Consider the following 230,686-nt stretch of genomic DNA (forward strand, 5'->3'; position numbering starts at 1 on the left):
ATATGGAATTTCATTTAATTCTCCTTGTGAAAAATTAGCATATCTTTCCGCTAAATAGCTAAGTATAATAATTTAAAAAGTCAAGCTAACGGAAAACAATCACGTCTAATTGTATATTTGACTTTAGAAAAATAATAAAATAATAAGTAACAAAAAAATATGGCAAAAATGATCCAAAGTATTCCATTTTCTATTCCACTTTTAAAGTTTATATATGGATATAAAGTTGACAACAAATTTGGGTACTTGTACCATAATTTATATATATTAAATAGGAAAAATATGGAGGGGAAATGGAATACAAACTTAAATTTGGTCTATTTTTAACGTACATTTGGGCGTCAAGCAATTCATTAACACAGATAAGTATATGCCAGATTATATTTAATATTTTTTCTCCTCGTTATGAAGTTGACACTTCATGTGCTGGTCATATGAAGGGTTGTAACAGGAACCTACCAATTGAAATTACCAGTCAGCTAAATAAAATAAATAAAGACGATATTCGAAATGATATAAATAAACAATTGATACCCTGCATTAATGAGAGAAAAAAACTAGTTAACTGCTTGATTTATGAACTTAAGACAGATAATTCAATTGATGACGATACGAAAATTGGATCTGAAAGTTCATATACCAAGGCTGAATACATCGGAAAGAAAGAAATCAATCTTTCAGATATACTAACTGATTTTTTAATTTATACTCTTAGAAGAAATGAAAATAAAGATGAGCAAACAAACAAAAAAATTAAAACAATAACTAAGAAATCATTTCAAAAAATGGATAGTCCAGGCGAAATTGAAGTGATTATTGATTTAGAAAAACCAGCAAAAAACTTACCACTAACTATGATTAGTGATGACTTCGAAAATGTATTCACTGAAATTGCAAATGAAAAACTTTGTGTGCCAAATGAAAATAATATTCATGCATACTTGTTAAATTCCAATGCTTATAGAATTGATTATAGGAAACTTGAGGGAATAATAAGTGACAATATTTTGAACTATGTTTATTCAAGAAAGGATTTTAATGGTAAATTTAATTCAAAGGCATTTGTTTATGCTTTAAATAAGTTAAGAGAAAATTACAGTTATGATGAATTAGGACAAATACTGTTATATATATTTCTTGAACATGTTTTAGGTGCACCTAAGCTAATGAGTAAATTAGAAATGCGTTCTAATTTTGTAGAAAGTGATGGTATGTTTTTAAATAATCTTGAAGGCCAAAACTATCAAATAGTATTAGGAACTTCGAAATTATATGATTCTATAACAAAAGCGGTTGACAACATAATTACAAAAGTTTCAAAAATAGTGAACAGTGGCTTTACAGAGTCTGCACTTATCATAGACACAAATTTTAAAGAAAAATTTGATGAAAGTGAGCTACGTAATTTAGAGGGTATTCTTAAACCTAGTAAAAATAACCACCTTAGAACTAATGCTTTCGGAATATTTATAGGTTATTCATTGAAACTTGAAGAAAATAAATTATTTTCTTTAAAAGAAAGTGAGGCATGTGAATTGGTTAAAACCACTGTAAAGGAGGATCTTAAAACATTAATTATTTATCTGAATGAAAAAATTACTTCCTATAAGCTTCAGGAATATTCATATTATGTATATCTGTTGCCTTTCCATAAAGTAATTGAAGATACCAATAAAATAATGCTCGATATAATAGGTGGAAATAAAATTGAATAAAACATTAGAAGAATTTATATTTAGAAATCTAGAGAAGGATGATTATCTTTTAGAATTGTATCAAGAGTTACTAGAGGCATATTGTAATAAATTGTTTAATAAGAACAATTCAAAAATAGGTTTTGACTTAAATGATATCTTAAGGTTCGCCGATTTATTATCACATTCAGAGGGACAAGAGGAATCAGAGTTTCACCATAATTTATCTCAAGGTATTATGGCCATGATAGATTCTTTATATCCTAGGAATGAAAAAGTTAAGGTTTTTGAAAAAGCAATTTTAAAAACTTTAAATAATTATTTCGCTTTATCAAAATTAAAGCAATCTAATAGTCAAAATAGAAAAATAGAAGGCGACTATTTGATGAATTATATACTTGAAAAGTATCAAGAAGATTATTTAAAGATTCCTGGATCCGAGAATTTAAAATTTATTGAATCTCAAAAAGAAATATTTGATAAATTAGAAAATGATTTTGTCAGTTATTCTGCTCCAACGTCGATGGGAAAATCTTTTATAATGAGGATGTTTATAAAATTTAAGATAAAAACGGGAGAAACCAATGATTTCGCATTTATAGTTCCTACCAAGGCATTAATAAATGAAACGTATTCTAAAATAATAAATGATCTTAAATCTCTATTAAAATCGAAAAATTATAAAGTAATAAGATCCGTAAATGAGATTTCGGATCATGATAAAAGTAATCATATTTTTGTCATGACACCCGAAAGAATGATGTATCTACTTAATAGCCCCATTGATTTTAAGTTGGCTTATGTTTTTATCGATGAATCTCAGCGTATGTCAAAGAATGATTATAGGAGTACTTTTTATTATCAAATAATTGACCTTTTGCAAAAAAGACATGACAGACCACTCATATCTTTTGCATCACCAAATATTCCAAACCCGGAAGTATATTTAAAACTTATTAATAAGAAAAAACAAAATGAATATGCAAAACATATTAGATTTTCTCCAGTAAACCAACTTTTTTTCAAAATAGACTATAATAAAATGAAAATTAGTTGCTTCAATTCATTAGAAAAAAATTTTTCTGAAGTTACATCTTTCAAAAGCAAGCATCTTTCAAAAGCAATTTTATTTGTAGAAAAAAAAGATAAACAAAGTTTGGTTTATTGTAGAAGCACTAAACAAGCGGTTGAAGAAGCAATTGACTTAGCTAATCAATTACCAGTAATAAAGGATACTGAACTAAATAATTTATCCGAAAAAATTTCTAAACAAATTCATTCTGATTATTATTTAGCTGAGTTAGTGAAAAAAGGCGTTGCATATCATGTTGGCTATTTACCTGAAAACGTGAAAAGTGAAATTGAGGAAGAATATCGCCGAGGAAAGATCAAGATTATTTTTTGTACTAGTACACTGATGGAAGGAATAAATCTGCCTGCAGATAATTTGTTTATAACTAGTTTAAAAAATGGTCAAAAAGCAATGGATCAAATTGATTTTTATAATCTTGTTGGTAGAACAGGACGATTAGAATATTCTATACTTGGACATGTATTTTTGATTGTATCAAATTCTAAAGAGAATGTTGAAAAAAAATATTCAAAGTTTCTAAAATCTAAAATATCTTCTCAAGATTTAGCTATTAATTCTGTCTTAAAGAAAAAAGAAGTGGACCTAATTGTTGATTCATTGCTGAGAGGAGACCTTACTTTAAGCAATCTGTTTGAAAAGTACCCAAAATCTGAGTATTTAGTTTTAAGAAAATATATGTTGATTTATATACAAAGCCTCAGAAATAATAGAAAAGGTGCTGTAAGAAAAAGGTTCAGATTGTTCATATCAGATGATATTGAGCAACGGATAAAATTAGTGTTGGATAAGAATTATTTTGAAAATAAAATAAAAAGCTTTGATAATGATATCAATGTTTCCCCAGATCAAATTTTGACACTGCAAGCTTTAATAGAAAATAATGAATCTTTTCCAAAAATTTATAAGGATGTTGGACCTAATTACAATGAAACAGTATTTTTTCTAGAAAAACTTGCTAAAGCATTTAATTGGGAACAGTATGAACCAAAAGATTTAGGAAAAAAAACTAATGGGGAATATAGAATGCTAAAATGGTATGCAGTGATATTAATTCAGTGGATTTCAGGTTATGGGTTAAGTAATATATTGAGTGAAGCAATTGAATATAAAGAGAAGAATCCGAAAAGCTCAATAAGAGTTAATGGAGAGCTAATTGATTATAATGGATCGCGCAAACATAAAAATTATATTATTAATGATACGCTAAAGGTATTACAAACGCAGATATTATTCAAATTATCGAACTATTTTTTGAGATTTTCAAAAGAATATATGAGAGATCATCGACTAAAGCGAATGGATAATAACTGGTATGAATTTGTGGAATATGGAACTTCTAATGAATTCCGAATATGGCTACAAAAATGTGGTTATTCACGAGAAGCAACTTATTATATAGAAAAACATAAAGAATTTTATTTCTATAAAGACGGAAACTATTTTTTGAATTCTGAAATAATCGAATCAAGTGATATGAATGTTAGAACTGAAACACAAAATATTATGTATAATAGACCAGAAATTTTTGATATAAAGTAGTGTTAACTTAGTTCTGCATCAAAATTAAAATTCTTTAGGCAATAAGCTCTCACATGGATTTAAGCTTTTAAATCTTAAAAAATAAATATTTTTAATTTATCTCATATTAATTTATTTCTAATAATTATTGGCTAAAAAATACTAAAGTTTTAACTTTGATTGAGATTACTGCTAATGTTTTAATAATATTCGATACCAAATATTAATATTTTGTAAGAATAAGTTTTTATTTATAAAAGAAAGTTTTCGGCTAATTAGTCTTGTTGCGTGGGAAACTGATATTATTACTAGAATTTAATTTTTACTTTTAATTAAATACAGTAATAAATAAAATTATAACTAGCAGGAGTCAAACACTAATTGATTAGGTATCATACTACTAAGTAGTTTGATACCTTTTGTTTTAATTATATTTCAAGTTAGATTATGTGAAGTTTTAGCAGCATCTGGAGTATTTATCTAGTTGAAAAGATTGCTTGATACTATAAAATAATATTTTTAATTTTTGAAAACGAAAGCTAATTCCAGAGGTCTCATTCAGTTGATATCAAACAATGATACAATTAACTCTGAGTTATTACAGTAGCTCTTTAATCAATTTGGATTCTAGACCTAATAATTAAAAAGAACTTAATCTTATTGCACAAAATTAGAGACTATAATTTGTACGAATATATAAAACAAGAAAAGTTGGAGGAAAAATGTCAAATACAACTACAAGTTTGCAGCAAGGGCTATTTAGTGCTGCTGATTCATTGCGCTCGAAGATGGACGCTAATCAATACAAAAATTATTTATTAGGAACAGTTTTCTATAAATATTTGTCTGACCATATGCTTTATTATGTTTTGGAGCTTTTAACTGATCAATCAGATGGAACGCTTGAGCAAGCTCAGGAAGTATATGAAGAAAACGCTAATGAGCAGGACCTAATTGATGAGCTAAAAATGTCCTTGGGCTATGTAATTGAGCCAGAATACACGTACAATAGTATTTTAAAAGCTGTGAATGATCATTCATTCCAAGTTAAGCAATTGGGGGATGCTTTTAATAAAATTGAAAGTAGTGATCAAGACTTTGAAGGCTTGTTTGATGACTATGATTTGTATTCTAAGAGTCTGGGAAGCACCGCGCAGAAGAGAACAGACACGATTGCAAATGTAATTCAAGCAATTGGCAAAATTGAATTAGTAAAAACTCCTGGTGACAGCCTAGGTGATGCGTACGAATATTTGATCAGTCAGTTTGCCTCAGAATCTGGTAAAAAGGCGGGCGAATTTTACACGCCGCAACAAGTTTCACAATTACTGACCCGTTTAACATTAGTAGGCAAAGATTATACTGACGGCATGGCCGTTTACGATCCGGCAATGGGTTCAGGCTCGTTGCTATTAAACTTTAAAAAGTATGTTCCCAACCATGACCGTATTACCTATTATGGTCAAGAAATTAACACCTCAACCTATAATTTGGCCAAAATGAACATGATTCTGCACAATATTGACCAAGCAAATCGTCACCTTCGCAATGGTGATACGTTAGATGAAGATTGGCCTGCTGAGGAAGTCAATAATTTTGATGCTGTCGTCATGAATCCGCCGTATTCGTTAAAGTGGTCTGCTAACAAAGGTTTTTTGGATGATCCACGCTTTTCTCCTTACGGCGTTTTACCGCCAAAATCGAAAGCCGATTATGCTTTCTTATTGCATGGACTGTATCATTTAAAGCACAGCGGGGCAATGTCAATCGTTTTGCCACACGGAGTGTTATTCCGGGGAGCTGCTGAAGGTAAAATTAGGCAAAAGCTGCTTGAGAATGGTTCTATTGATGCAGTAATTGGTCTACCTGCAAACTTGTTTTACAGTACCAGTATTCCAACAGTGATTATTGTGCTAAAGAAAGATAAGCAGGACCGTGATGTCTTGTTTATTGACGCTTCTAAGGATTTTGAAAAGGTCAAAACGCAGAACAAGTTACGAGAAGAAGATATTAACCGAATCTTGGAGACTTATGCTAAACGTAAAGATGTCGAAAAATATGCTCATAAAGCTAGTTATGACGAAATTAAAGAAAATGACTTTAATTTAAATATTCCGCGTTATGTAGATACCTTTGAAGAAGAACCTCCTGTAGATGTGCAAAAGTTAGCCTCTGATATGCAAGCTATTAAAAATGAAGAAACACAAGTAACTGATGAGATCAAAAAAGCGATGGACGAGCTGGTTGGAACAGATGAAGAGGCTAAAAAAGTACTTGATCAATTAAAAAACATTTTATAAAAGATGGTTAGGTTGGATAAATGAGTGAAGATAAACTTGTACCAAGTATCAGATTTAAAGGCTTTGAAGAAGAATGGAAAACTGATAAATTAGGTAAAGTAACAAAATATGTGAAGGGCTTTGCTTTCAAATCAAAGGATTATACTAATACAGGAATTAGAATTGTTAGAGTGACTGACTTAACTGAAAATAAAATTGATGAGTTGAAGAAAGATTCTACCTTTGTTTCTTTGAAAACAGCTGAATCATATCAAAAATATAGAATTTATAAAGGGGATATAATTATAACTACTGTTGGCTCAAAAACGGAGCTAAAAAGTTCATCAGTAGGCAGAGCAATATTTGTCAGTAAAAGTGTTAATTATCTATTGAATCAAAATTTAGTAAAATTGTCGACTATCAATAAAATTAATAGCCCGTTTGTTTATTTTTTACTTTGCAAACCAAACTATTCTAACTATATATCTAGAATAGAACGTGGTAATGCTAATCAAGCTAATATAGCAATTGATGATCTATGGAAGTACAAATTTAAAATTCCACAGTTTTCTGAACAACAAAAAATTGGCGATCTTTTTGCTAAATTAGACCGACTACTTGATTTGCAGCAGCAAAAGCTCGACCAGTTGGAATTGCTGAAAAAAGCCCTGTTGCAAAAGCTATTTCCTAAGCAAGATGAAAAAATACCAGAATTGCGGTTTAAGGGGTTTGAAGACGAATGGAAAACTAATGCCTTGCAAGAAATATCCAAAATTGTTGGCGGAGGGACACCAGATACTAATAAAGCAGACTACTGGAACGGTGATATCAATTGGTATTCGCCAACTGAAATAGGGAAAAAGCCATTTGCATATTCAAGTAATAAAAAAATTTCTAAAATAGGGCTAAAAAAGAGTTCAGCTAAGTTACTCCCAGCAAATAAAACAGTTTTATTCACTAGTCGTGCAGGTATTGGCGATATGGCAATATTAAAAACACCTGCAGCTACTAATCAAGGTTTTCAATCTTTGGAGTTAAAGGATAATGTATACCCGTATTTTGTTTATTCATATGGATTTGAAATTAAAAGAAAAGCTAAAAAATTAGCCTCTGGATCTACTTTTTTAGAAATATCTAATAAAGATATGAAGAGAATAACTTTAGAGTTTCCAAATGTAAAAGAACAACAAAAAATAGGCAACCTTCTCGCAAAAATAGATCGCTTAATTGAACTTGAAAATAAAAAATTTAGTAATTTAAAGCTAGTTAAAAAGTCCTTACTGCAAAATATGTTTGTTGAATAGTTGGAAAGGAGAATGACATGGTATTGACTTCGGTAAAAGAATCTCAAATGGAAGAAGCGCTGATTAATCATCTGACGCAAGGGACTAATCAGTGGCATCTACGAGAAGATTTAAGAACAATTCCGCAATTATGGGATAATTTTTTCAAAATTCTAGAAGATAATAATCGTGATCAGCTTCGTGATGTTCCTTTGACGACCAATGAGAAAGAGACCATTCGGACGCAAATCACGCGGCCCAATTTTTATCAAGCTGCCAAATTTTTGTCAGGTGCCAATCGGCAAGTGCGACACCATTTAAAGCGTGATAATTCGGCTTTGCCAGATGCAGATTTATTAATTTTAGACAATACTAACGTTTCCGGTGGGTCATCAGTATACGAAGTTGTTCACCAAGTTGAAGTCAATGCTTCTGGCATGTCAGCTCTTGATCAGGATCGACGCTTTGATGTTACTTTGCTTATTAATGGCTTGCCCTTAATTCATATCGAATTAAAAACACCCAATTTTCCTTATATGGATGCCTTTAGGCAGATTCAAAAGTATATTAAAGAAGATAAATTTAGCGACATTTATAACTTTGTTGAAATGTTTGTTGTAACTAACGGTACTACTACGCGCTATATTGCAGCAGGACAGAAGTTGAATGCCAATTTTTTGACCACCTGGATTGATCTCAATAAGAAGCCGGTAGATGATTATCTGGAGTTTGCGGAAGCAGTTTTATCAATTCCAATGGCGCATCATCTGATTGCTGATTACACGGTTTTGGATGATAAAGCACAAAAAATTATTTTGCTTAGGCCGTACCAAATTCAAGCAATTCAGGCAATTTTTAATGCTTCAAAGGCTCGCAAGTCTGGCTTTGTTTGGCATGCTACTGGATCGGGTAAAACTCTTACGTCTTATAAAGTAGCGCGTAATTTATTACAAATTCCTGCTATCGATAAGACAATTTTTCTAATCGATCGTAAAGACTTGGACATGCAGACTACGACTGCGTTCAAAACCTATGCCAACAACGATACGATTGATGTCGACGATACTGCAAATAGTTTTGAGCTGGCAAAGCAACTGGGTGATGGTAATCGCAGCGTGATTGTGACGACTAGACAAAAAATGCATGCAATTTTTAAACGGATGGAGAACTCACCTGAGATTGCAACAAAATATGCGAAATTAAAGGACTTGCAGTTAGCTTTTATTGTTGATGAGTGCCATCGGGCGGTTACGCCAGCACAAAAACGCGAGCTAGATAAGTTTTTCAATCGTCAGCCGTTATGGTATGGCTTCACTGGAACGCCCATTTTTGATGAAAATGCTCGAACAGAAAATGGCCAGGAGGCTAGAACGACCGAGCAATTATATGGTCCGGTTTTACACACTTATACCATTGAAGATGCGATTCATGATAAAAAGGTTCTAGGTTTTAAAATCGACAATCAAGGCGATAGCAATCAAAGTGATAACGATGAAGTTTATTTGACTGATGCTCATATGAAGGCGGTAGTTAAACGGGTTTTAGATTTGTCATATCGTAAGCAGGGCCTAAGCAACGGTCACCGTTATTCGGCGATTTTTTCAACTTCATCAATTAAACAAGCGCAAAAATACTACCGCATTTTTCGCGAGACTATTGATAAAGGTGAAGTTCCTCGGCGGATTCAAAAAGTGGCGCCTGATTTTCCAAGAATAGCTATTACGTATTCAATCTCGCAAAATGAAGCTGAATCGGCTGCTAACCAAGAAGAGATGAAAGTATCATTGCGAGATTATAATCAGATGTTCAATACTAATTTTTCCATGTCTGAATTAGGTGGTTATAACCATAACGTTAACGATCGCTTAGCTTGTAAAGAAAGGGTATATCAAAAGCCTAACCAGCAACTTGATATTGTAATTGTTGTCGACCGGCTGTTAACTGGTTTTGACGCACCGCGGCTTTCGACCTTGTATCTTGACCGGCCGCCAATGAATCCACAGAATTTAATTCAAGCTTTTTCAAGAACTAACCGGATTTATGATGTAGGAAAAACTTGGGGGCAAGTGGTTACTTTCCAATATCCTGATCAGTATAGTGACGCCATTGATACTGCGCTGACGCTGTATGCCAAAGGTGGCACGAATGATGTTTTAGCGCCAGATTGGTCAACTTCTAAAAAACGTTATCAAAGTGCTCGGAAAAAAATTGATCAGTATGTTCAAAATCCGGAAGCAGTCGACCAACTTGCTGATGCTCCTATTAAAGAACAAAAGAAGTTTCTGAAAATTTTCCAGGAATATGATAAGACACTTGCAGCTATTAAAACCTATGATGAATTAGACACGCAAGAGAATCTGCCGCCGGCTGAACAGATAGATATTAATGATATTCCTTCGGCAACTCTTGATCGACTTGAGGGTACTTACAATAACATTATTGATGAGCTCAAGGCGGATAATGGTGAAAGCGATGAGCCAGTTGATATCGGGATTGACGAAGACTATGAGCTGGAATCTTTCCATACCAAAGAAGTTGATGAAGGTTACATTATGGGGTTGATCAGAGATTATATTTCTGATTCTAATAATGAAGTAAAGCAGCAGGCTTTGCCACAAGATTCAAGTAATCAAGCACAAGTCGACGATTATATTGATCAATACGCTAAGACTAATAAACCGCGCGCTGACCATATTCGCAGTCTTTGGAATGACGTCCAACGTGAACCTCAAAGATATTCTGCTCAAAAAGTTGAAGAAATCTTGCAACAAGAAATTGATCAAGAGAGTCAGCAAATTTTGCAAAACTTTGCGAAGAACTATGGCTTGAATTATAGTAATCTCCAATATGTCGTTAAGAACTATGATCCTGATGTTAAAAATACGAAGGGGATGGGAGATTTAACGAGTAGGAAGTTTTTTGAAAAATATAAAGAAGAACATCCAAATAGTGATTTAACCAATTGGCTTAAATGGAAATCAGAGGTTCGTGAAAAGGTTAAAGCAGTATATACCACTAAGATTAAGCCCCTAGAAACAGAAAATTAAAAAGTAAAAATGGCACAGGTTTGCTTCCTAAGCAGATGTGCCATTTTTATTATTGCCGGTAATTGAACCTGGTAGTGAGATTGTATGAATATCATCATAGATTTATAATAAAAGATAGTAGTGTAATTGAGATAGTTAAAGGAACAATTTAAATGGCTAATCGACAAATTAATAGTGAAAATTTGGCAATGAAAGAAGTTTTAATTGCGATGCATAAACTTGGCGGTCAAGTGACCAGAAAAGATATACGTAATGAAATTCGTGATAGTTCTGAGGTCATTTCTGAAGCCGAAGTTGATAAAACACGAGTATCTAAAAAAACTGGTGAAAGATATCATCCTTTTGATTACACAATGAACTTTGCCGTTAAATATTTGATTTTAGTTGGTTTTATTAATACGGATGATAATCGAGCACTTGAACTGTCAGAAAAAGGGCGCAAGGTTAATTTTGATAATTTTGACGCGGTAAAAGATGTTCGTCCATTTTTGGAAGACAGTAGTTCAAATGAATTAAAGCAAAAACATTTAATAGAAATTGATTCTGCCAAAACCGCAACTGATGAAGAAACGGAAGAGGACCAGTGGAGAGAAGACTTGCTCGATGCCTTGATGAAAATGAACCCCAAGAAGTTTGAACTTTTTTGCCGGGGCCTTTTAACCAAAATGGGTATTGACGTCGATGACAAAATTGGCGTTAGGTACGTAGCTGATGGTGGCTTAGACGGTTTTGGTTATGTTCGTTCAAATGATTACCGTACAACTAGAGTTGCTCTACAAGCAAAGCGTTGGCAAGGCAAAGTTTCTTCTCCTGAAATTGATAAATTTAGAGGAGCTATGGATAAATATAATGCGGAATTTGGAATATTTATTACTAATTCTGATTTTACCCGTGATGCTGTGAAGACTGCTCGGCAGGGAACACGGATTATTACCCTGATCAATGGTGATGAAATCTGTGATTTAGTTGCCAAGTATAATTATTACGTTGAACCGGTAACTACTTACCGATTGAAGGATTTTTATACGGATAAAGATTAATTGAATAAAAGTTATTATTAAAGGGTTAACCATACTAAAGATTCTATCGAAAAAACTGACTTAATTTTTCTTATCTAAGGAAACATTAAGTCAGTTTTTGTTAATTTGCGTTATAGTAATTTGTCCACTCAGTGCCTGTTCCAGCAACTTCAATAAACACTAATCCAACCGTTGAATAAGTACCGTCCCAGTTATAGTTTAATCCTAATGAAGCAAATGCTTTCTTATCAAATAAACCTACAATTTTACTTTCGTAAAATGGATCATTTTTTAAACTATTGAAGATTTCAGTAGCAACATGTTCAGTATTACGATCATATAAATTAAAGTTGGCAGGTGCTCCAATATAATTACCATAATACTTATAATGGTCAACTGCTTGAACCGCATTCATACCCTTACTTGCTAAGGTTGGTAAATATTTTGCAACTTCTTGATTATTTATATCTTCTGAATACAAAAACATATTGTTTGAGCTTGAAGAAACTTTTTTAATAAAAGTATCTAATTCTGGATTAGATTTGTATTTTTCATAACCATTTTCAACTCTATAATTCTGAATTTTTTCCCATAAATAATCTTTTATCTGTGCTAATTCCTTGTCAGAAAAATAAACATATCCTTTTTCTTTTAATAAATAATCTATTTCTTTTTGAGTAGGCTTGTCTCTCTTGGACTCGTTTTGACTACTATTAACATTATTTTGTGTAGATTGAGTAGGGACATTAGAAATACTAGTTGGTTTATCATCAATTACTTTAGCTTCGTTCGCTTTAATAAAACGATTATTTTTTAAAGCATAATATTCTTGGCCCTTAATTTTAGCTTTACCTTTAGCGACTGTAACTAAACCTTTTTTAAAAGTAATTCCTAATGAGTGGCCCTTACTATTAAATACTGGTGCTGAATTAAGCAGTTTTATTGCTAAAACATACTTGTTTTTGCTATTAGGCTTTTTTCCTAGTACATTAGAGGCTTTAATTAATCGACCCTTAGACAAAATATAATATTTTTTGCCCTTAATTGTTTTAAGACCATAAGTTACAAAACGGCGTCCTTTTTTCAAGCTCTTTTTACTGTTGCGAATGCCACTCTTGTTATATACATAGGCATTATGCTTCAAGCTTACACTATGAGAAGTTTTTGTAGCTTGTGCTGTTTGTGCACTATTAAGTGCTCCCAACGTACCAACACTAAATAATGCAGTAATCATTACTCTAACTAACCGTTTTTGTTTTCCCATTTTTATTTTTCCTTTTCTACTGTGTTTTTGGTATATAAAAATAACGATAAATTTCATAATTATTAATTTTCTAGTATCCTGTGCCATTTGGCATCGTCCAGCCCCATATATGCGTAATTATCAACTTAAAAGTGAATTTTAGTAAATTTATGAAGCCTTTGAAACTCTCTATAGGCTTGGTCAGAAAGTTTTTATATGAGCTTACTCATTGTTACTAGAATCAGTTTTCTAAATGACTTTATCTTTTTCAATAGTATTTCTTTAACTATCATCCAAATTGACATGATTTAGTCTGCAATTTTATCTTAAGCATAAGTATGATCCAAAGTAGGGTTTAATCTACAAGTGGCATTCTTATAAGAGAATTACCTGAATACTTGGTTAAATTTTAGCTGTGATCGGGCTATAGCCCACATATTTTTGCTAGCAGTCAGATTACCTTCGCTTTTAATTATAACAACGTTTTTAAGTTTTCACTTAACTCTGAGGTCTCAATATCAGTATTATTACCTAAGTCACACAAAAATGGATACTGAAGATAAATTTAAAGTCACATTTTTTAGCTCTTAAGGTTCATCATTCAGTTAGAAGTAAAAGATTAAAGGCATACGGCTTCAAATATATTTATTTTAAATGACCTTTTAGGACGCTTTAACTTCTAATCGTTTCGGTTGACAGTTAGTAAATATACTTGAGCCAATTAAAGAAAAAAACCAAAATTAAGTCATGTTTTCTATTTGCTTTATACAATAATTGTCTAACCTACAATATTAGCTTATACAAGTTTCATTACGAAAGCGCATACATAAATTGCTTTTTTAATATTATAATTGAAAGTGAAAGGGGGAGTGAATATGAATAAACGTATCCAGAATTTAATTTCCCTTTTGTTAAAAGAACCTAATATTAAAATATCGGAGATGATGCAAAAATTATCGTTAAGTAGAAGGCAAATAAATTATGCGATTGAACTAATTAATGATCAATTAAGATCCATGCATATTCCAGAAATAATCAGGTATAGAAATGGTTCATTTGGATATGATCATTCGATTGAGCTGTTACTCCAGAGTAATGGAAAAGAATATCCCGAAGAGTATTCTGATAACGATCGGATCACTTTGATTTTAGCCTATTTATTTTTAAACACGAATTATGTTTCACTTAATCATTTAACTTCGTTTCTTGGTTATTCTAAAACGACTGTAGCTAATGACGTTAAAAAAGCTCAAATATTGGCAAAGAAAAGTAATTTGGAACTGAAATATAATCGTACAGAAGGCTATTCTCTCAATGGTAGTAAAGATGATATTTATCGTCTAGCTACACTCTTGTTTTCTAATAATGCCAAGCTATTTACTGATGACATAATTTTAGAAATTACACAAAATAAAACAATCGCTAAAAAAGCGACTGTTCTCATAATGGATATTGAGGATAAATTTAAGGTTATTTTTTCTGATACTTATTTTATGGCCTTAAAATTTATCATTCAAGTTATATTATTGAGAAGTCAAAAGTCTAAAAAGCAAGTCTCAAACCATGATGATATTTTTATCTCTCAAACAAATGAATACAAGTTTTTAAAAAACTATCCTGCACTAAAAAATTTGGATAATTATGATTTGAAGTGGATCTCATTAGAAATTTTAACTTCTAATGTTTATGATAAATCAAATTTACTATTTGGCACAGATGAAAAGAAAATTTTTAGGTTTACTCATCAAATAGTCGAGGGTTTTAAGCAAAAGACTTTAGTACAAATAGATAATCAAACTATTTTTGAGAAAAGATTGATGAATCATTTGAGGCCAGCTTGTTATCGGGTAAAATATCATCTACCTAATATTGGAATGATGGATGTAGAAACTGATCAGAATCATCAAATACTTTTAAAAATAGTTAAGGAGTTAGTTGAACCATTAGAAAAATGGATCGGCACTTCTTTTCCTATAAATGAGATTCAACTCCTAACTTATTATTTCGGTTATCAACTAGTAAATGAATCGAGCTCAATTAGTAAGAAAAAGACCAAATATAAGGCAGTTGTTGTTTGTTCAAATGGCATTATTATGTCCAATATTCTAATTAGAGTTTTGGAAAAACTATTTCCAGAAATTATTTTTTTATTTTCCATGTCAATGCGTGAATTTGAAAATTCTGAAATTAGTTACGACGTTGTCTTTTCAACCATTCCACTGAAGACGAACAAACTTGAATACATTGTAAAACCTGATATGAATTATTCTGAAAAAATAGCTTTACGTTACAGAGTTTTAAAACAATTAGGCATAGAAAAAAATGATGATCAAGTAAATGAGCTACTAAAACTAATTTCTAAATACGCAAAAATTAATAATAGTCAAAAACTAAAAAACGAAATTGAAAAAGTACTTTTAATTAATAATTGGAATGTTACCAATTATAGGGGGTTCCCTAATTTACTATACTACATTAAGCCTAATTATATTGTTATAAATCAAGAGAAAAATATAGATTGGAAAAAAGCGCTACATTTGGCTTTGGCTCCTTTATTAAAAGATAAAAAAATAGAATTAAGATATGAGAAAGAATTACAACGTCAAATTAATTCACCTAATAACTATAGCTTTTTAGGAACAAATATCTCAATTCCTCATTCTTTACCAAAAACAGGAATTTTGGGAAATGGAATAAGCCTTTTCATATCTAAGTGGCCAATTAAACTACCATATAACAGAAGAGTTTTTGTCATAGCGCCAGTAGCATTATATAGTCATCCAAATTATTCAAGAGCTGTTAAGCAATTTGCCCGCTTAGCGATGAATCAAAAAATAATAAGTCAGATAACGAATTGTCAGACATCATTAGATGTTTATCAAATGATCTCTAAGTTTATAGAAATAGAGGATAAACATGAAAACTAAAAAATATCCAAAATATACCATTATTTTGCGAGGATATTCTTTTGAACAATCACATGCAATTTTAGAAGCAATGAGTGGCTTGGAAAATAACTTTGCTGTTGAAATAACGATGAATACTCAGCACGCAGTAGAAGATATTACCAAGCTGAGTAGTGAATTTGGGGACAAAATAACAATCGGAGTTGGTACTGTTTTAACTATTAAAGATGAAATTAATGCAATTGATGCAGGTGCAAAATTTATTTTAAGTGCCTGTGCATTTAACAAACATATGATTGAATATGCTAAAAGAAAAAAGGTAATTACAGTACCGGGAGTTCTAACACCAAATGAAATTTTTAAAATGCTGAATTATGGGGCAGATATTATTAAAGTTTTTCCAGCGTCTACTGTGGGACCTAAATACTTTAGAGCTATCCAAGCTCCTTTAGGAAAGATTCCTTTAATGGCAGTTGGAGGAATTTCTAAAGATAATGTTCATGACTTTTTTGAAAATGGTGCTCAATTTGCTGGGATAGGCTCAAGTGCTTTTAAAAAAGAAGATGTCTTTAAGCAAGATGTAAATAAGTTACACAAAGCATTAATTGATTTAGTCAAAAAGGCATAGGACGGTGATAGATGTGGAAAGTGAATTGCTTTCTAAAAAAGACATTTTCTTAAATCAAACTTTCGAGAATCCTTCATCTTATTATAAAAGAATCTGTGAGCATCTTTTTAATGAGCAAAAAATAGATTCTGAATATTTGGAAAGTGTTGAAAAAAGGGAAAAACAGTTTCCAACCGGGTTAAAAACAGGAAGAATTTGTGTAGCGATTCCACATACAGATTATCAACATAGTAAAACCACTCAACTAGTTATAACAACTTTGAAAGACCCTGTATATTTCAGACGCATGGATGACCCTTCAAAAGAATGTGCTGTAAATATTATTATTCAGATTTTATTTGATAATCCGAAAAAGCAATTACTTTTATTACAAGAATTAATGAAAATTATTCAAAATCAAAATTTTTTAAGAAAAGTAATCAAAGCAAAAGATAAAGATGAAATTGTTAATTTGTTTAAGGAAGGTAAATAAAATGAATAAAAAAACTGTCATTGTATGTTGTGCATCCTCAATGATTACATCAACTTTAGCTTCAGAAAAAGTAAGAACTATTGCAAGTGAAAATGGTTTGCCTGAGCCTAATATTATTCAATGTAAGTTTTCGGAAGTTCAGGGCAACCTAGCTACTAATAAAGTTGATTTCATTGTTCCAACAGGAAAGCTGGATAAAAATGTTACTGAAAATACACCGGTGATTTTGGGTACACCATTCGTAACTGGAGTTGGTGAGGATAAACCTACAGAAGAAATACTTGCTGCTCTAAAAAAATGATATAGGAGGAAGTGAATTTTATGAATTGGGTTATTAATGCATTAAATTGGATCAGTGGGTTAGGTCCAATGGTTATGATGCCAATTGTTATCTTTGTTTTAGGTCTTATTTTTAGAGTTAAGTTGGGAACGTTAGTTAAGTCATCGCTAACGATTGGAGTTGGCTTTGCTGGTGTAAATATTGTTATTAACTGGTTTCTTCAACAAGTAGGTCCTTCTGTACAAGCAATGGTAAAGCATTGGGAAATTCAGACCAGTATTATGGATGTGGGCTGGCCAGCAAGAGCAGCAGCTACTTGGGCTTTTCCACTAGCAGCTGTTGTTGTCTTTGTTGTTTTAGCCCTTAATATCTTAATGATTATTACTAAGACCACCAACACGGTCATGGTAGATTTTTGGTCATATAACCACTATATTTTTACTGGTGCTTTAGTTTGGTATATAACCAAAAGTGCTATTGCTTCTTTAGCAGCTGCTGCAATAGATGCGGCTATTAGTTTTAAATTAGCTGATTGGACGGCTCCATTAGCACAAAAATATTTTGGATTAGAGGGAATTTCATTTCCTACTGCCAACTCTGTTGGTTGGGCTCCAATTGCTTGGTTGTTGAACAAGCTATGGAGTATAATTCCAGGAATTAAAAAAATTGATGGTAGACCAGAAAAGATTCAAAAAAAATTTGGCTTTGTTGGTGAACCATTATTCATGGGATTTGTCATTGGTGTTTTAATCGGAGTGCTAGCAGAAGAAGATTTTGGCAAAATTCTTATTGTTGGAATGAGTACTTCAGCTACAATGGTTTTGACTCCGAAAATGATGCAAATTTTAATGCAAGGATTAATTCCCTTCGCAAATTCAATTAAAGAATTACTTAATAAGAAATTTCCTGGGAATAAATTTACTATAGGTGTTGATGCAGCACTAACTGTTGCTAATTCTTCTGCTATTGCTTGTGGCATTATTATGGTTCCAATAACATTGCTTCTGGCAGCTATTTTACCGGGCAATCATTTGCTCCCAATTTCAGATATTGCTTATCAAGCAATGTGGCTATCAGCTTGGCCAGTAGCTTTTAGCAAGGGAAATGTGTTTAGAGGAATTTTATCTACTATTGTAATAACATGTTGTGTTCTTTGGATTGGTACTGCTTTGGCTCCAATTCACACTCAACTTGCTATTGCTGGTGGTTTTCACTTGGCAAAAGGTGTCCAATATATTTCAACAGAAGATGCCGGAACACATATTGTTGGCTTTATTATTTATAAAATTGCTGAGCTATTAAAGATGATTTTTTAATCTGTTGAGGGAAAAATGAAAATATCAAATTTTGTTGTTTATAAAGTAAAACCACGCTGGATTTTTATCAAAATTATGACTGATGAGGGAATATCTGGCTGGGGAGAATTAGTTTCAGGTACTAAGACTGAGACAGTTGTCGCTTGTGTCAAAGAGATGGCAAGTAAATTAATTGGCAAAGATCCTTTTCAAATTGAGAAGATATGGCAAAGACTACATAGATCTTTTTTTAGGGGCGGTCCAATCAATGGAACGGCAATTTCGGGAATAGAAATGGCATTGTGGGATATTAAAGGTAAGGCTTTTAATGTTCCAGTTTACGAGTTGCTTGGAGGGGCAGTTCGTGATCGACTTCAGGTATATTCTTGGATAGGCGGAGATCGCCCATCAGATGTTGTGGAGATGGCACAACAACGCTGGAATAAAGGTTTTAGAGCGGTAAAAATGAATGCAACATCGGAGATGCACTATATTGATTCTTATGAAAAAGTTGATGCTGCAGTTGAGCGTGTTGCATCTATTAGAGATAAGTTTGGCAATAGGATGGCGATTGGAATTGATTTTCATGGTCGAGTTCACAAGCCTATGGCCAAAGTTTTAGCTAAAGCACTTGAACCTTATCATCCAATGTTTATTGAAGAACCCGTTTTGCCAGAGAATTGGGAAAGCTTTCAAAATATCGCAAATGAAGTGTCTACTCCTATTGCAACGGGAGAAAGATTATATACTCGTTGGGATTTTAAACGGCTTTTTCAGCAGGGAGCGGTTGACATTGTTCAACCAGATATTTCTCTTTGTGGTGGTTTAATGGAAGAAAGAAAAATTGCCGCTATGGCGGAAGCTTTTGACATGGCTGTTGCTCCCCATGCCCCTTATGGTCCAGTAGCACTTGCAGCAACTTTCCAAGTGGATGCATGTACGCCTAATGTTTTTATTCAAGAACAGAGTTTGGGTATTCATTATAATCAGGGATTTGATTTGCTTGATTTTGTTAAAAATAAGGAAATTTTTCAGTATCAGAATAGTTTTGTGAACATTCCTAAAAAGCCGGGCTTGGGGATTGAGATGGACGAAGATAAAATTAAAGAAGTTGCTCAACAAGGCTTAGTGTGGAATAACCCTTCTTGGGTTAACTATGATGGCACTATCGCTGAATGGTGATGATAATGATAAACACAGTTAATGGACCTGTTTCGTCAGAAGAGTTGGGTATCACTTATATTCATGATCATTTGTTTGTGATTCCAAATGCATTACCTCAATATTATGATTATACTTTCGACGATGTTGATAAAAGTGTAGAAGAAGCAGTTGATTTTAAAAATTATGGTGGTAAGACTATCGTTGATTTAACTCCGATTAATTATGGTAGAAATCCAATTGCTTTAGAAAGCATAGCAAAAAAAGCTAGAATAAATGTTTGTTTTGTAACGGGATTTCATAAAGAAAAGTTTATGCCCAAATGGATTGATGAGCTATCTGACCAACAAATTTATGATTTTTTAGTTGGCGAAATAACAAATGGCGTTAGTTCACATCATTTATTACCAGCTGCTATGAAAGCTGGTACAAGTTATAAAAAAATTACTCAAAGAGAAAAAAGAATTTTGCAAATTGAAGGAATTGTGCAGCATGACACTCATATTCCAATGATCACACATTGTGATAAAGGAACAATGGCCCTTGAGCAGTTAAAAATTTTGAAAGCTCAAGGAGCAGATTTAAGTCATATTTGTTTAAGTCATGTCGATATTATGAAAGACATCACCTACATTGAAAAAATATGTGATACAGGAGCCAGTGTTAGCTTTGACCATGTGGGTCGTGAACTTAGTAGTCATGATCAAAAACGAGTCCAAATGTTAAGTGAGTTAGTTAGGGATGGATATGAAAATTATATTTGCTTAGCAGGAGATATGGGTAGAAAAAAGTATTTTTTATCTTATAATGGGCAACCTGGATTAAGATATATTATTACTACCTTAAAAGACACTTTAAAATCAGAGCTTGGAGAAGAAGTGTTTAATAAAATGATAGTTGATAATCCAAAAAGAATTTTGTCAACAGACTAAATAGATTGCATAAAGTATGATGTGTTAAAAAGCTTTATTTTCAAACCAGTTTTTGATAAATAAAAAAAATCTTTACTAATTTCTTAAAATCTAGTTGACGCATAAAGCTAATTAGTTTTACTAGACTTCGCCTTGGTAATTGTGTTGAGGCGAGGTCTTTTAGTTATAAAATAATACCCATTTTACAAAGCTCTTAAATCATGTTAATCTAATTTTAACAAAAATCCCAAATGTTGCCTTTGCGGAAATGCTATCCGTTAAATAGCTTCAACATCATACTACCGGACTTAAAAAATGACTAATACAATTAAATATTACTTCTATACAGCCTTTAAAAATACACGCTTTTCCCGCATAATCAGCGTGTTATTTGTTGTTCAAATTTTAAAACTAAATTTAGTGCAATTTTCACTGTTAGAATCAATTTATATGTTTGCCCAGTTTTTCTCAGAAATTCCTAGCGGGATTTTGGGCGACATGTTTCAAAATAAGAAAGTGGTGCTTTCAGGTCTATTATTCTCAGTGTTAACGCCACTAATAACAATTTCCACGCTCTTTTTACCTAGAAGTCTAGTTTTTCCAGTATTGGTACTTTCTTTTGGGCTGGAAGGAATAGCCAATGCTTTAACCAGTGGTGCTGATGATGCTTTATTTTATGAGGGCATCCGCAATGATGGTGCAGAAAACAGTTACGGCAAAATTCGTGGAAATATGCAATTGATTAGCTCAATTATTCTCGGGTTAGCGACGGCTGTTGGTGGGTATTTATTTACCCTTAATGTCAAAATGCCGTACCTCTTTCAGTCAGTGTTTTTACTCGGGGCAATTTCTATTATCGCTGTCACAAAAGAACAGAAAAAGATTGCGACATCTAAAAATGAAGCAAAAGAATCATATTCGAGCATGTTAAAAAGCATTTTGTCTGTTTTCAAAGATATGGTTCATTCGCCAAACATTCTTTTTTTGTTTATTTTTATGATTATCATCACAGCCGTTGTCAATGCTATTTTCATGTTGCTACCCAATTATCTTTCCCAGTTGGGTTTCGATGCGTCCGCAAACGGCAGCGTCTTTATGTTGTTTAGCTTTGCGGGTGGGCTAGTAGCCACACAGGCATATCGTTTAATTAAATTAAAGTTTTCAACGCTAACAATTTTAATTGCTAGTATATTATTAGCTTCAACCGGCCTGCAGCTGCAAAGCAACAGGTATTTATTTTTACTCGGGGCCGGTCTCCTATACATTACGTTAGATATTTTAGATCCGGTGGTCATGCAAATGCTAAACTTGTGGGTTGGCGATCAGTCTCGTGCAACTTTTATTTCTGGCTTGTCCTTTGCCACTAGTTTAGTCACGATGATCATCAATCCAATTATTGGAGCAATTGTGCAAAGTTACGGGACAATTATTATGCTAACTTCAACTACGATCGTTACAGTTGTGCTGATTGGCATTGCATATGTCTTAATTTTACGAACAAAGGGGGATTCCAGTCATGAATAAATTAGAAACTTTACGTTACCTTGATCAGCATCACATTAATTATGAAAAAATTGATCATCCAGCTGTTTTCAATATGGCCGATTTAGCTAATTTACATTTACCTCATCCTGAAGCCGATGCAAAAAACTTATTTATTCGCGACGACCAAAAAAAGCATTACTATTTACTGACGGTTAAGGGCAATAAAAAAGTTAACCTGCAGCAATTTCGCCAAAAATTTGGGACGCGGCGGTTAACTTTTGCTTCACCAGAAGAGTTAAAAAAGTTTTTGCAAGTAACGCCTGGCTCTGTCACACCGCTGGCTTTACTAAATAATGCAGATGTACAGATTCCACTATACTTGGATGCGTATTTTTTGAAACAGCCTCTTATTGGTATGCATCCCAATGACAATACAGCAACTATCTGGCTTAATAGTGGTGACTTGATCAACTTGATTAAAGCACACGGCAATCCTGTCCATTTAGTCGAGTTTGCTTAAACCGACTAAATTAGTTAGATTTCTTTTTTCAGGATTTCAACTAGGACTTTTTCTTTTAGTTCCTGGCTATCGACTTTAGTCGTGATTTCATATCCGCGAGCAAGAACATCACATAAATATAGCTGCGACACTTGGCCAGCAACAGTGCCGACACTACTAAATTAACTCACAGCGGTTTGGAGCTGAACGTCTCCAAGTTCCGCAATTGGGGAGTTAAGATCATTCGAAATAGTAATGATTTTAGCTCCATTATTTTAGCTAAAAAATATTAACTTAAATTGCAATTGTTTCCACTTTTTCATATTGACAAGCCGCATATAAGATGCTAAATTAAAAACTAATTAAATAATTTCATCTTGAAAAGCAGAGTAATTATCATGGTAACCAATAAAGAGAGCTGGCAGTTGGTGAAAGCCAGCAGGTAACAGATAGTGAACATGGGCTTCTATTTGATGACTGCTGGTGAAAGTTAGCCAGCAGCGGAATTGCATCCGTTATTATTGCAAGCTATTGTTAGATAGCTAGTGAGATTTATTACGTGAGTAATAAATAAAGTTAAAGGTGGTAACGCGAAGCACTCGTCCTTATTGAAGGAACGGGTGCTTTTTAATTTGTTTTTGGAGGTATTTAAATGACCAAAACTGTCTTTACTAACGTAAATTTGTTTGATGGGGTAACTGACCATATTCGTCCTAACACTTATTTGGTGGTTGATGATGAAACTGGCAAAATTGTTGAAGTTGGAACAAACACTGAACCTGAAGCTGATAAAACGGTTGACTTACAAAATAAGTATGTCATGCCGGGACTGATCAATTGTCATACTCATATCATTATGGATCCCCTGACCGCAGATGGCGGGACTGAAACCGGTGAAGTAGCAGCAGTGGTTCGCGCATTAAGCAATTTGCATGATTTGTTAAAATCTGGTGTTACATATATTCGTGAATGTGGCAGCACGTTTGATATTGACATTGAATTGAGCAAGCTCATTAAAGAGGGCAAAATAGCGAAGGTGCCGGAGATTATGCCATCAGGTCGCCCATATTCAATGACCGGCGGACATGGTGATCAACCTAATTTTGGTCACTTGGTTGATTCGCCGGACGAAATGCGCAAGGCCGTCCGCCAGGGCTTAAAGAAGGGTGCCAAGGCAATTAAAGTTATGGCAACTGGTGGTGTGATGACAGAAAACGACTTTATGGATGATCCGCAACTAAGTGAAGAAGAAATCCACGTTGCAGTTGAAGAAGCCCACCATAAGGGATTAATTGTTGCAGCCCATGCTGAAGGCAATCCCGGAATTTTAAACGCAATTAAGGCTGGCGTTGACAGTATTGAGCATGGTTTTTATGTAAACGATGAAGAAATCAAGTTAATGCTTGAAAAGGGGACCTACTTGACGCCAACTATAGTTGGTGCCTGGGCATTTATTGAATATGCGCCTGGTAAGATTCCTGAATGGGAAATGGCTAAGATTGCGGCGGCTTGGAAGGATCTGCGCGGTAATATTACTCATGCCAAAAATGCTGGTGTACCAATCACCTTAGGAACCGACGCTGGAACACCATTTAATGATTTTAAGATGACGCCTGAAGAACTGCCATTATTAGTAGAACAAGGTTTTACCAATTTGGAAGCTTTACAAACGAGCTTGAATTCGGCTAAATTGATGAAAATTGACAATGAGTACGGCACGCTTGAAGAAGGAAAATTTGCTGATTTCTTAGTTTTAGATGAAAATCCGCTAGAAACAATTAGCGCAGTTGTCCAAAAAGACAAGGCTGTCTACAAAAAAGGTAGTCGTGCATATTAAATTTAAGCAAAACTATTGCTTTTACGAACAAGTGTTTTATAATAAAAAGAAGCTACTTACATAAGTAACTTCTTTTTGTTGTTTAGGAGGAGAAAAAATGGAACAAAAGTTTTTAGACGTGATGAATGATGAAGGTCCTGTAACAATCGTTACTGTCAATGCTAATCCAGCTGGTGTTGTTAACACCTGGATGTCATACGTCAAAATTGATGAAGACAATAATTGCCTCTATATCCCGGCTGCAGGGATGCACAGTATTGAAGAAGATTTTGCCGATGACAATACCGTTTTATTGACAATGGGCTCGAAAAAAGTTGAGGGAACAGCTGGTCTTGGAGCTGGTTTTCATGTTTCAGGGACTGGCGAATTTTTGAGTGAAGGTTCTGAATTTACCGCAATGAAGGAACGTTTTCCATGGATTCGTAAGATCTTAAAGGTTAATGTTGACCAAATAACTCAAAAAATCTAGTTTGAGCCGGTTGTGAGTCATGTTGCGGTAAGCAGAGTTTTAATTAAAGTTAAATTATGCTTTTTATTTAAATAAATCTTTAATTTGTTACTAATTTTAGATAAAATGGTAACTATATTAATTTATCCAAAAAAGGAGGATTTATGAATGAAAGCATTACTTTACAATATGACGCCGGAACAAAAGGTTTATGTCGATGAATGGAATAAAGAACATCCTGATGATGATCTTGAAACAACCGATGATGAACTAGAAGCCGGGACAGTTGAACAAGCCAAAGGTTTTGATGTTGTTAGTGTCTTACAGATTTTTGACATTAATGATGAAGAAGTTTACCAAAAGTTGGCTTCCTATGGCATTAATCACATTGCTTTGAGGTCAGTTGGCTTTAATATTATTAACTTTGATTACGCTCACAAATATCATATTCTGATTACAAATACGCCTGCATATTCGCCAAGAGCTGTGGCAGAGAACACTTTAACTTCCGCAATGTACTTATTGCGCAAGTGGGGTCCAATTCTAAAAAATGAAAAGGAAGATTTGAATTTTATTCGTGAAGCAAGTTTAATGAGCGATGAAATCTACAATCAAACAGTTGGTATTATTGGAGTTGGCCGAATTGGTACTGCTGTGGCCGAAATGTTTCATGCTCTTGGTGCCCGGGTAATTGGCTACGACTTAATTGAAAATCCAGCAAACGAAGCATTCCTTAAATACACTGATTTCGATACTGTGATTAAAGAAGCTGATATTTTAACTTTGCATACGCCACTTGAACCTGAAATCGAAAATATGATTAGTGCTAAGCAATTCAAGGAAATGAAGGATACTGCCTACTTGATTAACGCTGCGCGGGGTCCACTAGTTAATACGCACGATTTAATTGCCGCATTGCAAAATCAGGAAATTGCTGGTGCTTCACTTGATGTCATGACGGGTGAGGAAGAAATTGTGATGAAAAAGTTTACCTCTATTTCCGAATTACCTGAAGATTACCGCGAATTGGTAAAAATGCCTAATGTCGTTTTCACACCTCATTCAGCATACTACACCAAGACTTCGGTTAAGAATATGATTAAGCAAAGCATGACCGATGCTAAGCGCGTTTTAAACGGGCAAAAACCAGTTTATCCCGTTGAAGACTAAGTAACTAACTGTTAAGAAAATGACTAGCCACAAAAGGCTGGTCATTTTTTTGCTGATTTGCTAGTTGTTGGATATATCAATTGCTTGCGGAATATTGTTATAATGGATTAGCAGATAAAGAGCTGGAGGTAAAGATGAAAAGGTTTCATCATAAATACACGTTACCAGCAATTATATTGCTGCTAATGGTTGCAATTGGCTTACTGATTACTGGCACGTTAAATATTCGCAATCAAACAACTTTGCCTGCGAATTCTAATTCAAGTGCAATTGGCGTAGAGCTAAATCAAAATTTTGGTTACATTGACTTACACGAGTTGCAATCAAATGGGATCTCTTTTGTCTACTTTAGAAGCACCCAGGGTCGCTCCTATTTTGATGATGATTATTTATCTTACCGTGACCAAGTTTTGGGAACAAAATTAGCTTTCGGAACTAGTATTTTTTATAGTAATGAATCCACTCCTACGGAACATTATCAATATTTTATGAAAAAGGTAGGCATGAATACAGGAAGTCTGCCAATTTTGATTGAACCTGCAGTTAATGACCGCAGCATCCGTTATATTAAGCAGATGGCTCAGTTTACCCGCATGTTAACCGCGCAAGGGAAAAGAGTAATGGTTGAGGTCGAAATAAAGTATAAAAAGTATTTTCCCCAGAATGTTCTTTTTATTACCTCAGGTAAAAAAGCCCCTAATAAATTGCAGTATTCATTTTGGCGCTATACCAACAACGGTCGCGTTAAAGGGGTCAAGGGACTTGAAGATGGCGTAACCATGTTAGCTTATAATGGCTCAGTATCACAATATAAACAGAAATATGGACAGTTGACACAATAATGAAAACAGAAATTAAATCTACATTGACAAAGTTAGGCCTAACAGAGCCTACATTAATTCAGACGCGAACCAGTCAGTTAATACTTGACGGCACTAGTCTGATCGCGCTTGCTAAAACTGGTACGGGAAAAACATTGGCGTATTCGTTACCAGCTTTAGAGCGAATCGAGCGGAAAAAACCAAATAGCTTGGTAATCATTGCTCCAACTACAGAACTGGCCGTGCAGATTCGCCATGCGATCAATCCCTTTATTCATGCACTAGGTTTAACTGGCATCACCTTAGTTGGTGCGGGAAACCGTAAAAGGCAAGAAGATAATTTAAAGAAAAAACATCCAGAAGTGGTTGTTGCTACACCCGGAAGATTTTTTGATTTTTATTCAAGCAACCGAATTAAAACTGAACAAATCCAAACGCTAGTCATTGATGAAGCTGATGATATTTTAGAATTTAGCAAAATGGAGCTCCTTAGCTCTTTAGGGCAGAATATGCCAGCTACTTCGCAAATTTTATTATTTGGTGCCACTGAATCAGAAATCACGCAAAATGCTGCTAAGCTGTTTGACCGGGAGTTTGTCCTCGTTGATGTGCGCTCTGAGCAAACAACTACGGTGCAAAATTATTTTTTACAAATTGACAATGCTCATAAAATCGACTTTGTTCAGCGTTTAATGCGCCTGGAACATTTTAAGGGAATTTTGTTCTTTGATTCGAACCAGACACTGATGCGTTTTGCGGGGATTCTTGCTCATACCAAAACTAAATTTGGTTTATTAGCAAATGAATTTGGCAAACAAAAAAGGGAACAAGCACTGCTCGATTTTAGAGCTGGTCGAAGTAAGCTCTTGCTTGCAACTGATCTAGCTGCGCGTGGTTTGGATATACCTGGCGTTACTTACGTTATTAACTACGATATTCCTAGCGAAACCAACACTTATTTACACCGGGCAGGCAGAACCGGAAGAATGGGTGCTAGAGGATTTGTTGTTACCTTGGGTGATGACCATGATCAGCGTGATTTAAGAAAATTGCTAGAAGAAACGGTGAAAATTACGCGAGTTTACTTTGCAGGCAATAAGTTAGTGACAAAGCAACCTGAAAAAAAGCCGGTTATTGCTAAAAGTGGGGGCAATAAGGCTGGTCAAAGTGAACTGACTAAAAAGAAAAAACACAAGAAACGGCGCAACAAAAATAAGGGTTATCACCCGCATTATTTAAAGAAGAAGGAGTAAAAATGAGTCGATTAGTTGCTTGGTTAGAGGACTATCTTTTGCCTTTGGCAAATAAATTGGGTCAGACTACCTGGCTGGTTGCCTTGCGCGACGCCTTTGTTTCGGTAATGCCGATCACTATTGCCGGCTCAATTGCGGTTCTAGTTAAAAGCTTAATCGAAGCTGCCAAAATCAACTTGGGATGGAAAACATTTGCTTGGATAATGCAGCCATTAATGCTAGTTAGTGATGTGGTTTGGCGTGGGACTTTTGCTTTATTTGCCTTATTTTTGTCAATGTCATTAGGCTATCATTTAGCCAAAAGCATGGAAGTAGATCCAATTGCGGGTGCGATTGTTTCGCTGTCATCGTTAGCGATGAGTATTGCCAACCTAACTAAATATCACATAGGTGGAAAAATGGTTTTACTCCATCATTCCTTTGATATTTCTCAGTTCTCGACGACCGGAATTTTTACCGCCATTTTGTTTGGAACAATCGGTGTTTCAATTTTTGCACTTTGTGTAAAAGCTCGTTTTAAACTTAATCTAACGACAACCTTGCCCTATGCAGAACAGATGGCACTGGATTCACTAATTCCAGCAATCATTGCTATTTTTTGTGTGGGAATGATTAATTTTGCTTTTCAAACTATTACCGGGACCTTTTTTGGCAATTGGCTGCTGCATTCCATTCAAACGCCGCTAGTAAAACTAGGCCAGGGCTTTGGCATGGTACTTTTGGTAACTTTATTAGTGCAGGTTTTTGCCTTTTTCGGCATTAATGGCTTAGGGGTGTGGGCGCCGCTACTTGATTCTATTTGGCTGACAGCACAAAATGTTAACGTAACCGCGGTGCGTAACGGTAAACCAGCTTCTTTTATTTGGGTTCGTGGTTCCTTTGATTCTTTTGCTTGGTTTGGTGGCGCTGGCGGCACCTTAATGTTAATTGTGGCAATTTTGCTTTTTTCAAAAAGAAGTGATTACCGTACTATTGCCAAAGTGGCCCTTGCTCCGGGTGTTTTTAACATTAATGAGCCGATTGTCTTGGGCTTACCAGTTGTTTTGAACCCAGTTTACTTTATCCCGTTTGTTTTAGCACCAGTTGTCAACGTTGCGTTTTCATATTGGGTAACTTTAATGGGACTAGTAAACCCGGTTCAAGCGGCTGTGCCTGGAATCGTGCCCCCGATTATCGGACCATTTTTGGCCTGTAATTATGATTGGCGTGCCATCGTTTTGTGTATTGTTAACATGCTTATTGCCCTGGCAATCTGGACGCCTTTTGTTTTCGCGGCTGATAAAATTGCTGACACTAACAATCCAGAACCATATTTTACACGGCAATATTAATTACTAAAAAAATTGGCTTTTATCAATTAAATTTGGTAAAGTTAATTTACTACGACCCTGTAGTTCATCTGGATAGAACAATGGTCTCCTAAACCGTAGAGGTGAGTTCGAATCTCACCGGGGTCATTACTTACAAAAAATAAGCGATAAACTGAATTTATTAAAAATTCAGTTTTTTTGTACTAAATTTTTTCATCCATGCAAAGCAATTAGTCAATTATTCTTTGTATCTATGCTGCTTAAAACCGCTAAATTTAGTTGATCTACCTCAAAATGCAAAAATGCTCCCACTAATTGAGTCTGAAATCTCAATTATGTGGGAGCATTTTTTATTTAATAAAAAGCTATTAGTTAAGGCATTTCTAAAGTTAGATGTTGGTATTTGTAAAGTAATCGGGAAACTCAGCAATTACGGATTTTTCCTCTTCTAGTGCACGTTCTAAATGCCGTTTAGTGAATTGGGCAACTTGCTTAACATCGTTTTTTAAGACGGCTTTTAAAATATTTTCGTGATCGGTGATTAATTCGTTTAAGGAAAGCTGGTTTACAATCAGGCTTAAAAAGCGATACCGATCAAATTGAACGTTGATCGTTTTAATCCAGCTCCAAACTTCCTCGTGGTTAGTTAGTTGGTAAAAAAAGTGGTGAAATTCATTGTCTAAGTCTAGAAATAAATTTAGATCTTCAATAGTCATTGCCTTATCTTGATTTTGTAGATTTATTTCAAGTGAAATTCTTTCAGAATCTGACATGATGATCTCTGCTGCTTGTTTCATAATTTCCTGTTCAATGCTAGTTCTGACAAACCTTGCATCCCGTACAGCTTTTAGATCAATTTTAGAAATATATGTCCCAGATTGGGGAATAATATCGATTAACTGTTCTTGCCTTAACCGCAATAGAGCTTCTCTAATAGGAGTTCGACCAATTTGTAAATCAGCTGCAATTATTTTTTCCGATATCCGACTTCCAGGTTTATAAATCGTCTTAATAATTTTTTGAGAAATCAGGTCATAAGCTTGATCCGTTAAATTGCTTTGTCGTTTAAGCATCTATGCGTTGTCACATACCTTTCATCAATGAGTTCTACTTCAAATGGGTTTATTTAATTTATTAGTATAGCACTAATAGCGGGGTTCTTGGTAAATGTCTCTGAGTCAGAAAAGCTAATTTTACGCCAAAAAAGCGCTTGCTTTTATAAAAACAAGCGCTTACAATGAAAACTAACTAATATTTTAAAATATTAATATATCAGTTTTAAGAAAGGAATTAGCTATGTTCAAATTATCTGATAATTATCTGGCAAAAGATAATTTATTTGGTAAATCTGGTGTCAGAGTCCCGCAATATGATCAGGCCTCTATGAAAATGAATACCAGCAAGCACCCAATTTGGGTTCATTTCGGTGGTGGCAACTTATTTAGAGCTTTTCATGCTGTGATTGCTCAAGAATTACTTAATGAAAATGAATTGAAAAGCGGCATTATCGTCGCTGAAACTTATGATCCTGAAGTCATTTCAAAGATTTATCAAAAATGTGGCGGTCGCCATTTGAGCGTTGTGATGAAATCTGATAACACGCTTGAAAAGGAGCTGATTGCCAGTATTGCACAGGCGATTTACTGCAACAAGACTAGCCAAGAAGGCTGGCAGCAAATGGCGCAGATTTTTGAAAATCCTTCACTGCAGCTAGTCACTTTTTCTTTTACGGAGAAGGGCTACAAGTTAGATGATGGCAACGGCAATTTAACTAGTAATGTAAAAGCGGATATGCAAAACGATCCCGAAGAAGCAGTGACAAACATGGGAATAATTGCCAGACTGCTTTATCGCCGGTATTTAGCAGGGCAATATCCAATTGCATTAGTGTCCACGGATAATTTTTCCCAAAATGGTTTGGAATTACAGCGGGAGATTATGAAAATTGCTAATGGCTGGCGAGAAAATAAGCAGGTTGATCAGGGCTTCATTACTTATTTGGAGAATGAAAAGTTAGTGTCATTTCCGTGGACAATGATTGACCGCATTACTCCTAATCCATCGCTGTCCGTTGGTTGCCGATTAAAAGCAGAAGGATTTGAGGATAGTGCGTTAGTTCATACCAAAAAGGGTACTAATATTGCAACTTTTACCAATACAGAAGAAACCCATTACCTAGTAATTGAAGACAACTTTCCCAATGGTCGGCCTTGCCTTGAGAAAGCGGGAGTGATTATGACTGACCAGCAAACAGTAAATGATGCGGACCAAATGAAGGTAACTGCTTGTTTAAACCCGTTGCATACCTCTTTAGCGATCTTAGGGTGTCTATTAGGGTATGACACAATTGCAACGGAAATGCAGGATGAAGATTTGAAGCGCTTTATTGTCAATTTAGGCTACGGAGAAGACTTGCCAGTCGTGCGTGATCCGCAAATTATTAATCCGCGCAAATTTATTAGTGAATTAATCACTAAGCGGCTGCCGAACAAAAACATTCCTGATACACCGCAAAGAATTGCTAGTGATACTTCACAAAAAATCGCGATTAGATTTGGTGTAACTATTCAGCATTATGTTACCGATCCTAATTTAGATGTTAAACAATTACGTTTTATTTCATTTATATTGGCAGCTTGGTGTAGGTACCTAATGGCGATTGATGACGAAAGCAAACCGTTTACTCCTAGCCCGGATCCATTATATCAGCAGTTGCATTCGCAGGTTGCTGCAATCAAAATAGGTGATTCTAATCAAGATAAAGTGCACCAAGCATTGGCACCAATTTTAACGAATCAAGAAATTTTTGGTAACAACTTAATTGAAATTGGCTTGGGAGAAATCATTGAGCGAGATTTTTTACAACTAATTAGGGAAAAAGGAGCAGTTAGACAGGAATTACACCATTTAGTCACACAGCATAGTTATGCTTTGCGGGACCACTAAAAGGAGGCGATCAAGGAAAAATTACTTGCTAAAATGCTTTCTTAATGCAGTTGTTCCAATTTGGCGGAAATGGCACGACATTATAGGACTATTTGTTTGCTTAATCTAATGCTTTTACCTATGTGAGTATCATTATTAGCTAAAATTGCTGTGAATATGCGTAAAACTTCACCTTACTATTTTTACTTATTATAGACAGTGATTCTAATGAAAATGGCCATTAGAGTGTTTTAGCAATGAACTAAAAATTAGTTAAAAATCGTGGAGCTGTTTTTAAGCTCAAGGCAAATTGTTTTTACCAGAGTCAAGAAAACAGCTGGGAAATTGTTAAAAATACTTTTTTAAGGAGGATATTATGTTAGCAGTTCGTGTATATGGTAAAGAAGATATGAGAGTCGTTGATGTGCCTAAACCAACAATTGATAATCCAACAGATATTATTGTTAAGGTCAAAGCCGTCGGCATCTGTGGGAGTGACAAAGCAATTTACAATGGTTCAAATCCATTCGTTGAACTTCCGCGGGTAATGGGACATGAATTTGTTGGTGAAATCGCCGAAACGGGTAAAGAAGTTACTGAATTTACAATTGGTGATCATGTGGTAGTGGAGCCAATTAGTTATGATGGTAAATGCTATGCTTGCAGACAGCATATGCCTAATGCTTGCGCCAATTTAAAAGTATTGGGCGTGCACCAAGACGGTGGTATGCAGGAATATATTAAAGTGCCGGCAAAGCAACTCCATCACATTAACAAGAGTGTTCCTTGGACAACAGCGGTTCTTTCAGAACCATATACGATTGCAGGTAATGCAACAACTAGAGGAGAAGTTGGCTTAAGTAAAACAGTTGTGATTCAGGGTGCAGGTACTATTGGACAATTATCTTTAAAAGTTGCAAAAGCTAAGGGTGCCAATGTTTTGATTTCGGATGTTGCCCAAGAAAAATTAGCTTTTGCAAAAGAAAATGGTGCTGATGAGATTGTTAACGTCAAAAATGAAGATTTAGTTGAAAAAGTTAAGCAATGGACTAATGGGGCAATGGCAAATGTTGTTATTGATGCGGTTGGAGCACCTTCAACTTTCAAGTCATGTTTAGAGATAGCCGGTGTGGCAGGACGAATTGTGCCAATGGGGTTCTCAACTGCACCGGTAACAATTACCCAACAGCCAATTATGCAGAAGCAATTGACTATCTGTGGTTCGCGGCACCAAACTTTTCAGTTTGAACCAATAATTCATGCCATTGAAGACAACAAATTGGGCGATGATGGCATGGTAAACCAGAAGTTTAATATTAAAGATGCTCAAAAAGCAATGGATTTAATGAATAATGATCCAGACAAAGCGAGAAAGATTGTTCTTTTATTCGATAACTAGGCTAATTAATTGTAGTAATGGTAAATTTATTTGCGCATTCAAGTAAGCGCTTTTATAAGCTACTTTTAGAGGATAAAAATGGATAAACAAAATAAAGAGGTAACAATCGATAATAAAGAAATTATCAAAGTCACTGCAAGTGGGTGGCTAGGAACAGCAATGGAATTTATGGACTTCCAGCTTTACTCACTTGCAGCTGCAATCGTTTTTAATGAAATCTTTTTTGATAATGAAGATCCTTCCATGGCCTTGATAATGGCAATGGGAACTTATGGCGCAGGCTATTGTGCAAGACTGCTAGGTGCCTGGTTTTTTGGTAGGTTAGGAGACAGAATTGGCCGTAGGGATGTCCTGTTTTTCACTATTGCATTGATGGGAATAGCTTCAACTGGCATCGGATTTTTACCAACATATGCTCAAGTAGGTATTTTAGCCCCAATCGGATTGGTAATTCTAAGGATCATTCAGGGATTCGGTGCTGGTGCAGAAATTAGTGGTGCTGGCATCATGACAGTTGAATTTGCGAAAAAAGAAAGCCGGGGATTTGTCGGTAGTTTCGTCTGCTTGGGCACTTCCACCGGAACACTAATTGCCAATGGCATTTGGACAATAATTTTAACGCATTGCACCCATGCACAACTGTTAACATGGGGCTGGAGAATACCGTTCTATGCTTCATTTGTGGTTATGATTGCTGCCATTTTAATTCGACTTTTTATTAAAGAGAGTCCAGTAATGGCACAAAAAAAGAAAGAATTGGCTCAATTACGCGAAGAATTAGCAGAACAAGCAGAAAAAGACCCAAGCAACAAGGAAAATGAAGAAAAAGCTCTGAAAAAAGCTGAGCATACTAATTTTAAATCTTCGATGAAGAACTTTGTTTTAGCTGGTGGGTTAAGATTTGGTCAGGCCGGTAACAGTGGTCTAATGCAAACATATTTAGCAGCTTTTCTTGTCACTTATCTTTCTGTTGCGCGAACTGTTCCAACTGATGCCAATATGATTGCATCAATCATTTCGTTTTTCACTATTCCTTTTGTCGGTTGGCTAGGAGATAAGTTTGGTAGAAGAACGATGTACCTAATTTTGTCGGGCGCGATGGCAATATTTGCTATCCCTATGATGCTATTAATTAGTACTAGAAACACTCTGTTAATTACAATCGCCATGATTATCGGGTTAAATGTTGGTGTGCAAGATTTATTTGCCCTGGAGAATATCATGATTCCTGAACTGTTTGGATCGCTTCACCGGATGACTTTTTCATCATTAGCAAAAGAGATTGCTGGTCTTTTTGCTACCGGATTTGGCCCGGTGATAGCTGCCTCACTGGTAGGAATGGCTCTGGGGAGTTGGTGGCCACTGGCACTGATGATGATTTTCTTTTCAGCAGTAACTTTTATCAGTGCTTGGCTATCGCCTAACACAAATAATCGTGATTTAAACGATTTGAATGATCCGGTAATAGATCGTCATGGTAAAAAACGGCATTTCAATGAAACTAACGAGACGGTTTGATAAAAAGTTGATCATAGTCTCTAAAACACTTTGTAAATAAGAAAATAAATTAACCTCATGGTTCAACTAACTATGAGGTTATTTATGTGGGTAAAACAATTGCGCATAAGCCTGACTGCTAGCCAAAATTCGTCATCTTTTGCCGTAAATTAAGCTGGTCGTGGCAAATTAGGGCGTTTTTGAATACCCATCATTAATCCGTAGTAACAAGCACAAAAGCCAAATCACTCAAGCTGCCAACAACTTTTAAGGTATTATCAAAGAAACAGGCATGAATTATTGAGAAGTGAAACCACCTTGTACCAGGTATCCAGACGAAGAAAGCTAATCATAATTAATTTGTAATTGCTTGTTACCTTGAGCTGGAACCTTGTTTTAGTTCTCGTTACTAAGAAATGATTTTTGAAGGAGAAATCTTTACTTAAAAATGCGTATAAAAAATCCTGACGACGGAATACCTAGAAGGGAAATGTTGAATGATATTCATCGTCAGGATTGATTAGAAATAGTTTTTAGTTTATGAGATGGTTTTTGATTATCTAAAAAAGGGGAAGTATTTTATTATCGATGGTCTTTATTGATAGCCTCCCATAAGCCGTTAAGGTAGTTAATGCTCAATGCACGATCATATAGGCCATATCCAGGACGGCCATTTTCATGCCAAATATCACGACCATGATCTGGACGAATATAGCCCTGATAATCATTGTCATATAATGCTTTCATTATTTCGTACATGTCTAATGAACCTTCACTGGATAATGCAGCTGATTCATGGAAGTCACCGTCATCGTTTATAAATTTAATGTTTCGTCCATGAATAAAGAAGACACGATCTTTAGCTGCAAATTCACGGATAATTGCGGGAACATCATTTTGCGGATTTTCACCTAAACTACCACAGCAAATGGTAAATCCATTGTATGGGGATTCGTGTAGCTGTTCAATTTTAAGCATATCATCTCGATTCTTATATATTCTTGGTAAGCCAAACAATTCACGTGGTGGGTCGTCAGGGTGCATAGCCATTCGAACATCGTATTTTTCGCAAACAGGAATAATTGCATCTAAGAAATATTTTAGATTGGCTGTTAATTTTTCAGTATCGACATCTTTATACGCTGTCATCAGACGTTTAATCTCAGCCATACGTTCAGGTTCCCATCCAGCTTGGACATAACCGTTTGAATTTTTTTGCATTGCATCCGCAATACTTTGCGGATCATCGGTAAGGTATTTTTGCTCAAAAGCCATTGCCGTTGAACCATCAGGTAAAAGATAATGTAAGTCGGTTCTAACCCAATCGAAGACAGGCATGAAGTTGTAACAAATAACCTTAACACCATATTCGGCTAAATTACGGATTGTTTCAATATAGTTTTCAATGTACTGGTCTCTGGTTGGCAGACCAATTTTGATATCATCGTGAATGTTAACAGATTCAATCACTTCAAGCTTTAAGCCAGCTGCTTCGACCTCATCTTTTAGGTGTTTGATTTGGTCCTTCGGCCAAACCTCGCCGGCTGGTATGTCAAACAGAGTACCAACAACTTGAGAAACGCCAGGAATCTGCCGAATATCTGATAGGGTGATGGAATCGTTATTATCGCCGTACCAGCGAAATCCCATGTTTTTCATAATTAAACTTCTTTCTTTAATTTGTCTTGTTATTTTTTATTTTTAACTGTTTCATGCAGCGTCTTGCGAACAGCATGTTTGCCAGCAATTAACTGTTTAAAGTAGTCTTCGACTTTATTGCCGAGCCCAATTTGATACAAATCATTGCCAAAAATACTCTTGTTAGCCAAAATTGGCTTAAGGGCTTGGTGAATTTTAGCTTGATCATCGTCATTTAAGTTGATTCCTGCCACATATGACTTAAGGTCATCTAGTAGTGGATCAGGGCTTTGAGTAAATTCGTTGCCATTATCATCTATTCCCATTAAATAGCGACACCATCCCGCCAAAACAAGTGGGATAAATTCAAGGCTTGTAACATCAAGTTGAGGGTCATCAAGATAATGTTGAATGGTAACGCCATAGCGAATAGCAATCTTTTGGGATGTATCACTAGCAATTCTTTGTGGCGTATCAGGAATATTTTTATTTGGTAAACGCATAGTAATGAGCTCATCAATAAATTTCTTGGGATTAATAATCTTAGGATCTTTTACTACCGGTAAATCTTCCTTATATCCTAGGGCTTTGATTAAACCTAATAAATCATCATCTGTTAGTTCATCAGCAATTGAAGTGTAGTCTAAAAGATTACCGTAAATTGCCAAAGCAGTGTGTAAAGGATTCAAACAAGCCGTTACCTTCATTTGGTCTGCATCATTAACGGTTTCGCGGTCAGTTAAAATTACGCCAGCTTTTTCAAGCCGAGGCCGACCATTAGGGAAATTATCTTCGATTACCAGATAATGCGTTTTTTCTGTATTGCCAAATGGAGCAATGTTTGTATGTTTTTTTGTGTGCAGAATCGTAGTATTAGCAAATCCGCTGCTCTTTAATCTATCTGCAACGCTTTGAGCCGGGTTAGGGGTAATCCGATCAATCATTGTCCAAGGAAAAGAAACTTTTTGTGGATCTTTAAGGTACGCAATAAACTCCTGGTCAACAAAGCCGTTTTTAAGCCAACCTTCAGCAACGCGCAAGACTTCTGTTTCTAACTTTAAGCCGTTTTGCGAAAAGTTATCAGTTGAAACCATTGCAATTGGTAATTTGCCTGCATTGTATCTAGCATAAAGCAGGTGAGCAATAGCCCCCATATTTGTTTTAGGCTTTTCAGGCCCGTTTTGAATATCTTCCTTAGCAGCTTGAGTTAGCGCTCCACTAACATCAGTTAGAGCGTAACCTTTCTCGGTAATTGAGAAAGTAGCAAATTGCAGGGATGGTTTGGTAAAAATTTCAGTTAGCCGGTTCCAGCCTTTTTCGCTGGCTTGATTAAAGTAAACTGCTTCACCAACACTAGCCAAAAGTTCTTTTTCCAAGCTACCATCACTGTTCATTACAACCCGCAAGATACGATTATGGTAGGCATTATAAATTTTCTCAATTACTTCATCATCATATGTTTCTGCGATTGTAACACCGCTAGTCAACTCATGATTATTTATAAGATCTTGAGCGATTTTTGCATGAAAACAGCGAAATAAATTACCACCTCCAAAATGAACCCATACAGGTTTTTCTTTAGTTGAGTTGGAGATTTTTGATTGGTCAAACTTTGGTATTGCAATAGTTTGAGTTGAAAAATCAGCACTTTTAGCTAAATAGTCGTCATTTAAACTAAGCACGTCAATAAAATCCTCCTTAGTAAGTATGTTTTTGATTAAGATATACTAATATATTACAATGTAAGCGAATTCTTAGACTTTGTCAATAACAAATCTAAGATTTTTATTTTATTGCTCCTGATAAATAAGAAAAAGTAGTATTATTGTAATTAAAGAATCTAAAATATTGGAGAGGTCACTGATTATAGCAATGATTTCAAGCATGAAGGAAAAAGTTTATAATACTATTTTACAAAGAATTATTAGCTTGGCATATTTACCAGGTGAGAAAATATCGGAGAAAAATTTAAGTGAAGAATTAAATATCGGTAGGACACCAATCAGAGAAGCAATACTGCAATTAAGAGAAGAGGGATTAATTAAATCGGTCCCGCAGTCCGGTACATATATTTCGAAAATTAATTTACAAAAGGCGAAAGATGCACGATTTTTGCGGGAAAGTGTTGAGACCAAAATTATCCAAGAATCTATTGCTAAGCTCAATGAATATGATCTAATGGTTTTACAGCAAATTATTGACAGGCAGAAGTTAGAAGTAAGAACGACTCATGATGATATGCGGTTTTTCGAATTAGATGAGCAATTTCATCATTACTTTTATAAGGCAACGGGAAGAGACCAGGTATGGCGCTGGTTGCAAATGAGTAATATGCAGTTAAATCGTTTTCGGGTACTGCGTCTTCGCAGCAAGAGCTTGTCTTGGGAAACTTTAGTTGATGAGCATGAAGAACTTCTTGAGGCGGTAACTGAAAAGAAGACTAGCAAAGCCACTAAGCTTATTTCCAGTCATTTGCATCGGATGTTGACTGAGGAACCGACTTTACGCCAGGATTACGCTGATTATTTTGAATAATTTTTAGTAAAATAGCATTTTTAAAAGACTGATTTATGATTTTAAGTCATAAGTCAGCCTTTTTTATTTCATTATTTTGATAATTTAATTACACCGCAGCCATAAAATAAAAAAATTAGAAACTGGTAAACATTACTGACACTAGGAATGATACTAAATAAAGCAAACAAAAAATAATTTTTGTGTTGACAGTTAAATTCTTAAGACATATGATGAAACCGATTACAGATATACTAATATATCATTAATGGAACTGAGATTTAAGTCGCATGTGTTAACAACCGTTTTAGTTTTGATCACTGTTTACTTTACTTCTCAAGGACATAGCAGCTACAAAAAAGTTTAGTTAACTCTTTTTTGCTTAGTGAAAATTTAATATGGAGGTGTGTAATGGAAAGCATTAATTCAGATGATACTTCAGAAAGTTCAAAAAAAGATAGTAAGAATCTGGTAAATGATTCTTCCAAACAAATACCTGTATACCAAAAGATTGCTTATGGTTTTGGTGATTTTGGCAATGGTTTTATGTTTGATTTGGGCCAGTCTTATCTAACTAAGTTTTGGATAGATGGAGTCGGAATTGGTGCGGGTGTTGTTGGTGGTATTTTTGCTTTTACAAAAATTTTTGACGCCTTTATGGATCCAATCGCTGGATCAGTTGTTGATAACCGGAAGCATATTGGAAAACGTGGTAAATTTCGACCGTTTATGATGGTTTCTGCCATTATTCTAGGCGTTTTAACGGTTTTAACTTTTACAATGCCAAATAATCTGACGATGACGCAAAAGATTATTTACGCTTATGCGGCTTATATGATTTGGGGCTTAACGTACTCGTTTACTAATGATCCGTATGGTTCATTGGCTTCAGTTATGTCGCGCAATTCACAAGATCGCAGTTTTATGGCGACCACCCGGCAAATTGGCTCTGTCGGAGCCCAGTTTATTGCGGGAGTAGCTTTTATCCCACTGACAGTAATGATTGGTGGTAGCAATCAGAAAAAAGGATATTTCTTTGCCTCACTCATTTTTGCGATTATTGGCGTCTTAATGTTTGCAATTTGTTACTTTGGTACAAGAGAGAATGTTCATGTTAACCGAAAAAAGTCAGCGCAAAAAGAAGGCTTTAAGGATTACTTTAGGGTTATTTTCAAAAATGGACCTTTAGGCGCAATTATCCTAATGACGCTGTTCACTATTTCAGCGATGAATACCAATAATCAGATGATGGTTTTTTATGCCGAATATAATTTAGGCAACATTGGCCTGCAGCCACTTATTAATGCAATCATGATGGGTTGCTCAATTGTTGGTGTTTTTATGATTCCTTTCCTTACCAAACATTTTGGCCAAAAAAAGACTGCGATGTGCAGTTTTATCATCGGAGCCGTTGCTAATTTGTTGAACTTTATTTTACCCAACAATGTCGTGACTTTTATTATCTTGGTAACAATTGGTTACACGGCACTAGCAATTCCTAACGGAATAACCTGGGCAATGGTTTCAAATGCAATTGACTACGGTGAATGGCGTTCTGGTACGCGTAAGGAAGGTATAACATATGCCGCTTTCAATTTCTCACGCAAAATAGCCCAGTCTCTAGCTGCACTTGTTTCTTCAGGTGTGTTGGCCTTGACTGGTTATGTTGCTAATGCTCCCCAAACGGCGAGTGCTTTACAGGGTATCAAGGCAGCAATGACTTTATATCCAGGTGTTTGCCTACTTTTAGCAGCAGTAGTTATTGGTTTCTTATATAAATTAGATGATAAAAAATTCGCCCAAATTGCTGATGACCTAGATCATGGTCGTTGGGAAGGCGGAAAAATTAGTGATAACTAAAAATTAAGAATAAGAAATGGAGAATAAAATAATGGATTTAAATAAATTATTAGGCGATGTTAAACAGATTTTACAAGCAAATGGCAAATATGATGGCTTAACGAATAAAGAAATTTATGTTCCTTCCATTCAAGTTGATCGACGGAATGTTTACTTTATCCTTCACCACATGGGCTCAAATGGAATTATGCAAAAGAGTTTAGTTGCTTATGAAAATCGGTTGACGGCAACAGATTTTGAGGCCGAAGAGTCGTTAACAGATGTTGATTCAACTTTACTAGTCGGTCGTCTGAATGAAAGAAATAATAAGGCACTATCTAAACGTTTCCTTTGGATGAGACCAACTTCAAGACGCAACTACAAATATTCTTTCGGTCTTGGTGATAGGTTAGGCAATGCTTCTAATGCTCATATTAGATTGTTTAAGGGTCGTAATGTTATGCCAGTTTTAGCACAGCAATCGATTCGTGAACTAACTTTAATGAACAGAACCAATACAGATGTCTTTTTATCTGCAGCATGGGCCGTGTTTGAAGAAGGCTTTACTTATGGTTGGGGTGCTGATGGTGACCACGTTAAAACTCCTTATGAAGTTGACTATGCAGTTAAGATTGGTTGCTCGATCATTACGCTAGATTTAACGGAAGTAGTTAATAATAAGGCGGTTAACTTAAGTGATGAAGAATTAGACCGCCAGTTTAATGCATTAGATCCAGCCCAAATTAAGTATTTCAATGAGGCATACCTAAACAAGACCTTTGATCTTGGCAATGGTTATTCTGTTAAATTTAGTAAACATGATGTTGAAGAGTCAGTTTTAACGTTTTATGACGCTATTCTGTTCGCTATTAATGTTTATAACAAATATATCGTGCCGTATAATTTGGACCTTGAAATTTCAATGGATGAAACGCCTTATCGAACAACCAATGCCAACCACTACTTCTTTGCTAATGAATTGAAACAACGTGGTATTACGCCAACTTCTTTAGCACCAAGATTTGTTGGTGAATTTCAAAAGGCAATTGATTATATCGGTGATCCAAAAGAATTTGAAGAAGATTACAAGATTCACGAAGCAATCGCAGAACACTTTGGCTATCGCTTAAGTATTCACTCAGGCTCTGATAAGCTATCTGTTTATGAAATTATTGGTAGGATTTCGAAAAAGAATGGCTGGCATGTTAAGACAGCGGGTACTAACTGGTTAGAGGCACTCAGGGTAATTGCACATAAGGATCCAAAATTTATGGTCGAATTATACAAGTTTGCCTACGAAAATCTGGATGCCGTAAAGGACTTCTATGTCTTTAACGCTCAAACAGATGGTACGGCTCCAAAACCTGAGGATATTAATCCTGATAATGTCAATGAATTGCTAAACAATGATGATTCAAGACAAATTTTACATACTATGTTTGGTCCAATTATGAACTTGAAACATAATTATCATTATGTTTACCGCGATAAATTCTGGGATATCTTACTTAAGAATCAGGATCTTTATGACAAGTACTTGAATATTCATATTGCAGAGCATTTAGACTTATTGCAAGGAGTAGTTAAGACTAAGCAAGAAGCTCTCGACAAGAACGAGCCTAAAACAGATATTTCAAAGGAAAAGTAAATCAGCTAGCAACTAGTCAAGGAGGTTCTAAGCTACTATGAGTTTGTTAAATAAAGATTTTTTACTGGAAAATAATCTTGCTAAGACACTTTTTCATGATTATGCCCAAAAAATGCCGATTATTGATTTTCATTGCCATTTGAACCCAGAAGAAATCTACGAAAATAAGAATTATCCAAATATTACTCGGATTTGGCTCAATGAAGGTACTTATGGTGATCATTATAAGTGGCGCTTGATGAGAGCAAATGGCGTGGATGAAAAGTATATTACTGGAGATGGCGACGAATATCAAAAATTTGTTGAATGGGCAAAAACAATTGAGAAATCTTATGGTAATCCACTCTACGAATGGACACATTTGGAGCTGCGGCGTTTCTTTAAGATTAATGACGAATTGACAGAAGAATCTGCGCCTAAAATTTGGCAAGAAGCTAATCGGTTGCTTCAAACAGAGCAATTTAAACCTAGAAATTTAATTAAAAATTCTAATGTCAAGGTGGTCTGCACAACCGATGATCCAGCATCGGAATTGAAGTATCACAAATTGTTGAAAAAAGAAGAAAAACAAAATGGCTTTAAGACACTTCCTGCTATGCGGCCAGATAAGCTTATCCAAATTGATCGCGGAGAATATGGCGAATACTTGGAAACTTTAAGTAAGGTTTCGGGTGTAAAAATTAGCAAATTTAGCGATATTGTCGCTGCTTTGCATCAACGCTTCGAGTTCTTTACTCAAATGGGTGGCAGACTATCAGATCATTCATTAGTTAAATTTCATTTTAATGAAGCTAGTGAAGAAAAGCTGGATGAAATTGTGCAAAAGGGTATTAACAATGCACCTCTTAAGCAAGAAGAAATTGATCAGTATTTAACAATACTGCTTGAAAAATTAATGGAATTAAATAATGAGTTTGATTGGACAATGCAGTTTCATATTAATTCTAATCGTGATTTGAATCACCCGATGTTTGAAAAAATCGGTCCTGATACTGGTTATGATGCTGTTGGTACCCAACCTGACATTGTTGCTCAGTTTACTAAGTTATTCACCAAAATGCAGGATACCGACCAGATTCCGCGTACGATTTTTTATTCATTAAATAATAACGACTGGATGGAATTGGCAACAATGATGGGTTGCTTCCAAGGTGGAACTAAGCAAAAACTGCAGCTTGGTGCCGGCTGGTGGTTTAACGACACTGCTGAAGGAATTGAAAACCAATTACGAACTTTTGCGCAACAAAGTTTGTTGCCAAACTTTGTCGGAATGCTCACGGATTCAAGAAGTTTCTTATCGTACCCGCGCCATGAATACTTCAGACGGGTATTATGTAATTTCTATGGCAAGTTAGCTGAACAAGGAAGAGTTCCTGATAATCCAGAAAAATTAGGAAAAATTGTCCAAGATATTTCTTACAATAATGCCAAAAATTATTTTAATTTCTAAAAATGATTGATTTAGTCTTAATAACTCTTGAAAACAGCCTAAAATTAAGTGCTTTTCTGTAATTGACAGATATTTTTACATTAAGTCGACTTAACTTCATCATGAGGCCTAATGAATGCTGTAAATCAACTGAATAAGACAGCTAGCCACTTTCAAACTAGCGATTAAAACACTTTTATTGATCAAACATACTTTAAATAAAAGGGGACATCATAAGTGAACTTTTTGAAAAAGATTGTACAATTTCTGGGAATGATTGCAATTGGATTTTTGATGACCGGTACTAATAACGTTACTGCTAAAAAAGTGACGAATAACAATGTAATTACCATAACAAGGCAAAACGTAAGGAAAAAAGATGCTACGACAACTATTCAAGCGGCAATAAATAAAGTGGCAGTACATGGTGGAGGAAAAGTAACAATAGCAGCTGGAACTTATCACGTAAAATACCTAAATTTAAGAAGCAACCTAAATTTGCACCTTTGCAACGGTGCAAGAATAATCTTCTCAAACAAATTTGCCACTTTTCCAGCAATAAAAACGAGGTATGAAGGCACGGAAACTAAAATGCGCCATCCCGATATTTATGGTAACAATGTTCATCATGTTCAAATCACTGGTAACGGGACTTTAGATGGTAATGGGCAAGCTTGGTGGAGAATGTATCAGCAGGCAAAAAGTGGTCCTTTAAAAGGCAAATCATTTACACCTTATCAATATTCTCGTCCGTACTTAATTGCTTTTGATCATAGTTCTGAAATAAAAATTACTGGTATTAAACTAATTAATTCTCCTACCTGGACAATTCATCCCCTTGAATGTAATGATGTTTTAATTCAAGGCGTTACAATTGATAATCCTTTAGATTCACCCAATACCGATGGGATTGATCCCGAATCATCCCAAAATGTAAAAATCCTAAATAATTCCATTAGCGATGGTGATGATTGCATTGCTATTAAGTCAGGAACAGAAAAAACAACGCAAAAAAGCCCGAGCCAAGACATTATTATTAGTAATAATATAATGAAACACGGTCATGGTGGCGTTGTCTTTGGTAGCGAAATGAGTGGTGGTATTGCAAATGTTGTGATTAGTAACAATGTCTTTGATCACACCGATCGCGGTATCAGGATGAAAACTAGACGTGGACGTGGTGGTCAGATTGAGAACATAACTGTGACAAATACTATTATGCAGTCTGTAATTACACCAATAGCAATTAATGAATATTATGGTAAAAGTGGGTCAGTTTCAGCAAATTATTTGACTAGTGAGAAACAACCTATTAATGAAAGTACACCATGTATTAAAAATATTACGATTTCAAATACTTTTGCTTCGGATGTTTCCGCTGTGGCCGGTTTTATTTATGGCCTGCCAGAATCACCGGTCTCTTGCTTAACGATCACCAACTATTCAGTTACGATGCAGCCTAATGCAATTGCCAAGGCACCAGAAATGATTGAACATAGTCAAAAATATGCGGATGCTGGCTTTTGGCTTGAAAACACTGCAAACATCAAAATGAATAATGTGACACTTCAGGGTTCAAATACGGGAATGTTCAGTCATAATCAAAATAATTCTGGTCTAAGTGTTAAATAGTAAATTATTTTGCCGTACTGTTAACAAGAGTAATACTTAAAAAAACTGCTTAAATTAAGACAAATCATAGAATAATGAATTTACCTTTAATTAGCAGGGGGAAGGAATGTGAAGTTATTAGATAAAATTTCTAAACGAGTTTATACCAAACGAAAAGTAACCACCAAAACTGCTATCGCCTACGGTATTTCAGACTTTATCGGTGGTGGCGGACAGACAATTATTGGTGCTTGGCTGTTATATTTCTACACTTCGTTTTGCAATTTAACGGCTACTCAAGGTGCAATTATTGTAGCAACTGGTAAAGTTGTTTCTGCAGTATTTGGCTTTATTCTTGGCGGGGTTTCGGATAATTTTTATCGAACTAAATTAGGTAAAAGATTTGGACGACGACATTTCTTCCTGTTTTTAGGTGCCCCATTTTTACTGGTATTTGCATTAATGTGGGTAGGCGGACTGAATTTTTGGTATTACTTAGTTACTTTCTGTCTCTTTGATGTAGCAATAACCATTACGATTCCCTATGAAACTTTACCGACAGAAATGACTACAGATTTTAATGAACGAACTAAATTATCTACGGTTAGAATGTTTTGCTCAGCAAGTGCCACCTTTCTGGCAACTTGGATACCGGGGCAATTATTTAAAATTTTAGGACAAAATAGTCCAATGCCATTTCTACTTATGGGGCTAATATTTACCACAATTTTTATCGTTTTTATTAATATCACAGCTTTTAATACGTGGGAAAAGCCTGTAAGCGAACTGGTTACGGCAGATAGTGAACAAGCAAAAAGGCCCAGGAAAGTTCTGTGGGAAGCGATCAAGTCTTATTTTGCAACTTTTAAAAATAAGAGTTTTCGAAAGCACTTAATAATCTACCTGTTTTCTTTTACGGGAAAAGATGTTTATAACACTACCTTCACTTATTATTGTGTTTATGTGCTTGGCGTGACCGCTACTGTTGCTGCTAATATGTTGTCGCTATCAATTATTGGTTTAGTAACTTCTTTACTTGGCGGCTTATTAATTATTAAAATTGGACCACGCTGGCTTTATGTTGGTGCTTATTCACTCATGTTATTAATGCTGGCAGGATATTTTGTCCTTGGCAAGGTTCGCCCCGCAAATATTGTACTCTGGTTATTTATCATATCTTTGCTTTACCAAGTTGGCCGTTCACTGCTTGAATTTATTCCGTGGAATGTCTATCCTTTTATTCCTGATACTGATGAAATCGTCACGGGTGAAAATAGGGCAGGTGTCTTTGCCTCAGTGATGACCCTATTAAGAAACTTAACTGCTTCATTAGCAACCGTTCTAGTTGGCATGTTTTTAGATATGCATGGACTTGTCAAAAATGCAACGGTTCAGTCGTTCGAAACTAGGAATGCTATATTATCAGCATTGGTAATTGGCGCTGGTGCATTAATTTTAATAGCATTATTGACATCACTGACATTTAAGTTAAATAAAAAGAATCATAAAATTATTGTTGATGAAATATCTCGCTTGAGAAATGGTGGTTCGAAATCCTTAGCTACTAAAGAAGTAAAGCAAGTTGTAAAAGAGCTGACTGGAACATCTTATGAAAAAATCAAATTGGGTAAATAAAACATTTAATTCAGCCGCAACTTCTTCTTGTTTTAATTCATTAGCAAAAGGATAAGTAACTGCAAAATTAGTTTTATTATTTCAGCCAACGTAAAATACGCGGCTCCAAGTTAGTTGGAGTCGTGTATTTTTATATCAAAAAAGTCTGATTTCCTTTTGGGAGATCAGACCACATTACGAAAAATTTATTCGCTTTTGCTTGCACTAATATTTAAAGTTAACGCAAAATATATAAATAGAGTACTAATTATAGTTCTAATCCACTAATATAAGTGGATGTTAAGCGGTAATATTATTGTCAATAGATAGAATTGTTTGTAAGATTAATCGGTTATTTAACCTTTTTTATAAGGATCATCATGGCCATAAGAATTCTTTAAGTTAATTTTGCCGTCCCGTTTTTGGCTAATTAACTCGGTTTTTTCTTTTTTGGCACGTTCTTTGGCAAATTCTAATGCATCATCTTTACGATCAAATATTTTTAAAGGTTTTTCTTCACCAGCGATCTTAACAGCCCATTGATCACCGTGAGTTGTAACCCAAACATTTTTTGTAACTTCTTCTTTACTCATTTTATTCACCTCTTTTCGCACTTTCTACCGTGATTATACAACAGAAATATTTTTAAGAGTTAAATGATGCATATTGAAAATATGTTTACTTTTTCATTCTGCTGCAAAAATTACTAAAGACGATATTTGCTAACAAGACAATAAATACCGCAAAAGTAGTTTCTTCTGCGGTATAAAGCTTAAGTTAATGTGAGTTTGCCGATTTTTTCTCTGTGTTAAGAATAGATGGCTGTTAACGGATTAAAAGATACACATCAAAATTAGTATCAATTTCATCCATGGCATTACGCTATTATGCAATACTTGTGAACTTAGCAAAGCAATTTCCTCATACTGTGTAATCATTTATAAAAATTGCTGGTTATAGATCACAATCTTAATTTCATTAGCACAAAGAGTGCCAGTAATATTAAGAATTTTAGGCAAGTGGTGAACGAAAAAGGCGGTACATGATAACTGCAATCAAACAAAAGACAACTATTGCTGCAATAAATAACTGAAGACGACTTTTACGTGTTTTACGTACGTCAAAACTGAAAACTAAGCAAAAGGCAGCAACTACAATTAGTGGTGCAGTTCCAAATAGTAAAACCGAATTAACTCCCATTTTTTCACCAACTTTTATTTTTATGATAATTAAACCACATCGGCTTGAGTTTTTCTTGTCAAATTAATATGATTAATATAGAAAAGGAGGATCTTATGACCAAAATTAAAGTAATGCTGGTTTTTGGCACAAGGCCAGAAGCAATCAAAATGGCGCCTTTAGTACTTAAATTAAAAGCGGATAATCGCTTTGATGAAATAACGGTTGTAACTGCTCAACACCGAGAAATGCTTGATCAGGTTCTGAACATTTTTAAAATAACACCTGATTATGATTTTAATATTATGAAAAAAAATCAAACCCTTGAAGGAGTTACAGCAAAAGTTTTGCTTGATCTTACTGATGTGATTAAAAAAGAAGATCCTGATATTGTGCTGGTTCACGGTGATACAACTACTAGTTTTGCTGCAAGTTTAGCCAGTTTTTATCAACAGCGGCCAATTGGCCACGTTGAAGCGGGGCTAAGAACATGGAATAAGTATTCACCGTTTCCTGAGGAAATGAACCGGCAAATGACAGATGATCTAGCCGATTTATATTTTGCGCCGACTAAGCTCAGTAAAGAAAACTTACTAAAGGAAAATCACAAGGCAGATAATATCTTTATAACTGGGAACACGGCAATTGATGCTTTGCATGAGACGGTTCAGGCCGATTATCATCACGAAGTCCTTGATTTAATCGAGCCAAAGCACAAAATAATTTTAGTAACAATGCATCGACGTGAAAACCAGGGCGAACCAATGCGGCGCGTCTTTAAAGTAATGCGCGATGTGGTTGACAGTCACAATGACGTCGAGATAATTTATCCGGTTCATATGTCGCCTAAAGTTCAGTCAGTAGCAAAGGAAATACTGGGCAATGATCCCCATATTCATTTAATCCCACCGCTTGATGTTGTTGATTTTCATAACTTAGCTAAACGAAGCTATTTCATTATGACTGATTCGGGCGGAGTTCAAGAAGAAGCTCCTGCTTTGAATAAACCGGTTCTGGTTTTACGTGATACAACGGAGCGTCCAGAAGGGGTTAAAGCGGGCACCTTAAAACTAGTGGGCACGCAAGTTGATGCTGTCCGTTCTGCTATGCTTGAATTACTTGAAAATAAAACTGCTTATAATCAGATGGCCAATGCCAAGAATCCTTATGGTGATGGTCATGCCTCCGAGCGCATTATGGAAGATATTGCTTATTACTTTTCTGATCATAAAAATAAGCGTCCAAGGGATTTTACTTAAATCAGAGAATTTATTTAAAATAAAAAACTGCTGAGTCATATCACAATGACGCTCAGCAGTTTTTTATTGCCTATTTTGAACCTAATTAATGGGTCTCAACGACTTCTAATTGTCCTTTTTATTTTGATGAGTCTGTATTCTTTTTTTAGCCCGTTCAATCATAGTTGTTTCCTGTGCTTGAAAAACAGAGCGCGTCGTCAAATAATTGAAAATTCCGACTAAAATTTGGTCAATAATTTTAACTAAGAGCGCGTTGAGTTTTAACCAAGATAGACCAACCAGCATGATTAAACTGTCCGGAATTAGACTAATAATCCGGTAGGTAAAGAATACGAGTAATTTTTGCCAAGTTGAATGCTCCAAATCAACGTTATTAGTAAAGACCGCTTTTTGATTAAAAACAAAAGATGCCAGATTTGAAATAACAAAAGCAATCGTATTGGAAATTAAAACTGGGCTATGCAAGTATTTATGTAATACCATGAAGGCTACAGTATTAATTAGCGCAGCAATAAAGCCAAAAAACATATAAACGAATAAGTTTCGGTGCCTTTTGACTAAATGTTGTCCTAAACGATGAATTGTTGGATCAGCTGTGGAATTAAACTTGGATGTATTATCGCTTTTTTCTTTAATCATTTAATTGATCAGCCATTTCCTTTGCGGCGTTGTCAATTGCAGAAATTGCCTCATCATCAGGTGCATTTTCGATAGTTACCGGTTTGGTAACTTCTGTTGCTCCAACTTGTTTAAACATTTTTTCAAAATCAAAAACATTTTCACAGAAATGGTCGGCATATACCATGTCTCCACTACCCATGACGGCGAAGTACTTACCGCTTAAATCTAGTTCCTTTAGTTGCTCATAAAAATCGGCAACATCATCGGTCATTTTACCCTCGCCATATGTGTAGGTGACAAAGATGCACAATTCACTTGCTAAATAATCACTAGCATCTGTGAATTCTGCTTCACTGGTTTCGACATCAAAGCCCAGATCTTGTAAGTCTTCTTCCAAGATATCTGCCATATCGGCATCGTTACCAGTCATACTAGCATAGACAATTCTAGCCTTCATCCTTCTCCATACCTTTCTTATTTTTTTGCTTATCACAATATTATACATAATTTCACCGTCTTGATGAAATTCTTTAGTAAAGTTTTAAAAAACGCTATAATGTTAGTAAATATCATTTTACTAAGAGGAGAAGTTTAATTTTGATTACAATTAAATCCGTTCGTGAACTTAAAGGTATGCAGGCTTCAGGCCGTCTACTGGCGTCAATGTTTGAGGGCCTTCGGGATGTGATTAAGCCAGGAATTACAACTTGGAAAATCGAGGAGTTCTGCCAAGAATTTGTCAAAAAAAGGGGCGGACGATTGTCAGAGCAAGGCTTTGAAGGTTACAAATACGGCACGTGCGTCTCAGTTAACGATCAAATTGCGCACGCAACCCCGCGTAAAGATACCATCCTAAACGAAGGTGACTTAGTAAAAGTTGATGTCACCTGCAATCTTAATGGCTTCGAAACTGATTCTTGTACTACATATGCCGTAGGCAAGATTTCGGATGCGGATCGTGACCTTATGGAAACAACCAAAAAAGCTATGTATCTTGGAATTGACCAAGCGGTCGTAGGCAACCGAATTGGTGATATTGGTGCGGTGATTCAACATTACGTTGAAGATGAACATCATTACGGTGATGTTAAGGAGCTAGTTGGTCACGGCATCCAGCCAAGCATCCATGAAGATCCTGAAGTACCGCATTGGGGTAAAGCTGGACACGGATTGCGCTTGCGTGAAGGTATGACTATTACCGTTGAACCAATGGTTGAAGCGGGAGGCGATTGGCGCATTGAACAAAAAACGGTTGCTGATCCAAATGATGATTGGGTATTTTATGCAACCCCAGACGGTTCAAAGTCAGCGCAATTTGAGCACACCTTTGCAATCACTAAAGATGGTCCCAAAATTTTGACTTTACAAAAACCTTATGACGGTTACGAAAAGTATTTACCACACTTTGATGAAATGGATGACTAAATTGAATGGGTAGAAAAATCGGCGCAGCCAAACAACGTATCTCTTTGTTTTACAAGACAGTTTCAGCTAAATTTACGCAAGGCGAAGTCTTAACTAGCGCAATTGCAATTGCTTATTATGTGCTGTTTTCAATTTTTCCGTTAATCATTATTATTGGAAACATTTTGCCCCTTTTTCGGATTAATACGGCACCTATTGCTAGTTACCTTAAGTTGATTTTTCCTGATCGAATTGCGGGATTCATTATGCCAATTATTGATTCCTTGTTAAAAAGCAATTCTACAGGGTACATTTCGTTTGGTATTTTGCTTGCCCTTTGGTCGGTATCTTCTCTTGTTAATGCGATTCGAATAGGGATGAACCGAATCTATGGCGTACGTGACATTGAATTACGTCAGAAATGGCAGGTAACTGTTTGGACGCGTTCCATTACCATTATGTTGACCAACCTGATGATTTTGGTTTTTGCTTTACTTAGTTTAACTTTGATTTTTGGTCAGCAAGTACTTGAATTCTTACGACCGATTTTTTCTTTTTCAGTAGGCGAGATTGAAAAGGTCTTTAACTACCGTTACCCGGTGATTGGGATCATCTTGATCAGTGCTTTATACTATTTAAATTATTTTTTACCAAACATAAAACTAAAGAAACGGGTTATCTGGCCAGGAGTTTTTACGACTCTAATTGGTTGGCTAATTTTATCTTGGCTGTTTAGTTATTATTTACATAACTTCCACATTAGCTGGGAAAATTACGGAATAATCGGGACCTTTATTATTTTCATGTTATGGCTTAATATTTCTTCCATCCTCTTTTTGCTTGGAACTTGTGTCAATGCTGCAATTGTGACGATAAACTATGGTCAAGTGCAGTATTCGGTAGGACATTTAGCTGAATATGTGCAAAGAAAGCGCCACCGGAAAGACTAGATTCTTCCAGTTTAATTTGCTATATTAGGTTTTAGGAATTTTAAAAGAAAGTGTATAAGGTATGAAAGTAAGGAAAGCGATTATTCCTGCTGCAGGACTTGGTACGCGGTTTATGCCAGTTACCAAGGCGATGCCAAAGGAAATGTTGCCAATAGTAGATAAGCCGACAATTCAGTTTATCGTTGAAGAAGCAAAAAAGTCCGGGATTGAAGATATTTTAATTGTGACCGGAAAGAACAAGCGCTCCATTGAAGATCATTTTGATTCGAATCCTGAGCTTGAGCAAAACTTGCAGGAAAAGGGTAAAACCGGCCTGTTAAAGATGTCGCAGGCGATCACCCATCTTGGAATTAATATTTATTACACTAGACAGCCATATCCAGCTGGTCTGGGCGATGCAATTGCCCGGGGTCGCAGCTTTGTTGGGGATGAGCCTTTTGTTGTAATGCTGGGCGATGACCTAATGATGGACAAAGAGCCACTTACTAAACAATTGATTAATCGCTACAATGAAACTCACGCCTCGACCATTGCGGTAATGCCTGTTCCGCATGAGGAAGTTTCGAAATATGGCGTTATTGAACCTGATAATGAAATTATGCCTGGACTAATTAACGTTAAGTCATTTGTTGAAAAGCCTGCAATTGACCAAGCACCAAGTGACTATGCGATTATTGGCAGGTATTTATTAACTCCTGAAATCTTTGCAATACTTGCGGAACAAAAGCCTGACAAGGGCGGTGAAATTCAATTAACCGATGCCATTGATACCATGAATAAGACACAACGCGTCTTTGCCCATGTCTTTAAGGGTGTACGGCATGATGTCGGGAATAAAGAAAATTATCTGGAGACTTCAATTGAATATGGTTTGCAACACCCTGAGACTAAAGACCAGTTGCGGCAATACATTATTGACTTAGGGAAAAAGCTGCAGGCACAAAATAAGAAAAAATAATTAAATAACAAAATATTGGAAACCACTGCAAAGTGGTTTCTTTTTTAGGTAAAATTTTTCTAAATCTAATTCGATTTACTACTTTTAACTAGCAAATTTAGGTATTATGCAACTTGAATATTTTGCTAGGAGAATAACTAATGAAAGATATTTATGTTGTTGCTGCTAAAAGAACGCCGTTTGGTCGTTATCGTGGCTTATGGAATGATCAAGATGCAACCAGTTTAGGTGAACTCGCTCTAATTGAAACCCTTAAAAGCATTAATTTGGATCCCCAAAAGCTTGATGCTTTATTCATGGGTAATGTTTTAGGGGCTGGCTTAGGGCAAAATATGGCGCGCCAAGTCGCTTTGGATGCTGGCATGAAAGAAACAAGCAGTAGTGTTACTGTTAATGAGGTTTGCGGTTCGAGCTTAAAAGCTGTGCGCTTAGCCCAGGGCCAAATGGTCATGGGTGATTTTGATTTAGTCGCAGTTGGTGGAGCCGAAAGTATGACGAATGCTGTTTATTTTGCACAAGATAAATCTGGGCAGGATATGAAAAGTGAGATGCTTACTAACGGATTAACCGATGCCTTTTCAGGGATGCCAATGGGTTTAACAGCGGAAAATATTGCGGAAAAATGCCACATTTCAAGAACAGAAATGGATGAATTTAGTTTGCGGTCTCACCAAAAAGCGGTTGCTGCAAGAAAGAACGGCTATTTTGATCGTGAGCTAATTAAGGCGGATTCTAACAGTGAACGAATTGTTTATGATGAAAATATTCGCCCAGATACTAATATGGCGGCTTTGAGTAAGTTAAAGCCAGTATTTAAAGAAAATGGTTTAGTTACTGCTGGCAATGCATCCCCGTTAAGCGATGGAGCCAGCATGATAATTTTGGCAACGGCTGCCAAGGTGGAAGAATTAGGCTTGAAACCATTGGCTCGTCTTGGTGCCTTTGCTGAATCAGGCAATGACCCAGCATACATGGGTTTTGCACCTTATTTTGCAGTGCAGAAGTTGCTTAAGGAAACGACCAGTCGGATCGAAGATTTCGATATTATTGAGTTAAATGAAGCATTTGCTGGTCAATGTGTTGCACTCGAAAAAGCCTTGGCAATTCCAGCGGATAAGTTGAATATTGCTGGGGGAGCAATTGCATTAGGCCATCCACTAGCCGCAACGGGAACCCGAATTCTAGGAACAGCGATTAACGCTTTGGAACATGTGAAGGGTAAAAGAGCTTTGGTAACCTTGTGCATTGGTGGAGGTCAAGCAATTGCTTGCGAATTAACTAGAGATTTTTAAAATGACGAAGTTTTATGAATTATCCCCTGAAAAAAGACGCGCGCTTTTATCTCAGGAAGGCATCGAATTAGATGAGATTGAGCCAGCTATATTACACGAACTCGATCAATTGAGTGAAAATGTTATCGGACAATTACGTCTGCCAGTGGGTGTCGTCCAAAATTTACTCGTAAATAACAAAAGCTATTTAGTTCCCATGGTAACTGAGGAGCCTTCGGTTGTTGCTGCAGCCAATCACGGGGCAAATCTTTTTGCCCAAAATCATGGAGTCAAGGCGCACAGTCAGCGTGACGGCATCTATGGCCAGATAGTTTTGCAAGAGAATTCGGGTTTTGTGCAAGCTAATTTACAAAGAGAATTGCCTAATTTAATTGCCAAGGCAAATACTAAATTTCACAGTTTGGTTGCTCATGGCGGCGGAGTCCGCCAAATTGATGTGCAAGAAACTACCGGGCAACTGGTTTTTTTAAGAGTATTAGTTGATCCGGCGGAATCAATGGGTGCAAACCGTGTTAATTCAATTTTAGAATTTATGGCGAACCAATTGAGCAGCTTTCCCGGGATAAGCTGTAAGCTTTTTGCAATACTATCTAATTATCCGAGTCAATTTACTGAAGCTAAAGCCGAATTGGATGTAGCTACAGTTGGTGGCGTTGCTACGGCCAAACGCATAGCATTATTAAGTCAAATTGGCGAAGTTGATCCTTATCGGGCCGTGACTAATAACAAGGGCATTATGAATGGTGTCGACGGAGTATTACTGGCAACAGGTAATGATGTTCGCGCAATTGAAGCTGCCTGCGGAGTCTGGGCTAATAACAAAGGCCATTACCACAGTCTCAGTAAATGGACAGTCGAAAATGACAAATTGCTTGGAAAAATTGCGTTACCCTTAGCAATCGGAACAGTTGGTGGCTCCATCAGCGCCCGCAAGGATGTTCAACAAAACTTTCGGCTTTTGGGTAAGCATATTTCAAGTGCGGAATTGGCGAATGTGATTGCTGCAATCGGCTTGGCCAATAATCTGGCCGCTCTTTTAGCAATTGCGACTAAGGGAATTCAAGCAGGTCATATGAAATTACAAGCCAGAAACATCGTTGCTAATTTGGAGGCAACTGTAGAAGAAAAAGAGCAGGTAAAGAAAAGAATGTCTGCTGCAAATAAGTATTCTGTAAGTGATGCTAAATGTTTTTTGGCTAAGATAAGAGAGGAAAATAATGCAAGTAGGAATTGACAGAATTGGTTTTTATACGCCGAATAAATATGTTGATATGGTTGATTTAGCACATGCACGCGGTGAAGATCCCAATAAATTTTTAATTGGAATTGGGCAAAGTAAAATGAGCGTTGCGGACCAGACGCAAGATGCCGTTTCAATGGGGATTAATGCTACTCTGCAGTATCTTGATCAAATTGAACGCAACAATGTTGGGTTATTAATTATCGGAACTGAAAGTGGTGTTGATCAATCAAAGTCAGCGTCATTATTTGTGAAAAGTGCGCTTAAGCTTAACCCAGATGTTCGCACTTTTGAAGTTAAAGAAGCGTGTTTTGGTATGACCGCTGGAATTATGATTGCACGTGATTATGTTCGACTTCATCCGCATCATAGTGCGCTTGTTATTGGTAGTGATATTGCGCGCTATGGTGTCAAAACCGGCGGTGAGGTCACTCAAGGAGCTGGCAGCGTCAGTATGCTAATCAAGGCTGAACCGCAAATATTGGCATTAGAAGATGGTCATAGTGCATACAGTGCAGATATCAATGACTTCTGGCGTCCCAATGATTCGGCCGTGGCCCTCGTTAATGGCAAGTATTCAAAAGAAGTTTACTTGGACTTTTTCCAGCGTACTTTTAAATCCTATCAAGAAAAAACAGGAATAAAGACAAGCGCATTCTCGGCCCTAATTTATCATTTACCATTTGTTAAGATGGGTTATAAGGCCAATCAACTTGCAATCGCGGGGCAGGACGCAAGTACGACCAAGCACTTAGAAGAAAACTTTACGGCTTCAGCTAAATACAGTCGTGAAGTTGGTAACGTATATACGGCCTCGCTTTATTTAAGTTTGTTAAGTTTGCTTGAAAATGGTTCGCTTGAACCTGAGGCATTAGTAGGACTATTTTCGTATGGGTCAGGTGCGATGGGCGAATTTTATGCTGGTCGCGTTGTGGCTGGCTATCAAAATGTCTTAGACGCAAATGCTACCCAACAAATGCTTAAGCGGCGGCAAAAGCTTACCATTGCCGATTATGAACAAATTTTTAATGAGGCATTGGTTTTGCCGCAAGATAATATTGAACTTAATAGTGACGAAGAGCCCGGTTACTGGTATTTTGCCGGGACAAAAGATCACGTCCGGCAATACAAGCAAAAATAACGTGGTGCTCGGATTTAAACGCTAAAAATTAATGTAATAAACAACAGCAACTGTCAAATAAAAACCGCCTTGCTATAAAAGCAAAGCGGTTTTTATGTCAGTTTAACTAAATTGTTTTCGGGAACAATTTGAATGCCGTAAACATTGATTTTTTCTTGCTGGTCAATGATATATAACGGAATATTGCGACCGTGAAGATTTTTAACCAGTTTAGTCATTTTGGCTTTAGTCATCGGCTTTTGACCAGGGTAAAGTAAGCATGCACTGCTTGAAATTTTAAGTTTTGCCAAGGGTTTGATTTGCTGATGAACTGTTAAAAAGATGTTGATTTGATCATTCAAATCATTGGTGAGTTGCAATAAATCTATTAATCTCATTATAGTCATTCCTATACAACTTAAAAGTGTTATACTATTGATATTAATTTTTTGAAAAAGGTGGCTTTATCGTTGAAACAATTAAAGCACAAAAAGCTTTTGCTTGCACTAATCGTTATCATTTTGCTAATTTGCATCGGATTTGTTAGTGCAGGATTTTATTTCTTTAAAGTGGCTTGTGTGCCTGGTCCAAAGAGCTTCTTAAGTTCTTCAAGTAGCAAACTGACTAAGTCGGATCCACTTTATCATGAAAAGAAATGGTTTAGAGATTCTACGAAACAAAAGTGGCATATTAAATCAGCAGATGGGCAGTACCAGTTAACGGCAAATTACCTTCCATATCATAATTCTAACAAAACAGTAGTTGTTTTACCGGGTTATATGGATACAAAAGAAGATATGGGTGAATATGATGCACTATTTCACAAAATGGGGTATAACACGTTAACGCCTGATCCACGTTCTCAGGGACAGAGTCAGGGAAAATATATTGGTTATGGCTGGCCGGAAAAGAATGATGTTAAAAAATGGATTGAATTTCTTTTACAGAAGAAAGGCCAACAACAGCAAATTGTTGTTTACGGTCTAAGTATGGGTGCTGCTACTGCGATGATGGTTAGCGGACTGGAGCTTCCGCACCAGGTAAAGGCTTTTGTCGAGGACTGTGGTTATACCAGCGTAAAGGATGAAATTGAGCACGAGGCAAAGGCCTTGTATAATATGCCAGCTTTTCCACGTTTTCCTTTAGTTGAAATCCTAAGCGGTATTAATAAAATGAAGGTTGGCTATTTTATGAAAGATGGTTCAAGCATCACTCAGCTCCACAAAAATCACCGGCCAATGCTATTTATTCACGGTGATCGAGATAAATTTGTTCCAACAGAAATGGTGTACCAAAATTATCGTGCGACAAGAGGTCCCAAGAAGTTATGGATAGCAGCGGATTCTGCTCATGCCAAGTCTTTTGCCAATCATCCCAAGGCATATCGTAAACATATTGAGAACTTTTTAACAAAGTACGTTAAATAACAGGCAAAAACTTTGCAAGCGTTTGCACAAACTGCTATGATGTAATTGTGGTTAGGGGTAATGACGTAAACAAGGTTTTATCTCCATAATTTGTATATTGTCAAAGTAAAGTAAAAAATATGTAATGATATAATTTAAATTTTCTATAGTTTGGAAAATTAGTGATTTTCAAAGATAAATGTTGGCTGCTCAGACCGCTATTAATATCAGTCATTATTTACCATTGTATCTACAACACAGTAATATGCCTCATCCACTAACAAAAATAGTTGTCGCATTGCGACAACTATTTTTTATTCGCTGATTTTAGCGCAAGGTTAATTTAACGACACATTCACAACGCGGTGTTTGTGGCAGCATATCAACATTTTCGATTAACCGCACGTTATAAGCTTCACTAAGTAAAACTAAATCCTGGGCTAAAGTTGAAGGGTTACAAGAAATATACACAAAAGTTTTAGGTTTAACCTTGAGTAAAGTCTTAATTAACCGTTTAGCCAGACCAGTTCTCGGCGGGTCGACGATTAAAGCATCAATTGGAACGCCATTTTGCTCTAATTCAGGTAGTACCTTTTCGACACTTCCCTGAATATAATTAGCATTTTTTAAATGGTTCAATTCAACGTTATGATTGGCATCAGCAACCGCCTCGCCAATAGTTTCGATTCCGATAACTTGCTTAACTTGGTCTGCCGCTAATATTCCTAACGTGCCAACGCCACTATAGGCATCAATTAAAGTGTCTTCAGGAGTTAAGTCTAAAAACTTGAGGGCTTTTGAATAAAGGGTGGCAGTTTGAACCGGATTTAGCTGAAAGAAAGCGCGCGGCGAAAGAGCAAATTGTTTACCTAATATTTCATCAATAATTTGGTTTTTACCGGCAAGTTTTTCTGTCTTATTACCCCAGACTTGCGGATTGCGCCAATCAGTCTCATTTTGGTAAACACTCACGACATTTGGTAATTTCATAATTTCACTGCTTAGTTCAAGCAAGTTTTTAATTTTATGACCAACAGTAATTAGTGTTACTTGAATTTCTTTAGTGGCTTGAGCTTGACGCACAACTATTGTTTTTAACCCATCAGTGTGGCGGTAAGGGTCTGCAATGGTAACATGCAAGCGCTCAGCTAATTCCTTAATTTGCCGTTCTGTTTTTTGCGTTGCCACGCTTTGAGTAGGCATAACTGGTAAGTCGTATAACTGGTGCGAATTTGGCGCAAATAAACCCAATTTGGTTTTGCCGTGGTCGCGTTCAATTTGATATTGGGCCTTATTCCGGTAGTGCCAAGCATCAGGCGCTGGTATAGTCTTCTTAACTTTATACTTGCTAAAACCGCGGGGATGATATTTTTTAAGTGCTTCTAGCACGTTGTCACGTTTAAATTCGAGTTGCTTGTCGTAAGATAGGTGAGCCAATTCAAGTCCGCCGATTGCAGGATCAACCCCTTTAGGGTATGCTACCCGGTCGGGACTTTTTTCCTTAATTCGGACAAGTTCCGCTTCAATGTAGTGCGGGTATTCCCTGTTAATTTTGGCTACTACTACTTCATCAGGTAAAGCACCAGGAATAAAAATAATTTTCTTACGGTAATAGCCAATTCCTTCACCGTTTATTCCTAAGCGTTTAATAGTGATGATAACGTCTTTTTCTTTAGTTTCTTTTTGGTTAAATTTTCGGTACATTCTTTTTCTTTCTACAATTAAAACGTTAAAATGATAACAATTTATTGTACTACCTAAGAAAAGTTTTTAGCAAGAATGAAAGAAATTTGCTAGCATGGACATAGACTAATAGAAAGGTGAACCAACATGCCAATAATTACTAAGGTTAGCAGCCAAAAACGTCCTGGACGCTATAACATTTTTTTGGATGGTAAATATGCATTTTCAGCCAGTGAGCAAACCGTTGCGGAATATGTGCTCTTAAAGGGGCAGGAACTAACTCCGGAAAAAATAGCAGAAGTTAAGCAATATGATGCAGATGCCAAGGCTACTAATTTAGCTTCACGGTATTTAAATTACGAGCCGCGAACGGTCTTTGAGGTTTTGCAATATTTACAGCAACATCAAATTGATGATGAACCTGCACAAAATGCAGTGGCTCAACTGACCGAAATGGGCTTCTTAGATGATCAAAAATATGTCGAATTAACCATCAGGCAAAATCTGCGAATAGGAACCGACGGCCCGCTGAATTTAACGCAAAAACTGTTGAAAAAGGGAGTGGATCCCGAAATAATTCAGGTAGGGTTAGACGAAATTGCCGATGAAGAGTGGCAAGATGCAGGAATGCGAGTCTTAAAGTCAATGAAAAGCAAGGTGGGGAAGCTAGCTCAGCGTGAGCTTGAGCGCAAAATGCGTACGAAACTTATAAGTCATGGCTTTTCCAGTGCATTGGCCGGGGAAATTATTGCCAGTCTTGATCTTGAACAAAATGATGAGGAACAATTAGAAGCGCTAAAAAAGCAAGGCGTGAAAGCTTACAAGCGCTTTCGACGTTTGCCAGAAAGTGAACGTCAAGCAAAGATGCGTAATTATCTGTTTACGCATGGCTTTTCTAGTAGTGAAATTGATGCCTTTTTGGCGGGAGAGATTATTCCGCTTGATGAATTAGCTGAATATTAGGAGTACTTATGCAAAAATTACAAGAAGAAATTACTTTTGTTGGCCGTCCTTTTTCTGATCAAATGATTGATGAGCAAAAGACATATAATAACTGCAACATCGAGCTTGAACAAGATCAGCAGTTTCAACAATTTTTAACGGATAATGAACTAACCAATCGTAGTAGCATGGTAGTTTTTGGACCAGAAAATTTCATGTACTGGTATGGCGTGCTCACATCAGAAGTAACTGAGCTGCCACAAGGATTAATGAAATTTACGCTCCCTAAGGCTCAGGTGGCGGTTGAAGAACAGAAGCAGCAAAATCAATCCTTCTTTGCCCAGCCCTTAAACATGGTGATTCCGCAGTTTCTTCAAACTGTGCGCGAACAAGGAATTCAAACATATGAAAACCCTGGGGACAGTTTGACACCTTATTTTGTACAAAAGCTTGATTTAGAAACAAAAAAACTGACCCAGATGCTCTATCTGGAAGTCAGTCAGTAGATATTAATGCTGTTTAGGGTCGATTGACAGATTATCATATTCAACATAAGCGCCCAAGCAGGTTGATAATAGCATGATTAAAAAAACAATGCCCACGGATTTACCAACAATTTGGTCTAGGGTAAGAAAAGCACGCACGACGAAAGTGGCGGCAAAACAAAGAATAAAATCTAAGATAACGTTTGCCATTTGCAAAAGAGGGCGCCTTCTAATACTGAAGAAACGTAAAAGCTGCTTTAAAATACCATCATCAACTTCAACAGCTAATAGGTCAACTGGACGCTGGATTGTGGCTTTGATTGCAAACATAATTAAGGCGCCAACGAAAGCCCCAATAGATGTTCTAAATAAGTCAGCTGAGTGCAGGACTAAAGCATTATAGCCAATTCCAATTATCGTGAGGCTGCACAAGTAGGGGATTAAAAGTAAAAAGGTAAAAACAAGTAAGACATGACTTTTTTTCATTAAATAAACCTCATTTCTTACGTGCTATTCTAACATATCATGTGAGTACATGATATAATGTTGATATTAAATTTGTTATTTAAAGAAAGAGAGAAATTAATATGGCTAGCGACCCTGACAAGGGGAATTTATTTAATTTGTTAAAAAATAAATTTTCCCCTGCAAGTGATGAAGAAACTAAAGAGCATTTAACAGCGGAAATTAAAAACTTACACGATAATCACAAAGTAAGCGATACCGAATTTTCAATGTTAAATAATGTTTTGGACTTCCAGGGACGAATGGTTCGTGAAGTCATGGTGCCACGAATCGATGCTTTTATGGTAGATTATGGTGACAGCTTGCAAGATAACCTCAAGGAAATCTTGCGCGAGCCTTATTCGCGGATTCCTGTCTATCAACAAGACAAGGATAAAATTATTGGCGTTATTCACATTAGAACTGTTTTACGCAAGGCCTGGGAAAAGGGCTTTGCCAATATTACTTACCAAGATGTAATGAATCCACCGCTCTTTGCGCCAGAAACAACAGACTTAAGTGAATTGTTAGTTGAAATGCAACAAACGCAGCAACAGTTGGCAATTTTAACAGATGAATATGGTGGTGTTGTTGGTATTGCCACAATTGAAGACTTAATTGAAGAGATTGTGGGCAATATTGATGATGAAGTTGATCATACGGAAGTTTTATCTGAAAAAATTGCACCTAATAAGTATGTAATTTATGGTAAAATGCCCCTTGATGACTTTAATGATCAATTTGGAACCGATCTAGAAATGGAAGACGTTGACACGATTGCTGGTTATATGATTACCAAGTTAGGAATTATCCCAGCTAAAGGTGAAAAACTGTCTGTCAAATTAGATAACGGAATGGTATTGACAACACGCAGAATGATGCGGTCAAGACTACTCACTGTCTTATTAACCATACCGGATAAAGGGCAAAAGGAAGAAGAGCAGAAAAATTAATGAGTGAACAACTAACGGATAAAGTTAATAAAAGAAGAACATTTGCTATCATTTCGCACCCTGATGCAGGGAAAACTACGATAACGGAGCAAATGCTTCTTTTTGGTGGTGTAATTCGCAGTGCTGGTACGGTTAAGGCACGTAAAACCGGTCATTATGCGACTAGTGACTGGATGGAAATTGAAAAGCAGCGTGGTATTTCGGTTACGAGTTCTGTTATGCAGTTCGAGTACGACGGTAAAAGAATTAATATTCTTGATACCCCAGGACACGAGGATTTTTCTGAAGACACGTACCGGACATTAATGGCGGTTGATTCTGCCGTAATGGTAATTGACTCTGCCAAGGGTATCGAACCGCAAACAAAGAAACTGTTCAAGGTCGTTAAACAGCGTGGCATTCCCATTTTTACATTTATGAATAAACTTGATCGTGATGGTCGACCACCGCTAGATCTGATTGCTGAACTTGAAGACCTTCTTGGAATTGAAGGAGTGGCAATGAATTGGCCAATTGGTTCAGGTCAAACACTTCAAGGATTATATGACCTTGCAAACAATCAAGTTGAATTGTATCACAAAGATGGTCCAGATCGGTTTTTGTCCTTAGATCAAGATGGTAATCTTGCAGAAGATGAACCACTTAGTCAAAATCCGCAATTCCAGGATACGCTTGGAGAAGTTGAACTTATCAAAGAAGCAGGTAACACTTTTGACCTTGCTAAAATTATCAAGGGTGATCAAACCCCTGTTTTCTTTGGTTCAGCTTTAACCAATTTTGGGGTTGAGACTTTCCTTAAAAGCTTTGTAAAATTAGCTCCGGCTCCGCAAGAGCACGTTGTTAATAAAGATCAAACGCTTGCGCCAGATGACGAAGAATTTTCTGGTTTTGTTTTCAAAATTCAGGCTAATATGAATCCCAATCACCGGGATCGGATTGCTTTCATTAGAATTGGTAGCGGTGAATTTCAAAAGGGGCTTGATGTCACTTTAGCCAGAACGGGGAAGCCAATCCGGTTGAATAATGCAACTGAATTTATGTCAAGTGAACGTGTCCAAGTTTCTGATGCAGTGGCTGGTGATATCGTCGGCTTATACGATACTGGCAACTTTCAAATTGGAGATAGTATTTATGCTGGCAAGAATAAAATTGTCTATCCTCCTTTGCCAGAATTTACTCCCGAGCTTTTTGTGCGGGTAACTGCTAAGAACGTAATGAAACAAAAGTCATTCCACAAGGGAATGACACAATTGGTTCAAGAGGGGGCAATTCAGCTTTACCGTAATTATCAAACTGACGAGTACATTTTAGGTGCCGTTGGTCAATTGCAGTTTGAAGTATTCAAATTCAGAATGAAAAATGAATATAATTCCGAAGTGGAATTAAATAGTTTAGGCCACCGGGTTGCCCGTTGGATAGACCCAGACCAGCTAGATCCTGCCATGTCGAATAGCCGGAACTTATTGGTTAAAGATCGGTATGATCAACCACTATTCTTATTTGAAAATCAGTTTGCTGAACGCTTTTTCCAAGACAAGTATCCAGATGTAAAACTAACAGAAAAATTGTAAACAAAAAAGAGAGACATCCGTCTCTCTTTTTTACTTGTCAATATGAATTTCGATTAAGTGTTGACTTTTGTCGAAGGTTACCACGTACGAAGGATCTTGCTCTTTGATTAATCGCTTAATTACAAATTCTGCTTCTTCCTTACGTATACGACGATCGTGGTTCTCCAAGGCAATTCCGATCGCATCATTACTTTCGGTATAGATGACAGAAGTATTGCCTAATGAATAAACTTTGACATAATTAACATTAGTCGAATTCAATTGACTGTGAACTAGATCCTTATAACTATTGGTTACATCTATTAAATGCATGGATTTCACCCGTTTCTTCTAGTAGTTCTTAATTTAGTATAACGCTATTTTAAACAATTTTCTCTATTAAAAAATAATATTTATTGTAATTTATCCAAAACTACTAGCTTAAATTAAAGTAATTAATCTTCGTCTGTTGCGCTATGCACAGATTCGGCATTATCTTGTTCACTAATTATGATTTGCTTATCTGATACACTGGCCAAAAGATTTTTAGCAGCTGGGTGATCTAGCTTATAATCAGCGACTTTATCTTCGATTTCTTCTTGAATAATTCGCCGTAAAGGACGTGCACCCATAGCAGGATTGTATCCATCTTCAACTAATTTTTCTTTAGCATCATCGGTAACAGTAATTTGCATTCCTTGATTCTTAACCATACTGTTAACTTCATTTAGCATTAAGTTAACAATCTTGATTAAGTCTTCCTTAGATAATTCATTAAATTCAATGACATCATCTAGTCGGTTTAAAAATTCTGGTTTGAAGAATTGGCTCATTGAATTTCTAGCGGAGTCGGGATGTTCACTAGAATTTTCAGCAGCAAATCCGACACTGGTTTGTTTAATTCCTTGACCAGCATTAGACGTCATAATAATGATGGTATCTTTAAAGGAAACCGTCCGTCCTTGTGAATCAGTTAAACGGCCATCATCCAAAATTTGCAAGAATAAGTTCATCACTGAAGGATCGGCTTTTTCAATTTCGTCTAATAAAATTAAACTATAAGGATTGCGCCGAACTCGTTCCGTTAGTTGACCTGCTTCTTCATAACCAACATAGCCAGGTGCTGATCCAATTAATTTCGAAACTGAGTATGACTCCATATATTCCGACATATCAAAACGAATCATAGCGTCTTCTGAACCAAACATTTGCTTGGCGAGTTGCTTAGCAAGCTCAGTTTTACCTACACCCGTTGGACCAACAAAGAGAAATGAACCAATGGGGCGGCCCGACTTGTTAAAGCCAATCCGATTTCTGCGAATTGCGCGGGCAACCTTATCAACCGCCTTATCTTGACCAATTACATGTGCTTTTAAGTTTGAAGCAAGATTTTGTAGTTGGCTTTCTTCTTGTTTTTGTAAGTCGCCAACAGGGATGCCTGTTTTTTCTTCGACAATCTTGTTCATGATCTTGCTAGTAATAATTGGTGACTTATCAGGATCGACTTTTTGATCTTTCATCTTATTGTATTTTTCGATTTGATCTCGATAATAAGCGGCTTTTTCGTAGTCCTCATTTTTAAGAGAATCCTGCTTTAATTGCTGTGCAGCATCAATTCGTTCCTTCATTTTATCCTTATCAACATAAGGAATTGTCAAATTCATGCGAGAACCAGCTTCATCAAGTAAGTCGATAGCCTTGTCGGGCAAGAATCTATCTTGAATATAGCGCTCAGATAATTCAGCAGCAGCTTTGATTGCATCATCCGTGTAGTGAACATGGTGATAATCTTCGTAGCGCTTTTGAATTCCTTTTAAGATTTGAATAGTCTCCGCTACTGATGGTTCCTTAACATCAACGGGTTGGAACCGCCGAGCTAAAGCGGAATCTTTCTCAATTTCACGGTATTCTTTTAAGGTTGTTGCACCAACAAGCTGCAAGTCACCACGAGCCAGTGCGGGTTTAATAATATTTCCGGCGTCCATTCCACCTTCAGCATTACCAGCACCAACAATTTCATGAATCTCATCAATAAATAAGATGATGTCATCGTGATCTTGCAGTTCCTTGATAAGTTGCTGCATGCGCTGTTCAAATTGGCCACGAATTCCGGTGCCTTGAACAAGTGAAACAACATTTAATGAAATGATTCGTTTATCTTGTAATTTGGCTGGTACTGAACCGTCCACAATTTGTTGGGCCAAGCCCTCTACGACAGCAGTCTTACCAACACCAGCCTCACCAATTAAGACCGGGTTATTTTTGGTTCTTCTGTTTAAAATTTCAATGACACGCGCAATTTCTTTGTCGCGACCAATGACGGGATCAATCTTACCTTTTTTCGCTAATGCAGTTAAATCAGTACCGTATTGATCAAGTAGTGAGCGTCCATTTCCACCGTTATTTGGATTACCAGGATTACCTGGGTTCATTCCCGGATTGTTAGGATTGCCATTCATTCCGTTATTGCCGTTACTAAAGTTAAATAAATCGTTAAAATCGCCAAAGAAACCATTATTATCATTACTCATATTAATATTTCCTTGTTGTTGAAGTTCTTGATAGCATTGTTGACATAAATTAATTTCGCGGCTTTGCCCATTGACCTTTGCAAAAAGGTGAATTGAGGCAGGTCGCTTTTGACAGTTTTGACAAAGCATTATGTTATACCGCCTTTCTTTTCAATGATTAAATTATATAATTAGCACTCGCAATAATCAAGTGCTAAAACTTAAAACCTTTTCTGTCTACATAGTAAATATGCTAAAATAAGCCTTAGCAATTTTTTTGCTAAGGATGGAATATGTTTTATAGAAACGGTGGTAAAGTTGGATTATCAAGAAATTCTGGAGCAGTTAGCAAATGGTGAATTGGATCATTATGAAGTTAAACCTGAAGAAGCGTTTGATTTTCAAGCTGCTTTAAGATCTTTTGGTAAAAGACAGAATATAACTGGAAAAGCCTTGCGAGGAGGCAAAATAGTTTACACGCAATCAAAGTCTGAACTTTAATGATGTAAACTGTTACATTTATGTTGTCTAATTCACAAAAAAATGATAGTCTAATACAGGAATAGGTATTTACTACCGGTTTGATTTTTTCAATTCAAAGGAGATATTTATAATGGAAAAACGCGATTTTCATGTTATTGCAGAAACAGGTATTCATGCTCGTCCAGCAACTTTGTTAGTTCAAGCTGCTTCAAAGTTTGGTTCAGACATCAACCTTGAATACAATGGCAAGTCAGTTAACTTGAAGTCAATCATGGGTGTTATGTCACTTGGTGTTGGTAAGAATGCCGATGTTACTATTAGTGCTGATGGTGATGACGAAAAAGACGCAATTGCTGCTATTTCTGAAACAATGAAAAAAGAGGGTTTGGCTGAATAATGACCAAGACATTAAAAGGAATTGCTGCAAGTGATGGTATTGCTGTAGCACCAGCCTATCTCTTGGTTGAACCTGATCTTACTTATACAAAGACGACAATTAGCGACGTTGACAGTGAATTGGCTCGTTACAAAAAAGCAATTGAAGTTTCAACTGCAGAAGTTGAGCAAATTCGCGACAGCGCTAAAAAGAGCTTAGGTGAAGATGAAGCCCAAGTCTTTGAAGCACATTTGATGATTTTGAATGACCCTGAATTTACGGGTGCAATTGAAAATGAAATCAAGGAGCAAAAGATCAACAGCGAAGCTGCGTTAGATGAAACTGCTCAAAAATTTATTACAATTTTTGAAGGAATGACTGATAACGCATATATGCAACAACGTGCTGCGGATGTTCGTGATGTTTCTAAGCGAATTATGGCGCACTTGCTTAACAAGGAATTGCCTAATCCTGCTTCAATTGATCATGAAGTTATCGTTGTTGCACACGACTTAACTCCAAGTGATACTGCGCAATTAAACAAAAAGTTTGTCAAAGGTTTTGTAACCGATATTGGTGGTCGGACTGCTCACTCAGCAATCATGGCTCGTTCATTAGAATTACCTGCTGTTGTCGGTACTGATTCAATTACTAAGGACGTGACTAATGGTCAAAATATAGTTGTTGATGGTTTGAACGGTGACGCTGTAATTGAACCAACTGATGAACAAGTAGCTGATTACAAGAAGAAGAGTGACGCTTTCTTAAAGCAAAAAGCTGAATGGGAAAAATTAAAGAATGAACCTTCAGTAACTGCTGACGGGAAGAAATTCACGATCGCTGCTAACATTGGTACTCCAAATGATATGGCTGGTGTAAATGCCAATGGTGCTGAAGCTGTTGGTTTATACAGAACAGAATTTTTGTACATGGATTCTAAAGATTTTCCAACTGAGGAAGATCAATTCGAAGCTTATAAAGAAGTTATCGAAGGAATGCATGGCAAGCAAGTCATTATCAGAACCATGGATATCGGTGGTGACAAGCACCTCGATTACTGGGACTTACCTGAAGAAATGAACCCATTCTTGGGCGTACGTGCAATTAGACTGTCATTGCAAAATGAGGAAATCCTCCGGACACAGTTACGTGCTTTATTGCGTGCATCAGCATTCGGTAAGCTCGGAATTATGTTCCCAATGATTGGTACTTTAGCTGAATTGCGTAAAGCTAAGTCAATTTTGGCTGAAGAAAAAGATAAATTAACTAAGAAGGGCGTAAAGGTTGGCGAAAATCTTGAAGTAGGAATGATGATCGAAGTTCCTGCTGCTGCAGTTTTAGCTGATCAATTTGCCAAGGAAGTTGATTTCTTCTCAATTGGTACTAATGATTTGATTCAATACACAATGGCCGCTGATCGTGGAAATGATAATGTTTCTTACCTGTATCAACCTGCCAATCCTTCAGTATTACGCTTAATTAAGCACACAATTGATGCTGCTCATGAAAATGGCATTTGGTGTGGCATGTGTGGTGAAGCCGCTGGCGACAACACAATGTTCCCAATCTTGCTTTCAATGGGACTTGATGAGTATTCAATGAGTGCTACTTCGATTCTGCGAATCAGAAGTTTAATGAAGAAACTTAACACTGAGGACATTAAGGAATTAGCTAATAAAGCTTGTTTTGTTTCAGAAACTGCTGAAGAAAACGAGAAATTAGTTGACGAATTAATGAAAAAAGTGAATAATTAACTATGAAGAATGAAAGGGACGCATTAATAAATATTAATGGGCCCTTTTCGTTTTCTTTACCTTTTCTTGAGGAAAAATTCACAGTTTATTCACTTTTACAAGGTAACATGGAATTATAGATAGTATTACAAATATTGCTTACAAAAAGGAAGTAATATGATATAATACGAGTATTGAAACAATGTGTTCAAAGGAGCGTGAATCACATGGTAAATTTATACATATCTCCAAGTTGTACCTCATGTCGTAAAGCCAAGGCTTGGCTAAGAAAGCATAATATTGATTTTAAGGAAAGAAATATATTTTCTGAACCTTTAACCAAAGAGGAACTTATTCAGATTTTACGGATGACTGAGAACGGTACAGAAGAAATTATTTCTACACGTTCCAGAGCATTTCAACAATTAAAAGTTAATTTAGATGACTTATCGATTGATCAGCTACTGGATTTAGTGGAAAAGAATCCAAGCCTTCTAAGACGACCGATTATTATGGATGACCGTCGTCTTCAAGTTGGATACAATGAAGATGAAATTAGACGGTTTTTGCCAAGAAAAGTACGGCGTCTTGAACTCGAAGAGATGCAAAAAATCGCTGACTTATAATAGGTTAAGCAGTGAAGAAAAAAGCGTTGGTTTTTTAAACTAACGCTTTTATTTTATTCGTAAAATACGCTACAATATAACAAAGGATCTGATGGAGGTGAAGAACTCATGCAAGTAGAACATATTAATGAAAATACTATCCGCGTGAGGATTAATAAAGCCGAGTTAGAAAAGCGCGGTTTAAAAGTTCTAGATTTGCTGGGCGATAAAGACAAGATCCAACAATTCTTTTATTCAATTTTGGATGAAATTGATACTGACCATTCGTTTAGTCAAGATGCTCCCGTTACTTTTCAGGTAATGCCGAATAATGGTGGCTTAGACTTATTAATTACTAAGACTACTGAAAAGGATCGTGACAAGCTATCTAAGCTGTTTGAAAACGACTTTGGTGATTTGAAAAAAAGCAAAATTACTGACTCACGGCGCTCATTTCTTGATTTAGAAGATGATGACGCAAATAGTGCTGACACAAACGATTCTAACAAGCCAAAAGTTAAAAAAGATTTTTGGAAGTTGCAGAAAAAACAAGCTTACAGTTTTAATGACTTTAATGAAGTAACGGAACTTGCAGATAGCTTATTAGCCAGTGATCTTTCTTCAAGCCTTTATTTTGAACGTGGGTTGTTTTATCTTGATTTAGCATTTACAGATGAAAATTACGTTGAAATTAAACCAGAAGATGCTTGGATTATTGCTAACGAATACGGTACAAAAGTAAAAGCGACTGATATGGCTCGGGTTAGAACAACGGGTAAGTGTTTAATTGAACGTGATGCCCTTGGACAGTTACGTCATTATTTTAGCCATTTGAAGCACTAATAATTTATTTGAATAAAAAGTAAAAGGCAAGTGAATCTTGCCTTTTTTTGCGTACTTAATAATGGGTGAAAATTATGTATGCAGCTTTTTGGAATAATAAATTAGTGACCGCAATTGATGAAGCAGAAAAAGTGAAAAATGCACTAGTTAAAAAGAAGAAAAATCATTATTTTTGTCCGCATTGCTCTCAAGAAGTGCAGCTAGTGGTAAAGGCTGGTACTGCTTATTTTAGGCATCAACCAGGAGAGGTTAATTTGGCTGGAGAAAAAGATGAGCATGCACGAAGTAAGAACCTACTAAAAATTGCTCTTATGCAGGCAAAATTCAGTGCACAAACAGAGGTAACTTTAGCTTCTGGTCAACTAAGGGCAGACGTTTTAGCAAGTCCCAGGTTGGCATTTGAAGTCCAATGTGCGCCTTTAAGCGAAGCAGAATATAATCATCGCCATCTCTTATACAGGCAAAATGGAATTAAAGATATCTGGCTAGTAGGCAAACGGCATTATTTAACGCGAGAAATAAAAAAGTCACAACTCATTTTCTTTCGTGAAAATAAGTTGTGGCATAATTATTATTTTGAAATTAACCCTTATCAAAAAATTTTACGGTTAAAGTTTAACGTCCAACGTGAGCCTTTAACTAACCGTATCCAGTATCAGTCAACGAATTTTGCTTTAAGTAAGAGTGGACTATGGCAATTGTGGCACTTTCAGCCCCAATTAATCACTTATCATGTTGACCCGCGAGCACAAAAAAGCTACTTGCAAACACAAATAATGCAAAAAAGCACTAAAGGCTTGCGCATTGCTGCTCAACTTTACCAAAACCACCTGACAATTAATGATCTGCCTAATTGGGTTTATGAACGATTCAGACCAGTAAAGTCACCCGACAACATCACATTATTCTTACATCAAGCGTAAATGTCGTGTTGGGTAATAGCTATTTTCTTCTTTTGGTTCGTCAGGAATTTGATTACAAGCACTATTTTTGAAAAGTGCAATTAACTTATCATGAGCTACAATTCCTTCAAGTAAAATTCCGTTATAATTACCACTTTCATTAAAAATAATTGTTGTTGGTATATTCTTAACGTTAAATTTACGGGCAAGATCTTTGTCTTGCTGAATGGAATCATCAACGTATTTACTTATTTTAGAACTATTAATGCGATTAAAATCTAACCCTAAATCTAATGCTACCTGCTCAGGTAAATCCTGTGAGTAAACATTAAAATCGCCACTAACAGCTTTTTGTAAGCTAACTAAATAGCAACGTGCTTTTCTATTACCATATTCGAATTTAATTGCATGGTAATTACGTAATGCTTGATAAGAAGCCATTGTGTATTCCGGAATATCATTTATAATTTGTCCGCTAGTTTTTCTTCTAATGATGTCTTCTTTAATGACTTTCGAATTCGTAACGGGAATAAAATGAAAGCAGGAATTTATGTTGAGTTCGTCAATTGCGTCCTTGATTAATACTTCCGTATCATAACAATATAAACCAATGGGATTGACAAAAAGAAATATCTCAAACATGATCAGGCTCCTCCATAACTTGATTAATCTTGATTATTTAATTAAATATAACTCTACCAAATATCTATCCTATAACCAAAAAATATACTTTCACTTACATTTTACCACGATGTTTGAAAGCGCGTGCAATTTTTGCTTGGTTTGTATTAGAAAAGTTTTGTACGATATGATACTTATCTTTTAATTTTGCTAGAACTGCTTTAATTAGCTCAGGATCAGGATTTTCAATTTCTAATTCATAGTCCTGATAACCGTCAGGGTATTGGCTTTTGTCAAAAGTTAACTCGCAATCTTGCGGACCAACTGCCAAAATTCGCTTGGTCTTACTGTATGTTTGCAGGTGTAATTGACTAGCAGCAGCAAAATGACTTTGTAAAAAATGACCAACATTTCCACTGAAAGAAATTTCTTGCAGCTGAGCACTTTGCTTTATAAGATTTTGGGCTTGCTCAAGTGGCAGTGAATCATTAATCTCTGTTGCCTCATGAAATTTTTGTTGGACTGGGTTTTGATGCGGAACTTTGAGTGTTTGTTCCGCACTATTATCAAAGAGCCGGATCCGGCAGCTGATATTATTATCCTTTAGTAAGCCATTGTTTGTGTCAAAGTAATAGTTTTCCTGGGTAAAGCAGGTTTTGATATTAAAATCACCACATAGTTGTTGGTAAACTTGCTCAGGCAAAATTATTTTAGCTTCGATTTCATTATTTTTTGACATCCGACTATCCTTTTCTTTTAATAAATATTGATCAAGGCTTGATTTTACGTTAAAACGAAGTTCAGCTTTAACAAAAGTAGGCCCTCATCAAAAAGGTGCATTTTTCATGTATCTATTATCAGATTTGAAAAAGTACGAACGTGTAAACATCGTTTAGCTCAGTTTGCATTGTTAAAAACACGTAGTTTGTTTACTCTTAATTATAATGTATCAATGTTTATCATTTTGTACCTTTTTTACTTTAATAGTCAAAAAATTGGTTTGAAAAATAATAAAAAGGGAAGATTAGGACTAATCTTTTAACACAGATTAATAAATTTATCATAATTTTAGATTATCGTTTATGTCGCGTTGCTTTAGTAGCAAAAAAAGCAAAAAGTACTGCAATCAGGGCTTTTTGGTAAAAGCAAATGCTTAACTTTTGCATAATTAGCTTGTCTGAATGAAATTGCTATCATTTGTTTTATGTTAAAATGAATGTGCTGTAGAGAAAGGAATTATTTCTATGAATATTGACTGGGATAATTTTTTGTGGCCTTATAACGAGGCTGTTCGTGAATTAAAAGTAAAGTTTCGGTCCTTGCGTCAAAGTTTTTTGACCAAGGGTGAACACTCGCCAATTGAATTTGTGGTTGGACGAGTAAAAACAGTAGATTCAATCAAAGAAAAAATGGAACGTCGTGTAATCAGTCCCGATGTAATTGAGACTGATATGCAGGACATTGCTGGCATTAGAATTGTTTGTCAATTTGTTGATGATATCTATAAAGTAGTGGATTTAATCCATGATCGTGATGACATGGAGGTCTTAGAAGAGCGTGATTATGTTAAAAATGCTAAACCTTCAGGCTACCGCTCTTATCACATGGTTATTTCTTACACCGTTTATTTACCCGAAGGATCAAAAAAATTATTAGCAGAAATCCAAATTAGAACTTTAGCAATGAACTTTTGGGCAACCGTTGAACACACCCTAAATTATAAATACCAGGGTTCTTACCCAGAAGACATTTCTAAAAGATTAAAGTCAACTGCAGAAACGGCTTATAAACTTGACGAAGAAATGTCTTTGATTAAAGATGAGGTTCAGGAAGCCCAAAAGATTTTTACCAAAAATAAAGGTAAGGAAAAATAATGAGGATTACAATTGCTCATAATAATAATGCAGAGACGCTTAAGGTTGTGGCCCATTTAAAAAATGCCCTCGAAGTAAAGGAGGGCGTTGTTTTTGATGCTAAATATCCTGATGTTGTAATAACAGTCGGGGGTGATGGTACTCTAATCAACGCTTTCCATCGTTATGAAAATCAAATCAGTTCAATTCGGTTTATTGGTATTCATACTGGTCATCTAGGCTTTTATACTGATTGGCAAGCTCAAGACGTTGATAAAATGGTCGATGCTCTTTTTTTGCGTGAACCGGAATCTGCCAAATATCCGCTTCTTGAGGTTGAATTAGTCACGGAGTCTAATGAGAAAAAACATTATATAGCTCTTAATGAATCTGCGGTTAAGCGTATTTCACATACATTAGAAGCTAATGTTTATATTGATGGGCAGCTGTTTGAAAATTTTCGTGGGGATGGACTTTGCATTTCCACACCAACTGGTTCCACGGCTTATAATAAATCGCTTGGTGGGGCGGTAATTCATCCTCGGCTCAAGGCTCTGCAGATGGCGGAAATCGCTTCAATCAATAATCGTGTTTTTCGAACGCTTTCCTCACCAATCGTAATTGCCCCCGACCAGTGGATTACAATTATTCCTAATTCGGCCCATTTTGTAATGACAGTTGACGGAAGCAAGTTGGACCTGCATAATGCTAAGAAGATTAATTATCGTATCTCCAACAAAGAAATTCGCTTTGACCGCTTTGGTCATACTCATTTCTGGTCACGTGTTCAAAGTGCCTTTATAGGTGGTAAAGATGACTTTATTTAAATTGATTGTACAAACAAAGGCCCCCAAGCAATTAGGGGCTTTTTTAATGAAAAACGGTTTTTCAAAAAAAGCGGTAACCGATGCTAAAAACAATGGTGGTTTAATTTTAGTTAATCACAAACGGCGCTATACCAATTTTGTACTTCATCCACAAGATGAAGTCATTTTTGTTCCCGGCAAAGAAAAGATCAATCCGTGGCTGCAGCCATCCTATCAGCCCATTGATATTGTCCAAGAAACTAACGACTATTTAGCTATTAATAAGCCGGCTGGCGTGCTTTCAATTCCTTCGCGTTATGATGATAATGCATTAGTAAACCGTGTCCTAGGTTACTTTGACCAGCAAAAAATCTTAGGAAGTAAGCCTCATGTGATTACCCGATTAGATCGCGATACATCGGGAATTGTTTTAATGGGTAAGAATGCCATTGCCCATGCGCGTTTTAGCAAGCTCAGTAAAGATGATTTTGTTAAAAAATATCACGCACTTGTTCACGGTAATTTTAAAGCCAATGAAATGTGTGGCATTATTAGGCAACCAATCGGCAGTACTAAAGAAACGGTCAAGCGCTTTATCGATCCTAACGGTAAAAAAGCTGTCACGGCCTACCAGGTTCTTAAGCAAGCTCCTGGAATAAGTTTGGTTGAGTTACGGCTATATACCGGTCGAACACATCAGATTCGGCTTCACATGCAGTCTTTGGGTCATCCTTTATTTGGCGATCCGTTATACGGTATTAAGGATGAGTTTAATCGGCAAGCACTCAATTGCTTTTACGTCTCTTTTCCTGATCCCTTTAGGGCAAATAAACGTGTGCAAATCAGAGTTCCTGATCCGCCAGATATGCAGCAATTATGGCAAAAGAAGCAAAAAGCATAATAATTAAGGCATAATAAAAAGAGTTGCACCAGCAACTCTTTTTTAGTAGCTTGATTTAGTTATTCACTGAATAAAACCCTCGTCCCTTCAGGTACGTAGATATCTTTTTGAATTGGGGTTAAGCACCCATCTTTGGCATTGCGCTTATATAAAGTTGCATTGTCAGAGTTTTGGTTAGTGGCAACAACAAACTGTTCACTTTCATCCCAGTTAAAGTCTCTCGGAAATTCGCCAAAAGTCGATACCCGTTGACGTAATTGGAGTGTATGATCATCGTTAACTGCAAAAACAGTAATTGAATCATGACCACGATTAGAAACATAAATAAATTTACCATCGTGGCTAATTTTAATTGCGGCAGCACCATTGTGATCGGTAAAGTCGTCAGGAATAGTTGAATAAGTGGCAATACTTGTAAATGTCCAATCACTCTCAGAAAATTTAACAACGTTAACTTTACTTGAAAGCTCACCGACAACGTAAAAATAATTACCATCAGGGCTGAAAACGATATGTCTGGTTCCGAAGCCGGGCTCATTTTGGTACTTGGCTAAGTGTTCCAGATGATTGTCTTTGAGACGGTAAAAGTCGACGCAATCATTACCCAAATCACAGCTAACCAGGTTTTTCTTCGGTGTTTGGTCAAAAAAGTGGGGGTGTGGTCCGTCTGCTTGTTCTGGCTTTGGTCCAAGAGTGTCGGCAGTGTGGGTAACGGAATCGATTAAGCTCAATTTGCCTTCGTCAGTATATGAAAAAACAGCTAAGACAGCGGTATGATAATTGGCTGTATAGAGCAATTTATCTTTACGATTAATGCCAATATAAGCTGGTGATGATCCAGGTGTTAAGTATGAATCCTTTTCTTGATATGCGCCGTTAACTAATTGGAAAGCGCTAATGCCGCCTTTATCACCCGCATTATTAATTGTAAAAATTAAATCGCCATCCTGAACAAAATAAGTAGGGCCGCCGACCTTGATAACTTCTCTAGCGTCTCCAAGCTCGACTTCTAATCCTTTTTTAGAATTGTACAGTGGCAATTCATAAATACCAGTAGCTTTCTTTTTAGTATAGCCACCAATTAATAGCTTCATTTATTAAGCCTCCATCTCAAATTTTGGTTTTATTATCTAATAAGATTAGTATAGCATGACATTTATTTGTAAAAAATTTGAATGGTTCGATCACCTTAAAAAGTGGTAAAGTATGGTATCGGATTTAACGATAAAAAAGTTTTTAAAATAAGAGGTACGCTGAATGGACGAAAATAAAATTCGAGAGCTTTATGCTAAGAATGATGTTTCTGAAGTTTTTACTAATTTGCAGTCCTCATCAGACGGATTAAGTTCTGAAGAGGCAGCTCGTCGATTACAAAAATATGGTTCTAATGAGATTAAAAAATCGCAGGAAGAATCAGAATGGAAAGCATTTTTCAAGAATTTTATCAGTATGATGGCTATTCTGCTTTGGATTTCCGGTGCGATAGCAATGCTAAGCGGGACAGTCGAACTAGGAATCGCAATTTGGCTAGTTAACATCATTAACGGATTGTTTAGTTTTTGGCAGGAACGGGCAGCTAAAAGGGCAACGGATGCCTTAAATAATATGTTGCCGACCTATGTACAAGTTATCCGTGATGGTAAAAAGGTTCAGATTGATTCTAAGACATTGGTTCCTGGCGACGTTTTTATTTTACAAGCAGGAAATTCAATTCCGGCAGATGCGCGCTTAATCTCTGCCAGTTCGATGCAGGTTGATCAAAGTGCCTTAAATGGTGAATCAGTTCCGGAATCAAAAACAACGGAATATGCCCCCGGTGAAGGTAGTTACGCTGAAACTAACTTGGTTTATTCGGGTACGACTGTTGGAGCAGGTACTGCACGTGCGGTTGCATTTGCTACAGGAATGAATACTGAATTTGGTAAAATTGCGCAGCTGACCCAAAAGCAAAATAAAGTCGATAGTCCGTTAACGCAAGAACTTAACCGTCTGACTAAGCAATTATCAATTATTGCTGTTTCAATCGGAATCGTCTTTTTATTAGCAGCAATTTTCTTTGTTAAATATCCTTTCGCAAAAGCCTTTATTTTTGCATTAGGGATGATTGTTGCCTTTATTCCAGAAGGACTTTTACCAACTGTTACCTTAAGCTTGGCCCAAGGAGTTAAGCGGATGGCGAAAAAACATGCGCTGGTTAAGGAACTTAATTCAGTCGAAACTTTGGGTGAAACAACCGTTATCTGCTCTGATAAAACTGGGACATTAACCCAAAATCAAATGACTATTCACTACATTTGGACGCCTAAAAATGAATATGAAGTTACCGGTAATGGTTATGAAAATAATGGACAAATTGAGTTAAACAAAAAGCAGTTATGGTATGAAGAAAATCCTGATTTGCATAAATTAGTTCAAATTGCTTCTCTTGATAATGATACTGCTGTTCAGCCAAGTAAAACTAAGGGTGGAAAGCCCAAAATTTTGGGAACGCCGACTGAAGCTTCTTTGATTATCATGGCTGAAAAGGCTGGCTTTGATCGACAAAAGGTATTAGTTAAATATCCCCGTTTACGGGAACTGCCTTTTGATTCAGATAGAAAGCGCATGTCAACGATTCATCGTTGGAATGATACCCAAAATATTATCTTTACTAAGGGTTCTTTTAGTGATGTCATCAAGCAATGTGATCAGATTCAAGTTGATGGTCAAGTTCGGGCTATGACTAAAGAAGATCAGGATTTAGCCAAAAAGCGTAATGCTGGATATGCAGCTAAGGGATTACGAAGCATGGCAATGGCTTACCGCATCATTGATCAAACAACTGATGTGAATAAATTGACAATTGAAACAGCAGAAAATCATTTGGTATTTGTTGGTTTGACGACAATGAGTGACCCACCTCGACCAGAAATATATAATGCTGTTAAACGTTGTCACGAAGCCGGGATTAAAATCATCATGGTCACTGGTGATTCAAAACTTACTGCCAAAACGGTTGCTGTGCAAATTGGCCTTACTTCTGATGCCGCTCGGGTTATTTCGGGTGACGAGCTAAATACAATGAGTGAAGACGAGCTTCGTGAAGCCCTGAAAGGTGAAGTAATCTTTGCTCGGGTAGCGCCTGAACAGAAGTATAAGGTTGTTAAAACATTACAGGAAAATGGTGAAATCGTTGCTTCTACAGGTGATGGTGTCAATGATGCGCCTGCCTTGAAGCAAGCCGACATTGGTATTGCCATGGGAATGACTGGGACCGATGTTGCAAAAGATGCAGCTAATATCATTCTGACAGATGATAACTTTGCTTCAATTGTAGCCGCAATTGAGGAAGGACGTGCCGTTTACAGCAACATCAGGAAATTTTTGACATATATTTTAACGTCAAATGTGCCAGAAGCTTTTCCATCAATCCTCTTCTTGTTATCTGGTGGACTAATTCCGCTGCCAATGACAGTTATGCAGATTTTAACTGTTGACTTAGGAACGGATATGCTGCCTGCTTTAGGATTAGGTGGCGAGCCAGTCGATCCCGACGTAATGAAACAGCCACCAAGAAAGAGAAACGAGCATTTGCTTAATCGAAGTGTAATCGTTAAGGCCTTTTTATGGTATGGCTTAATTTCAAGCATCATTTCAGTTAGTGCCTACTTCTTCGTTAATATGCAAAATGGTTGGCCACAAGTTCCTCTAGCTGGTAGCGGCTCAGTCTACATGCGCGCTACGACGATGGTATTAGGGGCAATTATCTTCTCACAGATTGCTAACGTTTTAAATTGCCGGACAAATAAAGTTTCTATCTTTAAGAAGGGTCTGTTTACTAACCGCAGTATCTGGTATGGAATTATTTTTGAAATTCTCTTATTCCTAGTTCTAACGGTTACCCCAGGCTTGCAACAGCTATTTAATACCACAAGATTATTACCAGTTGACTGGCTATTCTTATTCTGTTTGCCAATACCGCTAGTTTTAATCGATGAAATTAAAAAATGGGCTCTCTACCACCGAAAATAATTGGAAATAAAGAAAAACCGCTTATATATTAGTTAAGCGGTTTTTGTTATGCTAAAATTAAATCTTAAGGAGCGTAACAAAATGAAGTGGATATCAACAATTACAAAAGTAGGTCAACAAGCCATTGAGCCTGAAGGCAATATGGTGATTTTATTTGGTGAAAACGTCACTAAAGATTTAGTTGATGTTTCGATTATTCAAAAATTTGATACTAAAACTCCTGTTAGTGGCTTTATTTTTAAAAAAGGCGATACAATTACAATTGATGGGCAAACTTATGTTGCTGATTATGTTGGAGCAATGGTTGAAAGTGACATGAAGGCCTTAGGCCATATAACGTTATTTTTCAATCAATCAAAGCCTAAAAATCCATTAGCAAATGCTGTTTACCTCACGTTTAGTGCAAAACAGACTATGCCAGCATTTAATGTTAACGATGACATTATTTATGAACATATTTAATTAGGATGATTTAATGAATTCACAAGGAAAGCATAAAAAGCAAACTGTTTTTCAGAAATGGTTTTTAAATAATCGTTTTAGTATCGTTTTAGTCAATATTTTATTATTCTTCCTAATTATTTGGGTGTTTAATAAAATTTCATTTGTTCTGAATCCAGCTAAAGTATTTGTTAGTGCTATTTTGCCACCATTAATCTTGGCACTGATTCAGTATTATATTATGAATCCTCTGGTTGATTTACTGGAGCGAAAATTTAAAGTTCCTCGTGTGGCTACAATTATTGGATTATTCCTGTTAGTTGCTGTTCTGCTTATTTGGACCGTTAATACGTTATTGCCAATAGTACAGGCACAAATTGATTCATTAATTCGTCACTGGCCGCATATTTGGAATGATGCAACAATTGCAGTGCAAAACATGCTAAGCGACCCGCATCTGCACAGTGTGAAAAATAATATTAATGATGCAATTACACGTGGCCAGGACATGATTTTTAAATCTGGACAAAATACGATTGATGCGACACTAGATAACATCTCGTCTGCTATTAGCATCGTCACGGTAATCTTCATGACGCTGTTAACCGCGCCGTTTATTTTGTTCTTTATGTTAAAAGATGGCCATAATTTACGGCCATACCTGATGCAATTTGCTCCTAAGAGATGGCAAGATGGTTTCGGTCAGCTGCTTTATGACATCAATTTTGCTTTGTCATCTTATATTCGTGGTCAATTAACTGTTGCCTTTTGGGTAGGAATTATGTTCGGTATTGGTTATAGTATTATCGGACTACCGTATGGGATAGCTCTTGCCGTTTTAAGTGCCTTTTTGAACTTAATACCTTATTTTGGCACTTTTATTGCGTTTATTCCTGCAATTGTAATAGGAATTATGATTTCTGTTCCGATGGTCATTAAGGTTTTAGTGGTCTTTTTCGTAGAGCAAACAATTGAATCCAGATTAATTAGTCCGTTAGTCATGGGCAATAAAATGGAAATGCATCCCGTAACAACAATTCTTTTATTGATTGGTTCCAGTTCAGTTTGGGGACTGTGGGGCGTAATTTTTGGTATTCCAATTTATGCTATTTTGAAGATAATTACCATTCGCGTGTATAATTACTATCGCAAGGTTTCGAAAGTCTTCGAGGAGGATGAGACCACTTCCCTAACTGAGAAGGATAGTAATAAAAATAATGAAGTGACAAAGAAGTAAAAAAAGTGTGGTCACAAAGCCACACTTTTTCAATTAAGGAGAAAAAATTGACTAATCACGTTGTTTTATATGAGCCTTTGATGCCAGCAAACACGGGCAATATCGCCCGTACTTGTGCAGGCACCAATACTGTTCTTGATTTAATTGAACCATTGGGTTTTCAAATTGATAATAAAAAAATGAAACGTGCTGGACTTGATTATTGGGATAAAGTTGATGTGCGTTTACACGATGACTTGAATGCTTTTTTAGCTAGTTTGGGTCCAAATGATGAAATGTATTTGATTTCTAAGTTCTCTGCTAAAAACTACGCTGAAGTAGATTACACTGATTCAAATAAGGATTATTACTTTGTTTTTGGCAAGGAAACTACTGGATTGCCCGAAACCTTTATGCGCGAATATTATGATCGCAACCTGCGAATTCCTATGTCGGATAACATTCGGTGTTATAATTTAGCAAATTCAGTTGCAATTGTTTTACTTGAAGCATTAAGACAGCAAGGATTTCCACAACTTGAGACAAGTCATCACTATGAAAATGACAAGTTAAAGGATAATTACAATCGCCCTGAAAGATATGAGCGTAACCTAAAAGGAGAATAACAATGGAATTTAATAAAGAAACACCTGTTTTGGTAAAGAACTTTCACTATGATTTAAACGAAGAAGCTGAGACTAAGGATGAAGTTAACTTCGGCCTGAAAAAAGTTGAAAAGCAAAATGAGGATGGCACAACTGATGCCGGCGAAGACGGTAACTATTTTGATATTACGGTTGTGTTTGACGTTGCTCCAGCGCCAGGCGATTTTTCGGTTAGCGGCATGATTAGTCAAATAGTTCAGATTAAGGATTATTTTGGCGATGGTAGTGACCTTTCCAAAGCTGACTATAAAATCTTAAGTCGTCCGTTAGTTGAATATATTGAGACTTTGACTTATGAAGTTACGCAAATTACGCTGGATGAACCGGTTAATTTGAACTTCCAAGCCAATTTTTAGTCCTTAATTAGGTGCCGTTATGCCTAAGAAGAAGAAAAAAACAACAAAAGCGCGAAAAAAGACGCAAAATGCGGGCATTACCTGGGCGGTAGTCGGTCTTGTTGAAATAATTATCGTTTTCTTAGCGGTAGCTAAATTTGGTATTTTAGGTAAACAGATAGCCAACATTTTCCGCTTATTTTTTGGTGATTCTTATTTGCTGGCTGCCGGATTATGTGCAATTTTTGGCTTAGTGATGTTAATTTATAATAAGCCGATGCACTTCAAGTTTAAACGCAGCTGTGGCTTATTTTTAGCTATTTTGGGCATTTTATTGATTCAAAGCAGTATTTACTTCGAACGTGAACTAGTGAATAACGCTTTTATGAATGTTTTTTGGCATGAAATGTCAGCCGAATTCGGTCGTGCTGCAATTACCAAGTCCGTGGGCGGCGGGGTAATTGGAGCAATGTGTTATCAGCTTTTTTATCCATTGCTCGGCCATATTGGTTTGCGCGTTTTTGCCGTTTTATTTATCCCAATTGGCATTTTGATGTTTTTTGACGTGAAGTTTGTTGATGTCATTAATAAATTTCAAAAGTTTAGCCAGCTGTTTATCAGCAAAAATAAGGAAGCGGGAACTAAACTAAAAGATAAATATAGTTCGCTTCGAGAAAAGCAAGCCGAAAAAAAGCAGGAACAGCTAGCAAAGGATTTTCACGATCCGCTTTCTTCTGAATCACCTGTGTTTCCCAATGTTGATGATTTTACCGTCAAAAATGGTACCGAAACGCAGGCAGATAATCAGGAACCGGATGAAGATATTTCCCAAACTGATTTTGCACTTGATGAAGTTACACCGCCTGAACCAGAAGAATCCAAAGAACAAGTTCAAATTTCAAGCCATGATGATGAACAACCTTCATTTGCTAATAAGACAAATTTTGAACCAGATGATAATGCTTTACCAAAATCCCATTCATTTGACGACGAAGATGAAAAAATGAAGCAGGAACTCGGTAGCGTCGATCATGGTGACCTTGAGCAGAGCGCTACTTCAAGGCCTAAGGTGGAGTATAAGAAGCCACCAATAACTTTGCTTGATCCGGTAAAAAACACTGATCAAAGTGCTGATAAAGCTTCAATTAGAAAAAATACGCAAAAATTACAAGCTACTTTTAAAAGCTTCGGTGTGAACGTTATTATTAAACGGGCAATTTTAGGGCCAACAATTACGCGTTACGAAGTTCAACCTGCTGTGGGCGTGAAAGTTAGCAGAATCGTCAATTTAGCGGATGATTTAGCGTTAGCTCTTGCCGCCAAGGACATCAGAATTGAAGCGCCAATTCCAGGTAAACCATTTATTGGAATTGAAGTTCCAAATAGGGCAACTTCAGTGGTGGCATTTAAGGATGTTATGCAAAATCAGGATGCTAAAGCAAAAGCTGACCCAATGGAAGTTCCCCTTGGTAAGGACGTAAGTGGGCAAATCATTTCGGCTAATTTGGCCAAAATGCCCCATCTCCTAATTGCCGGCTCGACGGGTTCTGGTAAGTCAGTTGCTATTAACACCATTTTGACAAGTATTTTAATGAAAGCCACGCCAGATCAAGTTAAACTGATTTTAATTGATCCGAAGATGGTTGAACTGTCAGTTTATAATGGTGTTCCTCATTTGCTTATTCCCGTTGTTACCGACCCTAAGCTAGCTGCTAATGCCTTAAGCAAGGCTGTTAAAGAAATGGAACGACGCTATAAGCTCTTTGCTGCTAGTGGAGCCCGTAATATGGGTGAATTTAACGAAAAAGTCCGTATTAATAACCAGGATAAGACTAAACCCGTAATGAAACCATTACCTTACATACTGGTCGTAGTCGATGAGCTGAGTGATCTGATGATGGTTGGCGGTCATGATGTCGAAGGTGCAATTGTGCGGCTAGGCCAAATGGCGCGTGCGGCTGGTATTCACATGATTTTGGCTACTCAACGGCCTAGTGTTGATGTTATCACCGGTTTAATCAAGGCGAATGTACCTTCAAGAATCTCCTTTGCGGTTTCAAGTGGTGTAGATTCACGAACTATTTTGGATCAAACTGGAGCAGAGAAACTCTTGGGAAGAGGGGATATGCTTTATATGCCTGTAGGAGCATCAAAGCCTGAACGTATTCAGGGTGCCTATATTGCATCTCATGAAGTGGAAAAAGTCATCTCTTGGGTAAGCAACCAGCAAAAACCTGAATATGATGAAGGAATGATTCCGCAAAAAAATGAGGAAACTGCTGAAAATAATTCCGATGAGCCAGAAGATGAGTTTTACGAGCAAGCAGTTGATTTAGTAAGACGGCAACAGACGGCCAGTGTTTCGATGTTGCAGCGCCGCTTCCGCATTGGCTATAATCGTGCAGCGAGAATTGTTGATGAAATGGAAGCAAAGGGAGTAGTTGGCCCTTCAGAGGGCTCTAAGCCACGACAGGTGTTATTACTACCGTTAAAGGAGGATGACAAAGGCTAAATTTTTAAGAAAGTTTAGCATGTCTAATTTTTGTTCAGTTTTCCGAAAAAATAATGGTAAAATTAAACCGAATATGGACACAAAGTTGAAAATGTAGCGTTGTTTTAGCAATTATTATATAATTGCAGTACTGTTTTTGCTTGCTGGTTCATAAATAAGTAGTAAAAGGGAATGTTGTGATGCGACGAGCGATTGTATTTGGTGCAACCGGCGGAATCGGTCAGGCGATTTGTACTGAACTAGCACAATCTGGCTGGTCTTTATATCTTCATTGTCACACTAAGTGGCAAGAGGCTTGTCAATTGAGCCAAAAGCTAATGCAGCAATATCCAGAGCAGGATTTTATTCCAATTAGACTAAGTTTTTTAGCTGAAAATAGCGACTTATCAAAGTTCGTTCAAGACTTGTTACCGCTTAATGCCGCTGTATTTGCTCAGGGTATTACGGATTATCATTTTGTAAATGGGCAAGAGATGAGTCAAGTTGACGATATGATTAAGGTCAACTTAACAACACCGATTAAACTAGCTGGACTTCTAGAGCCGCTTTTAACTAAAAATGATTTTAGTCGGATTGTTTTTCTGGGTTCAGTCTATGGCAAACAGGCTAGTGCGCTTGAAGCTGTTTATAGTGCAACTAAAGCCGGACTTACGGCTTTTAGCCAAGGATATGCACGAGAGGTTGCTTCAGCTAATTTAACGGTCAATGTTGTTGCCCCCGGTGCGGTTGATACGGCAATGAATGCCATGATTTCGGCGGAAGACATGAACAAAGTAAAAGAAGAAATTCCTGCTGGGCGCCTCGCTAGGGGAAGCGATGTTTCCTACTGGGTCAACGTTTTGCTTGACAAACGTTCTAGTTATTTAACAGGTCAGACAATTTATGTAAGTGGTGGATGGCTTATATAATGGTAAAAGTAATTAGTAGTATATGTTATACTCAAAGTGTAAATTAGAAATTAAAAGAGGTAACTATGGCAGATATCGGAGACAAATTACGCAGTGCCAGAGAGGCAAAGGGACTTTCAATTGAAGATATTGAAAAAGCAACCAAAATTCAAGGTAGATATCTGACGGCAATTGAACAGGATGAATTTGACAAACTCCCTGGTGATTTTTATGTGCGTGCTTTTATTAGACAATATGCGCAAGTTGTTGGTTTAGATGGCAAACAACTGCTTAGTGAATATCATAATGAAATTCCGCAGGCAGAACCTGAGGAATACGTTGAGGATTCAATTGATAATAAGAGTGAGGAAGTCCGCAAAACAACTAGTAGCAAAAAGAAACTTTGGAAAGAATATCTTCCCCGAATTATCGTTGGGGTAGGTATTATTGTCGTTATTTTGGTTTGTTACGTTGTTTATGCGCATTTTTCAGCTGGTAATAATCAGAGCAATAATAATTCTGCTAATGACGTATCGGTTTCTTCCGATAATACAAACAAGCCGAAAAAGCAGAAGAAAATTAAGAAGAGCTCTGTCAAAATCAAGGAATTGGCCACGGCGCAATACCGTGTTACTGGCTTAAAGAAGAACCGTAATTTGGTTGTTCGTGCTGGTGAGCAGGCTACTAACGTTTCTATTTCAATCAATGGTATCCACCAATTTTCACAGGTTTTGAATCCTAATCAAAAGCATACTTTGAATTTACCAACTACTGCTCAAACAGTAACGGTTACTTTTGGTAATGGTTCTGGAACATCCATTTCTTTTGGTGGCAAAAAAGTACCATATGATACGCAAACAACTGGCAATACTTTAACCTTCTATATTGGTAAGCAACACCGTGTAAACCAATCTAATACGACTAATAATAGTAATTCGACTGCTAATAATTCAACTACTGGTCATTCGGGTACAACTACCAACCAGCAACAGAATCAACATCAAAATAGTGGAACTACAAACAACCAGCATACTGGTCAGACTAATAGTCAAACTGGTGGCCAAGGGGGTCAAACCGGCCAACAGACTGGACAAGGAAATAATAATGAACAGAGCGGTGAAACCAATCACTCTGATAGCTCTTCAAGTAATGGTACTGATGGGAGATAAAGAGCTATTCAATTAGGAGGAAAAGTAAAGAATGAATTTACCCAATAAATTAACGGTTTTTAGAATTATTTTAATTCCGGTATTTATGTTAATTATAATTTTTGGCGGTGATGCCAGTACGCAAGTTGCTGGAACAACTGTCTACTGGAAATTACTTATTGCTGCGATTGTTTTTGCGGTTGCTTCGGCTACCGACTGGTTTGATGGTCACATTGCCCGTTCACGCAATTTGGTAACTAACTTTGGTAAATTTGCCGACCCGTTAGCAGATAAGATGTTAACGATGACAGCATTTATTATGTTGATTTCCTTGAAATTGGCACCGGCTTGGGTTGTTGCCATTATTGTCTGCCGTGAACTAGCAGTAACCGGATTACGGTTAATCTTAGCTGAAAACAAGGGCCAAGTGATGGCAGCAGAAATGCCAGGAAAGATTAAGACCACTTGTCAAATGTTGTCAATCATCTTTTTATTGATCGGTGACTTCTACCATATCGGTACAATTTTACTTTACCTTGCGCTAATCTTTACCATCTACTCAGGATGGGATTACTTCCACAGTTCATGGGATGTATTTAAAGGGTCAATGTAAGTTTATGAGAATTAACTAAAAAACACCAACTTTGTTGGTGTTTTTTGTTTGCTCTGATATCGCCATTTGACGTTCTCATTTGCCAAGCTCAGTTTAACTTGTTAGGATTAAATTAGAAATAAAATTGAAAAAGGGGGAATTTTATGGTAAAGGAAATACCAATGGTTGAATTTAAAAATGTGACTAAGATTTATCCGAAGTCAAAACAACCAGCAGTTGAAAATATTAATTTCAAAATAGATAAGGGTGAATTTTGCTGTTTAATTGGTACCTCTGGCTCAGGAAAAACCACGTTAATGAGAATGATTAACCGGATGAATAGTATAACTAAGGGCGAGGTTTTAGTTAACGGTAAAAACGTGACAGAATTTAACCCGGTAAGTTTACGCCGGCGAATAGGTTATGTCATTCAAAATAATGGCTTAATGCCACACATGACAATTAGGGAAAATATTGTTTTAGTGCCTAATTTATTAAAATGGCCTAAAGAAAAATTAGCTGAGGAAGCTAAACGATTAATCAAGATGGCAGAATTACCAGAATCATTTTTGGATCGCTATCCGGTTGAATTGTCAGGTGGACAGCAGCAACGAATTGGTGTTGTTCGGGCATTGGCTGCAAATCAAAATTTAATTTTAATGGATGAACCTTTTGGTGCACTTGATCCGATTACTCGTGAAAGTTTGCAAACACTGGTACAAAATTTACAAGTGCAATTGGGCAAAACGATTGTTTTTGTAACGCATGACATGGACGAAGCTCTTAAATTGGCTACTGAAATTGTCGTTTTGCATGATGGACAACTTATTCAGGTAGGAACACCTGAAGAAATTTTGCACCATCCGGCAAATGACTTTGTTAAGAGCTTAATTGGTGAAGAGCGTCTGTCAGAAGCAAAATATGAAACGGTCAAAGTTAAGAATGTGATGACAGCTCCTGTCAAAATTAATTTAGGTGCATCGCTTACTGATGCGTTGACCATGATGAAAGAGCACCGCGTTGATACCCTACTAGTAGTTGATGATGATAATCACTTAAAAGGCTATATTTCAATTACTGACTTGCAGCGTAAGTATCCTGAAGTAAGTACTGTAAGTGATATTATGTTGCCAGTTACTGCCACTGTGGAATCGGATGAATATTTGCGGGATAACTTTAGCCGCATTTTAAGTCGCAATGGGCAATATATTCCAGTGGTTGATTCTGCCAATAAATTAGTTGGAATCGTTACTCGCTCTAGTTTGGTAAACGTTGTTTATGAAAAAATTTGGGGCGACAAGAGTACGTTAAAGACGCAGACTGAAAAGAAGGCGAATTAAAATGTCAGCTTTTATGGCTCAGCACGGTTCCGAATTGTTAGTTAAAACCTGGCAGCAAATTTATATTTCTGCAATTTCGCTTGCACTGGGAATAATTGTCGCAGTTCCTTTAAGCGTCATTTTAATGAAATTTCCGCGAACAGCAAAAGTTGTAATTGCGCTTGCCAGCATGTTGCAAACAATTCCGGCACTAGCATTATTAGCAATGATGATTCCTTTCTTTGGTGTGGGCCGAGTGCCAGCAATTGTGGCTTTATTTCTTTATAGTTTAATGCCAATTTTACGTAATACTTATGTCGGCTTGATGGATGTCAATGCGGATACGGTCGATTCAGCTCGTGGGCTTGGCATGACAGAAATGCAATTGATTTTAAAAGTAGATATACCATTGGCAATGCCAGTGATCATGGCTGGAATCCGTTTATCCGCCATTTATGTGATTGCTTGGGCAACCTTGGCTTCATACATTGGTGCAGGAGGCCTAGGTGATTTTATCTTCAATGGCCTTAGCTTGTATCAGCCCGACCTAATTTTTGGTGGTACTATTCCGGTAATTATCCTAGCTCTGTTAACAGATTATTTACTGGGTAAATTGGAAAAAAAGATCACACCAAAAGGCATATAGGGAGGCTAACATAATGAAAAATTGCTTTAAAAAATTAACATTATTGATTACTGCTTTTTTGGTTATGCTGGCTACCAGTGGTTGCGGTTTACCAGGATTATCTGACAGTCAAGGAAGTAACGAAAATATTAGAATAACTGCGTTAACAACGACTGAATCGCAAATTGTGGCTAATATTGTGGCGCAACTTATTGAACACGAAACGCCATATAAAACTTCGATCGTAAATAATTTGGGTTCGGCACCTATGCAGCACCAAGCGCTTTACCGCCATGATGCCGATATTCAGGCAGCAGCCTATGATGGTGGTGAACTGACTGCCAATTTGTTGTTACCAGCAATCAAAGATTCAAAAAAGGCTAATAATACGGTTCGACGAGAAGTAAAGAAGCGGTGGGATCAAACGTATCTTCATACTTATGGCTTTGCCAATAATTATGCATTCATGGTTAGGGCAAAAGATCAGAAGAAATACCACCTGTACAATATTTCAGATCTAAAAAAGGTGCAAAATAAGTTTTCCTTCGGGGTTGCGTCTGAATGGGTTAATGCTCCAGGAGTCGGCTATCCTGCTTTTCAGACAGCTTATGGTATCACTTTTGCCAAAGCCCACCCGATGAACATCGGCTTAGTTTATTCGGCTTTAAAAAACGGTAAAATGGACGTTATTTTAGGTTATTCAACCGATGGCCGAATCGATAGTTATAAGCTGCACTTGTTAAAAGATGATAAACACTTCTTTCCACCGTATAATTGCGGCATGTTGATTAATAACTATGTTTTGCGCGAGCACCCGGAATTAAAACCACTTTTAGAGCGGTTAGTAGGTAACATTAGTGTTCATGATATTCGTAAAATGAATTATGACGTTGATGATAAGCTGCTTGAACCGTCCACGGTGGCGCACCAATTCTTAGTAAAGCATGATTACTTTAGAAAGGAGAAATAATGGCTAGATTATCTTTATGGCAGCAATTTATTTATTATTATCAACATAATGGCTTTTATGTGCTTGAACAGTTTAATCGAACTTTCCTAATTTCGATTTATGGCGTGTTATTTGCGGCCATTATTGGAATTCCGTTAGGTATTTTTATTTCACGTAATGCCCATTTAGGTGATTTTGTCGTTGAAATTGCTAACTTTATTCAAACTATTCCTTCGCTGGCATTACTGTCAATTGTGATGATTGGCTTGGGATTAGGCGTGATGACGGTCATTTTTACTGTTACGCTATATTCTTTGTTGCCGATTATTAAAAATACGTATACTGGGATGCGCAGCGTTGATAAAAATGTAATTGATTCTGGTAAGGGCATGGGTATGACTAAATGGCAGGTATTGCGCATGGTTAGATTGCCTTTGTCAATGTCAGTTATTATTGCTGGCCTAAAAAATGCGTTAGTTATTGCCATCGGGATTACTTCGATTGGTTCTTTTGTTGGTGCAGGGGGTTTAGGTGATATCATAATTCGTGGTACCAATGCTACTAATGGTAGTGCAATCATTTTAGCTGGTGCGTTGCCAACGGCACTAATGGCCATATTGGCAGATATCATTTTAAATTTCTTGCAAAAATGGTTACAACCGAAAGGATTAAAAAAATAAAACGACTTTTTCGCGTATTTAGTAGTGAAGGAACAAATTTAAACATTTGTTCGCTTATTCCTTGCAAATATACACTAAATCAAAGTATAATTAGTACGTACTAAATTGAGGACTATACTAGAGGAGGAAAAATACTTGGCCAAAGATGAGAAACAGGCTGCATTAGAAAATGCACTGAAGAAAATTGAGAAAAATTTTGGTAAAGGTGCTGTTATGCGCATGGGCGATAAGGCAAATACTAAAATTTCGACCATTCCATCTGGTTCGCTTGCACTTGATGCAGCTCTTGGAGTTGGCGGCTATCCGCGCGGAAGAATTGTTGAAATTTATGGGCCTGAATCTTCAGGTAAAACTACCGTAGCTTTGCATGCTGTAGCAGAAGTGCAAAAGCGCGGGGGAACAGCTGCCTATATTGACGCAGAAAACGCAATGGATCCAGCCTATGCAGAAGCACTTGGAGTTGACGTTGACTCACTTATTTTGTCACAACCAAATACAGGTGAGGAAGGCTTGCAGATTGCTGACACGCTGATTACTAGTGGCGCGATTGACATTTTGATAGTTGACTCAGTTGCTGCGTTAGTGCCCCAAGCTGAAATTGATGGTGAAATGGGCGACAGCCACGTCGGACTTCAAGCACGGTTAATGAGTCAGGCTTTGCGTAAGCTTTCTGGGAATATCAATAAAACCAAAACAATTGCTATTTTTATTAACCAGATTCGTGAAAAAGTTGGGATTATGTTTGGTAATCCAGAAACCACACCTGGTGGACGTGCACTGAAGTTTTATTCGACAATTCGGCTAGAAATCAGACGAGCTGAAAAGATTAAGCAGACTGGTGGAGAGATAACCGGTAATCGTGTCAAGATTAAAGTTGTCAAGAATAAGGTTGCGCCGCCATTTAAGGTTGCTGAAGTTGATATGATGTATGGTAAAGGGATTTCACAAAGTGGTGAACTTCTCGATATGGCAGCTGATAAAGATATCATTGCCAAGGCCGGTTCGTGGTACTCGTATAATGAAGAGCGAATTGGTCAAGGACGTGAAAACGCCAAGAAATACCTTGAAGACCACCCAGATATTTATGATGAAGTCCAACAAAAGGTACGTCAGGCATATGGCATTGATGAAGAATCTGTTGCTGAACGCGAAGATCCTGAAAAAATCAAAGCTAAGAAAACAAAAGAGACTGAGAGTAAAGAAAAGGAAGCTTCTGATAAAAAAGAAGCAGATAGCAAAAGTAACTAAAGTCGAAGAGATTAACCTTGACCTGTAAAATAGGTCAAGGTTTTTTTCTACTTAATTGACATCACCACCACGGTTCATTATTATTAATACTGTGTGAATAATCTTAAAAAAATAAAAAAAGGCGATAGTAATCATGACAAATACAATTTTGATTCCCGTCGCAGTTGCTATTATTTCAATTTTATTGGGAACAGGTATTGGATATGCTATTCGCAAGAATGGCTGGGAAAAAAGAGCGCAAAATGCTCAAAACGATGCCGACCATATATTAACCGAGGCAAAAGCACAAGTAGATGCTGCAAAAGCTGAAGTCAACGCACAAAAGCAAGCAGCAGATGCTTTAAAGCAAAGTGCACAAAACACGAAAAAAGAAAAAATTCTTGAAGCTCAAGAAAAGATTCAAGAATATCGACAAAAAGTTGAGGATGAGTTAAACGTCAAGCGCGATGCGATTGCACGTGATAATAACCGTTTACAGCAAAGAGAAGATACTCTTAATCACAAGAATTCTTTGATGGTAGAAAGGGAGGATGAACTCAAGGAAAAGGAAAAGCAGCTAGCTAAAGAGCAAACTGATCTAGATCAAAAAGTTCAGGAAGCTGATGAACTAGTTGAAAAGAGCCAGCAAAAGCTCTATGAAATTGCTCATTTAGATAAGGAGCAGGGTAAGAAACTGGTGCTGAGTCAATTATCAGATGAGTTAGTCAAAGAACGAGCAGAAATGATTAGAAACAGTAATGAAGAAGTTCAAGCTAAAGCTGATCATTATGCACACAAAGTTATTATTGACGCAATTCAAAGCAGTTCTGCCGATACTGTGGCAGAAACAACGGTGTCGGTTGTAGATTTGCCAAATGAAGAAATGAAAGGACGAATTATTGGTCGTGAGGGCCGTAATATTCGCTCCTTTGAGGCACTTACTGGAATCGATTTAATAATTGATGATACACCGAAAGTTGTTACTCTAAGCGGTTTTGATGCAATCAGACGAGAAATTGCCAAACGAGCAATGGAACGTTTGATCAAGGATGGCCGGATTCACCCAGCTCGAATTGAAGAGATGGTTGATAAGGCACGTAAAGAAGTTAATGATGATATTTATGAAGCTGGAGAGAGCGCTTTAATGGAATTAGGAATTCATAAAATGAATCCTGAGCTTGTTAAAATACTCGGTCGGCTAAAATATCGAACTTCTTACGGTCAAAATGTTCTTGGCCATTCGATTGAAGTTGCAAAACTAGCCGGAACAATGGCGGCTGAACTAGGTTTAAATGAGAAATTAGCGGTTCGCGCGGGATTATTACACGATATTGGAAAAGCCATCGATCATGATATTGAAGGGTCACACGTTGAAATTGGTGTGGAATTGACGAGAAAGTATCATGAACCAGATGTTGTTGTTAACGCAATTGCAGCGCATCACGGGGATGTACCGAAGTTATCGTTTATTGCTGAATTAGTTGTTGCAGCAGATACGATTTCATCGGCTCGTCCAGGTGCCAGGAGTGAAAGTTTAGAAAATTATATTAGAAGATTGACTGAACTGGAAAAGATTGCTAATAGATATGATGGGGTTAAGCAGGCATATGCCATTCAGGCTGGACGTGAAGTTCGGGTAATGGTTGAACCAGAAAAAATTTCTGATGATCGCATCACGGTATTGGCACGTGATATCCGAAATCAAGTTGAAAAAGAGCTTGATTATCCTGGTAATATTAAAATTACAGTTATTCGAGAGAAACGAGTAGTTGCAGTTGCAAAATAAATAAAAGGTTGAACTTTTGTAGTTCAACCTTTTTTGTTTGTTCTAAAATAAAACTAAAAGCATAATTGTTGGCGCGTTTAAGCATAAAATTGCACCAAAAAGCATATTTTAAAAAAATGAAAGGGTATACAATACGAATTAGATAGGAGGACAATGATGGATCAAGCAGTCGCTAAAGATCTAAAAGGCTTTTTGCAAGAACTAGGATATCCGTTTGATTCTATTTCAGCTTTGCTAGATTCTGGAAATATGACGCGTTATTTTAATTCAAAGTGGCTAAAAAGTTCACATTCATTTGCCATATTAGATCAAAAAGCAACTGATGAGCAGCTGTTAGCTTGTAGTGATGTAAGCAATATTTACCAATTTGTTCCTCCTTATTTTGCCGCGCTATCTAGTAAAAACGGGTTGCAGGCAATCGAACGGCTTTCATCATACGAGCAATTAATTGGGCCAATTGAGATTGGTACTTTCAAAGAGGGGGAAAAGCTAAGAGTTCATATAAGCTATTTAGATGATTCGCGGAAAAATTCAAGGTTTAGTCTATTGGTGGATCAAATCTCATTGATTAGTTTGCTTAGGACTGGGACCGGTAAACTAATTAAGCCATTGTCAATTGGCAGTAAATTTAATTATGGTAAGAAAATAACTGAATACTTAGGACTTAGCGCCCAAAGCTGCCATGATAATTACTTGGTTTTTAGTAAAAGCGATCTGTTAAAACCATTTTTAACCCAAAATGATATTATGTGGAATTTTATGGAACCAGGATTAAAAAAATATATCAGTGACTTAAAGGTTGATCCACCATTCAAGGCAATAGTGCAGAATACCTTGTTTAAACTAATTGCTGGCGGGAATTTTCAATTAAAAGATGTTGCTAATGCGTTAGAAATATCACCGCGAACTGTTCAACGATGGTTAAAAAATGAGGGAACAAGTTATAAAGAGCAAGTTAATGAAGTCCAAAAAATTTTGGCACTTAATTTGTTACAGGATGCGACACTAAATACAGCTGAAGTCAGTTTTTTAGTCGGTTTTAACAATGTGACTACTTTTTACAAAGCATTTAAAAGGTGGACAGGGAAAACTGTCCTGAAATACCGACACCAAATGATTATTAATAAAAATAGTATTAATGCCGCTAGCTAATTATGCAAAAAGAGGATAGAAAAATGTTTTTGCAAGATAATGATTCATGGAATGCAGTTTATGATGTGGTTGTAGTTGGTTTTGGTGGTGCTGGGGCAACAGCAGCTCGGTTTGCAGCGGATAACGGGGCCAAGGTTCTTTTAGTCGATAGCGCACCTGAAGGACATGAAGGTGGTAATACCCGTTATTGTGGTCAAATTGTTCAGGCAGGATATGATTATGATCAATTGAAAAAGTATTACCAACAATTAACTTCCCCGCTTGATTTGGATGAAAAAGTTTTAGATACCTTTATTAAAGGGATGGTGAATTTACCGGCTTATTTTGAAAAATATTTAGGCGGAAAAGCCTTTAGTGTTCGCAAAAATCCTGGAAATAAGAACGTAGCGCTTTTGGCATATATGATTGCTGAATACCCCGAATTTGATGGTGCGGAGACAAATGATGATCTCTTAATTCATGACCGAATTTTTGATGCAGCATTGTGGAAGAAACTACGGCAAAATGTACTAGACCGCAGTGATCAGATTTCGGTTTTATATTCAACGCCAGCCAAACACTTAATTCAAAATGAAACTAAAACAATTATTGGTGTTCAAATTGAAAATAATGGTCATTTGTTCAATGTTAAGGCTAAAAATGGTGTGGTTCTAGCATTAGGCGGCTTTGAAAACAATGACCAGATGATTCAAGATTATTTGGGAGAAACGAAACTTTTGCCATACGGCACTCTATATAACAAGGGCGACGGAATTAAGATGGCCATAGAAGTTGGTGCTGATTTGTGGCACATGAATAATTATGAACCAGGCGGTGCCGTTAATATTGCAGCGCCAAAAGGCGAACGTGCTCATAATATCATGGGCTGGAAAGCTTTGTTTGAGGGTTCATTAATTACGGTTGGTGATGACGGTACCCGCTATATTCCTGAAGATGATCCAACCCGTCATGGTCATCGCTATAACCATGGTTTATGGCGAATTCCCCTTGCTCAAATTCATCCGCATTTAATTTTTGATCAAAAGAAATATGACGAATTTTTGGCTGAAGATTTAGATAATTTCCAGCGCGAAGTTTTAAATAAAGTAGTTAAGTCTGACACAATTGCTGATTTAGCAAACGAAATTGGCGTTAAAGAAGAAACCTTACAAAACACACTTGAAACATATAATTTCTTTGTTGACCAAGGTGTTGATTACCAATGTGGTAGAAAGTCAGAAACGATGGCTAAACTTTCCCTGTCTGGCCCATTTTATTCCTTGAAACAGCAGCACACGATGCTTAATACTCAAGGTGGACCGAGACGAAATGAGAAGGCGGAAGTACTTGATACAGACCAGCAGGTATTACCACATTTGTACGCTGCGGGTGAACTAGGTCATATTGGCGCTAACCAATATAACGGCGGCGGAGATATTGCCGATTGCTTGATTTTTGGCAAGATTGCCGGTGAAAACGCTGCTAAACCAAAGGAAAACGATACTGTGACTGGGGCAAGCGAGCAAGTAAACGAGCAGGTCGATTCGACTTCGTTTCCAGTTCCTCTTGCAGCTGAAAAAGATTATCCAACCAGTAAAAATCAATATATTGGCAAATCAAGTAGCGGAATGGGTAATGAAATAGTTGTCCGGGTAACTGTAGATGAGCAACAAAAGCCGGCTAAAATTGAAGTTCTCAAGGAAAGTGAGTCACCTGATTATGGCGGTCAAGCAATTAAGCAGCTTCAAAAACAAATGGTAAAAGATAAGACTGCAAATGTTGATGTTGTATCTGGTGCTACTTCAACAAGTCGGGCATTTAAGGAAGCCGTCAGTGCTGCTTTAAAGCAGGCTAAATAAAATTAAAAGAGGCAAAAAATGGCTAATTTAAAAGACGGAATTTATCATGGCAGCGGTTCTGGCAATCGTGGCGAAGTCAAGGTATCCGTAACTGTAAAAGATAACCAGATTAAGGCAGTTCATGTTGATGATCAAAATGAAACCGAAGGTATTAGCACAGACGCACTTAAAAAGGCACCGGAATTGATAGTGGCTAAGCAGTCTTACAATATTGATGCCGTAACTGGTGCTACAATTAGCTTTCAGGCTGTCGAAAAAGCTGTCAAGGACGCTTTGCTTAAAGCGGGAGATCCTAGCGGGCTTGATCAGAAGATTGATTTGCGAACAGCTAAACAAGAAGATAATGAAGATTATCGCTATCTTGATCCAGACAAAATCCACTTTGAAAAAGAAACTGAGGTATTAATAATTGGTGCAGGCGCTGCTGGTCTTGCAGCCGCTATTTCTGCTCGGCAAAAGGGCAAGGCGGTTATTTGCCTTGAGTATGCATCAAGCTACATGTTGTCAGATATGACCTTATCAGGCGGTTATTATAATGCAGGTGGCGGTACAAGCTTGCAAAAGGCCCAAGGAATTACGGATTCAAAGGAAAATTGGAATAATTACTTAAAGGCAGTTGGTCAAGGGTATGAAGATCCCGATATGCGTGAAGTAATCGTTGAACACGGTGCTGAAGATTATGAGTGGTTGGCTAATGATGTCGGAGTTAACTTTCAGGAAGTTCAGCAAATCGGTAATGAAGAAGCAATGAAAAAGTATGCTGTTCCGGCAGCACGTTCACACTTGACTGTTGAAAAAAGTGGCTACGGTCTTTCCAAACCTTTATTCAAGCGTGCTCAAAAATTAGGTACTGAGTTTATTTTTAATATAACAGCAGAAAGTTTAATTACCAATCAAAATAACCAAGTTATTGGCGTGCATACCAATAAAGGCAATTACCGCGCTCAAAGCGTGATTGTTGCTACTGCTGGTTTTTCGCGTAATAAGGAAATGCTCAAAAGTTTTGCCCCAGATTTTGCAGTAGGAGAATCATATGGCTCAATTAGGCAAATGGGCGATGGAATTCGAATGGGTGCACAAATAGGTGCCAAGCTAAAAGATATGTGGATGCCGATTGCCAATTCAATTGGAACACAATCTGGTGATAATGTTTGTATTGGACCTTTATGTACTGCTTGGACCAAGCCTTATATTTGGGTTGGTACTGATGCTAAAAGACATTTTCGGGAAGACATGTATTTTGAATTTGCTTCTAAAAAAATTGCCAGTCTGGATCAAGGTTTTGTGTGGTTACTTTTTGATGAGGGAATGGCAAATGAAATGCCGACAGCCTTTTCTGCCCCGGCCGCTTCGCCACATTTGAAACGAGAAGTTGAAGATGGCTATTTTAAAAAGGCAGAAACCATTAAGGCTTTAGCTGAACAGATTGGGTTAGATCCGACCATTTTGCAGGCAACGATTACTAAGTGGAATAATGATGTTCTTAAAGGGCAAGATACGGAATTTGGCCGTGAAAAAGACCTGACGGCTTTTAAACCACCGTATTATGTTGCTAAATTAGCTCCTTCAACTCCAGATATGGCAGGAGGATTAAGCATCAATCGGAGAGCTGAAGTTTTGGATAATCAAGATAGGTCAATCGCTAATCTGTACGCGGCTGGCAGTACTACTGGTGGTTGGCGCGGCATGACTTATCCTGGCTGCGGCATGGGCATTACCAACGCAATTGTTTTTGGTCGTATTGCTGGTGTTAGTGCGGCAAATAATGCAACTAAGAAAGTCGATGCCAGTTCTGGTGCCTCGCAGCACGACTAATAATAAAAGTGGATTCGTCAAGAATCCACTTTTAAGTTAATCATTAATATTTAGTCGGTAAGCTTTTAATCAGCTTTGGTGGGAGTGATTTGTACATTTTTGATCAAGTCTGTATAATTAAAGCAACTAATTTATGAAAGTAGCCGACTATGTATAAAATTATCGTTGAATTATTTTTCTTAGTGATCATTCAAGCAGCAATCACGCCATTTATTCGTAGACTTGCCTTTGTTTTAGGGGCTGTTGATGTTCCTAATAAGCGGCGGGTTAATAAAAAGCCGATGCCCACTCTTGGTGGACTAGGCATTTTTGTTACTTTTAATATCGGGGCGTTTATTTTGCTGCGTGAGCAATTCCCTACACATGAGGCTTTTAGTGTCCTTTTGGGCTCAAGTGTTATTGTGCTGACAGGGATAATTGATGATATTCTCGAACTTAAACCGCGCCAAAAAATGTTTGGTATTTTTATTGGCGCCCTGATTATCTATTTCTTGGCCGGAATTAAGATGAACGTTCTCAATCTCCCGTTTGTAAATAAGCAGATTGATTTAGGCTGGTGGAGTTTACCAATCACGATTTTTTGGATTCTGGCTTTAACTAACGCCGTCGATTTAATTGATGGTCTTGATGGCCTGGCTGATGGCGTATCAATGATTTCGCTTATTACGATGGGGATTGTCGGCTACTTTTTCCTGCATACCAACCAGCTGTATATTCCAATTGGCTGTTTCATGTTAGCTGCCTGTTTGCTGGGCTTTTTGCCGTATAACTTTCATCCAGCCAAGATGTTCTTGGGTGATACTGGGGCACTGTATATTGGTTTTATGATTGCTGTTTTTTCACTTAAAGGGTTAAAAAACGTAACTTTTATCTCAATGCTAGTGCCAGTCACGATTTTAGGTGTACCAATTACTGATACTATTTATGCAATGATTAGGCGTAAACTTAATAATCAACCAGTTTCGCAGGCAGATAAGCACCACTTGCATCACCAACTGATGAAAATGGGGTTAACGCACCGGCAGGCCGTTTTAGCAATCTATGCGATTTCGTTAATTTTTTCATTTATTTCCCTGCTGTTTTTATTGTCACCCATATGGGGAATGTGGCTACTGATAGCAGGATTAGCTTTAGCACTTGAACTATTCGTTGAGTCAATAGGTTTACTGGGAGAAAAATATAAACCTCTGCTAACGTTGATACAAAAAATTATCAGTTCCCGCAGTAAGAAAGATCCAACTGTTGAAGTATGGCATCTGGGGCAGGCTAAACCAGAACAATTAAAGAAGAAAAATAAAAAGGACTAATTTAGTCCTTTTTTTAGTGCTCATGATAATGATGGTCGGTAATTTCGATTTCGTTATACCGCTTTTCACCCTTAGTAAAAGTTACTTTGCCCGCAAGTAAGTTGCTTAACTTTTCTTCTAACTCAGCATGCTCTTGTTCATTAATAAAAAGATGAATTACAACATCTACGCCATAAGTGATTTTTTCAACGTAAATTTGCTCGTTTGTCAAAAAATGATTTACTTCATCAAAGCGATTATAGGCTACATGAAAACTAAGTTCTTGCTGCAATACGCGCTTGACAACGCCGATTGCCTCAGCTCCCTTAGTAACACTGTTAGAGTATGCGCGGATTAATCCACCTGCACCCAGCTTGATGCCCCCAAAATAGCGGGTAACTACTACCGTGACATTTTTGAGTTTCATGAGCTGCAATGCTTTTAATTCTGGGACGCCGGCCGTTCCCGATGGCTCACCATTATCACTGGCTTTCACATGATCGTCGTTTAGTCCGATAGTATATGCAAACGTGTTATGAGTTGCATCGTGGTATTTTTTGCTGACCGCCGCAATTACTTTTTCTGCGTCCTCAACTGTTTCAGTGCGGGCTAATGTTGCGATAAAGCGACTTTTCTTAATCACTATTTCATGCCAACCATTTTCTTTGATGGTTAAATAATTTTCTTCTTTAGTCAAAAAATTTTGCCCCCTTTTTGCGTACTTAATAGCGGAGGAGAAAAATAATGGAAAATTTATCAAATCTCGCTGGCCGCCAATGGATTAGCAGTCACAAGGATTTTAGCATAATTGCGGGATTAACCAAAACCAGTGCAATCAGTGCTGGTCACTGTAACCGTTGTGGAGCAAAAATTTACGCCCATTTGCCTAATAAAAAACGATATTGCCGTGAATGCATTGGAATTGGGCGAATAGTCGAAGGAGATTTTTTAATACGTTATCAAAATGAAGTGAGTTTTCCTATAAGAAAAAATGGTGGCTTAACCTGGACTGGTAGATTAACTGGTGCACAAGCAAAAATTGCGCATAACTTAGTAACAAATTTTCGGTCAAAACAGGACACCTTAGTTCATGCAGTTACAGGGGCAGGAAAAACCGAAATGCTTTTTCCGGTAATTGCTGAATGTATTGCGCAGGGAAAGCGCTGCTGTATCGCAACACCACGCATTGATGTTGTCAATGAGCTCTTTCCACGTTTTCAGGCGGCTTTTAGCGAAATTGAGATTGGCAAATATCATGGTCGAGAATTTAAGCAGCCTGGACTGGAGCAATTGACAATTTGTACTACGCATCAACTGCTTAAGTTTTATCATGCTTTTGCTTTATTAGTGATTGATGAGGCAGACTCCTTTCCCTACGTTGAAAATCGCCAGCTTCATTTTGCTGCTAAAAATGCTGTTAAGAACAACGGCGTGCGTGTTTATTTGACGGCAACGCCAACTGCTGACTTGTTAAGTGAAGCAAAAGCCGGCAAGATTGACATATTGCGTTTAAACAGGCGATTTCATGGTGGCCTTTTACCCGTCCCAAGAGAACAGTTATTTTTAAAGCCGTTTTTAGCACATGGCAAAATTCATCCCAAACTGTTAAAAGCAATTATTACTGCGCTTAAAAAGGGCCATCCTTTATTATTATTTGTTCCGCGAATTGACCAGATACCCGATTACATAGCCGCCCTGAAAAAAGTAAAAATAATTAATCAGGTAAAGATGGCGGGCGTCTGGGCCCAAGATAAGAATCGCTTGCGTAAAGTGCAGATGCTTCGAGACGGCGAATTACAACTGCTCGTGACGACAACGATTTTGGAAAGAGGCGTAACGTTTAAACATGTCTGGGTAATTATTGTTCAGGCTGACGATCAAATTTATACTGCGGCTAGTTTGGTTCAAATCGCAGGTCGAGTTGGTCGGGCGCAAGACGATACTACTGGGTTAGTTTTGTTTTGCTACCGCAAATATACCAAAAATATTCGGGAAGCTAAGAACCAAATTGAGGCGATGAATAAATGAGAAGATGTCTGCTTTGTGGGCAAAAGTTTGCCGCCCAGCTTTCTTTGCGTGAGCTTTTCCTATTATCCAAAAAGCCTGAGCAAGTTATTTGCTTTCATTGCCGGAGCAAGTTTGTGCAGCTAAAAAGTTCGCGTTGTCAAATTTGTTCCAAAGAATTAGATTCAGGTCAAATCTGCTCAGATTGCGAAGCCTGGAAGAGAAAATACACAGGAAACTTGCTTAGAAATTATGCCGTTTTTAGGTATAATGATGCCTTTCACGAATTGATGGTGAATTATAAACGTTATGGCGATTATATTTTAAGAAAGGTCTTACAAGAATTATGTTGGCAGGAATTGGGAAAGCACCGAGCAGATTTTTACGTACCAATTCCGACGGCACCAGAACATATACAACAGCGGCAATTTGATACAATCAGTGCGATTTTTGCCGATTTAGTTCCATTGACAACAGTTTTAGGTAAAAAAAGTGGAGTAAAGGCTCAGGGGGAAAAGACGCGTAAGGAGCGCTTATTGAGTAAACAGAGTTTTTTTGTACTAGAAAATACTAATATTAATTTTAATTTTAAAAAAGTTTTACTTTTAGATGATATTTACACAACTGGCAGGACGCTTTATCATGCTCGAAATGCTCTTTTAAGGGCTTTCCCTCAAGCTAAAATAGCAAGCTTTTCGATTTGTAGGTAGAATAATGTTGTTCAGCGCTTTCAAGTTTTGTTATAATGTAAATAAGAAAAGACTGCAGGGTGCAGTTGAAAGGAGAATCTCATATGTTAAAGTATAATGTTCGTGGTGAAAATATTGAGGTAACTGATGCTTTAAGAAGTTACGTTGAAAAACGCCTGAAGAAATTAGAAAAGTATTTCGACTTGAATCAAGATATAATCGCCCATGTAAACCTGAAGGTTTATCGTGATCGGACTGCTAAAGTTGAAGTTACTATTCCACTTCCATACTTAGTATTGAGAGCAGAAGAAACAACTGATGATATGTACCGCAGTATCGACTTTGTTTCTGAAAAACTAGAAAGACAAATAAGAAAATATAAGACCCGGGTTAACCGCAAGAGTCGTGAAAAGGGAATTAGTGATTTCTTTGTTGAAAGTTCTGAAGAAGAGACTAAAGATAAAGAAGCAAGTGAATTCACGATTGTTCGTAACAAGCAAATTGGTTTGAAACCAATGAGTCCTGAAGAAGCTATTTTACAAATGAACATGCTAGAGCATGATTTCTTCGTATTTCAGGATGCTGAAACAAATGGTACTAGTGTTGTCTATCGCAGAAATGATGGTCGTTACGGCTTAATTGAAACAAAATAAATAACTGCTATTTAAGTGAGGACCTCACATTTAGTGTGAGGTCTTTGTTTTGTTTATTTTTAATTTAGGGTCAATCATGGTAAAATTATCATGTGTTTTTATACTTAAGTACATATAAGGATCGATTAAATGGTAAACATTTTAAAGAAACTATACAATAACGATAAAAGAGAACTAAAAAAATTCGAAAAGATTGCTAATAAGGTAGAAAGTCATGCTGACGAATATGCCGAACTTTCTGACGAAGACTTGCAGGCAAAGACACCTGAATTTCGTGAACGCCTTGAAAAGGGTGAATCATTAGATTCATTAATACCTGAAGCTTTTGCCGTTGCACGTGAAGGGGCAAAACGGGTATTAGGTCTGTATCCATTCCACGTTCAAATTCTAGGTGGGATTGCCTTGCATTATGGTAATATCGCTGAAATGATGACCGGTGAAGGTAAGACTTTAACCGCGACAATGCCCGTTTATTTAAACGCGTTAACTGGTAAGGGTGTTCACGTTGTAACTGTCAACGAATACTTGTCTAGCCGTGATGAAGAAGAAATGGGTCAGTTATATCGCTGGCTTGGTTTAACTACTGGCTTAAACCTTAATGCTATGTCACCTGATGAAAAACGCGAAGCTTATGAATGTGATATTACTTACTCAACCAACTCAGAATTAGGCTTTGACTATTTGCGTGACAACATGGTCGTTTATAAAGAGCAAATGGTTCAGCGTGAACTTAATTACGCTATTATCGATGAGGTCGATTCGATTTTAATTGATGAGGCCAGAACGCCTTTGATTATTTCTGGTGAAGCTGAACAAGCAAATGGCGATTACATTAGAGCAGACAGATTTGTAAAGACACTCAAAGAAGATAAGAGTGATGATGATGTCGAAGACGAAGAAGATCATGGCGATTACAAGATTGATTGGCCGACGAAAACAATTTCTTTGACCAGAACGGGAATTCAAAAAGCTTGTGATCACTTTGGCTTAAGGAACCTTTATGATGTGGAAAACCAAAAACTGGTTCACCATATTGACCAGGCTTTGCGGGCTAACTACATCATGCTTAAGGATATTGATTACGTTGTCCAAGATGGTGAAGTATTGATCGTTGATTCATTTACTGGACGGGTAATGAAGGGACGTCGCTATTCTGATGGACTTCACCAAGCAATTGAAGCTAAAGAAAATGTTAAAATTCAGGAAGAATCAAAGACACAGGCGACGATTACTTACCAGAACCTCTTTAGAATGTATAAAAAGCTTGCAGGAATGACCGGTACCGCTAAGACTGAAGAAGAAGAATTTCGTGAAATCTACAATATGCAGGTAATTACGATTCCAACTAACCGTCCTGTAATCAGAAAAGACCGTTCGGATATTTTATATCCAACTTTATCTTCAAAATTTGCAGCAGTTGTAGATGAAATTAGAGAACGTCATGCAAAAGGCCAACCTGTTTTAGTTGGTACTGTTGCCGTCGAAAGTTCAGAACGCCTAAGTAATCTTTTGGATAAAGAAGGCATTCCACATGCAGTTCTTAATGCCAAAAACCATGCTAAGGAAGCTCAAATTATTATGAATGCCGGACAACGTGGTGCGGTCACAATCGCAACTAACATGGCTGGTCGTGGTACTGATATTAAATTGGGGCCTGGAGTAAAAGAACTGGGTGGACTTGCAGTAATTGGTACTGAAAGACATGAATCGCGAAGAATTGATAATCAGTTGCGTGGCCGGTCCGGTCGACAAGGTGATCCGGGTGAAACCAGATTTTACCTGTCACTTGAAGATGATTTGATGAAACGCTTTGGTGGCGAGCGCGTAAAAGATTTCTTGGACCGCTTATCGGATAATGATGATGATAAAGTGATCGAGAGTCGTTTAATTACTCGTCAGGTTGAGTCTGCTCAAAAACGTGTTGAAGGTAACAACTATGATACGCGTAAGCAAACTTTACAATATGATGATGTTATGCGTATTCAGCGTGAAATTATTTACGGTGAACGGATGCAAGTTATCGAAGAGGAAAACTCTCTTAAAGATGTTCTGATTCCAATGATTCGTCGTACAATTAATAGTCAAGTGGACATGTTTACTCAAGGTGACCGTAGTAAGTGGCGCTTAGATTCATTGCGTGACTTTATTAGCTCAAGTATTCTTTCTGAAGAGCAAACAGAAGAAATTGACTTCAAGACAATCACTGTCCCTGAATTAAAAGAAAAATTATACAATGAAGTTGAAGCTAACTATCAGGAAAAGGCCGACGTTTTAGCAGACCAAGCGCAAATGTTGGAATTTGAAAAGGTAGTTATCCTTCGGGTGGTTGATGAACACTGGACTGATCATATTGATGCGATGGATCAATTACGGCAATCGATTAGTTTGCGTGGATATGGTCAACTTAATCCTTTAGTTGAATATCAAGATTCTGGCTACAATATGTTTGAAGAAATGGTCTCGAATATTGAGTTTGATGTGACTCGGTTATTCATGAAAGCTGAAATCAGACAAAATCTTAGTCGTTAACAGGTAAGGTTGAAGAGAAAGCAGCTGCTTTCTCTTTTTTACTTTTTAATTAATTGGGAGAGATTTAAAATAAATGGAAATTAGTGAAATTCAAAACCAATTGGATGAATTAAAAAAGCGGTTAGACCACTTTAGGGGGTCGCTTTGACTTAGATTCGATTGACGAAACAATTGCTGTCAATGAAAGCAAGATGCAGGAGCCTTCTTTTTGGGATGATCAGGACAAGGCGCAGCAGTTAATCAGCGCAACCAACTTATTAAAAGAAAAGCGTGATTCATTTTTAAACTTGCAAGAAAACTATCAAAATGAAATTACCGCCTTGGAATTATTGCGTGAAGAACCTGATTCTGAATTGCAAAAAGAAGTTGAAACTGACTTAGAATCTTTACAAAAAGATTTTCATAATTACGAAATGGATCTTCTTTTGGCAGGAAAATATGATGGTCATAATGCACTGCTTGAAATTCACCCAGGAGCAGGTGGAACAGAAGCAATGGACTGGGGCCAAATGCTATTACGAATGTATCAACGTTATGCGGATAGCAGGGGATTTAAATTTGAAATTAATAACTATGAGCCTGGTGAAGAAGCCGGTCTTAAAAGTGTTAGTGTCAGAATCAGTGGTAAGAATGCCTATGGCTTGCTAAAATCTGAAAACGGGGTTCATCGGCTAGTTCGTATTTCGCCGTTTGATTCTGCTAAGAGAAGACATACGTCTTTTGCATCTGTCGAAGTTATTCCGGAAATTGACGATAGTATTAAAATTGATATTAATCCTAAAGATTTAAGGATTGATGTTTATCGTTCTAGTGGCGCGGGTGGTCAACACATCAATAAAACTTCCAGTGCGGTTCGAATAACACACCTGCCGACCGGATTTGTAACGACTTCGCAAGCTCAGCGTTCACAAATTCAAAACCGTGAGACGGCAATGAATGAACTTCGCGCAAAGTTGTTTCATTTAGAAGAAGAGAAAAAGCGGCAACATAAGCAAGAACTTAAGGGTGACCAAAAGGAGATTGGCTGGGGCTCACAAATTAGATCCTATGTTTTTCATCCTTATAATTTGGTTAAAGATTTACGAACAGGCTATGAAACTTCGGATACAAGTGGTGTAATGGATGGGAAATTGCAACCATTTGTTTATGCATACTTGCAATGGTTGCTTAGTCAAGATAACCCAGAGTAGGTGAAAAAATGAGTTTTTGGGGAATTGTTGGTATTGTCTTAGTGGCAGTGATAATTCTATGCGTGATTTTTGCTTTCTTTCATCTTTTATTTATCCTTTTGCCTGCAGTTATAGTTATTGCGGGGATTCTTTGGCTTATTAATCATTTTACGAAAAAAGATGATGACCGGCCTCATGGTCCCGACTTTGATAACTGGAATGATTGGTCTGGCAATTCTCAGCAACCAAGTGACCGGCCTAAAAGAAAAAAGGTTCGCAATGCGCATACAAAAGATGTTGATAAATAAGCTAAGAGGAATGCAAAATGGCTAATGCAGTTAAGTTAAAGAATTTAATTCGCGATAATAAAATTACGTATGTTGTTAAAGGAAGTCAATATATTGATGACCGTGCAATTATGGTTTCTGATATTTATCGGCCAGGACTGGAACTGACAGGATATTTTGATTTTTATCCTAAAGAAAGAATCCAACTTTTGGGCCGAACTGAAATTTCATATGCTGCAAGGCTTGATCATGAAAGTTTAGTTAATGTCTTTAAGCGACTATGTACTCCCGAGACGCCGTGTTTCTTTATTTCACGTTCTCTTCCAATTCCGAAAGAATTAATTGAAGCAGCCGATAATGCGGGAATTCCCATTTTATCTTCAACAGAATCAACCACTTATGTTTCAAGTGTGTTAACTGAATATTTGCGTGAGCGGTTGGCAGTTAGGGACACAATTCATGGTGTCTTGGTTGAAGTAAAAGGATTAGGCGTTTTACTGACTGGCGATTCAGGTGTTGGAAAGTCCGAAACGGCTTTAGGTTTAATTCACCGCGGGCATCGCCTAATTGCAGATGACCGGGTAGATGTTTATCAAAAAGATGTGGAAACAGTCGTTGGTGAAGCACCCCAAATTTTAAAGCATTTGATGGAAATTCGGGGGATCGGAATTATTGATGTCATGGATTTATTCGGTGTTGGCGCAGTTAAAAATCGTGAAACTATCCAGTTAGTCATCAAGCTCGTTAATTGGGACAATAAGGTCAATTATGATCGTCTTGGCTTTGAGGAAAGCAAACGCGAGATCTGTAATGTTGAGGTACCGCAAATTACGATTCCAGTTAAAGTTGGTCGGAATATGGAAGACATAATTGAAATTGCTACTATGAACTTTCGTGCTAAACGGATTGGCTACAATGCAACAACAACTTTTGACAATAATTTAACTGCTTTGATTGCTCAGAATTCAAAAGATAATTCAACCAAAAAAGCAAAGGATGCGGATAAATGATCGGAACAATCAGCCCGATAGCCTTTAACTTGGGCGGTTTAAGTGTAAAATGGTACGGCGTAATCATGGCAGCAGCGATAATTTTAGCTGTTTCGATGGCCATGATAGAAGGAAAAAAACGGCAGATTGAAAGTGACGATTTCTTAGACCTGCTTTTATGGGCCGTTCCACTTGGCTATGTTGGGGCCCGTTTGTATTACGTAATTTTTGAATGGGGTTATTATGCTAAACACCCTGATCAAATTATTGCGATTTGGAATGGTGGTATTGCAATTTATGGGGGCTTGCTGGCAGGTTTGTTAGTTTTACTAGTTTTTTGCTATAAAAGAATGTTGCCGCCTTTCTTAATGCTTGATGTTATTACCCCTGGCGTGATGGCAGCCCAAATTTTAGGTCGCTGGGGCAACTTTTTTAATCAGGAGGCTCATGGTGGTCCAACAACCTTGCATTTCTTGCAAAGCCTGCATTTACCTAGCTTTATTATTGAACAAATGAAAATTGGTGGAGTTTATTATCAGCCTACCTTTTTATACGAATCGTTTTTCAATTTAATTGGGTTAATCTTGATTTTAGCTTTACGACATAGAAAGCATTTGTTCAAGCAGGGTGAAGTTTTTATGCTTTACCTAGGTTGGTACTCAGTTGTGCGCTTTTTTGTTGAAGGGTTAAGGACAGACAGCCTTTACCTGACGGCGGGAATCAGAGTTTCACAATTGCTTAGTTTGATTTTGCTAATCGTGATTGTTGCACTTTTTATTTACCGCCGCAAAGTTGTTAAGCCAAAGTGGTATCTTGATGGTAGTGGATTGAAATTTCCATATTCAAGAGATTAATAAAAATATATTTAAAAGAAAGTCTGGAAGAAAAATGACAAAAATTACAGTTTTAGGTGCTGGTTCATGGGGCACGGTTTTAGGTTCAATGCTAGCTGACAAGGGCAATGATGTAATTCTTTATGGCAACAACGAAGCTGTTAATCAAGAAATTAATGAGCATCATACTAACGAGCACTACATGAAAGACTGGGAGGTCAATGAAACCGTTACTGCTACAGAAGATTTGAATAAAGCCTTAGAAAATGCAGAAGTGATTCTTTTCGTTTTGCCAACGCAAGCGGTTCGAATCGTGGCTAAACAGGCAGGTCAGATTTTAGCTAAAGGGGGACGTAAGCCACTTATCGTAACTGCTACTAAAGGAATTGAACCAGGCTCTAAAAAATTGATTTCGGAAATTCTAACTGAAGAAATATATCCTGAAGATGAAGACCTTATCGTTGCTATTTCAGGTCCAAGCCATGCTGAAAGCGTAGCCCAAAAAGACTTAACGGCAATTTCATGTGCTTCAACAAGTAAGAAAAACGCTGAAAAAGTTCAAGAAATGTTGTCAAATGATTATTTCCGTTTGTACACTAATAGCGATTTGATTGGTGTTGAAGTTGCTGGGGCAGTTAAGAACGTTATTGCAATCGCTGCTGGAATTTTAGTTGGTAAAAAATACGGTGACGATGCTAAAGCAGCTTTAATGACTAGAGGCTTGGCAGAAATTACGCGTTTAGGAGTTAATTATTTTGGTGCTGATCCGATGACTTTTAGTGGGTTATCCGGAATTGGCGACTTGATTGTTACTTGTACATCTGTTAATTCACGTAACTGGCGCTGCGGTAAGCAATTGGGTGAGGGCAAGTCACTTGATTATGTCTTGAAAAATATGGGACAAGTAGTTGAAGGTGCAACGACCGTTAAGGCAGTTCACGAACTTTGTGAAGAAAAACAGATTGATATGCCAATTAGTGAAGCTATTTACCGTGTTTTATATGAAAATTCCAATGTTGATGATGAAATTAAGCAAATGATGGGTAGAAGTCCAAAACAGGAAATTAGACTTTAGTCTATTTCCATTGTAAGATTTACTTACGAAAAATAAGTTTTTAAGGTGGAAATATGACAAAGAAATATGATGTAATTGTTATTGGAGCAGGTCCTGGCGGATTAACAGCAGCTTTATACGCTTCACGGGCTAATTTATCGGTCTTAATTTTAGATCGCGGCCTTTATGGTGGTCAGATGAATAATACTGACGCGATTGATAATTATCCCGGTTTTAGCGAGGTTAAGGGTCCTGAATTAGGCGAAAAAATGTATAATTCGACGATGAAATTTGGCGCTGAATTTGAATACGGTGATGTTCAATCTGTTACTCTTGAAGGCAATGAAAAGATTGTTAAGACAGATACAGCTGAATATTCAACGCAGGCTTTAATTATTGCTACCGGTGCTGATCATCGTCACCTAAACGTTCCCGGGGAAGAGGAATATTCTGGTAAAGGTGTTTCCTATTGTGCCGTTTGTGATGCCGCCTTTTTCAAAAATGAGGACATTGCAGTTATTGGTGGTGGTGATTCCGCGATTGAAGAGGGAATTTATCTTGCCCAGAGCGCAAAATCTGTTACAGTTATTCATCGTAGAGATCAATTGCGTGCACAACCGACTTTGCAGAAACGGGCTTTTGCCAACGATAAAATTCATTTCATTTGGAATGGCATTACGGAATCGATCGATGGTGATGGCAACCGCGTAACTGGTATAACTTATCGTGATAAGATTTCAGGCGAAGAAAAGAAACTAGCTACTCGCGGCGTTTTCATTTACGTTGGCGTTATTCCCCAAACAGCACCATTTAAAGATTTGGGCGTAACTGATCAAAATGGTTGGATTCCAACAGATGAACATATGAGAACCAAGGTTGCCGGCATTTTTGCATTAGGTGATGTTAGGGCAAAAGACTTGCGCCAAATCGCTAATGCTGTTGGTGATGGTAGTGTTGCTGGTCAAGAAGCATACAATTATTTACAGAGCTTAGATGATTAATAATTAAAAAGAAGAATTCAGTTAGTTGGATTCTTTTTTATTTTATGCAGAAAGCATAATTGATAAATGCTAGAATATAAATTATAAAACCGAATTATTAAATCAGATAACTTAAAAAAGAGGTCTATATTTTAAATGAACGCTGAGAAAATTTTTCAAAGCTGGCAAGAGGCTACTAATATGCCTGACTACTTAAAAGAACAATTGGCAGAATTAGGCCAAGATTCAAAGTGGATTGATGATGCTTTTGGTCAAGACATTAATTTTGGAACCGCAGGGATGCGTGGCCGCCTTGAACCTGGAACTAATCGAATTAACCTTTTCACTGTTTCGCGGGTGACGGAAGGTCTTGCTCGCTTAATTGATGAAAATGGCGTGAAGGCCCAAAAAAGAGGCGTTGTGATTTCGTTTGATTCACGCTATCACTCGCGAGAATTTGCAGAGCACGCTGCCCGTATTCTAGGGACTCATGGGATTCATGTTTATCTTTTTGATGATTTGCGCCCCACGCCCGAGCTGTCTTACGCTGTCCGACACCTCAACACGTTTGCCGGAATCAATATAACCGCTTCGCACAACGCCAAGCAATATAACGGTTATAAGGTTTATGGCGAAGATGGTGCTCAAATGGGTCCAGAAGACGCTGATCGGGTTTTCCATTATGCTCAAAGTGTAAAAGATCTTTTTCAAATTAAAGCACAGCAAGTGGAAGTATTGCGCGCCAAGGGCTTGATAGAACTAATTGGGGAAAATATTGATGAAGATTATTTGGCTGAATTAAAGAGGGTCAACGTTAACCGCAAGTTAATTAAGGATAATGCGCCAAAATTATCTATTATCTATACCCCTTTACATGGGACCGGTAAGATGCTTTATGAACGAGCATTTCGGCAAAATGGTTTTACGAATGTTTTTCCAGTTGAAAGCCAATCAATTATTGATCCGGAATTTCCAACTACCAAAAAGCCTAATCCCGAATACCGAGATGTTTTTGATCCTGGAATTAAGTTGGCAAATGAAAAAAAGGCCGATTTGATTATTGCAACTGATCCTGATGCTGATCGAATGGGAGCATGTGTTAGAACCAAAAACGGTGATTTCCAAGTTTTGACGGGGAATCAAATTGCAACATTAATGATCTATTACCTTTTAGTAAATATGAAAGATAATAATCAATTAGCGTCAGACTACGAACTAGTTACTTCAATTGTTTCGAGCAGTATGCCGGGCAAAATTGCGCAAGATTTTGGCATCCGAACTAAGGAAGTTTTAACCGGATTTAAATTTATTGGTGAAGAAATAGACCGCATGAAACGTGAACATGATGGTAGATTCTTAATGGGCTTTGAAGAAAGCTATGGCTATTTATTTAAGCCATTTGCCCGTGATAAGGATGCCATGCAGGGTGCAATAATGTTTGCTGAAGTTGCATCTTATTATGCTTCACGTGATATGACAGTTTTGGATGGCTTAACTGAAATTTGGCAAAAATACGGAACTTCTTTTGAAATTACTCGTGCAATTGAAATGCCAGGAATTGGTGGTCAAAAGAAAATGGCACAATTAATGACCAAACTAAGGCAAGAGCGTCTGACAGAAATAGCTGGAATTAAGGTAAAAAAAATTCAGGACTTTTTAGAACAAAAGGAATTTAGTGCTGGACAGGTAAAAGAGTTAGCTGATCTGCCAAAATCAAATGTTCTTAAATATTATTTGTCAGATCAAACTTGGCTGGCTTTACGTCCTTCAGGAACAGAGCCGGTTATTAAGGCTTATGTGGGTGTAAACAAGCCAACTATTGCTTTAGCAGAAAAAGCAGCAGAAAATTATCAAGCAACATTATCACAGTTATTGAAATAAGACAAAAGACGTGCGAAAGTACGTTCGATGTAGTAAAATAGAATACGCAAAATAAAAGTTGGGCTATTTTGTCCAACTTTTTTACGAGGAGCTTTTCTATGATTAAACGACAAGATAACCGTAAATTTGAACTTGTCTCCAAATTTAAGCCGGCTGGTGATCAAGAGCAGGCGATTGATAAACTGACAAGTGGTTTTAAAAAGGGATATGAAGAACAAATTCTTGAAGGTGCTACTGGTACCGGTAAGACGTTTACAATGGCGAATATAATTGCCAATTTAAATAAACCTACTTTGGTTATTTCACATAATAAGACTTTAGTGGGACAGTTGTATGGCGAATTTAAGGAATTCTTTCCTCATAATGCCGTCGACTATTTTGTTTCATACTACGATTATTACCAACCGGAGGCTTACGTTCCGCAATCTGATACTTATATTGAAAAGGATTCATCAATTAATGATGAAATTGACCAACTGCGCCACCAAGCAACTAGTGATTTGATGGAACGAAACGATGTTATTGTAGTTGCCTCAGTTTCATGTATTTACGGGTTGGGTGATCCTAAAGAGTATTCGGCCAGTGTGATTACGGTGCATGAGGGTGATGACTATGGCAGAAATACTTTGCTGCGTAATTTAGTTAACATTCAATATGATCGTAATGATATTGACTTTCAGCGTGGTCGCTTTCGTGTGCGTGGGGATGTAGTTGAAGTCTTTCCAGCCGGCAATTCTAATCATGCTTACCGAATTGAATTTTTTGGTGATGAAATTGATCGAATTGTCGAAATTGATTCTTTAACTGGTGAAATAATTGGTGAACGCGAAAGTATCTCCTTATTTCCGGCCACGCACTTTATGACTAACGAAGAACAGATGCGTCGGGCTCTCAAAGCAATCTCTAAAGAAATGAAACTCCAAGTAAAAGATTTTGAAGGTAAAGGCAAGCTTTTAGAGGCTGAACGAATTAAGCAGCGGACTACCTTTGATATGGAAATGATGGGAGAAGTTGGTTACACAAGCGGTATTGAAAACTATTCTCGTCATATGGAAGGGCGTAAAGAAGGCGAACCGCCTTATACTCTGCTTGACTTCTTCCCTGATGATTTTCTAATTTTAATTGACGAGTCTCATGCCACTATGCCTGAAATTCGGGCAATGTATAACGGTGACCGCAACCGGAAAAAGACTTTGATTGATTATGGTTTTCGTTTACCATCAGCTTTAGATAACCGGCCCTTAAAAATTGATGAATTTGAAAAGCACGTTAATCAAATCCTCTATGTTTCCGCTACTCCCGGTGATTATGAGCTAGAACGTACTGATCACAAGGTCGAACAAATTATCCGGCCAACGGGCTTGCTTGATCCTAAAATTGAAGTTAAACCGGTTGAAGGTCAAATTGATGATCTTGTAGGTGAAATTAACAAACGAATTGACCGCAATGAACGGGTTTTTGTAACCACTCTAACTAAAAAAATGGCAGAAGATTTGACAGACTACTTAAAGGATCTAGGTATTAAAGTTCAATACCTGCACTCGGATGTTAAAACGCTAGAGCGAATGCAAATATTGCGTGATTTACGGTTAGGTAAATATGATGTATTAATCGGAATAAACTTGCTTCGTGAAGGAATTGATGTGCCAGAGGTGTCTTTGGTAGCAATTCTAGATGCGGACAAGGAAGGCTTTCTTCGGGCATACCGGCCATTGGTTCAGACTATGGGACGTGCATCACGAAATTCAGATGGTGAAGTAATAATGTATGCTGATACTATCACTGATTCCATGCGCGAAGCCATTGATGCTACGCAAAGAAGACGTAAGCTGCAAATTAAGTTTAACCAAGACCACGGCATAACACCTAAAACCATCGTTAAGCCAATTCGTGATGTTATCTCTGCAACTAAGGTGGCTGACGAAGTTAGCGATAATGACAGCTTTGCTGACTTGAATTTTGATGAACTAACAGCTAAGCAAAAGAAGACTATGATTAAGGATCTGCGCAAGCAGATGCAAGAAGCTGCGAAGAAGCTCGACTTCGAGGGAGCGGCAACTTTAAGGGATGCAATTATGGAACTTGAAAGTTCCACTAGGAAACCAGTTACTAAAAAGGGAAATAAAATAAATGGCAAATGATAAGATTGTAATTCGCGGAGCGCGCGAGCACAATTTAAAAGATATAAATCTATCAATTCCAAAGGATAAAATGGTTGTAATTACTGGCTTGTCGGGTTCAGGTAAGAGTTCACTTGCTTTTGACACCCTCTACGCTGAAGGTCGGCGCCGTTATGTTCAATCATTATCCAGTTATGCTCGCCAATTTTTAGGGCAAATGGATAAACCAGATGTTGATTCAATTGATGGCTTGAATCCAGCTATTTCAATTGATCAGAAAACGACATCGCATAATCCACGTTCTACGGTTGGAACCGTAACTGAAATTAACGATTACCTGCGTCTGTTATGGGCACGTGTTGGTCAACCAATTTGTCCAAATGACGGGACAGTAATTGAACGGCAATCAGTTGAGCAGATGGTAAATCGCATCATGGCTTTGCCAGAACGGACACGAATTCAGCTTTTGGCACCGGTAATCAGATCTAAGCGCGGAGCACATAAAGAAGTGTTTAAACGTGTACAACGAGCTGGTTATGTCCGTGTAATTATTGACGGTGAAATGCATGAAATTGGTGAAGACTTTGACTTGGATAAGAACAAGCGTCACTCAATTGATATTGTGGTTGACCGGTTAATTGTAAAAGAGGGCATTCGCTCACGCCTTTTTGATTCAGTTGAGGCTACTTTGCGCCTATCTGAAGGCTATATGAACGTTGACATAATCGGAGGAGATACGCTTAACTTTTCTGAATATTATGCTTGTCCGAAATGTGGCTTTACGGTTGGTGAAATGGAACCGCGGCTATTCTCATTCAATGCACCATTTGGTGCCTGCCCAGACTGTGATGGATTAGGTGTTAAGCGTTCAGTTGATGAAGACCTAGTTGTTCCTGATAAAAGTAAAACGCTAGCTGAGGGAGCAATTGTACCGTGGAAAAACTCCAAATATTATGGGGGCATGCTTGAACAGGCATGTCAAGGCTTAAAGATTCCAATGGATAAGCCATATAATAAACTCACTAAAAAGCAAAAAGAAATGCTGATGCATGGTTCTAAAAAAGAAGTTGCTTTTCATTTATCAGGTGAATTTGGCGTTAAAGATACAAAAGCACCTTTTGAAGGCGTAATGGAAAACGTTGAACGTCGTTATGTCAACCCGATGTCTAAGTTTATGCGTGACATTATGGGAAAATACATGACGGAAATGACTTGCGGAACTTGTCACGGAAAAAGGTTGAACCAGAAGGCCTTAGCCGTAAAAGTAATGGGTAAAGATATCGCTGAGGCGTCGGAACTTTCGATCAATAAAGCACTAGACTTTTTTAACAATATTGAGCTTAATGAGCAAAAAAGCATTATTGCTAAACCAATCCTAAAAGAGGTTCGCGATCGGTTATCCTTTTTGAACAGTGTTGGCCTTGATTACCTGACTTTATCAAGATCAGCTAATACTTTATCTGGTGGTGAAGCCCAAAGAATTCGTTTGGCAACGCAGATTGGATCGAACTTATCAGGTGTTATGTACGTGCTTGACGAACCGTCAATTGGTCTGCATCAGCGCGATAATGATCGCCTCATTGCTGCTCTAAAGAGAATGCGTGACCTTGGTAATTCGTTAATTGTTGTCGAACATGATGATGAGACAATGAGGCAAGCCGATTACTTAATTGATATGGGACCGGGAGCAGGGTCATATGGCGGTGAAGTAATGGCTGCCGGTACACCTGAAGAAGTTGAAAAGAATCCTAAATCGCTCACTGGCCAATACTTAGCTGGTAAAAAGTTTGTGCCGGTTCCCCTTAAAAGACGTAAGGGCAATGGTAAGAAGATTACCATTACTGGTGCAGCAGAAAATAATCTGAAAAATCTTAAGGTAGACTTTCCTTTAGGTAAGTTGATTGTAGTTACAGGTGTTTCAGGTTCTGGAAAATCAACTTTAGTCAATATGATTCTTAAACGTGCTCTAGCACAAAAATTAAATCGTAATCAAACTAAGCCGGGAAAATATCGCAGCATTGCTGGTTACAAAAATATTGAAAAAATAATTGATATTGATCAAAGTCCAATTGGACGAACACCTCGTAGTAACCCAGCTACTTATACTAGTGTGTTTGATGATATTAGAGCTTTATTTGCGCAAACAAATGAATCTAAGCTTCGTGGTTATACAAAAGCGAGATTTTCATTCAACGTTAAGGGCGGTCGCTGTGAGGCATGTCGTGGTGACGGTATTATTAAGATCGAAATGAACTTTTTACCAGATGTTTATGTACCTTGTGAAGTTTGCCACGGCAACCGCTATAACTCCGAAACTTTGGAGGTAACTTACCGGAAAAAGAATATTGCACAAGTTCTCGATATGACAATTAGTGAAGCATGTGACTTTTTCAAAAATATTCCTAAAATTGCGCGGAAATTGCAGACAATAGTTGATGTTGGTTTAGGCTACGTCAAATTAGGGCAATCGGCTACGACTTTATCTGGTGGTGAAGCCCAAAGAATGAAATTAGCTGCTGAACTACAAAAGATTTCTACAGGTAAGAATTTCTATATTTTGGATGAACCAACAACGGGATTACATACAGATGACATTAAGCGTCTTCTTGATGTCATGCAGCGTTTAGTTGATCAAGGTAACACAGTCTTAATTATTGAACATAATCTTGATGTAATTAAGAATGCTGATTGGTTAATTGATCTGGGCCCAGAAGGTGGCGAAGGCGGTGGCAATATAGTTGCTACAGGTACGCCAGAACAACTGGCAAAAGTTAAGGAAAGCTTTACCGGACAATATCTTGCTCCCGTGCTTAAACGCGATACGGCATTAACTAAGCAGACCGTTAAAAAAGATAATAAATAGTATTTATTCTTATTCAAAAAGTGTAAAATAACGGTCAGGGAGGAAGAAAGATGGATAATTTTTCAAATTACAGGGAAAACCGTGGCTTTAACTGGGCTGCACTAATCTCTGGTATTTTAATGATCATAGCAGGGCTATTTTTAATCCGTCATCCAGGCAAGGCATTACATGCATTTGTATTGTTGTTTGCAATTGTATCGATTGTACAAGGATTTGTTTGGTTGGCATTTTATAGCCGTTTTCGCTATTTTGTTTCATTTAGCTGGCTCTCAATTGTTTCTGGGGTATTGGATATCATTATCGGTGTTCTATTCCTCTATTCATACGATGCTGCTGGACTGACAATTGCATATTTATTTGCATTTTGGTTCCTATTCGATTCAATTTCTGGAATTATTTTTTCGTGGCATTTACGAGATATTTCGGGTTTTTACTTTTGGATTAATATTATTTTGAATATTTTCGGATTATTAATCGCAATTAGTTTAATGTTTAACCCAGCATTGTCAGCTTTAACGTTAATCTGGCTAGTTTCATTATGGCTATTGATTTTCGGAATAGGTGAAGTAATTGCGGCATTTGCCCGTAGATAAAAAAGACAAAGAAAAAGTTCCTAGCGGACTTTTTTTTTGCCCAGAAAAGTTATGAAACACCCGGTATGTTATAATTATATCAATAGGGGGATAGCATATGTCTGTCAATAAAAAGCAATTATTAATCGTTACAGGTATGAGTGGTGCTGGTAAAACGGTGGCCTCGCATGCACTTGAAGATATGGGCTATTTCGTTGTAGATAATTTGCCGCCAACGCTTCTTTCCAGTTTTTGGGATTTAATCGTTAATTCAGATGACTTTAAAAAGGTAGCAGTTGTCGTTGATCTTAGAATTAAAAATTTTTACAAGGATTTGTTAAACGAAGTAAACTCACTTGAAGATAATAGTAGCGTTCAAACGAGGATTGTTTTTTTAGATGCCTCAGATGATACCCTGGTTGCCCGCTATAAAGAAACAAGAAGAGTTCCACCACTAGCTCGAAGTGGTAGACTTCTCGATGCAATTATCGAGGAGCGTCGAATATTAACGGGAATAAAAAATCGGGCCAACGATATTATTGACACTTCTAATTTAAAGCCCAAAGAGCTTGAGCAGAAACTTTTTGATGAGTTTAGTGGTAAGGCAAAACAACCATTTTCGATTGAAGTCCTGTCCTTTGGTTTCAAGTATGGTATGCCAATCGATGCGGATATCGTTATGGATGTTCGTTTTTTGCCCAATCCGTTTTATATTCCTGAATTGCGACCGTTTACTGGTTTAGATAAGCGTGTTGCCAAATATGTAATGGAAAAAAACGAAACAAAAGTCTTTTACAAGAAGTTATTAGATTTACTGGAAACAGCTGTGCCCGGATATATTAAAGAAGGCAAGGGTAAATTAACAATTGCGATTGGTTGTACTGGTGGACAGCATCGGAGTGTCGCAATTGCCCAGCAGCTTGCTCATGATTTATCCCAAAATTATTCAGTTGATATTACGCACCGCGAAATTAGTCGCTACACTAGAAAAAGGTGAAAAAATGACCTATGAAGATTCTAAAATAATTAGAGTTACTAAAAGCAGAAGACCACAAATCGTTGTTATTGGTGGCGGTACTGGCTTACCAGTAGTTTTAAACGCCTTAAAGGATCAAAATGCGCAGATTACTGCCATCGTTACCGTATCGGATGATGGTGGCTCGTCTGGTTCGATTAGAAACTTTATTAACGTTGTTCCACCTGGTGATATTAGAAATGTCTTAGTTTCATTAAGTGATATTCCTCAGGAAGAAAAAGATATTTTTCAATATCGGTTTGATTCATCAGATTCATTTTTCTCCGGGCACGCGATTGGTAATTTAATTATCGCAGCGTTAAATGAAATGCATGGTAATATTTTTGATGCCGTGCAATCTTTATCACGCATGATGCGAGTTGATGGTCATGTTTTTCCAGCTTCAAATGAACCCTTGACACTAAATGCTGAATTTATTGATGGCACAGTTCAAGCAGGGGAAAAGGAGATAACTAATAAAGATAAACGGATTAAGCGTGTTTGGGTAACTGATACAAATTCTACTTCTGAGCCAGAAGCCGTTTCGCCCGTTTTAGAGGCCATAATGCAGGCTGATGCCGTAGTTCTGGGACCGGGAAGTTTGTTTACTTCAATTTTGCCGAACCTAATGATTCCGAATTTAGGTGAGGCTGTAAAGAAAACGCAAGCTGAAGTTATTTATATTTGTAATATTATGACTCAGCTTGGTGAAACAGATCATTTCTCTGATTGTGACCATGTATCTGTAATTAATAATCATCTTGGCGGTCATTATATTAATACAACATTGGTTAATGGGGCCAAGATTGATATGTCAAAATTTGACCCGGATGATTACGATGCTTATATTGAGCCGGTTAAAAATGATTATGCTGGCTTAAGGCAGCAAGGGTGCCGCGTCATTACCGATGATTTTATTGATCAACGAAGTGGCCTTGTTTTTCACGATGGGCAAAAAGTGGCTAAAGAAATTATTAATCGGGCGTTTGCGGCAATGTCCCGCAGAAAGAGAATGGATTAGTTAATGGCAAGCTATGCGAGCAAGGTAAAAAAGGAGTTAACGTCGCTACCAATTCATCCTGAGCATGCAAAAGCTGAATTAGCGGCATTTTTACGAATGAACGGCGTGTTAAACTTTCATGATCACATGTTTAGCCTTGATATTACGACCGAAAATCCTGCAATTGCGCGTCGCATTTTTTCTTTAATTAAAACTGCATATAAGGTCGAACCATTATTAATAGTTTCACGAAAAATGAAGCTTAAGAAAAATAATCAATACTTGGTTCGACTGCAAAATCACGTTAAAGAAATTCTAACAAATTTGGAAATTTTAACTCCCGAGGCAGGATTAATTACCCGTATTCCCAAAAGAATTATTAATTCGCGTGAAGGTGCTATGTCTTATTTGCGAGGTGCTTTTTTGGCCAGTGGCAGCGTTAATAACCCTGAAACAAGTCGCTACCACCTTGAAATCTATTCTGCTTATGAGGATCATAATAATGATCTGCTTAAGCTGATGAATCATTATTTTAAGCTTAATGCGAAAACAACTAAGCGGCGGCGAGGTTATATCGTCTACTTAAAAGAAGCTGAAAAAATTGGTGATTTTTTACATATAACTGGTGCAATTAATGCCATGCTTTCTTTTGAGGATCTCAGAATAATGCGTGATATGCGGAATTCAGTTAACCGACTGGTTAATTGTGATACGGCTAATTTGAAAAAAACGGCAACGGCTGCCGCTAAACAAGTTGAAGACATTGAGCTGATTGATAATAAAATTGGCTTAGAAAACATTCCCGAAAAATTACAGGGAATAGCCCGTCTGCGATTACAGAACCCGGAACTTTCTTTAAAAGAAGTAGCCGAAAAAGTACCAGATGGACCGATCTCGAAGTCGGGCGCTAATCATCGGTTTGCCAAACTGCATGAGATGGCTGAAACATTAAATGAATAACAAAAAGAGCTTTGAAAATTATTCAAAGCTCTTTTAATTTGGCTGTATTTAACTATTTCTTTTGATTAACCATGATTTCGTCAATCAAACCATAATCTTTTGCTTCTTCAGCAGTCAAGTAGTTGTCACGTTCAGTATCCTTTTGGATCTTTTCTAGTGGCTGACCAGTTGTCTCGTGTAAAATCTTATTGATCTTTTCACGACTCTTTAAGATCTCATTGGCTGCAATTTGAATATCAGTTTGTTGACCTTGTGCGCCACCCAAAGGTTGGTGAATCAAGACAGTTGAGTTTGGCAAAGCAAAACGCTTACCCTTAGCTCCACTGGTTAAAAGAATTGATGCCATTGATGCAGCCATTCCAATTGCAATGGTTGAAACATCTGATTTGATAAAGTTCATGGTGTCCATGATTGCCAAACCAGAAGTAATTACTCCACCTGGTGAATTAATGTATAGTGAAATGTCCTTTGTGTTGTCTTGGGCATCAAGGAATAATAATTGGGCAATAATTGAATTGGCCATATCATCATTAATCTCACCACTAAGCATAATAATTCTATCTTTTAACAAGCGTGAATATATGTCATAGGCACGCTCACCACGGGCAGTTTGTTCAATAACTGTAGGTACAAGCATATTTCTACCTCCTGAATTAAAATTCATATCTATTAGCACTCTAATAAGTACAGTGCTAATTAAATCACTTACATCAAAACCTGTCAATGAAAGTGTATTAATTTTGTATTCTAAGTTACAACATTCTTATTATATAATACGAAGAGTAAACTAAATTTTTGGAGGAATAATTTTGAAGCTTATTAAAAAAATAGCAACAATGACGACAGCATTGATAGTCTGCTTACCAGCAACGACTGGATTGTGTGCAACTCCAGTCGTAGCTGATTCCAGTACTACGCAGCAAACACCGGCACAAAACAATTCTAATAAGAATTCTGTCTCTGATACAGTTGACAATAATGAAAATAATGGTGAAAGTGCTGACGATGACGATGGCAACGGTAATAGTAATACGGATGCAAAAACACCGACTAATCCGAAGAATCCTAATGATGGGGATAATGGCGATCAAGACAAAGAAAATAAAAAGAAGCCAAAGCAGATTATTACTGGTTATGCCATGATGACTAAAGTTGCCGGTAATAAGAATTATAAAGTTTGGCAAGACGTTAAAAACGGTAAGGTTGTCAAAAAAGTCGCTGACGGCATCAATTTTCAATATAATCACATTCAATCTGACCAATTGATTGAAACAAAGAAATACCGCTACTGGCGAATTTATGTTGACGGTCGTAAGGTCGGCTATGTCAATGAAAATTATTTTGCAAGAAATGAAATTGCTGTCCCTAAAACAGTCACTTTAGTTCGTAATGATGGCTATGAATTTCCTACAAGAGATGCTATTTCCTATGCAACTAACTATATGGGAACAGTAATTGACAATGATAATGTCAAGGTGTCGCGTGATACTATACCATGTGCTACTCCAAAAACTTATAAAGTGAAATATACATATGGTAAAGCTACTGCTACTGTTAAAGTTACGGTTAGAAAGAGTACTAAAGAGGGAATTGCCGACCCAGACGTAACTAACAGTTTACCAGCTCAACCAGGTACTAATGATCACCAAGCATGGAAAACACACTATGGTTCTTCAGTAAATTATGTTAGTCCAACTGAATATTCACCGGAAACTGAAAAGCACACTTTGACAAGTGGTAATTTAACGCTGAAGACTAAGTTCTATCAACCAGTTTTACTCAGTGTTAAAGATCCTAGTGATGATAATATTAACCGTGTAGGTCATATCCCAGAAGGCGTTACTGTATCAAAGGGATGGGCATACACTAGTTTATTAAGCCATACATATTTAAGATCAGGACACATTGTGGGTTATGATTTAAATAAACTAACTAGTCCTTATAACGCCCAATACTTACTCGATATGTCACAAAAGGATTTTAACAATTATGTAAAACACGTTAAAGTTAGTCCTTATATTCCAATTGGACATGGTCAAGCCATGGGTTCAAGTGACAAATATATCTATGTTTTGAACAATGATAATACTTTGAAAGAGAGCAGCGATTCTGAAGAATTATTACAAATTCGGAAGAGTGATATGCAAATTAATAAGATTTGGACCATTAAGACTTGGGTTGGTGACCAAGACAATCCACGTTACTTCCATAACGGTGTTGTGATGAATGATTATGAAATGTATACTGTTTATCACGATGTTAAGAATAATCGCTACGAATATTGGCAATTAACTCGTACTGGTGACAACTGGTATCCAAAATTAGTTGGAAAAACAGATGGTAATTTTGTTAATAACAACTCTCCTGTTCAAGGATTTACCTACGATCCTGAACATAAGAACTTCTATCTTGCCTTTAATGATTTAATCTTTAAGATCGGTCGTGACGGCACATTAAAAGATCATTATTCATTTGATACAGGCCGCGAGATTGAAGGAATTTCGGTCAATAACGGGCAATTATATGTTAATTTAGCTCAAAGAGCTGAATTGTTGGTAAGTATGAAAATCGATTAATTTGAATAAAGTAAAAAGCAAGAACAGCTAGTTCTTGCTTTTATTATTCTTTTTTTGACAATCTGGGCAAATACCAAAAATCTCCAGGTGACTTGCAGATGTAATAAAACCTGTTTGTTTTTCTGCCTCAGCGCGCATTCGATTTTCAACCGTTTCAAAATCTGGATAATAAACATCTGCAATCTTGCCACATTGTTTACAAATGATATGAAAATGGGGCTCGACAAAGTAGTCATAATGAAGAGAATCATCACTATTCTTAATTTCAATCACTATTCCTGCATCGACTAGTTTATTCAAAGTATTATAAACAGTAGCACGGTAAGTAGGTTCGTTACCACTGATTGCCTGAAAAATAGTGCTAGCGGTGGGATGATTATGGTGCGACATTAAGTATTGTAAAATTTTTAAACGAGGCTTGGTAACCTTTAAATTATGTTGGCGCAATAAATTTTCTGCATCTGTTAAATGTTCCGACATGAAGATCATCTCCTCAGACTTTTTACACCTAGTTTAGCATTAAATTATAGAAAATAGCTGATTCTACATAATCAGTTTAATTATTTTTTAGTTTACTGATCAAAATATTTGAGCTAATTCTAGCTCGTTATCAATGTGATTAGCAAATAAACAGTTTTTTTGCGCAAATTTGATTTAATAACTATTGCTTTAGTCATATAAAAGTGCAAAACTATACTTATAGTTTTATATAGAAAGGTAAAAAGTAGATGAAGAAAAAGTTGAAGCATAATTTACTAATTGCCAGCGCTACAGTTGCAATTAGCTTATTTTTTGTGGGGAGTAATTCAAATATTCAGGCAAAAAACTACCATCAAGCTGTAACTAAGATCGCAGGAGATGGTAATTTTGCTGTTTATCATCGTGTATCCAAGAATGGCCCAGCAGGTAAGTTTACCTCGACTAAATATTTTAAGCATGGCCAAATTCAGTCAAAGCAGTCGTTAGCGACAAAAAAGGGAACATTTTGGAAAATTATCGTTGATGGTCGTCCGGTAGGCTGGGTAAACCAAAACTTTTTTGCAAGAAATGAAATTTCTGTGGCTAAAAAAATTAGTTTAGTTCAAAATAGTGATTTTTCATTTAAGACCAGGGATGCAATTAATTACGTGACTAATGGTGCTGGTACTGCAGTTAATGTTGGTAAAGTAAATGTATCCAAAGCAAGTGTTAGTTCTGCAACTCCTGGAAAGACTACTATTGAATATCAATATGGCAAGGCTAAGGCTAGTGTAGATGTGACCGTGCGTGATGATAAAAATGAGGGTATCAGTCGAGCAGCTTTAACACCAAAGAACGGTCCAAAAGAAGTAGCAACATGGAAGGGTAGTTCAAAGTCGTCTTCTAGAAACTGGAATGCTGCGCATCACTATACTTCAGAAACAAGGGCAAATACTTTTCGTGCAAATGGCTTAACCTTAAAAACCAAGTTGTTCCAACCAAGATTTGTCAGCCTGGGATATCATGAAGCTGGTGATCAAATGGGCCAAGTAGGTGTAATACCTGAAGGTATTTCTGTTAACGGCTCTGACTTCACTGTTGCTCTATTTAAATCCAGTCATGATCAAAATGGTCACTTAGTGACTTACAATTTAAATCATGTTAACAAGTTTACTGCTCAAAATTTGGCAAATCTAAAATGGTCTACTTTTAAACGTTATGCCGCAAATATTAAAGTTAGCCCATACATCAAATTAGGCCACGGACAGGCTATTGGCTCTTCAGCTGATTATATTTATGTCATTGCTAATAATAATACTGCAAGCAATTCTAGTGCGTCAGAAGAGATCTTACAAATTCGTAAATCGGATATGAAGATCAATCAGATTTGGAGTTTTAGAATTTGGAGTGGAGCTTTCCCACGTTATATTCATAATGCTACGTTTGACGGTGACAACACAATGTACTGCTTATTCCATAATGGCGGCAACGGCTATTATGAATACTGGAAAGTAACCAGAAACGGTGATACTTGGACCCCAGAAGAAGTAGGAGCCACCAAGGGTAATTTTGTAAGTAATCATTCACCTGTTCAAGGTTTTACTTATGATTCGAACCGTAAGCAATTCTATATTGGATTTAATGATTATATTTTCAGAGTTGACCAAAATGGTACATATAAGAAAACTTATCATTTTAACGTTAAACGTGAGATTGAAGGATTATCAGCAGCTGGTAATAAACTTTACGTAGAATTTGCTCAACGTGGGGAATTAACTGCTGGTCAAATTAAATAAAAGCAAATCTATCTAAGATAGATTAATTAAGAACACACAATTACTACTAACGAGAATTGTGTGTTTTATTTGTTAAAATGGTTGTTACTTAATCTTATTAAGACGGTATATTTACCGCGATATTAAAAAAGCCACCTATTAATAAGGTGGCTTTTAACTTGTTTAACTGATAGATTAGGCTTTTGCATCTTGGTGATGCTTAATTGATGGCAAAATCATACCAAGTAATAATAATACAATTGGTGTTGCGATGTTTAAGCCTAAAGTAAATGGATCAGGTGAATACATTCCCATTAAGCAACATGCGATTGTAACAATCAGTCCCCAAACGCCAAGAGTGTATGCTAAGCCTTGGTGCTTAGTCATTTCATAATTTTGACCGTTGTGGAATTTTTCTGCTTGCTTACGTAAAGCAATGTAAGCAATGAAGACCCATAAGTAACGCATTGGCATTACGATCGAGTTTAACTTAACTAATTGTGCCATGATTGCTTGAGCATTAGGCATGATTGCTTGTAAGACGATTAAACCACCTGAAAGGCAGACAACCATCCAAATACCGTTGATGTAAGCGCCGTGTTTATTCACTTTCAGCAGTTTCTTAGGAATGTAATCTTTGGCTTCTTTACTACCCAAAAGAATTCGTAACGGAGCATCGATACTAATAACTAATGCTGAAAATTGTCCAATAACATTGCACCAAGCGTAAATGTACATGAACAATCCACCAACACCGTAGTATTCGCCTAGCTTATTGAAAGCCATGTAAGGTCCGTTTGAAATGTATTCATTTAAGTTGTTGTTGACAACTTTAGGATCAAACATTAAGGCTAAAGCGATAGTTCCTAAGATAGCGGAAATCATTACCATTGCGGCTAAACCTAACATTGATTTAGGGAAGTTACGTGCGGGATCTTTCAGCTTATTAACATAAGGTGAGATCTTTTCTGCTCCTCCAACCGCAAATACTAAAATCGATAAAGAAGTAAAGTACTTAACATTAAAGTCAGGTACAAAATTCTTCCAATTCCAGCTAATGCTGTTAAAACCAGCATGTGGGTTAATCATTGGTGCCGCAAACATCATGATAATGAACAAAATAGACATGATGAACATTGAAGAACCAGCAATGGTTGACAATGTTTTAATAACTGGTAAGCCGCGACTTGCAACCCAGCAGAAGAAGAGGAAGACAGCTAAAGTGGCAAGTTGAGTAACAGTAGTTGGTAAACTATCGTACCAATTCGTATTACCAAAAATGCCCCAGGCCATTCCTCTTAATCCACCAGTACCTTTACTGGAAATATATACAACGTGGACAGCCCAAAAAGTCCAGCCAGCATAATATGCCCACTTTGCTCCAAGAGTAGCGTTAATCCATGAGGAAACTCCACCCTCTGAGTCTTTAAAGACAGAGCCTAATTCCCCGACCATCAGTGAGTATGGTATGAAGAACAGTAGGAAAATAATAATCCAGCTAAGAATAACTTTTGTACCGTCAAAATAAATGAACCCGTTAACAACGTTACCGAAACTCCAAACTATGGAGAAGGCCATCGTTGCCAGTGTGGTCCACATCATTTTTTTAGAATTTTCTTGTGATTTATCCATTAATCTTATTCTCCCTAAAGAAAAATATAATAACCTTAATATTGTAACCCACAGTGTCTTAAAAAGCTATCCTTTTAAAAAAAGATAACTTAGGCAACCTTTTAGTAATTTGCTTTAGCTCGTTAAAAGTGTGAGACTAGTATTAATATATTTTTTTCGGAAAGGTAGAGTAATTGATGAACCAAAAGTTGAAAAGTAGGCTGCTAATTATGACCTTGACTGTCATGATTAGCTTATTTTGTGGGTGTAATTTATCAGAGGTAAGTGCCAAAAGTTATCATAAAGCTGTTACTAAAATTGCAGGAAAGGGCAAATACCCAGTTTATCATCACATATCTAAAAAAGGTCCGTCGGCTAAATTCACCACCACTAAGTATTTTAAGCATGCCCAAATTCAATCTAAAAAATCAGTTACTACCAAAAAGGGAAAGTACTGGAACATTATTGTTGATGGACGCCCGGTCGGCTGGGTTAATCAGAAATATTTTGCCAGAAATAAAATTTCTGTTGCCAAAAAGGTAAGTCTAGTGCAGAATCCCTATTTTTCTTTTAATCCTGAAGATGCGATTAATTATGTGACTAATAGTGCTGGAACAGCAATTGATACCAAAAAAGTTTATCTTTCAACTCCGACCATTTATTCTGATAAACCCGGAACTACCACAGTGACTTATCGCTATGGCAAGGCCAAAGCACAAGTTGACGTAACGGTCCGCTCTGATAAAAATGAAGGAATTACTAAGGCAAATAAACCGTTAATGCCTGGTCCAAAAGAAGTTAAGACCTGGAAAGGGAGTTCAATTTCCACGTCGAGAAATTGGAACGCTGCTCATAATTTTACCTTTGAGACTCGACCTAATACCTTCAAATCAAAGGGCCTGACCCTTAAGACTAAGATGTTTCAACCTCGCTTTGTTAGTCTAGATTACAATAAAGCGGCTGATCGGATGGGACAAGTTGGTATTATTCCAGAAGGGATAACTGTCCGAGGATCCAACTTCACTGTTGCCGTTTTTAATTCCAGTAATGACCAATATGGCCACTTAGTTTCGTATAATTTGAAGCATATTGGCAAATATGCAGCCCAGAATTTGCCTGGCCTCAAATGGTCTACTTTTAAAAAATATGCTGCGCATATCAAGGTGAGTCCTTACATAAAATTAGGTCATGGACAAGCAATTGGTTCATCATCTAAATATATCTATGTGATAGCTAATAATAATAAATCGAAAAATTCTAACGAGTCTGAAGAAATTTTTCAAATTCGTAAATCAGATATGAAAGTTAGGCAAATTTGGAGTTTCCGAATTTGGAATGGTAAAGCACCACGCTATATTCATAATGCTACTTTTCCTAACGATCATACCATGTACTGTTCTTTTCATAATGGTCGCAACAATTGCTATGAATACTGGAAAGTGACCCGCAATGGTGACACATGGACTCCAGAAGAAGTAGGAGCCACTAAGGGTAATTTTGTAAGCAATCATTCGCCTGTTCAAGGTTTTACCTATGATAAACGACACGATCAATTTTATCTTGGTTTTAATGACTTGATTTTTAAACTTGCTAGAGATGGAACTTATTTAAAAACTCACCGATTGCATGTTAAAAGAGAAATTGAAGGGTTATCAGTTTCTGGTAACAAACTCTACGTTGAATTTGCTCAGCGAGGAGAATTAACGGCCGGAAAAACTAAATAATTAGATTAAAAGCAGCTTGTAATGATGTGAACCCTAAAATTAGGACACTTTATATTAGCTGCTAACTGAGGACTAACTTCCGATATTCAAGCGGAGTTAGTCCTTTTAGTTTGATTTTGATTCTTTTCTGATTGTAATACTCAATGTAGTCTCTGATTGCGTCTTCCAGTTCATTGAGATTCTTAAACTGCTTTTCAAATCCATAAAACATTTCTCGTTTAAGTATGCCGAAGAAACCTTCCATTAAGCCATCATCAAGTGAATTACCCTTGCGTGACATTGATTGGCTAATGCCATGATTTTCCAGCCATGCTTGAAATCTGTAGTTCTGATATTGCCAGCCTTGATCGGTGTGGAAGATCAAGCCGTTCAGTGCCGGATACTTGTGCCAGGCCTTTTTTAACATATCCATGGTCTGTTTAAGATTAGGACTGCGAGAAATGGTATAGGAAATAATCTCTTGGGTACACCCATCAATGATTGGTGATAAGTAGGTCTTTTGCCCATTGAGCTTAAACTCAGTTATATCTGAATACCATTTGTGATTGGGATAAATCGCATTAAAGTTACGCTTAATCAGGTCAGGCTTAATTGGACCTTGGGTACCGCGATAACTGTTATATTTGTGCCAGCGTTTACTGACTATGCCACACAATTTCAGTTTGTTCATTAAGCGCTGCACTTTTTTATGATTGGCTAATAAACCACGACGTCTAAGCTCTACAGTAATGCGCCGATAGCCATAGCGGTGCTTGTGTTCTTCGTAGATAGCTTTGATTTCAGCCATTATTTCTTGGTTATCCCGATCTTTGTCCTTCTTCTTTAAAGTGTAGTAGTAATCACTACGGGATAGATGGGGTAGATTGGGATTGGTATTAATAGTAGCAAGAATAAAAGTTACGCTGACTTTAAGCTCACGTCTTAGTTGGGTAACTGCCTGGGCTATTTCCGGGACTTGCGGTTCTTGGTCCGCTGGTCGACTAAGACGCTCAATTTTTTTACAAATTCGTTCTCGATAGTCAGCTTTAAGTTCTGCTGGCGTAAGCGTTCGATTTCTTGCTTGAGTCGATGATTTTCCTGTTTGATCAGTTGTTCTCTTTTGGTCATGAGGCGACCTTCCTCTTTGCTTATTAACGATATTATACCCATTTTTACGATATTCTCGTAGCCAATTGTGCAACATGCCACGACTTTTTAAGCCTAAAGCTAGTGCAACGTGATAAAGGGATTCATGGTCAACTATAATCCGCTTGAGTGCCTGCTCCTTAAAATTATTTGTGTAAGTAGTGTAAGGCTGGTCTAAAATAGCTAGACCGTGACGATTAATCAAAGCCAACATGTAATCAATATTCGGTTTGCTAACCTGATAACGCTGACTTAATTCAGTAGAACCAACTTGATAATCATGCCAAAGATGATAGATTTCAATTTTATCTTGCTTAGATAATTTAGCCATAAAAATAACCCCCAAATTTGTCCTAAATTTGGGGGTCACTTCATAAAAAAGCTGCTTTTTAGCATAGTTATTAATTTTTTCTCTAAACTATAAATTTTTGCATAAGTTCTTAGACTATTGATTTGTTTATAATGATTTTCCGCTATTATCAGGCTAATATAGAAACAATAAAAAACTAAAAAAAGGAGAAATATTAATGTTTAAGCGTGATTGCATCGAAACTTTGGCATTTTCAAAAGAAGAAATGCAATACATAACTGATTTAGGTTTAAAGATTAAGGCGGCAATTGCTAATGGTTATTATCCGCCTTTACTTAAAGGAAAAAGTTTGGGGATGATTTTTGACCAGTCATCTACCAGAACTCGTTGTTCGGCTGAAGCGGCAATGACTGAATTAGGCGGACATGCGCTATATTTGGCACCAGGTCAAATACAGCTTGGTGAGAATGGACACGAAAACTTAGAAGACACAAGTCGTGTTTTAGGAGATTTGCTTGATATTATTGGTGTGCGCATCAGTAGTCAGGAAGCAATAAAAAGCATTGCTTTGAGTTCAAGAGCACCCGTAGTTAGCTTTATGAGTGACGATGATCATCCAACTCAAGCTCTTGGTGATCTTATGACTATTGAAGAAAATATGCCGGCTGGCAAGAAAATTGAAGATGTTAAGCTGGTGTTTGTTGGTGATACAACACAAATTACTCTATCTGCTTTGTCATTGTGTGCTCAAATGGGAATGAACTTTGCTCAGTATGCACCAAAAGAAAAGCAGATTTCGACTGCTATTTTAAACCAGGCAAAAGAAATTGCTGTCAAAAGTGGAGCTACAATTGAATTATCAGATCAAGATGACATACTGCATGGTGCAGACTTTGTTTATACTGATGTCTGGTATGGCTCGTATGAAGACGAATTGACCAAGGAAGAATATCTGAAAATCTTCTATCCTAAATATCAAGTTAACGAAAAACTGTTGGCAAAAACTCATAATATTAATGTTAAATTTATGCATTGTTTGCCAGCTAACCGTGAAGAGGAAGTCTCAACTGCTGTTCTTGAAGGTAAGCATTCGATTGCTTGGGAACAATCTGCAAATAAAAAAGCGATAATGCGAGCAATCTTTGCTTATTTATTGAATTCTCGAAAACAAGAGCCATCTGCTTCAGTAAAAACTAATTTTCAAAATGAGCTTGATGCAATGCTAGCTAAAAGTCCTGTCAAATAAGCAGCAGACCTAATTTGATAATACTGAAAAATAAAAAGTCAGGTTAACTAGTAACCTGACTTTTTTATTGCTTTTATTTAATGGGCCCCCTGAGAGTCGAACTCAGATTTTAAGAACCGGAATCTTACGTGCGATCCATTACACTAAGGGCCCGAACAAATACATCAAGTAGTATACCAAAAAAATTGCCAAAGTTAAAACTTTTTTGCTAAAAAATAGCATTTTAAGGAAGATGACGCAATTTACGGTCACAAATATAAAAGATTCAAGGTGATGAGATAGGTGAATAACGAAGTATTAAAACAATTCTTATAAAGCTTTTTAGTTAAAAACTAGTATGCTATCAGTAGTAATCGGGCAGACTCGAAAGTAATGAGACAGTAACCCCAAAAATTAAGTATTTAAGTCGACAATTGTGGGAATTAATTGCTTTTATTTTCCTTGAATTATTCAAAAAGGGTTGTTATACTATAGATGTCGATTGAGAAATGGGAGATTTTAATATCGTAAGTCTACGTTTCTCTTATATTTTTAGACAATCTGGGACGAAAAATGACAAATATCGGGTCATACTTGTCCCAGGAGAAGGAGAGAAGTCGATGTACGCGGAAATTCCTGTGCTAGAAGCTCTCGTTCCTGACATCTTAAAAGTTTTTCGGCAAAGGTATCTTGTCCTTGAGCAAATTTCTCTTCATGCACCTGTTGGACGCAGAAGTGTTGCTCGGTCATTGGGACTTTCTGAAAGAAATGTGCGAACCGAAACAGAGTATCTTCGTGAGCTTGGTTTAATTGAGATCAAGAGTTTTGGCATGTTTATGACAGAAAAGGGCAAAAAGATGTTGCAAGAAGCAGCACCACTGATTGATCGCTTGTTTAATGCTCGTGAGACTGAAGTCGATTTAGCACGTAAACTTGGGATTGAACGAACGATTATTGTTCCTGGTGATAGTGATTTGCAAGAGCTAGTCTTTGAAAAGATGGGAGAAGAACTGAATTCTGCTCTGGATCTTTTATTGCCGCTCGGGCATTCAATTATCACTGTACTAGGTGGAGCTGCACTTGCAAAGTCAGCTAGAAATTTGTCTAAAAGTTTAGGTAAAAATCGGCAATTGGAATTTGTACCAGGTCGGGGAGCCTTAGGCGAAAATGTTGCTATTCAAAGTAATACAATCGTCCAGGAAATGGCTGCTGAGACTGGTGGTAACTATAAAACTTTATATTTACCTGAACAGGTTTCAACAGAAGCTTATAAGTCTCTGATTCGTGAATCAACTGTTGCTGATGTGCTTGAAGATATTTCTAAGACTGATGTCGTAATTCACGGAATAGGGCTAGCTCATGATATGGCACGTAGACGAGGATATGATTCAATTCGTTTATCCGAGTTGCGTGAAAAAAAGGTCGTCACCGAATGTTTTGGGTGTTTCTTCGATGGCGATGGAAAGATTGTTGACCGCGTGCACCAGGTTGGCTTGCAGTTCGAGAATCTAAATAAAATACCTCACATATTTGCCTTTGCTTGTGGCAGCCGGAAGGCAAAAGCAATCAAAACTTATATGCCTAATGCTCCTCATCAAACCTGGTTAATTACTGATGAGGGAGCCTCAAATAAGATTTTAAAGGAGAAATAATTCTCATTTAAAATAAATAGATGTTTATAGTTCTTAAGGAGGACTTTAGAATATGACAGTTAAAATTGGTATTAACGGCTTTGGCCGTATCGGTCGTTTAGCATTCCGTCGGATCATGGATTTGGGCGAAAAGTCAAAGGATATCGAAGTTGTTGCTATTAACGACTTGACTACCCCAGCACTTTTGGCACACTTGTTGAAGTATGACTCAACTCATGGTACTTTTGACCACGAAGTTTCAGCTACTGACGACTCAATTGTTGTTGATGGTAAGAAATACCGCGTATACGCAGAACCACAAGCTCAAAACATTCCTTGGGTTAAGAACGATGGCGTTGACTTTGTTCTTGAATGTACTGGTTTCTACACTAGCAAGGCTAAGTCACAAGCTCACCTTGACGCTGGTGCAAAGAGAGTCTTAATTTCAGCACCTGCTGGTAATGACTTGAAGACTATTGTTTACTCAGTAAACGATGACACTTTGGACGCAAGCGACAAGATCGTTTCTGCTGGTTCATGTACTACTAACTCATTGGCACCAATGGTTGATGCTTTACAAAAAGAATTTGGCATCAAGGTAGCTACTATGACTACTATCCACGCTTACACTTCAACTCAAATGCTTTTGGATGGACCTGTTCGTGGTGGTAACATGCGTGCTGCTCGTGCTGCTGCAGTTAACATTATTCCTCACTCAACTGGTGCTGCTAAGGCTATTGGTCTTGTTGTTCCAGAATTGAACGGTAAAGTTAATGGTCACGCACAACGTGTTCCAGTTACTGATGGTTCATTGACTGAATTAGTTTCAATCCTTGACAAGAAGGTTACTGCTGATGAAGTTAACTCAGCATTGAAGAAGTACGAAAGCCCATCATTTGCATACAACGATGACGAAATCGTTTCAAGCGATGTTGTTGGTATGACTGCTGGTTCAATCTTTGACCCAACTCAAACTATGGTAACCACTGCTGGTGACAATCAATTAGTTAAGACTGTTGCTTGGTACGACAATGAATACTCATTCACTTGCCAAATGGTTCGTACTTTGTTGAAATTTGCTACTCTTTAATCGCTAAATTTGATTACTGTTAAGTAGTAAAGAGAAGGCGGAGGGAAATTCTTCCTTCCGCCTTTTTTTCAAGAGAAAATAATTAAGTTATCGGAGGATAAAGATGGCTAAATTAATCGTTTCAGACCTTGATGTTAAAGATAAAAAGGTTTTAGTTCGTGTTGACTTTAATGTCCCAATTAAAGATGGCGTAATTGGTGATGACAACCGGATCGTTGCTGCACTTCCTACTATTAAGTACATTATTGAAAATGGTGGTAAAGCCATTTTGCTTAGTCACTTAGGTCGGGTAAAATCAGACGCAGATAAAAAAGAATTGACTTTAAAGCCTGTTGCTGATCGCTTAAGCGAATTGTTGAACAAGCCTGTAACTTTTGTTGCCGAAAATGAAGGCAAAGAAGTTGAAGACACTATTAACAACATGCAAGATGGCGATGTTGTTGTCCTTGAAAACACTCGTTTCCAAGATATTGACAATGATTTTGGTAAGCGTGAAAGTAAGAATGATCCTAAATTAGGTGAATACTGGGCTTCACTTGGCGATATGTATGTCAATGATGCTTTTGGTACTGCTCACAGAAGTCACGCTTCTAATGTTGGTATTGCTGAAGCAATGAAGAAGGATGGTAAGCCTGCAGCAGCTGGTTTCTTGATGGAAAAGGAAATCAAATTCTTAGGCGATGCCGTTGCTAATCCAGTTCACCCATTCGTTACCATTTTGGGTGGTGCTAAGGTTTCAGACAAAATTGACGTTATTACCAACTTGATTCCTAAATCAGATCACATCTTAATCGGTGGTGGTATGGCTTATACTTTCCTTGCTGCACAAGGTCACGAAATTGGTAAGTCATTATTTGAACCTGACAAGGTTGACTTAGCTAAGAAGCTCCTTAAGGAAGCAGATGGCAAGATTGTTTTACCAGTTGATAACCTAGCTGCAACCGAATTCTCAAATGATGCTGCACGCAAGGTTGTTGGTGATGATATTCCTGAAAACATGATGGGTCTTGATATTGGTCCTAAGACTGTTGAAAAATTCAAGGATATCTTAAAAGACGCTAAGACTGTTGTATGGAACGGCCCAATGGGTGCTTTTGAAATGTCCAACTTTGCTGAAGGTACGTTAGAAGTAGGTAAGGCTTTAGCTGATCTTACTGATGCTACTACTATCATTGGTGGTGGTGACTCAACTGCTGCTGCTAAGCAATTAGGTATTGCTCCTAAGATTACCCACATCTCAACTGGTGGTGGTGCTTCTCTTCAATACCTTGAAGGTAAGGAATTACCAGGTATTGCCTGCATCTCAGATAAATAAGCTATAGGAAAGGACGTCGATTAAATGCGTACACCAATTATCGCTGGTAACTGGAAATTAAACATGAACCCAGAGCAAACAGCAGAATTTGTTGCTGCTATTAAGGATAAGTTGCCAGAATCAAGCAAAGTAGAATCATTAATTTGTGCTCCAGCTGTTGACTTAGATGCTTTGAAAAAAGCTGCGGCTGGTTCAGAATTACGTGTTGGTGCTGAAAATGCCTACTTTGAAGATGAAGGTGCCTTCACTGGTGAAACTTCACCTAAAGTTCTTAATGAAATGGGAATTAACTACTGCATTATTGGTCACTCAGAGCGTCGTGGTTACTTCCATGAAACTGATGAAGACATTAATAAAAAAGCTAAGGCATTATTTGCTAACAATGTTACCCCAATCGTTTGCTGTGGTGAATCACTCGAAACTCGTGAAGCTAACAAGCAAGAAGAATGGGTAGTTGGTCAAATTAAGGCAGATTTAGAAGGTCTTACTGCTGACCAAGTCGCTAACTTAGTAATTGCTTATGAGCCAATTTGGGCTATCGGTACTGGTAAAACTGCTAGTTCAGACCAAGCTGAAGAAATGTGCAAGACTATCCGTGATACGGTCAAAGACTTGTACAATGAAGAAACAGCTGAAAATGTTCGTATTCAATACGGTGGTTCAGTAAATCCAGGCAACGTTAAGGAATTAATGGCTAAACCAAACATCGATGGTGGTTTAGTTGGTGGTGCATCACTTAAGCCTGACTCATACTTAGCTTTAGTAAACTACCAAGACTAATTTTAACTGTATTAAAGAAAAAGCTTCTGCCATGAGCAGAAGCTTTTTTTGTATGTAAGAATGGAGTAATTCGTTCGGTCAATCGTTTTTAAAATAGTTTAGAGTTTCATTGCCTTAACCATCTTTATGGGATTATAATGATAATCAACATAATAAAAAATAAGGAGGCTTTTAATAATGAAGTTGCGTAAAATAATTACCGTGCTGCTAGCGACAGTAACATTGACTACTGTCAGTGGATTGCTAACTAGTCAACCGGAAATGGTGCAAGCCAAGCAAACAAAAATTAAGATTAAGAAAACAAAAAATGGCTTTACAGCTAATTTTAATTTTCCTCAATCATGGCGTGGTAAGTGGTATAGCTATACTAATCAGAAATTGAAAAGTATGGAAATTCATTCCAAGGGCTTAAATACGCCGTGGACAGGCGAATATGTGAAACTTGTTACACCAACAAAGGTTAAAGGAACTAATAAGTATATCTGGCAAATGGGTCATAAATGGAACCAAAAACATTATCCGGTTATCAAAAAAGTTTCGCGCCTCTCTACTAAAACACTTAATAAGCAAAAATGGATTATCATGAGTCCAATTGACGAAAAGTCTTTAAAGATGGGCTACGCTTTTGCCTTAGATACTAGGCAATTAGATGGAACTAACCAGGAAATTATGTTTGAGGCAAACCCAATAACTGGTCAAATTTATGAACAATTCTTTAGGTCTCCAGAATTAGCCCAAAAATATAGTGGGTATCGTTTTAATGACTTAAACTATCTTTCTTATGATGTAAACTAGAATAAACAAAGTAGAACTATTATTAAAAAAGCAAATTTAGCCTTAAAATTGCTTTTTTTGTTAACATAGTATTAGTGGATTATTTAGTTTTACATAAACAAACTGCTAATTTTAATGGGACCAAGATTCCTAAAAAAGCGCAAAATTGGGCAAGAGTATATTACCCAGTCACTTATAAAAAAGATCACGGTATTAAGTATGTTGGCGTGTATCCTTGGGTTAGCCCAGCATCTTCTGGAACACATCTCGGTTTGTACCATTATAAGGGTCATAAAGTTTTAATTGAGCGAACAACGTCTTCTTCCAGAATAACTAATGTTTACTGGAAATCTAAGCGTTTAGCCAAAAGATTTGGTGGGTATAAGCCAAAAGAACTTAAGCGATACGCAGAGTATTAAATGTCGATTAGTTAGCAACTTTTTATTTTATATATAGTAGTCTTATTTAGCTTCAGGTTGATATTTGGGAATAAATCCTTTGACTCATATTCAAAACTGACCATTTTAATGAACATATAGATAAATAAAACTAATTTGCTTAAAGGTACACTTTTAGCAATTAACTGGTATAATAATAAATTATCTTAGGTTCTCAGGAGGCCGACAATATGAAAAGTAAAAAGATTATTACACTGCTTGCAGCCGCAACTGTTACTCTGACTGCTGCTACTGGTGTAGCCGCAACTCAAGCAGAGCAAACCCAAGCAGCTAGTGTTAAGAAAAGTAAATATGGCTTTAAAAAGTCATTTACTTTCCCCACATCTTGGCGCGGCAAATGGTACAGCACCAATAATTTGACTCCAAGTCCAATGAACATTCAAAAGACTTCTTTTGATACACCATGGACAAACGAACATGTGAAAGCTGTCAAAGTTGGTAAGGTTAAGGGTACTAACAAATATCCTTGGCAAATGACCAAAGCTTGGAAATTAAAGAATGCTGGTGTATTTGCAAAATATACTCGGGTAACTACTAAGAAAATGAACGGCGAAAAGTGGATTGTTTTGAGTCCAGTCGATCAAAAGTCTACTAAAAAGGGTTATGCATTTACTGTAAAAACTGAGTTAATTGATGGCAAAAAAGAACCTGTATTGTTCCAATCACATCCGCAAGAAGGAAAGGTTACTAACCAATTCTTTACTTCTGAAGAATTAGCTAAGAAGTATGCGACATATGAGTTTAAGGACATGACTTACAGCAAAGTAAATCCTCGTCAATAATATTGTGACTGCAACTACTATCATGTAGTTGCAGTTTTTTGTTTAATTTTGGAGAAAACAGTGAAATTACTTTTATCAGGCGATAGTATCATAGTGCGAAAAGAAGGTTTAACTGAACCGCATATTAACTATAATTTGAAAAAGCTGCTTTCAAATCTTCAGGTTATTAATACCGCTGTTGCGGGAATTAACTCAGTAAAATTTTATGACATGATTTCCGAGTTGGTTTTAAAAAGAGAGCATTGCGATAAAGTAGCGATCTTATTGGGTACAAATGATTTAGCTGCCAATAAACAGGTACCAATTGATCAATTTAAGCAAAAGATGGCATCAATCGCTTCTAGCCTTATTCAAGTTTACTCACCAAAAGATATTATTTTTATTTCGCCGCCAGCCATTGATGAACTAAAGCAGAAATACCGCACAAATTATTTAGTGGCACTTTACACTGCAGCGATTGAAGAAGTTACTAAAGATTACCATCTGCAATTTATTAATTTGTACCAAGCAATGATTTCTAGTAAAGAAATTAAAATACTTTGTCGTGGTTTACTTGATGATGGCTTACATTTTGGCAATGCAGGCTATACCTTACTAGCTAATTTGCTTTTCGAACAACTAACTAAATAATAAAAAGCACCCCCACCGAGGATACTTTAATTAAATTTCACATTATATTTTTGGCCGATTGGCGGAAACGTTGGAAGCCGCAAGGGAGTGGTATGCCATTGGGTAAACAAAGTGGCACATAACAAAATGAAGGGAACGTCTTCTGGTCGTAGAATATTGCAGGTAAGAACTACGCCAATTTTTTGGACATCCGTTTTTACAGTCGCTACTTTCTTGATTCCTGATAAAAACTTGTAACTCCCTTTTTTTATACTTCCGCTAACGAGGTAATTTAGCCGAGTGACATAAAACAGGTTTGTAACTTTACTATTGAGACGTTTAACCTTTACTAAAGAATGGTTAACAACGTCGATGGTATAAGAAGAAATAATCCCATTTCCGTCAGTATAAAGACGTCCAATTTCTGTCCCATGAGTATTTTTTAGATAAAGGGTATGATTGGGATTATCAAGATTGCCCTGAATAATATACTGAATTTTACCTTGCTCATTGGCTACGGGAATTTGACCATACTCCTGTTTTTGATTTAGTTCCAATAAATAGCGCATTCCAGCACCTCTATTCTTTAGCGTTATTGCTAATAAACTTCTTTAAAATATAAGCTACTCCATTTTCATTATTAGTTTTAGTTTTAACTTGTGCAATTTTTTTGATTGCGTAGACGGCATTTCCCATTGCCACACCGGTACCTGCATCCCTAATCATGCTTTCGTCATTAAGGTTATCGCCAATTGCCGCAATTTCATTTTGCTTGATTCCCTTTTTTTGCGCATAGTCCAATAATGCTGGTCCTTTTTGGGCCTTGATATCGTTGATTTCGATGTTTGCAGAAGAGCTGGAAGTAACAGCAACATTGCCAAGTGCCGTGATTTCTTTTTTGACGTCAACAAACGCTTCTGGTCCATGACCGTCAAAAGCAATAATTTTCATCACTTCAAAATGGGGATCATTTAAAAGTGTGGTAAAACTATTAACATGCTTCATACTAAACATTGCATTACTGCCAGCGGAGGTTGCCACAGCCTTTTTAAACGTCAGTCCCGGATTAAGGGCAATTAGTGATCGAGCTAAGTTAACAACTCGCTGACTTATATCTAGCGAATAAATTAGGTCTTCGGTTACTAATTCATGGTAAATATGATGTTTTTGCAAGATGTTGACAACCTGCTCTGCTTTATCATTTGGTAATGCGTGTTTAACTTGCAACTGATTATTGGCATCATAAACCAAAGCACCATTGATGTTGATGAATCCTGTTTTAAGGCCATAATTTTCGATAACTTTACGTGACTGTTGTGGTGAACGACCTGTTGCAACTAAGAATTCAATGCCATTTTTTTGAGCTTCCCGAATTGCCTTAATATTTTCATTAGATACTATTAAATCACTGTTAAACAAGGTACCGTCCAGATCGCATGCTACTAATTTAATCAAGATAAAATAAGCTCCTCCTCCCGAAAATCGGTATTTTTTACTTCTCTATCATATTAACATAATAAGGGGAGAAAACTTTTCACATTTTTAAATAAAATCTAATTAAATAGAAGATAAAGAACCGTTTAAATGTCGAAGATTCTGCACAAACATTATTAATTTCATGATACCATAAGGGCTAGTGAAAGAGAGGCTATTGCTAGAATGAAAAAATTTATTGGTAATGACTGGGACGAAGTATTGGCTCCTATATTTGACAGTAACGAATATCATGAATTACATGAATTCTTAAAAACAGAGTACAAAACTAAGCGGATATTCCCAGATATGTATCATATTTTTACTGCTTTTAAGTTAACCCCTTTTGCTAAAACAAAAGTAGTCATTTTAGGTCAGGATCCCTATCACAATCCTGGTCAGGCAACAGGAATGAGCTTTGCTGTAATGCCTGGAGTAAAGTTGCCACCGTCATTACAAAATATTTATAAAGAACTATATGATGATGTCGGCTGTGTGCCGGTTCAACATGGTTATTTGAAAAAATGGGCTGATCAAGGAGTGCTCCTTTTGAACGCAGTTTTAACAGTTCCTTATGGTCATGCTAATGGTCATCAAGGTAAAGGCTGGGAAAATGTAACGGATGCTGCTATCAAGGCTTTGAGCGATCGGGGAGAAGTAGTTTTCATTCTTTGGGGACGATATGCTCAAAATAAAATTGCATTAATTGACCTTGACCGCAATTTTGTGATTAAATCAGCTCACCCCAGTCCATTTTCGGCAGATCGTGGCTTTTTTGGCTCACGGCCATTTTCTCGTTGTAACGAGGCCCTGCGGAAGTTTGGGAAAACTCCAATTGACTGGCAATTACCGCAACAAGTAACACAATCAGATTTAGTATAGGTGAGATAATAAATGAGTATTTTTGAACTATTAAAAAGTAAAGTAAAGAACGCGGGTAAAAAGTACCGCATTGTTTTTGCAGAAGGAAATGATGAAAGAGTATTAGCCGCTGCCGCTGCACTGCAGCAAGATGATGTTTTAGAGCCAATATTATTAGGCGACACAGCTGAAATTGAAAATGTTGCTAACCAAAATAAGATCTCATTGGCCCAAATACAAGTGGTTAACCCCGAAAAATTTCATGCGCTAGATGAAATGATTGCAGCTTTCATTTCGGCTCGGGGTAAAGAAATAACTAAGGAAGAAGTCCGTGAAGCGTTAAAAGATCCTAATTACTTTGGTACAATGCTAGTTAAAATGGGCAAGGCTGATGGTATGGTTTCTGGGGCTGCTCATTCAACCGCGGAAACTGTTCGTCCCGCTCTGCAATTAATCCATACTGCAGCCGGGATGAGTCGTGTTTCTGGTAGTTTCATCATGGAACGTGGGGAAGAAAAATATCTTTTTGCTGATTGCGCAATTAATATCGCACCAGATGCTAAAACGCTGGCAGAAATAGCCTATCAATCAGTTCAAACAGCTAAATTAGCAGATATTGAACCACGTGTAGCCTTTTTGAGTTTTTCAACTAAGGGTTCTGCCAAAGGTGAAATGGTTACCAAAGTAGCTGAAGCTGCTTCACTTTTCCAAAAACAGCACCCAGATATTCCTGCTGATGGCGAGTTGCAATTTGATGCTGCATTTGTACCCGCAGTGGCAGCTAAAAAAGCTCCAGACTCTGAGATAAAGGGGAGAGCTAATATTTTTATTTTCCCAGAACTACAGTCTGGTAATATAGCATATAAAATTACGCAGCGTTTGGGGAATTTTACGGCTATTGGGCCCATTCTGCAAGGAATTGCACAGCCGGTTAATGATTTATCACGGGGTGCAAGCAGCGATGATATTTATCATATGGCTGTTTTAACTGCTGCTCAAGCACTATTAAAGGATAAATAGTAATGAAAATAAATGTAAATTCTTCCACGGAAATGAAACAACTTGGTGCTGCGATTGCAAGTACCGCTAAAGCACATGATTTACTGCTGCTAAATGGTGATTTAGGAGCTGGCAAAACCACTTTGACGCAAGGTATTGGCGAGGCTTTGGGGGTCAAGCGCCCTGTCAAAAGTCCTACTTTTACCATCGTTCGTGAATATGAAGAAGCTAAGTTGCCAATTTATCATATGGACTTTTATCGTTTAGAAAATGATGATTTATCATCAATTGATTTAAGCAGCTATTTACAGCAGCCGGGACTGGTGGTAATCGAGTGGCCTGAAGTTGTTAAAGCCGATCTGCCTGATCAATATTTACAAATTGTAATTCGCCGGGTTGATGATAGTTGGGATTCGACTAAAAGAACGGTTGAATTCCGCCCACAGGGAAAGCGAAATGAAGATTGGGTAGCCGAAATTGCGAATAAAATAAAAAACAGGACTTAACCATTTTAGTCCTGTTTTTAGTATGATTATATTAAACTTGATAAACCAAATTTTTAATTGCTTCATCCCCAAACTGCTCATTTTGCGCAATTAAAATACCAGCACATGCTTCGCTATCACTAAGTGCATTGTGGTGATGCCATAATTCGACATCTAAAGCATCAGAAACAGTATCTAATTTATGGTTAGGCAGATCTGGTTCAAACAGTTTGCTGGTCTGCAACGTATCAATGACAAAATAATGCGGTTCCTGAATGTCGTAACGACCTAAACTTTGACGCATAACATTAGTATCAAAGCGGGCGTTATGCGCACAAACGAGCATACCAGGTTGATAAAGCCGTTTAATGTGGGGCCAAACTTCAGCCATAGTAGGGGCATCTTTAACGTCATCGGCTGTAATATCGTGTACTTCAATATTACGGGCATCAAATGGCATTTGGGGATTAATAACAGTATAAAAACGGTCAACAATTTTATTATTCCGCACCATCACCAATGCTAATGAACAAGCACTTTCTGGGTGACGGTTAGCGGTCTCAAAGTCCATTGCGATAAAATTCATTTTTTCTCCTTTAAAACTTAATTTTAGTATAACATAGGATGAAGCAACTAAATGAATGCGGTAAAATAGTAAAAAGATAGGATAAAGGGAGCTATAACTTTGAAGTTATTTGATTTAGTAAAAGATGGAATAGAAATAAAGAAACAAGTTCCGCTTAGCAAGTATACATTTACTAAAACTGGTGGGCCAGCAGAATATTTAGCTTTTCCGCAAAATCAAGCCGAACTAGAAAAATTAGTGGAAACCGCTAATTCTAACCAAATTCCCTTAACCGTGATCGGTAATGCTTCCAACTTAATTATTCGTGATGGTGGAATTGCCGGTTTGGTAATTATTTTAACCAAAATGAATAAGATTACCATTAGCGGTAGCTGTGTTGAGGCGCAAGCGGGTGCCCGGATTATTGATACGGCATTTTTTGCTGCTAAGCACGGACTCAGCGGCTTGGAATTTGCTGCGGGTATTCCTGGAAGTGTTGGTGGAGCAGTTTTTATGAATGCGGGCGCATATGGCGGCGAGACAGCTGAGGCTATTCAAACAGTTAAGGTCTTAACGCCAACTGGTGAATTTAAGGAATATTCGAATAAGGAGATGCAATTTTCATATCGTCATTCTCTTGTTCAAGAAAATAATGATGTGGTAGTTAGTGCAACTTTTAACTTGCATCCCGGTCAAAAAAATATCATTTTGGCGGAAATGAATTACTTAAATGCGTTACGCCAATATAAGCAGCCACTTGAATATCCTTCATGTGGCAGTGTTTTTAAGCGCCCCGCAGGCCATTATGTTGGGCCAATGATTATTCAAGCTGGTTTGCAGGGAAAACAGGTTGGCGGTGCTCAGAACTCGACTAAGCATGCCGGCTTTATTGTTAATAAAGGTGGTGCTACTGCAACAGATTACCTTGACTTGATTGCGTTAATCCAAGCCAAAATTAAAGAACAGTTTGGGCTGGATTTGCAGACGGAAGTTCGCATAATTGGTAAACCAATTGATTAAAAAATATTATAGATATTAGAAAGGAGTATTTATGCATTTTAATGTTTCCAATATTTTTACTTGGAACAACTTATCGACCATTCTTGATGTTTTAATCATCTGGTTTTTAGTCTACCACCTCGTTATTTTAATTAGGGGTACTAAGGCCGTTCAACTGGCAAAAGGAATTGTCTTAATCTTCATTGTCCGGATCATTGCCGGTGTTCTTCAGCTGCATACCACTATTTGGTTAATTGATCAGATTGTATCTTGGTCGGTAGTGGGAATTATTGTGATTTTTCAGCCTGAGATTAGGCGTGGACTTGAGCATTTAGGACGGCTGCCAATTTTTGGAGGTCGCGAGGAGAGTGAACGTGACGAATCGATTAGGTTTATCAATGAGCTAGATAAAGCGATTCAGTACATGTCCAAAAGAAGAATTGGTGCCCTGATTACAATCCAGCAGGAAACAGGTCTTGATGATTATATTGAGACAGGAATTAAATTAGATGCGCGGGTAACTGGCGAGTTGCTAATAAACATTTTTATTCCTAATACTCCTTTACACGATGGTGCTGTTATTATTAACCAAGACCATGAAATTGCGGTTGCCGCTGCTTACTTGCCGCTGTCCGACAACAGTATGATCCCCAAGCGACTCGGAACAAGGCACCGCGCCGCTGTGGGCATTTCGGAAGTTACGGATGCGATTACGATCGTTGTCTCTGAGGAAACTGGTGGAGTAACTATTACTCGAAATGGTCGTTTCCTTCTTGATATGACCCGTGACGAATATATGAAATATTTAACTGCCGAACTAGTACCTAAGAAAAATGAGAATGCTAATTGGTACCAAAAGATTATGCGTAAAATTTGGAAGTGGGGTGCTGACCGATGAAAGAATTTTGGCGTAAATCGTGGTTTATTCGTCTTGTTTCCTTACTAATAGCGATTTTATTGGTTATTTACGTTAATGATACTCAAGGCGGTTTCTTAACTCAGGGCCAAACTAGTCGTACCAGGCAAACAGCTAATAAAACACAGACAATTAGTGTGCCCCTACAAGTCTCAGTGGATACGGATAAATACTACGTAGTGGGTTATCCTGAAAAAGTCAATATTACGTTGGAAGGTTCAACCGCGCTTGTAACTTCGACAATTAATACGCAAAACTTTCGCGCTTATATTGATTTGACCAGTCAAAGCATTGGCACTCACGATGTTAAAGTTCATGTTAATGGCATCAGCCGGCAAATTTCTTATTCGATTAATCCCAAGACGGTCCATGTTAATATTCAAAGGCGAAAATCGACTACTATGCCTATACAAATAGAGTATAATAAGAGTGCTGTAGCTCATGGTTACACGTTAGGACATTCTAGCGTATATCCTCAGCAAGTTGAAGTTACTGGTGCACGAAGCGAAGTTGAGCAGATTGACCAAATTATTGCTAAAGTTGTATTACCAAATGAAATTACTCACACTTATGAGCGGCAAGTAAGTTTGGTAGCACAAGATCGAAAAGGTAGGCAGCTTAATGTCGTGATTGAGCCAGCTACTGCCAAGGTAACTATTCCAATATCTGTTGCTAAGAAAAATGTCAAAGTTAAGTTGCAGCCAAAGCATGAACGAAATAACAAAATTTATTCACTAACTGCTAAAAATGACTATGTTACTATTTATGGTGCGGAAAAGGACTTGGCAAAGATTAAAAGTCTACAAGTACCAATTGATCTTAGTAATGTTGCTGCTTCAACGACAAAAACAGTTTCATTGGCCATACCGCATGGGGTAGTTAAGGCCAATCCTGCTCAAATTAGTATTGATATTAAAGTAGAAAATTCCGATGCTAAGGGCAGTAAAAATTAAATTGAAGATAAATAAAGAGAGGTAATTTTTAATGTTAAAATATTTTGGCACCGATGGTGTTAGAGGTGTAGCAAACCAAGACTTGTCCCCTGAATTAGCGTTTAAATTAGGACGCGATGGTGGTTATATATTAACTAAAAATAAAGCTAAAGATGAGCAAGCCAAAGTTTTAGTTTCGCGGGATACCAGAATATCTGGGCAAATGCTTGAATATGCGCTGATTTCGGGTTTGTTATCCGTTGGAATTGAAGTGCTTGAAGTCGGTGTGATTACCACTCCCGGACTATCTTACTTAGTGCGTGCGCAGGGAGCCGATGCCGGTGTGCAAATTTCCGCATCCCATAATCCAGTTGAAGACAACGGAATTAAGTTCTTTGGTAGTGATGGCCTGAAGTTGTCTGATGAAATGGAAGGCGAAATTGAAAAATTAATTGATGCTAAAGAAGATAAACTCCCTCGGCCATCAGCCGAAGGCTTAGGCTCGTTAACCGATTTTCATGAGGGTAGCGCTAAGTACCTTCAGTTTATTGAAAACACCATCCCAGAGGATCTTGATGGCATTAAAGTGGTCATCGATGGCGCAAATGGTGCTGCCAGCAATTTGATCTCACGCCTTTTTGCAGATTGCGGTGTTGACTTTACCACAATTGCCACACATCCCAATGGTTTAAATATCAACGATCATGTTGGCGCAACGCATACTGAGAAGTTGCAAGAAGAAGTTGTTAAGCAAGGAGCACAACTCGGTTTAGCCTTTGACGGGGATGCTGATCGCTGCATTGCTGTTGATGAAAATGGTAATGAAGTCGATGGTGACCACATTATGTACGTTCTTGGCACCTGCATGCAAGATGGTGGCCGCCTGAAAAAGGATACTATCGTAACCACGGTCATGAGTAACTTAGGTTTCACTAAAGCCCTTGAGCGCAGAGGAATTAAGAATGTGCGGACACAAGTTGGTGATCGTTACGTTTCAGAAGAAATGCGTGCTAACGGCTATAATCTTGGTGGTGAGCAGTCTGGTCATGTCATTATGAGTGATTATCATAATACCGGGGATGGCATGTTAACTGGACTACACTTGATGTTAGTTATGAAGAAAACAGGTAAGAGTCTTAGTGAATTATTGGCTGATTTTAAAGATTACCCTCAATGTTTAGTCAATGTACCCGTTAAGAATAAGCAAGATTGGAAGAAACACCAACCAATTCTTGATGTCATTAAAGAAGTAGAAAAAGACATGAATGGTGATGGTCGTGTCTTAGTACGTCCATCTGGTACGCAATCACTACTGCGGGTAATGGCAGAAGGACCTACCCAAGAAGAAACTGATGCCTATGTTAAACGGATTACAGATGTTGTTGAGCAAGAGATGGGTGCTTAACGATAAAATAAAATAAATTATCAAAGCAGGAAATTTTTTCCTGCTTTTTTGTGTTCTATCAAGGTTATCCTTAGTATGTATATACCAATTATAACTTTTTAGCTTGACCAATTATCAAACTAGTAATATTATTCCTTACATAAAGCTAAATTTACTACTAGCCCAAACAAGAATTTTTGGGCTATACCAAAGGAGAAGAATATGTGCGGAATTGTTGGAATTGTTGGAAAATCTGCTAGAGAAATTGTTTTAAATGGTTTATCTAAGCTAGAATATCGTGGGTATGATTCAGCGGGGATTTACTTAAATGACCAAAAAGGCAATGAGTACATTACCAAAACTGTTGGCCGTATTCAAAATCTAAAAGATCAAATGACGTCTGATGAACAAGGATTAGTTGGTATCGGTCATACTCGCTGGGCAACCCATGGTAAGCCAACAGAAAATAATGCTCATCCGCAATATGATGAAACTAACCGTTTTTACCTAGTGCACAACGGTGTGATTGAAAATTATCAAGAAATAAAAAGCAACTATTTATCAGATGTAAATTTTGTTTCCGATACTGATACTGAAGTTATTGTTCAATTGATTAGTAAAATAGCGCGAACAGAAAATGTGGATGCTTTCACTGCCTTGAAAAAAGCTTTAGCTAAAGTGAAGGGTTCATATGCTCTTTTACTAGTTGACAATACTAAGCCGGATCATATTTATGTCGCAAAAAATAAGTCACCATTAATGCTAGGAATTGGTGCTGGTTTTAATATCATCGCTTCCGATGCGCTATCAGTATTAGATCAAACTAAAACATTTGCTGACTTACAAGATGGACAAGTTGGTGACATTACTAATGATAGTTATGTGATTGAGAGTCTTGCAGGTGAGCCTGCTGTTGTGCAGCCATATACTTTAAAAATTGATCCAAATGCGACTTCTAAGGGAACCTATGAATTTTATATGTTAAAGGAAATTTGTGAGCAACCCGGAGTTTTACGTCACCTTGAACAATTTTATTTAGATCAAAATGGCGAACCTCAAATTAAAGCAAAAATTATTGATATGCTAGCAGCTGCTGATCGGTTGTATATTTTTGCTGCAGGGACCAGCTATCATGCGGGTCTGGTTGGTAAAGTGCTTTTTGAAAAGTTTGCAGGTGTACCGACCGAAGTAGGTTTTGCTTCTGAAGCCGGCTACCATTTTCCAATGATGTCAAAGCATCCCCTGTTTATTTTTCTATCACAATCGGGTGAAACTGCTGATTCTAGGGTGGTTTTACAAGAGGCAATCAAGCGCAATATTCCAAGTTTAACTTTAACCAATGTTCCCAATTCAACTCTTGCTCGTGAAGCAACTGCCTCACTTTCCTTAGAAGCAGGGCCGGAGATTGCGGTTGCATCTACCAAAGCATACACCGCTCAAATTACGTTAGAAGCTATTTTAGCTAAAGCATTAGGAGAAAAAATTGGCAATGAAAATGCGCGTGCTTTTGATTTAAAAACCGCTTTTGCCTTAGCTGCTGAAGGAGCAGAGCAGGTGATTTCAAGTAAGGAAAAAATTGAGCAATTAGCTCAAAAGTTTTTGCTTCCCTCACGTAATGCTTTTTATATTGGCCGTGGGATTGATTATCCGCTTGCTCTTGAAGCAGCGCTCAAGCTAAAGGAAGTATCATACATTCAAACCGAAGGCTTTGCGGCCGCCGAGTTGAAACACGGAACAATTTCACTAATTGAAAAAGGAACACCTGTAATTGCCCTGATTAATGACCCGCTAACTGCCGATTTAATGCGAGGTAATATTCAAGAAGTAATTGCTCGGGGAGCGAGCGTAATTACGATTACAAGCAAAAAGTTAGCGGTTGACGATGACGATATTGTTCTCCCAGAGATAAATTATTATTTAACCCCACTGGTAAGTGTTGTGGTTGCACAGCTATTTGCCTATTATGCTTCCAAAGATAAGGGCCTTGATGTTGATAAACCAAGAAATTTGGCTAAAAGTGTAACGGTTGAATAAACCTTTGAAAGTCCTTATGCCAATCTGAATAAAAGCGAATATTGAAAAAAGTCGTAAGTAATTACGACTTTTTGTATAATAAAGGAGATAATATCCAGATTGTGGGAGGAAAAAACTTTGTCAATTAAATTAATTGCGGTCGATTTAGATGGTACTTTACTTTCTAGCAATAATAGTATTTTGCCAGAAACACAGAAAACGTTGAAACAAGCCATAGACTCAGGTATTCAAGTAGTTCTTGCTACCGGCCGCCCATTATCAGGCGTGATGCAATTCAACCAGGAATTAGGACTAGCCGGGGATAAGCAATATAATATTGTCTTTAACGGTGCAGTTATTCAAAACTTAGCTGGTAAAGTATTGATGAACCAGGAAATGAATTATCATGATTTTACTAATATGCGACGTTTACAGCGCCTTGCTCATGTTAACCTGCATTTTGAAACACCAGAATGTTTTTGGACATGTGATCGAGAATTGGGCGTCAATTTATCGGTCAATGCTGCAATGACAAAAAATATTATTAAAGTACGTAAAGCAGAAGAAATTCCACAAGATTTTACCTTTAATAAAGTGGGCTTTAGCGAGACAGATGATGTCGAAGAAGTAGAGAAGCTTTGGAATAATATTCCGGAGTGGGCTTTTGCCAAATATGATGTTGTGCGTAGTTTTTCTTCTAATATTGAGATTAATATTAAAGATGCTTCAAAAGGTAACGCACTAATTAACCTCGCAGACCGGTTAAAAATTGCTCCTAGTCAGGTCATGGTATTTGGTGACCAAGGAAATGATATTTCAATGTTTTTGAATCCAAGTTTTAAAAAAGTGGCAATGGGAAATGCGATTGAAATGATCAAAGATAATGCAGATTATATAACTGAGGATAATGATCATGACGGAATTGCGAAAGCATTAAAAAAGTTTGTTTTGTAGTAGAATAAAACTAGGTTGACTATTATGGTAAAGAAAAACAAAGAACATAATATTTCTGAAGCCGAGTGGGAAGTCATGAGAATAGTGTGGACTCTCGGCGAAATTCATACTGGTGAGGTAATCGAGCAGCTTCAAACTAAGAAAAATTGGTCTGAATCGACTATTAAAACTTTAATGGGACGCTTGGTTAAAAAAGGTCTATTGCAGACGCGAAAAGATGGTCGCCGATATGTCTATTCTGCCACAGTTACACAAATTCAGATGATGATTCAAGTTACTAAAGAAATGATGAATCATATGTGTGATATGCATAAAGGACAAGTCTTAATTGAAATATTAAAAGACATGCCTTTGTCTGAAAGTGATATTGCTACAATTGAAACAGAACTTGCACAGAAAAAACTGCATGCACCAGCCAAAATTGCTTGCAACTGCTTAGCTTCGGGTCAACACGATTGCTAGAACATTAGTTAATCTACCTAAGGAGGTAAGTCTAATGAGAAGGTTTGCTAGTATAATTCTGCGGTTAGTATTTATAGTATTTATTGGTGCTGCGGGCTTTTTGTTATTTGAAAGTCCAGCAACGATCAATGTTCAAAACGTTCCGAAAGTTGCGCGTTCTGTAATAAAAAAGAACGTCGATAAAAGTGGTGATACCAATTTAAAGGGAACACTGAAGTTAGCTAAAGACTTTGGAGTTGAAAATAAGGTGCTTGAGCAATTGCCTTCAAAGTATCACCGGGATTTATCCTATGTTGACTTGTATAATCTTAGCGTTAGCTATCAGGAAAACGGAGAGCTAACTGCCAAAAACTTAAAGCTACCTGAGAAAAACGAGGTTCAAAAAGCTGTTAATTATCTGATACTCCAGCGTGTTAATAAGGGATTATCGGATAATTCTAAGCAGGTCAATAACTCAATTAACATTTTTCACTACTTCTTATTTGGAGCTATTTTGATTTTAGCTCTTGCAGCTTTGTTAGTATTATTTGGTCAATCTTGGGCCTTAATTGCTTTGTTAATTGCTGCAGTTGGCTCTTTTGGTGCCTTGCAATATTACCTAAATCAATTAGTCCAATATTTACAAAGCGAATTAGATCCAGGAATTTCTCTAATTACTTCCTCAATGTTATGGTTAGGTTTAGCAATTAGTGTTGTCGTTGCTATTATCTGGCCAATAGGTTTAAAGTTGACCAAGAAAAAGGATTAGAAATTTATAGTATTTTGGTGTTAACCCCATAATTAGCATAACTAATTATGGGGTATTTTGCTGGTCAGCAAAATTATCTAAGCAGATTAAAGTTGAGACATGATGGTCTTCCAAAAATGACCAGGGGTTTTATGGATTAGTTTGCCCTGATATGATTAATTAGTTATTATACTACTCAAGTAGAATTGCCTAGTAATTAAGCAATAAGGAATTGTAGTAGTACAATTTTATGGAATAATAAGCAAAATACTAGTACAAAAACGGTAAATTTACGATAATTAATTAGTTAGTTTGAAATAAATTAAATTTTATAGAATATAAAAGTTAGCTTTCAACCAAAATAAATTACATAGTTATAATTTCTTCGTTAACTTAGTTAAAGTAAGTCCTTATAAAATCTTTTATACATCAACATTTATGATTTATATTATAAATAACATAAATTGCATTTAATAACATGATTCAATTGTGATAAAATATAAAATATAGTATGAATGATTGAAATAACGAGGGATTAATAAATGTATTATTTTTTAAATAACAGATTAGACTCTAATAGTTCTGGCATTGAACATGCTGAAGTTAAAAGGCTAAAATTATTTAAGCAAAAGGGTGTAAAAGCTAAACTTGCAATGCGTGATTATAATCGTTTTGCTCATCAAAATTTACCGCTATATGGTTTAAATGATGACGATTATGTCAATATGTACGACTTTTTTGCTGGAACGGTTAATTATCCGCAACAAAAGATGACAATTGATGAGCTACCAATTCCCGAATCTGATCAGATTAAAAAGGTTGATAATGGCTATGAAGTATATGATGGTAATCGCAAAACAATGTTAATTACTTTGTTTAGTGATAATAATCTTGATAGTATTACTTATTTTAATGCTGATGATCATAAGACAAAAATGGATTTTTATGACACTAGAGGTTTTAAAAGTTTTACGCAAATTTTTAATACTTCAAATGATAACCTTATTTATGAATCATTTTATCGACCTGATAATACAGTTTATTATGAAGTTTCATATGAGCAAAAACCAAAGTGGCTTGCAGCAACTAATATTCAACTAACGGATAAAAAAGGTATACAGCATTCGCTGATGAATATAGGACAAGCTTTTACTATTATGCTTGACGAGCTAAATGAACAAGATGGCGGCCAATCTACTTTTATCTCAGATCGTAGTAATATCACCAATTTACCTATGATAAACATGAAAACACCGGCACGTAAAATTGAGCATTTTCATAGTATTCATTATGGTGATTACAGAGACCCCAACTCATTTTTATCATATGGCTCAATTGCCAATACGGAGCAGTTAAGTAAAACCGACTTAATTATCACGCCCGGACAGCGCCAGGCAGATGACATGAAAAAACGGTTGCGGACCCAAGTACCGATTGTTGCGATTCCTGTCGGTATTGTATCCAATGAGCAGCTTGCCAAGCCGCATATTCCTATGAGTCAGAGAATTCCCGGTAAAATTGTTATTTTAGCAAGGTTATTTGTTGAAAAACGCATAGGTGATTCTATTAACGCATTTGCGCAAGTTTATCAGAAAAATAAAAACTTAACATTAGATATTTACGGTTACCCAGATGGTTCAGATAATTGTAAAGAAGAAAAGAAATTGAAAAAGCTAGTTAAGGATCTTGGCTTAGAAAATTGTATCCATTTTATGGGTTACGCAAATCAAGTTGATGATATCTATGACCATGCTCAGCTTATGTTGCTTTCTTCACTTTATGAAGGTGCGTCTCTAGTTACGATGGAAGCTCAATCGCATGGCGTTCCGGTAATTTCTTATGATATTAATTATGGTCCATCTGATTTAATTAATAATAATGTTAGTGGTGTTCTCGTACCAAACGGAAATGTGGATGTTTTTGCAGATGAAATTGCAAAATACTTCTCAGATTCTAATTTACGTGAACGAATGAGTGAGGCTGCTTATGAAAACGCTAAACGCTTTTCAGGCGATGAAGTTTGGAAATACTGGAAAAAATATGTAATTGATACGGATAAGGCCTAAAAAGAATTACTTTTTAATTATTATTTGCATATCTTTAACCATCTTTTAAAGATGGTTTTTTTATTTTTTAAATTATTATTAATTGCATTTCAAAATTATTTACGTTACTATGGTTAATCAGTTAGCTTGCTAACTAAAATTTTGGGAGGAATTATATGCAAAGAAAATTAGATGCAAAATTAATTTGTTCAATTTTTGCGGCAGGACTGATGTCTTTTTCAGGAGTCCTGATAGAAACGGCGGGGAATGTTACTTTTCCTGTCTTAATGAACGAATTTCACGTTAATATGGCGATGGTTCAATGGATGACAACGGGTTACTTACTTGTAGCTTCGATTATCATGCCATTATCTGCCTATTTGAAACGGAATTTCAGTTCACGTACGCTGTTTATTACTGCTTCGGCAGTCTTTATTGCAGGATTGCTTATTGATGTTGTGGCTAGAAACTTTTCCTTCTTAGTAATTGGACGAATTGTTCAAGGGGCTGGAGCCGGAATTGCGATTCCATTGATGTTTAACATTATTTTGGAAAGAACACCGTTAGATAAAATCGGTTTACTGATGGGGATCGGAACAATGATCACTGCTGTAGCACCGGCTTTAGGACCAACTTTTGGTGGCTTAGTTGTAAACACAATGGGTTGGCGTTTTATTTACATTTTCATCATTCCAGTAATGATTATTTCTTTGGTTATGGGACTTGCTTCTATCACTAAGGAAAGTAAGAAAATTAAACATTCTAAGTTAGATGTTGCGGGCTTTTTAAGTATTACCGTAACTTTCATTGGCTTGATTTTAGCCTTCAGTAATTTGGCAACAGTTTTACAAAAACCATTAACGTTCGCTGTTCCACTAATTATTGGCATTATCGGATTGATCATTTTTATTAGGCATTCGCTAAAAGTGGCAAATCCGCTAATTAATATTCGGGTGTTTAAGAAAATTAAGTTTACTCAGGGTCTGGGCGCTTATTTTATTTTTCAAATTAACACGTTAGGTTTATCTTTTATTTTGCCTAACTATGTTCAAATTGTTAATCGTTCGACAGCGATGATTGCTGGGTTGCTACTCTTAACTGGTGGTATTATTGGAGCAATTGCATCGCCTGTTGGTGGTCGGTTACTTGATAATTATGGTCCACGTAAGCCAATTATGACTGGTGCGATGTTTGAATTAATTGGGGGATTGCTTTTCTGTCTTTTTGCAGCCAACTTTACTTCAATTGAAATTATCATCTTTTATACCATTACAATGCTTGGTACGGGCTTAATCATGGGTAACACTATGACTGCATCACTTAATGTTTTAAGTGAAAAAGAAAATACCGACGGTAACGGTTTATTCAACATGGCACAACAGTTTGCTGGGGCAGTGGGAACTGCAATTGTTTCCGCAATCATGCAATTTGTTCAACAGATGAGTGGCAAGAATACTGCGGCCGGTAAATTAGTTGATGCCTCACAAGTTGGTTTAATCTTTTTGCTTGTTTTAGTGGTAGTTGGTGTATACTTGCTGTATAAAGCTACTAAACCTGTTAAAGCAAAGGAATAAAAATGGAAAGACTCGGATTAGCCTTGCAACGTGTCCAGAATACTTTTAACCGTAATGTTGATCATTTTGCAAGAAGCTTAGGATTAACGGGAACACAGATGTTGATTATCGAATATTTAACTTCCTTTTCCACTAAGCAACCAATCTATCAAAAAGATATTGAGCACGAATTTAATATTAGAAAATCAACTGCTACTAATATCTTGCATTTGATGGAACAAAAGAACTTGATCAGCAAAGAGGTTGATAGTCAGGACACTCGCTATAAGGAAATCCGGTTAACAGAAAAAGCAGTTAAACTAGAAAAAGAAATAACAAATTACTTTATCTCCTCAGAACAAGAAACTGAAAAGATTTTGGGGTCAGATACTAAAAAGAAATTGCTGGCAAATTTAGCCAAACTAGATTCTGCTTTATCAGATAATAAAAAGCACTAGCTGAATCCATTATGGATAAGCAGCTAGTGCTTTTTTAGTTGATAATTACTGGTCTAATTAATCTATTATCTTTCGTAATTTGGCGCCTTTTTCGTGATTTGAACATCGTGTGGGTGTGATTCACGTAAACCAGCATTGGTAATTCTCACAAACTGAGCATTTTCACGTAAATCAGCAATTGTTGCAGCACCAACATAACCCATTCCGGAACGTAATCCGCCAATAATTTGGAAAACAATATCAGAAACATCGCCCTTGTAAGGTACTCGTGCTTCAACGCCTTCGGGAACTAGCTTATTTGCTTCGTTAACACCACCCTGGAAATAACGATCCGAAGAACCATGTGCTTGTGCCATTGCGCCAACTGAACCCATGCCACGGTATGTTTTGAATTTTTGTCCTTCACTCTCAAAAATTTCACCCGGAGCTTCTGTTGTACCAGAAAGCATGCTACCTAGCATAACCGCGTTGCCACCAGCCCCAAGAGCTTTAACAATATCGCCTGAATATTGCATACCGCCATCGGCAATAATTGGTTTATGGTACTCCTGAGCAGCAGTAGCTGCATCATAAATAGCGGTAATTTGTGGGACGCCAACACCGGCAACAACCCGAGTAGTACAAATTGAACCTGGACCAATTCCAACTTTGACGACATCAACGCCAGCATCAAAAAGTGCCCTAGCTGCGTCACCGGTGGCAATGTTGCCAGCAATTAAAGTGACATTAGGAAAATGGGTGCGAATTTCTTTAATTTTGCGCAAAACGCCTGCAGAATGGCCATGTGCCGTATCGATTACAATTGCATCAGCACCTTTTTCTAGCAGGGCTTCAGCGCGTTCAAAGGTATCACTGGTTACGCCTATCGCTGCTGCAACTAGAAGCCGATTCTGGTCATCAACGGCTGCCTTGGCAATGTTGCTTGGAACAACGACATTTTTAACGTTAGCAACTTCACCCGCTTGGGCACTAATTGACATATTTTTATGAATAACACCAAGACCACCTTGTAAAGCAATTGCAATTGCCATTGCGCCTTCTGTAACTGTATCCATTCCGGCACTTATTAGCGGAATCTTTAATTTGAGGTTAGGGGCTAATTCGGTTTGCAAATCTACCTCATTTGGAAGTACGTGACTTTCTACTGGAATTAATAAAACATCATCAAATGTCAGTCCTTCTTTAATAAATTTCGTTGTCCAATTTGACATAGTCGCACTCCTTATCTTTATGCATAATGAATTTAAATTGTCTCCACTTTACTAATGATTTTAGTAACGGTCAAGCCAAAATTAAACTTATCATTAGTTAAGTTTCAAACATGAAGCAGTTATAATTATGGATAAAAAGCGAATAAATTAAACATTAATTTTTTTATTGTAAACTTTTTTAAAAATGCTATTATTAAATAAAGTACTAATTTAAAAGATATAGCGTCCGTGGTATTTGCTCTTGGCTTGCTATAATGTTCGTGTTATCTTCGAGCTGAGGGCTAAAAAACTACAACTAACCAATCAATCTCATTAGTAAATGATTGTGCCAAAAAGTTAATTGTGGTCATTGGAAATAATAAAGGAGAACACAAACAATGGAAAAACTGACTCGTGAATTTGTCGCTGGTTTGCCTAAAGCAGAATTGCATGTTCATATCGAAGGAACTCTTGAACCTGAATTAGAATTTGCTTGTGCGAAGAGAAATCATATTGACATTGGTGCAAAATCCCCGGCCGATGTTGACCACAGTTATGGTTATGGCCTTACAGAATTTTTAAAAGCCTATTACAATGGGATGAAGGTTTTGCGGACAAAGCAAGATTTTTATGATGTTACGTGGGCATTTTTACAAAAAATGGCGCAAAATAATGTTAAGCATTTAGAATTATTTTTTGATCCTCAGGCACATACCAGCAGAGGAGTAGCCTTTGAAACAGTAATAGAAGGGATACACGAAGCAATTGTAGATGGTCGCGCGTTAGGCGTAGACACACAGCTAATAATGTGCTTTCTCCGTGAATTTTCTAAAGAATCCGCTCGTCAAACCTTAGAAGCGGCAAGGCCTTATCATGAGAAGGGCTGGATAATCGGCGTTGGTCTTGATTCAGCTGAACATCACAATCCACCGTTGAAATTCATGTTAATTTTTGCAGAAGCCAAAAAGCAGGGTTACTATTTAACAATGCATTGTGATCCAAAACAAGTTGACTCTGTGGAACACATTAAGCAAGCGCTAGAAATTATTGAAGTTGATCGGCTTGACCACGGGATGAATATTATTGAAAATCCAGATTTAATGGCTTATCTTGTTGAAGAAAAAATTGGTATAACTGCCTGTCCAATTGCATACTATTACACACGTCAGGATATGGAAGAAAAAGCAATCACTACGCTTTTTAAAGAGGGTGCACTAATTAGCCTGAATTCTGATGATCCTTCATATAAAGGCGGTAATTACATTAACGATGTTTACTATCAATTTGCGCAAAAAGTTGGTTGGGGCAGAGAAGAACTGATTCAGATTGCGAAAAATTCTTTTACCACCTCGTGGATTAGTGATAATGCCAAAAAGGCTTATTTGCAGCAAATCGATGATTACGTAGCAAAAAACTAATTAAAAAGTACTACTTCGGGTAAAGAAGTAGTACTTTTTTATTTTCCACGACACAAATTAAATTTTCTATTAAATAATATTGAGCATTATGTTAGATTAATGGTAAACTGTGATCACCGCTTAGGGGCAATAAGCCGGTTTTTGCGGTTAAGATAAATTGAAAAGTTAAAATTTTTAACAGGGCATTTTTACAGGTAAATTAATTAGTAAAATTGCTTTTTTGTGCTTTTCAAAGGTATTTGAGTTTAAGAAAGAGCATTTTTAATGGACAAGCAAGTGATTGAAGCACATAACCTCACGAAACAATATTCAATTACAAAAAGGGGCGATGGTCTAAAAGCAGCTATTAAAAATATTATCCGACCAACTAAAAAAACAGTTAAAGCTGTTAATCAACTTAACTTTTCGGTTACAGAAGGTGAGACAGTTGGTTTTATTGGTCAAAATGGCGCGGGAAAAACAACAACTATCAAGATGCTAACGGGCACATTATTTCCCACATCAGGCTATTGCAAGGTTAATGGCTTTGATCCAGTCAAAAGAAGTAACGCTTTTAAAAAATCAATTTCAGTTGTGATGGGAAATCGGTCACAACTGTTTCCAGATCTGACTCCGCGTGATTATCTTAAATTATTGCAGACCATGTATGAAATAGATGACCAAGAATTTGAACAGAACGTGAATACTCTGGCAGAAACTTTAAATATTACTCATCTACTGGATACTCAGACAAGAAAATTATCCCTAGGCGAAAGAATGAAAGTTGAGTTCTTAGCGGGTGTAGTAACTAAGCCTAAAGTTTTGTTTTTAGACGAACCAACGATTGGATTGGACGTTTTGGCAAAGCGAGATTTGCGCAAATTCTTGGTAAAGTTAAATAAAAAAGAAAAACTAACCATTTTTCTAACGTCTCACGATATGGAAGATATTGCTGCTATTTGTGATCAACTAATAATTGTTAATCAAGGAGAAATTATTTGGAACGGCAGAAAAAAGAATCTGTTAGAACAGTTTGGTCAAAATAAGTACATCAGCTTTAATAAGGCCGAAACATTTGCACCAGAAAAGATAAAGACGCAAATAATTGACCAGGATGACTTAACAATTACGCTCAAAGTCCCGAACAACCGCGTGGATGAAGAACTTGCCGCGTTAGCGCGTGCTAAACAGGGATCAAATTTTCAAATTCATGATTTAAAACTAGAAGATATTATTCTTGAAATTTTTGCCCGGGAGAAAAAGTTATGTTAAAAAGCTATCTTGCAATTATTGCTGTTTCTCTAAAAAAGATTTTTGCCAATAAAAGTAGTGTCGTTATTCTCTTAATGCAAGCCATTGTTCCCAGCATTGTAATGTTCTATTTATGGTCAATTATTATCAAACCTGGTCAAACGATTGGTGGTTTCACCCGGAATCAGTTAGTTATCTACTATATTGGTGTAAATTTTATTAATTCATTTGTTTGGTATGCCATTGACTGGGAGTTAAATGATGATATTCATTCAGGAGAACTCTCAAATATTATTCATCGACCTATTCAACTTCATTGTTATTACTTTGCCAAAATGCTAGGAGACAGGTTAGCAAATCTGCTCTTGTTATTACCAATCCTGGTAGTTGGCTTTTGTTATCTATTTGTTAAAAAGCTAGTTCAAGTTTCGCTTTTAACGTTAGTTAAATTTGCAGTTAGCCTCATATTAGCAGCTATTCTTTGGTTCTTATTTTCTTACATTGTTGGTAGTACAGCTTATTGGTTTGATAATCTGTTTTTTGTTTTAATCGTTAAAGAAATTGTTGTCAATTTATTGTCAGGCTTTTATTTTCCCTTAGAAATGTTACCTAGCCCGATGTTTAAGATTATTAGTTGCTTACCGTTTAAATATTTTAGTTCATTTCCAATCGATACACTTGTTAAAGCATTGCCTACAAAGTTTTGGCTTGTAAATACTGCGATTGAATTGCTTTGGATTTGTTTACTATATCTAATACTGGTGTTGGTTAATAGGAGAGGGCTTCAGAGATATTCTGATGTACTAGGATAAAATGAAAAATAAGCTTAAATTAATAAGGAATCTAAGCAAGGTTGCCTTACTTGAAAGTATCAGTTTTAGACTTGATACATTGTTTGGAATGATATCATCGATCCTATGGTTAGGAATCCCGATTGCTTTTTTCAAAGTTATTTATTTGAACGTTGACACAATTGGCGGCTGGACATTTAATGAATGTCTTTTGCTGGTTGGGGTATATACGATGCTTGATGGCTTTTTAATGGCCTTTTTGGTTAAATCAATGCCGTTACTGGAGAAGGATATTCGGGAAGGAACACTTGATTCGGTTTTATTAAAACCAATTAACACTAAGTTATTCTATTTTTTTAGATCAATTGAATTTACGCAATTTATTAATGCGGTTTTGGGTTTAATCATTGTTGTAATAGCTTGTCAAGGTAAGGCGATAACTTGGCAACAATTAGCTTTATTTGTTTTTTCATGTCTGTTCGGTTGTATCTTGTATTATTCACTCTGGTATCTTTGGACAATCTCTGCCTTTTGGTTCCCGACTAATTTTGGTCGCACCGATTTGTTTTTAAGTATGATCCAAATGAGTAGGTATCCAGCGACAATTTATCGCGGTATTGGTAATTTGGTTTTCAACTTCTTATTACCGTTTGGTTTAATTGCTTGTCCAGCCACTATCGTTCTTCTTAACGCAAAAAAGTGGTCAGTTGTACTTATCCAGTTCGCTGTCGCTATTGTATTTCTCTTTTGTGATACTTATGTTTGGAACTTAGGACTGAAAAAGTATGATGGTGCAGGAAGATAGTCAAAATCACCTTTTATTTGACTAAAAAAGCAGGTTAAAAAGTCAATTCAAAATACTTGCATGATAAAAAAGATGCTAATAAAATCTTTTTTGCGGTTTTAATTTTATGACGTCTAGGATGGGATAGAAAATGAAAAACTAAGGTATTGTACGCTGCTAAGTAAAGCATTAATTGCTACAATCCTGATAAGTTGATAATAACGATTTTGCTTGAAGATAAAAACTCGCCTAGTAAAATAATTTTTTTACACGCGGGTCGAAATTTTCCAGTTTGGAGGACTGGCTAAAATCGAGTAGACAAAATAAAAAAATCGCAAAGCCTATTGGTTTCAGTGCCAATGGGCATTTTTTATTGCTTCAAACCTTTTATGTTTACATTTGTAAATTTTGGCTTTATAATTATTATAGTTTACAAATGTAGACATTAAAAATGAAAATTAAAACGCAATAGGAGAAATAATTATGGCTAAAATAATCGTATTAATTGTAGGTCTTTTCTTAATACTATTCATTACATGGTGGTTTTTTGGCAAGCAAAATGTTAAGGCTGAGACGGCAGAGCTTGGCACCGATAAGCAAAGTATTAATATTGAGGTAAAGGGTGGTTACTCGCCAGAAAAAATAGTTCTAAAAAAGGGCGTGCCAGCCACGTTAAACTTTAAGCGACTTGATTCATCAAGCTGCCTTGATCATGTCATTTTTTCTGATTTCGGTATTAATCAAGAATTACCTAAGGGAAAAGTTGAACAAGTTAAAATTGATACGAGCAAACCAGGCGAATACGAATGGGAATGTAGTATGAACATGTTTCATGGCAAAGTAATCGTTAAATAAAAAGATAAGGAAACTACCAAGATGAAAATTACAACACGCTTCTGGATCTCATTAATTTTTTCCTTACCGATGCTGTTAGAAATGATTTTGCATCCATTTACCGGGTGGATGCTACCAGGCGGTTCATGGACAATGCTGGTATTTACGACGATAATCATGTTGATTTCAGCAGGTCCCTTTGTGAGTAGTGCATGGGCTGCCTTTAAAAAGCACCATTCTAATATGGATACTTTGGTAGCGCTGGGGACATTAACCACTTATCTTTACAGTATTTATGCTATGTTTACTCACCGGCCAGTTTTCTTTGAAACAGCTGCTTTTGTAATTACTTTCGTTCTTTTAGGCCAAGTACTTGAAGAAAAAATGCGTAGTAATGCTTCTAGTGCTATGAGCAAATTGGTTAAATTGGGAGCAAAAAATGCCTTAGTAAAGCGTGACGATAATTTCGTGAAGGTTCCAATTGATCAGGTTAAACAAGGTGACTTAATTCAAGTTCAACCAGGACAAAAAATTCCGGTAGATGGCAAAATAATTTCCGGTAACTCCGCTGTTGATGAATCTATGGTAACTGGTGAAAGTTTACCTGCCCACAAAAAAGTAGGCGATAAAGTAATTGGAGCAACAATCAATCAAAATGGATCATTTGTTTTTACCGCGGAGAAAGTCGGTAGTGACACTATGTTGGCCCAGATTATAGCGATTGTTAAGCAAGCCCAAAATAGTCATGCCCCAATTCAAAAACTGACTGATAAGGTAGCTAATATCTTTGTTCCCACGGTTTTGATAATTGCTATCGCGACCTTTCTTGTCTGGTATGTTCTAATCGGCAAGGATGTGGCTACAGCCCTTAATTTTGCCGTTGCAGTAATGGTAATCGCTTGTCCTTGCGCTCTGGGTTTAGCCACGCCAACAGCCTTAATGGTTGGTACAGGCCGTGGAGCGAAGATGGGCATTTTAATTAAAAATGGTGAAATTCTCGAAGCTGCCAATAATCTTGATACTGTTGTTTTTGACAAAACTGGCACAATAACTAGGGGCAAACCGGTAGTAACCGATATTGTCGGCAATAAAGAAGAAGTCCTGCAGATAGCTGCAAGTTTAGAAAAAATGTCAGAGCATCCCTTGGCACCCGCTATTTTAGCTGCTGCCAAAGCTGGCAAAATTTCTACTAGTCCAGTAACTAATTTTATGGCAATTGAAGGTAGTGGAATTAGTGGTCAAATTAACGGTCGAGCAGCCTTTGTCGGAAAGCCTGCTTCTAAAGACGTGACAGTCGCTTCACCGCTGAAAGCCAAGATTACCACTTTACAAGAAGAAGCTAAAACGGTTGTTCTAGTGGCTATTGAAAAACAGGCAATTGGTTTAATTGCGATTCAAGATGTACCAAAAGAAAATGCGGCGCGAGCAATTAGCGATTTAGTTAAATTGGGTCTAGAGCCGGTGATGTTAACTGGCGATAATAAACCTGTTGCTCAGGCAATTGCCCAGCAAGTCGGTATTAACAAGGTCATTGCAGAAGTTTTACCAATCGATAAGGCAGCCGCAATAAAAAAATTGCAGCAACATCACAAAGTCGCATTTGTTGGTGATGGTATTAATGATGCACCAGCCTTAACACAGGCTAATGTTGGAATCGCCATGGGTTCTGGAACTGATGTGGCGATTGAAGCAGGTGGAATTGTTTTGATAAAAAATGATTTAGAAGACGTTGTTCGTGCATTAAAGTTGAGTAAGAAAACTTTTAGCCGCATCAAGCTCAATCTATTCTGGGCTTTTATCTACAATGTCCTTGGAATTCCAGTTGCTGCCGGGCTATTTGCTGGTGCTGGCTTAACTCTTAGCCCTGAATTTGCCGGTATGGCAATGGCCTTCAGTTCATTATCAGTAGTAATCAGCTCTGTTTTATTAGGAAAAAGCAAAATTTAAGCAAAACAAAAAGGCAGTCATTATTGACTGTCTTTTTATGTCGGTAAAACTGTGTGAGCTTAAAAGCGGTGTTTTCCTTTGGTTAACACAGGCCTAATTTGAATGACGTAAGCAATCAAACCAACCAACAACCAAATTAGAGTAATTATGATGCTGGCTATTAGGTTTGCAGAACCTGTTTTGATAAAAGTGACTGGACTGGCGAATGGAAAAATTAGTGCGATTGACTTTAACCACGTCGGATAGGCAGTAATCACAACCAAAATACCGGCTACCAGTTGAATAATTGCGCTAAAGAAATTAGCCAAAAAGTAGGGATCATTCATTTGCCATGATATTGCCCAAGCTGTGAAACCAAAGATAATCCCGGTTAGACAAAGTAATGGCAGCAGGATGACAACACGTAAAATGAGATAAAAGGGAGCACCAAAACAAAGCGCTAAAACCAAATTGATAATTGCTAAAATGGTCCCGATAATTGCCGAAGTGATGCATTTACTCATCCAATATCGAAAACTGAATGGCTTTTTAGCAATCATCTCAAAGTCGATGCGCAAGCTGGCATCTTCAACTAATAGGTCGTTCATCGTCTGCATTGTTAAAGTGGTAGTATCAATTGCAATTGATGCAGCAACAATCGACCAATTAAAACTGTTGGCATATTGCATATCAATTAATACCAATAATGCCATATTGATTAATGGATTGAGTACAAAATAAATTATTTTTGTACGCCAATTGTTTAAGAAAGGCAAAGCCGAAAATTGTGTAGCAATCATATGATCTTCAACGCTCCTTTCTTGCGCACTAAATAATTAATCTTTTTAACTGTAATAGCAATTAAAAATAACCAGAAGATTAGGCTAAAAATGTAGGCTGCCCAATTAAAAACGATGTTTCTTGTTAGTGCGGAGATTGGTGCTGTAATCGGAATAAACCACTGTGCGATATTCGTTAAAGGTTTTAAAACAGCTTCATTGCCAAATAATCCGGCTACTAACAAAATCGGAGTGCCGATTAAAGTTTCATAAAGCATTGAATTAGGCGAAAGGGTTAAAAAGGCAGCAATCAAAATGCCCATGATAGTGCAACCCAGCCATAATAAAAGAATTAGCAAAATAAAACTGCCAGTTATTGGTCCCGTTGCTACTCCTAAGATTTTAGCCAGTACAAAGGCAGGGGGAAATGAGAAGAGCCCATAACTAGAAGCAGGGAGCAAAAGCGTGATTAGAGAAAGACGTTCATCATACTTGCTATTTAGCAAATAAGGTAAAGTTCCCTTATATTTTTCAAAACTAATGCAGCCGGCAACAGTCGTACAGGAAGTCCAGGTACCAAAGATTCCGCTTTGACGCCATAAAAGGGGATTGTTTAAATCGTGACTTGCGTATGCAATGGTATATTGTATTAAAAAAATTGAACAGGTTGACGTAATTACTAGCCAAACGAAATATTGATCAGATAAATAATCGCGCAAGTGAAAGAGAAATAGTCGAATGAAACGCATTTTATTTTCTCCTCAGCTTGGGTGCTAAAGCCATGTAGGCATCTTCTAAATTGTCTAAGGACTTTTGCGTAGTCGAGTTTGCTAAATTAACCACTCCACTAACTGTTCCGGTGTAGAAAATTTTTCCGGCACCTAAAATAATGACTTTGTCGGCTAATTTTTCAACTTCTGTCATTGTATGACTTGTTAGCAAAATACTAATTCCGGTGTCCGCCAAGTTTTTGATCGTTTGCTGGATAGTATGTGCTATTTCAACATCAAGTCCACTAGTTGGTTCATCAAGTAATAATAAACTCGGGTTACCCAGGAGCGCGCGGGCAATATGCAGGCGCTGAACCATTCCCTTAGAGAATTCACCGATTTTTTTATTAGCAACGTTACTTAACTCGACAGTAGCTAACACACGGTTAACTTCATCATTTTGCTTGCGAAAAGGAACCTTAGCCAAATCAGCAAAAAACTTTAAGTTCTGTTTAGCGGTCGCATTACGGTAAAAACCCATTTCACCACCAAAGGAAACACCGATACTTGGCCTTTTACTGGTAGTTGTGATATCTTGGCCCTTCAGGATAACTTTGCCAGATGTTGGAATTAAGTAACCACCAATGATTGAAACAGTGGTAGTTTTTCCAGCACCATTGGGCCCTAACAGTGATAGAATCTCACCTTGATTAATTGCAAAAGAAATATCATCTAAGGCCTTAAATTTTTGATTATGGTCTTGATAAGTCTCTTTTAAATGTTTAACGATTAAAATTTTATTCAAATTTATTCTCCAAAATTAATTGTAAATTCTTTATCGCTAAATAAGGAAGGAGCGATAATCTAAGTTTTTTACAGGTTAATTTGAAGATCTGTGATGTTTAACATTAAATCTATTATTTGGATTATATCATACTTTTATCATTTTTACTTTTTTAATTAATAAAAAATGGAAGTTAAAAGATTAATTAGGTCGCTTGCGTATTTACGAACAGTTAAAGAAGTTGAGCAAAAACGACGGGTTAATTATGATTCAAAGTGGGTGAATATTTTTATGCTAGAAATAATCAATATTTGCTGCAATTGGAAAAGTTAGTTAAAAGTTGCAAATTCGTGAGTTTGAGGCAGAAGTAACGGGTCCAGCAGTCGCTAAAATTAAGCAGCGGGCAAAAGCTGTCTTGAAAGTTACTCAAAAAAATACCCGCTTCCAGTAAAATCGTGGAGTCGGGTATTAAATTATTTAATTTGTTAGATAATATTTAGTTTAATCAACTGATTTTAACGCTTCCAGCATATCCAAATTTTTCAATTTGCTATTCACGATGAAGCCAAGCATAATTGTAATAATTCCGATTACTCCTAGTGGCCACATAAAGCTTGAGGCAGATAGAGCAGGATTAAACATCACGTTATCGGGCGGTACTACGTAAAGAATATACTGGTAAAGCAAGTCGCCGCCAAGGTAGCCAACTAGAATACCAATAATAGTTAATAAAATTGTTTCGCGGTAAATGTACATCGTTACTTCGTTGTCATAAAAGCCCAATACCTTTACCGTTGACAGTTCACGAATTCGTTCAGCGATATTAATATTAGTTAAATTATAAAGGATCACGATGGCAAGAAGACCTGCAACAATAATAAGGACTACCATAATCATGTTTAGCGACTGCACAACGACGTCTAATTCCTGACTCACCGCCGTATTTTGAACTACCCCAGCAACACCATTTAACTTCATAAATTCGGCCGCCACTTTTCTGGTATTTTTACGGGATGTATTTTTCAAGTTTACTAGGTAAGCAGTCGTTTTGTAATTGCGGTTAAAGACTTTTTGGTACTGTTTTTGATTCATGAAAACAAAATGTCCCATGTACATTTCCGTAATGCCAGCAATCTTCATTGACCAGCGTTGATTGTTTTCATCAGTTAAAGTGATATGGTCACCTTTTTGAACGTGCAACAGACTTGCTAAGCGCTCCGAAATTACAACACCATTATTTGTTAATGGAATTGTTTGTCGATTGCGCCGGTTATTTAAGTGAACATATTGATTAAGTACATCACTGTGTTTGGGCACGATCAGAGTAATATCTTGTGTATCACCAGACTTACCGGCCGTTTTGGACATTGACTCATAATAAACTGGAGTAGCCGATTTAATATTTGGCTCTTTAAGCTTAGTTGTTAATTTCTGTTGCTGGGTATCTGATAGTGGCTTCTTTTCGGCTACAATCATGTTGTAATGGATTAAATCAGAAAATTGGCGATTGTTCATATTGCTAATTGAATTCTTGACCGCGAATCCAGCAAATAGGAGTGTACCAGCACCGCAGACGCCAAAAATAGTCATTAACATTCGCTTCTTGTATCTGAAAATATTACGTGCAGTTACCTTGTGAGTGAAACTGAGATGATTCCAGATAAAGGGAATCTTTTCCAGTAGAATTTTAGAGCCTGCTGCTGGGGGTTTAGGTAAAAGCAAGGAGGCAGGCTTTTCACGAAATTCGTTTTTAGCGGTCAAATAAGCCGGTAAAACTGAACTTATCCAAGATAAAATCAGGGCAACCAAACTAATTTGCCAGTGAAAATGTTCTTCAATCGGTGGAAGAGTCAACGACTTATAATAAGCGTGATACACAATTTGCGGCATTAACGTGTGTCCCAGATAAATGCCAATGATTGTTCCAATTGTCCCTGACAAGAAGCCATAGAAAACAAACTTATTAATAATGACATAATCATCGTAGCCGAGGGCCTTTAAAGTTCCGGAATTAATTCTTTCTTCATCAATAAACCGGTTCATTGTGGTGAAGGTAACAAGAGCCGCAACAAAATAAAGGAAAATCGGGAATACCTTAGCTAAGTCTTCGACGACACGAGCAACAGTGGTATAAACTAAGTTGCCTTCTCCTCCGGGAACTTCTCGGCGGTTATAAACGCTATAGCTTGGAAGTGCTAATTTTTTAATTTGCTTTTTAGCTTTTGTTAGTTTTTGTTGGCCAGAAGTTATTTCAGTTGTAGCTTGTGCGGCTTTTTTGGCTAGTGCCTGTTTTTGCCTTTGTAGTACTTGGGCCTGGGCAGTTAATTTAGCTTGTGCCCCCTTAAGCTGCATTTGGTCCTGTGGTGTGGTAGCTTGTGCGGCTTTTCTTGCTAATAGCTCTTTTTGCGCAGTTAGTTGTTTTTCAGCAGTAATTAATTGCCGCTGCGCCGTATAGATTTTTGCTTTAGCTTGCGCTAATTTCTTTTCTTCTGGTCGTAATTTCTTGAATGCCGTTGCAGTGATTCGATCCTTGCGGTTTTGGGCACCGTTTTTAAGTACTTTTTGCAGCTCTTTTTTATGAACACTGATTTTATTATTATAAGTTTTTCCAAAAGAATCGAGTCCACGTAAATCATGGTATCTTAAATTAGCTACGGTATAAACGGTGTGATCAAATGCTTGCGGCATTACTACGGCATAGCCTTTTAGCTCACCAGTTCCGCTATTGCTTTGACCTAGATTAACGTTTGACAAAATTTGACTAGAACGGACGAAACCGACAACTTTAAAACTTTTGCGCTTTAAGAGGGTAGTGCCAAGAATATTATTCTTTTCAGTAAAACTAACTTTTTGCCCCAGATGGTAGCGCTTGTCGTAATGCGCAGCTAAAGCCACCTCATTTTGCTTATTAGGTAGTCGACCTTGACGCACTTCATATTTACCAACACTTTTGGGTTTGGAAAAAACGCGAAAACTTTCTTGCGTATTTTTTAAAACCGTATCGGTCATGTAACCAAATTCTGCTGTTTCTAAACCCTTGGCTTTTTTAATCTTGGCGGTATCATCATGGTCAAAGCCATAATTGCAGATAACAGTCAGATCGGAAGTATTGAGCTGCTTAGCGTAATGATTACCGGTATCGCGCATGTCGGGTCCAGTGACAATTAAGCCAACCAAAGCAAAAGCCCCAATCATCATTAGACCCATGATTGACAGAAATTGCCCTTTGGTATGTTTAATTGACTCCCAAAAATCTTTCCAAATTATTTTTGTCATTGTTAGCCTTCTTTACCATTTAACGTTAGCAATGTCTTCGGGATGAGCGTTTTGATCAATCTTAGTAACTTGACCGTCATGAAAGTGAATTACCCGATCAGCAATCGGTGCTAAAGCACTATTGTGGGTAACTATGACAACTGTGGCACCTTTTTTGCGACTCATATTGGCGATAATTTGCAGCACACTTTTACCAGTCTGGTAATCAAGAGCGCCAGTTGGTTCATCGCAAAGTAAAATCTTGGGATTTTTGGCCACGGCACGTGCAATCGCTACTCTTTGTTGTTCACCACCCGACAGTTCGGCTGGAAAGTTGTTAATCCTGTTTTTAAGTCCGACGTCTTCAAGTGTTTTAACAGGATCAAGAGCATCATTGACGATTTCAGATGCCAGTTCCACATTTTCTTTAGCAGTCAGGTTTTGGATTAAGTTATAAAACTGAAAGACAAAGCCAATATCATTACGGCGATAAGTGGTTAATTCACGTTTATTGTAATTAGCGATATTTTTGCCATCAATTATGACATCACCAGAGGTATTGGTATCCATTCCGCCAAGAATATTTAAAATGGTAGATTTTCCAGCACCTGAAGCACCTAGGATAATTGCTAATTCGCCTTTTTCCACTGTAAAACTAACATTATTGTTAGCTAAAATTTCCGTATCACCTGTTTGGTAACGTTTGAAATTGTTTTTAACTTCGATGTAGCTCATGAAGAATTATTCCTCTTACTTTAAAAAATATTTCTTAGTTCATTTTAGTACTGTTTTCCATCTAAGTAATTTTCAAGCACTTGCAAAACCCCCATTTCATTATTAGAAGGAGCTTCATATTTAGCAATTTGTTTCAACCGCTCATCGCCGTTTTTCATTGCGTAACTGTAGCCAGCAAGTTCAATCATTTCTTTGTCATTCATGCCGTCACCAAAAGCAATAAGCTCTTCCGGTTTTACATTGAAGTAACGCAAAAAGTACTTGATTCCTTGTCCCTTATTGACACCAGCTGGCATCACATCGATATTATCAAAACCACTTGTTGTGCAATGAATTCGTTCGGGATTACTGGCATTAAATTTACGCTCAAGTTCACTAGCGAGTTCAGAGGAACAGCTTAGCGTTAATTTAGTAAGGCTATCACTTGTTGGAATATCGACTAAGTTATTGACTTCCACTGAATCAGGGTAAAAGAAGTGCATTAAGCTCTTGAATTTAGCTGGCGCTTTTTTATTCATGTATGCCCGATCCAAACCGCTAGCCGCTATTTTTACTTCTGGATAATTGTCCTGGATAAAGTTGATTAACTTAATGCCAGTTTTATATGTAAAAACATGGCGGGCAATAATTTGATTATCTTGGGTTAAAATTGAGCCGTTGTCAGCAACGATATCGATCCGATCAAGAAATTCAAAAAAGTCTTGGCGCAAACGGGAAAGCGGCCGACCGCTTGAAACGATAAAGTGAACATGTTGGGCACGCAATCTGGTCAGTACTTTTTCAAACCGCTGATGATCGAATTGCTTGTCATCATTTTCAAAAGTACCGTCCATATCAACTGCAACTGCTTTAAAAGGGATAGATGTCATTTTACTCTCCTCATTACTAATTTATTAAGTATATTATATAGTAGAAAAGGCCATTACCTCGTTAAAAATTAGCTTTTAAACGAAAAAAGATTCATTGCAGACACAATGAATCTTTTCTATTTTAATTATTAATTTTAACAGGCTTTCTTCTACCAACAAGCCAACAAAATAGAATAGCGACAATCGTCTCAATGATGATCAAGACGATATTCATTCCTAATTTGATTTGACCTAAGCTGACGCTAGCACCACCGAACAGGCTGTTTTTCTCACCAAGATAAAGATCAAAAATAATCGAACCAATGATTAAAATGAACATTATCAGCCACTGATTGCGACTAAAGGCAATGCCGTATTCTTCTTCTCTGCGTCTGATACTTGGCAAAATTACTCCAAGACCAATTAAAACAACAATGGCAATAATATTAATGATTAATTCGTACCACCAATAGCCACTGAATTGTTTAACGTCTTGCGGTGCAATACCGAGAATTGTTGCCACTGCGGTTACAATTAGCAGGAATAGTCCAGCTAAGTAACCAACCTTGTCATTTTTCAAGAAGACATAATCAGACGGGAACTTCTTGGAATTTTTCCGAATCTGCATAAATGAGAAGAAAATCCAGCAGGTGACACCCGGTGAAATAATGCCGTTGAGGTTTAGTAACCAGTTGAAAATATCATTCATATCTGGCAAAAAGATACCTAGCAGCATGATGAAGGCTGATAGAGCAACCGTTAATACATAGCCATTGATAGGCAAGCCATTTTTATCTTTTTTCTGTAAAAAGCGGGGCATATATTTGTCACCAGTGTCAGAAATAAGCATTCTGGTCATGGCATCAAGTAAAACGGCTAATAAAGCTGCGTTATAAAATACGGAAGTCCACGCCCAGATGTAGAGTAAGGTCTTGCCCATTCCATATTGATGTCCAACCATATCAAAGACGTAGTAGGCACCATTCATTTTTAAGTCATTTGGAATATGATAGCTGTTAAAGTAGATACCAAGAGCAAATGATCCAAAAACGGTTAAGAAGATGGTCATAAGAGCTAGGGCAACCATAGCTTTAGGAAAATCTGATTTTGGTTTCTTCATTTTGGTAACGTATGGTGCAACTAACTCACAGCCGTTTAAGGCGTAAATCAGCATGGCAATAGTTGTCCAATAATGCATATCAAATTTTGGAATTAAGGTTTTCCAAGTAAATGGTTGAGTAGCCATGTGGCCGCCGGATTTTGCTAGCCCTAAGAATGCCAAAAAGACAAACATTAAGGTCATGATTAACATTAATCCACCACCAATCGTGGACAATACTTCCATTGAACGGGAGAAGTAATGCTCGATAATAATGAAAATAATGAACATGGCAAAAGTCATGAGAGCAAACTTAGTATTAGAAATCTGATTTTGAAACTTCTCTGAGCCAGTTATTGCCCACCCGATGTCAACAATAATTTCATTAGCTGAATCGACCGCATAAGGAATCGAAGCTGCCCAGTATGTCCAAGCAGTAAAGTAACCTAAGAATTCGCCATTAGTGCCCCGGACCCACGAAGAAAGTCCGCCACCTTCATGGTTAAAGACCGAACCAAGTTGGCCAACCATTAATGAGTATGGAATAACATAGAATAGACACATGATAATCCAGGAAGTGACAACAGGCATTCCCTGGTTTTGGAAATTATACATGATATCATCGAGGCCAATAACCGTACAAAAGGCCATCAAGGTCAGTACGGGCCACGAGATAAATTTCTGATTAGAATTTATTTCCTCCACAAAAGTTCTCTCCTTTAAATTAAACTAACGTTTCCATTTTACTAATTAAAAGTGAGAATGACTAGGGTAAATCACGAAATTATTGCAGGCTATCCTTCTAAAAATGCGTAATTATATAAATTAAAGAAAAAATTTCCTTAACTAGTTGCTAGTATTGAATTTTCCGTGTCTGTGCGGTAAGATTATATCGTTAATAATTTACCAAAAGAAAGAAGGATTCTTATGTCAGGACATTCAAAATGGCACAATATTCAAGGCCGCAAGAATGCGCAAGACGCAAAGAGAGGTAAAATTTTCCAAAAATTATCTCGTGAAATATATATGGCTGCAAAGAATGGTGGTCCTGATCCCTCTGGGAATCCTAACTTGCGAATGGTGATGGACAAGGCTCGGGCCAACAACATGCCTAAGACAAATATTGATCGGGCTCTTAAGAAGGCTGAAGGAAATTCAGACGAGCATTATGACGAGATTACCTATGAAGGTTATGCTCCTGGTGGTATTGCTGTTTTTGTTGAGGCTTTGACCGATAACAAGAACCGGACCGCTTCAGCTGTTCGAGTAGCTTTTACTCGTAATGGTGGTTCACTTGGTGCTACTGGATCAGTTGCCTATATGTTTGATCGCAAAGGTTACATTGTTATTGATCGGACAACAACAGACGCTGATGAAGATCAGATGTTGTTAGACGTAATGGACGCCGGTGGTGATGATTTGCAAACCAGTGACGATGCCTTTGAAATTTACACAGATCCAAAGCAATTCGCTCAAGTTCGTGATGCACTGGAAAAGGCTGGTTACAAGCTTGCTAATGCTGAACTTACAATGATTCCAGAGAACACGACGCCAGTTCCAGAAGAAAAGAAAGATCAATTTGCTAACCTAGTTGATGCACTTGAAGACGATGACGATGTCCAAAACGTCTACACTGCAGCAGCTGACGAAGATTAGTACTATGTTGATTTTTGCTTTGATTTTAAAACAAAAAAATATTTAAAATTAACCCTTTAGATTAGTTTGAAACTTTTCTAAAGGGTTTTTATTTTAGCTGATTTTTCAACGTGTAGTGCAAATTAATGATGAATAACGAATATTTTTTACTAAAAATAGATATATTTTACGTGATTTTTAGAATATAATTTGAAATAAGTACTAGATTGATGGTCTTACTACCATAAATTACGTACTATTAATTTTCATCATAAACTTATTGATTTGAGCCATAGGAGGATATGGTAATGAGTAAACCCATTATTTTAAGTACGGATCCCGGTATCGATGATGCCGTTGCTTTGGCAATCTTATTGTTTGATCGTCAGGTTGACGTCAAATTAATTGCAGCCGCTGCCGGAAATGTCGGAATTGAGCAGACTCTAACAAATGTTTTAAAACTAGAAAAATTTTTGAATAAAAAGGTTCCAGTTGTTCAAGGATGTAAAAGGGCTATCGTCAAAAAGCCAATCGATGCGGCCAGTGTTCATGGCAAGTCGGGAATGGACGGTTATAATTTCCCAGAGCCAGATAACAGCCTTCTTTTAGAAAATCAAGTTGCACCGGAAGCAATTCATCAAGTTGTTGCTAATTCACCGGAAAAAGTGACTTTGGTTGGCATAGCACCACTGACGGATTTTGCCATGTATATTCGGCTTTATCCCGCTGATCTAGCTAATATCGAGGAACTGGTAATGATGGGTGGCTGTATTGGAAGAGGAAATTACGGCGTTTTATCAGAATTCAATATTGCGGGTGATCCCGAAGCTGCTAAGATTGTGTTTGAAAGTGGCTTAAAAATTCGTGTGGCTCCGTTAGAATTAGGATTTCAAGCGAAAATCAAACCTGAAGTAAGTGAACAAATCAAGTCTTTAGGTAAAGTGGGTGATATGTTTTATAGCTTGTTTAAACGATACCGAGGCGGTAGTTTCAATACTGGTCTTAAAATTTATGACGCGTTGGCTGCTGGTATCTTACTTAAGCCAGAAATGTTTGAGTTTGAAGAAACGCATGTCGAAATAATAACAGATAGTGGCTATACTTACGGTGCTTCCTTGATGGATTTCAATGATAAATTGCACCAATCTCCTAATGCAATAATTGGTAAATCAGTCAATGTCGCAGAATTTGTTGAATGGTTCGTTAGCGCCATTAAACAGGCTAGCTAAACAGAAAGAAGTATTTTAAATGAGTCAAACAATCGCAATAATTCTTACATTGCTTTCCGTAGGCATTTTAGTTTATATGTTATCGAAAAAGATGGATATTAAAATCGTCTTATTTGCCTTAGGCTTGTTGCTGCTATATTGTGCCGTTTTTATGGGCAATAAAGTGACCGTATTGCAGCCTGTCTCCAGCCAATTTTTAAAACCAATTCAAGTAATGATCGATCAGTTCACGACGACATTGTCGCAAGCTGGTTTTGTAATTTTATTATTGGCAGGCTACAGCGCGTATATGAGTCACATCGGTGCAAATGACATTACGGTTACCGGACTAACTTCTTCAATGAAGGGGATTAAGTCGGTATATTTATTAGTCCCAATTGTCTTTTTGATGGATAACATATTATCATTAGTAGTTCCGAGCGCTTCAAACTTAGCAATTATTTTGCTAGCGACTTTATATCCAGTCTTACGTTCAACGGGAATGAGCAGACTAACCTCAGCGGCTTTAATTGCCACATCGGCAACAATTATCCCTACGCCACTTGGCTCCGATAATGTTGCGATGGCAAATGCATTGCACATGTCAACAACCCAGTATGTCTTTAATTATCACGCTTTAATTTCTATTCCAACTTTATTATTAATGGCGTTGGTGCAGTATTTTTGGCAAAAACATGAAGATAAAAAAGACGGTCCCGAAATTAGTTATGAGCAAGAACTAAAAGAATATGGCATTGAAGATGAAACTGCTAAAACGACAAAAGCGATTAATGGCAAATTCATGCGCTTTATTTATGGTGTATTACCGTTAATGCCAATCATTATTCTTATCGTCAATTTTATCTTTAATATTGCTCAAGGAAACGACTCAACAATGAGTGTTCAGGCAGTAACACTAATTAGTTGGATAATCGCAATCATTATTGAGCTAATTAATTGTAGGGATGCAAAGCAAGTTTTAAAGGATACCAACGTCTTTATTAAAGGAATGGGCAATGCAATGGGAATAGTTGTTTTGTTAATTGCTGCTCAAACTTATGTCCAAGGATTAAATGCGATTGGTATCATGTCAATGATCCAGAATGCGATGCTTCATGTTAAAGGAGCAGGAATATTGCTACCATTAATTATGGTTGCCTTTACTGCAGTAATTGTTATTCTTAGTGGTAGTGGAATTGCTCTAATTTTTGCGATGATCCCATTAATTGTTCCGTTAGCTAAATCGGCGGGCATTGCACCACAGCAATTATCAGTCCCAATCCAACTGGCTGGCAATTTATTAAGAGCTGTTTCACCAGTTGCTGCTGTCGTATTAATTGTATCTGAGGCCACACACGTGGAGCCTGGACAGATTATTAAGCGAACCACGGTACCGATGATTAGTGGTGTAGTAATAATGTTAATTTTGTCATTCATTTTGCTTTAATGCAGGATATAAAGTAACAATCTTTAATTAAAATAAAAAAACAAAAAGGTCCTAAGTAATCCTCTGAATTATTAATAAGCTATTATCAGAGCTAAGCTTAGGCTTTTTGTTTTGCGGCAATGTTCTTTTAAATATAAATTGATTATTTAGTTGTGTTAGTGCTTGTCTTTTGGGCTCTTTTCATGAATATCTTCTTCCATGAGAAAGCCAAGCATTTTAATGTATTTATCTGGAATAGGATGACCTTGATAAAATAACGGCATAGTTGTATCCGCTAGATCTATCCCTTTATTGTTATCCTGTCCGAGTAAAAAATCCGTCGAAACGTGAAGAACTTTAGCTACTTTAGTTAAAGATTCAATTGAAGGTTTAATTACTTTCCAGCGATAAATACTATTTTCCCCAATATGGGCTTTTTTTGCTACTTCTTTAACGGATATTCCGTGCTTTTTGGCAGTTTTATAAATACGAGTATAGACATTCATGGCAACTCTTTCCTTAAAAAAAGTATCACAAATGATTGTCTTTTTCGCTTGACCGCTATCAAAGGTGGTATTATAATAAAACCATCCACAAGATGGACTGCGTAAAGACTTTTCATATTGTGTAACGTTTGAATTAAGTAGTCATTATTTGGGATTGGCTACTTTTTTGCTATATCTAAATAGTATCACTAGTGATAGCAAAAAAAACAATATTTTGTACTATGTTACGTCCACAAAAGTGTCCGTGTATTATTAACTAACAGCATAATGTGCCAAAATTTGGCAAGGACCATAAAAATATTCATTACTACGTTTTGTATTATTATATGAATTTATTTTTGTAAGTCAATTATTTTATTCTAAATACAAAATCGCTTAAAGATAGTTAAGCATATTACTATTCGTGAATAGTGATATGGGTATAGTATTTGTTTAGTAAAACATTAAATCTTGTAAAATCAGTAATATTTGTAGATTACTTAAGATGGTTTAGTGTATACTCATAAATTGACTTAAAAATAATACTGTTAATTCGAACAGCTGACTGAATTAAAAAAATTAAATAATTATTTTATTTTTTTAGCATACGACCAGAAAGGAGAGTGATGCCTTGGGAGTAGACGCATTAAATACTAATCAAATCGGAGCAAAAGAGTTAAATTCGTTTAAGTTTCCTAACAGAACACCTATTCGACAAATACAGCAAATCTCTTATGCAAACAGATGAGTAAGAGGAAAACATACTAAATTTATTCTTTTCTAGAGATTTTATTAATTACATAATATTCTATACAAATCTATACAAATACAAACATTATCTTTTAGAGTGAGAGACTGTTTTCCACCCCTTCTAAGCGAGCTTGATTGGGGCGATTGGTATTTAAGCGCAAAAAGGGCAGCATGCAAATGCTGCTCTTTTTGTTTGCTAAAAATTTTTCTTTTTAAAAAATAAAATTGTTTTTTTGCGTAACTAATACTGGTGACAAAAATAAGGGGGTATTTATGCGAGTTAAAGAAACGGTTAATTCACTGATTGAACAAGCGATTCAAAAACATGCAAGTGATATTTTCTTTTTAATTCAGAATCAAGAACTGATTATCAACTTGCGCACAATAGCTGGTATTAAACGGCAAAGATCATTTTCTGTAAATGAAGGAAGGGAAGTAATTAATTTTTTGAAATTTGCGGCACAAATGGACATTGCCGAACATCGCCGGCCGCAAGTTGGAGCGCTTGAATATCAATTTAACCACGAAAAATATTATTTACGTTTATCAAGTATCGGTGACTATAACGATAATGAATCACTTGTTATCAGGATAATTTATCGAATTGGTGCAAGTAAGTTTTTTTACAGTAAGCAGCTGCAGCGTTTAGAAAAATTGACGCAAAAAAGAGGGCTTATTCTAACAAGCGGTCCCACTGGTTCGGGAAAAACAACTACGATGTACAAATTGGCTAAGCGCATGAGCAAGAGCCAAATGGTGATGACAATTGAAGATCCAGTGGAAATCCAGGAAAAGTCATTTTTACAAACACAGGTTAATTTTGAGGCTGGCATCACATACACTAAACTTCTTGAAGCTGCAATGCGCCATCGCCCAGATATTTTAATTATTGGTGAAATACGAAACAGCGCGACTGCACGGCTGGCAGTTGATGCTGCTTTAAGTGGTCATTTGGTTTTCGCCACTGTGCATGCAAAAAGTACACTGCAGACACTATCAAGATTAGAAAGCCTTCATGTTAATGCCAATGAGTTAAGTAATTGCCTTACCGCAATTTGCTATCAACGGTTATTACCGACTGTAAATGGTTCGTCCTGCTTAATGGATATTGCAGCAGAAGACGATCTAACAAATGCACTTAGTCAGAGTATCCGTTCAGATTTTATTAACTGGCCCAGTAACTTAACTAAATTATGTGAGGGAGGACAGATCAGTGCGCAGGTATATGAACGGTTTAAAAAAGGATAAACTGACTAATCAAGAGCGGCTTAATTTTTTAGATTATTTACAAAATAGTTTAGCAAATGGTTTTTCGCTCAGTGTTAGCTTGGAATTAATGCCAATTTTATGGCCCAAGCGAAAAGATTTACTCGTTCAAGTAAATAAAAATATTCAAACTGGTACCAGTTTGAACAGTTTAATGTTGACATTAGGTTTTTCAAAAACAATTGCAACACAAGTTGCATTAGCGCTGAGGCAAGGTAATTTAGTTGAATGCTTATCGCAACTGGCAACTTTAAACCGGTTAAAAAATGATCAAATTAAAAAACTAAAAGCAGAAATGTCTTATCCGTTTGTTTTAGCGCTAATGATGATCTTTTTATTGCTTTTTATGCAAACCTTTGTTTCCAATCAATTTGCTGATACTAATGAGCACACGGGCGATATCATGTTACTCATTTTATTATTTTTGAGTCTGTTATTTTTATATTATCTGGTTAAGATAATGAACCTACTAAAATTGCAGGATTACCATTCACTAAATAAATTAGCTCATTTCCCTGTTATCGGGAACTTGATTAGTTTATATGTTAAATATTTGTTGATATACGATATCGGAATGCTGCTTGCAAGTGGCTTTTCATTACAGAAAATGTGTGAATATGCCGCAATTCAAGAAAAAGGTTCGTTGCAACAATTTATCGGTGAAAAAATTAGGCAACAATTACTAGCTGGAAAGAGTTTAGAAGAAATTATCAAGCATGAGTATTTTTTGCCGAATGAATTACTGCTTTTAGTTAAAGCGGGTTCCAAAAAAGAAGATCTCAGTAAAAGATGTTTGCTATTAGGTCGGACACTTTTTACTGATTTGACCAATAGAATTACTAAGCTGATTGTTAATGTCCAGCCGGTTTGTTTTATTTTAATAGGATTATGCATTATTGGGATGTATCTTAAGTTGCTACTACCAATGTATGCAATGATGCAGAGCATCTAGAAGAAGGAAAAATGAACAAGAATTTAATTACTAAAAATATTAAAAAGAAAAAAGCAAAAGGATTTACCTTAATTGAAATGGTTATCGTTGTCGCAATTATTGTTATGCTTCTAGTGATAATTGCACCGAACTTAGCTAAGCAAAAACAAAGTGCCAATGAAAAAACAAATGATGCTTTTAAAACCACATTACAGACACAGGCCAACTTATATGAGGATGACAAAGACCGTGACGGTAAGGAGATTAACTTTAAAAATATGTTTGATGATGGTTATTTGACTAAAAAGCAGCTTGAAAAGGCTAAAGGTTATACGGTTGTAGACGGTGTTGTTCAAAAAGCTACCGAATAAAGTAAAAAAATCGGGCTTTACTCTTATTGAAATGATGATTACTTTAACCATTTCAATTAGTTTGGTGATGCTTGGAACAGTCTACCTAAAAAAATATGATGAAAAATTAATTTTGGATAATACTGCGAGAGAAGTTAAAAGCTCAATTGAGCAGGCTGCAAGAATATCAACTATTGAGCATGAGCCAACCATAATCAGTTTTTATCCAGAATCGAAATACTTATCTATTAAAAGAAGTCATGATTACCGCAAGATTAAAATCAACTCTCAAATCGAGATATATAATCTTGCCAACTTTAAAATATCTGCCAAAGGTTCAATGGCACCGCATATGGTCGTTATTACTAATCATCATGAAACAAGACGAATTCGATTACAAATGATGTGGGGACGTGCAATAAATGGTAAAGACTAAGCTAACAGGATTTTTAATAGTAGAAAGCATTGTAGCATTGCTGATAACTATTTCTGGGGTTGTAATTATGGCGCTAATCGTCGGTCAAAGTCGTGCCTTGGAGCAAAAAATGGAAGAAAAAACTGATCGTGTCTACGCCTGGCATGTCATGAAAAAATGCGATCTAGCTCAAATTACAGTTCATAGTCACGTTTATCAATTAGTAGGTAATAAAAAAGTTTATGACACAAAAGATAAAAAAACTTATCAGATCACGAAATAATGGTTTTTTAATAGCAGAAGCCATCTATTCAGTTATGGTGACACTTTTAATTGTAGTAACTCTGCAAGGGTTAATAAAAACAATTACTGTGTCTAATCATTTGCAGCATCATACCGATGATATTGTCTTCAGTTATGTTCAATTTAATCAGTTTTTAGCGGATGAAGATGTTAAAACGGTCTTCGCATTTCCAGAGGCTTCGAATTCACGGCAAGCCGCTGTTGAAAAAGTTACTAAAGACGGCGAATCGAATATTTATCTTTTGACGCATTACAAAAATATGATTCGTGTCACTACCCCCGAGGGCGGGCACATGCCACTTCTTTTAAATATTAAAAGAGCCTTTTTTGTCACTAAAAATCGGCAAATTAAAATAACGATAACTGAAGAAGATGGTCGTAAGTCAGAAATTTATTTTAAACTAGATCCTATTCCGAAAAAGAAGGAAAAAAATGCTAATAAAAAGATTCACCAAGTTTAAAGCAAGTGCATTACTTAGTAGTGTGTTAGTTTTAAGTACTTGTTTAATTTTTGTCCAATTTTACCAGTTGATCTTTCGTGATTGCATGCAAAATAATTTATTACTAATCCAATACCTACTAAATAATTGATTTGCTTGCTTGAATTGCCTTCTTTCTATTAAAATGTTTAATGAAATAGAAGGGGACACGAGATGAACAATATAGAAGAACTGTTTAATAAATTTTTAGATTGTATTAATTGCTTGCAAGAGGCATTGAATGTCTCTTTTGGTGAAGCTCTAACAGAAACATTTGATAATTTGGAAAACAACCAGATCAAGGTTGAATTAGGAGCACCTGATAAGGAAACTGTGGCTAAATTAAGTAAAAAATACGCTGATCTGCATTATGATGAGCTGACTCAACAAGTTAAAGTTCAGCTGTTTACGTATTTAACACTTAAGGCGATTAATGAAGATGGACTAGATCCTAATCAAATGCCAACACCACCAATTATCGCAACAATTATTGCAATGTTTATGCAAAAACTTTTGCCAGATAAAAAACAGGTAATTGTGGATCCGGCTATTGGATCAGGTAATTTATTATTTTCAATAATTAACCAACTAAAAAGAGCTAATCATTCACGGAGCAATTTTCAATTATTTGGAATTGATAATGATGAAGAAATGCTCAATTTTGCGGATATCAGTGCACATTTGAATAAGATTGATATTGAGTTATTCTGTCAGGATGCTCTTACACCTTGGCTTTTTGCCAAGCCAGATATTGTTGTAAGCGATATTCCAATTGGCTACTATCCAGACGATGACAATGCTGCAAATTTTGCTACTAAAGCTGAAAAAGGCCATTCATTTGCTCACTTCTTATTTATTGAACAAATTATTAAAAGCTTGCGGCCAGATGGCTATGCTTTTTTGGTTGTACCGCAAGCAATACTTTCTGGTAAAGGTGGAAGTGACTTTATGCCTTGGTTGTCGGAGAAAGTATATCTCCGGGCAATAATTGAGCTACCCGATAATCTCTTTCAAAATAAGTTTAACCAAAAGTCAGTGTTAGTATTTCAAAACCACGGCGAGCAAGCAAAAAATTGTGAAGTATTTCTCACAAAGTTGGACTCTTTTAAAAACGAAGAAGACCTAATCAAGCTTAATGTTAAACTGAATGAGTGGTATACTAAAAATATTCATTAATTTGTGAAAAAGTCTAAATTATGTGTATGGAGGAATATCATTTATGAAAAAAGTTTTAGCAATTAACTCAGGCAGCTCTTCTTTTAAATATAAATTGTTTGCTATCCCAGAAGAAAAAGTGTTAGCAGAAGGAATTGCCGATCGAGTTGGAATTGATGGCTCTTCTTTTGAAATTAAATTGGCAAACGGCGAAAAGCATACGCAAGAAATTGCTATTCCAGATCAAGAAACTGCTGTTAATCTGCTATTAAAGGCTTTAAAAGACTACCATGTAGTTGACGATTTAAGTGAAATTGTCGGTGTAGGTCATCGAATAGTTGCAGGGGGAGAAGATTTTACTGATTCTGCCATCATTGATCAAGCAAAATTGCAAAAGATTTATGATTTAAAAGAATACGCACCGTTACATAATCCGGCTGAAGGTAAGGGAATTGAAGCTTTCATGAAATTACTACCTGATGTACCGGAAGTTGGTGTCTTCGATACTTCTTTCCATCAAACTTTAGATCCAGAGCATTACATTTATTCAATTCCTTACGAATACTATGAAAAATATGGTATTCGTAAGTATGGTGCTCATGGTACTTCAGTTCGTTATATTGTTGGCCGTGCCGGTCAAATGCTAAAAAAAGATGTCGAAGACTTAAAGTTAATTGTTTGCCATCTTGGCTCTGGTGCTTCGGTAACTGCTGTAAAAAATGGTAAATCATACGATACTTCAATGGGCTTTACCCCATTAGCTGGAATCACCATGGGTACTCGTTCAGGTGATGTTGACCCATCTGTTTTACAATACATTATGAATAAAGATCATCTTGATATTAATGAAATGATTGATATCTTAAATGATAAATCAGGCTTATTAGGAATTTCAGGAATTTCTTCTGATATGCGCGATCTTGAAAACAATTCTGCGCAAAGAGCAGCACTTGCACGTAAAATTTTTGTTAACCGGGTAAGACAATATGTTGGATCTTATATTGTTGAACTTAAAGGTGTTGACGCAATTATTTTCACTGCCGGAGTTGGCGAGCATGATGCTGGTATTCGAGAAGAAGTAATGAAGTCATTTGAATTTATGGGCTTAGAGCCTGATTATGAGGCTAATAAGTCCAATGGCGAAAAATTTATTTCAAAACCAGACTCGAAGATTAAAGCACTCGTTATTCCAACTGATGAGGAATTGATGATTGAGCGTGATGTCGTTCGTTTGGCACATTTAAATTAAACTTCGGAAAAACCGTTAAGAAAAAATCTTAGCGGTTTTTTTGTATAATTTTTGTTATGATAAATGAATAGGTTAAAAGGGGGGAGAATATGAGGGATTGGCGTGACGACAGAATTGGTTCTGCAATAAATGGTACTAATCCAATGGTAATGGCGGAACTAACTGGAAGTTTTGTAGCTTTTGGAGATACACAGTTTTTACCAGGTTATTGCGTTATATTACCTAAAAGAAAAGTACCTTCTTTGAATGATTTAGAAATTAATGAAAGAACATCATTTTTGTGTGATATGAGTTTGGTAGGGGATATCCTATTAAAAGTATGCTCATGTCAAAGGGTTAACTATGATATTTTAGGAAATACTGATAATTTTTTGCATGCACATGTATTCCCACGATACTTAACAGAAAATTCTAAAAGGTTGGCAAAGCCTGTTTGGTTGTATGATTCGAGTTTTTGGACTGATTCAAAATATCAGTATGATGCAAATAAACATGGAAAAATAAGACAGGCTATAACTGAAGAACTAAAGAAAATAACGCAAGGAGAAATAATTGATTAAATTAGTAGCAATCGATGTTGATGACACTTTACTGAATAGCAGTGGAAAACTACTCGAATCGACAATCACCACTATTAAAAAAGCAGTAAGCCAACAAGTAAAAGTGGTTTTGTGCTCAGGACGGCCCTTGGCGGGAGTTAAGCACTTTTTAAATGAATTAGATATTGTAACTGATGACCAATATGTGATTACTTTTAATGGTGCTGTGATCGAGTCAGTTACGGGTAAATTATTAAAAAAAGCCGGGTTAGATTTTGCTACTTATCAGAAAATTGATCAATATTCGTATGATCACAATGTTTCATACAATATAGTGGATGCTGATAGCAATATTATTACCAGTAACTTGGATGTCAATTGGATTACGGTGGTTCAGGCATGGGAAAATAGTGCTGGGGTCTTGGTCAGAAAACCAGCAGAATTGACTAAAGATCACCAGATTATTAAAGCGGTTTTTGGTGATGAAAAAGAAAAATTAGATCAAATTGAGGATGATGTCATGAAAGAATTTGGGCAAGATAATTATGTAGTCCGAGCACATCCTTATTTTTTAGAAGTTATGCATCAAAATGTTAATAAGGGTGCAGCTTTAGAGTTCTTGGCCGAAAAACTAGGAATTAAGACTAGTGAGATTTTGGCGATTGGTGACGAGCAAAACGATATTCCGATGTTTAATGTTGCCGGAACCGCTGTAGTAATGGGTAATGGATCCGATGCTGCCAAAAAACACGCCGATTATGTTACATCAACCAATGATGATGATGGTATTAAGCAGGCGTTTGACAAATTCGTTTTTTAAAATAGTAAAACTGCTGATAACAGCTGCCAGTAGTAATGCAATCACCTTTATGCTATAATAATGTCGTCTTAAACGGGGATGTTTTGGGATTCGACAGGCGTAGATTCGCATTGACTGCGGTTCGTAGGTCACGTCTACGTAAAAACGTCACAGTTTTATAACTGCAAATAAAGAAAATTCTTACGCATTAGCTGCTTAATTTAAGCGCATGTGTTGCTTGTTACTGAATTACTCACGTTTGGTTTCAAGTATCAACTTAGTGAGTTACGTTTAACTACCTTATCTGAATAGTTAAAAAGAGTCATTACAGGTTAGCTAGTCCATTCTAGCCCTGTTATATGGCGTTTTGGGCTAGTGAAGTTCAAATAATATAACTATAATCGTAGATGTCAGTGACGGGATGCGTTTGGACAGGGGTTCAATTCCCCTCATCTCCATATTAAAAAGCTTGTAACAGCAATTGTTACAAGCTTTTTTAGTTTCTTACGGCAAACGCACGGCATAAATAATTTTTTTGAATAATTATTAGATTAAGTAGTGATATTATTACTTATTTCGCGGTTATACTTTGACTTAGAATACGGGTAATTGCCGGATCTTTATAGATGGCGACAACATCATATTGAAGAAGGGGTAAATTGGGTAAATACCTTATGTTTTGATCATTAATACCGGGAATTGCCAGTTCTTTAGGGTAAATTGCCATTCCTTGGTTTAATAAGACATTCGAAAGTGCACCATCAAAGCTATTGAGGTAGATAATATCGCTATAGTCAATTTTCATCTTGGCCAAGATTTGGAGAATTTTTGTTTGCACATCATTGTCTTCTGTTGCAGTCCATTTTTGTAAAAAAAGTGGCTGCTTTTTTGTTTCTTCCTTTTTAACTTCTCCGAGTTCATTTAAACAGTTTTGATTGACTAAAATACTAAAGTTGGCTGTTCCAATCTTTTGAGAATGAATATTTTTAATTTTACTAAGAGCCGTTGAGAAGCTCACCAAAATATCATAGTCGCCCTGGTCTAACTTGGTAATACTCTCTGAAAAGTTTTCGGTGTCTAGTTGTAAAGCCAGAGAAGTATGATGTGCTTTTAAAAGCTTGGCTAAGTTAATTGCCCAATAGTTAAACCCCCGTAAATAATGGATACGCAGAGTGTGGTAAGAGTTGTCTAGTTGGCTTACTTGAGCATTGAATTCATAGTAATTATTCAAAATCTGGATAACATAGTGATAGAGCTTTTCGCCAGCAAAAGTTACTTTAAAGTGAGAAGTAGAGCGGTCAATCAGTTTGACATTTAACTGTTTTTCCAGGTTTTTGATGGAATTGCTAATAGCTGTTTGGGAAACAAAATTTCTTTTCGCTGCGGGAGTAAAACCCTGAGTCTCAACGACATCAACAAAATACTTGAATGATAATAAATTATATTTCATTAAAAAGCTTCCTTTGCTTATAACTTCAAGTGATAAGTTATCACCATTATATGTTAGCGCTTACTAAAAAGCGAGGGTAAAATTTAATTGTAACGATCGTTATTTTCCTAAGACAAATACTAAAAAAGGAGTAGTGGACAATGCCTAAGAAATATATTTTGGCAATTGATGAAGGTACAACCAGTACCCGGGCGATCATTTTTGATCATGCAGGGAAAAAAGTGATTGACTCGCGTAAAGAGTTTAACCAATATTTTCCTAAACCTGGCTGGGTAGAGCATGATGCAAATGAAATCTGGAACTCAGTTTTATCAACGATTGCTAACTCATTTATCAATTCAGGAATTAAGCCAGACCAAATTGCCGGAATTGGAATCACTAATCAACGTGAGACAACGGTCATCTGGGACAAAAAAACCGGGTTACCTATTTATCATGCAATTGTTTGGCAATCGCGGCAAACTTCTGCAATAGCAGATAAGTTAAAAGCTGGTGGCTATCAGGAAATGATTCATGAAAAAACCGGGCTAATACCAGATGCTTATTTTTCCGCTACTAAGATTCGGTGGATTTTAGATCACGTTGAAAATGCCCAGCAACGTGCTGAAGATGGTGAGCTCTTATTCGGAACAATTGATTCTTGGCTGGTGTGGAAGCTAACTGGGGGCAAGGTTCATGTAACGGATTATACTAATGCCAGCCGTACGATGTTGTTCAATATTACTAAATTGGATTGGGACGACGATATTTTAAAACTACTTAACATTCCACGTAAATTGCTTCCTGAAATTAGAACTAATTCGGAGGTATATGGTAAAACTGCTGAATATCATTTTTACGGCAGTCAGGTACCAATTGCTGGCATGGCAGGTGATCAACAAGCAGCCCTAATTGGCCAATTGGCGTTTGAGCCAGGAATGGTCAAAAACACTTATGGTACTGGTGCTTTTGCCGTCATGAACACGGGCGAAAAGCCCAAATTTTCGGCAAATAATTTGTTGACGACAGTTGCATACGGTCTTAATGGCAAAGTAAATTATGCTCTTGAAGGAAGCGTCTATGTTGCTGGTTCCGCAATCCAATGGTTACGCGATCAGCTGGGAATAATTGAGGATGCACCGCAATCTGAAGAAGAGGCCCGAAAGTCGAAAGACCATAATGAAGTATTTGTTGTTCCGGCTTTTACCGGTCTAGGCGCGCCATATTGGGATTCAGACGTGCGAGGCGCTGTTTTTGGCTTAACTAGAGGAACAACCAGCGCAGATTTTACTAAGGCTACGCTTCAATCGCTGGGTTACCAAAGCCGTGATGTTATTGATACGATGCATGCAGACACTAAAATTAAAATTCCTAAACTTAAAGTTGATGGTGGGGCTGCCAATAATGATTATCTAATGCAGTTTCAAGCAGATATTCTTGGTATAGAAATTGAACGGGCAGCTAATTTGGAAACCACTGCACTTGGAGCAGCCTTTTTAGCTGGCTTGGCGATTGGCTTCTGGGAAAACCTTGGTGAGATTAAAAAAATTCAGAAAAACGGGCGCATTTTTAAGCCGCAGATGTCAACGGCTGAACGTGAGTCCCTGTATTCCGGATGGAAGTCGGCGGTTAAGGCAGCGCAAAGTTTTTCTTACGTTCCTTTTCAAAAGAAGTCCAACTAAAAAGAAAGGAGCTAGAAAATGACATTCTCGCTTGCAAGTAGAAAAGATGAAATTGAACGGTTAAAAACTGAACAGCTTGATTTGTTAGTCATTGGCGGAGGAATAACGGGAGCGGGAGTAGCGCTCCAAGCTGCTGCAGCAAAAATGAAAACTGGTTTAATTGACATGCAGGATTTTGGTGCAGGGACTTCCTCACGTTCAACTAGGTTAGTCCATGGCGGTATTCGCTACCTAAAAACCTTTGATGTGCAAGTCGTTTCAGATACAGTTAAGGAGCGTGCAATCATCCAGCACATTGCCCCGCATATGACACGTCCTGATCCGATGATGTTACCGATTTATGATGAACCGGATACCACGTTTACAATGTTTTCAGTCAAAGTTGCAATGGACCTTTATGATCATTTGGCTGGAATTGAGGGTGATTCTCCCTTGAAAAAGTATGCAAATTACACCATCGATAAGAAAGAGGCATTAAGACGGGAGCCACAGCTAAATTCGCAAAACTTGCTAGGTGCGGGTATTTATCTGGATTATCAGAATAATGATTCTCGGCTGGTGCTTGAAAATGTTAAAAAAGCTCATGAGCTGGGATGCTTAGCAGTTAGTCATCTAAAGAGCGTAAAAATCCTTCATGACAAAGCAAAGCGTGTTAATGGCGCCCGCGTCCATGACAATTTAACCGGTGAAGAATTTGATATTCACGCCAATGTAGTAATCAATACTTCTGGTCCATGGTCTGACATTGTCCGGCAAGAAGACAAAGCTAGTTACCGGAAACCTCGTTTACGACCAACAAAGGGCGTTCACTTAGTTGTCGATCAAACACGCTTAAAAGTTCCCCAGCCAACTTATTTTGGTTCCGGAACAGCAGATGGCCGGATGATTTTTACCATTCCAAGAGAAGGTAAGACCTATTTTGGGACGACAGATACTGATTTTACCGGTAACCTTGCCGATCCAAAAGTAGAGAAAGGAGATGTTGATTATCTACTAAATATTATTAATAAAAAATATCCGAGCGCTCATTTGAAAATAGCCGATATTGAGGCTAGTTGGGCAGGTGTTCGTCCGTTAATTGAAGTTGACGTCGAAAAAAACCAAAGTGCGGCTGCTGATGCAACTACTGGAGCAAGTGTTTCCGATAGTACTTCTGCACCCTCAGCAGTTTCTCGTGGCAGTTCTTTAACACAAGCAGAAGATGGCTTAATTACCTTGGCTGGTGGAAAACTAACTGATTACCGCATTATGGCAGATGGTGCAATCGCTAAAATTAGGGCCGTTTTAAAAGATCGGTTTAACAGAGATTTTACGCTGCAAGATTCAGCTACTATCAAAGTGACAGGAGGTGATTTTGATTCCGATAATGCCGAAGAGGAGTTGGCAAAAATTGCTGACTACGGAATTGCGGCTGGGTTGACGAAAGACGATGCCACAGAAATCGCACACTTATTTGGTTCTGAAGCCGTTAAAATATACGATCATGCTAAAGAAATTGAACCAGAGGATGGTCTTAGCTTAGGCGAAACAGCGGCTCTTGATTATTCAATGGCAGAAGAAATGACTTTAACTCCTGTAGACTATCTATTACGCAGAACTTATCATATTTTATTTAAAAATGATACTTTAGACCGAGTTAAGGTTGGCGTAATAAATCATATGGCGAAGTTTTATGGCTGGGAGCGAGATAAAAAAGATGAATATGTACATGATTTAAATCAAGAAATTTCGGAATCACGATTAGAATATTTGAAAAAATAAAAGTAAGAATTTGAACTAAAGTAGTAAATTATTTCCCAAAAAAAATCTATCAGAGCATATTCTGATAGGTTTTTTGTCTGTAATCATTTAAAATAAAAGAGACCGGTCTTTTAAGTGGTAATTAAAAAATGAATATTTAATTACCTGTTAGATCTGGTTTTAGATCAAGTTTTCATATTTGAAAAAATGGTTTTAATTTTAGAGAGTAAAAGTTTAAACTTATATATGAGGTGAGACAGATGGAACCAATTTTTTTAACACCATACTTTAGACCCAAAATTTGGGGTGGCCGTAAGTTAAAGACTATTTTTAATTACGATATTCCTGAGGGCCAGATTGGTGAAGCATGGGTGATATCAGGCTATAAGGATGATGCTTCAACCGTTGAGACAGGTGATTTAAAAAGCAAGAGCTTACGGACAGTTTATCATGAACATCCTGAACTTTTTGGTAATCCCAAAAGTAAAGAATTTCCATTATTAGTAAAATTTTTGGATGCTAATGATAATCTTTCGGTACAGGTTCACCCTGACGATGAGTATGCTCGCAAAGTCGAAAATGATAGTGGCAAAACCGAAAGCTGGTATGTCTTACAAGCTGATCCAGGTTCTTACCTAATCTATGGTCATAACGCAAAATCACGCGCTGAATTAGCCGATATGATTAATAAAGGTGAATGGGATAAACTTCTTCGCAAAGTACCCGTTAAAAAAGGCGATTTCTTTTATGTACCTGCTGGAACAATTCATGCCCTAACAAAGGGGATTGTTGTTATTGAGACGCAGCAATCGAGTGATGTAACTTATCGTTTATATGATTATGACCGAGTAGATCAAAAAACTGGTCAAAAACGAGAGTTACACACGCAAAAGTCAATTGATGTTACAACGGTACCGCATGTTGACCCTAAGCTTAATGTTCAGGTTAAAAAAGAACAAGATGCTGTCATTAAAACTTTGGTTTGTCCGCCTGTTTCACCTCACTTTTACCTCTGGCAAATTACTCTAGATGGTAAATGGGAGACTGGCTTAAATGATAAACCTTATTTACTGGTAACAGTTATTGAGGGCTCAGGAAAGCTTGAAGTTAATTCGAAGATTTACGATTTAAATATAGGTACCAATTTGATTATTCCTAATCAGATGAAGAATTTTACATTCACTGGTAAAATGAAAATGGTTATTTCTGCACCAGGAAATGACGACTAATTTTTTCTGTTAAAAAGGGGAGACAGTATGATTTATATAGCTTGTGGGTCGATTATTTTAGTTGTGGGTATCTTATGGTTAATTAACCCACCTAAAAAACCTTGCCCATTTTATGGTTATTATTCATACTTAGCTCAGGTTAATAAAGCCAGTTTTAGATTTGCTCAAAAAAAGGCAAGCCTTTACTTTATTATTTTTGGCGGAATTCAGTTAGTATTAGGAATTGGGATTCATTCTTTAAATTGGGATCGCTATTTTTTGCTTTGGCTACTTACATTTTATCTTTTTCTTTTGTTTCCAATTATGGCGACAGAAAAAAGTTTGAAGCAGTTTTTGCTTGAACGTCATGAATTACCGCGCGATTACACGGATCCTGACAAAATAAAAAGGGTAAAAACTAAAGGATTTAGGGACCGAAAATGAAACCAGAAAAAAATTTGAGAATTTTAATGGTTGAGGATGATAAATCAGTTGCTGAAATGATGGACATGTTTATTAAAAAAGAAGGATGGACCATGGATGTGGCTACTGATGGTGATCAGGCTGTCAAAATGTTTGCCAAAAATCCTGACCAATATGATTTGATCACTTTAGATTTAAATTTGCCTAAAAAAGATGGTATTCAAGTTGCTAAAGAAGTTTGTGCCATCTCACCGACAATTCCAATTATTATGTTAACTGCCAGGAGTAGTGAGGCTGAACAGATCTTAGGACTGGGAGTTGGGGCAGATGATTATGTCTCAAAGCCATTTAGTCCGCTTGCCCTGATTGCTCGCATTAAAGCGTTGCAACGCAGGATTATGATTGAAGATAATCAAAGCAAGGCTATTTCGGAAAAACGTGACGAGACTTTTGATGTTGAAACCCAACATATGAAAATCTCGAAAAAAAGACGAGAAGTATTATTTGATAATAAAGAAGTCGACTACATTACTCCAAAAGAGTTTAATTTACTGTATACAATGGCCCAAAAGCCAAAACAAGTATTTTCACGTGGACAATTACTTGAATCTGTTTGGGGCTATGATTATTTTGGCGAAGAGAGAACCGTTGACGCCCACATTAAAAAACTAAGACAAAAGTTAGAAAAGGTTGGCGCTAATGTCATTCAAACCGTGTGGGGCGTCGGCTATAAATTTGATGATTCGCAGGTTTAAAGTTACGATATGAAATTAATTTATCAGCACATGCTCAGCTTTTTGCTGATTATTCTGACCACAGTAGCGATTATTGGGTATTCTGAAATTTTATATGTTACCAATCAATCTTATTCTCAAAATTACCAACGAATGGAAGATTATGCGTCTGCTCTGGGGTCACTTGCAACTACTGATAAGAAAAATGGCACTTATTTGCTCAATTCCGAATTTTTGCATCAACTAGAGTTTATTTTGCACGGAGATGATCTCCATATTCGCGTTTTTGATTCAAAAAGTAAGCAAATATACCCTAAGACTTCTGAAGATTTACATTTAGCCTCAGACGTTTTAGGAATTCTGAAACAAGGACAAGAAATTCGCATTAAAAATAACAATGATTCGCATACTTACTTAGGTCATACTAAAGATTCATGCACTGGCGTATTGGTTCCTTGGATTAGTGATCATCAGTTTATTGGTGCTGTATGGATTGGGGCACGTGTCAAAAATGTTGAGAAGCCCATTACGATGGCGAAACAAAACTTGCTCAATGCCTTAATCATTGCACTAATAGTCGGACTGGGGCTAAGTTTCGCTTTAGCATATTACACCACGAATAAAATTAAGCGCTTAACACGTGCTACGCAAAAAGTGGCTGCTGGCAATTTTGAAGTTCAATTAGAATACACTGGTCATGATGAAATTGATCAACTAGCTGCTAATTTTAATCAAATGGTCCGAACATTGAAACAATCAGATAACGAGATTAAAAAGCAGGAAAAAAGACGTGATCAATTTTTAGCTGATGCGGCTCACGAAATGCGCACACCACTGACAACAATTAATGGTATTCTAGAAGGATTACAGTATAATGCTATTCCTGAGGAGTCAAAACCGAAGTCAATTGAATTAATGCAGCGTGAAACCAAGCGCTTGATTAGATTAGTTAACGAAAATCTTGATTTTGAAAAAATCAGAAATAATCAGATTCTTTTGACTAAGACGGAATTTAACGCAACGCAGATCTTAAATGATGTGTCCATTCAACTTTCACATAATGCCGAAAAAGTACATGATAGAATCAAGGTTAGCGCTCCAAGTGACTTACCAATCTATGCCGATCAAGATCGTTTTACCCAAATAATCGTTAATCTCGTTCAGAATGCTATTCAATTTACTAAGAAGGGTAAAATCATGATTTGCGGTAAAAGAGTAGATCATGGAACAGAAATTAGTGTTAGTGATAACGGGATTGGAATGAGTGATGAGCAGATGAAATATATTTTTGAAAGATTTTTCAAGGCAGATCCTTCTCGTGTTCGTGACGGGTCGGGAGAATCAGGTCTTGGCTTGTCCATTGTTTCTTCACTCATTAAACAGCATGGTGGTAAGATTACGGTTAAGTCTCACCCAAATCAAGGAGCAATATTTACGATTACGATTTTTGATAAGGGTTACGAGCAATACATTACTGACTAACGAAAAAAGACGCTTTTGATTAAGGCGTCTTTTTTGTTTACTAATTTATCGTTTATAGTAGATTATTCGTTCTCAGTCGATTTATTCCAAACTTTAGCAGTTGCTGGAATTGAACCCAAATTGGTCATATCGTCTTTATCAACTACAATCATGTTGTTTGGACCTGTGGCAAGCTTATTGAAACTATCCAAACTCTGATTTTTAAAGTAGCCGTCACTGGCTGCAGCTAAGCTACTTTGCAATTTACTAATTCTGTATGCCTCAGCATCGGCTTCGGTTTTAACGGCCTCAGCTTTTGCTTTCGCCGTAGCAATTAAAGCATCGTTTTTAGCTTTTGTAGTCAACTCAATGTTTTTAGCTTCACCTTCAGCTTTTTCAATAGCAGCAATTTTTTCACGATCGGCGGTCAATTGCTTATCCATGGCTTTCTGAATTTCAGCACTTGGTAGCAACTCATCAATATTGACCCGTACAACCCGGATGCCATAAATATCGGTTAAATCACCGATAGCCTCAGATAATTGGGTATTAATTTTACTGGTTGATCCAAGGGCTTCATTTAAGTCCATTCGACCAATGATGTCACGCAGGTGCCCTCTAATTAGTTCTACCATTGATTTAACTGAATCAGTATTATTGTAAAAGTATTTATAAGAATCAGTTACCAAATAGTTTAAGGTTAAGCTGGTGGTAATCTCAGCATTATCTTTGGTAATGATAGAATATTTTGAAATTTCTGCCGGAAACATCGCTAAAGAAACGCGCCGCATTTTCTGAATAATTGGAATGATAACAACTAGACCGGCTTTAACGGTTCTAGAATACTTGCCCAGAGTCTCAATAAGTCCTTCGTTATTTTGCGGTACAACGCGAAAAGATGATAAAACAAGTAGAATAACCAGGATAGCAATTATTGCTTTAAACATAATTAAGGTAACCTCCATTCAAATTGAAATTTTTCTGATATCCTTAATTTTTAATTATAAAACTTTCTGCTTTTTTTACTAGGCTTATTTTTCTTTTCAACTAAGTGATTACCCGAAACCGAATCTGGAATATCCGTAATTTCTTCATGCCGGCCAGACAATTCGGCGGCATCTGTTTTGTACAAACTAGTAGTGGATTTATGGTGTTTAGTTATTAGGGCGGTTGAATGTCCTTTTAACTTTTCTCTTATTTCTTCCATTTGCTGAAAATTAGTTAAATAATCGAATTGTCCCGGATCGACCGGCTTGAAGCCAGTTGGGGTGTAAAAGCGCAAAAGATTATGATTGTTTAATAGGTCAGAATACTTAAGCGATAATTTACCTTTTTTGGCTAAAGCAGCAATCTCAATTTTTTCTTGTTGGGTAAAATTGATAATTTGCTTGCCAGATTGACGATCGTAAACAACACCTTTTTGCCCTTTGCCACCAATGATGACGTATTTTTGACTAACGATAGTGCCATTGCGGAAGACAATCCAAGGCTTATATTTGGGCGATAATAAGTCATTTCCGAATTGAACATAATGGCGATTAGAAATACCTAATAAATGAAGTAAAGTTGGTAATACATCAATTTCGCCGGCTACTTCGTGTTTAATTGCTCCCTTTATTTTAGGTGAATATATCATGAAGGGAACTCGCTGCATTTGGACATTATTATAACTATTCCAAGTATCTGAACTTTCTCCAACAATCGGAGCCAAGGTTTCATTTTCCGAATTGCTTAAACCATAATGATCACCATATATGACAACCATCGTATTTTTACTTAAGCCAGAACGATCTAAGTAGTTAAAAAATTCGCGGACGGCTTGATCAAGATAATGGGCAGTTTCAAAGTAATTATTAATTGATTTATCCGTCGTGTCAGCAGTTTTGAAAGATGGATCTAAGTCTTCTTCGTCCATATCAAAGGGAGTGTGATTAGTTACGGTAATAAACTTGGTATAAAATGGCTGCTGCATTCTTTCCAAGTACTTAACACTTTCCGCAAACATAATTTTGTCTTTAATACCATAACCGATTCGATCACTGCGGTCATAACTGAAGTAATTTTGATCAAAAAAGTAGTTATAGCCCATATTTTTGTAAACATCGTCACGATTCCAAAATGAGCCCACATTACCATGAAATACGGCAGAGGTGTAATTGCCGTGTTCACGTAAGATTTGTGGTGCGGCTTGAAAGGTATTAGAACTACCAAGGGCAGTAAATAAAGAGCCATCAGAAATACCGAAGGTACTGGTTTCAAGCATATTTTCCGCATCACTAGTCCGACCAATGCCAACTTGATGGTAGAAATTAGCGAAGCTAAGTGAATGCCGGTTATGATAGATTGAATTGAGAAATGGCGTGACTTCCTTGCCGTTAACCTTTAAATCAATTAAAAATTGCTGGAAGCTCTCTAAATGGATTACAATCACATTCTTGCCCTTGGCTACACCATAATATTGGGGATTAACCGGTAATTTGCTTTTTTTGGTATAAGCCAAAATTTTATTTAAATCGGCAGTGTTTGCGTTGCGGTTAACTTGCTCAGTTTGCTCGTTTTTTACGCCATCATAGATCGTAAACGTATTAATACCAAGGTATTTGACAATGTATGACCGATCAAAAGTTGTACCTAACAAGCGTGGCCGAGAAGATTCAGCCATGAACACGTTTAGTGACAAAACCACTGCACCAAAAGAAGTGATGGCAAACGGTGTTAGCAGGCCATAAGATTTTTGATCAATTTTAATTTTGCGTGCAATTAATAAGCCGATAATTACTATTAGATCAAGCCAAAGAAATAGATCGGAAAACTGTAAGAGGGCGACAGCACTTTTACCAAGTCCGGGTGCAACTTTACCGGCATTAGCGATTGTTTTTACCGTAATAAAGTCGGAAAATTGCCGATAATTAAGAATATTGGCAAAAAGCAAGCCGGTATCGGCAAAATCCATCAATAGCATCACACAATACGAAACTATTGGTTTAGGAAAATAAAATCCAATGCCGATTAACAAAATTGTCGTGCCAATCGGGCTCAACCACATAATAATATGTTGGTAAGGATCAGAAATGCCCAGGTTAAAATCGTGATATGCTGCGAAAATGTATTTCAGTGTGAATAACACCACTAAAAGGCAGAAAAAGCCTGTTCTTGTCTGAATGAACTTAATCAGATTCTTTTTTTTCAAAGTGAACTCTCCTTATTTAATTATTTTAAGATTTTCAGCAGTTTTAGACAATCTTTTCTGCATTGTTAGTCCTTTTTTAAGAATTAACTGGTCAAGATTGAGTATAATTTAAATGAATACTATTATGGGACTGAACAAAAATGATATTTTTAGGACCGCTATATAACCTAATTGCTCAAATGTATGCAACACAAATTAACCATTTTGCCTTGATCAAGTTAATTGTGCTAGCGTTTGATAAAACTATTTTTTACTTTTTAGTTTTTATGGTGCTGCGTTTGTTGTGGCTAATGGCGATAAGACGACGTCGAACAATCAAATCCGAAGCATCTGTGTGGCTGTTTGCATTTTACCTAATCTTAGTGTTAATGCTAACAACCTTTCGGGGAACATATTTTCCGTGGCAGCTTTCTTTTAACTTTCACCGGCCGTTAAGCGACATTAACTTGGTATTTATGAAAGAAACTTGGAAAATGTTTTATGCGCAAAGCCGCTTAGATTTTGTCTATAATTCTTTTGGTAATATTGTTTGTTTTCTGCCTTTTGGCTTTTTGGCACCATTTGTTTTTTCAAAAAAGCAAACATTTATCAGGGTATTACTAAGCGGAATGATGTTTTCGATATTTATAGAGGCAATGCAATTTTTACTAGCAACTGGCGTGAGTGATATTGACGATGTCTTTTTTAATAGTTGTGGTACAGCCTTGGGGTACCTGCTTTACTGGCTAGTGCAAAGAGTTCGGCAAAAGTTATAAAACTATTCAAAAAGCTCTGGTATTTATAAAATAAGATTGCTAAAATGGTTTTGTGAAATAGATATTTAATTCAATAAGGGGAGCGTATTGTATGAATTTAATTAAATTCGATAGCACTAAATTAACACCGTTTGTTCATGAAAATGAATTAGGCGAAATGCAGGCCATGGTTGACGCTGCGGCTAAGGAATTAAAAGACGGAACCGGTGCAGGTAGCGATTTCCTCGGCTGGGTTGATTTACCAGTTAATTATGATAAAGATGAATTCGACCGAATTAAAAAAGCTGCTAAGAAGATTCAAGACGATTCTGAGGTATTAATCTGTATTGGAATTGGTGGATCTTACCTTGGCGCACAAGCAGCAGTTGAATTCTTAAATGGTGCATTTTACGGAAAGGGCAAAGAAAAGTACCCTACAATTGTCTTTTGTGGTAACTCACTTTCTGGCTCATATCTTCATGATTTGATTGAATGGCTTGGTGACAAGGACTTTAGTGTCAATGTTATTTCTAAGTCAGGAACAACGACTGAACCAGCTGTTGCTTTCCGCATTTTCAAAGATAAGTTAATTCAAAAATATGGCAAAGAAGAAGCACAAAAACGCATTTTCGCTACAACTGACCGAGCAAAGGGTGCTTTGAAGACTGAAGCAGATGCTGAAGGATACGAAGAATTTGTTGTTCCTGATGATATCGGTGGTCGTTTTAGTGTCCTTTCAGCCGTAGGTTTATTGCCAATTGCTGTTTCTGGTGCTGACATTGATCAATTGATGAAGGGTGCAGCCGATGCTCGTAGTGATTATCAAGATACTGATGTTGCTAAGGCTACGCCATATCAATACGCTGCTTTGCGCAATATTTTATACCGTAAAGGTTACACGACAGAAATTGTTGAAAACTATGAACCAACATTAAGAATGTTTAGTGAATGGTGCAAACAATTGATGGGTGAATCTGAAGGTAAGGACAACAAGGGAATTTGGCCAGCAAGTGCTAACTTCACTACTGATCTGCACTCACTTGGACAATATATCCAAGAAGGACTTCGTAACTTATTTGAAACTGTTATTAGAGTCGAGAATCCTGCAAATGATGTTGAAATTCCAACAGATGACCGTAATTTAGATCAATTGAACTTCTTAGCAGGTAAGAGCCTCAATTTTGTTAATGACCGCGCATATGAAGGTGTAGTTTTAGCTCACACTGATGGTGGTGTCCCAGTGATGACTGTTAACATTCCAGATCAAACTGAGCATACCTTAGGCTACTTGATTTACTTCTTTGAATTAGCAATTTCAATCTCCGGCTATTTGAATGGTATTAATCCATTTAACCAACCTGGTGTTGAAGAGTACAAGCGCAACATGTTTGGTCTTTTAAACAAACCTGGTTATGAAGACTTACACGATGATCTTTCAGCTCGCTTTGAAAAAGAATAAGACTATTTATTTAAAAGCTAATTGCGTTTTTTGCGAAAAAGCAATAAAATAGTTTGAGTGTATTTACTAACATTATCTTTAATAGCATTGTTTTATCAATCATATTGAGAAATTAGGTAAATTGGAAAAACAAAATTAGTATAGTTCATCCTGTACATGTTAAATTATTGATATTTAGTCAATTATGGAAAGGGTAAAAGTTAATCGCTTTTTACTCTTTTTTTATTATTAAAGATAAGGAGTTTATTATGAAAGAGAAAACAGAAACGCCCAAACACGTTTTGGCAATCATTAGCTGTGCTTTAATGGCCTTTGTCTCTATTTTGACGGAAACTAGTTTAAATGTTACCTTTCCGACGTTAATGAAACAATTTCATATCGGCTTAGGGCTAGTGCAGTGGACAACTACAGGCTATTTGCTAATGATTGCTGTGATTATGGTTTCGAGTTCTTATTTGAATGACCGTTTTTCGGCTAGGCAGTTATTTTTAACTGCTGCCATAGCTTTTATTGGCGGCTCGCTTGTTGCCGGGTTTGCCCAAAATTTCTGGGTTTTACTAGCTGGTCGATTGATTTCATCAGTCGGGGCAGGTTTATCAATTCCATTAATGTTTAATCTGGTTGTTGAATTGATGCCACAAGAAAAGTGGGGCTTTTATATGGGCTTAACGGGCTTGGTCGTCATTTTGGCACCATCACTCGGCCCAACCTTTGGTGGAACAGTTGTATATTACTTTGGCTGGCCATTAATTTTTCATATTGTTTCCGGTATCGCTTTGTTGGTGTTATTACTTGGATTTTTTACGGTTGAACAGTATCATGAAAAAAAGCATCCAAGTTTTGACTGGTTAAGTTACGGTGTTATTGCGGCAGCAATGGTCATCTTTAATATTGGCTTTAACCGCATTAGCAATGGCTTAACTGATCTTGGGTTTTGGCTTAGTATGATTGTGGTCGCAATTCTGGTGTTCATTTTTATTAAATTATCTAAGACGAGCGATAAGAAGCTCATTAATTTAGCTATTTTCAAGAATAAACCATTCATCTTTGCGATGATCTCATACTTGTTATTACAGTTTATTAATATTGGCACAAGTTTTGTTTTACCTAACTACGTTCAGATCGTTAATCATGCTAGTTCTTTGGTCGGCGGCTTGGTCTTATTACCTGGCTGTATTTTAAGTGGTATCTTGAATCCTTGGTTTGGCCATATTTATGATGAAAAAGGCCCAAAGATTCCATTTTTGACGGGAACATTGTTCTGCTTCAGTGCCAGCTTATTATTTACCATTTTTGGCCTAAAAATTTCTACGCTTTTAGTCGGTGTTTTTTACGGCATTATGATTATTGGTCGGCAAATGGCCTTTAACAATACAATGGCGGAGGTTTCGAAACTGCAACCAGATGAACTGCATACTGATGCAACCGCGGTATTTCAAACAGGGCAACAATATGCTGGTTCAATGGGCACGACAGTGATGGCAACAATTATTTCAGCTTGGCAAAAAAGGCCGGGTAATTATGCCGTGTTAACTGCTCAAGGTAGTCAGGTAGCTTTTTTGGTCATGACTGTCATTAGTGTAATTATTTTTCTTAGCTATTTAAATTTATTTAGATTAGAAGCGCAAAAGTAGAATAAATTCCTATTTTTAATTATTAAAGTCTTACCGTAAGGTAAGGCTTTTTTTTACTTGTTATTCTTAACTTGGGAAGAGAAGATAAATATGGTTAAATTGAGTAAGCGCTTAAAAAGGACGTGATTATTATGAGAGCCAAGTATCGGGTATTAGCTAAAGTTAAGAAAATGTTGCAAGAACAAGAAATGGTTACCACTCAGGAAGTTGCCTCGGCAATGAAACTGTCGCGAGGTGTGGTAAGCTTGTACCTTTCGCAGCTTTATCAGGAAAATTTATTGCAAAAACGGGGAACAAAGCCTGTTTATTGGTTAGACTTGCCTAAAAACTCAACATTTAGTGACTTAATTGGTGCCAATGGTAGTCTTAAAAAAGTTGTAAAGGAGTGTAAGGCAGCTGTTAATTACCCTCCAAATGGTTTTCCAATCATTATTACTGGTCCATCAGGATCTGGCAAAAGCTATTTGGCCTCTTTAATTTTTAGGTATGCTCAGGAAGTTGGTGTAATTTCTTCGAATGCAAATTTCGTGGCATTAAATTGTGCCGATTATGCTGATAACCCTGAACTACTGTCTGCAGTTCTGTTTGGCTACAAAAAGGGAGCTTTTACCGGTGCTGATGAGGATCGCACTGGTTTAATTGATCAGGCTAATAATGGCTATTTGTTTTTAGATGAAGTTCATCGCTTACCGCGTGAAAGTCAGGAAAAACTTTTTATTTTACTTGATTCGGGTAATTTTTATCCTTTAGGTGAGAGTGAGCATGTCAAGCACGTTAATATTCGTTTTTTGTTTGCCACTACTGAAAAAATTGAAACTAATCTTTTAAAGACTTTTCGTCGACGCGTTCCTTTGCAAGTAACATTACCTTCTTGGACAAGCAGGCCAATAAGCGAAAAATGTTCATTAATTGAGTATTTTTTTCAAAAAGAAAGTTCCCGAATTGACTGTTCTATCCGAGTTTCTTACGGTACTATCACTAATTTACTTAATTCTCAATTTATCGGCAATGTTGGCTCACTTGAAAACAAAATTAAACTAATGTGTGCAGAAAGTTATCATCGTGATAATACATTTTTAACTTTAAATATTGGTACGGATAGTGATATCAAAAAAGGTAGTTGGTTAATTAAAAGTAGTCAAACTAAAAAGATATTGCAGTATTCATCTTCTTTTTGTCAGACATTATTAAGCACTTTAATAAACACATTGCGAAAAAATGAGGAGCAAAAGCATTCTCTTACTGATCAATCATTAACCATTACACAATTTCTTCGCGATTTACAACAAAATGTCGCACACTTGGCTGTTGATGAAGATTATACCAATTATCTTGTTAGAGAACTTAAGACGACTTTAAAAATTGTTGGGGCAAAATATGGTTTCACCTCGTACTTGAAAGATTCAAAAATAAAGCAAGCCTCAGCTTTAATAGCACTTATGCAGGAAAATACTACTATATCTGAACTAGCAGCCATTGATGCATTAATTAAACGCCGTTATCCACGTACAATTTATTTATGTAAACAAGTTCAGCAAAGGTTATCTTTCAACATATCCTCCACTTTAGTAGATATTATCCTTTTATATACTGTCTTTGATGACATAGCCGCTCATCTTGAACACCAAAATCTACTGGGGATTATGGTTTGTCATGGTGGCAGAATTGCTTCTGATATTTGTTCAATTGTTAATGATATATGCCAAAGTTATATTTTTGAGGCTTTTGATATGCCTTTGGAAGTCTCAAATAAGCAAATTGTTACCCAAGTTAACCACTACCTTAAACAACAAAATCGTGGTTACGAAGGCACAATTCTTTTGTTTGATATGGGTTCCCTAAGTAAGTTATACCAACAAGTTAAACCACTGCTTAATAATGATTTATTGGTAATTAACAACTTGACGACATCAATTGCGCTTGATTTAGGAATGAAAATTCAACACAATGAAAGTTTCAAGAAAATAGCCGCCGAAGCAGAAAAGTATCCTAAAACCATGAATGTTCAATACTATGAAGGAATTTCACCACAAGCTAATATCATCGTCTCCTGTATGTCTGGTGTGGGACTATCTGAAGAGGTAAAAAGGATTCTAAAAAAGCACCTGAACACTAAAATAGCTATTATCACAATGGATTATCATGATTTGAAATTAGCTCTTAAGAGCCATGAGAATTCTTATTTTGCTAATACTAAATTTATTCTGACCACTAATGATTTGCCAAAACAGAACTCAACTGAAGTTTTAAACATATATAACATAATGGATAGAAATGGTGATCGAAGGCTGCGACTACTACTAAAAAGTTTGGGTGAAAAGCCGGAAACTATCAATAATTTGTTAACTTCGTTTTTAAGATTTTTTACAATTGGCGGAATTAAGGGAAGGCTGCGTTTCCTGAATCCGGACAAAGTCATACCTGAGATTCAGGGAATTGTCACTAAGTTTGAAAATTATTATCATCTTGACTTAAGTAACAAATTTAAACTAAGCCTATATATGCATATAGCTCTCATGCTTGAGCGACTAATGCTAAAAAAAGATGATGCCTCAGAAATTAAAAGTAAAGCTATTACAAGTAATGAAAAAGAATTTTATCAAGTTGCTAAAAAAATTTTTCATCCAATTGAGGTCAAATACAATATTACGGTTAATGACTATGAATTGTCTCTAATCTTTGAGCTTTTTAAGGCAAATTCAAGATATAAAAATGCTTAAGAAAGTGCTTAAAAAAGGCACTTTATTTTTTTATGCTTGAAAGAAATCATTTAAATGAAAGGCTTTCTAACTGTTGGCACAATATTTGCTTTAAAGAAAATGATAGAAATTGGAGGTGAAAAAATGCGTAAATTTATTTTAGTAAGTCATGGCACTTTAGCCGATGGAGTAAAAAATTCCGTTGAAATGATAAGCGGAAAACAAAAAAATTTAATCTCTTTTAGTATGAAAGAAGGGCAAGGACCGGTTGATCTTAAGCAAAAAATAAAGTCTGTACTTAACGAAAACAAAAGGTATGAGATTGTTCTTATTTCTGATTTTCCGGGAGGCAGTGTTAACACGCTGTTAATGGAGTTTTTGCAATATCAAAATGTGTATTTAGTCTCGGGGATGAATTCGATGCTTGTACTCAGCATGATCTTAAACCAGGCAGATATTGCAACATGCATAAAGGCAGGAATTAAAGCCGGCAAAGCAACAATTAAGCAAATTAAAATTGAACAGAATGAACAGGAGGATGATTTCTTTGATTAGTCTTTTACGAGTAGATGATCGGTTAATTCACGGTCAAGTGGCAGTTGTTTGGAGCAGATATTTGGGCGTTAATCGGATTGTTGTAGCAAATGACGAGATACTAAATAATGAGGTACAAATAATGGCGCTGAAAATGTCAGTTCCAGAAGGCATAAAACCCTTTTTCGTTAGTATCGATAAAGCCATCGGGCTATTAAATAATCCTAAAGCTGATAAATTAAAGATCATGGTTGTAGTAAACAAGCCACAAGATGCTTTAAAAATCGCACAAAAAGTACCTAATATTCCGCTAATAAATTTAGGTAATTATGGCAGAGTTGGCAGTGAAAATATGTCTGAGAAAAAGCAGCTTAGTAAAAATATTTTTGTAACGGCAAAAGATAAGCAGATTTTGCAAGAATTGCTTGCTACCAAAATAAAAATCAATGTCCAACCAGTACCAACTGATCCGGACATTCAATTAGTAGATTTAATTTGACGAGGGAGGTAAAAAATGTTTGTTCCAGCGTTATGGGTTGCATTAATCATGTTCATTGGAAATTTTTCTGATTGTGGGATGTCCGATCCGATGATTCGAAGACCTTTAGTAATGTCAATGCTAGTCGGACTGGCACTTGGTGATTTAAAAACCGGCATTATGATGGGTGCTTCTTTGGAGATTATTTTTTTGGGTATAAGCGGAATCGGTGGAGCAATGCCATCTGATTCCATGACGGGTGCCATTTTTGGTACTGCATTTGCTATTTTAAATCATCAAGGAGTTGCAGTAGCACTATCTTTGGCTGTCCCAATTAGTTTATTAGCCGTTTTTGTTAATCAATTAGTAATATTTATTCGTGGGTTATTATTAACTTTTTTTGAAAAATATGCTGAAACTGACCGAAGTAAAGCAATTGAACACTTGCAATATTTGAGTATTATTGGTGGTCCGCTGGTTTATGCACTCATTGGCTTTTTAGGTATTTATTTAGGTTCAAGCTCGATTTCTACATTAGTACATGCAATTCCAGAAGTGGTAATGAATGGCCTAACGGTTTTAGGTCAAATGCTACCCGCACTTGGAATCGCTCTTCTCCTTAATATGATTTACGAAAAAGGTAACATGATTTATCTTTTATTAGGCTTCTTATTAGCTTGTTATTTAAAGCTACCAATTATTGCGGTTGCTCTAATTGGGATTATTCTTGCCGTTATCTTGTCATCAATCGATAAGAGCATTTTAGACGTAAAAAACATGAAAACGGTAGAGCAGCCGAAGGATTTACCAAGTAATGAGGATTCGATTGAGGAGGATTTTTTCAATGACTAAGCAAAAAACGATTACGGCAAGTAAGCAGTTAATGGATAAAAAAACTTTTCGAAAAATTTTTTGGCGCTCTTTCTTGCTTCAAGGTTCATGGAATTACATTAATGGTGCCGGAGTTGGTGCTTTGTATATGATATTACCATTTATAAGAAAGTTATATCCTAATCCTGAAGATAAAAATGAACGAATTTCTGCTTTAAAGAGAGGACTGGCATATTTTAATATTACGCCAGCAATTGCACCATTTCCGATGGGAATAGCTGCAAGTATGGAAGAACAAAATAAAGAAATTTCTGATTTTGATCCAAGTTCAATTAATGCTGTTAAAGCGAGTCTAATGGGGCCATTATCCGGTATTGGTGACTCACTTTTCTGGGGAACCATTAGGGTTATTGCTGCTGGAATAGGTATTAGTTTAGCCAAAGCAGGCAACATATTAGGTCCTATTCTATTTCTAGTTATTTATAATGTTCCCAATTTATTAGCACGCTATTATGGCTTGAAGTATGGTTATGAACTTGGGGGTGAATTCATTCAAAAAGCATACGCTAATGGATTAATGAAGATCATTACTAAAGCCGCCGGAATTTTAGGAATGATTATGGTTGGTGCAATGACTTTTAGTACGGTTACCTTAAAAACAATCTTAAAATTTAAAATGGGCAGCATGACCTTTAATTTACAACAAATACTAGATCAAATAATGTTGGGTATAATTCCTTTAACGGTAACGCTAGGAACATTTTGGCTAATTAGAAAAAAGGTTAGCGCGAATAAAATCATTCTGTTAATGGTTATTCTTTCTTTTGCCTTAAGTGCATTAAAGATATTTTGATCAGTGAGGATTGAGTAATGGAAAAATATTTATTTAGGCCTGACAATTGTTTTTTTGGTGACTGTATGCCTTTTTACAATAGTCAAGAAGGCTTGTTTTATCTTTACTTTCAAAAAGATACTCGAAATCCTGTTCCTTTTGGCGATCCTTTTGGGTGGGAGCTTGCAACAACTAGCGATTTTGTTAACTATCAACGCTATGGTGAGGTGCTGAAAAGAGGCACAGAAACAGCAAATGACCAATTTATTTATGCTGGTAGTGTTTATGAAGATTTAAAAGGGAAAATACAGGCTATTTATACTGGCTTTAACCGTAATTTTATTGAGCAAGATAAGCCTTCTCAAGTTTTAATGCGTGCTTCTAGCAATGACGGAATAAACTGGCAAAAAAATGGAATCGCTATAGACTTAATACCGCAGCCGGGATACGACTCTAATAACTGGCGTGATCCTAATTTAGTTTGGGACGAAGAAAGAGAAGAATATTTTTTAATTCTTGGAACAAGGCTTAAGACAAATGAAAAAGAAAAAAGTGGCCGTTTAGTTTATTATGTTTCCAAAGATGGAAAGAAATGGTCTTTTAAAGGTGATTTTTGGGCACCAAACTTATATACAATGATTGAAATGCCACAGCTATTTAAAGAAAAGAATTGGTGGTATCTGGTATACTCTGAATATGATTTAGAAAAAACGACCCATTATGCGATGAGTAAAAATATTATGGGACCCTGGACAATACCGGCACAAGACACATTTAATGGTAGGGCTTATTATGCTGCTAGGACTGCATCTAACGGAATCGAGCGGTTTCTTTTTGGCTGGGTACCATCAAAAGAAGCAGGAAAAGACGGAAATAATTATTTATGGGGTGGTACCTTTTTACCACTAAGAGTGCTCATAAGTGAAAATGGAGAACTAAAAACCGCACTACCCACGGCTTTAAAATTAGCAGTGAAGGATCAGCTTAAATTTATTCCACAAGAAATCAGTACGCCATATAAAAGAAGTGAAATTAGTTATCATAAAAGATTATCCGGTAGGAGCTATTTGTTAACAAATAAAATTAAATATAAAAAGGGAACGAGAAGCTTTTCCGTCATTTTTTTTGAAAATCCTCAGACTAAGGTTGGTTATGAGTTTAATATTGACTTCAATAAACAAGAATTAAGCGTCCGCCGTACACCTAATTTGCACTGGTATCAGATGATGAATATTGGGCTTACTAGGCAAGTAAACTTAAAGCCTGATACGCAATACCAATTCTCAGTATTAATCGATGAAACTGTAGCAGTGTTTGAAATTGCGGGTGTTTGCTTAAGTTGTCGAATAGAAAAATGTGATACCAATTCATTATCTCTTGCTGTAGTAGATGGAACAGTAGAAGTAGCTTAAAAATAAAATTGACTATCTAACAATAAAAAACCTGAATTTTGATTGCATTGGAACAAAATTCAGGTTTTTGTTTTCTACCATGTTTGAACTATGAAAAGAGTAATATTAATAAATTATTAATTAATTTATTTACTTTTTCATTTTTAATGTTAAAATATTTAACTATATTTATTTTTAGGAGGAAGAATCATGCAAGAAGTCATTACTAACCAAGATTTGTTGAAAGTCATTTTGAAAGGTAAGGTACATGTAAAGGCAAGAGCAAAAAGTAAAGGAGTATTCTCATGGCAGATGCAACTAACAGCAAATTAACCGTTAAAACCTTTTTTAACAATATTCTAGCAGGAACTGCTACTGGCATTATTGTCGGCTTAATTCCGAACGCCGTAGTGAGTGCCATTTTAAAATTATTTGGTCAAAATCAAGTTACAGCAGGAATAGGTCAGGCACTTTTGATTTTTCAATGTGCCACCCCTTTATTAATTGGTGCCCTCATTGCTATTCAATTCAAGATGGCGCCTTTAGATGTAGCGATAGTTGCGGCAGCAGCTTATGTCGGTTCTGGTGTAACCAAATTTGTTCCTCAGATTGTCAATCCAGCAACCAAAGCTCCTGGTGTATTTATTTCCGCAGGAACAGGGGATTTAATTAACACAATGATTACAGCTGGTTTGGCTACCAGCCTGATCTTACTCGTTGGCAACCGTTTTGGTTCGGTTAAAATCGTTGCAGCCCCAATTCTAATCGGTGGGGGTGCTGGCTGGATTGGCCTGTTGATATTACCGTACGTAAGTAAAATTACGACGTGGTTAGGGACTGTTATTAATTCCTTTACTAATTTACAACCAATTTTTATGTGTATCTTAATTGCTTGCATGTTTGCAATTTTAATTATTTCTCCTATTTCAACTGTAGCAATTGGAATGGCTATTCAATTAAATGGTCTTTCAGCTGGGGCTGCAGCGATGGGTGTGGCCGCAACAACGATCGTCTTAGTTGTTCACTCATGGCGGACAAATAAATCCGGTATTACCTTAGCAGTGGCTCTGGGGGCTATGAAAATGATGATGCCTAATTTATTTAGACATCCGATTATTTTGCTGCCAACCCTAATAACCGCAATTGTTTCGGCCATTCCGGTAGCCTTATTCCATGTTAGCGGAACCCCGGCATCAGCTGGTTTTGGTTTAGTCGGATTAGTTGGTCCGCTTGCTTCAATCGATGCAGGCAAGGCCAGCATTAGCGTCATTCTAGCATTAGTAGTTTGGATTGTTATTCCGGCTGTGGTAGCAATTATTTGCCGCTTTGTTTTTGAAAAAATCTTTCATGTATATGATGAAAAAATTGTTTTCGCATACTTAGGTGAATAAGGCTATTGTCGAAGTTTATACCAAAATAAAAGGATCCAGCCTCAAGTTAAAGAGGTTGAATCCTTTTTTGTTTGTTTAAGTTTTTTCAATTTAAAAGGGTCGATTAAGCTACTTAAATTCTTCCCAAGCAGATTCTATTTGGTCATAGTTTAGGGCTGAGGTATCTGGAAATAGTAGTTTTGCTTCACTCAACTCATTTTTAGCACCAACGCCAACTGAAAGTGCACCGGCTTTATTAATTGCTTTAATACCGGCAATTGAATCTTCAATTCCAACACAGTCTTTAGGATCGACATTGATTGCAGATGCTGCTGCTAGGAAAATATCCGGAGCAGGTTTACCCGCTGCCACTTTGCTTGGATCAGCAATTGCATCAAAAACAGAATTTAATTGTAGTTTCTCTAAGATATAAGGGCCATTAAGGCTGGCTGAAGCTAGTGATAATTTAACATCATGTTGTTTAAATTGGGAGATTAAATCAGATATTCCTGGAAGAATATTTTGTGGTGTTAAACTGGCAAGTAATTCACGAAAGACTTTATTCTTTTCGTCAGTCATTTCTTGAAAATCCGCATCACTAACTTTGATATCGAGATAGTTTAAGATTGCTGTTAAGGAGTCTTTACGACTAACTCCTTTAGTTTGCTTTTCTAATTCGTCAGGCAAATCGCGGTTAAAATGATCTTTAATTAATTTGCGCCATGCCTGAAAGTGGTAAACAGAGGTATCGGCAATTACGCCGTCAAGATCAAACAGTACGCCTTTCATTTAAGAACTTCCTTTCACTTGCTAATGGTGTTTGTACCATGATTTCTTTGATTTTTGCAAAATCATCATCTGAAATATTAATAAATGGGAGCATTACGTTCATCTCGGTTAAAGAACTACCACTAAAAGTTTCCAGATTCTTAGGATCTTTCAAAAAGCCAAATACGTCATTGATTGGTTCTAATTTTTCAACTAATTCCTGGTCAGCCATAATTTGCTTGGCGGGCATTGCTAAATTGTAATATTCAATGTAACTAGTTACTGGTTGGTAGCTAATAGTGTATTTTCCGCCGGTAAGGGTCAATGGTAGGCTTTCACTCACGCCATTGACTTGCACTTGTCCGTTAGTCCGAGGCAATTTAACCGTTACAGTTTGTCCAAATGGAATAGTTAAGTTAATTTCAATCGTATGTTTTTCGTCTTTTTCAAGTTGATATTCAATTTGCAGGTCACCATATGAGCTTTCATAATGGCCCTGAACATGTTTAAGACGATAATCAAATTGTGGTGCAAACTCGACTTTTTGGTAGCCGTTTTCTTGATGATGAAGACCGAGAACTTGCTGATAAACCCACTGCATGATTGCTCCGATAGAGTAATGATTTAATGAATTCATTCCTTCAGGGTTCATTGAACCGTCAGGTAAAACTGAGTTCCAACGTTCCCAAATGGTAGTAGCTCCAAGGTTAACGGCATAAAGCCAACTTGGAAAATCTTCGTTTAAGAAAATTTGGGTAGCTAATTTATGCTCACCGTTTTCTGACAATACTTGACAAATTAATGGGGTACCCACGAAACCAGTCTTTAGATGATTATTATCCTTACCAAGGCGTGTCACTAAATCACTCACGACACGCTTTTTCTGTTCTTCAGGAATTAAGTCAAAGCGCAGTGCTAATGCATAAGCGGTTTGGGTGTCAATTGCTAGGCGCCCGTTGTTCGTGATATATTCAGCTCTAATAGCCTGCTTGATAGCTTTAGCCTGTTCAGCGTATTTTGCTGCATCTTCTTGATGACCTAAAACTTTAGCAGCGGCAGAAACGATTGAACTTGAATAGTAGTAGTAAACGGAGGCAATGAAGTCTTCATCAGTTTTACCGGTAGGCATTGCCGGATTTTCACCATCAAGTGATAACCAATCACCAAACTGGAAACATCCTGTCCAAAGATTTGGCGTTGAAGTCGATTGACTAATCCAGTCAACCCAAGCCTTCATACTGGAATAGTTTTGCCTTAAAATTGCTGGATCACCGTATGCTTCATAAACTGTCCACGGAATGACGGTTGCAGCATCACCCCAAATAGCGGCTCCACCACTGTCATTACCCATTGCTGGGGCATACATAGTGAGCATGCCATCGTGATTGTTTTGCTCAATTTGCATGTCACGGGCATACTTCTTAAAGAATGCGTATGCATCCATGTTTAAGACAGCAGTACTTGAAAAAATGTCTGCGTCTCCAGACCATCCAAGACGTTCATCACGCTGCGGACAATCTGTTGGTACATCAAAGAAGTTGCTCTTTTGACTCCACATTACGTTAGCCAACAGGCGATTAACCTTGGCATTATCTGTCTTAATAGCACCGGTAGTTTTCATGTCTGAATAGATCACTGCTGACCTAAAATCTTCCTTAGTTAGTGGTTTAGTATTGCCAGTAACTTTGACATAGCGGTAGCCGTAATAAGTGAAGTGGGGACGAACCCATTTTTGTTCACCATTTGAAGTATAGTGGAATGCTGCCCGAGCCTCTCTCAAATTGTCACGGTAAAAATTACCATTTTGCAGAATTTCGCCAACCTGTAATTTAAGTGTAGTGCCGCTATTTTCCCGGTTAAAGAATTCTGGCCATCCAGCATGATTTTGACCAAAATCTAAGACCGTTTCACCAGCAGGTGTCGTAATTATTTCTTTAACTGGAAGGTATTCGTTAACTTTAAGAGGTAAGCTCAAACGATCATGTAGAATTTCTTTAGAATGATCGAGTACGGTTACCGGCTCCCAGTCAGCTATTACATGAGTATCATCATAATCCTCACCATAATAGATAGCCGACTTAGTGATTTTACCGGAAGTAGTTTTCCAGGAGGAATCACTTAAAATTGTTTCTGTTGAATTATCATCGTATTGAACATGTAATTCGGCAATAGCCATTTGGCGATCGCCGTAGATATTGTCTTGGCCGCCATCAAAACCAAAATTGCCTTTATACCAACCATCACCAAGTGAAATTAATAATTCTTGGTCAGAGGATTTTTGAAGAAGTCTGGTTACGTCATAAGTCTGCACTTGAACCAATTGGTCATAGGCGGTTACACCGGGGGCCAATATTTCATTGCCAACTTTTTCCTTATTCAGGTAGGCTTCATAAACTCCTAGACCGGTCATGTAAAGACGAGCACTTTTTACCGGCTTTGTTAACGCAAAGTTCTTTAAAAGCAAAGTATTTTGAAGATCTTTATTAGAATTGCCAATCCAACTTGCAGTGAATGGCTCAGCCATTTTACCCGTTTCAAAGAAACTATTTTTACTGCTTTCATCGTTAGCATTTTTTACCGAAACGGTTAATTCATAGCGCGTTCTAGGCTGCAAGTTAATCGCAAAATCAAAAAAGTTATTCTTGTAATCTTGCCAGTCTGAATCGTAAATTTCTTGATCAGCTTTAACTACGACTCTTTTCTTTGTGTCTTGCATAGCGGCAGAACTAGTAAGATTAAAGTCAACCCGTAAATGATTATCTAAATCATAACCAAGTGGTTCGGTTAAATGATTAATTGTAATCTGATTAATTTCAATCATGATTTTACTCTCTTTCTATAGACGGGTATCGAAACGACCGCAGAAAGGATCTACTGGGTTTTTACCGAGAAATTCTTCTTGACCCATCATTTTCTTTAATAAAGCATCAATAGTAACATCGTTGCCAGTATATGCATTGACGTAAGTTGAAACCATTGGGATATCAAAGAGGTGGTAAGGGTTGCAAGTGGAAACAAAGACAGTTGGGATGTCCTTCATGAACCACGGTGCATCTGCGGCCATTAAATGAATCCAATCTAATCTAGTGGTGGTTTGGTTACTTGCTGTTTCAACGTTGGCAACGTAAAAGGCAAGGTCAAAGCGATCTTTTTCAAATTGGACGCCACCTTCAAAAACTTCTTGGAAGTCTAAGTGCTTTCGGTCAAAGACGGAAACCTGGAATCCTTTTTCCTCAAGTTTTTCTTTAAACTTGGCAGTTACTTTACCACCTTCTTTAAAGCCACCATCATCCGTATCGCCTAAAACGACAAGACGAACTCGTGGATATTTCTTCGGTGTTATTGGCAGTAATTGATCACGATCCTTAACAAGTGTTACTGATTCTTCAGCAACCTTAGCAGCAAGTTTTTCGTGTTCTGCTAGCTTTAAGTCGAAATTACTTGACGAAGGTTCACAAAGTTCACCTGCGGTATTCATTACGCCTTGTGCTACCTTAGTTGCGATAATTCTCGTAACAGCCTCATCAACGCGTGACATTGGAATAGTTCCGTTAGCTACGGCATCAGTAATAAATTGATAATCTTCGTCAATGTCTTTATTAAAGAGAATCATGTCAATACCGGCATTGATTGTTGCAGGTAAGGCTTCTGAGCGCTTCATGATTGCGTTATAACCAATCATTGGCGTTGCGTCAGTAATGGTTAGGCCATTGAAGTTCAAAACTTTCCGAAGTAAGCCGTTAATTAAAAGCTTAGAAGTTGAAGCTGGTCGTAAATCTTTATCTTCAATTCCTGGTTCAAGTCGGCGTTCCCAAGCAGGCTGCATAATATGAGCAATCATGATACTTGGTAAACCATTATCAATTAAGTGATGATAAATTTCTCCGTAGCATTTCATCCATTCATCAGCCGAAAGCGAATTAATCGAACTTAATAAGTGCTGGTCACGTTCATCGACACCATCACCAGGGAAGTGCTTGGCAACAGGAATAACGTGGTTAGCATTTAGTCCAGCAATTTGAGCATCAGACATTCTAATTACTCGTTCTTTATCACTCCCATAAGTCCGGACATTCATAATTGGATTACGGAAGTTTTGGTCCAAGTCGACGATCGGTGCAAATGACATGTTGCCACCAACTTGTTTTGCTTCGTAACCGGAGACATCTCCTAAGTTATAAGCGTTTTGAGCATCATCAGTTGCAGCAATCTGTAATGGGCGGCCAAACCATGTACCGCCGTTAACAAGTCCATTACCACCGGCTTCAAGGTTAGCTGCGATTAAAAGGGGAATGTCACTTGCCTTTTGTGAAGTTGCAATTTCGTGTTGCAGTTTTTTGGCATCATCAGGACGGTACATAATTCCGCCTGGTTGATATTTTTCGACAAATGCTTTCAAGTCCGTGTTTTCTTCGTCTTCACCGATAACAAAGAAAAGTTGACCGATTTTGGCATCGGTTGACATGCTTGCTACTTTTTGCTTGACAAAGTCAATTTGCGCAGCAGACAAGTTATAAGGTTTTTTAGATAGGTCTGTCATATTTTTCCTCCGTGTGCTATAAATATAAATTGATTTAAGATTTATTCTAATCTAGCGTTAGCGGTTTCGCTATTGCCAAAAGTCATAAATATTGTGTTGATTTCACAGATTTTATTTTTAAACAGAGATTAAAGTTTAAATAAACAGCACACTACCAACAAAAGAAAGGAGTAAGCAGTTTGAAAGAAGAAATATTGCGTCTATTGCAAAAAAATAATTCACCCCGAAATTGGTCGGATGTTCTCGCTACGGTTGAAAAAAACGGTAATCTAACAAAAAAAGTCGGACAAATTGGGGATGAACCAATCTATCGTTTTTTTGACACTTATTCGGATGACCTAACACTTAACAGCAGTTCTATTTCAATTGCAGCACAACCGACCAAGTCTTTTATTCCGTATCATATTCATGATTATGTTGAAATAATGATCCCATTAATTGAAGACTGTGTGGTGGTATTAGAGCATTCCGAAATTAAAGTTAAACAAAACAACTTAATTTTTATGGGAAATAGAACTATTCATAAAGTTAAGCCAATAAGTAAAAAAGGAGTGGTTGTTAACATTGCATTACGAAGTTCAGCCTTTTCTTTAAATGAGCTTGACTATTTAAACCACCGCGAAAATGGTTCTAACATTTCCAATATTTTATTTTCCCTTTTATCCAATGAGGAATATGGTGAGGGACGTTATAGCCTATTTGAGGTTAACCATGATGCTAAGATCACTAATTTGATCTATGACATTATTTCAGAATATTACCACCCTGATATTCAGTCCGATCAGTTAATTCGGTTGGAAATGCTCACGTTATTTTCACTGCTAATTAGACAAGCGGCTAATGCTGAAATCAAGGTGAAGGATTTTCGCAAGAAAAACAATAACTTACTGTCACTTCTTTTATATATTGAAAAACACTACAGTAACATTACATTGCAAAAGATGGCCACCCACTTTGGCTTTAATCCCAATTATTTATCCGACTATCTAAAAAAGCATACTGGTAAGACTTTTATTCAGTTAGTGCATTTACAGCGAATCAATGTTGCAGCTGAATACTTAACTTATACGACAGCGCCAATTGAAAGGATTGCAACTAGGGTAGGTTATGAAAATCCTTCGTATTTTTACAAAATTTTCAAAAAGTATTTTGGGATTTCACCAGCTGAATACCGTCAAAAAAATAGTTAAAAATATGACTAGTAAGGCAACTTACTGGTCATTTTTATTTTTTGTTATTTATTAAAAACTGGGAAATGGATATAGTTTCTCTGTTTTTTGAATATGGTCACAACTCCTTCTGGCTAATATACTTTTAAATGAAATTTGAAAGCGAATCCAAGTAAGGAGAAGAATCAATGAATAAAAAACAAATATCTAAAGCAATAGGTATTTTGAGTATGAACCTATTGCTAATGCTGGCTACAGCAGTTACTTCCGCTATTGCGGCAATTGCTAGGTCATTTCCCAAGGAGCCTATTTCTAAAGTACAGTTAATTGGCTCGATTCCACAATTAGGTCAGATTATTGCTACGGCTTTATTTGCATATTTAACTTTTAAGATGACCAGAAAGAATTTAGGACTTTTAGCAGTCGCTGTTGTCGGAATTGCCGGCGTTTTACCAGCAATCTATAGTAGCAGCTTAAACTTAATCCTAGCTTGTATGGTGCTAGTTGGGTTTGGTACTGGTACCATTACTAACGTTGTTCCTGTATTATTGCAAGAAAACTTTGAAGGTGAAGCAAGAGCTACAGCAATGGGCTGGGCAACTGGTGTAACTAATATCGGAATGATGATTTTTACTGCTTTAGGTGGTGTTTTAGGTAGCACCAACTGGAGAAACCTTTTCTGGGTTTATGCATTAGCTCTAATTGTTTTCATCTTGGCATTTATCTTAATTCCACAAGATACTAAACTGCAAAATACTGATAAAAATAAAGATGGCGGCAAGAAAGAAAGCTTTTGGACTCTGTTAAAGCAAATGAACAACCTAGTATATGTTTTATACCTAGTTAACTTCATGCTTTCTTTGGCAATGATGACATTCTTGTCTAACCAATCAATTGTTTTGGCTGCACAAGGAAAAGGAACTGCTTATGTTGCTATGGTAACTGCTTTAGGTAATGTAGGTGGTATTATTACCGCGACATTCTTAACTTACATTAGAAAGTTCACTAAGAAAGATACAATTGCTTGGGGCTTTATTGCTTTTGCACTTTCATTTATTTGTATTGTCTTTTCATCAAATATTGTGATGCACATCATTGGTAATGCCTTTTCTGGAATGGGAATCGTCTTAGTTAATGCCACCGCACCGTTTGAAATGTCACTTTTAACAGACCAAAAACAATTCCCATTAGCAATTTCAATCAACACTTTGTTAGGTTCAATAGCTGGTATGATTGTGCCAATGTTATTAGCAGCTGTTAAAATTGCACCGGGACGTGATTCATATATTGCCGGAATAGTTATTTCTTTAGTAACTGCTGCATTATTATTTATTACTCGTTTTGGTTCCAGAGTTGAAAAAGAACAAAGTAAAAACAAATAATGTTTTGTAGAGAATAAAAGATTTGGGGGGAGTATTATGAAGGTTGAACAATATAACTTAGATGAAGATAACCCTAATGTTACTCTGACTACTTATGTTTTGGATGATTCACCAGAAACACTAAAGGGCAAGCCAAGACCAGCAATTATTATTTGTCCTGGTGGTGGTTTCTTTAGTTGTACTGATCGTGAAGCAGAACCCGTCGCAATGTATTTTGCATCAATGGGCTATCATAGTTTTGTCCTGCGCTACACAACTTACTTTAGTCATGGCTTAGAAATGCCTGACTTATCTAAGTCTTTGCCATTAAAAAAGGAGACAATATATCCTAAGCAAATTCGACAATTAGGCCAAGCAATGCTTTTGATTAAAAGAAATGCTGAAAAATGGCATGTCAATCCTGATCAAATAGGTGTGTGCGGCTTTTCAGCTGGTGGTCATGTTGCGTCACTCTATGCTACCAGGTATAACGAGGCTGTTTTAACTGATTATTTGAATGCAAGTAGTGAACAATTGCGACCAGCATTTGCAATTATTGGCTACGCTCTTACTGATTATCATTTGTTAGACCAGCAATTGCGTGCTAAGAAAGATTCACCTGGTGAATATGCCTTTATGAAAGCTTCTAACGTGGCTTATGCTGGTGTTGAGTTTCCAGATAAAGAATTGGAAAGTGAAATCAGTCCAGTTGATCACGTTGATAGTGAAACACCACCATTCTTTATTTGGACAACAGCAACTGATCCATTAATTTCTCCACTTAATTCATTACATATGGCATCCTGCTTAGCAGAAAATAAAATTCCGTATGAAATTCACGTTTTTGGAGAGGGAACTCATGGCTTAAGCTTGGCAACGCAAGCTGTGGCTGATTCCAAGTCACAAATTGAACCAATTGTTGGCCAATGGACAACTCTATGTACAAAATGGTTAGAAAAACGCTTTGCCTTAGACTTGCCCGCAAAGAGTCCTTTTGAGGAAATGAAGGATAAAGAAGAAAGCAACGCTAAAAATTAAGAAAATTGCTCCCACTAGCTAGTGAGTGTCATAAAAAATAGAATTTTTTCGTATTGCGAAAATAATTCGATGCCACTGCGAAAAACTATGCTAAAAAGCCATATGTGTTCATCACTATCTCGAATTATTTTGTCCACTATTGGATTAACGTTGTAAATTAATGGCTGATTAATAAGATAAAACCAACTTTGAACTGCAGGTCAAAGTTGGTTTTTTATATATAATTTGTAATACTGATAAGAAATTTGGGGGTCATATATTAAAATCGTTCATACTTTCTGCGATATGAACTGGGAGTGAGCATGCATAATTGGCGAAAATTTCTTTCAAAACTGTTAACTGAACTAAAGCCTGTCTGTTCGCTGATGCTACTAATACTATCATCAGTGTATTTTAATAAATTACAACTTCTTTGTATGCGGTAATAATTGCGCAAATAATTAAAAGAATGACCGGTCTTTTTAGAAATTAACTTTCCTAAGTAGGCTTTATCATAGTTATATCGTCGAGCCAATTCCTTCAATTTGACGGTATCACAGTCCATCTTAATGGTATTAATAATTTTGGAAAAGTTATTAGTATGGACATCATTATAAGTTTTAAAATTATTTGTCTCGCTTAAACTTCTGAGAGCATAGGATAATAAAATAGAAATAAGGTTACAACAAATTTCATTTGATTGTGGTAAGGAAGAATAAGATTCAACAAATATATTTTGAATTATTTGCAATATTTTTTTGGTGATTTGAACGTTAAAGGTTAAATAATTTTCGGTGGAACTATAAAGACATTTATTAAAAAAATCCGCCAGTATGTTATCAGCTTTGATTAAATTAAAAAATGAATCATCAAAAGTACTTTTTTTCATCACAATACAGATGACGATACTTCTCTCAATGACTTCTATTTTATGAGCAGTACCAGGGGAAATTATTACTAAATCGCCTTTTTGTAGGTTACAGACTGAATTATTAGTAAAAAACTTAGTTTCTCCTTCTAAAACAAGATCTATTTCAAAATAATCATGTTCATGAAAGTGTACTAATTCATTTTGAAATTGTAGTAAAATTTTGGCGTCTTTTTCTGCAAACATGAAATAAGACTCTGACACATTTTTGTATATCTGTTGAGGTTTTTGAATAATTGGTGTTACATCAACAGTTAAATTTTGCAAGCCTTGATAGAGTGAAAAACTATCATGAGCCATGGTTAAAGAATTTACATTTTTAGGCAATTTATACGAATAATTGCTTTTTTGGTATAAATGAAAAATTGCATCTAACAAAGAAATTTTTTGATGTTTTGTTAAAAAACAGAAAGACAAGTACTTTTGAATTGCATCGTAAGACATATAAATTCGACGATTCATTTTTTCTCCTAACACTAATTTTGTTAAATTTACCACTAAAAAGTATATCTGGTTAGTTTATGAAAGCGCTTATAATTACGCTTGAAAGTAAAAATGGAGGCAAATATGAACGAATCTATTTCATTAAATTATAACTGGAAATTTCATTTTGGTGAAATCCAAAAGCCAAAATTATTGGCAAAAAAGTCTTATGCTTTTGGAGGATTAACGGCACCACTTGAAAATGAAACTGGCAATATTCTACCAATTGGTCCCGGAGGCAATCACTTCTTAAGCTTAATATCTAATGGTGATGTTAATAAGGGCTTACAAAATTTAGCTGGGACGGAATTTGTTAAGTCTTTAGATAAAACTTGGCAAGCAATAAACATCCCTGATGATTGGAAGAGACGGGAACCCTATCAAAATGATTCAAGTACTTTGATGACAGGGTCTAAGAATAACGGAATAGCCTATTACCGTAAGACGTTTAACCTACCAAAAGAATCGCTAGAAGAAAAAGAGTATTTGCTACATTTTGATGGCATTATGGGGTCAAGTGATGTTTGGTTTAATGGTTGTTATTTAGGACATAACGATAGTGGTTATGTGGCAATCGATTATGATATTTCAGCAATAATCAAATTTGCGCGAACTGGTGACAATGTTATTCTTGTGCGCACGGATACTACCACTGGTTCAGAAGGATGGTGGTATGAAGGAGCCGGAATTTATAAAAATGTTTGGCTTGAAGTTAGAGATTTAGTCCATTTAGAAAGCGATGAGTTTTACTTTAGGACAGTGGAAATAAATGAGCAAACTGCCAAGATGATGGTCAACTTTGCTGTCAAAAATGATCTGGATCATCCCGTTTCTATCAGGCCAAAAATAAAAATTAATCAAAAGATTCAACTTGATTTTGAAACTGTAACTTTACAATCACGGTCTGCAAGACAGTTTAATAAAATATTTGCGATTAAAGCGCCAAAACTGTGGTCGCCTGAGCATCCCAATTTATACCAAGCAAGATTGGAAATTGAAAATGACTTTTTAGAACGAAGTTTTGGTATTAAAACAGTCAGCTATAATGTCAACGGATTTCATTTAAATGGCTGTCTTTATCAATTGAAAGGTGTATGTGAGCATCAGGACTTCGGTGGAGTGGGAGTTGCTTTGAATCAGGACATTATTGATTTTAAGGTCAAAAGGCTTAAGAAAATGGGGGTTAATGCCCTTAGGAGCGCACACCATTTTGCTTCAGAAGAATTGTTAAATGCATGTGACCGCCTAGGAATAGTTTTAATTGATGAAAACCGGCTTCTAGAAGCTACGCCATGGCGATTAAATAATTTAACCAAAATGATAAAGAAAAGTCGTTGCCATGTATCTATCTCATTTTGGTCAATTGCCAATGAAGAAATTATTGGCAACACAGAGTATGGTTGCCGCTCAGTAAAAAAGATTACTGAAATTATTCGTAGTTTATCTCCGGATACTTTAGTAATTTCTGCAGAATTGTTAAATCCTGAGGGAAAAGTAAATGACGATTATCTTAAGTATTTTGACATATTAGGTGTTAATTATCCTGAAGCCGGCGTCATGGGCAAAGGAGCTGAACTTATTCATCAAAGTCATCCGGACTTACCTATGATGTGCACTGAAAATGCGTCATACTTTTCAACTCGTGGTATTTACAAAGATGATGCTGTAAACTGTCACACTAATAATTTTGGCTCTCTGTACTCAATGGTTTTACCCGGTAAAAGAAAGCCTGGTGATCCGGGAGTAGGGGGCACTGCACGCCCTGAAACTGTGATGTCTTATATACATGAGCATGAATATATGGGTGGGGTATTTTTATGGACTGCTTTTGATTATTATGGCGAACCATCACCTTTTGGCTGGCCGGGGATTAGTTCTCAGTTTGGAATTATGGATTTAGGTGGCTTACCTAAAGATTATTTTTACTATTATCAGGCTCAGTGGCAGGATCAGCCGGTACTTCATTTGATGCCTTCATGGAATAAGACTGATTTAACAATTGAAAATGGTCAAACTAGGGTTAGAGTTTTTTCAAACCTTGATGAAGTCGAACTATTTATCAACCATAAAAGTTTAGGTAAAAAAGTCGTTAAAAACTATGAATGTGATTGGCTAGTTGAATATGAACCGGGAGAGCTTTTAGCCAGGGGATACGTAAAAGATAACGTTTTGCTAGATGATAAAAAAGAAACCAGTGGCAAAATAAGTAAAGTAAATACTAGTGTTTTGTATCATGGCAAAAAATGTACTTTATTTCAATTGAAAGCAATTGATAAACAAAATAACTTTGTTCCTGATGATAATCACTTGTTAAAAATTAAAGCGGAAAATGGACAGATCATCGGATTAGTCAACGGCAATCCTTCAGATATCAGTGAATATTCCTTAAGCAAAATTAAACTTTTTTCTGGTAAAGCAGTTGTAATTGTCAAACATGAAGAAAATGTTTTGCCGCAAGTTTATGTGGAATTTAACTAAGAAATGAAGGTAACTTTGATGACTAAAAGACAAATTTTAAAGGCAATAGGTATATTGAGTATGAACTTGCTGTTAATGTTGGGTACAGCTGTCACGTCAGCAATTGCAGCAATAGCAAGGTCATTTTCTACAGAACCCATTTCTAAAGTACAACTGTTAGGTTCAATACCGCAACTTGGTCAGATTATTTCTACAATATTTTTTGCATATTTAACTTTTAAAATGACCCGTAAAAATCTAGGTTTAATGGCGATTTTATTTGTAACAATTGGTGGCTTAATTCCGGCAATTTATAGTAGCAGTCTTAACTTGATTTTAGCCTGCATGGTCCTAGTTGGCTTTGGCACAGGGACTATTACTAATGTTGTACCAGTTTTATTGCAGGAGAATTTTACAGGAGAAGCACGTGCCACTACCATGGGGTGGGCTACCGGTGTTACGAATGTTGGCATGATGATCTTTACCGCATTGGGTGGCATTTTAGGTAACAGCAATTGGCGCAATCTGTTCTGGATTTATGGTTTAGGCTTGGTAGTTTTTGCTCTTGCATTGTTTTTAATTCCACAAGATCAAAAACTTGCCAGCACTAATCAGAATGAAAGTAATGATGCTAAAAAAATGGGCTTTTGGTCTTTATTAAAACATCTTAGTGGCTATGTTTACGTTTTGTATTTGGTTAATTTTATGCTTTCAATAGCAATGATGACTTTTTTATCCAATCAATCTATTGTTTTAGCAGGACAAAATAAGGGTACTGCTTATGTAGCAATGGTTACGGCGCTAGGTAATATTGGCGGTATCATTACTGCAGCATTTTTAACTTATATTAGAAAGCTTACTAGGGATGATACGATTGCCTGGGGTTTCATTGCATTCGCATTATCTTTCATCTGCATAATATTCTCATCTAACGTTATTTTGCATATTATCGGTAACGCCTTTTCAGGCATGGGAATCGTGTTAGTTAACGCAACTGCGCCATATGAAATGTCAATTTTAACTGATCAAAAACAATTTCCACTAGCAGTTTCTATTAACACCTTAATTGGTTCATTGGCAGGGATGTTTGTGCCAGTGTTACTGGCAGCTGTAAAAATAGCACCGGGCCGCGATTCTTTTTTAGCAGGAATAGCTGTTTCAGTAATTACAGCGTTAGTTTTATTACTGACTAGGTTCGGATCAAGAGTAAAAAAGAAGGCAGAAGATAATAATTGATTTATTGTAGGAGAGAAACAAAATGTTAAATTTTAAAATAAATTCAAATTCAAAAAAATCGTTTTCACATTATTGGGAAATGTGTGTTGGCAGTAGTCACGCTTATACTGCGTTAAGAGCAGATTATCAAGAACAATTAACCAAGGTACACCAAGATATGGGTATAAAATATGTCCGTTTTCACGGCTTATTTGACGATGAAATGAGTGTCTGCGTCGAAAACTTTGATTTTACAGGTAAGTCAGAAGGCATCACCTATAATTTCGTTAATATTGATAAAATTTATGATTTTTTAATCAGAATTGGGATGAAGCCCTTTGTAGAATTAAGTTTTATGCCAAGCTGTTTAGCTTCTGAAAAAAATAAAATCTTTCCGTATGGTGGCAATAATTCGATGCCTAAATCTGATGAGTCATGGGAAAAGTTAATTGCCAAATTTATAGAGCATATCCTTGAGCGTTATGGCAAGGATGAGGTTGAATCATGGTACTTTGAAGTATGGAATGAGCCAAATTTATCCCGCTTTTTCTCAGGTACAAAAGAGGATTACTTCCACTTGTATGAAATAACAGTAAGAACGGCTAAGAAGATTGATGAAAAACTGCGCTTTGGCGGACCAGCCACATCTTACAATTCATGGATACCTGATATGATTGACTTTTGTCAGAAAAATAATTTGCCTCTGGACTTTGTTTCGACACATCATTATCCAACAGATGATCCTTTGTGGGAAAGTGGCATGGATATTGATGAATTTTTTAAAAAGACTAATGGCGTTCCACAAGATTATCCTCGAGGAATACTCAAAGTTATGACTTCTAAGACAAGAGATGAAGCCAAAAACTACCCACTATTTTACACAGAGTGGAGTGTTTCAGCGATGGTTGGTGATTCCGCTCATGATACTCCTTATGGAGCAGCGATGGTGGCTAAAACTTTAGCAGACAATGATGGACTAGTTGAAGGATATGATTATTGGGCATTTTCGGATATCTTTGAAGAAGAATCTCAAAAGCCGGGAGTATTTCATGGTGGTTTCGGCATGCAAACAGTTGATGGAATCGAAAAGCCGGTTTATAGATTGTTTGAAATATTCCACAATCTCGGTGATCAAAGAATAAATGTTGAAGATAATAATAATGCTACTGCTGAAATCTTAGCTGTCCAAAAGGAAAATAACTTACAAATCGTGGCGTATAACCATAATGTACCAAAAGAACCAATTAAAACAGAACAATTGGAAATTGATCTAGATAAAACGATAAGTGGTATATGTGAAATAGAAAGAATTGATGAAGATCATGCTAATCCTAAGAAATTGTGGCAGAAAATGGGAGAACCAACTTATGTTAGCAAAGACCAAGTTAAAGAATTGCGTGTCGCTTCGCAGCTAAAACCTGAAAGTATAAAAATACAAAATGGCAAGATTAACTTAGAACTAATGCCACAATCATGCGCATTGATTACCATTCCTGATTATTTTGAATAACCATAAAAAGAGTCTGGAGAAAAAACTATTCTCTTGGATTAACAAAAAGCGTTGAACCATCAAGTTCAACGCTTTTTAGCATGCGAAAATACGGTTAAGGAAGCATGCAAAAGTCGAAAATAATCTAAAAAAGAAGCTTATAACCTTAAATTTGTAAAGAGTGATAAAGAGCCTGACTTAATAGTCAATTTGGTGAGGTAAGAAGAAAAAGTAGGTAAAACATCATTTTTAGGACTTTACTTGCTTTTTCGTTAAAAGAATTAATTTCTTCTCGGACTCATTTGTTTACTGTTAGAATTGCTTGCAAAAGTAACGGAAAAATGTTGGTCAGAAAAACTGTGAAATCGACATACTTTTTCTGGCTTTTCGCTATAGCAGAGAAAAAATTTAACTCATATACTTAAATTATTGATGTAAGCGCATTAATCGGTGCGATAAAGAAAATTAGCATCTTTTTTTACTGAGTAATTCAATCTTTAGAACGAAAACAGCAAAGTGAATTTTACTTGGCAAAGGCTACTAATCGCACGTAATTCAATTATTTTGACAAAATTAGGAAGGCAAAAGTATGCTGAACTTTAAAATAGAAAAAAGTATTCAAACTCCATTTCCGCATTATTGGGAAGTTTGTGTAGGTAGTTGTCACGCTTATACAGCTCTGCGTGAAGATTACCGACAACAATTAACCAAGGCACATCAAGAATTAGGGTTCAAATATGTCCGTTTTCATGGCCTGTTTGATGATGAGATGAGTGTTTGCATTGAGAACTTTGACTTTAATGGGCAATCGCAAGGCATTACCTATAATTTTGGTAATATTGATAATATTATCGACTTTTTGTTGCGCATTGGTATGAAGCCATTTCTCGAATTAGGTTTTATGCCAACATGTCTGGCTTCAGGCGAAAATAAAATTTTTGCCTATGGCGGCAATAATACTATGCCTAAATCTGATCAAGCGTGGGAAGAATTAATTGAGAAGTTTATTACTCATATCATTGCCCGCTATGGTAGGGAAGAGGTTGAATCTTGGTTTTTTGAAGTTTGGAACGAACCAAATCTGCCCCTATTCTTTGCCGGCACCCAAAAGGATTATTTTCACCTTTATGAAATAACAGTTAAAACAGCTAAGCAAATTGATGAAAAACTACAATTCGGTGGCCCAGCGACTTCATATAATTCTTGGGTACCAGAAATGATTGCTTTTTGTGAACAAAATAATGTGCCTCTTGACTTCATTTCAACGCATCATTATCCAACAGATGATCCATTATGGCAAAGCGGAATGGATATTGAGGAATTCTTTAAGAAGACTGGCGGTAAAAAGACAGACTATCACTGGGGCATTTTAAAAGAAATGACCAGTAGGACTAAGAAGCAGGCGGGAAAATATCCGCTGTATTATACTGAATGGAATGTTTCAGCCATGCTGGGTGATCATATTCACGATGAACCTTATGCGGCTGCAATGGTCGCCAAAACCTTAGCAGATAATGATGGTTTAGTTGATGGTTATTCATTTTGGACTTTTAGTGATATTTTTGAAGAGCAATCGCAAAAGCCGGGAGTATTTCACGGTGGCTTCGGTCTTCAAACTGTTGATGGAATCGAAAAACCTGTCTATCGCATCTTTGAAATCTTTCACCAATTAGGAACAAGCCGGGTTAAAGTTACTGCTGATCAGGAAAAAACAGCAGAAGTATTGGCTACTAGAAAGGCTAACGACTTGCAACTCGTAGTCTATAACCACAATGTTCCAAGCGGGAAGATTCAAACTGAAAAAGTAGCAATTGATCTTGCTTCTAGCCATTCGGACACTTGTTTAGTGCAGAGAATTGATGATGATCATGCCAATCCAATTAAAGAATGGGTTAAGATGGGAAGTCCGGAATATCTTAAGCAGGATGAAGTAGAACAGCTTAAGCAAACAGCGCTATTGCAAAATGAACAGCTGACTATTTCAGATGGACGACTGGAACTGGAAATGCCGCCACATTCATGTGCATTTGTCACTGTTAATAATTATTTTAATTAAGAGTAAAAGAGAAGGTCAGACGAAATTTACCTAGTCTGGCTTTTTTGGTGCAGTTAATTATTAATAAAAAAAGAATCTGTGAAACCGCCATAGTTTCTCTGGCTTTTGGCTATGGTTATATTACTAAATTGCTAATATACTTGGTAAGAAATGAAAGCGATTAAGCGATTTAAGGAGTATAGAAAATGAAAAATTTTCAAAAGTGGTTAGAGAAATATCTCGTTCCATTTTCAAATAAACTGGGCCAGAATAAGGTTCTGCAGAGTATCTCTTCTGGGATGGTGATGACTCTGCCAGTGACGATTGGAGCCTCTGTGTTTTCAATCTTCGCTAGTTTTCCAATTAAACCAGTAGCGGATTGGTTCAATCAAGTTGGCATCACGCCTTCAATGACGGCGATTGTTAACGGAACAATGAATATCTTAGCTGTTTTCATTGCATTTACAATTGCGTATAATTATGCACAAAAATGTAAAGCTAATGGGGTAGTTGCTGGATTATTCAGTTTGGCAAGTTTCTTTATTTTAATGCCGCAATCTATTCCTGGGAAAAAGCCAGTTAATGCTTTCCAAATTAACTACTTAGGTAGTGAAGGAATTATTGTTGCAATTCTATTGTCAATTTTAATTGGTGTATTCTACGTTAAATTGAGCAGAAATAAAAAGTTAATAATTAAATTACCTGACTCGGTTCCAAGCATGGTTAGCTCATCGATTGAGCCGCTGATTGTTGGTATCATTATTTTTACCGTTGTATTTGTTGTTAGAGCAATCTTTGACTACTCACAATTTGGCAATGTTTTTGACTTTATCAATAAATTAATTACGACGCCATTGATGAATGTAGGTGGTTCACCAATTACCCTGATTTTAATTATGGTTTTGTCAAATGTACTGTTTACTTTTGGTATTCACCCAGCAGCTATTCAATCTGTCATTATTCCGATTGTGATCTCAATGATGGTCAGCAGCACGCCCGCTTATCAAGCAGGAAAAACAATTCCATTTTTGAGTAACTTAGTTGTTTTTGCCTTTTCAAATAATGATGCGGCCGGTGCTACTTTGAGTTTAGTGTTAATTGCCTTAATCTTTGGTAAATCTAAGCGTTATAAAGAGTTCTTCAAAGTTTCAGCTTTACCAAACATCTTTAATATTAACGAACCAATTATTTTTGGGATGCCAATTGTTTTAAACCCATTAATGTTTATTCCATTTATTTTATCAAGCTTTGTTTCTAGTGGAGTGGCATTATTAGCTGTTAAAATTGGCTTTATTACCAACTATAATCCTAGCCTTGGAATGGGAATGCCTTGGACAATGCCTAAGTTAATTGCAGACGCAATGATTATGGGTTGGCAAGGTGCTGTCGTTTGGCTAATCAATTTTGCCTTAATGTTTGTCATTTACCTCCCATTCTTTAGAGTAGCCGACAAGCAGGCTTTAGAGGAGGAAAACAGCAAGAATGACTAATCAGTTTCATCTAAAAGAAGATTTTCCGCAAGATTTTTTGTGGGGTGCCAGCACATCTGCTTTTCAAGTAGAAGGAGCTGCTAATGAGGATGGCAAGGGACTAACAGTTGCCGATCTTCGTTCACAAAAAAGCAAGTATTTGGATACTTCAGTCGGTGTGGATCATTATCATCACGTTGAAGAAGATGTGGCATTAATGGCAAAACTCGGTCTTAAGAGCTACCGGTTTTCCATTTCGTGGGCCCGAATTTTTCCTAATGGCAATGATCAAGAGCCTAATCAAAAGGGGATTGCTTTTTATAATAGGTTAATTAACCTTTTGGTTGAGAATAAGATTGAACCAATAGTTACCTTATTTCATTTTGATTGTCCGATTGGCATAATTAGGGAGTATGGTGGCTGGTCCAATAGACAGGCAATTTCTGATTATTATCG

General features: G+C 36.8%; 199 protein-coding genes, 1 tRNA gene, 1 other RNA gene and 1 other annotated feature (2 of these 202 only partly in view). Of the genes, 160 read left to right on the forward strand and 41 right to left on the reverse strand.

Annotated features, from left to right (window positions below):
• Positions 1–14, reverse strand: partial view of a phage holin family protein gene (locus J3U69_RS10425; RefSeq protein ID WP_416381928.1) — the beginning only. The gene continues 376 nt to the left of window position 1, outside the view; only the first 14 of its 390 coding nucleotides appear in the window; it begins with the start codon at positions 12–14; its stop codon lies off the left edge, out of view.
• A 279-nt stretch (positions 15–293) separates the two neighbouring features.
• On the opposite strand from J3U69_RS10425, the gene J3U69_RS00725 reads away from it, so the two are divergent.
• From J3U69_RS00725 to J3U69_RS00750, 6 genes are all read left to right on the forward strand, one after another.
• Positions 294–1,715 (forward strand): DUF1837 domain-containing protein, encoded by a 1,422-nt coding sequence (locus J3U69_RS00725; protein WP_267412715.1) that lies wholly within the window; start codon positions 294–296, stop codon positions 1,713–1,715.
• On the forward strand, positions 1,708–4,326 hold the full coding sequence (locus tag J3U69_RS00730; RefSeq protein ID WP_267412716.1) for a DEAD/DEAH box helicase: 2,619 nt from the start codon (positions 1,708–1,710) through the stop codon (positions 4,324–4,326). Before J3U69_RS00725 ends, J3U69_RS00730 begins: the two co-directional genes overlap by 8 nt.
• Positions 4,327–5,027: 701 nt before the next feature.
• Positions 5,028–6,605 (forward strand): type I restriction-modification system subunit M, encoded by a 1,578-nt coding sequence (locus J3U69_RS00735; RefSeq protein WP_267412717.1) that lies wholly within the window; start codon positions 5,028–5,030, stop codon positions 6,603–6,605.
• Positions 6,606–6,625: 20 nt separating this feature from the next.
• A complete protein-coding gene (locus tag J3U69_RS00740; protein WP_267412718.1) occupies positions 6,626–7,888 on the forward strand; it encodes a restriction endonuclease subunit S in 1,263 nt (420 codons plus the stop codon).
• Between the two features lie 17 nt (positions 7,889–7,905).
• A complete protein-coding gene (locus J3U69_RS00745; RefSeq protein WP_267412719.1) occupies positions 7,906–10,914 on the forward strand; it encodes a type I restriction endonuclease subunit R, EcoR124 family in 3,009 nt (1,002 codons plus the stop codon).
• 152 nt (positions 10,915–11,066) lie between these two features.
• Positions 11,067–11,954 carry an Mrr restriction system protein gene (locus tag J3U69_RS00750; protein WP_267412720.1) on the forward strand — a complete coding sequence of 296 codons (888 nt, stop codon included), beginning with the start codon at positions 11,067–11,069 and terminating at the stop codon, positions 11,952–11,954.
• A 100-nt stretch (positions 11,955–12,054) separates the two neighbouring features.
• On the opposite strand, the gene J3U69_RS00755 is transcribed toward J3U69_RS00750, so the two are convergent.
• The gene (locus J3U69_RS00755; RefSeq protein WP_267412721.1) at positions 12,055–13,284 is read right to left on the reverse strand and encodes an SLAP domain-containing protein; all 1,230 of its coding nucleotides are present in this window, start codon (positions 13,282–13,284) and stop codon (positions 12,055–12,057) included.
• A gap of 767 nt (positions 13,285–14,051) precedes the next feature.
• On the opposite strand from J3U69_RS00755, the gene J3U69_RS00760 reads away from it, so the two are divergent.
• From J3U69_RS00760 to J3U69_RS00835, 16 genes are all read left to right on the forward strand, one after another.
• Positions 14,052–16,103, forward strand: a complete 2,052-nt coding sequence (locus tag J3U69_RS00760) for a BglG family transcription antiterminator (RefSeq protein WP_267412722.1) — start codon at positions 14,052–14,054, stop codon at positions 16,101–16,103.
• Positions 16,093–16,710, forward strand: a complete 618-nt coding sequence (locus J3U69_RS00765) for a bifunctional 4-hydroxy-2-oxoglutarate aldolase/2-dehydro-3-deoxy-phosphogluconate aldolase (RefSeq protein ID WP_267412724.1) — start codon at positions 16,093–16,095, stop codon at positions 16,708–16,710. Before J3U69_RS00760 ends, J3U69_RS00765 begins: the two co-directional genes overlap by 11 nt.
• 13 nt (positions 16,711–16,723) lie before the next feature.
• Positions 16,724–17,182: a PTS sugar transporter subunit IIA gene (locus J3U69_RS00770; RefSeq protein ID WP_267412725.1), complete on the forward strand. Its 459-nt coding sequence runs from the start codon at positions 16,724–16,726 to the stop codon at positions 17,180–17,182.
• Between the two features lies 1 nt (position 17,183).
• Positions 17,184–17,483, forward strand: a complete 300-nt coding sequence (locus tag J3U69_RS00775) for a PTS lactose transporter subunit IIB (protein WP_267412726.1) — start codon at positions 17,184–17,186, stop codon at positions 17,481–17,483.
• Positions 17,484–17,503: 20 nt separating this feature from the next.
• The gene (locus tag J3U69_RS00780; protein ID WP_267412731.1) at positions 17,504–18,778 is read left to right on the forward strand and encodes a PTS galactitol transporter subunit IIC; all 1,275 of its coding nucleotides are present in this window, start codon (positions 17,504–17,506) and stop codon (positions 18,776–18,778) included.
• A gap of 15 nt (positions 18,779–18,793) precedes the next feature.
• Positions 18,794–19,939, forward strand: coding sequence for a galactonate dehydratase (dgoD, locus tag J3U69_RS00785; RefSeq protein ID WP_267412732.1), 1,146 nt, complete (start codon positions 18,794–18,796; stop codon positions 19,937–19,939).
• Between the two features lie 5 nt (positions 19,940–19,944).
• Entirely contained in the window at positions 19,945–20,850 is a 906-nt protein-coding gene (locus J3U69_RS00790; protein ID WP_267392936.1) for a phosphotriesterase family protein, read from the forward strand.
• A gap of 294 nt (positions 20,851–21,144) precedes the next feature.
• Positions 21,145–22,353 carry an MFS transporter gene (locus tag J3U69_RS00795; protein WP_267412733.1) on the forward strand — a complete coding sequence of 403 codons (1,209 nt, stop codon included), beginning with the start codon at positions 21,145–21,147 and terminating at the stop codon, positions 22,351–22,353.
• Positions 22,346–22,834, forward strand: a complete 489-nt coding sequence (locus tag J3U69_RS00800; protein ID WP_267412734.1) for a prolyl-tRNA synthetase associated domain-containing protein — start codon at positions 22,346–22,348, stop codon at positions 22,832–22,834. Before J3U69_RS00795 ends, J3U69_RS00800 begins: the two co-directional genes overlap by 8 nt.
• A 347-nt stretch (positions 22,835–23,181) precedes the next feature.
• Positions 23,182–23,423, forward strand: a binding site (T-box leader).
• 42 nt (positions 23,424–23,465) lie between these two features.
• Positions 23,466–24,650, forward strand: coding sequence for a metal-dependent hydrolase family protein (locus J3U69_RS00805; RefSeq protein ID WP_267412735.1), 1,185 nt, complete (start codon positions 23,466–23,468; stop codon positions 24,648–24,650).
• A gap of 97 nt (positions 24,651–24,747) precedes the next feature.
• Positions 24,748–25,119: a pyridoxamine 5'-phosphate oxidase family protein gene (locus tag J3U69_RS00810; protein ID WP_267412736.1), complete on the forward strand. Its 372-nt coding sequence runs from the start codon at positions 24,748–24,750 to the stop codon at positions 25,117–25,119.
• Positions 25,120–25,266: 147 nt separating this feature from the next.
• Positions 25,267–26,268: a D-2-hydroxyacid dehydrogenase gene (locus tag J3U69_RS00815; protein ID WP_267412737.1), complete on the forward strand. Its 1,002-nt coding sequence runs from the start codon at positions 25,267–25,269 to the stop codon at positions 26,266–26,268.
• A gap of 134 nt (positions 26,269–26,402) precedes the next feature.
• Positions 26,403–27,110, forward strand: coding sequence for a GH25 family lysozyme (locus J3U69_RS00820; protein WP_267412738.1), 708 nt, complete (start codon positions 26,403–26,405; stop codon positions 27,108–27,110).
• Entirely contained in the window at positions 27,107–28,342 is a 1,236-nt protein-coding gene (locus J3U69_RS00825; RefSeq protein WP_416381932.1) for a DEAD/DEAH box helicase, read from the forward strand. The genes J3U69_RS00820 and J3U69_RS00825 overlap by 4 nt, the downstream gene beginning before the upstream one ends.
• 2 nt (positions 28,343–28,344) lie before the next feature.
• The gene (locus J3U69_RS00830) at positions 28,345–29,673 is read left to right on the forward strand and encodes a PTS sugar transporter subunit IIC (RefSeq protein WP_220220913.1); all 1,329 of its coding nucleotides are present in this window, start codon (positions 28,345–28,347) and stop codon (positions 29,671–29,673) included.
• A 53-nt stretch (positions 29,674–29,726) separates the two neighbouring features.
• A tRNA-Arg gene (locus tag J3U69_RS00835) sits at positions 29,727–29,799 on the forward strand.
• Between the two features lie 242 nt (positions 29,800–30,041).
• On the opposite strand, the gene J3U69_RS00840 is transcribed toward J3U69_RS00835, so the two are convergent.
• The gene (locus tag J3U69_RS00840; RefSeq protein ID WP_267412741.1) at positions 30,042–30,725 is read right to left on the reverse strand and encodes a GntR family transcriptional regulator; all 684 of its coding nucleotides are present in this window, start codon (positions 30,723–30,725) and stop codon (positions 30,042–30,044) included.
• A gap of 223 nt (positions 30,726–30,948) precedes the next feature.
• Between J3U69_RS00840 and J3U69_RS00845 the strand changes: the two genes are divergently transcribed.
• The 3 genes from J3U69_RS00845 (at position 30,949) to J3U69_RS00855 (ending at position 35,494) form a co-directional block, all read left to right on the forward strand.
• Complete coding sequence (locus J3U69_RS00845; protein ID WP_267412743.1) at positions 30,949–32,598, forward strand: mannitol dehydrogenase family protein; 1,650 nt, start codon at positions 30,949–30,951, stop codon at positions 32,596–32,598.
• 355 nt (positions 32,599–32,953) lie between these two features.
• Positions 32,954–33,976 (forward strand): zinc-binding alcohol dehydrogenase family protein, encoded by a 1,023-nt coding sequence (locus tag J3U69_RS00850; protein ID WP_220232890.1) that lies wholly within the window; start codon positions 32,954–32,956, stop codon positions 33,974–33,976.
• A gap of 78 nt (positions 33,977–34,054) precedes the next feature.
• Complete coding sequence (locus J3U69_RS00855; protein WP_267412744.1) at positions 34,055–35,494, forward strand: MFS transporter; 1,440 nt, start codon at positions 34,055–34,057, stop codon at positions 35,492–35,494.
• A gap of 561 nt (positions 35,495–36,055) precedes the next feature.
• Here J3U69_RS00855 and uxuA read toward each other — a convergent pair.
• Both uxuA and J3U69_RS00865 read right to left on the reverse strand, forming a co-directional pair.
• Positions 36,056–37,132 carry a mannonate dehydratase gene (gene uxuA / locus J3U69_RS00860; protein WP_220220918.1) on the reverse strand — a complete coding sequence of 359 codons (1,077 nt, stop codon included), beginning with the start codon at positions 37,130–37,132 and terminating at the stop codon, positions 36,056–36,058.
• A gap of 29 nt (positions 37,133–37,161) precedes the next feature.
• Positions 37,162–38,793 (reverse strand): mannitol dehydrogenase family protein, encoded by a 1,632-nt coding sequence (locus J3U69_RS00865; protein ID WP_267412745.1) that lies wholly within the window; start codon positions 38,791–38,793, stop codon positions 37,162–37,164.
• Between the two features lie 202 nt (positions 38,794–38,995).
• Between J3U69_RS00865 and J3U69_RS00870 the strand changes: the two genes are divergently transcribed.
• The 6 genes from J3U69_RS00870 to J3U69_RS00895 all read left to right on the forward strand — a co-directional run bounded on the left by J3U69_RS00870 (position 38,996) and on the right by J3U69_RS00895 (position 47,787).
• Positions 38,996–39,646, forward strand: a complete 651-nt coding sequence (locus J3U69_RS00870) for a GntR family transcriptional regulator (protein ID WP_220220920.1) — start codon at positions 38,996–38,998, stop codon at positions 39,644–39,646.
• Positions 39,647–40,036: 390 nt separating this feature from the next.
• Positions 40,037–41,485, forward strand: a complete 1,449-nt coding sequence (locus tag J3U69_RS00875; RefSeq protein ID WP_267412746.1) for a glycoside-pentoside-hexuronide (GPH):cation symporter — start codon at positions 40,037–40,039, stop codon at positions 41,483–41,485.
• 31 nt (positions 41,486–41,516) lie between these two features.
• Positions 41,517–43,112: a tagaturonate epimerase family protein gene (locus J3U69_RS00880; RefSeq protein ID WP_220220922.1), complete on the forward strand. Its 1,596-nt coding sequence runs from the start codon at positions 41,517–41,519 to the stop codon at positions 43,110–43,112.
• Between the two features lie 37 nt (positions 43,113–43,149).
• Positions 43,150–44,562 carry a glucuronate isomerase gene (gene uxaC, locus J3U69_RS00885; protein WP_267412748.1) on the forward strand — a complete coding sequence of 471 codons (1,413 nt, stop codon included), beginning with the start codon at positions 43,150–43,152 and terminating at the stop codon, positions 44,560–44,562.
• 216 nt (positions 44,563–44,778) lie between these two features.
• The gene (locus J3U69_RS00890; RefSeq protein WP_267412750.1) at positions 44,779–46,173 is read left to right on the forward strand and encodes a glycoside hydrolase family 28 protein; all 1,395 of its coding nucleotides are present in this window, start codon (positions 44,779–44,781) and stop codon (positions 46,171–46,173) included.
• A gap of 108 nt (positions 46,174–46,281) precedes the next feature.
• Positions 46,282–47,787 carry an MFS transporter gene (locus J3U69_RS00895; protein WP_267412751.1) on the forward strand — a complete coding sequence of 502 codons (1,506 nt, stop codon included), beginning with the start codon at positions 46,282–46,284 and terminating at the stop codon, positions 47,785–47,787.
• Positions 47,788–48,122: 335 nt separating this feature from the next.
• Here J3U69_RS00895 and J3U69_RS00900 read toward each other — a convergent pair whose 3' ends face one another.
• Complete coding sequence (locus tag J3U69_RS00900) at positions 48,123–48,359, reverse strand: DUF2188 domain-containing protein (protein WP_220220926.1); 237 nt, start codon at positions 48,357–48,359, stop codon at positions 48,123–48,125.
• A gap of 418 nt (positions 48,360–48,777) precedes the next feature.
• The gene (locus J3U69_RS00905; protein ID WP_220220927.1) at positions 48,778–48,966 is read right to left on the reverse strand and encodes a hypothetical protein; all 189 of its coding nucleotides are present in this window, start codon (positions 48,964–48,966) and stop codon (positions 48,778–48,780) included.
• 95 nt (positions 48,967–49,061) lie between these two features.
• Between J3U69_RS00905 and wecB the strand changes: the two genes are divergently transcribed.
• Positions 49,062–50,204 carry a non-hydrolyzing UDP-N-acetylglucosamine 2-epimerase gene (gene wecB, locus J3U69_RS00910; protein WP_220220928.1) on the forward strand — a complete coding sequence of 381 codons (1,143 nt, stop codon included), beginning with the start codon at positions 49,062–49,064 and terminating at the stop codon, positions 50,202–50,204.
• Positions 50,205–50,309: 105 nt separating this feature from the next.
• Here wecB and J3U69_RS00915 read toward each other — a convergent pair whose 3' ends face one another.
• A complete protein-coding gene (locus J3U69_RS00915; protein WP_267412752.1) occupies positions 50,310–50,843 on the reverse strand; it encodes a GtrA family protein in 534 nt (177 codons plus the stop codon).
• Positions 50,836–51,282, reverse strand: coding sequence for a flavodoxin (locus tag J3U69_RS00920; protein ID WP_103752059.1), 447 nt, complete (start codon positions 51,280–51,282; stop codon positions 50,836–50,838). The genes J3U69_RS00915 and J3U69_RS00920 overlap by 8 nt, the downstream gene beginning before the upstream one ends.
• Before the next feature lie 140 nt (positions 51,283–51,422).
• Between J3U69_RS00920 and map the strand changes: the two genes are divergently transcribed.
• From map to J3U69_RS00950, 6 genes are all read left to right on the forward strand, one after another.
• Complete coding sequence (gene map / locus J3U69_RS00925; protein WP_267412753.1) at positions 51,423–52,250, forward strand: type I methionyl aminopeptidase; 828 nt, start codon at positions 51,423–51,425, stop codon at positions 52,248–52,250.
• Between the two features lie 5 nt (positions 52,251–52,255).
• On the forward strand, positions 52,256–53,179 hold the full coding sequence (locus J3U69_RS00930) for a YihY/virulence factor BrkB family protein (RefSeq protein WP_103752061.1): 924 nt from the start codon (positions 52,256–52,258) through the stop codon (positions 53,177–53,179).
• A gap of 61 nt (positions 53,180–53,240) precedes the next feature.
• Complete coding sequence (gene galU, locus J3U69_RS00935; RefSeq protein WP_103752062.1) at positions 53,241–54,137, forward strand: UTP--glucose-1-phosphate uridylyltransferase GalU; 897 nt, start codon at positions 53,241–53,243, stop codon at positions 54,135–54,137.
• Between the two features lie 140 nt (positions 54,138–54,277).
• Positions 54,278–55,429, forward strand: a complete 1,152-nt coding sequence (locus tag J3U69_RS00940) for a thiolase family protein (RefSeq protein ID WP_103752063.1) — start codon at positions 54,278–54,280, stop codon at positions 55,427–55,429.
• A 1-nt stretch (position 55,430) separates the two neighbouring features.
• On the forward strand, positions 55,431–56,663 hold the full coding sequence (locus J3U69_RS00945) for a hydroxymethylglutaryl-CoA reductase, degradative (protein WP_267412755.1): 1,233 nt from the start codon (positions 55,431–55,433) through the stop codon (positions 56,661–56,663).
• Positions 56,647–57,810 carry a hydroxymethylglutaryl-CoA synthase gene (locus J3U69_RS00950; protein WP_267412756.1) on the forward strand — a complete coding sequence of 388 codons (1,164 nt, stop codon included), beginning with the start codon at positions 56,647–56,649 and terminating at the stop codon, positions 57,808–57,810. The genes J3U69_RS00945 and J3U69_RS00950 overlap by 17 nt, the downstream gene beginning before the upstream one ends.
• 92 nt (positions 57,811–57,902) lie before the next feature.
• Here J3U69_RS00950 and J3U69_RS00955 read toward each other — a convergent pair whose 3' ends face one another.
• The gene (locus J3U69_RS00955) at positions 57,903–58,187 is read right to left on the reverse strand and encodes a hypothetical protein (protein WP_103752066.1); all 285 of its coding nucleotides are present in this window, start codon (positions 58,185–58,187) and stop codon (positions 57,903–57,905) included.
• A gap of 51 nt (positions 58,188–58,238) precedes the next feature.
• Between J3U69_RS00955 and J3U69_RS00960 the strand changes: the two genes are divergently transcribed.
• The gene (locus J3U69_RS00960) at positions 58,239–59,216 is read left to right on the forward strand and encodes an alpha/beta hydrolase (RefSeq protein ID WP_416381929.1); all 978 of its coding nucleotides are present in this window, start codon (positions 58,239–58,241) and stop codon (positions 59,214–59,216) included.
• Positions 59,217–59,522: 306 nt separating this feature from the next.
• Here J3U69_RS00960 and rlmD read toward each other — a convergent pair whose 3' ends face one another.
• On the reverse strand, positions 59,523–60,899 hold the full coding sequence (gene rlmD / locus J3U69_RS00965) for a 23S rRNA (uracil(1939)-C(5))-methyltransferase RlmD (protein WP_267412757.1): 1,377 nt from the start codon (positions 60,897–60,899) through the stop codon (positions 59,523–59,525).
• Positions 60,900–61,025: 126 nt separating this feature from the next.
• Here rlmD and recX point away from each other — a divergent pair, with 126 nt between their 5' ends.
• Together recX and J3U69_RS00975 are read left to right on the forward strand one after the other, a co-directional pair.
• A complete protein-coding gene (gene recX / locus J3U69_RS00970) occupies positions 61,026–61,841 on the forward strand; it encodes a recombination regulator RecX (RefSeq protein ID WP_267412758.1) in 816 nt (271 codons plus the stop codon).
• A gap of 8 nt (positions 61,842–61,849) precedes the next feature.
• Entirely contained in the window at positions 61,850–62,326 is a 477-nt protein-coding gene (locus tag J3U69_RS00975) for a hypothetical protein (protein WP_267412759.1), read from the forward strand.
• 3 nt (positions 62,327–62,329) lie between these two features.
• On the opposite strand, the gene J3U69_RS00980 is transcribed toward J3U69_RS00975, so the two are convergent.
• Positions 62,330–62,791: a hypothetical protein gene (locus J3U69_RS00980; RefSeq protein WP_103752071.1), complete on the reverse strand. Its 462-nt coding sequence runs from the start codon at positions 62,789–62,791 to the stop codon at positions 62,330–62,332.
• A 101-nt stretch (positions 62,792–62,892) separates the two neighbouring features.
• Here J3U69_RS00980 and J3U69_RS00985 point away from each other — a divergent pair, with 101 nt between their 5' ends.
• Entirely contained in the window at positions 62,893–63,762 is an 870-nt protein-coding gene (locus J3U69_RS00985) for a hemolysin family protein (protein ID WP_220220938.1), read from the forward strand.
• Positions 63,762–65,333: a peptide chain release factor 3 gene (locus J3U69_RS00990; protein WP_267412760.1), complete on the forward strand. Its 1,572-nt coding sequence runs from the start codon at positions 63,762–63,764 to the stop codon at positions 65,331–65,333. Before J3U69_RS00985 ends, J3U69_RS00990 begins: the two co-directional genes overlap by 1 nt.
• A gap of 30 nt (positions 65,334–65,363) precedes the next feature.
• Here the strand turns inward: J3U69_RS00990 and J3U69_RS00995 are convergent, their stop codons facing one another.
• A complete protein-coding gene (locus J3U69_RS00995) occupies positions 65,364–65,645 on the reverse strand; it encodes a DUF1827 family protein (protein WP_103752074.1) in 282 nt (93 codons plus the stop codon).
• 122 nt (positions 65,646–65,767) lie between these two features.
• A complete protein-coding gene (locus tag J3U69_RS01000; RefSeq protein WP_220232906.1) occupies positions 65,768–67,972 on the reverse strand; it encodes an ATP-dependent Clp protease ATP-binding subunit in 2,205 nt (734 codons plus the stop codon).
• Between the two features lie 168 nt (positions 67,973–68,140).
• Here J3U69_RS01000 and J3U69_RS01005 point away from each other — a divergent pair, with 168 nt between their 5' ends.
• The 6 genes from J3U69_RS01005 to J3U69_RS01030 all read left to right on the forward strand — a co-directional run bounded on the left by J3U69_RS01005 (position 68,141) and on the right by J3U69_RS01030 (position 72,785).
• Entirely contained in the window at positions 68,141–68,323 is a 183-nt protein-coding gene (locus J3U69_RS01005; RefSeq protein ID WP_220220940.1) for a hypothetical protein, read from the forward strand.
• Between the two features lie 112 nt (positions 68,324–68,435).
• Positions 68,436–68,702 (forward strand): phosphocarrier protein HPr, encoded by a 267-nt coding sequence (locus J3U69_RS01010; RefSeq protein ID WP_220220941.1) that lies wholly within the window; start codon positions 68,436–68,438, stop codon positions 68,700–68,702.
• The gene (gene ptsP, locus J3U69_RS01015) at positions 68,702–70,435 is read left to right on the forward strand and encodes a phosphoenolpyruvate--protein phosphotransferase (protein ID WP_267412761.1); all 1,734 of its coding nucleotides are present in this window, start codon (positions 68,702–68,704) and stop codon (positions 70,433–70,435) included. Before J3U69_RS01010 ends, ptsP begins: the two co-directional genes overlap by 1 nt.
• 206 nt (positions 70,436–70,641) lie before the next feature.
• On the forward strand, positions 70,642–71,040 hold the full coding sequence (spxA, locus tag J3U69_RS01020; RefSeq protein WP_220220943.1) for a transcriptional regulator SpxA: 399 nt from the start codon (positions 70,642–70,644) through the stop codon (positions 71,038–71,040).
• Between the two features lie 108 nt (positions 71,041–71,148).
• Positions 71,149–71,862: an adaptor protein MecA gene (locus J3U69_RS01025; RefSeq protein ID WP_220220944.1), complete on the forward strand. Its 714-nt coding sequence runs from the start codon at positions 71,149–71,151 to the stop codon at positions 71,860–71,862.
• A gap of 74 nt (positions 71,863–71,936) precedes the next feature.
• Positions 71,937–72,785, forward strand: a complete 849-nt coding sequence (locus J3U69_RS01030; RefSeq protein WP_267412763.1) for a competence protein CoiA family protein — start codon at positions 71,937–71,939, stop codon at positions 72,783–72,785.
• Here the strand turns inward: J3U69_RS01030 and J3U69_RS01035 are convergent.
• Positions 72,771–73,406, reverse strand: coding sequence for a DsbA family protein (locus tag J3U69_RS01035; RefSeq protein WP_220220946.1), 636 nt, complete (start codon positions 73,404–73,406; stop codon positions 72,771–72,773). The two genes, J3U69_RS01030 and J3U69_RS01035, sit on opposite strands and share 15 nt — an antisense overlap.
• Before the next feature lie 94 nt (positions 73,407–73,500).
• A complete protein-coding gene (locus J3U69_RS01040; RefSeq protein WP_267412764.1) occupies positions 73,501–74,124 on the reverse strand; it encodes a CYTH domain-containing protein in 624 nt (207 codons plus the stop codon).
• A gap of 505 nt (positions 74,125–74,629) precedes the next feature.
• Between J3U69_RS01040 and J3U69_RS01045 the strand changes: the two genes are divergently transcribed.
• From J3U69_RS01045 to J3U69_RS01055, 3 genes are read left to right on the forward strand one after another with little or no spacing between them, the layout of a single operon-like run.
• Positions 74,630–75,259: a GTP pyrophosphokinase gene (locus tag J3U69_RS01045; protein WP_103752084.1), complete on the forward strand. Its 630-nt coding sequence runs from the start codon at positions 74,630–74,632 to the stop codon at positions 75,257–75,259.
• Positions 75,259–76,065, forward strand: a complete 807-nt coding sequence (locus J3U69_RS01050) for an NAD kinase (protein WP_220269359.1) — start codon at positions 75,259–75,261, stop codon at positions 76,063–76,065. The genes J3U69_RS01045 and J3U69_RS01050 overlap by 1 nt, the downstream gene beginning before the upstream one ends.
• Complete coding sequence (locus tag J3U69_RS01055) at positions 76,052–76,945, forward strand: RluA family pseudouridine synthase (protein WP_267412765.1); 894 nt, start codon at positions 76,052–76,054, stop codon at positions 76,943–76,945. The genes J3U69_RS01050 and J3U69_RS01055 overlap by 14 nt, the downstream gene beginning before the upstream one ends.
• A 59-nt stretch (positions 76,946–77,004) precedes the next feature.
• On the opposite strand, the gene J3U69_RS01060 is transcribed toward J3U69_RS01055, so the two are convergent.
• Complete coding sequence (locus tag J3U69_RS01060) at positions 77,005–78,039, reverse strand: lactonase family protein (RefSeq protein WP_267412767.1); 1,035 nt, start codon at positions 78,037–78,039, stop codon at positions 77,005–77,007.
• Positions 78,040–78,202: 163 nt separating this feature from the next.
• On the opposite strand from J3U69_RS01060, the gene J3U69_RS01065 reads away from it, so the two are divergent.
• The 19 genes from J3U69_RS01065 (at position 78,203) to J3U69_RS01155 (ending at position 101,450) form a co-directional block, all read left to right on the forward strand.
• Positions 78,203–80,956 (forward strand): cation-translocating P-type ATPase, encoded by a 2,754-nt coding sequence (locus tag J3U69_RS01065; protein WP_267412768.1) that lies wholly within the window; start codon positions 78,203–78,205, stop codon positions 80,954–80,956.
• Positions 80,957–81,037: 81 nt separating this feature from the next.
• On the forward strand, positions 81,038–81,418 hold the full coding sequence (locus J3U69_RS01070) for a PTS glucitol/sorbitol transporter subunit IIA (protein WP_103752089.1): 381 nt from the start codon (positions 81,038–81,040) through the stop codon (positions 81,416–81,418).
• Positions 81,419–81,431: 13 nt separating this feature from the next.
• Positions 81,432–82,634 carry an AI-2E family transporter gene (locus J3U69_RS01075; protein WP_220232912.1) on the forward strand — a complete coding sequence of 401 codons (1,203 nt, stop codon included), beginning with the start codon at positions 81,432–81,434 and terminating at the stop codon, positions 82,632–82,634.
• A 47-nt stretch (positions 82,635–82,681) separates the two neighbouring features.
• The gene (locus J3U69_RS01080) at positions 82,682–83,239 is read left to right on the forward strand and encodes a tRNA (cytidine(34)-2'-O)-methyltransferase (protein WP_220220954.1); all 558 of its coding nucleotides are present in this window, start codon (positions 82,682–82,684) and stop codon (positions 83,237–83,239) included.
• A 2-nt stretch (positions 83,240–83,241) separates the two neighbouring features.
• Positions 83,242–83,634: a DUF1149 family protein gene (locus J3U69_RS01085; RefSeq protein ID WP_103752092.1), complete on the forward strand. Its 393-nt coding sequence runs from the start codon at positions 83,242–83,244 to the stop codon at positions 83,632–83,634.
• A 19-nt stretch (positions 83,635–83,653) separates the two neighbouring features.
• Positions 83,654–86,125, forward strand: coding sequence for an FtsK/SpoIIIE family DNA translocase (locus tag J3U69_RS01090; protein ID WP_267412769.1), 2,472 nt, complete (start codon positions 83,654–83,656; stop codon positions 86,123–86,125).
• Between the two features lie 179 nt (positions 86,126–86,304).
• A complete protein-coding gene (ymfI, locus tag J3U69_RS01095) occupies positions 86,305–87,033 on the forward strand; it encodes an elongation factor P 5-aminopentanone reductase (RefSeq protein ID WP_267412770.1) in 729 nt (242 codons plus the stop codon).
• 65 nt (positions 87,034–87,098) lie between these two features.
• Positions 87,099–88,181 (forward strand): helix-turn-helix domain-containing protein, encoded by a 1,083-nt coding sequence (locus tag J3U69_RS01100; RefSeq protein ID WP_267412771.1) that lies wholly within the window; start codon positions 87,099–87,101, stop codon positions 88,179–88,181.
• A 31-nt stretch (positions 88,182–88,212) separates the two neighbouring features.
• Positions 88,213–88,773 carry a CDP-diacylglycerol--glycerol-3-phosphate 3-phosphatidyltransferase gene (pgsA, locus tag J3U69_RS01105; RefSeq protein ID WP_267412772.1) on the forward strand — a complete coding sequence of 187 codons (561 nt, stop codon included), beginning with the start codon at positions 88,213–88,215 and terminating at the stop codon, positions 88,771–88,773.
• Positions 88,774–88,916: 143 nt separating this feature from the next.
• A complete protein-coding gene (locus J3U69_RS01110; RefSeq protein ID WP_323848313.1) occupies positions 88,917–90,092 on the forward strand; it encodes a betaine/proline/choline family ABC transporter ATP-binding protein in 1,176 nt (391 codons plus the stop codon).
• 1 nt (position 90,093) lies between these two features.
• A complete protein-coding gene (locus J3U69_RS01115) occupies positions 90,094–90,717 on the forward strand; it encodes an ABC transporter permease (RefSeq protein WP_103752098.1) in 624 nt (207 codons plus the stop codon).
• A 13-nt stretch (positions 90,718–90,730) separates the two neighbouring features.
• Positions 90,731–91,666 (forward strand): osmoprotectant ABC transporter substrate-binding protein, encoded by a 936-nt coding sequence (locus J3U69_RS01120; protein ID WP_103752099.1) that lies wholly within the window; start codon positions 90,731–90,733, stop codon positions 91,664–91,666.
• On the forward strand, positions 91,666–92,325 hold the full coding sequence (locus J3U69_RS01125; RefSeq protein WP_103752100.1) for an ABC transporter permease: 660 nt from the start codon (positions 91,666–91,668) through the stop codon (positions 92,323–92,325). The genes J3U69_RS01120 and J3U69_RS01125 overlap by 1 nt, the downstream gene beginning before the upstream one ends.
• Before the next feature lie 135 nt (positions 92,326–92,460).
• Entirely contained in the window at positions 92,461–93,573 is a 1,113-nt protein-coding gene (gene recA / locus J3U69_RS01130) for a recombinase RecA (protein ID WP_103752101.1), read from the forward strand.
• A 133-nt stretch (positions 93,574–93,706) separates the two neighbouring features.
• Positions 93,707–95,338 carry a ribonuclease Y gene (gene rny, locus J3U69_RS01135; RefSeq protein WP_103752102.1) on the forward strand — a complete coding sequence of 544 codons (1,632 nt, stop codon included), beginning with the start codon at positions 93,707–93,709 and terminating at the stop codon, positions 95,336–95,338.
• 156 nt (positions 95,339–95,494) lie between these two features.
• Positions 95,495–96,490 carry a helix-turn-helix transcriptional regulator gene (locus J3U69_RS01140; RefSeq protein WP_267412773.1) on the forward strand — a complete coding sequence of 332 codons (996 nt, stop codon included), beginning with the start codon at positions 95,495–95,497 and terminating at the stop codon, positions 96,488–96,490.
• Positions 96,491–96,513: 23 nt separating this feature from the next.
• Positions 96,514–98,328, forward strand: coding sequence for an FAD-dependent oxidoreductase (locus J3U69_RS01145; protein ID WP_267412774.1), 1,815 nt, complete (start codon positions 96,514–96,516; stop codon positions 98,326–98,328).
• Between the two features lie 18 nt (positions 98,329–98,346).
• Positions 98,347–100,143: an FAD-dependent oxidoreductase gene (locus J3U69_RS01150; protein ID WP_267412775.1), complete on the forward strand. Its 1,797-nt coding sequence runs from the start codon at positions 98,347–98,349 to the stop codon at positions 100,141–100,143.
• 149 nt (positions 100,144–100,292) lie between these two features.
• Complete coding sequence (locus J3U69_RS01155; protein ID WP_267412776.1) at positions 100,293–101,450, forward strand: glycosyltransferase family 4 protein; 1,158 nt, start codon at positions 100,293–100,295, stop codon at positions 101,448–101,450.
• A gap of 13 nt (positions 101,451–101,463) precedes the next feature.
• Here the strand turns inward: J3U69_RS01155 and J3U69_RS01160 are convergent, their stop codons facing one another.
• Entirely contained in the window at positions 101,464–102,126 is a 663-nt protein-coding gene (locus J3U69_RS01160; RefSeq protein ID WP_267412777.1) for a YigZ family protein, read from the reverse strand.
• Between the two features lie 47 nt (positions 102,127–102,173).
• Between J3U69_RS01160 and J3U69_RS01165 the strand changes: the two genes are divergently transcribed.
• From J3U69_RS01165 to whiA, 17 genes are all read left to right on the forward strand, one after another.
• Positions 102,174–103,457, forward strand: a complete 1,284-nt coding sequence (locus J3U69_RS01165; RefSeq protein ID WP_267412779.1) for a DEAD/DEAH box helicase — start codon at positions 102,174–102,176, stop codon at positions 103,455–103,457.
• Positions 103,454–104,143: a ComF family protein gene (locus J3U69_RS01170; RefSeq protein ID WP_267412780.1), complete on the forward strand. Its 690-nt coding sequence runs from the start codon at positions 103,454–103,456 to the stop codon at positions 104,141–104,143. Before J3U69_RS01165 ends, J3U69_RS01170 begins: the two co-directional genes overlap by 4 nt.
• Positions 104,144–104,226: 83 nt before the next feature.
• Positions 104,227–104,775 (forward strand): ribosome hibernation-promoting factor, HPF/YfiA family, encoded by a 549-nt coding sequence (hpf, locus tag J3U69_RS01175; protein WP_267412781.1) that lies wholly within the window; start codon positions 104,227–104,229, stop codon positions 104,773–104,775.
• A 129-nt stretch (positions 104,776–104,904) separates the two neighbouring features.
• A complete protein-coding gene (gene secA, locus J3U69_RS01180; protein ID WP_267412782.1) occupies positions 104,905–107,304 on the forward strand; it encodes a preprotein translocase subunit SecA in 2,400 nt (799 codons plus the stop codon).
• Between the two features lie 73 nt (positions 107,305–107,377).
• A protein-coding gene (gene prfB / locus J3U69_RS01185) for a peptide chain release factor 2 (RefSeq protein ID WP_220269380.1) occupies positions 107,378–108,494 on the forward strand; the annotation gives its coding sequence in 2 pieces (ribosomal slippage) (positions 107,378–107,449 and positions 107,451–108,494; 1,116 coding nt in all).
• A gap of 8 nt (positions 108,495–108,502) precedes the next feature.
• Entirely contained in the window at positions 108,503–108,781 is a 279-nt protein-coding gene (locus J3U69_RS01190; protein ID WP_267412783.1) for a hypothetical protein, read from the forward strand.
• Positions 108,782–108,798: 17 nt separating this feature from the next.
• Positions 108,799–109,770: an HPr(Ser) kinase/phosphatase gene (gene hprK / locus J3U69_RS01195; RefSeq protein ID WP_267412784.1), complete on the forward strand. Its 972-nt coding sequence runs from the start codon at positions 108,799–108,801 to the stop codon at positions 109,768–109,770.
• The gene (lgt, locus tag J3U69_RS01200; RefSeq protein ID WP_103752115.1) at positions 109,767–110,603 is read left to right on the forward strand and encodes a prolipoprotein diacylglyceryl transferase; all 837 of its coding nucleotides are present in this window, start codon (positions 109,767–109,769) and stop codon (positions 110,601–110,603) included. The genes hprK and lgt overlap by 4 nt, the downstream gene beginning before the upstream one ends.
• 34 nt (positions 110,604–110,637) lie before the next feature.
• Positions 110,638–111,657: an NAD(P)H-dependent glycerol-3-phosphate dehydrogenase gene (locus J3U69_RS01205; RefSeq protein WP_220269383.1), complete on the forward strand. Its 1,020-nt coding sequence runs from the start codon at positions 110,638–110,640 to the stop codon at positions 111,655–111,657.
• Between the two features lie 53 nt (positions 111,658–111,710).
• Complete coding sequence (gene trxB / locus J3U69_RS01210) at positions 111,711–112,637, forward strand: thioredoxin-disulfide reductase (protein WP_220269384.1); 927 nt, start codon at positions 111,711–111,713, stop codon at positions 112,635–112,637.
• Between the two features lie 135 nt (positions 112,638–112,772).
• Positions 112,773–114,497, forward strand: coding sequence for a phospho-sugar mutase (locus J3U69_RS01215; RefSeq protein WP_267392844.1), 1,725 nt, complete (start codon positions 112,773–112,775; stop codon positions 114,495–114,497).
• A gap of 98 nt (positions 114,498–114,595) precedes the next feature.
• Positions 114,596–116,638 (forward strand): excinuclease ABC subunit UvrB, encoded by a 2,043-nt coding sequence (uvrB, locus tag J3U69_RS01220; protein WP_267412785.1) that lies wholly within the window; start codon positions 114,596–114,598, stop codon positions 116,636–116,638.
• The gene (gene uvrA / locus J3U69_RS01225) at positions 116,628–119,480 is read left to right on the forward strand and encodes an excinuclease ABC subunit UvrA (protein ID WP_267412786.1); all 2,853 of its coding nucleotides are present in this window, start codon (positions 116,628–116,630) and stop codon (positions 119,478–119,480) included. Before uvrB ends, uvrA begins: the two co-directional genes overlap by 11 nt.
• Before the next feature lie 50 nt (positions 119,481–119,530).
• Positions 119,531–120,073, forward strand: coding sequence for an HdeD family acid-resistance protein (locus J3U69_RS01230; RefSeq protein ID WP_220220971.1), 543 nt, complete (start codon positions 119,531–119,533; stop codon positions 120,071–120,073).
• 97 nt (positions 120,074–120,170) lie between these two features.
• Positions 120,171–121,049 carry an RNase adapter RapZ gene (gene rapZ / locus J3U69_RS01235; protein ID WP_220220972.1) on the forward strand — a complete coding sequence of 293 codons (879 nt, stop codon included), beginning with the start codon at positions 120,171–120,173 and terminating at the stop codon, positions 121,047–121,049.
• A gap of 4 nt (positions 121,050–121,053) precedes the next feature.
• Positions 121,054–122,088, forward strand: coding sequence for a gluconeogenesis factor YvcK family protein (locus J3U69_RS01240; RefSeq protein ID WP_220220973.1), 1,035 nt, complete (start codon positions 121,054–121,056; stop codon positions 122,086–122,088).
• 3 nt (positions 122,089–122,091) lie between these two features.
• Positions 122,092–123,027: a DNA-binding protein WhiA gene (whiA, locus tag J3U69_RS01245; protein WP_103752124.1), complete on the forward strand. Its 936-nt coding sequence runs from the start codon at positions 122,092–122,094 to the stop codon at positions 123,025–123,027.
• 52 nt (positions 123,028–123,079) lie between these two features.
• On the opposite strand, the gene clpP is transcribed toward whiA, so the two are convergent.
• The gene (gene clpP, locus J3U69_RS01250; RefSeq protein WP_103752125.1) at positions 123,080–123,664 is read right to left on the reverse strand and encodes an ATP-dependent Clp endopeptidase proteolytic subunit ClpP; all 585 of its coding nucleotides are present in this window, start codon (positions 123,662–123,664) and stop codon (positions 123,080–123,082) included.
• Positions 123,665–123,836: 172 nt separating this feature from the next.
• On the opposite strand from clpP, the gene J3U69_RS01255 reads away from it, so the two are divergent.
• Entirely contained in the window at positions 123,837–125,603 is a 1,767-nt protein-coding gene (locus J3U69_RS01255) for a GW dipeptide domain-containing protein (RefSeq protein ID WP_228706331.1), read from the forward strand.
• A gap of 27 nt (positions 125,604–125,630) precedes the next feature.
• Here J3U69_RS01255 and J3U69_RS01260 read toward each other — a convergent pair whose 3' ends face one another.
• Positions 125,631–126,083, reverse strand: a complete 453-nt coding sequence (locus tag J3U69_RS01260; RefSeq protein WP_220232929.1) for a Fur family transcriptional regulator — start codon at positions 126,081–126,083, stop codon at positions 125,631–125,633.
• Between the two features lie 248 nt (positions 126,084–126,331).
• On the opposite strand from J3U69_RS01260, the gene J3U69_RS01265 reads away from it, so the two are divergent.
• Positions 126,332–127,858, forward strand: a complete 1,527-nt coding sequence (locus J3U69_RS01265; RefSeq protein ID WP_267412787.1) for a GW dipeptide domain-containing protein — start codon at positions 126,332–126,334, stop codon at positions 127,856–127,858.
• 174 nt (positions 127,859–128,032) lie between these two features.
• Here the strand turns inward: J3U69_RS01265 and J3U69_RS01270 are convergent, their stop codons facing one another.
• The gene (locus J3U69_RS01270; RefSeq protein WP_220235286.1) at positions 128,033–129,469 is read right to left on the reverse strand and encodes an APC family permease; all 1,437 of its coding nucleotides are present in this window, start codon (positions 129,467–129,469) and stop codon (positions 128,033–128,035) included.
• Between the two features lie 176 nt (positions 129,470–129,645).
• On the opposite strand from J3U69_RS01270, the gene J3U69_RS01275 reads away from it, so the two are divergent.
• Positions 129,646–131,172, forward strand: coding sequence for an SH3-like domain-containing protein (locus J3U69_RS01275; protein WP_416381930.1), 1,527 nt, complete (start codon positions 129,646–129,648; stop codon positions 131,170–131,172).
• A gap of 61 nt (positions 131,173–131,233) precedes the next feature.
• Here J3U69_RS01275 and J3U69_RS01280 read toward each other — a convergent pair whose 3' ends face one another.
• A complete protein-coding gene (locus J3U69_RS01280; protein ID WP_323848314.1) occupies positions 131,234–132,628 on the reverse strand; it encodes an IS3 family transposase in 1,395 nt (464 codons plus the stop codon).
• A gap of 196 nt (positions 132,629–132,824) precedes the next feature.
• Between J3U69_RS01280 and argF the strand changes: the two genes are divergently transcribed.
• The 9 genes from argF (at position 132,825) to J3U69_RS01325 (ending at position 141,292) form a co-directional block, all read left to right on the forward strand.
• Positions 132,825–133,853, forward strand: coding sequence for an ornithine carbamoyltransferase (gene argF, locus J3U69_RS01285; RefSeq protein WP_267412788.1), 1,029 nt, complete (start codon positions 132,825–132,827; stop codon positions 133,851–133,853).
• Between the two features lie 599 nt (positions 133,854–134,452).
• Positions 134,453–135,484: a sugar-binding transcriptional regulator gene (locus J3U69_RS01290; RefSeq protein ID WP_267412789.1), complete on the forward strand. Its 1,032-nt coding sequence runs from the start codon at positions 134,453–134,455 to the stop codon at positions 135,482–135,484.
• A 52-nt stretch (positions 135,485–135,536) separates the two neighbouring features.
• Positions 135,537–136,553 carry a type I glyceraldehyde-3-phosphate dehydrogenase gene (gene gap / locus J3U69_RS01295; protein WP_103752134.1) on the forward strand — a complete coding sequence of 339 codons (1,017 nt, stop codon included), beginning with the start codon at positions 135,537–135,539 and terminating at the stop codon, positions 136,551–136,553.
• 103 nt (positions 136,554–136,656) lie between these two features.
• The gene (locus J3U69_RS01300) at positions 136,657–137,868 is read left to right on the forward strand and encodes a phosphoglycerate kinase (RefSeq protein ID WP_103752135.1); all 1,212 of its coding nucleotides are present in this window, start codon (positions 136,657–136,659) and stop codon (positions 137,866–137,868) included.
• A 24-nt stretch (positions 137,869–137,892) separates the two neighbouring features.
• Positions 137,893–138,648 carry a triose-phosphate isomerase gene (gene tpiA / locus J3U69_RS01305; RefSeq protein WP_220269408.1) on the forward strand — a complete coding sequence of 252 codons (756 nt, stop codon included), beginning with the start codon at positions 137,893–137,895 and terminating at the stop codon, positions 138,646–138,648.
• A gap of 177 nt (positions 138,649–138,825) precedes the next feature.
• Positions 138,826–139,443 carry a hypothetical protein gene (locus J3U69_RS01310; RefSeq protein ID WP_267412790.1) on the forward strand — a complete coding sequence of 206 codons (618 nt, stop codon included), beginning with the start codon at positions 138,826–138,828 and terminating at the stop codon, positions 139,441–139,443.
• A 74-nt stretch (positions 139,444–139,517) separates the two neighbouring features.
• On the forward strand, positions 139,518–139,841 hold the full coding sequence (locus tag J3U69_RS01315; RefSeq protein WP_267412791.1) for a hypothetical protein: 324 nt from the start codon (positions 139,518–139,520) through the stop codon (positions 139,839–139,841).
• 209 nt (positions 139,842–140,050) lie between these two features.
• The gene (locus J3U69_RS01320) at positions 140,051–140,662 is read left to right on the forward strand and encodes a hypothetical protein (RefSeq protein WP_220235294.1); all 612 of its coding nucleotides are present in this window, start codon (positions 140,051–140,053) and stop codon (positions 140,660–140,662) included.
• Positions 140,663–140,722: 60 nt separating this feature from the next.
• On the forward strand, positions 140,723–141,292 hold the full coding sequence (locus tag J3U69_RS01325; protein ID WP_267412792.1) for a GDSL-type esterase/lipase family protein: 570 nt from the start codon (positions 140,723–140,725) through the stop codon (positions 141,290–141,292).
• Between the two features lie 26 nt (positions 141,293–141,318).
• Here J3U69_RS01325 and J3U69_RS01330 read toward each other — a convergent pair whose 3' ends face one another.
• Positions 141,319–141,840 carry a hypothetical protein gene (locus J3U69_RS01330; protein WP_267412793.1) on the reverse strand — a complete coding sequence of 174 codons (522 nt, stop codon included), beginning with the start codon at positions 141,838–141,840 and terminating at the stop codon, positions 141,319–141,321.
• A gap of 10 nt (positions 141,841–141,850) precedes the next feature.
• Positions 141,851–142,726, reverse strand: coding sequence for a Cof-type HAD-IIB family hydrolase (locus J3U69_RS01335; RefSeq protein WP_220232938.1), 876 nt, complete (start codon positions 142,724–142,726; stop codon positions 141,851–141,853).
• Between the two features lie 204 nt (positions 142,727–142,930).
• Between J3U69_RS01335 and J3U69_RS01340 the strand changes: the two genes are divergently transcribed.
• From J3U69_RS01340 to tsaE, 3 genes are read left to right on the forward strand one after another with little or no spacing between them, the layout of a single operon-like run.
• Positions 142,931–143,626 (forward strand): uracil-DNA glycosylase, encoded by a 696-nt coding sequence (locus tag J3U69_RS01340; RefSeq protein WP_103752143.1) that lies wholly within the window; start codon positions 142,931–142,933, stop codon positions 143,624–143,626.
• Between the two features lie 12 nt (positions 143,627–143,638).
• Positions 143,639–144,625 (forward strand): phosphate acetyltransferase, encoded by a 987-nt coding sequence (gene pta / locus J3U69_RS01345; protein WP_220232939.1) that lies wholly within the window; start codon positions 143,639–143,641, stop codon positions 144,623–144,625.
• 2 nt (positions 144,626–144,627) lie between these two features.
• Positions 144,628–145,110, forward strand: a complete 483-nt coding sequence (gene tsaE / locus J3U69_RS01350) for a tRNA (adenosine(37)-N6)-threonylcarbamoyltransferase complex ATPase subunit type 1 TsaE (protein ID WP_220220989.1) — start codon at positions 144,628–144,630, stop codon at positions 145,108–145,110.
• Between the two features lie 31 nt (positions 145,111–145,141).
• Here the strand turns inward: tsaE and J3U69_RS01355 are convergent, their stop codons facing one another.
• Positions 145,142–145,675 (reverse strand): 3'-5' exonuclease, encoded by a 534-nt coding sequence (locus J3U69_RS01355; RefSeq protein WP_103752146.1) that lies wholly within the window; start codon positions 145,673–145,675, stop codon positions 145,142–145,144.
• Positions 145,676–145,774: 99 nt separating this feature from the next.
• Between J3U69_RS01355 and murB the strand changes: the two genes are divergently transcribed.
• The 11 genes from murB to J3U69_RS01410 all read left to right on the forward strand — a co-directional run bounded on the left by murB (position 145,775) and on the right by J3U69_RS01410 (position 158,097).
• A complete protein-coding gene (murB, locus tag J3U69_RS01360; protein WP_267412794.1) occupies positions 145,775–146,674 on the forward strand; it encodes a UDP-N-acetylmuramate dehydrogenase in 900 nt (299 codons plus the stop codon).
• 31 nt (positions 146,675–146,705) lie between these two features.
• Complete coding sequence (gene cdaA, locus J3U69_RS01365; RefSeq protein WP_267412795.1) at positions 146,706–147,551, forward strand: diadenylate cyclase CdaA; 846 nt, start codon at positions 146,706–146,708, stop codon at positions 147,549–147,551.
• Positions 147,548–148,522: a YbbR-like domain-containing protein gene (locus tag J3U69_RS01370; RefSeq protein ID WP_103752149.1), complete on the forward strand. Its 975-nt coding sequence runs from the start codon at positions 147,548–147,550 to the stop codon at positions 148,520–148,522. The genes cdaA and J3U69_RS01370 overlap by 4 nt, the downstream gene beginning before the upstream one ends.
• Positions 148,523–148,553: 31 nt before the next feature.
• Positions 148,554–149,906 carry a phosphoglucosamine mutase gene (gene glmM, locus J3U69_RS01375; protein WP_220220991.1) on the forward strand — a complete coding sequence of 451 codons (1,353 nt, stop codon included), beginning with the start codon at positions 148,554–148,556 and terminating at the stop codon, positions 149,904–149,906.
• Between the two features lie 201 nt (positions 149,907–150,107).
• Positions 150,108–151,919 (forward strand): glutamine--fructose-6-phosphate transaminase (isomerizing), encoded by a 1,812-nt coding sequence (gene glmS, locus J3U69_RS01380; protein WP_267412798.1) that lies wholly within the window; start codon positions 150,108–150,110, stop codon positions 151,917–151,919.
• Between the two features lie 117 nt (positions 151,920–152,036).
• Positions 152,037–152,852 (forward strand): Cof-type HAD-IIB family hydrolase, encoded by an 816-nt coding sequence (locus J3U69_RS01385; RefSeq protein WP_220220993.1) that lies wholly within the window; start codon positions 152,037–152,039, stop codon positions 152,850–152,852.
• 24 nt (positions 152,853–152,876) lie between these two features.
• Positions 152,877–153,314 carry a CopY/TcrY family copper transport repressor gene (locus J3U69_RS01390; protein WP_103752152.1) on the forward strand — a complete coding sequence of 146 codons (438 nt, stop codon included), beginning with the start codon at positions 152,877–152,879 and terminating at the stop codon, positions 153,312–153,314.
• Positions 153,315–153,348: 34 nt separating this feature from the next.
• The gene (locus tag J3U69_RS01395) at positions 153,349–154,062 is read left to right on the forward strand and encodes a hypothetical protein (RefSeq protein WP_267412799.1); all 714 of its coding nucleotides are present in this window, start codon (positions 153,349–153,351) and stop codon (positions 154,060–154,062) included.
• Positions 154,063–154,583: 521 nt separating this feature from the next.
• Complete coding sequence (locus tag J3U69_RS01400; protein WP_267412800.1) at positions 154,584–156,107, forward strand: glycosyltransferase; 1,524 nt, start codon at positions 154,584–154,586, stop codon at positions 156,105–156,107.
• A 155-nt stretch (positions 156,108–156,262) separates the two neighbouring features.
• Positions 156,263–157,660 carry a DHA2 family efflux MFS transporter permease subunit gene (locus J3U69_RS01405; protein WP_267412801.1) on the forward strand — a complete coding sequence of 466 codons (1,398 nt, stop codon included), beginning with the start codon at positions 156,263–156,265 and terminating at the stop codon, positions 157,658–157,660.
• 2 nt (positions 157,661–157,662) lie between these two features.
• Positions 157,663–158,097: a MarR family winged helix-turn-helix transcriptional regulator gene (locus tag J3U69_RS01410; RefSeq protein WP_103752156.1), complete on the forward strand. Its 435-nt coding sequence runs from the start codon at positions 157,663–157,665 to the stop codon at positions 158,095–158,097.
• A gap of 65 nt (positions 158,098–158,162) precedes the next feature.
• Here the strand turns inward: J3U69_RS01410 and guaB are convergent, their stop codons facing one another.
• Positions 158,163–159,308 (reverse strand): IMP dehydrogenase, encoded by a 1,146-nt coding sequence (gene guaB, locus J3U69_RS01415; protein ID WP_267412802.1) that lies wholly within the window; start codon positions 159,306–159,308, stop codon positions 158,163–158,165.
• Between the two features lie 377 nt (positions 159,309–159,685).
• Between guaB and add the strand changes: the two genes are divergently transcribed.
• The 6 genes from add to J3U69_RS01445 all read left to right on the forward strand — a co-directional run bounded on the left by add (position 159,686) and on the right by J3U69_RS01445 (position 166,291).
• Positions 159,686–160,705: an adenosine deaminase gene (add, locus tag J3U69_RS01420; protein ID WP_267412803.1), complete on the forward strand. Its 1,020-nt coding sequence runs from the start codon at positions 159,686–159,688 to the stop codon at positions 160,703–160,705.
• 264 nt (positions 160,706–160,969) lie between these two features.
• Entirely contained in the window at positions 160,970–161,956 is a 987-nt protein-coding gene (locus J3U69_RS01425) for an ABC transporter ATP-binding protein (RefSeq protein WP_267412804.1), read from the forward strand.
• Positions 161,950–162,747 carry an ABC transporter permease gene (locus tag J3U69_RS01430; RefSeq protein WP_267412805.1) on the forward strand — a complete coding sequence of 266 codons (798 nt, stop codon included), beginning with the start codon at positions 161,950–161,952 and terminating at the stop codon, positions 162,745–162,747. Before J3U69_RS01425 ends, J3U69_RS01430 begins: the two co-directional genes overlap by 7 nt.
• A gap of 1 nt (position 162,748) precedes the next feature.
• Positions 162,749–163,531, forward strand: coding sequence for an ABC transporter permease (locus J3U69_RS01435; protein WP_267385187.1), 783 nt, complete (start codon positions 162,749–162,751; stop codon positions 163,529–163,531).
• A 462-nt stretch (positions 163,532–163,993) separates the two neighbouring features.
• Positions 163,994–164,365, forward strand: coding sequence for a cupredoxin domain-containing protein (locus J3U69_RS01440; RefSeq protein ID WP_220221001.1), 372 nt, complete (start codon positions 163,994–163,996; stop codon positions 164,363–164,365).
• A 21-nt stretch (positions 164,366–164,386) separates the two neighbouring features.
• On the forward strand, positions 164,387–166,291 hold the full coding sequence (locus tag J3U69_RS01445; protein ID WP_267412806.1) for a copper-translocating P-type ATPase: 1,905 nt from the start codon (positions 164,387–164,389) through the stop codon (positions 166,289–166,291).
• A gap of 59 nt (positions 166,292–166,350) precedes the next feature.
• On the opposite strand, the gene J3U69_RS01450 is transcribed toward J3U69_RS01445, so the two are convergent.
• The 7 genes from J3U69_RS01450 to J3U69_RS01480 all read right to left on the reverse strand — a co-directional run bounded on the left by J3U69_RS01450 (position 166,351) and on the right by J3U69_RS01480 (position 175,131).
• Complete coding sequence (locus tag J3U69_RS01450) at positions 166,351–167,070, reverse strand: antibiotic transporter permease (RefSeq protein ID WP_267412807.1); 720 nt, start codon at positions 167,068–167,070, stop codon at positions 166,351–166,353.
• Positions 167,067–167,798, reverse strand: coding sequence for a multidrug ABC transporter permease (locus J3U69_RS01455; RefSeq protein WP_267412808.1), 732 nt, complete (start codon positions 167,796–167,798; stop codon positions 167,067–167,069). Before J3U69_RS01455 ends, J3U69_RS01450 begins: the two co-directional genes overlap by 4 nt.
• 1 nt (position 167,799) lies before the next feature.
• The gene (locus J3U69_RS01460; protein ID WP_103752165.1) at positions 167,800–168,564 is read right to left on the reverse strand and encodes an ABC transporter ATP-binding protein; all 765 of its coding nucleotides are present in this window, start codon (positions 168,562–168,564) and stop codon (positions 167,800–167,802) included.
• A gap of 480 nt (positions 168,565–169,044) precedes the next feature.
• Entirely contained in the window at positions 169,045–171,819 is a 2,775-nt protein-coding gene (locus J3U69_RS01465) for an FtsX-like permease family protein (RefSeq protein WP_267412809.1), read from the reverse strand.
• A 12-nt stretch (positions 171,820–171,831) separates the two neighbouring features.
• Positions 171,832–172,533: an ABC transporter ATP-binding protein gene (locus J3U69_RS01470; RefSeq protein ID WP_103752167.1), complete on the reverse strand. Its 702-nt coding sequence runs from the start codon at positions 172,531–172,533 to the stop codon at positions 171,832–171,834.
• Positions 172,534–172,577: 44 nt separating this feature from the next.
• Positions 172,578–173,402: a Cof-type HAD-IIB family hydrolase gene (locus J3U69_RS01475; protein ID WP_220221006.1), complete on the reverse strand. Its 825-nt coding sequence runs from the start codon at positions 173,400–173,402 to the stop codon at positions 172,578–172,580.
• A 121-nt stretch (positions 173,403–173,523) separates the two neighbouring features.
• Positions 173,524–175,131, reverse strand: coding sequence for an APC family permease (locus J3U69_RS01480; protein ID WP_374106791.1), 1,608 nt, complete (start codon positions 175,129–175,131; stop codon positions 173,524–173,526).
• 276 nt (positions 175,132–175,407) lie between these two features.
• On the opposite strand from J3U69_RS01480, the gene J3U69_RS01485 reads away from it, so the two are divergent.
• The 3 genes from J3U69_RS01485 to dcuC all read left to right on the forward strand — a co-directional run bounded on the left by J3U69_RS01485 (position 175,408) and on the right by dcuC (position 178,770).
• Positions 175,408–176,136, forward strand: coding sequence for a YebC/PmpR family DNA-binding transcriptional regulator (locus tag J3U69_RS01485; protein WP_103752170.1), 729 nt, complete (start codon positions 175,408–175,410; stop codon positions 176,134–176,136).
• Positions 176,137–176,423: 287 nt separating this feature from the next.
• Positions 176,424–177,344 (forward strand): nucleoside hydrolase, encoded by a 921-nt coding sequence (locus tag J3U69_RS01490; RefSeq protein ID WP_103752171.1) that lies wholly within the window; start codon positions 176,424–176,426, stop codon positions 177,342–177,344.
• A gap of 19 nt (positions 177,345–177,363) precedes the next feature.
• Entirely contained in the window at positions 177,364–178,770 is a 1,407-nt protein-coding gene (gene dcuC, locus J3U69_RS01495; protein ID WP_267385197.1) for a C4-dicarboxylate transporter DcuC, read from the forward strand.
• A 155-nt stretch (positions 178,771–178,925) separates the two neighbouring features.
• Here dcuC and J3U69_RS01500 read toward each other — a convergent pair whose 3' ends face one another.
• Entirely contained in the window at positions 178,926–179,255 is a 330-nt protein-coding gene (locus J3U69_RS01500; protein ID WP_267412811.1) for a helix-turn-helix domain-containing protein, read from the reverse strand.
• Between the two features lie 1,002 nt (positions 179,256–180,257).
• Between J3U69_RS01500 and comGA the strand changes: the two genes are divergently transcribed.
• The 11 genes from comGA to ssrA all read left to right on the forward strand — a co-directional run bounded on the left by comGA (position 180,258) and on the right by ssrA (position 187,931).
• Entirely contained in the window at positions 180,258–181,232 is a 975-nt protein-coding gene (gene comGA, locus J3U69_RS01505; RefSeq protein WP_103752174.1) for a competence type IV pilus ATPase ComGA, read from the forward strand.
• On the forward strand, positions 181,210–182,202 hold the full coding sequence (locus J3U69_RS01510; RefSeq protein WP_267412866.1) for a type II secretion system F family protein: 993 nt from the start codon (positions 181,210–181,212) through the stop codon (positions 182,200–182,202). The genes comGA and J3U69_RS01510 overlap by 23 nt, the downstream gene beginning before the upstream one ends.
• An 11-nt stretch (positions 182,203–182,213) precedes the next feature.
• On the forward strand, positions 182,214–182,552 hold the full coding sequence (gene comGC, locus J3U69_RS01515) for a competence type IV pilus major pilin ComGC (protein ID WP_103752176.1): 339 nt from the start codon (positions 182,214–182,216) through the stop codon (positions 182,550–182,552).
• Positions 182,530–182,967 (forward strand): type II secretion system protein, encoded by a 438-nt coding sequence (locus J3U69_RS01520; RefSeq protein WP_267412812.1) that lies wholly within the window; start codon positions 182,530–182,532, stop codon positions 182,965–182,967. The genes comGC and J3U69_RS01520 overlap by 23 nt, the downstream gene beginning before the upstream one ends.
• Positions 182,954–183,229, forward strand: coding sequence for a hypothetical protein (locus J3U69_RS01525; protein ID WP_220221012.1), 276 nt, complete (start codon positions 182,954–182,956; stop codon positions 183,227–183,229). The genes J3U69_RS01520 and J3U69_RS01525 overlap by 14 nt, the downstream gene beginning before the upstream one ends.
• Positions 183,230–183,263: 34 nt before the next feature.
• A complete protein-coding gene (locus tag J3U69_RS01530; RefSeq protein WP_220221013.1) occupies positions 183,264–183,710 on the forward strand; it encodes a ComGF family competence protein in 447 nt (148 codons plus the stop codon).
• Between the two features lie 192 nt (positions 183,711–183,902).
• Positions 183,903–184,904 carry a class I SAM-dependent methyltransferase gene (locus tag J3U69_RS01535; protein ID WP_220235314.1) on the forward strand — a complete coding sequence of 334 codons (1,002 nt, stop codon included), beginning with the start codon at positions 183,903–183,905 and terminating at the stop codon, positions 184,902–184,904.
• 43 nt (positions 184,905–184,947) lie between these two features.
• Entirely contained in the window at positions 184,948–186,132 is a 1,185-nt protein-coding gene (locus tag J3U69_RS01540) for an acetate/propionate family kinase (RefSeq protein WP_220221015.1), read from the forward strand.
• Between the two features lie 89 nt (positions 186,133–186,221).
• Positions 186,222–186,692, forward strand: a complete 471-nt coding sequence (locus J3U69_RS01545) for an HIT family protein (protein ID WP_220235316.1) — start codon at positions 186,222–186,224, stop codon at positions 186,690–186,692.
• Positions 186,685–187,491 carry a Cof-type HAD-IIB family hydrolase gene (locus tag J3U69_RS01550; protein WP_267412813.1) on the forward strand — a complete coding sequence of 269 codons (807 nt, stop codon included), beginning with the start codon at positions 186,685–186,687 and terminating at the stop codon, positions 187,489–187,491. Before J3U69_RS01545 ends, J3U69_RS01550 begins: the two co-directional genes overlap by 8 nt.
• A gap of 74 nt (positions 187,492–187,565) precedes the next feature.
• Positions 187,566–187,931, forward strand: a transfer-messenger RNA (tmRNA) gene (ssrA, locus tag J3U69_RS01555).
• Between the two features lie 110 nt (positions 187,932–188,041).
• On the opposite strand, the gene J3U69_RS01560 is transcribed toward ssrA, so the two are convergent.
• Positions 188,042–188,920 (reverse strand): LysR family transcriptional regulator, encoded by an 879-nt coding sequence (locus tag J3U69_RS01560; RefSeq protein WP_267412814.1) that lies wholly within the window; start codon positions 188,918–188,920, stop codon positions 188,042–188,044.
• 140 nt (positions 188,921–189,060) lie between these two features.
• Between J3U69_RS01560 and glpK the strand changes: the two genes are divergently transcribed.
• From glpK to J3U69_RS01590, 6 genes are all read left to right on the forward strand, one after another.
• Positions 189,061–190,581 (forward strand): glycerol kinase GlpK, encoded by a 1,521-nt coding sequence (gene glpK, locus J3U69_RS01565; RefSeq protein WP_220232960.1) that lies wholly within the window; start codon positions 189,061–189,063, stop codon positions 190,579–190,581.
• Positions 190,582–190,599: 18 nt separating this feature from the next.
• Positions 190,600–192,342, forward strand: a complete 1,743-nt coding sequence (locus J3U69_RS01570) for an FAD-dependent oxidoreductase (RefSeq protein WP_267412815.1) — start codon at positions 190,600–190,602, stop codon at positions 192,340–192,342.
• A gap of 239 nt (positions 192,343–192,581) precedes the next feature.
• On the forward strand, positions 192,582–193,550 hold the full coding sequence (gene manA / locus J3U69_RS01575) for a mannose-6-phosphate isomerase, class I (RefSeq protein WP_267412816.1): 969 nt from the start codon (positions 192,582–192,584) through the stop codon (positions 193,548–193,550).
• 27 nt (positions 193,551–193,577) lie between these two features.
• Positions 193,578–193,973 carry an SdpI family protein gene (locus J3U69_RS01580; protein ID WP_103752187.1) on the forward strand — a complete coding sequence of 132 codons (396 nt, stop codon included), beginning with the start codon at positions 193,578–193,580 and terminating at the stop codon, positions 193,971–193,973.
• A complete protein-coding gene (locus J3U69_RS01585) occupies positions 193,970–194,707 on the forward strand; it encodes a response regulator transcription factor (RefSeq protein WP_258566334.1) in 738 nt (245 codons plus the stop codon). Before J3U69_RS01580 ends, J3U69_RS01585 begins: the two co-directional genes overlap by 4 nt.
• Positions 194,708–194,716: 9 nt before the next feature.
• Positions 194,717–196,168, forward strand: a complete 1,452-nt coding sequence (locus J3U69_RS01590) for a sensor histidine kinase (RefSeq protein ID WP_267412817.1) — start codon at positions 194,717–194,719, stop codon at positions 196,166–196,168.
• 62 nt (positions 196,169–196,230) lie between these two features.
• On the opposite strand, the gene J3U69_RS01595 is transcribed toward J3U69_RS01590, so the two are convergent.
• Together J3U69_RS01595 and J3U69_RS01600 are read right to left on the reverse strand one after the other, a co-directional pair.
• The gene (locus tag J3U69_RS01595) at positions 196,231–197,094 is read right to left on the reverse strand and encodes an SPFH domain-containing protein (RefSeq protein WP_258567364.1); all 864 of its coding nucleotides are present in this window, start codon (positions 197,092–197,094) and stop codon (positions 196,231–196,233) included.
• A gap of 50 nt (positions 197,095–197,144) precedes the next feature.
• Entirely contained in the window at positions 197,145–199,337 is a 2,193-nt protein-coding gene (locus tag J3U69_RS01600; RefSeq protein ID WP_267412818.1) for an LTA synthase family protein, read from the reverse strand.
• Between the two features lie 140 nt (positions 199,338–199,477).
• On the opposite strand from J3U69_RS01600, the gene J3U69_RS01605 reads away from it, so the two are divergent.
• From J3U69_RS01605 to J3U69_RS01655, 11 genes are all read left to right on the forward strand, one after another.
• Positions 199,478–200,092 (forward strand): VanZ family protein, encoded by a 615-nt coding sequence (locus tag J3U69_RS01605; RefSeq protein WP_103752192.1) that lies wholly within the window; start codon positions 199,478–199,480, stop codon positions 200,090–200,092.
• A gap of 91 nt (positions 200,093–200,183) precedes the next feature.
• Entirely contained in the window at positions 200,184–201,530 is a 1,347-nt protein-coding gene (locus J3U69_RS01610) for a glucose-6-phosphate isomerase (protein WP_267412819.1), read from the forward strand.
• Positions 201,531–201,778: 248 nt separating this feature from the next.
• The gene (locus tag J3U69_RS01615) at positions 201,779–203,164 is read left to right on the forward strand and encodes an MFS transporter (RefSeq protein ID WP_267412820.1); all 1,386 of its coding nucleotides are present in this window, start codon (positions 201,779–201,781) and stop codon (positions 203,162–203,164) included.
• Positions 203,165–203,295: 131 nt separating this feature from the next.
• A complete protein-coding gene (locus J3U69_RS01620; RefSeq protein ID WP_267412821.1) occupies positions 203,296–205,884 on the forward strand; it encodes a sigma 54-interacting transcriptional regulator in 2,589 nt (862 codons plus the stop codon).
• Positions 205,885–206,007: 123 nt separating this feature from the next.
• Entirely contained in the window at positions 206,008–206,418 is a 411-nt protein-coding gene (locus J3U69_RS01625; RefSeq protein ID WP_267412823.1) for a PTS sugar transporter subunit IIA, read from the forward strand.
• Entirely contained in the window at positions 206,411–206,896 is a 486-nt protein-coding gene (locus J3U69_RS01630; RefSeq protein ID WP_267412824.1) for a PTS system mannose/fructose/N-acetylgalactosamine-transporter subunit IIB, read from the forward strand. The genes J3U69_RS01625 and J3U69_RS01630 overlap by 8 nt, the downstream gene beginning before the upstream one ends.
• 15 nt (positions 206,897–206,911) lie before the next feature.
• On the forward strand, positions 206,912–207,727 hold the full coding sequence (locus tag J3U69_RS01635) for a PTS mannose/fructose/sorbose/N-acetylgalactosamine transporter subunit IIC (RefSeq protein WP_267412825.1): 816 nt from the start codon (positions 206,912–206,914) through the stop codon (positions 207,725–207,727).
• Positions 207,720–208,559: a PTS system mannose/fructose/sorbose family transporter subunit IID gene (locus J3U69_RS01640; RefSeq protein WP_267412826.1), complete on the forward strand. Its 840-nt coding sequence runs from the start codon at positions 207,720–207,722 to the stop codon at positions 208,557–208,559. Before J3U69_RS01635 ends, J3U69_RS01640 begins: the two co-directional genes overlap by 8 nt.
• A gap of 17 nt (positions 208,560–208,576) precedes the next feature.
• Entirely contained in the window at positions 208,577–209,950 is a 1,374-nt protein-coding gene (locus tag J3U69_RS01645; RefSeq protein WP_267412827.1) for a family 43 glycosylhydrolase, read from the forward strand.
• A 189-nt stretch (positions 209,951–210,139) separates the two neighbouring features.
• A complete protein-coding gene (locus tag J3U69_RS01650; protein WP_267412828.1) occupies positions 210,140–210,262 on the forward strand; it encodes a hypothetical protein in 123 nt (40 codons plus the stop codon).
• Complete coding sequence (locus J3U69_RS01655) at positions 210,235–211,320, forward strand: PTS sugar transporter subunit IIC (protein WP_220221024.1); 1,086 nt, start codon at positions 210,235–210,237, stop codon at positions 211,318–211,320. Before J3U69_RS01650 ends, J3U69_RS01655 begins: the two co-directional genes overlap by 28 nt.
• A 108-nt stretch (positions 211,321–211,428) precedes the next feature.
• Here the strand turns inward: J3U69_RS01655 and pgmB are convergent, their stop codons facing one another.
• Genes pgmB through J3U69_RS01670 form a run of 3 tightly spaced genes read right to left on the reverse strand, consistent with a single transcriptional unit; the run spans position 211,429 to position 216,607 of the window.
• On the reverse strand, positions 211,429–212,088 hold the full coding sequence (pgmB, locus tag J3U69_RS01660; protein WP_103752196.1) for a beta-phosphoglucomutase: 660 nt from the start codon (positions 212,086–212,088) through the stop codon (positions 211,429–211,431).
• Positions 212,069–214,885, reverse strand: a complete 2,817-nt coding sequence (locus J3U69_RS01665) for an alpha-L-rhamnosidase (RefSeq protein ID WP_267412867.1) — start codon at positions 214,883–214,885, stop codon at positions 212,069–212,071. The genes pgmB and J3U69_RS01665 overlap by 20 nt, the downstream gene beginning before the upstream one ends.
• 18 nt (positions 214,886–214,903) lie before the next feature.
• Entirely contained in the window at positions 214,904–216,607 is a 1,704-nt protein-coding gene (locus J3U69_RS01670) for a glycoside hydrolase family 3 protein (RefSeq protein ID WP_267412829.1), read from the reverse strand.
• A gap of 179 nt (positions 216,608–216,786) precedes the next feature.
• Between J3U69_RS01670 and J3U69_RS01675 the strand changes: the two genes are divergently transcribed.
• The 3 genes from J3U69_RS01675 (at position 216,787) to J3U69_RS01685 (ending at position 220,175) form a co-directional block, all read left to right on the forward strand.
• A complete protein-coding gene (locus tag J3U69_RS01675; RefSeq protein ID WP_267412830.1) occupies positions 216,787–217,797 on the forward strand; it encodes an AraC family transcriptional regulator in 1,011 nt (336 codons plus the stop codon).
• A gap of 167 nt (positions 217,798–217,964) precedes the next feature.
• Positions 217,965–219,158: an MFS transporter gene (locus J3U69_RS01680; protein WP_267412831.1), complete on the forward strand. Its 1,194-nt coding sequence runs from the start codon at positions 217,965–217,967 to the stop codon at positions 219,156–219,158.
• Positions 219,159–219,194: 36 nt separating this feature from the next.
• Entirely contained in the window at positions 219,195–220,175 is a 981-nt protein-coding gene (locus tag J3U69_RS01685; RefSeq protein ID WP_267412832.1) for an alpha/beta hydrolase, read from the forward strand.
• Positions 220,176–220,434: 259 nt separating this feature from the next.
• On the opposite strand, the gene J3U69_RS01690 is transcribed toward J3U69_RS01685, so the two are convergent.
• Positions 220,435–221,544, reverse strand: coding sequence for an AraC family transcriptional regulator (locus J3U69_RS01690; protein WP_267412833.1), 1,110 nt, complete (start codon positions 221,542–221,544; stop codon positions 220,435–220,437).
• Positions 221,545–221,649: 105 nt separating this feature from the next.
• On the opposite strand from J3U69_RS01690, the gene J3U69_RS01695 reads away from it, so the two are divergent.
• The 6 genes from J3U69_RS01695 to J3U69_RS01720 form a co-directional block, all read left to right on the forward strand.
• Positions 221,650–224,043 carry a DUF4982 domain-containing protein gene (locus J3U69_RS01695; RefSeq protein WP_267412834.1) on the forward strand — a complete coding sequence of 798 codons (2,394 nt, stop codon included), beginning with the start codon at positions 221,650–221,652 and terminating at the stop codon, positions 224,041–224,043.
• Positions 224,044–224,061: 18 nt separating this feature from the next.
• Positions 224,062–225,258: an MFS transporter gene (locus J3U69_RS01700; protein ID WP_267412835.1), complete on the forward strand. Its 1,197-nt coding sequence runs from the start codon at positions 224,062–224,064 to the stop codon at positions 225,256–225,258.
• Between the two features lie 22 nt (positions 225,259–225,280).
• Positions 225,281–226,747: a GH39 family glycosyl hydrolase gene (locus J3U69_RS01705; protein WP_267412836.1), complete on the forward strand. Its 1,467-nt coding sequence runs from the start codon at positions 225,281–225,283 to the stop codon at positions 226,745–226,747.
• A 568-nt stretch (positions 226,748–227,315) separates the two neighbouring features.
• Complete coding sequence (locus tag J3U69_RS01710; protein ID WP_267412838.1) at positions 227,316–228,782, forward strand: GH39 family glycosyl hydrolase; 1,467 nt, start codon at positions 227,316–227,318, stop codon at positions 228,780–228,782.
• Between the two features lie 185 nt (positions 228,783–228,967).
• Positions 228,968–230,251, forward strand: a complete 1,284-nt coding sequence (locus J3U69_RS01715; protein ID WP_220221036.1) for a PTS sugar transporter subunit IIC — start codon at positions 228,968–228,970, stop codon at positions 230,249–230,251.
• Positions 230,244–230,686, forward strand: the start of a protein-coding gene (locus J3U69_RS01720) for a glycoside hydrolase family 1 protein (protein ID WP_267412840.1). The gene runs 991 nt beyond the window's last position; 443 of the gene's 1,434 nt are visible here — the first part of the coding sequence; the start codon lies at positions 230,244–230,246; its stop codon lies off the right edge, out of view. Before J3U69_RS01715 ends, J3U69_RS01720 begins: the two co-directional genes overlap by 8 nt.

The sequence above is a fragment of the Lactobacillus sp. B4026 genome (assembly GCF_026535825.1).
GTDB lineage: Bacteria > Bacillota > Bacilli > Lactobacillales > Lactobacillaceae > Lactobacillus > Lactobacillus panisapium.

What these genes read in the sequence shown, in the direction of transcription:
- J3U69_RS01110 (WP_323848313.1), top strand. Translation starts at nt 88,917, where the DNA reads ATGGTAAAGGAAATACCAATGGTTGAATTTAAAAATGTGACTAAGATT.
- J3U69_RS00790 (WP_267392936.1), top strand. Translation starts at nt 19,945, where the DNA reads ATGATAAACACAGTTAATGGACCTGTTTCGTCAGAAGAGTTGGGTATC.
- J3U69_RS01170 (WP_267412780.1), top strand. Translation starts at nt 103,454, where the DNA reads ATGAGAAGATGTCTGCTTTGTGGGCAAAAGTTTGCCGCCCAGCTTTCT.
- J3U69_RS01205 (WP_220269383.1), top strand. Translation starts at nt 110,638, where the DNA reads ATGACAAAAATTACAGTTTTAGGTGCTGGTTCATGGGGCACGGTTTTA.
- cdaA (WP_267412795.1), top strand. Translation starts at nt 146,706, where the DNA reads ATGCATTTTAATGTTTCCAATATTTTTACTTGGAACAACTTATCGACC.
- J3U69_RS01330 (WP_267412793.1), bottom strand. Translation starts at nt 141,840, where the DNA reads ATGCGCTATTTATTGGAACTAAATCAAAAACAGGAGTATGGTCAAATT.
- J3U69_RS01540 (WP_220221015.1), top strand. Translation starts at nt 184,948, where the DNA reads ATGAAAAAAGTTTTAGCAATTAACTCAGGCAGCTCTTCTTTTAAATAT.
- uxuA (WP_220220918.1), bottom strand. Translation starts at nt 37,132, where the DNA reads ATGAAAAACATGGGATTTCGCTGGTACGGCGATAATAACGATTCCATC.
- ymfI (WP_267412770.1), top strand. Translation starts at nt 86,305, where the DNA reads ATGCGACGAGCGATTGTATTTGGTGCAACCGGCGGAATCGGTCAGGCG.
- J3U69_RS01055 (WP_267412765.1), top strand. Translation starts at nt 76,052, where the DNA reads ATGACTTTATTTAAATTGATTGTACAAACAAAGGCCCCCAAGCAATTA.
- J3U69_RS01340 (WP_103752143.1), top strand. Translation starts at nt 142,931, where the DNA reads ATGAAAAAATTTATTGGTAATGACTGGGACGAAGTATTGGCTCCTATA.
- J3U69_RS01320 (WP_220235294.1), top strand. Translation starts at nt 140,051, where the DNA reads ATGAAAAGTAAAAAGATTATTACACTGCTTGCAGCCGCAACTGTTACT.
- J3U69_RS00900 (WP_220220926.1), bottom strand. Translation starts at nt 48,359, where the DNA reads ATGAGTAAAGAAGAAGTTACAAAAAATGTTTGGGTTACAACTCACGGT.
- J3U69_RS01650 (WP_267412828.1), top strand. Translation starts at nt 210,140, where the DNA reads ATGCAAGAAGTCATTACTAACCAAGATTTGTTGAAAGTCATTTTGAAA.
- J3U69_RS01085 (WP_103752092.1), top strand. Translation starts at nt 83,242, where the DNA reads ATGGAATTTAATAAAGAAACACCTGTTTTGGTAAAGAACTTTCACTAT.
- dgoD (WP_267412732.1), top strand. Translation starts at nt 18,794, where the DNA reads ATGAAAATATCAAATTTTGTTGTTTATAAAGTAAAACCACGCTGGATT.
- J3U69_RS00875 (WP_267412746.1), top strand. Translation starts at nt 40,037, where the DNA reads ATGGAAAGCATTAATTCAGATGATACTTCAGAAAGTTCAAAAAAAGAT.
- J3U69_RS01410 (WP_103752156.1), top strand. Translation starts at nt 157,663, where the DNA reads ATGGAAAGACTCGGATTAGCCTTGCAACGTGTCCAGAATACTTTTAAC.
- J3U69_RS01075 (WP_220232912.1), top strand. Translation starts at nt 81,432, where the DNA reads ATGAATTCACAAGGAAAGCATAAAAAGCAAACTGTTTTTCAGAAATGG.
- lgt (WP_103752115.1), top strand. Translation starts at nt 109,767, where the DNA reads ATGATCGGAACAATCAGCCCGATAGCCTTTAACTTGGGCGGTTTAAGT.
- J3U69_RS01500 (WP_267412811.1), bottom strand. Translation starts at nt 179,255, where the DNA reads ATGAATGTCTATACTCGTATTTATAAAACTGCCAAAAAGCACGGAATA.
- J3U69_RS01610 (WP_267412819.1), top strand. Translation starts at nt 200,184, where the DNA reads ATGAATTTAATTAAATTCGATAGCACTAAATTAACACCGTTTGTTCAT.
- J3U69_RS00775 (WP_267412726.1), top strand. Translation starts at nt 17,184, where the DNA reads ATGAATAAAAAAACTGTCATTGTATGTTGTGCATCCTCAATGATTACA.
- tpiA (WP_220269408.1), top strand. Translation starts at nt 137,893, where the DNA reads ATGCGTACACCAATTATCGCTGGTAACTGGAAATTAAACATGAACCCA.
- manA (WP_267412816.1), top strand. Translation starts at nt 192,582, where the DNA reads ATGGAACCAATTTTTTTAACACCATACTTTAGACCCAAAATTTGGGGT.
- J3U69_RS01145 (WP_267412774.1), top strand. Translation starts at nt 96,514, where the DNA reads ATGTTTTTGCAAGATAATGATTCATGGAATGCAGTTTATGATGTGGTT.
- J3U69_RS01260 (WP_220232929.1), bottom strand. Translation starts at nt 126,083, where the DNA reads ATGTCGGAACATTTAACAGATGCAGAAAATTTATTGCGCCAACATAAT.
- J3U69_RS01595 (WP_258567364.1), bottom strand. Translation starts at nt 197,094, where the DNA reads ATGTTTAAAGCAATAATTGCTATCCTGGTTATTCTACTTGTTTTATCA.
- J3U69_RS01040 (WP_267412764.1), bottom strand. Translation starts at nt 74,124, where the DNA reads ATGTCAAAAAATAATGAAATCGAAGCTAAAATAATTTTGCCTGAGCAA.
- J3U69_RS01580 (WP_103752187.1), top strand. Translation starts at nt 193,578, where the DNA reads ATGATTTATATAGCTTGTGGGTCGATTATTTTAGTTGTGGGTATCTTA.
- J3U69_RS01560 (WP_267412814.1), bottom strand. Translation starts at nt 188,920, where the DNA reads ATGAAATATAATTTATTATCATTCAAGTATTTTGTTGATGTCGTTGAG.
- J3U69_RS01155 (WP_267412776.1), top strand. Translation starts at nt 100,293, where the DNA reads ATGTATAAAATTATCGTTGAATTATTTTTCTTAGTGATCATTCAAGCA.
- add (WP_267412803.1), top strand. Translation starts at nt 159,686, where the DNA reads ATGGAAAAACTGACTCGTGAATTTGTCGCTGGTTTGCCTAAAGCAGAA.
- J3U69_RS01010 (WP_220220941.1), top strand. Translation starts at nt 68,436, where the DNA reads ATGGAAAAACGCGATTTTCATGTTATTGCAGAAACAGGTATTCATGCT.
- J3U69_RS01485 (WP_103752170.1), top strand. Translation starts at nt 175,408, where the DNA reads ATGTCAGGACATTCAAAATGGCACAATATTCAAGGCCGCAAGAATGCG.
- glpK (WP_220232960.1), top strand. Translation starts at nt 189,061, where the DNA reads ATGCCTAAGAAATATATTTTGGCAATTGATGAAGGTACAACCAGTACC.
- J3U69_RS01625 (WP_267412823.1), top strand. Translation starts at nt 206,008, where the DNA reads ATGCGTAAATTTATTTTAGTAAGTCATGGCACTTTAGCCGATGGAGTA.
- comGA (WP_103752174.1), top strand. Translation starts at nt 180,258, where the DNA reads ATGCGAGTTAAAGAAACGGTTAATTCACTGATTGAACAAGCGATTCAA.
- J3U69_RS00820 (WP_267412738.1), top strand. Translation starts at nt 26,403, where the DNA reads ATGAAAAGGTTTCATCATAAATACACGTTACCAGCAATTATATTGCTG.
- J3U69_RS00930 (WP_103752061.1), top strand. Translation starts at nt 52,256, where the DNA reads ATGGGTAGAAAAATCGGCGCAGCCAAACAACGTATCTCTTTGTTTTAC.
- J3U69_RS00915 (WP_267412752.1), bottom strand. Translation starts at nt 50,843, where the DNA reads ATGATTAAAGAAAAAAGCGATAATACATCCAAGTTTAATTCCACAGCT.
- argF (WP_267412788.1), top strand. Translation starts at nt 132,825, where the DNA reads ATGTTTAAGCGTGATTGCATCGAAACTTTGGCATTTTCAAAAGAAGAA.
- J3U69_RS01695 (WP_267412834.1), top strand. Translation starts at nt 221,650, where the DNA reads ATGAACGAATCTATTTCATTAAATTATAACTGGAAATTTCATTTTGGT.
- ptsP (WP_267412761.1), top strand. Translation starts at nt 68,702, where the DNA reads ATGACCAAGACATTAAAAGGAATTGCTGCAAGTGATGGTATTGCTGTA.
- J3U69_RS01215 (WP_267392844.1), top strand. Translation starts at nt 112,773, where the DNA reads ATGAACGCTGAGAAAATTTTTCAAAGCTGGCAAGAGGCTACTAATATG.
- J3U69_RS01275 (WP_416381930.1), top strand. Translation starts at nt 129,646, where the DNA reads ATGAACCAAAAGTTGAAAAGTAGGCTGCTAATTATGACCTTGACTGTC.
- J3U69_RS00945 (WP_267412755.1), top strand. Translation starts at nt 55,431, where the DNA reads ATGACGAAGTTTTATGAATTATCCCCTGAAAAAAGACGCGCGCTTTTA.
- tsaE (WP_220220989.1), top strand. Translation starts at nt 144,628, where the DNA reads ATGAAAATAAATGTAAATTCTTCCACGGAAATGAAACAACTTGGTGCT.
- J3U69_RS01140 (WP_267412773.1), top strand. Translation starts at nt 95,495, where the DNA reads ATGGATCAAGCAGTCGCTAAAGATCTAAAAGGCTTTTTGCAAGAACTA.
- gap (WP_103752134.1), top strand. Translation starts at nt 135,537, where the DNA reads ATGACAGTTAAAATTGGTATTAACGGCTTTGGCCGTATCGGTCGTTTA.
- pta (WP_220232939.1), top strand. Translation starts at nt 143,639, where the DNA reads ATGAGTATTTTTGAACTATTAAAAAGTAAAGTAAAGAACGCGGGTAAA.
- J3U69_RS01530 (WP_220221013.1), top strand. Translation starts at nt 183,264, where the DNA reads ATGGTGACACTTTTAATTGTAGTAACTCTGCAAGGGTTAATAAAAACA.
- J3U69_RS01035 (WP_220220946.1), bottom strand. Translation starts at nt 73,406, where the DNA reads ATGTTTGAGATATTTCTTTTTGTCAATCCCATTGGTTTATATTGTTAT.
- J3U69_RS01290 (WP_267412789.1), top strand. Translation starts at nt 134,453, where the DNA reads ATGTACGCGGAAATTCCTGTGCTAGAAGCTCTCGTTCCTGACATCTTA.
- J3U69_RS00995 (WP_103752074.1), bottom strand. Translation starts at nt 65,645, where the DNA reads ATGCATTTAATAGATGTAACCAATAGTTATAAGGATCTAGTTCACAGT.
- J3U69_RS00955 (WP_103752066.1), bottom strand. Translation starts at nt 58,187, where the DNA reads ATGAGATTAATAGATTTATTGCAACTCACCAATGATTTGAATGATCAA.
- J3U69_RS01390 (WP_103752152.1), top strand. Translation starts at nt 152,877, where the DNA reads ATGGTAAAGAAAAACAAAGAACATAATATTTCTGAAGCCGAGTGGGAA.
- J3U69_RS01000 (WP_220232906.1), bottom strand. Translation starts at nt 67,972, where the DNA reads ATGCTTTGTCAAAACTGTCAAAAGCGACCTGCCTCAATTCACCTTTTT.
- J3U69_RS01670 (WP_267412829.1), bottom strand. Translation starts at nt 216,607, where the DNA reads ATGACAGACCTATCTAAAAAACCTTATAACTTGTCTGCTGCGCAAATT.
- J3U69_RS01645 (WP_267412827.1), top strand. Translation starts at nt 208,577, where the DNA reads ATGGAAAAATATTTATTTAGGCCTGACAATTGTTTTTTTGGTGACTGT.
- J3U69_RS01070 (WP_103752089.1), top strand. Translation starts at nt 81,038, where the DNA reads ATGAAGTGGATATCAACAATTACAAAAGTAGGTCAACAAGCCATTGAG.
- J3U69_RS01705 (WP_267412836.1), top strand. Translation starts at nt 225,281, where the DNA reads ATGTTAAATTTTAAAATAAATTCAAATTCAAAAAAATCGTTTTCACAT.
- J3U69_RS00760 (WP_267412722.1), top strand. Translation starts at nt 14,052, where the DNA reads ATGAATAAACGTATCCAGAATTTAATTTCCCTTTTGTTAAAAGAACCT.
- whiA (WP_103752124.1), top strand. Translation starts at nt 122,092, where the DNA reads ATGGCAAGCTATGCGAGCAAGGTAAAAAAGGAGTTAACGTCGCTACCA.
- J3U69_RS01280 (WP_323848314.1), bottom strand. Translation starts at nt 132,628, where the DNA reads ATGGCTAAATTATCTAAGCAAGATAAAATTGAAATCTATCATCTTTGG.
- J3U69_RS01025 (WP_220220944.1), top strand. Translation starts at nt 71,149, where the DNA reads ATGCAAGTAGAACATATTAATGAAAATACTATCCGCGTGAGGATTAAT.
- hprK (WP_267412784.1), top strand. Translation starts at nt 108,799, where the DNA reads ATGGCTAATGCAGTTAAGTTAAAGAATTTAATTCGCGATAATAAAATT.
- J3U69_RS01570 (WP_267412815.1), top strand. Translation starts at nt 190,600, where the DNA reads ATGACATTCTCGCTTGCAAGTAGAAAAGATGAAATTGAACGGTTAAAA.
- J3U69_RS01465 (WP_267412809.1), bottom strand. Translation starts at nt 171,819, where the DNA reads ATGACAAAAATAATTTGGAAAGATTTTTGGGAGTCAATTAAACATACC.
- J3U69_RS01090 (WP_267412769.1), top strand. Translation starts at nt 83,654, where the DNA reads ATGCCTAAGAAGAAGAAAAAAACAACAAAAGCGCGAAAAAAGACGCAA.
- J3U69_RS01355 (WP_103752146.1), bottom strand. Translation starts at nt 145,675, where the DNA reads ATGAATTTTATCGCAATGGACTTTGAGACCGCTAACCGTCACCCAGAA.
- galU (WP_103752062.1), top strand. Translation starts at nt 53,241, where the DNA reads ATGAAAGTAAGGAAAGCGATTATTCCTGCTGCAGGACTTGGTACGCGG.
- J3U69_RS01310 (WP_267412790.1), top strand. Translation starts at nt 138,826, where the DNA reads ATGAAGTTGCGTAAAATAATTACCGTGCTGCTAGCGACAGTAACATTG.
- J3U69_RS00980 (WP_103752071.1), bottom strand. Translation starts at nt 62,791, where the DNA reads ATGAAAAAAAGTCATGTCTTACTTGTTTTTACCTTTTTACTTTTAATC.
- wecB (WP_220220928.1), top strand. Translation starts at nt 49,062, where the DNA reads ATGACCAAAATTAAAGTAATGCTGGTTTTTGGCACAAGGCCAGAAGCA.
- J3U69_RS00765 (WP_267412724.1), top strand. Translation starts at nt 16,093, where the DNA reads ATGAAAACTAAAAAATATCCAAAATATACCATTATTTTGCGAGGATAT.
- uvrA (WP_267412786.1), top strand. Translation starts at nt 116,628, where the DNA reads ATGGCAAATGATAAGATTGTAATTCGCGGAGCGCGCGAGCACAATTTA.
- J3U69_RS01230 (WP_220220971.1), top strand. Translation starts at nt 119,531, where the DNA reads ATGGATAATTTTTCAAATTACAGGGAAAACCGTGGCTTTAACTGGGCT.
- J3U69_RS01125 (WP_103752100.1), top strand. Translation starts at nt 91,666, where the DNA reads ATGGCTAGATTATCTTTATGGCAGCAATTTATTTATTATTATCAACAT.
- J3U69_RS01620 (WP_267412821.1), top strand. Translation starts at nt 203,296, where the DNA reads ATGAGAGCCAAGTATCGGGTATTAGCTAAAGTTAAGAAAATGTTGCAA.
- J3U69_RS01065 (WP_267412768.1), top strand. Translation starts at nt 78,203, where the DNA reads ATGGACGAAAATAAAATTCGAGAGCTTTATGCTAAGAATGATGTTTCT.
- J3U69_RS00805 (WP_267412735.1), top strand. Translation starts at nt 23,466, where the DNA reads ATGACCAAAACTGTCTTTACTAACGTAAATTTGTTTGATGGGGTAACT.
- J3U69_RS00725 (WP_267412715.1), top strand. Translation starts at nt 294, where the DNA reads ATGGAATACAAACTTAAATTTGGTCTATTTTTAACGTACATTTGGGCG.
- J3U69_RS01120 (WP_103752099.1), top strand. Translation starts at nt 90,731, where the DNA reads ATGAAAAATTGCTTTAAAAAATTAACATTATTGATTACTGCTTTTTTG.
- J3U69_RS01265 (WP_267412787.1), top strand. Translation starts at nt 126,332, where the DNA reads ATGAAGAAAAAGTTGAAGCATAATTTACTAATTGCCAGCGCTACAGTT.
- J3U69_RS00795 (WP_267412733.1), top strand. Translation starts at nt 21,145, where the DNA reads ATGACTAATACAATTAAATATTACTTCTATACAGCCTTTAAAAATACA.
- J3U69_RS00735 (WP_267412717.1), top strand. Translation starts at nt 5,028, where the DNA reads ATGTCAAATACAACTACAAGTTTGCAGCAAGGGCTATTTAGTGCTGCT.
- J3U69_RS01050 (WP_220269359.1), top strand. Translation starts at nt 75,259, where the DNA reads ATGAGGATTACAATTGCTCATAATAATAATGCAGAGACGCTTAAGGTT.
- J3U69_RS01100 (WP_267412771.1), top strand. Translation starts at nt 87,099, where the DNA reads ATGGCAGATATCGGAGACAAATTACGCAGTGCCAGAGAGGCAAAGGGA.
- J3U69_RS01165 (WP_267412779.1), top strand. Translation starts at nt 102,174, where the DNA reads ATGGAAAATTTATCAAATCTCGCTGGCCGCCAATGGATTAGCAGTCAC.
- clpP (WP_103752125.1), bottom strand. Translation starts at nt 123,664, where the DNA reads ATGCTTGTACCTACAGTTATTGAACAAACTGCCCGTGGTGAGCGTGCC.
- J3U69_RS00800 (WP_267412734.1), top strand. Translation starts at nt 22,346, where the DNA reads ATGAATAAATTAGAAACTTTACGTTACCTTGATCAGCATCACATTAAT.
- J3U69_RS01535 (WP_220235314.1), top strand. Translation starts at nt 183,903, where the DNA reads ATGAACAATATAGAAGAACTGTTTAATAAATTTTTAGATTGTATTAAT.
- J3U69_RS01545 (WP_220235316.1), top strand. Translation starts at nt 186,222, where the DNA reads ATGAGGGATTGGCGTGACGACAGAATTGGTTCTGCAATAAATGGTACT.
- J3U69_RS01060 (WP_267412767.1), bottom strand. Translation starts at nt 78,039, where the DNA reads ATGAAGCTATTAATTGGTGGCTATACTAAAAAGAAAGCTACTGGTATT.
- dcuC (WP_267385197.1), top strand. Translation starts at nt 177,364, where the DNA reads ATGAGTCAAACAATCGCAATAATTCTTACATTGCTTTCCGTAGGCATT.
- rapZ (WP_220220972.1), top strand. Translation starts at nt 120,171, where the DNA reads ATGTCTGTCAATAAAAAGCAATTATTAATCGTTACAGGTATGAGTGGT.
- secA (WP_267412782.1), top strand. Translation starts at nt 104,905, where the DNA reads ATGGTAAACATTTTAAAGAAACTATACAATAACGATAAAAGAGAACTA.
- glmM (WP_220220991.1), top strand. Translation starts at nt 148,554, where the DNA reads ATGTTAAAATATTTTGGCACCGATGGTGTTAGAGGTGTAGCAAACCAA.
- pgsA (WP_267412772.1), top strand. Translation starts at nt 88,213, where the DNA reads ATGAATTTACCCAATAAATTAACGGTTTTTAGAATTATTTTAATTCCG.
- J3U69_RS01615 (WP_267412820.1), top strand. Translation starts at nt 201,779, where the DNA reads ATGAAAGAGAAAACAGAAACGCCCAAACACGTTTTGGCAATCATTAGC.
- guaB (WP_267412802.1), bottom strand. Translation starts at nt 159,308, where the DNA reads ATGTCAAATTGGACAACGAAATTTATTAAAGAAGGACTGACATTTGAT.
- J3U69_RS01605 (WP_103752192.1), top strand. Translation starts at nt 199,478, where the DNA reads ATGATATTTTTAGGACCGCTATATAACCTAATTGCTCAAATGTATGCA.
- J3U69_RS01270 (WP_220235286.1), bottom strand. Translation starts at nt 129,469, where the DNA reads ATGGATAAATCACAAGAAAATTCTAAAAAAATGATGTGGACCACACTG.
- J3U69_RS01030 (WP_267412763.1), top strand. Translation starts at nt 71,937, where the DNA reads ATGTATGCAGCTTTTTGGAATAATAAATTAGTGACCGCAATTGATGAA.
- J3U69_RS01115 (WP_103752098.1), top strand. Translation starts at nt 90,094, where the DNA reads ATGTCAGCTTTTATGGCTCAGCACGGTTCCGAATTGTTAGTTAAAACC.
- J3U69_RS01240 (WP_220220973.1), top strand. Translation starts at nt 121,054, where the DNA reads ATGACCTATGAAGATTCTAAAATAATTAGAGTTACTAAAAGCAGAAGA.
- pgmB (WP_103752196.1), bottom strand. Translation starts at nt 212,088, where the DNA reads ATGAAAGGCGTACTGTTTGATCTTGACGGCGTAATTGCCGATACCTCT.
- J3U69_RS01470 (WP_103752167.1), bottom strand. Translation starts at nt 172,533, where the DNA reads ATGAGCTACATCGAAGTTAAAAACAATTTCAAACGTTACCAAACAGGT.
- J3U69_RS01480 (WP_374106791.1), bottom strand. Translation starts at nt 175,131, where the DNA reads ATGGCCTTTTGTACGGTTATTGGCCTCGATGATATCATGTATAATTTC.
- J3U69_RS01405 (WP_267412801.1), top strand. Translation starts at nt 156,263, where the DNA reads ATGCAAAGAAAATTAGATGCAAAATTAATTTGTTCAATTTTTGCGGCA.
- recX (WP_267412758.1), top strand. Translation starts at nt 61,026, where the DNA reads ATGCCAATAATTACTAAGGTTAGCAGCCAAAAACGTCCTGGACGCTAT.
- J3U69_RS00880 (WP_220220922.1), top strand. Translation starts at nt 41,517, where the DNA reads ATGGATTTAAATAAATTATTAGGCGATGTTAAACAGATTTTACAAGCA.
- J3U69_RS00905 (WP_220220927.1), bottom strand. Translation starts at nt 48,966, where the DNA reads ATGGGAGTTAATTCGGTTTTACTATTTGGAACTGCACCACTAATTGTA.
- glmS (WP_267412798.1), top strand. Translation starts at nt 150,108, where the DNA reads ATGTGCGGAATTGTTGGAATTGTTGGAAAATCTGCTAGAGAAATTGTT.
- J3U69_RS00740 (WP_267412718.1), top strand. Translation starts at nt 6,626, where the DNA reads ATGAGTGAAGATAAACTTGTACCAAGTATCAGATTTAAAGGCTTTGAA.
- J3U69_RS01510 (WP_267412866.1), top strand. Translation starts at nt 181,210, where the DNA reads ATGAACGGTTTAAAAAAGGATAAACTGACTAATCAAGAGCGGCTTAAT.
- rny (WP_103752102.1), top strand. Translation starts at nt 93,707, where the DNA reads ATGACAAATACAATTTTGATTCCCGTCGCAGTTGCTATTATTTCAATT.
- J3U69_RS00830 (WP_220220913.1), top strand. Translation starts at nt 28,345, where the DNA reads ATGAGTCGATTAGTTGCTTGGTTAGAGGACTATCTTTTGCCTTTGGCA.
- J3U69_RS00950 (WP_267412756.1), top strand. Translation starts at nt 56,647, where the DNA reads ATGCAAGTAGGAATTGACAGAATTGGTTTTTATACGCCGAATAAATAT.
- J3U69_RS01445 (WP_267412806.1), top strand. Translation starts at nt 164,387, where the DNA reads ATGAAAATTACAACACGCTTCTGGATCTCATTAATTTTTTCCTTACCG.
- J3U69_RS00810 (WP_267412736.1), top strand. Translation starts at nt 24,748, where the DNA reads ATGGAACAAAAGTTTTTAGACGTGATGAATGATGAAGGTCCTGTAACA.
- J3U69_RS01690 (WP_267412833.1), bottom strand. Translation starts at nt 221,544, where the DNA reads ATGAATCGTCGAATTTATATGTCTTACGATGCAATTCAAAAGTACTTG.
- uxaC (WP_267412748.1), top strand. Translation starts at nt 43,150, where the DNA reads ATGAGTTTGTTAAATAAAGATTTTTTACTGGAAAATAATCTTGCTAAG.
- J3U69_RS00870 (WP_220220920.1), top strand. Translation starts at nt 38,996, where the DNA reads ATGAAGGAAAAAGTTTATAATACTATTTTACAAAGAATTATTAGCTTG.
- J3U69_RS01190 (WP_267412783.1), top strand. Translation starts at nt 108,503, where the DNA reads ATGAGTTTTTGGGGAATTGTTGGTATTGTCTTAGTGGCAGTGATAATT.
- J3U69_RS00840 (WP_267412741.1), bottom strand. Translation starts at nt 30,725, where the DNA reads ATGCTTAAACGACAAAGCAATTTAACGGATCAAGCTTATGACCTGATT.
- J3U69_RS01450 (WP_267412807.1), bottom strand. Translation starts at nt 167,070, where the DNA reads ATGATTGCTACACAATTTTCGGCTTTGCCTTTCTTAAACAATTGGCGT.
- J3U69_RS01490 (WP_103752171.1), top strand. Translation starts at nt 176,424, where the DNA reads ATGAGTAAACCCATTATTTTAAGTACGGATCCCGGTATCGATGATGCC.
- spxA (WP_220220943.1), top strand. Translation starts at nt 70,642, where the DNA reads ATGGTAAATTTATACATATCTCCAAGTTGTACCTCATGTCGTAAAGCC.
- J3U69_RS01045 (WP_103752084.1), top strand. Translation starts at nt 74,630, where the DNA reads ATGAATATTGACTGGGATAATTTTTTGTGGCCTTATAACGAGGCTGTT.
- J3U69_RS01425 (WP_267412804.1), top strand. Translation starts at nt 160,970, where the DNA reads ATGGACAAGCAAGTGATTGAAGCACATAACCTCACGAAACAATATTCA.
- J3U69_RS01635 (WP_267412825.1), top strand. Translation starts at nt 206,912, where the DNA reads ATGTTTGTTCCAGCGTTATGGGTTGCATTAATCATGTTCATTGGAAAT.
- J3U69_RS00845 (WP_267412743.1), top strand. Translation starts at nt 30,949, where the DNA reads ATGTTCAAATTATCTGATAATTATCTGGCAAAAGATAATTTATTTGGT.
- J3U69_RS01150 (WP_267412775.1), top strand. Translation starts at nt 98,347, where the DNA reads ATGGCTAATTTAAAAGACGGAATTTATCATGGCAGCGGTTCTGGCAAT.
- J3U69_RS01525 (WP_220221012.1), top strand. Translation starts at nt 182,954, where the DNA reads ATGGTAAAGACTAAGCTAACAGGATTTTTAATAGTAGAAAGCATTGTA.
- J3U69_RS01585 (WP_258566334.1), top strand. Translation starts at nt 193,970, where the DNA reads ATGAAACCAGAAAAAAATTTGAGAATTTTAATGGTTGAGGATGATAAA.
- uvrB (WP_267412785.1), top strand. Translation starts at nt 114,596, where the DNA reads ATGATTAAACGACAAGATAACCGTAAATTTGAACTTGTCTCCAAATTT.
- J3U69_RS01655 (WP_220221024.1), top strand. Translation starts at nt 210,235, where the DNA reads ATGGCAGATGCAACTAACAGCAAATTAACCGTTAAAACCTTTTTTAAC.
- J3U69_RS01400 (WP_267412800.1), top strand. Translation starts at nt 154,584, where the DNA reads ATGTATTATTTTTTAAATAACAGATTAGACTCTAATAGTTCTGGCATT.
- J3U69_RS00750 (WP_267412720.1), top strand. Translation starts at nt 11,067, where the DNA reads ATGGCTAATCGACAAATTAATAGTGAAAATTTGGCAATGAAAGAAGTT.
- J3U69_RS01590 (WP_267412817.1), top strand. Translation starts at nt 194,717, where the DNA reads ATGAAATTAATTTATCAGCACATGCTCAGCTTTTTGCTGATTATTCTG.
- J3U69_RS01475 (WP_220221006.1), bottom strand. Translation starts at nt 173,402, where the DNA reads ATGACATCTATCCCTTTTAAAGCAGTTGCAGTTGATATGGACGGTACT.
- J3U69_RS01700 (WP_267412835.1), top strand. Translation starts at nt 224,062, where the DNA reads ATGACTAAAAGACAAATTTTAAAGGCAATAGGTATATTGAGTATGAAC.
- trxB (WP_220269384.1), top strand. Translation starts at nt 111,711, where the DNA reads ATGACAAAGAAATATGATGTAATTGTTATTGGAGCAGGTCCTGGCGGA.
- hpf (WP_267412781.1), top strand. Translation starts at nt 104,227, where the DNA reads ATGTTAAAGTATAATGTTCGTGGTGAAAATATTGAGGTAACTGATGCT.
- J3U69_RS00975 (WP_267412759.1), top strand. Translation starts at nt 61,850, where the DNA reads ATGCAAAAATTACAAGAAGAAATTACTTTTGTTGGCCGTCCTTTTTCT.
- J3U69_RS01440 (WP_220221001.1), top strand. Translation starts at nt 163,994, where the DNA reads ATGGCTAAAATAATCGTATTAATTGTAGGTCTTTTCTTAATACTATTC.
- J3U69_RS01715 (WP_220221036.1), top strand. Translation starts at nt 228,968, where the DNA reads ATGAAAAATTTTCAAAAGTGGTTAGAGAAATATCTCGTTCCATTTTCA.
- J3U69_RS00745 (WP_267412719.1), top strand. Translation starts at nt 7,906, where the DNA reads ATGGTATTGACTTCGGTAAAAGAATCTCAAATGGAAGAAGCGCTGATT.
- J3U69_RS01435 (WP_267385187.1), top strand. Translation starts at nt 162,749, where the DNA reads ATGAAAAATAAGCTTAAATTAATAAGGAATCTAAGCAAGGTTGCCTTA.
- J3U69_RS00855 (WP_267412744.1), top strand. Translation starts at nt 34,055, where the DNA reads ATGGATAAACAAAATAAAGAGGTAACAATCGATAATAAAGAAATTATC.
- J3U69_RS00815 (WP_267412737.1), top strand. Translation starts at nt 25,267, where the DNA reads ATGAAAGCATTACTTTACAATATGACGCCGGAACAAAAGGTTTATGTC.
- J3U69_RS00985 (WP_220220938.1), top strand. Translation starts at nt 62,893, where the DNA reads ATGGCTAGCGACCCTGACAAGGGGAATTTATTTAATTTGTTAAAAAAT.
- J3U69_RS01710 (WP_267412838.1), top strand. Translation starts at nt 227,316, where the DNA reads ATGCTGAACTTTAAAATAGAAAAAAGTATTCAAACTCCATTTCCGCAT.
- J3U69_RS01640 (WP_267412826.1), top strand. Translation starts at nt 207,720, where the DNA reads ATGACTAAGCAAAAAACGATTACGGCAAGTAAGCAGTTAATGGATAAA.
- J3U69_RS01685 (WP_267412832.1), top strand. Translation starts at nt 219,195, where the DNA reads ATGAAGGTTGAACAATATAACTTAGATGAAGATAACCCTAATGTTACT.
- J3U69_RS01430 (WP_267412805.1), top strand. Translation starts at nt 161,950, where the DNA reads ATGTTAAAAAGCTATCTTGCAATTATTGCTGTTTCTCTAAAAAAGATT.
- J3U69_RS00940 (WP_103752063.1), top strand. Translation starts at nt 54,278, where the DNA reads ATGAAAGATATTTATGTTGTTGCTGCTAAAAGAACGCCGTTTGGTCGT.
- comGC (WP_103752176.1), top strand. Translation starts at nt 182,214, where the DNA reads ATGAACAAGAATTTAATTACTAAAAATATTAAAAAGAAAAAAGCAAAA.
- J3U69_RS01370 (WP_103752149.1), top strand. Translation starts at nt 147,548, where the DNA reads ATGAAAGAATTTTGGCGTAAATCGTGGTTTATTCGTCTTGTTTCCTTA.
- J3U69_RS00780 (WP_267412731.1), top strand. Translation starts at nt 17,504, where the DNA reads ATGAATTGGGTTATTAATGCATTAAATTGGATCAGTGGGTTAGGTCCA.
- J3U69_RS00755 (WP_267412721.1), bottom strand. Translation starts at nt 13,284, where the DNA reads ATGGCACAGGATACTAGAAAATTAATAATTATGAAATTTATCGTTATT.
- J3U69_RS00920 (WP_103752059.1), bottom strand. Translation starts at nt 51,282, where the DNA reads ATGAAGGCTAGAATTGTCTATGCTAGTATGACTGGTAACGATGCCGAT.
- J3U69_RS01395 (WP_267412799.1), top strand. Translation starts at nt 153,349, where the DNA reads ATGAGAAGGTTTGCTAGTATAATTCTGCGGTTAGTATTTATAGTATTT.
- rlmD (WP_267412757.1), bottom strand. Translation starts at nt 60,899, where the DNA reads ATGTACCGAAAATTTAACCAAAAAGAAACTAAAGAAAAAGACGTTATC.
- J3U69_RS00850 (WP_220232890.1), top strand. Translation starts at nt 32,954, where the DNA reads ATGTTAGCAGTTCGTGTATATGGTAAAGAAGATATGAGAGTCGTTGAT.
- J3U69_RS00990 (WP_267412760.1), top strand. Translation starts at nt 63,762, where the DNA reads ATGAGTGAACAACTAACGGATAAAGTTAATAAAAGAAGAACATTTGCT.
- J3U69_RS01455 (WP_267412808.1), bottom strand. Translation starts at nt 167,798, where the DNA reads ATGCGTTTCATTCGACTATTTCTCTTTCACTTGCGCGATTATTTATCT.
- J3U69_RS01680 (WP_267412831.1), top strand. Translation starts at nt 217,965, where the DNA reads ATGAATAAAAAACAAATATCTAAAGCAATAGGTATTTTGAGTATGAAC.
- J3U69_RS01300 (WP_103752135.1), top strand. Translation starts at nt 136,657, where the DNA reads ATGGCTAAATTAATCGTTTCAGACCTTGATGTTAAAGATAAAAAGGTT.